Annotated in this window: 125 protein-coding genes, 2 rRNA genes and 3 pseudogenes (1 of these 130 cut by a window edge); 59 read left to right on the top strand and 71 right to left on the bottom strand. The window is 43.3% G+C overall.

All coding sequences use genetic code 11. The features are described 5' to 3' along the window. The 11 genes from BQ7997_RS11645 to BQ7997_RS11595 all read left to right on the top strand — a co-directional run. A 23S ribosomal RNA gene (locus BQ7997_RS11645) occupies positions 1-92 on the top strand; the annotation flags it as partial. A 100-nt stretch (positions 93-192) separates the two neighbouring features. After that, a 5S ribosomal RNA gene (gene rrf / locus BQ7997_RS11640) occupies positions 193-303 on the top strand. Positions 304-787: 484 nt separating this feature from the next. Further along, complete coding sequence (locus BQ7997_RS11635) at positions 788-1378, top strand: V-type ATP synthase subunit E family protein (RefSeq protein ID WP_073346402.1); 591 nt, start codon at positions 788-790, stop codon at positions 1376-1378. Between the two features lie 11 nt (positions 1379-1389). Continuing rightward, positions 1390-2232 (top strand): DUF2764 domain-containing protein, encoded by an 843-nt coding sequence (locus BQ7997_RS11630; RefSeq protein WP_073346400.1) that lies wholly within the window; start codon positions 1390-1392, stop codon positions 2230-2232. Positions 2233-2249: 17 nt separating this feature from the next. Beyond that, a complete protein-coding gene (locus BQ7997_RS11625) occupies positions 2250-4007 on the top strand; it encodes a V-type ATP synthase subunit A (RefSeq protein ID WP_073346397.1) in 1758 nt (585 codons plus the stop codon). 33 nt (positions 4008-4040) lie between these two features. Continuing rightward, positions 4041-5366 carry a V-type ATP synthase subunit B gene (locus tag BQ7997_RS11620; protein WP_044656344.1) on the top strand — a complete coding sequence of 442 codons (1326 nt, stop codon included), beginning with the start codon at positions 4041-4043 and terminating at the stop codon, positions 5364-5366. A 43-nt stretch (positions 5367-5409) separates the two neighbouring features. Beyond that, on the top strand, positions 5410-6015 hold the full coding sequence (locus BQ7997_RS11615) for a V-type ATP synthase subunit D (RefSeq protein ID WP_004297640.1): 606 nt from the start codon (positions 5410-5412) through the stop codon (positions 6013-6015). Further along, a complete protein-coding gene (locus tag BQ7997_RS11610; RefSeq protein WP_073346394.1) occupies positions 6012-7829 on the top strand; it encodes a V-type ATP synthase subunit I in 1818 nt (605 codons plus the stop codon). The genes BQ7997_RS11615 and BQ7997_RS11610 overlap by 4 nt, the downstream gene beginning before the upstream one ends. Before the next feature lie 55 nt (positions 7830-7884). Further along, positions 7885-8346, top strand: a complete 462-nt coding sequence (locus tag BQ7997_RS11605) for a V-type ATP synthase subunit K (RefSeq protein ID WP_005675599.1) — start codon at positions 7885-7887, stop codon at positions 8344-8346. Between the two features lie 205 nt (positions 8347-8551). Beyond that, a complete protein-coding gene (locus BQ7997_RS11600) occupies positions 8552-10213 on the top strand; it encodes a glycogen/starch synthase (protein WP_044654103.1) in 1662 nt (553 codons plus the stop codon). A 37-nt stretch (positions 10214-10250) separates the two neighbouring features. After that, positions 10251-12815 carry a glycosyltransferase family 1 protein gene (locus BQ7997_RS11595; RefSeq protein ID WP_044654104.1) on the top strand — a complete coding sequence of 855 codons (2565 nt, stop codon included), beginning with the start codon at positions 10251-10253 and terminating at the stop codon, positions 12813-12815. Between the two features lie 140 nt (positions 12816-12955). Here BQ7997_RS11595 and BQ7997_RS11590 read toward each other — a convergent pair whose 3' ends face one another. After that, positions 12956-14056 (bottom strand): TlpA disulfide reductase family protein, encoded by a 1101-nt coding sequence (locus BQ7997_RS11590; protein ID WP_022137163.1) that lies wholly within the window; start codon positions 14054-14056, stop codon positions 12956-12958. 138 nt (positions 14057-14194) lie between these two features. Here BQ7997_RS11590 and BQ7997_RS11585 point away from each other — a divergent pair, with 138 nt between their 5' ends. From BQ7997_RS11585 to BQ7997_RS11570, 4 genes are read left to right on the top strand one after another with little or no spacing between them, the layout of a single operon-like run. Beyond that, entirely contained in the window at positions 14195-15586 is a 1392-nt protein-coding gene (locus tag BQ7997_RS11585) for a polyamine ABC transporter ATP-binding protein (protein WP_097677778.1), read from the top strand. A gap of 11 nt (positions 15587-15597) precedes the next feature. Then, a complete protein-coding gene (locus BQ7997_RS11580; protein WP_022137161.1) occupies positions 15598-16398 on the top strand; it encodes an ABC transporter permease in 801 nt (266 codons plus the stop codon). Continuing rightward, on the top strand, positions 16392-17186 hold the full coding sequence (locus BQ7997_RS11575) for an ABC transporter permease (protein WP_022137160.1): 795 nt from the start codon (positions 16392-16394) through the stop codon (positions 17184-17186). Before BQ7997_RS11580 ends, BQ7997_RS11575 begins: the two co-directional genes overlap by 7 nt. 32 nt (positions 17187-17218) lie before the next feature. Continuing rightward, the gene (locus tag BQ7997_RS11570) at positions 17219-18556 is read left to right on the top strand and encodes an ABC transporter substrate-binding protein (protein WP_073346589.1); all 1338 of its coding nucleotides are present in this window, start codon (positions 17219-17221) and stop codon (positions 18554-18556) included. 87 nt (positions 18557-18643) lie between these two features. Here the strand turns inward: BQ7997_RS11570 and BQ7997_RS11565 are convergent, their stop codons facing one another. The 22 genes from BQ7997_RS11565 to BQ7997_RS11460 all read right to left on the bottom strand — a co-directional run bounded on the left by BQ7997_RS11565 (position 18644) and on the right by BQ7997_RS11460 (position 47763). Beyond that, positions 18644-19336 carry a DNA alkylation repair protein gene (locus BQ7997_RS11565; RefSeq protein WP_073346392.1) on the bottom strand — a complete coding sequence of 231 codons (693 nt, stop codon included), beginning with the start codon at positions 19334-19336 and terminating at the stop codon, positions 18644-18646. 100 nt (positions 19337-19436) lie between these two features. Next, positions 19437-20087: a DUF4840 domain-containing protein gene (locus tag BQ7997_RS11560; protein WP_044655087.1), complete on the bottom strand. Its 651-nt coding sequence runs from the start codon at positions 20085-20087 to the stop codon at positions 19437-19439. Between the two features lie 176 nt (positions 20088-20263). Then, the gene (locus tag BQ7997_RS11555) at positions 20264-21955 is read right to left on the bottom strand and encodes a hybrid sensor histidine kinase/response regulator transcription factor (RefSeq protein ID WP_073346586.1); all 1692 of its coding nucleotides are present in this window, start codon (positions 21953-21955) and stop codon (positions 20264-20266) included. A 680-nt stretch (positions 21956-22635) separates the two neighbouring features. Further along, positions 22636-23232, bottom strand: a complete 597-nt coding sequence (locus tag BQ7997_RS11550; protein WP_073346390.1) for a helix-turn-helix domain-containing protein — start codon at positions 23230-23232, stop codon at positions 22636-22638. 760 nt (positions 23233-23992) lie between these two features. Beyond that, complete coding sequence (locus BQ7997_RS11545; RefSeq protein WP_073346386.1) at positions 23993-25564, bottom strand: ATP-binding protein; 1572 nt, start codon at positions 25562-25564, stop codon at positions 23993-23995. Between the two features lie 95 nt (positions 25565-25659). Continuing rightward, a complete protein-coding gene (locus tag BQ7997_RS25175) occupies positions 25660-26004 on the bottom strand; it encodes a PD-(D/E)XK nuclease family transposase (RefSeq protein ID WP_073346383.1) in 345 nt (114 codons plus the stop codon). Positions 26005-26517: 513 nt separating this feature from the next. Beyond that, on the bottom strand, positions 26518-27789 hold the full coding sequence (locus BQ7997_RS11535) for a DUF1735 and LamG domain-containing protein (protein ID WP_073346380.1): 1272 nt from the start codon (positions 27787-27789) through the stop codon (positions 26518-26520). A gap of 321 nt (positions 27790-28110) precedes the next feature. Next, positions 28111-29043: a glycosyl hydrolase family 18 protein gene (locus BQ7997_RS11530; protein WP_073346378.1), complete on the bottom strand. Its 933-nt coding sequence runs from the start codon at positions 29041-29043 to the stop codon at positions 28111-28113. A gap of 108 nt (positions 29044-29151) precedes the next feature. After that, on the bottom strand, positions 29152-30780 hold the full coding sequence (locus tag BQ7997_RS11525) for a BT_3987 domain-containing protein (RefSeq protein ID WP_235817281.1): 1629 nt from the start codon (positions 30778-30780) through the stop codon (positions 29152-29154). Positions 30781-30873: 93 nt separating this feature from the next. Then, the gene (locus BQ7997_RS11520; protein ID WP_083589218.1) at positions 30874-31830 is read right to left on the bottom strand and encodes a glycoside hydrolase family 18; all 957 of its coding nucleotides are present in this window, start codon (positions 31828-31830) and stop codon (positions 30874-30876) included. Positions 31831-31860: 30 nt separating this feature from the next. Continuing rightward, positions 31861-33462, bottom strand: a complete 1602-nt coding sequence (locus BQ7997_RS11515; protein WP_073346372.1) for a RagB/SusD family nutrient uptake outer membrane protein — start codon at positions 33460-33462, stop codon at positions 31861-31863. A 4-nt stretch (positions 33463-33466) separates the two neighbouring features. Continuing rightward, complete coding sequence (locus BQ7997_RS11510) at positions 33467-36820, bottom strand: TonB-dependent receptor (protein WP_073346371.1); 3354 nt, start codon at positions 36818-36820, stop codon at positions 33467-33469. A gap of 197 nt (positions 36821-37017) precedes the next feature. Then, entirely contained in the window at positions 37018-38004 is a 987-nt protein-coding gene (locus tag BQ7997_RS11505) for a FecR family protein (protein ID WP_073346368.1), read from the bottom strand. Positions 38005-38059: 55 nt separating this feature from the next. After that, positions 38060-38617, bottom strand: a complete 558-nt coding sequence (locus tag BQ7997_RS11500) for an RNA polymerase sigma-70 factor (RefSeq protein WP_044654176.1) — start codon at positions 38615-38617, stop codon at positions 38060-38062. Between the two features lie 191 nt (positions 38618-38808). Further along, entirely contained in the window at positions 38809-40125 is a 1317-nt protein-coding gene (gene fucP, locus BQ7997_RS11495) for an L-fucose:H+ symporter permease (RefSeq protein WP_073346366.1), read from the bottom strand. Positions 40126-40143: 18 nt separating this feature from the next. Next, entirely contained in the window at positions 40144-40536 is a 393-nt protein-coding gene (locus tag BQ7997_RS11490; protein ID WP_044654178.1) for an L-rhamnose mutarotase, read from the bottom strand. A gap of 6 nt (positions 40537-40542) precedes the next feature. Continuing rightward, a complete protein-coding gene (locus BQ7997_RS11485; protein ID WP_073346364.1) occupies positions 40543-41973 on the bottom strand; it encodes a rhamnulokinase in 1431 nt (476 codons plus the stop codon). A gap of 18 nt (positions 41974-41991) precedes the next feature. Continuing rightward, on the bottom strand, positions 41992-42630 hold the full coding sequence (locus BQ7997_RS11480) for a class II aldolase/adducin family protein (protein WP_022137141.1): 639 nt from the start codon (positions 42628-42630) through the stop codon (positions 41992-41994). A 157-nt stretch (positions 42631-42787) separates the two neighbouring features. Next, the gene (fucI, locus tag BQ7997_RS11475; RefSeq protein WP_073346362.1) at positions 42788-44563 is read right to left on the bottom strand and encodes an L-fucose isomerase; all 1776 of its coding nucleotides are present in this window, start codon (positions 44561-44563) and stop codon (positions 42788-42790) included. A gap of 68 nt (positions 44564-44631) precedes the next feature. Further along, positions 44632-45627: a GntR family transcriptional regulator gene (locus tag BQ7997_RS11470; RefSeq protein WP_022137139.1), complete on the bottom strand. Its 996-nt coding sequence runs from the start codon at positions 45625-45627 to the stop codon at positions 44632-44634. Positions 45628-45803: 176 nt separating this feature from the next. Next, on the bottom strand, positions 45804-46355 hold the full coding sequence (locus tag BQ7997_RS11465) for a 30S ribosomal protein S16 (protein WP_044654313.1): 552 nt from the start codon (positions 46353-46355) through the stop codon (positions 45804-45806). A gap of 106 nt (positions 46356-46461) precedes the next feature. Continuing rightward, the gene (locus tag BQ7997_RS11460; RefSeq protein ID WP_044654312.1) at positions 46462-47763 is read right to left on the bottom strand and encodes a Na+/H+ antiporter NhaC family protein; all 1302 of its coding nucleotides are present in this window, start codon (positions 47761-47763) and stop codon (positions 46462-46464) included. Positions 47764-47958: 195 nt separating this feature from the next. Here BQ7997_RS11460 and BQ7997_RS11450 point away from each other — a divergent pair, with 195 nt between their 5' ends. The 5 genes from BQ7997_RS11450 to BQ7997_RS11430 are packed head-to-tail and all read left to right on the top strand — an operon-like array spanning position 47959 to position 55247. After that, positions 47959-49029, top strand: a complete 1071-nt coding sequence (locus BQ7997_RS11450; RefSeq protein ID WP_073346356.1) for an efflux RND transporter periplasmic adaptor subunit — start codon at positions 47959-47961, stop codon at positions 49027-49029. 10 nt (positions 49030-49039) lie between these two features. Further along, positions 49040-52072: an efflux RND transporter permease subunit gene (locus BQ7997_RS11445; protein ID WP_073346354.1), complete on the top strand. Its 3033-nt coding sequence runs from the start codon at positions 49040-49042 to the stop codon at positions 52070-52072. Positions 52073-52074: 2 nt separating this feature from the next. Continuing rightward, positions 52075-53379, top strand: coding sequence for a TolC family protein (locus BQ7997_RS11440; protein ID WP_073346351.1), 1305 nt, complete (start codon positions 52075-52077; stop codon positions 53377-53379). Positions 53380-53395: 16 nt separating this feature from the next. Further along, positions 53396-54454 carry a sensor histidine kinase gene (locus BQ7997_RS11435; protein ID WP_083589217.1) on the top strand — a complete coding sequence of 353 codons (1059 nt, stop codon included), beginning with the start codon at positions 53396-53398 and terminating at the stop codon, positions 54452-54454. Continuing rightward, positions 54447-55247 (top strand): LytR/AlgR family response regulator transcription factor, encoded by an 801-nt coding sequence (locus BQ7997_RS11430; RefSeq protein WP_073346349.1) that lies wholly within the window; start codon positions 54447-54449, stop codon positions 55245-55247. Before BQ7997_RS11435 ends, BQ7997_RS11430 begins: the two co-directional genes overlap by 8 nt. 48 nt (positions 55248-55295) lie before the next feature. Here the strand turns inward: BQ7997_RS11430 and BQ7997_RS11425 are convergent. The 3 genes and pseudogenes from BQ7997_RS11425 to BQ7997_RS11415 all read right to left on the bottom strand — a co-directional run bounded on the left by BQ7997_RS11425 (position 55296) and on the right by BQ7997_RS11415 (position 61204). Beyond that, positions 55296-58416 (bottom strand): annotated as a pseudogene (locus tag BQ7997_RS11425) (ATP-binding protein). A gap of 180 nt (positions 58417-58596) precedes the next feature. Next, positions 58597-60195 carry a sensor histidine kinase gene (locus BQ7997_RS11420; protein WP_073346347.1) on the bottom strand — a complete coding sequence of 533 codons (1599 nt, stop codon included), beginning with the start codon at positions 60193-60195 and terminating at the stop codon, positions 58597-58599. Between the two features lie 481 nt (positions 60196-60676). Next, positions 60677-61204, bottom strand: a complete 528-nt coding sequence (locus tag BQ7997_RS11415; protein ID WP_073346578.1) for a DJ-1/PfpI family protein — start codon at positions 61202-61204, stop codon at positions 60677-60679. 167 nt (positions 61205-61371) lie between these two features. Between BQ7997_RS11415 and BQ7997_RS11410 the strand changes: the two genes are divergently transcribed. After that, on the top strand, positions 61372-61722 hold the full coding sequence (locus BQ7997_RS11410; RefSeq protein ID WP_073346345.1) for a winged helix-turn-helix transcriptional regulator: 351 nt from the start codon (positions 61372-61374) through the stop codon (positions 61720-61722). 6 nt (positions 61723-61728) lie between these two features. On the opposite strand, the gene BQ7997_RS11405 is transcribed toward BQ7997_RS11410, so the two are convergent. Together BQ7997_RS11405 and BQ7997_RS25735 are read right to left on the bottom strand one after the other, a co-directional pair. Next, positions 61729-62151, bottom strand: a complete 423-nt coding sequence (locus BQ7997_RS11405) for a type II toxin-antitoxin system VapC family toxin (protein WP_022137935.1) — start codon at positions 62149-62151, stop codon at positions 61729-61731. Next, a complete protein-coding gene (locus BQ7997_RS25735; RefSeq protein ID WP_022137934.1) occupies positions 62152-62292 on the bottom strand; it encodes a hypothetical protein in 141 nt (46 codons plus the stop codon). It abuts the gene before it with no gap. 132 nt (positions 62293-62424) lie between these two features. Between BQ7997_RS25735 and BQ7997_RS11400 the strand changes: the two genes are divergently transcribed. Then, positions 62425-62868, top strand: a complete 444-nt coding sequence (locus BQ7997_RS11400) for a GNAT family N-acetyltransferase (protein ID WP_073346343.1) — start codon at positions 62425-62427, stop codon at positions 62866-62868. A 465-nt stretch (positions 62869-63333) separates the two neighbouring features. On the opposite strand, the gene creD is transcribed toward BQ7997_RS11400, so the two are convergent. From creD to BQ7997_RS11375, 5 genes are all read right to left on the bottom strand, one after another. Beyond that, positions 63334-64686: a cell envelope integrity protein CreD gene (gene creD, locus BQ7997_RS11395; RefSeq protein ID WP_073346341.1), complete on the bottom strand. Its 1353-nt coding sequence runs from the start codon at positions 64684-64686 to the stop codon at positions 63334-63336. Between the two features lie 26 nt (positions 64687-64712). Then, complete coding sequence (locus BQ7997_RS11390) at positions 64713-65009, bottom strand: winged helix-turn-helix domain-containing protein (protein WP_022137931.1); 297 nt, start codon at positions 65007-65009, stop codon at positions 64713-64715. Then, the gene (locus BQ7997_RS11385) at positions 65010-65609 is read right to left on the bottom strand and encodes a hypothetical protein (protein WP_073346339.1); all 600 of its coding nucleotides are present in this window, start codon (positions 65607-65609) and stop codon (positions 65010-65012) included. Between the two features lie 249 nt (positions 65610-65858). After that, entirely contained in the window at positions 65859-67349 is a 1491-nt protein-coding gene (locus BQ7997_RS11380; RefSeq protein WP_073346337.1) for a UxaA family hydrolase, read from the bottom strand. A 30-nt stretch (positions 67350-67379) separates the two neighbouring features. Beyond that, positions 67380-68444 carry a LacI family DNA-binding transcriptional regulator gene (locus BQ7997_RS11375; protein ID WP_022137927.1) on the bottom strand — a complete coding sequence of 355 codons (1065 nt, stop codon included), beginning with the start codon at positions 68442-68444 and terminating at the stop codon, positions 67380-67382. A 252-nt stretch (positions 68445-68696) separates the two neighbouring features. Between BQ7997_RS11375 and BQ7997_RS11370 the strand changes: the two genes are divergently transcribed. The 10 genes from BQ7997_RS11370 to BQ7997_RS11320 all read left to right on the top strand — a co-directional run bounded on the left by BQ7997_RS11370 (position 68697) and on the right by BQ7997_RS11320 (position 82409). After that, positions 68697-69722: a sugar kinase gene (locus BQ7997_RS11370; protein ID WP_022137926.1), complete on the top strand. Its 1026-nt coding sequence runs from the start codon at positions 68697-68699 to the stop codon at positions 69720-69722. A gap of 75 nt (positions 69723-69797) precedes the next feature. Continuing rightward, complete coding sequence (locus BQ7997_RS11365) at positions 69798-70466, top strand: bifunctional 4-hydroxy-2-oxoglutarate aldolase/2-dehydro-3-deoxy-phosphogluconate aldolase (protein WP_073346335.1); 669 nt, start codon at positions 69798-69800, stop codon at positions 70464-70466. A gap of 318 nt (positions 70467-70784) precedes the next feature. Continuing rightward, entirely contained in the window at positions 70785-71333 is a 549-nt protein-coding gene (locus BQ7997_RS11355; protein WP_044655125.1) for a sigma-70 family RNA polymerase sigma factor, read from the top strand. Between the two features lie 79 nt (positions 71334-71412). After that, a complete protein-coding gene (locus tag BQ7997_RS11350; RefSeq protein ID WP_022137924.1) occupies positions 71413-72486 on the top strand; it encodes a FecR family protein in 1074 nt (357 codons plus the stop codon). A gap of 19 nt (positions 72487-72505) precedes the next feature. After that, positions 72506-75826: a SusC/RagA family TonB-linked outer membrane protein gene (locus tag BQ7997_RS11345; protein ID WP_073346576.1), complete on the top strand. Its 3321-nt coding sequence runs from the start codon at positions 72506-72508 to the stop codon at positions 75824-75826. 31 nt (positions 75827-75857) lie between these two features. After that, positions 75858-77315, top strand: coding sequence for a RagB/SusD family nutrient uptake outer membrane protein (locus BQ7997_RS11340; protein WP_235817280.1), 1458 nt, complete (start codon positions 75858-75860; stop codon positions 77313-77315). Positions 77316-77340: 25 nt separating this feature from the next. After that, positions 77341-78117 carry a DUF4843 domain-containing protein gene (locus BQ7997_RS11335; protein ID WP_073346331.1) on the top strand — a complete coding sequence of 259 codons (777 nt, stop codon included), beginning with the start codon at positions 77341-77343 and terminating at the stop codon, positions 78115-78117. Between the two features lie 5 nt (positions 78118-78122). Next, positions 78123-79679, top strand: a complete 1557-nt coding sequence (locus BQ7997_RS11330; RefSeq protein ID WP_097677776.1) for a PKD-like family lipoprotein — start codon at positions 78123-78125, stop codon at positions 79677-79679. 41 nt (positions 79680-79720) lie between these two features. After that, positions 79721-81073, top strand: a complete 1353-nt coding sequence (locus tag BQ7997_RS11325) for a TlpA family protein disulfide reductase (RefSeq protein ID WP_073346329.1) — start codon at positions 79721-79723, stop codon at positions 81071-81073. Positions 81074-81116: 43 nt separating this feature from the next. Then, entirely contained in the window at positions 81117-82409 is a 1293-nt protein-coding gene (locus tag BQ7997_RS11320) for a hypothetical protein (RefSeq protein WP_073346326.1), read from the top strand. 170 nt (positions 82410-82579) lie between these two features. Here BQ7997_RS11320 and BQ7997_RS25900 read toward each other — a convergent pair. Beyond that, positions 82580-82722 (bottom strand): annotated as a pseudogene (locus tag BQ7997_RS25900) (RhuM family protein); the annotation flags it as partial. Between the two features lie 60 nt (positions 82723-82782). Between BQ7997_RS25900 and BQ7997_RS11315 the strand changes: the two are divergent. From BQ7997_RS11315 to BQ7997_RS11275, 8 genes and pseudogenes are all read left to right on the top strand, one after another. Further along, positions 82783-82986, top strand: a complete 204-nt coding sequence (locus tag BQ7997_RS11315; protein ID WP_005795769.1) for a helix-turn-helix domain-containing protein — start codon at positions 82783-82785, stop codon at positions 82984-82986. Position 82987: 1 nt separating this feature from the next. Next, complete coding sequence (locus BQ7997_RS11310) at positions 82988-86218, top strand: type I restriction endonuclease subunit R (protein WP_073346323.1); 3231 nt, start codon at positions 82988-82990, stop codon at positions 86216-86218. A gap of 5 nt (positions 86219-86223) precedes the next feature. After that, a complete protein-coding gene (locus tag BQ7997_RS11305; protein ID WP_044655042.1) occupies positions 86224-87867 on the top strand; it encodes an HsdM family class I SAM-dependent methyltransferase in 1644 nt (547 codons plus the stop codon). A 12-nt stretch (positions 87868-87879) separates the two neighbouring features. After that, entirely contained in the window at positions 87880-88587 is a 708-nt protein-coding gene (locus BQ7997_RS11300) for a DUF3800 domain-containing protein (protein ID WP_073346320.1), read from the top strand. Then, complete coding sequence (locus tag BQ7997_RS11295; RefSeq protein WP_073346318.1) at positions 88577-89074, top strand: hypothetical protein; 498 nt, start codon at positions 88577-88579, stop codon at positions 89072-89074. The genes BQ7997_RS11300 and BQ7997_RS11295 overlap by 11 nt, the downstream gene beginning before the upstream one ends. Before the next feature lie 380 nt (positions 89075-89454). After that, positions 89455-89658 (top strand): restriction endonuclease subunit S, encoded by a 204-nt coding sequence (locus BQ7997_RS11290; protein ID WP_073346315.1) that lies wholly within the window; start codon positions 89455-89457, stop codon positions 89656-89658. Between the two features lie 46 nt (positions 89659-89704). Beyond that, positions 89705-90706, top strand: a pseudogene (locus BQ7997_RS11285) (virulence RhuM family protein). A 219-nt stretch (positions 90707-90925) separates the two neighbouring features. After that, positions 90926-92191, top strand: coding sequence for a restriction endonuclease subunit S (locus BQ7997_RS11275; RefSeq protein WP_073346313.1), 1266 nt, complete (start codon positions 90926-90928; stop codon positions 92189-92191). Here the strand turns inward: BQ7997_RS11275 and BQ7997_RS11270 are convergent. The 4 genes from BQ7997_RS11270 to BQ7997_RS11255 all read right to left on the bottom strand — a co-directional run bounded on the left by BQ7997_RS11270 (position 92115) and on the right by BQ7997_RS11255 (position 95671). Continuing rightward, complete coding sequence (locus BQ7997_RS11270) at positions 92115-92723, bottom strand: restriction endonuclease subunit S (protein WP_073346310.1); 609 nt, start codon at positions 92721-92723, stop codon at positions 92115-92117. The genes BQ7997_RS11275 and BQ7997_RS11270 overlap by 77 nt on opposite strands. Then, positions 92720-93601, bottom strand: coding sequence for a DNA damage-inducible protein D (dinD, locus tag BQ7997_RS11265; RefSeq protein WP_015532556.1), 882 nt, complete (start codon positions 93599-93601; stop codon positions 92720-92722). Before dinD ends, BQ7997_RS11270 begins: the two co-directional genes overlap by 4 nt. A 70-nt stretch (positions 93602-93671) precedes the next feature. Beyond that, a complete protein-coding gene (gene xerA, locus BQ7997_RS11260; RefSeq protein WP_073346307.1) occupies positions 93672-94664 on the bottom strand; it encodes a site-specific tyrosine recombinase/integron integrase in 993 nt (330 codons plus the stop codon). A gap of 80 nt (positions 94665-94744) precedes the next feature. Further along, on the bottom strand, positions 94745-95671 hold the full coding sequence (locus BQ7997_RS11255) for a restriction endonuclease subunit S (RefSeq protein WP_235817279.1): 927 nt from the start codon (positions 95669-95671) through the stop codon (positions 94745-94747). A gap of 792 nt (positions 95672-96463) precedes the next feature. On the opposite strand from BQ7997_RS11255, the gene BQ7997_RS11250 reads away from it, so the two are divergent. The 11 genes from BQ7997_RS11250 to bglX all read left to right on the top strand — a co-directional run bounded on the left by BQ7997_RS11250 (position 96464) and on the right by bglX (position 121431). After that, positions 96464-100396 carry a hybrid sensor histidine kinase/response regulator transcription factor gene (locus BQ7997_RS11250; RefSeq protein WP_097677775.1) on the top strand — a complete coding sequence of 1311 codons (3933 nt, stop codon included), beginning with the start codon at positions 96464-96466 and terminating at the stop codon, positions 100394-100396. 466 nt (positions 100397-100862) lie between these two features. Beyond that, complete coding sequence (locus BQ7997_RS11245; RefSeq protein ID WP_083589216.1) at positions 100863-102017, top strand: glycoside hydrolase family 43 protein; 1155 nt, start codon at positions 100863-100865, stop codon at positions 102015-102017. Between the two features lie 88 nt (positions 102018-102105). Further along, the gene (locus BQ7997_RS11240) at positions 102106-102897 is read left to right on the top strand and encodes an endonuclease/exonuclease/phosphatase family protein (RefSeq protein ID WP_231589995.1); all 792 of its coding nucleotides are present in this window, start codon (positions 102106-102108) and stop codon (positions 102895-102897) included. A 69-nt stretch (positions 102898-102966) separates the two neighbouring features. Then, on the top strand, positions 102967-104673 hold the full coding sequence (locus BQ7997_RS11235; protein ID WP_044653202.1) for a hypothetical protein: 1707 nt from the start codon (positions 102967-102969) through the stop codon (positions 104671-104673). A 13-nt stretch (positions 104674-104686) separates the two neighbouring features. Beyond that, entirely contained in the window at positions 104687-107941 is a 3255-nt protein-coding gene (locus tag BQ7997_RS11230) for a SusC/RagA family TonB-linked outer membrane protein (RefSeq protein ID WP_083589220.1), read from the top strand. 13 nt (positions 107942-107954) lie between these two features. Beyond that, positions 107955-109913 carry a RagB/SusD family nutrient uptake outer membrane protein gene (locus tag BQ7997_RS11225; protein WP_044653201.1) on the top strand — a complete coding sequence of 653 codons (1959 nt, stop codon included), beginning with the start codon at positions 107955-107957 and terminating at the stop codon, positions 109911-109913. A 32-nt stretch (positions 109914-109945) separates the two neighbouring features. Then, the gene (locus BQ7997_RS11220) at positions 109946-112948 is read left to right on the top strand and encodes a SusC/RagA family TonB-linked outer membrane protein (protein ID WP_073346565.1); all 3003 of its coding nucleotides are present in this window, start codon (positions 109946-109948) and stop codon (positions 112946-112948) included. Positions 112949-112963: 15 nt separating this feature from the next. Further along, complete coding sequence (locus BQ7997_RS11215) at positions 112964-114616, top strand: RagB/SusD family nutrient uptake outer membrane protein (RefSeq protein ID WP_044653200.1); 1653 nt, start codon at positions 112964-112966, stop codon at positions 114614-114616. Positions 114617-114629: 13 nt separating this feature from the next. Further along, a complete protein-coding gene (locus BQ7997_RS11210; RefSeq protein WP_083589215.1) occupies positions 114630-116840 on the top strand; it encodes a glycosyl hydrolase family 28 protein in 2211 nt (736 codons plus the stop codon). A gap of 14 nt (positions 116841-116854) precedes the next feature. Beyond that, positions 116855-119128: a beta-glucosidase family protein gene (locus BQ7997_RS11205; RefSeq protein ID WP_083589214.1), complete on the top strand. Its 2274-nt coding sequence runs from the start codon at positions 116855-116857 to the stop codon at positions 119126-119128. Beyond that, complete coding sequence (bglX, locus tag BQ7997_RS11200) at positions 119128-121431, top strand: beta-glucosidase BglX (RefSeq protein ID WP_394333733.1); 2304 nt, start codon at positions 119128-119130, stop codon at positions 121429-121431. The genes BQ7997_RS11205 and bglX overlap by 1 nt, the downstream gene beginning before the upstream one ends. A 118-nt stretch (positions 121432-121549) precedes the next feature. Here bglX and BQ7997_RS11195 read toward each other — a convergent pair whose 3' ends face one another. The 7 genes from BQ7997_RS11195 to BQ7997_RS11165 form a co-directional block, all read right to left on the bottom strand. Beyond that, entirely contained in the window at positions 121550-121876 is a 327-nt protein-coding gene (locus BQ7997_RS11195; RefSeq protein ID WP_073346300.1) for a DUF2149 domain-containing protein, read from the bottom strand. Continuing rightward, positions 121873-122502, bottom strand: coding sequence for a MotA/TolQ/ExbB proton channel family protein (locus BQ7997_RS11190; RefSeq protein WP_073346297.1), 630 nt, complete (start codon positions 122500-122502; stop codon positions 121873-121875). Before BQ7997_RS11190 ends, BQ7997_RS11195 begins: the two co-directional genes overlap by 4 nt. A 78-nt stretch (positions 122503-122580) precedes the next feature. Further along, positions 122581-123273: a hypothetical protein gene (locus BQ7997_RS11185; protein WP_044653196.1), complete on the bottom strand. Its 693-nt coding sequence runs from the start codon at positions 123271-123273 to the stop codon at positions 122581-122583. A gap of 52 nt (positions 123274-123325) precedes the next feature. Further along, positions 123326-127456: a cobaltochelatase subunit CobN gene (locus BQ7997_RS11180; protein ID WP_073346295.1), complete on the bottom strand. Its 4131-nt coding sequence runs from the start codon at positions 127454-127456 to the stop codon at positions 123326-123328. Positions 127457-127495: 39 nt separating this feature from the next. Further along, complete coding sequence (locus BQ7997_RS11175) at positions 127496-129643, bottom strand: TonB-dependent receptor (protein ID WP_073346292.1); 2148 nt, start codon at positions 129641-129643, stop codon at positions 127496-127498. A 26-nt stretch (positions 129644-129669) separates the two neighbouring features. Next, positions 129670-130323, bottom strand: coding sequence for an HmuY family protein (locus tag BQ7997_RS11170; protein WP_073346289.1), 654 nt, complete (start codon positions 130321-130323; stop codon positions 129670-129672). 18 nt (positions 130324-130341) lie between these two features. Further along, positions 130342-131220, bottom strand: coding sequence for a calycin-like domain-containing protein (locus tag BQ7997_RS11165; protein WP_073346287.1), 879 nt, complete (start codon positions 131218-131220; stop codon positions 130342-130344). A gap of 251 nt (positions 131221-131471) precedes the next feature. On the opposite strand from BQ7997_RS11165, the gene BQ7997_RS11160 reads away from it, so the two are divergent. The 3 genes from BQ7997_RS11160 (at position 131472) to BQ7997_RS11150 (ending at position 135914) form a co-directional block, all read left to right on the top strand. Further along, positions 131472-133070 carry an aspartate:alanine exchanger family transporter gene (locus BQ7997_RS11160; RefSeq protein ID WP_022137909.1) on the top strand — a complete coding sequence of 533 codons (1599 nt, stop codon included), beginning with the start codon at positions 131472-131474 and terminating at the stop codon, positions 133068-133070. A 46-nt stretch (positions 133071-133116) separates the two neighbouring features. Further along, complete coding sequence (locus BQ7997_RS11155; RefSeq protein WP_073346284.1) at positions 133117-133497, top strand: hypothetical protein; 381 nt, start codon at positions 133117-133119, stop codon at positions 133495-133497. Positions 133498-133586: 89 nt separating this feature from the next. Beyond that, the gene (locus tag BQ7997_RS11150) at positions 133587-135914 is read left to right on the top strand and encodes a TonB-dependent receptor (protein ID WP_073346282.1); all 2328 of its coding nucleotides are present in this window, start codon (positions 133587-133589) and stop codon (positions 135912-135914) included. A 202-nt stretch (positions 135915-136116) separates the two neighbouring features. On the opposite strand, the gene BQ7997_RS11145 is transcribed toward BQ7997_RS11150, so the two are convergent. Further along, on the bottom strand, positions 136117-137676 hold the full coding sequence (locus BQ7997_RS11145) for an ATP-binding protein (protein WP_073346279.1): 1560 nt from the start codon (positions 137674-137676) through the stop codon (positions 136117-136119). 129 nt (positions 137677-137805) lie between these two features. After that, positions 137806-138720: a cation diffusion facilitator family transporter gene (locus tag BQ7997_RS11140; protein WP_073346277.1), complete on the bottom strand. Its 915-nt coding sequence runs from the start codon at positions 138718-138720 to the stop codon at positions 137806-137808. A 184-nt stretch (positions 138721-138904) separates the two neighbouring features. Here BQ7997_RS11140 and BQ7997_RS11135 point away from each other — a divergent pair, with 184 nt between their 5' ends. Next, the gene (locus tag BQ7997_RS11135; protein WP_073346275.1) at positions 138905-141211 is read left to right on the top strand and encodes a family 20 glycosylhydrolase; all 2307 of its coding nucleotides are present in this window, start codon (positions 138905-138907) and stop codon (positions 141209-141211) included. Positions 141212-141335: 124 nt separating this feature from the next. On the opposite strand, the gene BQ7997_RS11130 is transcribed toward BQ7997_RS11135, so the two are convergent. Continuing rightward, on the bottom strand, positions 141336-142109 hold the full coding sequence (locus BQ7997_RS11130) for a helix-turn-helix domain-containing protein (protein ID WP_073346272.1): 774 nt from the start codon (positions 142107-142109) through the stop codon (positions 141336-141338). 86 nt (positions 142110-142195) lie between these two features. Here BQ7997_RS11130 and BQ7997_RS11125 point away from each other — a divergent pair, with 86 nt between their 5' ends. Continuing rightward, positions 142196-143275, top strand: a complete 1080-nt coding sequence (locus BQ7997_RS11125; protein ID WP_073346270.1) for an acyltransferase — start codon at positions 142196-142198, stop codon at positions 143273-143275. Positions 143276-143661: 386 nt separating this feature from the next. Here the strand turns inward: BQ7997_RS11125 and BQ7997_RS11120 are convergent, their stop codons facing one another. From BQ7997_RS11120 to BQ7997_RS11090, 7 genes are all read right to left on the bottom strand, one after another. Next, the gene (locus BQ7997_RS11120) at positions 143662-145734 is read right to left on the bottom strand and encodes a cytochrome c biogenesis protein CcsA (protein WP_044654644.1); all 2073 of its coding nucleotides are present in this window, start codon (positions 145732-145734) and stop codon (positions 143662-143664) included. A gap of 21 nt (positions 145735-145755) precedes the next feature. Further along, positions 145756-146910, bottom strand: coding sequence for a Rid family hydrolase (locus BQ7997_RS11115; protein WP_073346557.1), 1155 nt, complete (start codon positions 146908-146910; stop codon positions 145756-145758). Positions 146911-146931: 21 nt separating this feature from the next. Continuing rightward, on the bottom strand, positions 146932-147642 hold the full coding sequence (locus BQ7997_RS11110) for a hypothetical protein (protein WP_073346267.1): 711 nt from the start codon (positions 147640-147642) through the stop codon (positions 146932-146934). Between the two features lie 23 nt (positions 147643-147665). Continuing rightward, the gene (locus BQ7997_RS11105; protein WP_044654642.1) at positions 147666-148880 is read right to left on the bottom strand and encodes a porin; all 1215 of its coding nucleotides are present in this window, start codon (positions 148878-148880) and stop codon (positions 147666-147668) included. 28 nt (positions 148881-148908) lie between these two features. Beyond that, on the bottom strand, positions 148909-150339 hold the full coding sequence (locus BQ7997_RS11100; protein WP_073346264.1) for a di-heme oxidoredictase family protein: 1431 nt from the start codon (positions 150337-150339) through the stop codon (positions 148909-148911). Between the two features lie 108 nt (positions 150340-150447). Beyond that, positions 150448-151599: an imelysin family protein gene (locus BQ7997_RS11095; protein WP_073346261.1), complete on the bottom strand. Its 1152-nt coding sequence runs from the start codon at positions 151597-151599 to the stop codon at positions 150448-150450. Positions 151600-151628: 29 nt separating this feature from the next. After that, positions 151629-152969, bottom strand: coding sequence for a hypothetical protein (locus BQ7997_RS11090; RefSeq protein ID WP_044656872.1), 1341 nt, complete (start codon positions 152967-152969; stop codon positions 151629-151631). A gap of 429 nt (positions 152970-153398) precedes the next feature. On the opposite strand from BQ7997_RS11090, the gene BQ7997_RS11085 reads away from it, so the two are divergent. Beyond that, a complete protein-coding gene (locus BQ7997_RS11085; protein WP_139260900.1) occupies positions 153399-154508 on the top strand; it encodes an alpha/beta hydrolase in 1110 nt (369 codons plus the stop codon). A 154-nt stretch (positions 154509-154662) separates the two neighbouring features. Here BQ7997_RS11085 and BQ7997_RS11080 read toward each other — a convergent pair whose 3' ends face one another. From BQ7997_RS11080 to BQ7997_RS11065, 4 genes are all read right to left on the bottom strand, one after another. Next, positions 154663-155685, bottom strand: a complete 1023-nt coding sequence (locus BQ7997_RS11080) for a TQO small subunit DoxD (RefSeq protein WP_073346256.1) — start codon at positions 155683-155685, stop codon at positions 154663-154665. A 155-nt stretch (positions 155686-155840) separates the two neighbouring features. Next, on the bottom strand, positions 155841-156203 hold the full coding sequence (locus BQ7997_RS11075; protein ID WP_022137895.1) for a DUF2023 family protein: 363 nt from the start codon (positions 156201-156203) through the stop codon (positions 155841-155843). A 34-nt stretch (positions 156204-156237) separates the two neighbouring features. After that, positions 156238-156744: a flavodoxin FldA gene (gene fldA, locus BQ7997_RS11070; protein ID WP_022137894.1), complete on the bottom strand. Its 507-nt coding sequence runs from the start codon at positions 156742-156744 to the stop codon at positions 156238-156240. A gap of 190 nt (positions 156745-156934) precedes the next feature. Then, the gene (locus BQ7997_RS11065; RefSeq protein WP_073346254.1) at positions 156935-158110 is read right to left on the bottom strand and encodes a phosphoribosylaminoimidazolecarboxamide formyltransferase; all 1176 of its coding nucleotides are present in this window, start codon (positions 158108-158110) and stop codon (positions 156935-156937) included. Between the two features lie 206 nt (positions 158111-158316). Between BQ7997_RS11065 and BQ7997_RS11060 the strand changes: the two genes are divergently transcribed. Together BQ7997_RS11060 and BQ7997_RS11055 are read left to right on the top strand one after the other, a co-directional pair. Then, the gene (locus BQ7997_RS11060; protein WP_073346251.1) at positions 158317-159021 is read left to right on the top strand and encodes a hemerythrin domain-containing protein; all 705 of its coding nucleotides are present in this window, start codon (positions 158317-158319) and stop codon (positions 159019-159021) included. Continuing rightward, positions 159011-159622 carry a helix-turn-helix transcriptional regulator gene (locus tag BQ7997_RS11055; RefSeq protein ID WP_044656870.1) on the top strand — a complete coding sequence of 204 codons (612 nt, stop codon included), beginning with the start codon at positions 159011-159013 and terminating at the stop codon, positions 159620-159622. The genes BQ7997_RS11060 and BQ7997_RS11055 overlap by 11 nt, the downstream gene beginning before the upstream one ends. A gap of 555 nt (positions 159623-160177) precedes the next feature. On the opposite strand, the gene BQ7997_RS11050 is transcribed toward BQ7997_RS11055, so the two are convergent. From BQ7997_RS11050 to BQ7997_RS10995, 12 genes are all read right to left on the bottom strand, one after another. Continuing rightward, positions 160178-160825 (bottom strand): acyltransferase, encoded by a 648-nt coding sequence (locus tag BQ7997_RS11050; RefSeq protein WP_073346249.1) that lies wholly within the window; start codon positions 160823-160825, stop codon positions 160178-160180. After that, on the bottom strand, positions 160777-161721 hold the full coding sequence (locus BQ7997_RS11045; protein ID WP_073346246.1) for a glycosyltransferase family 2 protein: 945 nt from the start codon (positions 161719-161721) through the stop codon (positions 160777-160779). The genes BQ7997_RS11050 and BQ7997_RS11045 overlap by 49 nt, the downstream gene beginning before the upstream one ends. A gap of 15 nt (positions 161722-161736) precedes the next feature. Continuing rightward, the gene (locus BQ7997_RS11040; protein ID WP_022137888.1) at positions 161737-162900 is read right to left on the bottom strand and encodes a sugar transferase; all 1164 of its coding nucleotides are present in this window, start codon (positions 162898-162900) and stop codon (positions 161737-161739) included. A gap of 15 nt (positions 162901-162915) precedes the next feature. After that, positions 162916-163281 (bottom strand): response regulator, encoded by a 366-nt coding sequence (locus BQ7997_RS11035; protein WP_022137887.1) that lies wholly within the window; start codon positions 163279-163281, stop codon positions 162916-162918. A 236-nt stretch (positions 163282-163517) separates the two neighbouring features. Next, positions 163518-165902, bottom strand: coding sequence for an LruC domain-containing protein (locus BQ7997_RS11030; RefSeq protein WP_073346555.1), 2385 nt, complete (start codon positions 165900-165902; stop codon positions 163518-163520). A gap of 244 nt (positions 165903-166146) precedes the next feature. Beyond that, positions 166147-167187, bottom strand: a complete 1041-nt coding sequence (locus BQ7997_RS11025) for an asparaginase (protein WP_022137885.1) — start codon at positions 167185-167187, stop codon at positions 166147-166149. A gap of 244 nt (positions 167188-167431) precedes the next feature. Beyond that, entirely contained in the window at positions 167432-168202 is a 771-nt protein-coding gene (gene trpA, locus BQ7997_RS11020) for a tryptophan synthase subunit alpha (RefSeq protein WP_073346243.1), read from the bottom strand. Between the two features lie 13 nt (positions 168203-168215). Next, positions 168216-168845 carry a phosphoribosylanthranilate isomerase gene (locus BQ7997_RS11015; protein ID WP_022137883.1) on the bottom strand — a complete coding sequence of 210 codons (630 nt, stop codon included), beginning with the start codon at positions 168843-168845 and terminating at the stop codon, positions 168216-168218. A 26-nt stretch (positions 168846-168871) separates the two neighbouring features. Continuing rightward, a complete protein-coding gene (gene trpC / locus BQ7997_RS11010; RefSeq protein ID WP_073346241.1) occupies positions 168872-169654 on the bottom strand; it encodes an indole-3-glycerol phosphate synthase TrpC in 783 nt (260 codons plus the stop codon). Between the two features lie 3 nt (positions 169655-169657). Further along, complete coding sequence (gene trpD / locus BQ7997_RS11005; protein WP_073346238.1) at positions 169658-170653, bottom strand: anthranilate phosphoribosyltransferase; 996 nt, start codon at positions 170651-170653, stop codon at positions 169658-169660. Positions 170654-170657: 4 nt separating this feature from the next. Next, positions 170658-171224 carry an anthranilate synthase component II gene (locus BQ7997_RS11000; protein WP_073346236.1) on the bottom strand — a complete coding sequence of 189 codons (567 nt, stop codon included), beginning with the start codon at positions 171222-171224 and terminating at the stop codon, positions 170658-170660. Positions 171225-171277: 53 nt separating this feature from the next. Next, a protein-coding gene (locus BQ7997_RS10995; protein WP_073346233.1) for an anthranilate synthase component I family protein crosses the window boundary here: on the bottom strand, positions 171278-172237 show its 3' portion. It continues 447 nt past the right edge of the window; the window shows 960 of its 1407 coding nt (coding positions 448-1407); its start codon lies off the right edge, out of view — the gene reads right to left on this strand; it ends in the stop codon at positions 171278-171280.

The raw sequence follows: 172237 nt of genomic DNA, 5'->3' as shown, positions 1-172237 counted from the left end.
GGTCGTCAAAGACGATGACGTTGATAGGATGCAGGTGTAAAGGTGGTAACATCATAGCCGAGCATTACTAATTGCCCGTTCACTTTCTTATCAAGCTTGTACGGGGCGCGATATATACGTTTAGCTGACACAGAAACATCAGAAACAGAAACATAACTTAAAGTTTTACTTTTCATCATGTCATAACCTTCTTCAGGTGGTTATAGCACGAGGGTTCCACCTCTTCCCATTCCGAACAGAGAAGTTAAGCCTCGTCACGCCGATGGTACTGCGTAACAGTGGGAGAGTAGGTAGCCGCCGTTTTTAAGAAGCCCCTTGATTCAACGAAAGAATCAAGGGGCTTTCTGTTTTTATACATCTCATAGTTTGCTCTATATACCTCGTATTTTACTCTATGCACTTTTGTTGTTTACCCTATATTTTCTTTTTTGCTACTGTTTTCTACATGCCCCTCATCTTTTTCTGCCTAAATTCCTTATTTTATTATTTAATCTTTAATATATCCGTTTTAGTATTCCGTTTGTCGTTTTCGGTATTTGCCTGTTTTCAGATGTCTTCTGTATTTCCTATATTTGCTTTCTCGCCTGATAAAATCAGAAAAGTGTCATTTCGTTATAAGAAAGGGGGAAAAACGGAATAAAAACAGTGTATAACTGTGATTTTTTCGCAAGGGAATATTTTTCTTTTCATCTTTCTCTTTTTTATCAAATTGATTTTTGTAAATTTGGCGAGAATCTAAGAAAGGTACACAATTAATACAGTAATAATACTAAATACTCCTGTTGATATGGAAAACAAAATTCAAGAGTTGACCGATAAGATTTATCGTGAAGGCGTGGAAAAAGGAAACGAAGAAGCGCAGAAACTTATCGCGAATGCTCAGGAAGAAGCAAAAAAAATCATTGAGGATGCTCGTAAAGAAGCAGAATCAATTGTAAATTCCTCTCGTAAATCTGCCGATGAATTGGTGGAAAATACAAAATCAGAGTTAAAACTGTTTGCCGGTCAGGCTGTAAACGCACTCAAATCTGAGGTCGCTACTATGGTAACTGACAAGTTAGTAACTACTTCTGTGAAGGATTTCGCACAAGATAAAGATTATCTGAATGCGTTTATCGTTGCATTGGCTTCTAAGTGGAGTATAGACGAACCTATCGTCATCTCGACAGCCGACGCGGAATCACTGAAAAAGTATTTTGCTGCTCATGCAAAAGCTTTGTTGGATAAGGGGGTGACTATACAGCAAGTAAACGGTATCAAAACTTTATTCACTGTTTCTCCGGCGGACGGTTCCTATAAGGTGAACTTCGGAGAAGAAGAATTCATGAATTACTTCAAAGCGTTCTTGCGTCCTCAATTAGTAGAAATGCTATTTTAAAAGAAGCGACTATGAGTAGTAAGTACTATTACTTGGTAGCAGGTTTGCCGGAACTTTCGCTGGAAGACAGCAAACTGAGCTATACAGTAGCCGATTTTAAAACTGAAATCTACCCGGGATTGTCTGCTTCAGACCAGAATTTGATTGACTTGTTTTATCTGAAGTTTGATAATGCGAATGTGCTGAAACTTCTCAAAGATAAAGAAGCCGAAATCGACAAACGGGGAAACTACTCTGCTGCGGAACTCACCGAATATATTTCTATTCTGAGGGAAGGCGGAGAAATCAGCCCCAAAGAATTTCCGGCTTATCTCTCTACATTTATCATCGATTATTTGAATACGCCTGCTGAAAGCACGGCTTTGCACGAAGACCATCTGGCTGCATTGTATTACGAATATGCCATGAAGTGTGGAAATAAGTTTGTTTCTGCCTGGTTTGAATTCAACCTCAACATTAATAATATCCTTGTCGCATTTACAAGCCGTAAATTCAAATGGGATATCGCTTCCAATGTCGTAGGTAACACGGAAGTATGCGAAGCTTTGCGTACGTCGAGTGCCCGCGACTTCGGATTGTCCGGTGAGGTGGAAGTTTTTGAATCGTTGGTGAAAATCAGTGAGATTATGGAATTGGTGGAACGTGAGAAGAAACTCGACGCTTTGCGATGGAACTGGATGGAAGATGCCATCTTCTTTGATTATTTCACCATCGAACGCATTTTCGCTTTCTTGTTGAAGTTGGAAATGATTGAACGGTGGATCTCATTGGATAAGGAGAGAGGAAATCAGTTGTTCAGAAGCATCATCGAATCGTTGAAGAACGAAGTGCAGATCCCTGCAGAATTCAGATAATAAATTATTAAAAATATATGGCAACAAAAGGAACTGTTAGTGGCGTTATTGCCAACATGGTGACCCTCGTCGTTGACGGCCCGGTAGCTCAGAATGAGATTTGTTATATCTCGACCGGTGGCGATAAGTTGATGGCGGAGGTGATTAAGGTTGTAGGTTCACATGTATATGTCCAGGTGTTTGAAAGCACCCGCGGACTGAAGGTGGGCGCCGAAGCCGAATTTACAGGACACATGCTCGAAGTGACATTAGGTCCGGGTATGTTATCGAAAAACTATGATGGTCTGCAGAATGACCTCGACAAGATGGACGGAGTTTTCCTGAAAAGAGGAGAATATACGTATCCGTTGGATAAGGAACGTATGTGGCATTTCGTTCCATTGGCAAATGTCGGCGACAAAGTGCAGGCTTCTGAATGGTTGGGACAGGTAGATGAGAACTTCCAGCCATTGAAGATAATGGCTCCGTTCACAATGGACGGAACGGCTACCGTTAAAACTATCATGCCGGAAGGTGACTATAAGATAGAGGATACGATTGCTATCCTGACGGATGAAGAAGGAAATGATATCCCTGTGACTATGATTCAGAGATGGCCGGTGAAACGTGCCATGACGAACTACAAGGAAAAACCGCGTCCTTTCAAATTGTTGGAAACAGGTGTACGTGTAATCGACACGCTGAACCCGATTGTGGAAGGTGGTACAGGCTTTATCCCCGGTCCGTTCGGTACGGGTAAGACAGTGCTTCAGCACGCCATCTCCAAACAGGCGGAAGCGGATATCGTTATTATCGCTGCTTGCGGCGAGCGTGCGAATGAGGTGGTGGAAATCTTTACGGAGTTCCCCGAACTGGTCGACCCGCACACTGGACGTAAGTTGATGGAGCGTACTATCATCATCGCCAATACTTCCAACATGCCGGTAGCTGCCCGTGAAGCTTCTGTATATACGGCAATGACTTTGGCAGAATATTACCGTTCAATGGGATTGAAGGTGTTGTTGATGGCGGACTCTACTTCCCGCTGGGCGCAGGCTTTGCGTGAGATGTCCAACCGTATGGAAGAGTTGCCTGGACCGGATGCATTCCCGATGGATATTTCGGCTATCATCTCCAACTTCTATGGTCGTGCGGGATATGTGAAACTCAACAATGACGAAACAGGTTCTATTACGTTTATCGGTACGGTATCTCCCGCCGGTGGTAACTTGAAAGAACCGGTAACTGAAAATACGAAGAAAGTAGCCCGTTGTTTCTATGCTTTGGAACAGGATCGTGCCGATAAGAAACGTTATCCGGCTGTGAACCCGATTGATTCTTATTCTAAATATATCGAATATCCGGAATTTGAGGAATATATCAAAAGTCATATCAATGGTGAATGGATTGGTAAGGTAAATGAACTGAAAACACGCTTGCAGCGTGGTAAGGAAATTGCCGAACAGATTAATATCCTTGGTGACGACGGTGTGCCGGTAGAATACCATGTTACTTTCTGGAAATCAGAATTGATCGACTTCGTTATCCTGCAGCAGGATGCTTTCGACGAAATCGACGCGGTAACTCCGATGGAACGTCAGGAAGATATTCTGAATATGATTATCGACATCTGCCATACGGAATTTGAGTTTGATAACTTCAATGATGTAATGGATTACTTCAAGAAGATGATTAACGTATGCAAGCAGATGAACTATTCGAAGTTCAAATCTGAGGAGTATGAAGGATTCCAGCAGCAACTGAAGGAATTGATTGCCGAAAGAAGTGTCAAATAGTAAATAGTAACTAGCTAAATAGTAAATATATAGATGGCAACAAAAGCTTTTCAAAAGATATATACCAAGATTACTCAGATTACGAAGGCTACTTGCTCGCTGAAAGCGACTGGAGTAGGGTATGACGAGCTTGCCACTGTGAACGGAAAACTGGCACAGGTGGTGAAGATTGCCGGTGACGATGTCACTTTGCAGGTATTTGAAGGTACGGAAGGTATTCCTACCAATGCTGAGGTGGTGTTCCTTGGCAAATCGCCTACATTGAAAGTAAGCGAGCAGTTGGCTGGACGTTTTTTCAATGCTTTCGGTGACCCGATTGACGGTGGCCCTGAGATTGAAGGACAGGAAGTGGAAATCGGCGGACCTTCCGTGAATCCGGTTCGACGCAAACAACCGTCGGAACTGATTGCAACCGGTATTGCAGGTATCGACTTGAACAATACACTGGTATCCGGTCAGAAGATTCCGTTCTTCGCCGACCCGGATCAGCCTTTCAACCAGGTTATGGCAAACGTGGCGCTGCGTGCCGAAACGGATAAGATTATCCTGGGCGGTATGGGTATGACGAATGATGACTACCTGTACTTTAAGAATGTGTTCTCTAATGCAGGTGCGCTCGACCGTATCGTGAGTTTCATGAATACGACTGAAAATCCGCCGGTGGAACGTCTGCTGATTCCGGATATGGCACTGACGGCTGCCGAATATTTCGCTGTAAATAATAATGAGAAAGTCCTGGTACTGTTGACGGATATGACCAGTTACGCCGATGCGTTGGCTATCGTATCTAACCGTATGGACCAAATTCCTTCGAAAGACTCAATGCCGGGTTCGCTTTATTCGGATTTGGCGAAGATTTACGAGAAGGCGGTACAGTTCCCTTCGGGCGGTTCTATTACGATTATTGCGGTGACTACGCTGTCCGGTGGCGATATTACGCATGCTGTGCCTGATAATACGGGTTACATCACTGAAGGCCAGTTGTTCCTGCGTCGTGATAGCGATATCGGTAAGGTTATTGTTGACCCGTTCCGTTCGTTGTCCCGTCTGAAACAGTTGGTTACGGGTAAGAAGACGCGTAAAGACCATCCGCAGGTGATGAATGCCGCCGTACGTCTGTATGCTGATGCTGCCAACGCCAAGACGAAGATGGAAAATGGTTTCGACTTGACGAACTACGACGAACGTACATTGGCTTTCGCAAAGGATTATTCTAATCAGTTATTGGCTATTGATGTCAATCTGGATACTACTGAAATGTTGGATGTAGCTTGGGGCTTGTTCGGCAGATACTTCCGTCCGGAAGAAGTGAATATCAAGAAAGACCTTGTTGACCAATATTGGCCAAAAGGCGAATAATAATAAACTTGTAATTAATAATTTATAATTAGTAATTAACAACGTGGCTATAAAGTTTCAATATAACAAAACCTCTCTTCAGCAGCTTGAAAAGCAACTGAAAGTGCGGGTGCGTACGCTTCCTATCATTAAGAATAAGGAAAGTGCCCTCCGCATGGAAGTGAAGCGTTGCAAAACGGAAGCGGCTGATTTGGAGGATAGGCTCGAACAACAGATTCAAGCCTATGAAGCCATGTTCGCCCTTTGGAATGAGTTTGACGCTTCATTAATAAAGGTAAATGATGTTCATCTTGGTGTAAAGAAGATTGCGGGTGTACGCGTGCCGTTGCTCGAAAATGTAGAATTCGAGATACGTCCGTACAGTATGTTTAACGCTCCCAAGTGGTATGCCGATGGTATCCACCTTTTAGAGGAGCTTGCTCATACGGCTATTGAACGTGAATTCATGCTCGCCAAGCTGAATTTGTTAGAACATGCAAGGAAAAAGACCACTCAGAAAGTGAATCTTTTTGAGAAGGTTCAGATACCGGGCTATCAGGATGCATTGCGAAAGATTAAGCGATTTATGGAAGATGAAGAAAACCTGTCGAAATCTTCGCAAAAGATCATGAAGTCCCATCAAGAAAAAAGGAAGGAGGTAGAGGCATGATTACAAAAATGAAGAAACTCACATTCCTGGTTTATCACAAGGAGCACGAAGGATTCCTGAACAGCCTGCGCGAACTTGGTGTGGTTCACATTGTGGAGAAGCAGCAAGGCGTTGCCGATAACTCGGAGCTGCAAGAGAATATCCGTCTTTCCAACCGTTTGGCAGCTACTTTGAAATTGCTTCAGAATCAGAAGCACGAAAAGAATGCCGTGATTGCTACGGAAGGTGGAACGGCTGCCCGCGGTATGCAAGTACTGGACGAAGTGGACGCTTTGCAGACGGAACACGGAAAGTTGTCCCAGCAGCTACAAAGCTATGCGAAAGAGAAAGAAGCACTGGAAGCTTGGGGTAACTTTGAGCCGGACGGTATTCGAAAACTGAAAGAGGCCGGTTATGTGATTGGTTTCTATAGCTGTTCGGAAGGTAACTATAAAGAAGAGTGGGAGACGGAATACAATGCAATGGTTGTGAACCGCATTTCTTCCAAAGTCTTCTTCGTGACCGTAACGAAAGCCGGACAAGAAATAGACTTGGACGTGGAGCAGGCGAAACTTCCTGCATACTCTCTGTCGCGTCTTGAAACGCTTTATGATACCACTGAACAGGCGATTGAAGAGAACGAAAAGAAACTCGTTGCACTTTCCGAAGCGGATGTTCCTTCTTTGAAGGCGGCTTTGAAAGAGTTGCAGAGTCAGATTGAATTCTCCAAAGTCGTATTGAGTTCTGAACAGGCTGCCGGTGATAAACTGATGTTGATTGAAGGATGGGCACCTGCTTATAGTAAGGTAGAGATAGAAGCTTATCTGAATGACGCACATGTATATTATGAGATTACCGATCCGATGCCGGGTGACGATGTTCCTATTCGATTGAACAATAAGGGATTCTTTGCCTGGTTCGAGCCGATTTGCAAGTTGTATATGCTTCCGAAGTATAATGAACTGGACTTGACTCCGTTCTTTGCTCCGTTCTTTATGGTATTCTTCGGACTCTGTCTGGGAGACTCGGGATACGGACTTTTCCTGTTCCTGGGAGCTACGGCATATCGCTTACTGGCAAAGAAGGTAACTCCGTCAGCGAAGTCGATTATATCATTGATACAAGTTTTGGCGGTTTCAACCTTCTTCTGCGGTCTGCTGACAGGTACGTTCTTCGGAGCGAACATCTATGATTTGGACTGGCCTATCGTTCAACGTCTGAAACATGCTGTCCTGATGGATAACAATGATATGTTCCAGTTGTCGTTGATATTGGGAGTTGTTCAGATTCTGTTCGGTATGGTGCTGAAAGCAGTGAATCAGACGATTCAGTTTGGTTTCAAATATGCGGTGGCAACAATCGGATGGATTCTTCTGCTGGTTTCATTGGCTGTTTCGGCTCTGTTGCCGAAAGTATTACCGATGGGAGGCACGGTACATCTCGTTATTCTGGGTATTTCGGCCGCTATGATATTCCTTTATAACAGTCCGGGAAAGAATATTTTCATGAATATCGGACTGGGATTATGGGATTCATACAACATGGCTACCGGTTTGCTTGGAGATGTCCTGTCATACGTTCGTCTGTTTGCCCTCGGTCTTTCCGGCGGTATTCTGGCGGGAGTATTCAACAGCCTGGCAGTAGGTATGAGCCCGGATAATGCAATAGCAGGACCTATCGTGATGGTGCTGATTTTCGTTATCGGTCATGCAATCAATATCTTTATGAATGTGCTCGGTGCCATGGTTCACCCGATGCGTCTGACGTTCGTCGAGTTCTTCAAGAACTCCGGATACGAAGGTGGTGGCAAGGAGTACAAACCTTTTAGAAATTAGAATTTGAAGATTAAAATTAAAGTAAGAATTAAACAATAAAAAATAGAATAAGATTATGGAAATGAATTTGTTTATTGCCTATATTGGCATCGCAGTTATGGTTGGTTTGTCAGGCATTGGTAGTGCTTACGGAGTAACTATTGCAGGTAACGCTGCTATCGGAGCATTGAAGAAGAATGATAGTGCATTCGGTAACTTCCTGGTATTGACAGCCCTTCCGGGTACACAGGGACTTTACGGTTTTGCCGGTTACTTTATGTTCCAGACTATTTTCGGTATCCTGACTCCTGAGATTACAGCTATCCAGGCATCGGCAGTGCTTGGCGCAGGTATCGCTTTGGGTTTGGTTGCCTTGTTCTCAGCTATCCGTCAGGGACAGGTTTGTGCCAACGGTATCGCTGCTATCGGTCAGGGACACAACGTATTTAGCAATACATTGATTCTTGCCGTATTCCCGGAACTTTATGCTATCGTAGCTTTGGCGGCAACCTTCTTGATTGGTAGCGCTCTCGCATAATTTTTTCTGCGGGATTATTCCCGTTAAAAAAACATTCAATCCCCTTGCTAATGCAGCTTTGCATTGGCAAGGGGATATTCTTTTCTTACTGCAAACGAACGTTTCTTTCCTCTTCTTAAATCATATTTTTTGTATAAAGTATTATTTTTCAAAGAATAATGCGTACTTTTGCACTCGCATACTAAAAAGAGTTTTAATATATTATATGGTAAAAGATTTATTAACCCCCGATTATATCTTCGAGTCCAGCTGGGAAGTATGTAATAAAGTGGGAGGGATATACACCGTCTTGTCGACACGGGCAAATACATTGCAGGAAAAGTTCCGTGACAGAATTTTTTTCATAGGTCCTGATGTGTGGCAAGGAAAAGAGAACCCTCTATTCATCGAGTCGGATAACCTATGTGCTGCCTGGAAAAAGCATGCACTTGAAAATGACGAACTTTCCGTCCGTGTAGGACGATGGAACATCCCCGGTGAACCCATAGTCATTCTAGTCGATTTCCAACCTTTTTTTGAGAAAAAAGACGATATATACACAGAAATGTGGAATCGTTTTCAAGTAGATTCGTTGCACGCTTATGGCGATTACGACGAAGCTTCCATGTTTTCGTATGCTGCGGGCAGAGTGGTGGAGAGTTTCTATCACTACAACCTGACAGAAACGGATAAGGTGGTATATCAGGCTCATGAATGGATGACAGGAATGGGAGCACTTTATGTACAAGAAGCTGTGCCCGAGGTGGCGACTATTTTTACGACCCATGCTACTTCCATCGGTCGGTCGATTGCAGGTAATCATAAGCCGTTGTATGACTATTTGTTTGCCTATAACGGTGATCAGATGGCTCAGGAACTGAATATGCAATCGAAACACTCGATTGAAAAACAGACAGCACATTATGTGGATTGCTTCACCACGGTCAGCGAAATCACCAACAACGAATGTAAGGAACTGCTGGACAAGCCGGCGGATGTAGTCCTTATGAACGGTTTTGAGGATGATTTTGTGCCGAAAGGAAGTACATTCACCGGAAAACGTAAACGTGCGCGTTCCCTGATGCTGAATGTAGCGAATAAATTACTGGGAACAAATCTGGGTGACGATACGTTAATTGTCGGAACCAGTGGACGATATGAGTTCAAGAACAAGGGAATTGATGTATTTCTGGAATCATTGAACCGCTTGAACAGGGATAAGAACCTGCATAAGAATGTATTGGCATTTATCAATGTGCCCGGTTGGGTAGGCGATCCCCGTGAAGATTTGCAGGAACGTCTGAAGAGCAAGGATAAGTTCGATACTCCGCTCGAAGTGCCGTTCATTACCCATTGGCTGCATAATATGACGCATGACCAGGTGTTGGATATGCTGAAATATCTAGGAATGGGAAATCGTCCGGAAGATAAGGTGAAAGTTATTTTCGTACCTTGCTATCTGGACGGCCGCGACGGTATCATGAACAAGGAGTATTATGATATATTACTGGGACAGGATTTGAGTGTCTATGCTTCTTATTATGAACCTTGGGGATATACCCCATTGGAAAGCGTAGCATTCCATGTGCCGACAATCACTACCGATCTGGCCGGATTCGGACTTTGGGTGAATAGCCTGAAAAACCAGCATGGTATCAATGATGGGGTAGAGGTGCTTCATCGTTCGGACTACAATGACTCGGAAGTAGCGGATGGTATCAAAGATACGATTACGCTGTTTGCGGACAAGACGGAAAAAGAAGTGAAGGAAATTCGCAAGCATGCCGCTGAAGTGGCGGAACAAGCTTTGTGGAAACACTTTATACAATATTACTATGAGGCTTACGACATTGCCCTGCGCAATGCTATGAAGCGTCAATTGAGTTAAGGTAAAATTTATTCATCAATAAGTAAATAAAAACATTATGAAAATTAAAGTTAGTAATGTGAATACTCCCAACTGGAAAGAGGTTACTGTAAAATCACGTATACCGGAAGAGTTGGAGAAGTTGTCTGAAATCGCACGCAACATTTGGTGGGCATGGAATTTTGAAGCGACTGAACTGTTTAGAGATCTAGATCCGGAACTTTGGAAAGAATGTGGACAGAACCCGGTGCTGCTGTTGGAACGCATGAGCTATGAAAAGCTGGAAGCTCTGGCAAAAGACAAGGTGATTCTGCGAAGAATGAATGAAGTTTATACGAAATTCAGAGATTACATGGATGTGAAGCCGGATGAACAGCGTCCGTCTGTAGCCTATTTCAGCATGGAATATGGCTTGAGCAGCGTCCTGAAAATATATTCCGGTGGTTTGGGTGTGTTGGCCGGTGACTATTTGAAAGAAGCTTCCGACAGCAATGTGGATTTGTGCGCGGTAGGTTTCTTGTATCGTTACGGTTACTTTACCCAAACGTTGTCCATGGACGGACAGCAGATCGCAAACTACGAAGCACAGAACTTCGGTCAGCTTCCTATCGACCGCGTAATGGACGCAGACGGCAAGCCGTTGGTAGTAGACGTTCCTTATTTGGATTATTATGTTCACGCTAACGTATGGCGTGTTAATGTAGGACGTATTTCTTTGTATCTGTTGGATACGGACAATGAAATGAACAGTGAGTTCGACCGTCCTATCACTCACCAACTTTATGGTGGCGACTGGGAAAATCGCCTGAAACAGGAAATCCTGTTGGGTATCGGTGGTATCCTGACGCTGAAGGCATTGGGTATCAAGAAAGATATTTATCACTGTAATGAAGGACATGCTGCATTGATTAATGTTCAGCGTATCTGTGACTACGTAGCTACCGGATTGACATACGATCAGGCTATCGAGCTGGTTCGTGCTTCTTCTCTTTATACGGTTCATACACCGGTTCCGGCAGGACACGACTATTTTGACGAAGGCTTGTTCGGTAAATATATGAGTGGCTATCCTGCAAGAATGGGTATCACTTGGGACGACTTGATGGATCTCGGACGTAACAATCCGGGTGATAAGGGCGAACGTTTCTGTATGTCTGTCTTTGCTTGCAACACTTCTCAGGAAGTGAACGGTGTAAGCTGGCTGCACGGAAAAGTCTCTCAGGAAATGTTCTCTTCTATCTGGAAAGGTTATTTCCCCGAAGAAAGCCACGTAGGATATGTGACGAACGGTGTTCACTTCCCGACTTGGAGCGCTACGGAATGGAAAGAACTGTACTTTAAATATTTCAACGAAAACTTCTGGTTCGACCAGTCTAATCCTAAAATTTGGGAAGCTATCTACAATGTACCCGATGAAGAGATTTGGAAGACTCGTATGACGATGAAGAATAAGCTGGTTGACTATATCCGCAAGTCATTCCGCGATACTTGGTTGAAGAACCAGGGCGATCCCTCACGTATCGTTTCGCTGATGGATAAAATCAATCCGAACGCATTGCTGATCGGTTTCGGCCGTCGTTTTGCTACTTACAAACGTGCGCACCTGTTGTTTACTGACTTGGAACGTCTTTCCAAGATTGTGAACAATCCTGACTATCCGGTACAGTTCCTGTTTACAGGTAAGGCTCACCCGCACGATGGAGCAGGACAGGGCTTGATTAAACGTATCATCGAAATCTCCCGTCGTCCTGAATTCCTGGGTAAGATTATCTTCCTCGAAAACTACGATATGCAGTTGGCTCGTCGTCTGGTTTCAGGTGTTGATATTTGGTTGAATACTCCGACCCGTCCGTTGGAAGCATCCGGTACATCTGGCGAAAAGGCATTAATGAACGGTGTTGTCAATTTCTCCGTATTGGACGGATGGTGGCTGGAAGGTTACCGCGAAGGTGCAGGTTGGGCGTTGACTGAAAAACGTACTTACCAGAATCAAGAACACCAGGATCAATTAGATGCTGCTACTATTTACAGTATTCTTGAGACAGAAATCATGCCGTTGTACTATGCCCGCAACAAAAAGGGATATTCGGAAGGCTGGATCAAGGTTGTGAAGAATTCTATCGCGCAGATTGCTCCTCACTATACAATGAAACGTCAGTTGGATGACTACTTTAGCAAATTCTATTGCAAACAGGCAAAACGCTTTGCGTCTTTGTCTGCCGATAACAATGCAAAAGCAAAAGAAATCGCAGCTTGGAAAGAAGAAGTGGTTGCTAAATGGGATTCTATCGAAATCGTGTCTTCAGATACAGTGGAAGAACTGAAGAAAGGCGACATCGAAAGCGGAAAAGAATATACTATCACTTACGTAATCGATGAGAAAGGCTTGAATGATGCAGTAGGACTTGAACTGGTAACGACATATACGACTGCCGACGGTAAACAACATGTTTACTCAGTAGAACCGTTCAACGTAATCAAGAAAGAAGGCGATTTGTACACATTCCAGGTTAAACATAGCTTGTCGAATGCAGGTAGCTTCAAGGTGGCTTATCGTATGTTCCCGAAGAACCCGGATCTTCCGCATCGTCAGGACTTCTGCTACGTGCGTTGGTTTGTCTGATTAATTGAGAATAAAGTAGGGAGAGTAAATCTCCCTGCTGTTTTCATAGATAAAATTAGCCCCTGCAATCTTAAAGAATGCAGGGGCTAAATTTTTATCATCAAGAGACTGTCTCCAGAACGAAACAGTCTTTGCTTCTTTTATTTTACTGCTTCTGCTATTTTAGCTTGAAGCTCTTCTCCGTGCAGGCCGCGAGCGATAATCGTACCGTCACCGTCGATCAACACTGTGTGAGGGATGCTGTTTATAGCGTAAAGTTGTGCACCTTCACTTTGCCAGAATTTCAAGTCGGACATTTGCGGCCAAGTCATGTTCAGTTTCTTGATAGATTCTTTCCACGCAGCACCGTCTTGGTCGAGAGATACACCTACAATTTCAAAGTTTTTGCCTTTGTATTTAGCGTAAGCTTCTACCAGGTTAGGCATTTCGCGACGGCAAGGACCGCACCAGCTAGCCCAGAAGTCTACCAATACCACTTTGCCTTTACCTACGTAATCAGACAGTTTCACAGCTTTTCCGTCAGGAGTCTGCATTTCGAAATCAATGAACTTGGTACCTACGGCAGTCTTTTTCTGCTTTTCGGTCAGCTCTTTGATTTTTACGATTGCTTCATCGTTTTGCAAGTTAGCCGGAACCTGTTGCAGTAATGCTTCGTTTTCGGCAGTAGAGTTATTGTAGAAAGTCTGTTTGAACAAGAATACGCCGACCGGGTTGGTGATGTTTTTCTGTACAGCTTCCTTAAATGCGTTTTCGTACTGTTCCTGCAACTCTGCTCCTTCTTTTTGCTTGGCTTCTTTCTGTTCGTCGCTCAAGGTAGTGTCACCCATTGATTCATAGATGCCATTCATTTTCTTGCTGATGTCATTGATTTTGGCTCTGAGTTCCTGGTAAGCGTCGTTGTTGGCAGTACCGGTAACAGAATCATCATCTTTGCCTAACGTGACATTGATTTTTCCGTTTTCGAGGAAGAAATCAACCATCAACGGTGTTCCGTTTACTTCACAAGTGACATAACGGCTGACAACAGAATCTTGTGTACCTTCAAAGGTAAAAGTACCTTTTTTGATAACAGCAGTATCGAGTTTAGTCAAATTTCGACCTGTAGCTTCCTGAAGATAAACGGTGTCACCATCGGCTGCGCCCTCTACTGTACCTGTAACAACGTAACCAGCTTTGTTACCGGTACAAGCTACCATACCCAGGGCGGCTGTTGCGATAACTAAATAAGTTAATTTTTTCATGCTTTTGTAAGATTAGTGAATAAATATTTATGCAAAGATAGATTATTTTTCTCTCGAGCATCGAAAAACACTGTTATATTAGATTAACACGTAGGTGAAAACCGCAGAAATGTGTACCTTTGCAGCCCAAACTTTAGTATGAATATGCAAGAAGATAAATCCATCATTGAGGTAAGCCATGTCTCGAAGTTTTTCGGCGAGAAAACAGCATTGGATGATGTGACACTGAACGTGAAAAAGGGCGAGTTTGTCACGATACTCGGACCTTCTGGTTGCGGTAAAACCACGTTGTTGCGTCTCATAGCCGGTTTTCAGACAGCTTCGGAAGGCGAAATCCGAATTTCGGGGATGGAAATCACACAAACTCCGCCCCACAAGCGTCCGGTAAATACGGTATTCCAGAAATATGCCCTGTTCCCGCATTTGAATGTTTACGACAATATCGCTTTCGGCTTGAAGCTGAAAAAAACACCGAAACAGACCATTGGGAAGAAAGTGAAAGCTGCTCTGAAGATGGTGGGTATGACGGATTATGAATACCGCGATGTTGATTCCCTTTCTGGTGGTCAGCAGCAGCGTGTAGCCATCGCCCGTGCCATTGTCAACGAGCCGGAAGTGTTGCTTCTGGATGAACCGCTGGCAGCACTTGACCTGAAAATGCGTAAGGATATGCAGATGGAACTCAAAGAAATGCATAAATCTCTGGGAATCACATTTGTCTATGTCACTCATGACCAGGAAGAGGCGCTTACGCTGAGTGATACTATTGTCGTGATGAGTGAGGGAAAGATTCAGCAGATCGGTACGCCGATTGATATTTATAACGAGCCTATCAATTCTTTTGTCGCGGACTTTATCGGAGAAAGTAACATCTTGAATGGTACGATGATTCATGACAAACTGGTACGCTTCTGCGATACGGAGTTTGAATGTGTGGACGAAGGATTTGGTGAGAATACACCGGTTGATGTGGTGATTCGTCCGGAAGATTTATATATTTTCCCGGTTTCGGATATGGCACAGTTGACAGGAGTGGTGCAGACTTCCATATTCAAAGGCGTGCATTATGAGATGACCGTGCTTTGCGGCGGCTATGAATTCCTTGTGCAGGATTACCATCATTTTGAGGTCGGAGCGGAAGTCGGTCTGTTGGTGAAGCCGTTCGATATCCATATTATGAAGAAAGAGCGTGTCTGCAATACTTTTGAAGGAAAGTTACTGGATGCCACTCATGTGGAATTCCTCGGTTGTAACTTTGAATGTGCTTCGGTGGAAGGTATTGAACCCGAAACGAATGTCAAAGTGGAAGTGGATTTCGACAAGGTAATTCTTCAGGATAATGAAGAAGACGGAACATTGACGGGTGAAGTGAAATTTATCCTTTATAAGGGTGACCATTATCATTTGACGGTGTTCTCCGACTGGGACGAGAATGTGTTTGTAGATACGAATGACGTGTGGGACGACGGCGACCGTGTAGGTATTACCATCCCCCCGGATGCAATTCGTGTAATTAAAATAACCGATTAACAGGAAAGGAAGTGAATAAGAGGTTTTTGGTCTTTTTGTCATCACGTAAGAGTTGGACTCTCCCTTACATTATTTTTTCGGCGATCTTTGTGGTCATACCGTTGTTCTTGATTGTTGTGTATGCGTTTACTGACGATAACGGTCATTTGACACTCGCCAATTTTCAGAAGTTCTTCGAACATCCCGAAGCAATCAATACCTTTGTCTATTCTATAGGCATTGCTATTATTACCACCCTTGTTTGTCTTTTGCTGGGTTATCCTGCTGCCTGGATACTAAGCAACAGTAAGCTGAACCGTTCCAAGACGATGGTCGTCCTGTTTATTCTTCCGATGTGGGTGAATATCCTGGTGCGTACTTTGGCTACGGTCGCTTTATTCGACTTTTTCAGTGTACCGTTGGGTGAGGGGGCTTTGATATTCGGTATGGTGTACAACTTTATCCCCTTTATGATTTATCCTATTTATAACACGTTGCAGAAGATGGATCATAGTTATATCGAAGCTGCGCAGGATTTGGGTGCCAACCCCGTACAGGTCTTTCTGAAGGCAGTTCTTCCGCTTTCCATGCCGGGGGTGATGAGTGGCATTATGATGGTGTTTATGCCGACTATATCGACTTTTGCCATTGCCGAGCTGTTGACGATGAACAATATCAAGCTGTTCGGTACGACGATTCAGGAGAACATCAATAACAGTATGTGGAATTATGGAGCGGCGCTTTCGCTTATTATGTTGCTGCTGATTGCCGCTACTTCTTTGTTTAGCACTGACGATAAAGACAACTCTAACGAAGGAGGTGGGCTATGGTAAAGAAAATATTTGCGCAGGCTTACTTGTGGATATTGCTGTTGTTGCTTTATTCTCCTATCGTGATTATCATCATCTATTCCTTCACCGAAGCGAAAGTGTTGGGCAACTGGACAGGTTTTTCTACCAAACTTTATACTTCGCTTTTCACCACAGGCACGCATCATTCCTTGATGAATGCACTGATTAATACGATCACTATTGCCCTGTTGGCTGCAACTGCTTCTACCTTGTTGGGGAGCGTAGCTGCTATCGGCATCTTTAATTTGAAATCCCGTTCGCGCAAAGCGATTAGTTTTGTGAATAGTATTCCTATTCTGAATGGAGATATTATTACGGGTATTTCGCTTTTTCTTCTATTTGTTTCTTTGGGAATCACACAAGGATATACAACTGTAGTGCTTGCGCACATCACATTTTGTACGCCTTACGTTGTGTTAAGTGTCCTGCCGCGTCTGAAGCAGATGAATCCGAATATTTATGAAGCTGCCCTCGATTTGGGAGCAACTCCCATGCAAGCCTTGTGGAAAGTCATTGTACCGGAGATTCGTCCGGGAATGATTAGCGGCTTCATGCTTGCGTTGACACTGTCTATTGACGATTTTGCCGTAACTGTGTTTACTATCGGTAATCAAGGTTTGGAGACGCTTTCCACTTATATTTACGCTGATGCCCGCAAAGGTGGTCTGACACCGGAACTTCGCCCGCTTTCCGCTATTATTTTTGTAGTAGTGCTGGCGTTGCTTATCGCGATCAATTACCGTGCAGGGAAAGCGAAGAAAAAAGATTAATGGATTACTAAATGTGCTACTACGTAAATAATATGAAAAGAATAATTCCTGTTATCCTGTTATTGTTGAGTCTGGCCGGATGTTATAACTCCGGCGAACCCCGTGAGCGGGTTCTCAAAATCTATAACTGGGCGGATTATATCGGAGATAGTGTACTCGAAGATTTTCAGGCGTATTATAAGGAGCAGACGGGCGAAAATATCCGCATCGTTTACCAGACATTCGACATCAACGAGATTATGTTGACGAAGATCGAGAAAGGGCATGAAGATTTTGACGTGGTTTGTCCTTCGGAATATATCATTGAACGTATGTTGAAGAAGCATTTGCTTCTGCCTATTGACACGAATTTTGCCCATTCTCCCAATTATATGAATAATGTGTCTCCGTTTATTCGTGAGCAAATCAATAAATTGAGCCAGCCGGGAGAGGAAGCGAGCCGCTATGCGGTGTGCTATATGTGGGGAACGGCGGGGCTTCTGTACAATCGTGCTTATGTTCCCGATTCGGTTGCGGCATCCTGGGATTGTCTCTGGAATAAGAAGTATGCCGGAAAAATCCTGATGAAAGATAGTTATCGCGATGCTTACGGTACGGCTATCATCTATGCGCATGCCAAGGAATTGGAAGAGGGGACAGTGACAGTGGAAGAACTGATGAACGACTATTCTCCACGTGCGATGGAACTGGCGGAAAAGTATCTGAAAGCGTTGAAGCCGAATATAGCAGGTTGGGAAGCTGACTTCGGTAAGGAGATGATGACGAAGAATAAGGCTTGGCTGAATATGACCTGGAGCGGTGATGCGATATGGGCGATTGAAGAAGCTAATGCGGTAGGAGTGGACTTGGATTATGAAGTTCCTAAAGAAGGAAGCAATATATGGTATGACGGTTGGGTGATTCCGAAATATGCGAAGAATCCGAAAGCGGCCAGTTACTTTATCAATTTCATGTGTCGCCCGGATATCGCTTTGAGAAATATGGATTTCTGCGGATATGTAAGTTCGATTGCTACTCCCGAGATTTTGGAAGAGAAGACCGATACGACACTTGCCTATTTTGCCGATTTGAGCTATTTTTTCGGGCCGGGTGCCGATAGCATACAGATTGATAAGATACAATACCCCGACCGCAAAGTGGTGGAACGATGTGCTATGATCCGTGATTTTGGCGACAAGACGAAAGAAGTGCTTGATATTTGGTCACGTATCAAGGGAGATAATTTGGGAGTGGGTATAACTATTCTTATTTTCGTTGTCGTTGCTTTGATGAGCGGTTGGATGATATATAAGAGATGGCAACGTTACAGTCGTCAGAAGCAACAGAACCGCAGAAGCAGAAGAAAAAAGGTAAAGAGGAATCAACGTTAATTCCTTCGGATATATATTGAAAATGAAATAGCCCGGTGAACAGAATGTTGATAGCAGAATGTTCATCGGGCTATTTTTATATTGTCATTATCGCCGTTTCATGTTTCGGAGTACGTCTTTAGTTTCTTTATCTACGCGAAGCGATTCGATTGTTTTCTGCAATGATTTATTATAAGTCCAGTTATCCAGTTTACTCTGTTTCAGATATTCCATTGTCTTTTCGGGGAACTTGATGAAGCAGATGGATATCATCCAAGCCATAGCCATACGTGCATAATAAGCATCATGGCAGAATGAGTCTGCGTATGTCAGCAATGAGTCGATATGGTCTTTATCCACATAATGGAAAAGCATCACAATACCGAATCGTATTTCAAATTCTTTGGGGGATGTCAGATAAGGCTGAATGAATTGCCATACAACTTCTTTTCCTTTTTTTGCAGCAGTCTTCAGTTCTCCGCAAAAGATGTCGCATACAGCCCAGTTATCAATGCGGGGAACGAACATGCTGACGTATTTCAGTCGTTCGTCAAGTTCCATTTTGGCTAATCCGATAACCATTCCTTGAAGCATTGTTTCCTCATAAAACTTGGTATCGGTTGCTTCCACAAATATGCGCCAATCTTCTCTCTTAGCGATTTCTTTTGCCAGTATCCGTAGTTGCGGAATACGTACACCGAGAATATTTTCGGTTCCGGGGACTAAGGCGGAATGAAATTCCTGATACTTGGAATCTACTAAAGTCTGCAATTCTTTTCGAATGTTTTCCGTTGTAGTCATTTTGTTATAGTTGGGTTATTTCACAAAGGTATAAAAAAAGAGCATGCCTTGCGCACAGGCATACTCCATTTTAGCTTTTTCTTTCAATAATAGGTTTGTATTACTTCTTGACCATGTCGAAAGTAAATGTTGTAACCGGGAAATCAGGGAAATCTGCTTCTCCGATTTTTACTCCTGTTGCTTTGATAACGAATGCCAGTTTTTTGCCTTCATAAACGTAGACACCGTTCTTTTCAGCTTCGATAGTCACTTTGATAAGCATTTCAGGGTCTTGCCCTTCTTCTTGTACTTGGGTCGGGATAGTGAGTTTGATTTCTAAAGGTTCAGGTTTTAGTTGAAGCAGGATATTTGCTTTATTTTCATCAAAAGTCGGTGTATAAGGGATATTGTAGTTAATATCGCCTATATTTTCGATGATGACTCCGGCATTTTCTTCACCGACAATGCTTTTAATCAGGTCATCAACCGGAAGTTTCTTAATCATAATCTGATTGTCTTTTACTTCGGCAGTAACTTGAGCTCCTGCCGGTTCTTCTCCCTCTTCAGCATTTTCCTGAGGATTGACGGCTGCGGACTCCGTCAGCATTGTACCGGAATAATTACCATCAACATCTTTAAGGGAATATACAGGAATGTCCGAATCGTCGTCACTGCTACACGCAGTAAAAGAAGTTACCATGCTCAATGCCATTGCGAATAAGACAAAGCGGTTAAAACAACAAACTTTTTTCATTTTAGTTAAAGTTTTCATACTGTTTAAAAAATTAGATTATTAATTTCAAAATTAAGGTGTACGTACATAGTGTAAATGCTACGATTAATAAAATACTGCATGAAGAAATAAAATAAAGAGAGAATCCTTCATATGAGTACTATGATGTAGACCCCTGTTCATGGGATCTTCGGATATATAAGTTTGTTCTTGTCTTATTGTTTTTTCATGATAGACTCGCTTGGCGTTATTCCAAAATACTCTTTGTATTTATGACGGAAGTTTTTGAGGCTCTTCAACCCGATCATTTCCGGAAGAACATTGACAGAGTATTTTCCGCTTTCCAATAGTTCACGCGCTTTTTCCATACGGATCCGGTAAATGAAGTACTTGGGTGCTTCTCCTGTCAGTACTTTCCATTTATTAAAAAAAGCAGTTCTGCTCATATATAGTTCTGAGGCGATTTCGTCTATTGTCAGATTTTCCTTGTCTATATTCCTTTGAATAAATTCTTTTACTTGGTTGATAAATACGTACTTATCCTCATTGGGGTTTTCCTCTTCCTCAACTTCCAGAAATTGCTTCCCGAATATTTTTTGCAGGAATGATTTTCTGAGGAAACGGTTGTTCCTGATAAGGACATTCATTTCTATCTTTAAATCTTCGATATGAAAGGGCATATATAAGAATATGTCAGCTAGGGAACTTTCTCTTTTGCTGCGTTGTCCTATATCCATATGTGAGCCGTAGAGGATAATGGGGATGACGGATGTTTCTCCCGATGTTTTTAGTCTTGACGATAGTTCGTTACCGTACATTCCATGGAGCATAATGTCGCAAATCACTAAATCTGGGTATTCCTCTTTTATACATTCTAAGGCGTCCAAACCGTTTTCGAAGCTTCTTATAATAAAATCCTTTGATAAACGTTCTTCCAGATACAACCTGAATTCTTTGTTGCTGTCAGCAAGTACGACCAGCGGTTTGGCGGAATTTCTCTTTTGTGTATCCTTGCCGGACAAGGCATCTATTTGTTCTTCTGCCGGATTTGCCGCGATTTGCGTGCCGGCATGTTGACGAACATTTCCCGTCGGATCTTTTGAAGGGAATTTTAGGGTAATAGTGCGGTTGGAATGGTTAATCAGAATCTTTCCATTACACATTTTTATCAGCCTTTTGCAGAATATATTTTTGGCAAAATTGTATTCGACTTCTTTTTTCCGTTGGAATAGCTGCCACTTTTTACATTTATAGCATTGAAGTAACTTTTTATTTTCGAAACCAGTAATTTGTATTTGCCAGTTTTGGGAATTTGAGGTGATTAGCAGGGTTATCGTTTTTTTTTGTCCGGTATGGTCTATGGCATTTTTTATGAATTTGTCAATGACCGGAGATATTTTGCTTGGGTCGAACCACGCACTGGCGTAATTAAAGTCAGTTTTAATGTCCAGCCCAACCATGTTGTTGGCAGCATGTGCCTTCAAAGAAGTGACTCGGCTTTTGATAAATATTCCCAGTTCATATTCTGAGGAATCCAACTTTTCAGAGTTTGCGAACAATTGCTTTAAATTCATCAACCTCGTTAAATGTATGTTGAGGTAATCTATGTTTTGGATAGCTACTGATAACTCTTTCCTGATATTTTCGGGGCAAATATCATTACATGCTATTTTCAATGGGGTATGAACCAGTGTAAGCGGGGCACGGATGTTCTCGAAAGAGTCTATAAAGTACTGGCTTCCTTCTTTGAGAAGATTTTTTTCTTTCTGTATCATAATGATACGCGTTATAATCCAATAAATAGAGATTCCTCCTGCCAGAAGTATGGAGGTGAAATTAAATTGATAAAGAATAAGTACTGTCATGGCACTGGAAACGAGGGGCGACGTTTGTAATAAGTATTTCATATTATATTTTTTAGTGACGTCACTCAGATGAAATAGACCCGTTACTTTCGTTTGAGGAAAAAAGAGGAAATTCACTATCTTGATATTTTGAATCATTTTTTTTGAAAGAAACGGTGAATATCCTCTAAGTAACAATTATTAATCAGTTTTATTGGTTGAATATTGTTTGGGCTACTTTAGATGTGTAGGGGAGCGTATGTATTTCCTCATATATCAACTGAAAAGATGATGGAGATTAGGTTTTTATAAGAAGGGATGATTGGTCTATTTTTACGAAGTAAAAATAATGATAAGTTCTAATAAGTAGATACTGTTGTCAGTCTTGAATACTGATTTGTTGCTGTATGGTGTTAAGAGTGCGTGAAATGGTATAGTTATATTGTGATTTGTTGGTAATATGCATACTTTACCAAAATTATCAGGTTAATTTAAAGTATTCTATAGCATGAATTAATAAATTCCGGCTTTCTATTAGCTATTTCATACGGATGATTTAGTATGTTGCTGTTGAGTAACTTTGGGGATACACAAGTGTGTCAAGCTTGCTGCACAAGTCTGTCTGTATAGATGCATAAGTGTAACTTCCTTGTTGTTTTCTCTTGACAAGAAGCTCGCCATTGACCTCTAATTTATCAATGACGGGCAACTTACGATTTTTCCAATATTATACAGACTGACCGTTAAATGGATGATTTTCCAACCCTTTTGATGGCTTCACTCGGTGTTATCCCAAAGTGTTTCTTGAAACGTTTCCGGAAGTTTTTTTCGTCCTTTAATCCAATCAAATCAGGTATTTCATTTACAGCATATTTTCCACTAGTCAATAATTCCCATGCTTTTTCCATACGGATTCGATGAATAAAAAAATTTGGAGCTTCACCTGTGATGGACACCCATAATTCGTAAAATTTGGTTCGGCTCATACCAACATCTTTGGATATTTTTTTTATTGTTATCTTATCTATATCGGTCAGGCTTTCCAACACCAAATTTTTCACTTTGTTAATAAGGTTGTAATCATTTTCATTTAGAACTTTAACAGAGGCTGGCAAAGTTGGTGATGTGTTATCATTGTTACCGATATTTTGCAAAGAAGTGTGGGGTAATGTAAGCGGGTGATGTACGTTAGGAAAAGAATTAATCAGATATTGAATTTCTTCTTTTAGAAGATCGTTTTCTCTCTTTAATGTTAATAAATGGGGTATGTATGAGTATAATGAAATAATTATTGCTTTTATCGTTGAGATAGAAATCAATGTTCTTTTTAAAAGATTCATGTTATTATATTTTTAGTGACGCTACTTGCTTGAATAGCCTTTTTCCTTTTATAGAAAAACACAAATATGTCCTACAACTATGAAAGCATAGCTGTATACGACTACAAACTCAAATAATATGATCTCTTAATTGTTCGTTATGTGGGAGGTCAATATTCAGAATCAAGTTCTATATTCAAAGTCTAAATATTAATGTTTTAATTTGTCAAGGAAAAAAGCACCTCCTCCCAAGTAATGATGTTTTGTTTATTTTTTTATTTTTGTTTTCGGCATTATATAATTAGCCTGTTAAGTGGAGACAGAGAAAGGAGGCGACCTGGATTTAAAGGGTTTACTATTGGATTGTCTGCCAATAGCTGTTTGTGTTTGATTTATCATATACAAATTAACAACTACAATACTATTTTTCTTTGCAATAGATAAGAAATTATCTTTACGAAGTAAATGTAATGATTCGTCCTAATATTTATAATATTAAGATTGTGTAATTTGTTGGGTTATTATAAAAAAATGTAGGTGGTTAATAGTGAATTGTAAGTGAAAGTTGTATAATTGATTTGTAATGTTATATTTCCTGTCTTTATTGAAAAAGGTAGGTTATGATGAATCTCATTTTTTGAATATTTTCATGTGTTAAAATACAGTGTGAAATATGTATAATTCCAGAAGATGGATTTGTGGCGAAAATATTAAAATAAAGAGAGGCATCTGAATGTTTCAGACACCTCTCGATTGTATATAAATTAAATTGCAGTCTGCATCATCCAATTATCCACTCTCCCAAATTTCGTTTTTCGGCATCGAAAGCGACACCGACTTTTACCAGTCGTCTGCCGTCAACAGTATAAGGAAGGAGATAGCCCTTTTCATCAATCTGCTTCAAGGCTTCTTCGGCAGTGCCATGCAGTTTGAATTCGAATACATAAATGTAGTCCGCAGTCTTTACTACGGCGTCGGCGCGACCGATGGCTGTGCGTATTTCCGCTTGCGTAAACTGTCCCATCAGTTTGAAGACCAGATAGAATATCACTTGGTAGTGACGTTCCGTTTTTGTATTCAACTCGTATGGAAAGTCGGCAAAGAAGCAGGTCAGGCAGGTGAGGAAAGCTTCCGTATCACCCGTTTCCAGTTCATGAACAAATTTCCCGATATAAAAAGTTGTATCATTGGGGGCGACAGGAGTATAGAAAGGAGCGGCAAAGTTGAGAAAACCATATTTCACTTCCTCGTTCGGGAATCCCAGTGTATAAGAACGGAAGCGTTGGTCGAAGGACTTTATCGTCAAGTATCCGCTTTGATAAATCATCGGAATGGGATTGGCTATGTTCGCCCTGTCATCGCTCAATGAGGCGGAAGATACTTCAATGCCATCCAGTTGTCGGAGATCGAAGTCCGTCCTTTTAAGTATTTCTACCAAAAACGTCGGCGTTCCACTGGCAAACCAATAATCACTGAAGCGTGACTTGGAAAGAGCGCTGAGTACACTAAAGGGATTGAACATAGGGGTAAAACCTTTCTCCGGAGTGAAACGGTATCCGTCGTACTGGCAGGTCAGCTGTTCTACAGCTTGTTCGCAAGTCGTTTCAGTTTGTTTTGCCAATGCTTGTAATTCGGGGACAAAAGTGGCTTCGATTTCCGTGCGGGTCATCCCGCAAAGAGTATTGTATTCGAGGTCGAAGCTGATGTCGTTCAGCTGGTTGAGTGTGCTGAATATTCCCATTTGTGCAAATTTGGTCACTCCGGTGATGAAAACAAATTGAAGATATGCGTCAGCACTTTTAAGCACTGTATAGAAAGCAGTCAGTGTTTTACGGAAGTCTTCCTGCAAATCTGGATTATCAAACGTTTGAAGCATGGGTTTGTCGTACTCGTCAACAAGCACTACAACGCGCCGTCCTGTCTGTTCGTAAGCACGCTGAATGATAGTGGAAAAGCGGCCGGAGTATGTCATTGTGCCTTTATCTACGCCATACGTTGCCTCCCAACTTTCCAATTGTAACTCAAGCATTTTTTCCAACCGTTCGCAGCTGTCATATTTCTCGGCATTAAGGTCAAGGTGTAATACAGGGTAATCAAACCAATTCTGTTCCAGCTGTTCGATGGCCAGCCCTTTGAATAGTTCTTTCTTCCCTTTGAAATAAGCTTCGAGAGTAGAAAGCAACAAGCTTTTTCCGAAGCGTCGGGGGCGGCTGAGGAAATAAGGTTTTCCCTTCGTCACAAGTCGGTAGATTAAATCAGTTTTATCTACATAAAGATATCCTTCCGAGCGGAGAAATTCGAAACTTTGTATCCCTATCGGGAGCTTGCGGAACGTATTGACTGGTGTACTCATAATAGCTTTCATTTTTAACGGAACGATACCTTTGACAAAGGTAACTCTTATATGACTCTTGTTTATAATTCAATATTCTTATAGGCTTTGATTGTTTATAACTTCTCAATTTCCTCCGGCGATAGTCCGGTAGCTTTATGAATGGCTGTTATGTCCACTCCTAATGACTTTAAATTATTGGCAATTTCTAACCGTTCTTCTTCACGTCCTTCTTTTCGTGCCGTATTCACAGCGTTCACTATATCCCGATACGCTTTTACGCTATCTTCATATTCTCTCAACTGTTTTGGGGTGAAACGGGTTATCGAAGCGGCTTCGAACAAATTCGCATTCAGAAAGCCGATTAGCAGTTCTTTGTTCATAGGCGTTCCGAAAAGGTATTTGAATCCGAAATCGGTTCTCGGGTCAATATATAGTTCCTTCCATTCATTTACTGGCATAAGCGTGAGGTTTAAATGAGTAGAAAACAAAGATAATCGTTTTAATTTGATATCTGATAACTAAACGGACGATTTGTTGCTTCATACATCTAAAAACGATTATTGCGGATACTGTTATTTTATACAGATGAGATTTATTCTGCTGTTGTTGAGTAGTATGAGCAGTATTATAGAAAGTGCAGTTTTCTTCTGATAAAAAGCGAAAAGACTATAGGTGTTTTTTGTAAACTTATAGAAAATAAGGGGGGGCTTTAGGTTTAAGATATTGATTATAAGCGCTGTGACATTTTTGTTTTTCCCCGTATAATACTTAAAATAAGAACAAAAATGTCACAGCGCTTAAAGCTTAAAAGTCTTCGGTTGCTACTACTCTTGTTTTCGCTCGAAATTTTTCCCTCCAGTTAATTCTATGAGCTTTGGAAGAGTTAGTAGCTTCCGAAGGATGATTGGTTAAATTGGGGAAGATTGGACACTGTTCTGTGATAAGGCAGTGTCCAAAATTTCCATACTCGGTTATTCTTTATTTTTCTGTGTCACTTCGATGCCTGCAGGCCATAATACTGCTTTGTTGTAGGCTTTCGCATCGTTTCCGTGACCGGAGTAATCTTTTGCTATGTCGCCTTCACCTTCATTAAACTTCCAGTAGGCGCAGAGACCTGTGACATGTTCAGGATCTTCAATGTTGTACATATTCTTGTAGATTTCCTGTTGTGTGCGAGCTATGTTCCAGATACGTACTTCGCAGATTTCACCATCGAGTTGTCGGCTCATGTCATCGGGTTCGCCGTAGGAGTGACCTATTTTGAACATGAACTGTTTGCCGCGTTCTTGCATACCGAGGTTGATGGCTTTGCCAGTTCCGTAGTCTTCAGCGCGGCTTTGTTCACGTCCATCGAGGTAAATGGAGGCGGTGCGCGCTTCAGTGTCGTAAACTACTGCTACGTGATACCATTCGTTGGGGAGCAGTAGTTTGCTGTTGTTGGCGTTGGGTATTTTATTTTCCTCAGCGGCGAATTGCAGCTGCTGCAAGGGAAATCCGGCGTCACCGAGGCGGAAGAGACAGTATTGTTCGATACCCATGATGGTACAGATATTTTTCGTTTCAGCACCGTAGTTGAAGTCGTTCACACGAATGATAGCTTCGAAGGTGAGTTGTTTCAGACCGTTCACAATCTCGGCAGTGGGGCTGTTTTTGTCAAATCCGGGCACTTCGAAGTAGTTATCTTTCAGACTGACGGCAGTGGTGATAGCACTGGAACGTCGGATGATGTAGCAGATAGTTTTCGAACCGTCGAGGATACCGATTCCTCCTGTCGCCTGACTGATGGTGACGGGCAGCAGGTAACCAGCATCAATAGTGAGTTCGGTGAGATCTTTGAAGTCGACGGTGACAGGTGCCGAGATGGTCTTGCCTTGCGGAATGACGGCTTGCTCGGTGGAGAGAGTGTAATATTTGGAATCGAGCAGAGTGTAATCTGTTTCTAGTCGAGCGTTATAGGTGTTCACCAAGGTAGGGTCTACTTTGATGCTGACGTTAACGTCGCTTCCCGTCGGCTGTGAGAGCTGGGCGGCGATTGTTTGCTGACCGGTTTCGATGAGGCGGTTGAAAGTAAAGTTTGCTACATCCTTTTGTTGGGCGACATCAAGGTAGACGACGCTGTCGAAGGGAGAGGCGTTGCTGTAGTCCTTGTTGTCACAGGCGGCTATTGATAGTAGCATGGCTGTGGAGAGACTTGTAAGTGAGGCGATTGATAGGATGCCTCGGAAGATTTTTGTTGTTTTCATGGCATTTGAATTTTTGTTTTTTTATGGGATTGATAAATATATGTCGTTACGAATTTATTCGTTGGGTTTTCTGTTTTCGTTAGCATCCTTCCGTCGGTTGTTGCCGATAGGATAGTTATGAAGATTAACATTGTTCATAGTCGGTGGCTTTGGTTTTGAATTAAAAGAAACCGGGAGTACCACTTGCGGAAGCATAACTTCATAGTAGTGTACTTTCGGGCAGATACTCCCGGTTTTTTCTTTTTAGTTTGTCTTATTTAATGCAAGATTAGCTATGTAATATCTTGCGAAAAATATATCAAAATAGGTCGCATTACTTTGCTAGTAGTTCTTTGGATAAGGAGCATTGATATAGCTTACTGTTTTACCATTCCATACTCGTGAAGCAAAGTTGTTCATTGTTCCGGAAGCGTCATAATTGCGTACATTAAACATCATGATAGCGCCATAGCCGTCATAGTAGTCTGCTGCTTCTTGAATCTGTCCAGCACTAGGAAAGCCGCCTGTGTATTGTATGGACATACTTGCCCACTTGCTGTCCGGGAATCCGGAAGGAGCGATCCAATCGGTACCGAAGTCGGGCCACATATAATCTATGGCATTCTTGGCAGCTTGATTGAAACTTTGGGCATAACCATAATGGAAAGCAGTAATTAACTTACCGGACATCTTCGGATTTGCGCGTAAGGTTGTAATTAATAAGCTGAAGTTAGTGCCGCTTGGTGACGGAGTGCCTGATATTTTCCCATATTCAGCGTATTCATCATCAAAGTCTACGCCATCAAGTTCGTTATCATAGACACAATCTGCCACTTGATCTGCAAATGAAGTCACTTGCGCACTAGTCAGATTAGCGAAACCAACACCTGTATGGTCACCTAATAAACCGAGCAATACTTTAATGCCTTTGTCTTGCAAAGGTTTCACCAATGTATTTCTGTTATTCAGAATATAACTCTGATTCGGATTGTGATACAACTGTACCGTTGAAACGGTGCCACGAATGTTCGATGCGAATAGTATCACATGATCCACTACGTAATCTTTCGGGTCTGTACCGGTGAAGTAATAGTTACCCATATTCAACGGGTTGATATCGTTCGTCTCAATATACGTAGTCAACTTTGGAGTTTTGGCACTTACGGCACGGGTACCGGCTGTCTCAGTATTCTGAGATTCTGTCACTAGATCTTCGTTGTTGCTGCAACTTGCAATAAACAACGCCATTAAAATAACTAAAAATGATGTTTTCATAAAATTAAATTTTTAAATTGATAATTGTTTTTGAAAAAGAATACAGTTTCTATATACCTCCTTTCTTAAACTGTTTTTTGTAAATATAAAATGAATATTTCTTTGTATTTACCAATCTTTTCTAAAAGGGTTCCTGTCGGGGCCCGCACTTGCCATCCCATACAGTCTGCCTAGTGTGTAGCGAGTGTCTCCGCGCTTGGGGGTGTCGGTCTCATAATCCCAGGTATAACCATCGTCCATAAAGTACGGAATATTTAAAGTTATCATACTTGTGGTCGCATTTTCATAACCACCATATTCTTGACCGATCAGGTCACTTCCGTAAACCAGAATATTACTCTTTTTATTTCCCGCAGTTTTCCATTTGGCTATAATATCAGATGAAGGATTTCTAATTTCTCCATCATGGTCACTATAGCAAGGAACATTTACACTTCCGTAGTTTTCTTCGTTCAGCCCGGCAATGGGTTTACGTGTATATTTGCTATAAGTCTGGGCGCTGCCTTCGGGGTTGGGGTTGATGACTTGCAGAATTTCCTTTGGGGAAACATATCCGTGCCATGCGTAGTCTATATACTTGCCTACTTCGATATCGCCGCATTTATCAACATCGTAGAAATATTCCGTTGCATCTCCTTTGTCTACCAGCGTCAGTAGCTTGTCGGGTAGGGCTTCTCTCAACTTCTTGATCAGCATGGGGTATGACGTGGTGTTCAACTCCGGCATTCCGGCTTTGCCGTATTTGCTATCTTCGTCCCATAGGTTTATGCCGTCAAGGTCGTAGCGTTCTACTACAGCTTTCACTTGGCGGACGAAATCGGTTATTTGGGTAGTATTCATGTTACAGAATCCTATACCTTGACCGCCATTCTCAATGCAAATGCATATTTTACGATTGTGTACTTGGATCGGACGGAGATATTTATTGCTATGTTCCAATACATAAGCTAAATCAGCACCTAATTCAAACGTAATACGCCGGCTGGCTACATCGTAGTTTATCGTTGCTCTTTTCAGATTTATAATATTCCCTAAGCTGTACATCTTTCTGGGTTGAGGTCTTGGGGGCTGAGCAGTGATACCGAATCCATTGGCAATGTATGGTTGGTAGGTTTCCGTATTCACATAGAATACAGAAGTCAGGTTGGGCAATAACTCCGGTATGTCCTCCGGCACTCCCGGATTAGGTTCGATAGTTGTCGCTTTCTTCTCAATGTATATTCTATAATATAGCGCTTGTCTTTCTGCCTGCGCTTCTACGTTTGCAGCAGTTTTTTCTATGGTGAGTGCCAATATATAAAGTGTTCCTACCTCTAATCCTCCGGTAGAGATTGACGCTTTAATAGGAGTGGATGTTTGCTTTCCGGCGGCTATGTTGAGTGTGCCACCGTTTGCGAAACTCACGTTAGCGGTAGGGAATGTCTTCGTTTCGAGATTGTATTTCTCGTTGTAAGCGTTTGCCAGCGCTTCGTTAGCAATCGCTTTCAAGGTGACAGCGCTTGTAGAGGGTTTAGTCAACGTATAGTTGATGTATTCGGTACTTTCTTCGTCTTCTTCGTACAAATCAATGTCTATTAGATTCGACAAAGTTCTTTCACTACGTAAGATTCCCCCTATGCTGTTCATGGGTGTTTCATCGGGCAGTGTGCCTCCAACTTGTACGATATCGTCTGCCGTGCATCCTGTCATTGCTGCCAATAACATGGAGAGGGCGAAGTATTTGAATGGGTTATTCATAAGATTGATTTTATAGTATTTATACATTGCTTTTTATCATTAGTTTCGGTTCTTGGCAAACTAATATTTAATGATCATCCTCTTGTTTTCGTCTTACATTGACGGATTCATCATCTGTATAGCCGTCCGGCAAGTATGATAATTCCTTTCAGGTTGATAATAATCCTCACCTATGGAGTATATTGCCATTCCTCCCAAAGGACCCAAGCCAACCACACGATTGGGTATTTCGAGCACGGCATTATGCCATTTTCCGTCTTCGTCCGCTAGTTTGCCGTTCATCTTGGTGGCGAGTATCAGTTGCGTCTTTGATAGCGTTGTATGCATCTCCAACGTGTTTGCTACGAGCAGTTTCAATGCTACGGCTCTCTCTATGTCGGCGGTATTGAGTACTACGTAATCCAGTTTTTCCATATCGGCAGCATCCACAAAACTGGGATCTCCTTCAAAAACGAGCGCTTTCCCAGTGGCGGATAGTTTGGAGACAATCAGCCTTGCAGATGCCTTGCGTGCAGCCTGTTCGATATCCGTGCCGCCGTAAAGGGGGATTCCGCTGAAGGCGAAACCGTCCATGTTCAACTCTGCAACGGTAGCTACCGCTTTGTCCAGCCATGCGCCCAAGGCAGCTTCGTCAGGGAGTTCCGTCATTTTCTTGGCGTAATCTACGTGGTAGAGCACACGAGTACTTTTCTCTTGCAGTTCGGGAATATCCTCACGGTCGGCAGCGGTGATGTTCTCTGAATTTGCCAACGTGACAAAGTCCAGCGAATCGGGCAATGAACGGATATAATCACCTTCGTTCTTTGAAGGCTCGATGCCGTTGTTGAAACTGGCGTAGGTGATATAGTGCGGACGTTCGAGTTTGTAGACGCGAAGTGATTCTATATAGCGTGCCCAAAGTTCGGGATTTTGCTCACTTGGATCCTGAATGGTGTAGTCCACCTCTTCCGGGTCTGTCCAGTCTTCGCAAGACGTAAACAGGCATCCTCCGGTTATTGTGGCTGTCAGGAGACAAGCTATCAAATTGGATTTCAAATATCGGTGTTTCATATCTTTTTGTTTTTCAGGTTTTTACTTTTATTAGTTGTTCGTTTTGCAATCCCACCAAAGACGGATGTTTATTTTATCTCCTCCCAGCATTTGTGCGGCTTCTTCCACGTGTCCTCCGTTGAGGCTATATTCACTGGCAGGATATTGCAGACGGCGTATTCCGATGTCGGTCAGTTCGGAGAAATCGCTTTTGTTCCGATCAATAGGCAACATTTTGGGATATCCCGTGCGGCGGTGCTCGCTCCATGCTTCAATGCCTAGCGGGAAGATGGCAATCCACTTTTGCGTGATGATACGTTCCAGGTTCTCCTCAAAATGATCGGCCTCTGTGTCTGTATTCCACGCAATGGTGATGGTAGACGGAGCGCTGGTGTTGTATAAGCCTAACGGGTCTGTGTAGGCTGTGGGGACAAGTTCGGTGTTAGCTGCGTAAGTCTCGGCTCCCGATACTCCGTGCTGCGTGAACGAGAGGGCGATGCCTTGTTCATATAAATCTTTGGGTTCTCCACCCATTGCCCATCCTCTTAGTGCTCCTTCGGCACGGAGGAATGCAACTTCAGCAGCCGTCATCCAAGTGTAAGGATCGGTGTTGCTCATGCGGCGGTTGGAGTAGGCATTGATGATTTGATCGTCGGACACGCCTGTAGGTTGAGTACCGATTCGCATGCCGTAGTAACCTTCTATGGCTTTGCCGTCTTTGTCTTTGCCTTTTCCCAAAGTGAAGTATTTCTCACGACGAGGATCTTGATAACCGTTCATGTAACATATGATGTCCGCACCTATCCGGTGGTCATTCCAACTGTTGAAACAGAGGGCGGAGCGGTTCTCAGCCACGTGGAACAGGGCGTTGTCGGCATTGTCCGTGATAACACCTGCCTCTACTGCTGCTTCGGCAATCCGGCGGACTTCATCTTTCATTTCCGGAACATAAGAGAGACGCATCGCCATGCGTAGTTGTAGCGAATGAAGGTATTTGCGCCATTGTTCTATATTTCCGTAATATACGTCGTCGAGCTTCTTCAGGGCGGAAGGGTCGAGTGTGCTATTCTCCATGAATGCTTTGTCGGCTTCTTCCAGTTCTTTGAACATTTGTGTGTAGACGTCCTTCTGCGAGTCGTAGGCAGCACTCAGTGCGGCTGCTTCTCCCTCTACTACTATTTTGCTGTAAGGGATGGGGCCGAACATGTCGGTGGTACGGTGCATGATAGCTACGCGCAGCACTTTTGCAATAGCTTGCGGAACGGGAACATCGTTCAGCTTCATAAGCGTACGGTAGCTGGGATACGTGTTGGTGAAGACGGTAGAAAAGGCGCCTTGCAACCAATCCGATTTCGGATTGTATGTCGAGAACTTCTCACTCCATCCTGTGCGTGTTTCACTGAAATATCCACCGTATGCACCACCGCACATGGCTTCCATAAACTGATACAAATGTTCCTGTGTGGGGATGACTTGACCTTCAAGAGTTTTGAGCTTGGAACCTACATTATAATTGTCTCGTCCCATCTCTTCCTGAGTGGTCTCAAAAGGGTTACGGTTGATATCACTGTCCATGCAGCTACCTGCCATAAGTAGCGTGACAAATGATACCACTGTCAGATTGAACTGTTTTATGTATTTCATGCTATTCATCGTTTTAGAAGTTAAGCTTAATGTTAAACCCGATGTTACGGCTGCTGGGCATCATGAAGTAGTCGATACCTTGGTAGAAGTTGCCGGTAGTGGCCACGCTTTCAGGATCGAACGGTGCTTTATTGTAAATCATCCAAAGATTGCGGCCTACAAGTGCCACATTAATGTCGCATACATTGCCTAGCCAGCGGCGGGGAATGGTATAACCGATGCGTGCTTCCTGAAGGCGGACGTTCGTTGCGCTATATGTATAGTACTGGGGCAAGCCGCTGGAACCGGCAATGACCTCAAACCATTTTTGCGCATCTACCATGGTGCGTCCGTTAACAAGAACTCCACCGGCATCGCGGGCGACGGCAGTTCTTTCGGAAACTCCATACTCGTCCATAGCGGCTTGTGTAGCTGAATATACAATACCACCAATGCGGGCGGAAACCAGGAATCCTACGTTGATGCCTTTGTAGGAGAAGGAGTTGTTCCATGCCAGGTTGGCTTTCGGGAATATGCTTCCCAGTTTGATGTCGTTCAGGTTACCCACTTTAGCGACGTTGCCGGTGGCATCTATTTGTACTCTTCCCTTGTCGTCACGCACTACATCGGAGCGTGTGTAAAGGTCGCCCAGCGAACCACCTTCTTTCAAGATAAACTCTGCTTGTGCCAATCCGCGTCCGTCAGACGGTTTCAGTGGAAGTCGGTCTTTATTGATGATTTCTCCGGTTTCGGGATGCACATAGTTTCTTACCAGTTCGGTGAGCGTGTTCTTGTTTGATGAGAAAGTAAAACTGCTGTCCCATCTGAAACCGTTCCAGTTATGCCCGTAGCCTAGCATTCCTTCCACGCCCACGTTGCGTACGGAACCTGTCTGTACATACAACTTGTCATAACCGGAGGAGACCGAAATATCCGGGTCGAACGTCTGGTTGTGAGTGTTGGCGTAATAGAAGGAAGCACTAATCTTGAAGTCGCGGAGCAGCGTTGCGTCTACACCCACTTCCCAGGAGTTGGTGCGTTCAGGATAGAGCGTGCCGATAGGGTAGAGGGATTTTTCTTTCCACTGTTGCAAGGTAGCATCGTATGGGAAAGTCGGTATAGTCAGGTAACGGGGGTAGGGAGAACCCACGGAGCTGTATGAGCCACGCACTTTCAAGTAATCTACCCATTCGGGTAATTTTACCATTTCAGTAACTACTGCCGACAGACCAACCGATGGATAGAAGAAGGAAGGATCGGTGGTGCCGTGGATTTGAGAAGCCCAGTCGTTACGTCCTGTCAAGGTGAGATAGAGCATGCTCTTCCAACCTATTTCCACATTGGCGAAAATGGACTGCGTCATTTCTTCCCAAGCTACCTGTGTGGCGCGTTTCTTGACGTTGTCGAGGTCGTAAACATTGAATAAATTAGGAATTCCGTTGTCTTGTATAGGACCACCGTAACCTAATGTATAACTAGTGTTACGGCTCAAACTAGTACCAAGATTGACTACAAGGGTGAAATCATCAATGCGTTTGTTGACATTTGCCAGAAAGTCTGCGTATGTTTGCGCCGTTTCGGTTTTCTCAATGGTGTAATGTCCCTGTGTACCACCATCGGTCAGTGTAGCGATAGTACCGGCATAAAGTTTTTGCTCATAAGTGTTGTTTGAATTATCTATGCGGATACGCCCGGATAAACTTAGCCAGTCAAGTACGTCGTATGTCAGTGCGGCAGATAACATATAGCGTTTCTTGTTGTTTTCATGCAGATTGCGGTAGGCAATCCAGTAGGGGTTCTGCATACGCAGATTACCTTCACCCTGCGGCCAATAAGGTAGGTTAATCTTGCGTGCATCGCTCCAGCGTTCGAAGACTTTCACCAGTGAGAAGTCATCGCTTCGAGGGAACATATAAGCTGATACCAAGGGGTTGGAATATACTCCCTGGTTAATCATATTGCGGTCGTTCTGGATGATATAGCTGGCTCCAACGTCGAGCTTCATTTTGTCATTAAGGAGACTGGTTGTATTACGGAAAGTGAAATTATATCTGTTATACCTATTGTTGGGAATCATTCCATCGGAGTTGGTCGCTGCTGCCGAAAAGAAAGTTTGGTTCTTTTCCGAACCGGCGGACAAGCTGATGGAGTTGGAGTACACTGCTCCCGTCTCGAAAAAATCAGTGGGTTCGTACCCTTTACGGCTCGCGTCGTTCAGTTTCGGTCCCCAACTGAGAGTTGTAGAACCGTTTGCTTTGCCATAGCTTCCTGTTCCATAGCGATTCTGGAACTTTGGCATTACGAATGGATTCATCCAGTCGATGCCGGTGGATACGCTTGCTTGTAGTTTTCCTACTTTCCCCTTTTTAGTAGTGACAACAATAGCTCCATTAGCAGCATTGCTACCATAGAGGGCAGCGGCTGCCGCACCTGTCAGTACGGAGATGCTTTCGATGTCTTCAGGATTGATGTCGGCAATACTTTCCGTAGCGCCTTTAGAACCGAATTCAGTAGAACCTCCTCCGCCGAAATTGAACATCGGTATGCCGTCGATGACATACAGCGCATTACTGCTCTGCTCAATGGATTTTGTACCACGCATCACTACCTTGCTGGCGCCACCCACACCGGATGAACTACTATTGATTGTTACGCCCGCTACTTTACCATTGATACTGTTGACAAAGTTAGCGTCTTTGATTTGAGTCAGTTCGTCCGATTTTACTTGCTGTACATTGTAACTTAATGCCTTTTGTTCGCGTTTGATACCAAGTGCTGTTACCACTACTTCACTCAATTGCTTTGTGTCACTCTTCAATATCACTTCATAAGCATTTTTATCTGTGATTTTCACGGTTTGGGGTGTGTATCCCACATAAGTAAAACTTAATGTACCGCCTTGAGGAACCGAAATTGTGAAATTACCGTCCATATCGGTGATAGCCCCTTCAGAGCTTCCTGCTACCTTAATATTTACTCCGATCAGAGGTTCATTACTTTCGTCAACAACCTTTCCTGTCACTTTTCTGACAGGTATGTCTTTTGGCTTGTTGTCCTGGATAATCATAATATATTTCCCTTTGAACTGATAAGTGAACCCGCTACCTTTGAGTATTTGTGCAAGGGCGTTCTCTATTGTTGCAATTCGTAGGTCGAGATTTAAGACCGGCTTGTTTTTTAATTGGGAATCGTTGAATCCGACAGAGTAGTCGGATTGTCTTTCTACTTCTTTTAGTGCCTCTATTATAGATATGTTTTTCTTTTGAATCGTAATCTTGGCACTGCTTTGCGCAAAGGTGGATGTCTGCATCAGTAACAAACAGAAAAAAAGTATAAAACTTCTTCCCTTTGCTGTTTGGTTTACTATAAATTCATAAATTTGTAGCATTTTCTTAGTATTAGGTTATTAAACTAATTTAAATCACACTAGTTAGAGTAAAACTCTAATATTGAGAATTTCGATTTCATATCCGGAATAGAGTTCGGGCTCTGTTCCGGATACTTTTTTGCATGTCTGTAAAAGGTTAAAAAGGTTGCCTATTATTGTTGTTTGTTATTACTGTATTTTGATTCTGGAATTATTTGTTATTTGGGAATCAGGTAACAGCGACCCTCTTTTATTTTATAGTCCATCTGACCGACTACATTAACTATCACATCCATTACTTCCGATAGCGTTGCCTGGTCTTTAAAACGGAAACTATACTTGTCTTCTTTCAAACTCTTAAGTTGATACTCAAATGTATATGGGTATTTTCGTTCGAGCACCGTGATGATGTCTTTTACACTCATCTCCCTGAATACAAGTTCGCCATGTTGCCAGGCTGTTACGTCTCTCATATCGGGATTGTTCAGACTGTAGCGGCGGGTATGCTTGTTATAGGCCAATTGTTCGTTTGGTTTCAGAATCATTTGAGAATTCAGTTCATTATATTCCACGAGCACACTTCCTGAAATCAAGGTTGCCGCTACTATCGGATTCTCGGGGTATGCGGCTACATTAAATTCTGTTCCCAATGCTGTTACCTGAAAGTCGTTTGACTTGACGATAAACGGATGCTTCTTATCCGGCTTCACTTTGAAATTGGCTTCACCGATCAGGAATACACTACGGTCTTTGCCTGTAAATTCCTGCGGATATAATAGGGTGCTTTGTGAATTCAGTTGCACTTTGGTACCGTCGGGCAAGGTGAGAGACCGCATTTCTGCTGTCGGGATGTATTGCTGTAGTAAATTGGGTTCCGCATCTTTTCCTATGGTGGAAAGATAAACGGAAGAAGCAGCTACTATAAAGAATACGGCTGCGGCTGCCTGCCAAATATGGATGGGGCGGATTCTGCGTTCTTTCCGTACGGAAGGAATGCCTGCATTCTTTCTTAATTGCTCGTATGAACGGTGTATGTTTGGAGCAGGTTCCTGCTTTAAGGCTTCTTCCCAAAGGTTTTGTAATGCCTCGTCTTTTTCGGAAAGATGTTCCTTGTCTACCAACCATCTGTAGAATTCTTGCCCGGTAGATTCCGGATATTCATGTCCGGTAAATAAGGTCAGTATTTTCTGAAAATAATTCTTCATTTATGCTATTTATTAGGGTGTTACATAAATAGCACACTTGAAGCGGACGAACTACTTACACGAAATGGAAAAAAAATGCAATAAAAATGATTTTTTTTAATTCGAGCATGGTACGGTATATCTGATGCTCTACTGTACGGACGGAAATATTCAGTTTTTCGGCAATCTCCTGATTGCTCATATTCTTAAAGCGGCTTAACACGAAGATTTCTCTCCGGCGTTCGGGAAGGCGGCTCAGGACAAGGCGTACCAATAATTCCGCTTCCTTATAATAGATGGGTTCGAGTGTGTCATCTGTTTGGAAAAGTTCCTCGATGAGGCTTTTCTCGATTACACTTTCTTGATATTCTTCTACTATTCTCTTGTGTTTGATGAAGTTGATGGTAATGTGTTTGGTCATGGCAAAGATATAATTGGATATCTCTGCGCTATCCCGGTCAGTCCATATTTGCGGTTGTGTCCATAATTTTGTGAAAACGTCCTGAGTAATATCTTCCGCGTCCGCTTCGGATTTCAGGAGCATAAGGGCGAAGTATTTCACCGCCGAATAGTATCCGGAGAATATTGTTTCGAATTGATGTGCTAAAAGTATGTCGTTTTGTTTCTGGGTCATTGGGTTAACAAATTGTTGGAAACTGAATGACAAATGTAGAGAAATAAATTGAGATACAAAGAAAAAAAGAATTGTTTCTTAAAAAAGGGAAAATAAAATAGTGACGCTATCCGCTGCGGATGGCGTCACTATATGAGTGGGATAGTGACGGTATCACGAGTGGATAGCGTCACTATTTTTAAGTCTGTTTTTTACCAGTTTCTTTTCAGTGTACGATAACCGTAACCGCTAATCACAAGGAAGCAGATAAAGGGTAAAATGAATGAAACATTGACGGCAGGCAGACATCCGATTTCTTTCATGTCAATGATGCATGCTTGCAGCGGGGGAAGAATAGAACCGCCAAGAATGGCCATGATAAGGCCGGCTGCACCGAATTTGGCGTCGTCTCCCATGCCTTTCAGCGCAATGCCGTAAATGGTGGGGAACATTAGTGACATACAGGCGGAAACTGCAACCAGGCAGTAGAGCCCGAAGATATTCTGAAGGAAGATGGTACCTAATGTGAACATACCACCGAAGATGGCAAGTATCATCAGTAACTTTCCGGCATTGAGATAACGCAGGATGAAGGTACAGATGAAGCGGCTGATACAGAAGATAACCATGGCTATGATGTTATATTGCTGCGAGAGGACTTCAGCGCTCTTCTCATCCATTCCGAATTCCGGTGACATAAACAGGCGTGTGCCGTATTGGATAATGAAAGTCCAGCACATGATTTGCGCGCCTACATAGAAGAATTGGGCAATCACCCCTTCGCGATAACGTGTTTCGGTAAAGATACGTTTTAATGTCGGGAAGAAGTCTATTTTGTGATTCTGATCTCCGTTCTTCGGCATTTTGATAAACCGGATCAGGAGTAACATGGCTACGATGACCAGCCCGATAATAAGATAAGGGGCAATCAGGACGGCGAGGTCGCTTTCCTTGATAGCTTGAAATTCACTGTCGTTGAGCAGGGCGCGGTCGGCGGTATCCATCGGGTGCAGCTTGGCTTGGATAAATTGCATGGCTACATACATTCCGAGGAGCGAACCCATCGGATTGAAGGACTGCGCGAGGTTCAGGCGGCGGGTGGCAGTCTCTTCCGTTCCCATAGAGAGGATATACGGATTACAGCTCGTTTCCAGGAAAGAGAGTCCGCAGGTAAGGATAAAGTAAGCAATCAGGAACGGGTAATATTCTCCCGTCATTTTGGCGGGGAAGAATAAGAAGGCTCCGAATGCATACATTCCAAGTCCCAGCAGGACGCCGGCTTTGTATGAGTATTTGCGGATGAACATGGCCGCAGGGAAAGCCATGGCAAAGTAGCCGCCATAAAAGGCCACCTGTACCAATGCTCCGTCAGTAGCGCTCATCCGAAAGATTTTGGAAAATGCTTTCACCATCGGATTGGTAATATCGTTTGCAAATCCCCATAACGCAAAACAAGAGGTAATGAGAATAAAGGGTATAAGATAACTGATGCCATCTTTTGAGATAATGGACTGCTTAGTGTGTTTCATGGTCGTTCTTGATATTTTTTAGGTATTATATAAGTGGAACATTCTTTCCATCGGTTTCCATTTTTCTGCGGAACTCATTCCGGGATCGGCTTGCTGGAATATAGCCATGTATTCTTCCCATTCCTGTTGGCGGGGAAGAGTGTTCAGACGTGCCATTGCCGTGTCCCAGTCGAAATCAACGGGAGTTTCGACAATCATAAACAGGCGGGTGCCGAGAATGTAGATTTCCATTTCGAGGATGCCTACTTCCCGGATGCCGGCAAGGATTTCAGGCCACGCTTCCGTTTCGCTGTGCCTTTTGCGATATTCGGCTATTAATTCCGGGGAATCGCGCAAATCGAGCGTTTGGCAGTAACGTTTGACGGGAACGTTGTAAGATTGAACCTGATAACCGGTTTTGGATGTTTCCATATGCTTCTATTTTTTAGGATAATATACTTGCGGTGTAACGCTGTGAGTGACAATTTCTCTTAATTCACGAAGATCGGCAATCTCACCTTTTGCCATGGCTTGCGTCAGGATGTTTCCTATCGCAGTAGCTTCTACCGGGCCGGCATATACGGGAATACCGAGTTCGTCGGCTGTCAGTTGATTGAGAAGTTTATTTTGCGAACCACCGCCGATGATGTTCAGTTGGCAGATCGGGGAGGGGAGACAACGGTTAAGCTGTTCTACTGCCTGTCGATATTTGAAGGCTAATGATTGGAGCACACATTTCACCATTTCTGCCTTATGCCGGGGAATCTGAAGTTTATGTTCCCGACAATAATCGGTGAGGGCAGTCTCCATATTTTCAGGGTTCATAAATACTGCGTCATCTACCGGGATGATAGTGTCGATTTCTGCTTCAGCGGCTTGCGGAATGATGATATCGTAGTCTTGTTCTTCGCCACGCGCTTTCCATTCATTCATCAGGCGTTGCAGAATCCACAATCCCGTGATATTTTGCAAGAACCGGATACGTCCTCCCACACCGCCTTCATTGGTGAATTGGGCCTGGCGTGCTTCTTCTGTCAATATAGGTTCGTCTACTTCGACTCCTAACAGTGACCAGGTGCCGGAACTTAGGAATGCGATGGGATATTCCGTAGCAGGAACGGCTGCCACAGCGCTTGCTGTGTCATGGGAACCTACCGCAATGACATCTACAGAACCTAATCCAGTTTCCCGGGCAATATCCTCTTTGAGTGTTCCTCTGATTGTTCCCGGGAAGATGATTTCTCCGAACAGATGTTCAGGAAGTCCGAGAGTGCGGATGGTAGATGTAGACCAGTTTCGCTGGCGTGCATCAAGCAATTCGGATGTAGAGGCGATGCAATATTCGTTGTTAGCTACTCCTGTCAGGAAATAGCTGAAAAGGTCGGGCATGAATAAGAGCTGACGGGCAACGTCCAGTTGCACCTCTTGATTCAGTTTCATACTGTATAGTTGGAACAGCGTGTTGATAGCCATCACCTGTATTCCGGTGTCGGCATAGTGTTGTTGTTCGTCTAAAGTCTTGAATACTTCTGCCGGTATTCCGTCTGTCCGTGCATCCCGGTAACAAACCGGATTTCCCAGTAGATTTCCGTGTTTGTCAATCAGTCCGAAGTCTACTCCCCAAGTGTCAATACCGATTCCTTTGACGGCATATCCCTTTTGCGCGGCTAGTTTTAATCCGGTTTTCATGTCCTCGAAGAGGGCAGGGAAGTCCCAGTAGATATGATTTCCGAGTTTAACCTGACGGTTCGGGAAACGGTGGACTTCTTCCAGTTCCAGCTTTCCTTGGTGAAGAAAGCCGGCGATAATTCGTCCGCTTCCTCCGCCAAAGTCTGCTGCCAGATATGTGTTTTTACAGATATTTTTCATGCTATGTATTCCCGGATACTATTTTGTTTTCTTTCCTAACACGTAGATCTCCAGGTCTTCTATTTCAGCCGGTGTCAGTACTGAATAATCACCGCCGGACTGGACGATAATGCGGCAAGCCATTTCGAAGAAGGTGGCACGTTCATAGACTTGGTCGAAGTCTTTTCCGCATACCACTTGTCCGTGGTTGGTCAGTAAGACGGAGTTGTGGTTTAACATCGCTTCCACTACTGCCTTGGCCAGTTCGGGGGAACCCGGACGGTAGTAAGGAATGATAGGAATCTCCGAACCTACATGACAGGGAATTTCTGCTGTTACGTTGAAATTAGTCGGCTTGTTTTTCATGCAGGAGATAGCTGTCGCATATTCCGACTGGAAGTGGAGAACCACATTGACGTCAGGGCGTTCGCGGAGAATACCCAGGTGAAAGGTGCTTTCCATGGAAGGTTTTACACCATTAGTCGGTGTTCCGCTTGCGATATTGCAGATGGAAACTTTCTCTTTGTAAAGGGTAGGAACCCAGGAACCAGTGCCGGAAATCAGAGCTTCTTCGCCGATTCGCCAAGACAGGTTGCCGCTACTGCAAAGCATCAGTTTTGCGTTTCCGTAGCGATGTGCTTGTTCGATGAACAGTTCGATATGTTCGTTGGTAATCATAATTGCAAAGATAAAAAAATATAATTAGATGGTCGAAATTGTTTTTATTTAGACATAAGAACAAAAGAACATAAGGTCTGCGCTAATAAAGTTATTTATAGCCGTTTATTGAAGTTGTTTCATCTTTTGTCCTTATGTTCTTTTGTCTGAATTAAGATTATTTGTAGATAGGGCCGTAAGTGGTACAAGCTCTGTAATCCGCTCCTTCCTTGTCCATACCGAATGCATTCCATGCAGCCGGGCGGAAGATTTCGTTGTCTTCCACGTTGTGCATGCATACCGGAATGCGGAGCATGGAAGCAAGAGTGATTAAGTCCTGACCGATATGTCCGTAGCTGATAGCACCGTGATTAGCTCCCCAGTTATTCATTACTGAATATACATCTTTGAAAGCTGATTTGTCGCACAGACGGGGAACAAACCAAGTGGTAGGCCATGTCGGGTCTGTACGCATATTCAGTTTCTGGTGGATTTCCGGGTCGATTTCAACGGTCCATCCTTCTGCGATTTGCAGGACAGGGCCGAGACCTTTAATCAGATTCAGACGCATCATAGTGACAGGCATACCGCCTTTTGACAGGAAGTTGGAAGAGAAACCACCGCCACGGAAGTAGTCACGGTCTGCCGGATACCAGGTAGTTGCTTTCAGACAGTTTTCTACATCTGCATCAGTCAGGTTCCATGGCTCTTTCATTACCGGATGGCCTTCTGCGTCAGATGATTGACCGGAGCCATCAAGAGTGGTTGCACCAGAGTTGATAAGGTGGATGATACCATTGGCTGCCAGACCTGTCAATTCTTTGCCGGTCACACGTTTTACGGCTTCAGGGCTCCAGTAAGTACGTACGTCGGAGAATATCTGTGCACGGTTGGTCAGCAGGTGTCCGAACAGCATAGCTACACCGTTGCAAGCATCGTTTTCGGTAGCTACAACGAATGCTTCGCGGATACCGTTCCAATCGAAAGAAGTATTGAGCAGAGCTTCGGGATAGTCACCGTTCGGATAGAAGTCTGTCCATTGGCGTTGTCCCTGGAAGCCGGCTGCGATGGCATTGTGTCCCAAAGCTTCTTCTTTGAATCCTATCTCTTTCAGTTTGGGGTTGCCAATCATCAGGTCGCGCATGATAATTGTTATTTTTACGATAAATTCCCAGTCAGCATCTTTCTGTTCACGGCTTTTGCGCTTTTCAGGGCGGTTCTTGAAGTCATCTCCCTCGTTTGCCTTGCAGTTTTTCTCTGTCCATGCCATTGCTTTCGCATATTCTTCGTGGTCGTAGATGCCTTCGTCCATACGGCGGATGATTTCTGTAAGGTCGATGGATTCGTTACGCATACCCAGATATTCCTGGAAGAAATCAGGATTAACGATTGAACCAGCGATACCCATAGATACGCTACCCATAGACAAGTAGGATTTACCTCTCATGGTGGCTACTGCCTGTGCGGCGCGTGCAAAACGAAGAATCTTTTCCGCTACATCTTCAGGAATGGTGTTATCATCCAAATCTTGAACGTCATGTCCGTAGATGCCGAATGCAGGAAGACCTTTTTGTGCGTGTCCTGCCAATACGGCTGCCAAATATACAGCGCCCGGACGTTCTGTTCCGTTGAATCCCCAAACGGCTTTCGGGTAATGAGGGTTCATGTCCATCGTTTCAGCGCCATAGCACCAGCAGGAAGTGACAGTGATAGTAGAGCCTACACCTTCTCTTTCGAACTTTTCAGCACAAGCCGCGCTTTCGGCTACACGACCGATAGTACTGTCGGCAATAACACATTCCACGGGACTTCCGTCACCGTTTCTCAGATTGCTGCTGATTAATTCGGCTACTGCTTTAGCCAGATTCATTGTCTTTTCTTCAAGGCTTTCACGAACGCCACCCTGGCGACCGTCGATAGTGGGACGAATCCCGATTTTCGGATACTTTTTCATTGTTTCTTTTTAATTATATAGTTAATTAATATCTGTGCTGAACTGTGCTGATTGGTTGGCAAAAAAAATTAGAGTGACTTTCGAAGTCTGACTTCAGTAGGCAGGTACTTCTGTATAGGCGTATCATTAAGGACGAAGTTTGCGGCTTCGTTTCCCATCATTTCCCAGTCGATACTCAATGAGGTGATTCCTTCATCAATAACTTCGTAAGAAGGAATATCATTGTATGCCAGCAGGCCGAAATCTTTTCCGCATTTCAGTCCTTCCAATCTTCCTTGTTTCACTGCCTTTACCACATCTTGTTGTTTGATGGCAATGTAGGCAGTTTCTTTTCGTACCACCAAATTTTCAATATCTTCCTGTATCTCATATAAGAATCCTTGTTCTTTGCAAAAGCGGATGAAATAATCTTTGCTGCTTTGCGGGTGCTTCAGTCCTTTGGAGAACAGGAAAACAATTTGGCGGTACTTGTGCATCCTTTCTTTCAGTGTCAATAATGCCTGATAGAATGATTCATCGAAGTCCTGGCAGATATAAAAATACTTGTTTTTCTGGAATTTGCCGAAGTCAAGTAGTAATAGTCTGGCAGGATTGATCTTGTTTAATGCCGTGCTGAATTTTTCATTATCGAAATTCATCACTATATATTTATTGTACTTTCCTATGGATTCACGGATGATGGTATTAAACAACCGTTCATTGTATTGATGGAACAGCAGGTCTACCTTATAATTGATAGGCAGATGCTTGACGAAACTGTTGTATAATGCTTCTTTAAACGGGGTGTATTGGTCGAGGAGCAGTAAAACATTTGTTACCTGACTCGTCACATAGTATCCTTTCCCGGGGGTGGAGTCAATCAGTCCCCGTTCGCGTAAATCAAGGAAGGCCTTGAATACCGTATCGCGCGATACCCCGTATTGTGCACTCAGCTGATTGATAGAAGGCAAAGAATCTCCTTCAAGAAATTCTTTCCTGGAAATAGCCTGGCTAAGTGTGTCCGCCAACTGCGTAACCTTGCTAGACTGCTGTCCGAATGTTGCTTTCCTATCAGTTCGTTTCATATTAGTTTTTATAAAGATAACTGTGCTGAACTATGCTGATGCAAAGAAAGGCATTTTATTCTGAATGAAACTAATTATTTACTATGTTTTATAGCATAAAATGAAAAAATCCCCTCCGGCGAACCGGAGAGGATTTATAGCTTTTTCCTGATTTCTTATTCGGAACCTGCCGAAAATTATTCAGCAGCAGCTTCTGTTGCAGGAGCTTCTTCAGCCGGAGCTGCAACTTCTTCTGCGGGTGCTTCAGCAGCAGCTTTTTCAGCAGCTTCAGCAGCTTTCTTTTCAGCGAGTGCTTTTGCTTTCACTTCGTTGATTTTCTTTTCTGCTTCCAGACGTGCTTTAGCTTCAGCTTTCTTTGCTTCGTCTTGTTTAGCCTTCAAAGCAGCCAGACCTGACTGTTTGTTGTTTTTCCAAGCTTCGAATTTAGCATCTGCTTCTGCTTCTCCGAATGCGCCTTTTGCTACACCGCCCATAAGATGTTTCTTCATGTAAACTCCTTCACGGGAAAGGATGTTACGTACAGTGTCGCTTGGTTGTGCACCTTTCAGTACCCATGCCAATGCAGCGTCGAAATTCAAATCTACTGTAGCAGGATTGGTGTTAGGGTTGTAAGTACCAATCTTCTCAATAAATTTACCATCACGTGGTGCTCTGCTGTCTGCAATTACAATTGAATAGAACGCGTAACTTTTACGTCCGTGTCTCTGCAATCTGATTCTAGTTGCCATTTTAAATAATTGTTTTTAATGATTGATTTGAATTATGCCATTATCTCGTAATAGCGGGCACAAAGATACGGCTTTTCTTTTGATTGACAAACATTTCACTTCTTTTTTACGAATATCGCCTCGGATAACGGAACAGGATAGCGAGCAATGCACAAGCTCCCATCGTAAAAGGATAATAGAGATTACCGATGATACTGATAGGGGAGATATTGGCAAGTCCCGCCGCAATCAGCATCTGCGCTCCATAAGGAATAATTCCTTGTATCAGGCAGGAGAATGTATCGAGGATGCTGGCGGTTTTTCTGCGGTCGAGATGAAACTTTTGGGCAATATCCCTGGCTATCGGCCCTGTCGTGATAATGGCGATGGTGTTGTTGGCAGTACACAGATTGGCAATGCTTACCAGGGCGGCAATGCTCAATTCCGCCCCTCGCTTGCCGTTGACGTGACGGGTAAGTTTCCGGATTATAAAGTCGATGCCGCCGTTGTAGCGGATAGTTTCCAACATACCTCCTGCCAACAGGGTAATGATTATTAATTCTCCCATTCCCGTTATTCCGGTTCCCATGGCTCCAAACCAGTCGAATACTCCGAAACTTCCGGTAGCGATACCGATAATACCGCTTGTCAGTATACCTATAATTAATACGAGCATCACATTCATGCCGGCAACGGCTGTTCCTAATACTATTATATAAGGTATAACTTTTATCCATTCGATTGTCTGCATTTGTGCGGGAGCGGTAATGGATAATCCCTGAAAGATATAGATGCCCAATACAATGATGGCTGCCGGAACTACTATCATGGAGTTTACGCGGAACTTGTCACGCATGACGCATTCCTGTGTTTTCGTAGAAGCGATGGTGGTATCTGAAATAAACGACAGGTTATCTCCGAAAAAAGAACCGCCGACCACGACAGCTACCATAAAAGGCAGGGCTATTTCTGTCTTTTCCGCCAGTCCGACAGCAACAGGGGTGAGGGCAACGATGGTGCCTACACTCGTTCCGATGGACAGGGAGATAAAACAGGCGGCGATAAATATACCTGCCAGCAGCAAGTTGTCAGGAAGAATATGTAGTGTCAGGTTGACGGTCGCGTCGATAGCTCCCATCTGCTTGGCGCTATGCGCGAAAGCTCCGGCAAGAATAAATATCCATATCATCAGGAGAATGTTCTTATTGGCGGCTCCCACGGAGAACTGATAGATACGTTGGTCTAGTTTCAATCCTTTGGTGATGGCGATGGCGTAGCAGGAAGAGACGAGGAAAGCAACCGTGATGGGTACTTTATAAAAGTCGTTGACAAGGATGGAAGTAACCAGGTAAAGGCATAAGAATACGAGCAACGGACTTAGCGCCCACCAGCTTCCGGTACGGTCTTTATGTATTTTTTCTTCAGTCATAAATGGATATTGTAGAAATAATTCGAGCTGCAAAGATAGTAAGGAAACACATAAGTACGATAAAAGGCTCAAAATTTCATCCTTTCTTTTTCCGTTTCATACCCTTCTTTTTCCGTCCCGGCAATTTAAAAACGGATATTTTTTCTCTTTTCGTCTATTTTCGCGTCGTTGATAACATAACTTATTTAGAATAGAATGACAACGACTAGATTCTCATTATGTGTTTTTTGCCTTTGCTTGTTTGCTTCCTGCGGAAAGGGAGAGAAGAAGGCGGACGAACCTGTACGGGTAAAAGTAGCGGAAGCGGAAACCCTGACTCCTTCCTCGGAGCGTGAGTTCTCGTTTATCTCGAAACCATTCAAGGAAACAGAGCTATCTTTCAGGGTGGGGGGCCCGATTGACCGTTTCGAAGTGTATGCCGGAAATTTCTACCATCGTGGAGATATTATTGCTGAAATAGATTCCCGTGATTTCCGTATTCGCAAAGAACGCGCGGAAGCTATCTACAATCAGGCAAAAGCAGAGTTTGAACGGATAAAAGCGCTGTATGAGAAAAATAACCTGTCAGCTAGTGCCTTTGAAAAGGCGCGTGCTGACTATACCTCTGCCAAAACAGCTTTCGAGACAGCAACGAATGAATTGAATGATACCCGGTTGGTTGCTCCTTTCGACGGATATGTGGGAGAAGTATATATTGAGAAATTCCAGGATGTAAAAGCGACTCAACCGGTCGTTTCTTTCATTGATATTACACAACTGAAGATAGAAGCTTATGTCACACAAGATATAGCATTGCAGGCCGAAAAGATAAAAGAGGTCGGCGTCCGTTTTGATGTTCGTTCGGATGCCGTGTATCCGGCAAAGGTGGTGGAAGTTTCCAAGAGTACTACCCGGAATAACCTTTCCTTCCTGCTGACTGCATTATTACCTAATAAACAGGGGGAATGGCCGGCAGGTATCTCCGGGAAAATGTTACTTGCCCTTCCTGTTGCATCGTCTGCTCCAGTGGTGACTGTACCGCAAATAGCTCTTAGTCATCGTCCTGCTGAGGGAGATTATGTTTGGGCAGTAGATAATACGACAGGAACAGTCTCGAAGAAAAAAGTCGTGTTGGGTGAATTGCTTCCGAATGGAAAAGTCGAAGTGAAAGGCGGATTGCAGGCAGGAGAAACGGTGGCTGTCAGTAAATTGCGCTTCCTGTCGGAAGGAACACCGGTAGAAGTCATGGGTAAGAAAGAGGAAAAGCCGATAACTGCTCAAAACTAAGTGAAAGGGTATGAAGTTCGTTAAATATTTCTTGCAGAAGAAGTCGGTGACTATTCTGCTGTTACTACTGGTATTGGGTGGTGGACTGTTTTCCTATGTCAAGATGGGAAAGTTGGAAGATGCCCCGTTTACAATCAAACAGGCACTGGTGTTGACTCCTTATCCGGGAGCTTCTCCTACCGAAGTTCAGTCGCAGGTGACAGATGTATTGGAAGAATCCATACAGTCCTTGGGAGAACTATATTACCTTAAAACAGAAAACCGCGCAGGACTTTCCAAGATAACAGTCTATGTGAAAAAAGAAATCCGTGCGGATGAAATGCAACAGTTATGGGATAAACTTCGCCGGAAAGTCAATGATGTACAGTCGAAACTTCCTGCCGGAGCAGGGCCGTCGGTAGTCAATGATGACTTTGGTGACGTGCTGGGAGTTTTCTATGGATTGACCGGAGAAGGGCATTCTTATCGGGAACTGGAAGATCAGGCAAAGCTTGTCAAGAATGAACTGCTGAAAGTGAAAGACGTGGCGAAGGTGGAAATCTACGGTGTACAGCCGCCTACGATTGATGTTATCCTTAGTCCGTCTGTGATGGCGCGAAGCGGCATTACCACAGCCGATATTTCCCGTGCCTTCGAAGCGCAGAACCGGGTGGTGGATGCCGGCGGTATAGACGCCGGAGTAAACAGAATACGTATCGAATCTACCGGAAACTTTTATTCTTTGGATGATATACGGAATCTGACGATTGTATCCCGTACAGGAGAACACTTCCGGTTGGCGGATGTTGCCGAAATAAAAGAAAGTTACCAGACACCACCGGGCAATAAGATGAGGATTGATGGAAAGCCTGCGGTAGGAGTGGCTATTTCTACCGTTCCCACAGGTAATGTGGTAGATATGGCGGATGCGGTTCAAATAAAGATAGAACAATTCTCGGAGACAATGCCCGAAGGCTTTGAACTGCAAACGATTTATGACCAAGGATATGAATCCGCCGTAGCTAATCAGGGATTTATCTGGAACCTGATAATTTCCGTTGTAACCGTAATTGCTATTCTACTCTTTTTTATAGGGTTCAAAAATGGTATCCTGATTGGCAGTGGACTGGTCTTTTCCATTCTAGCCACATTGATAGTCATGCTGACACAGGGAATCGCCTTGCAGCGTATGTCGTTGGCAGCTATTATCATTGCCATGGGAATGTTGGTAGATAATGCCATTGTAGTTTCCGACTCGGTATTGGTAAATATGCAGCGTGGAATGCGTAAGCGGGTGGCTATATTGAGAGCTTGTTCTGCCACAGCGTTACCATTACTTGCGGCAACTGTTATTGCGATTTTAACCTTTTTACCTATATATTATTCGCCGCATATTACCGGCGAGTTGTTGTCATCCTTAGTTGTAGTTATCGGCGTTTCGCTGATGTTCAGTTGGGTCTTTGCGCTGACGCAGACTCCTTTCTTTATTCAGGAGTTTGTCCGTCGGCCAAGACCCGACGAACTTAAGGCTGTTCTTTTTTCCGGCAAGTATTATAATAAGTTCCGTTCAGCCTTGGGATGGGTGATTAATCATCGGTATGCAACCGTAGGATGTATGGTTGTGATGTTGGTAGTAGCGGCCTGGAGCTTTAAGTTTATCCCGAAAGTGTTTGTACCTGCCTTGGATAAACAGTATTTTACATTGGATATGTGGTTGCCCGAAGGGACACGGATAGAGGAAACGGATCAGATGGTAATGGAAATGGCAGACTTTATTCGCGGACAGGAAGAAACGGAAATGGTATCCACCTATATCGGAAGAACACCGCCACGTTATTATTTGTCTAACGTATCGTTCGGCCCCCAGTCCAATTATGCGCAGATATTGGTAAAATGCAAGACTTCGAAACTATCCCGTCAGTTGCATGCCCGCTTGCAGGACTCGATTTCGTTCAAGTTTCCGGAACCGTTGATAAAAGTAAACAAGTTTGAACTAAGCCCGTTGACGGAAGCTGTCATTGAAGCCCGCTTCTTAGGCCCTGATCCTGCCGTACTTGATTCATTGGTCGGACAAGCGATAGAAGTGATGCGGCGTAATCTCAAAGTCGCGGATGCCCGTAATGAATGGGGAAATATGACGATGGTCATCCGTCCGGTGTACGATCCGGTGAAGGCCGGGGCGTTGGGGATTACCAAAGCTTCCATGATGGAATCGGTGAAGTCTATCAATGATGGACTACCTGTCGGCATTTACCGGGATGATGAAAAGAAAGTGCCTGTACTGTTGAAGTCGGGCAATGTCGATATAACCGATGCCAACTCTTTAGGAGATTTCTCTATTTGGAACGGAGAAAGATCGGCTCCGCTTTCGCAAGTGGCTGAACAGATAGAAACAACCTGGGAATTTCCACAGATACGAACCTACAACCGGCAACTTTCGATGGCTGCCATGTGTGGTGTAAAACCGGGACATACGATGGCGGAAGTACATGGAGAAATCCGGGAGGAAATTGAAAAAATGCAGCTTCCCGAAGGCTATACTTTCTTTTGGGACGCCCAGTATAAAGATCAGGGAGAAGCAATGCAAGCCATTGCCAAATATTTCCCGTTGGCATTTCTCGCATTGGTTCTTATTTTGGTCGCATTGTTCGGCAACTTCCGCGAACCGGTTATTATCATTTGCATCTTGCCCCTTTCCTTGATCGGTATCGCTGTCGGTATGCTGCTGACAGGTTTTGATTTCGGTTTCTTCCCGATAGCCGGATGGCTGGGATTGCTCGGGATGATTATCAAGAATGTAATCGTGTTGATTGATGAAATAAATGTACAGCATCGGAGTGGAATCGACCTGTATACCTCTATTGTTGAGGCTACGGTTTCCCGAACCCGTCCGGTATTGATGGCGGCTACAACAACCATTTTCGGTATGGTACCCCTGCTGTTTGATGTAGCGTTCGGTGGAATGGCTGCCACCATTATCTTCGGACTGACGTTTGCTACAGGGCTGACGCTGTTTGTCACTCCTGCACTGTATGCCATGTTCTACAAAGTAAAAGGAAAATAAAAATGAAAAAGAGAATATTTTATCCGTTGTTTTATTGTTGCGCTTTTTTGTCTTTACCCGCTTTTGCGCAACAAAGCCTCTTACTGGAGAAATACCGGATGATGGCACTGGACTACAACCATGACTTGAAAGCGGCAGAAAAGAATATTGCTGCCAGTGTGGAAATAGAGAAATCCGCACGTGCGGATTTAAAACCGAAACTTTCGGGAACTGCTAATTTTCAATATACGGGCAATCCGTTGGAATTAACTTTGGATGTCCCTTCCATGGGATTGTCCAAGACAGTGGAAGGAAAGCAATTGAACTACGGAGCTTCGCTTTCCATCCTGCAACCGGTCTATACAGGCGGGCGTGTACTTGAATCTATCCGTATGGCACAGCATCAGCAGTCCCTTGCCGGCAATCAGGCGAAAGTGCTGAATGACGTAGTCTGCTATCAAACGGATATGCAATACTGGAGTGCCGTAGCCAGGCAGGAGATTGTGTCCGTAGCCGAAGATTTTCGTAATTCGATAGCTGCTTTGGTAAAGACGATTAAGGAGAGGGTAGAGGTAGGGTTGGTAGACCCGCAGGACTTACTCATGGCGGAAGTGAAACTGAATGAAGCTGAATATCAACTGCTTCAGGCGCAGAGTAACTTTGAAACAGGCAGAATGGCATTGAATTCCATGATTGGAGTTCAACTGGAACATATGACGGAACTGGATTCACAGATACCGACGGTAACCGTCAGCGATTCCATATGGTTGTCTACGGGTACAGGTCGCCCTGAAATCCAAATGGCGTATGACCATATCCGCATAGCCGAAAGTTCCAAAAAGTTGAATGACTCGCAGTTCAAACCCCAGTTTTATGTAGGGATAGACGGCAGTTACTCTTCTCCCGGTTATAATTTCAAAAAAGATTTAGACCCTAACTATGCCGTTTATGCGAAAGTATCCGTTCCTATTTTTGAATGGGGAAAGCGGAAAAGCGAGAAGCGTGCTTCTTCTTTTCGTATCGGCATGGCAGAAGATAACCTGAACAAGGTGATGGATCAGGTGGAACTGGAAATCGGTGTGGCGCGTAAGGCATTATCACAAGCCATCGAGCGCGTCCGGTTAAGTGAAAGCTCACTGGCAAAAGCAGAAGAAAATGAAGCCAAAGCTGTGGAGCGTTACAATGAAGGAAAGGTGTCCGTTGTGGAAGTTATCGACGCGCAGACTTACCGGCAGACTTCTCAAGTGAACTATGTACAGGCTAAAGCGGCAGCACAAGGACATTATTCGGAATTAATAAAAGCACTTCATGGCTATGATTATCAGTAAAAAGTAGTAATTTTGTATGAAAAGAGCCGGCTGTAGTATGAATATAAAGTTTAATACCTTATTATATGTAGCGTTATTTTCAGGACTGGGAGTATTCTCTTTTCTGTTATTGATTAATTATGCTACCTTTCCCGATAAGGTGGCCGATATATTTCATTCCGTCGGCACACTGGCTTTCTTTATACTGACATTCAATGTGTTGGGATATGCAACGATACGGTTAAGTACATGGATGGATAACCAGTATGCGCTGAATCTGCATCGTCGTTGGAAACTGATATCCGTCTATGTTGTTGTAATGGGGATGTTTTTCCTGTTGAACTACGGATTGCTTGTTACTGCCAAATTACTGGCGGGAGCTGCCCATCCGTTTATGTTTCCCAATGGCGGATGGCGGATTCTGATTACAGTATGGTTGGTAGAGTTGGTGATTTTAGGATTGTTACTTGCCAACCGTTCCATGCGGAATACACTGAAACTGCAACATGAAGCGGCTGCCTTGCAAAAGGAAAACAATACGGCGCGCTATACTGCTTTGCAAAACCAACTGAATCCCCATTTCCTGTTCAACAGCCTGAATACATTGATTTCTGAAATCCGTTACAATCCCGCCAATGCGGAACTGTTCACCCAGCATCTTTCTGATGTATATCGTTATACACTTCAGTGCCAAAATCAACGGCTGACAACTTTGCGGGAAGAATTGGAATTTTTAAATTCTTATATTTTCCTGCATCGTGTACGTTTGGGAGACTGCATCCATATTGATAACTGCCTGCCGGAAGCCTGCCTGGAATTTCAACTTCCACCGCTGACTATCCAGTTACTGGCTGAAAATGTGATAAAACACAATGTGATCCATATGGGAAAACCGATGACCATTGAACTTTTCTATATGGAAAAGGAAAAAGAACTGGTAGTCCGAAACCGGATACAGGTAAAAAAGAGTGCAACCACTTTCGGTACAGGCTTGAAGAACCTTTCTACCCGGTATAAGTTATTGTGTAATCGTGATATTGTGATAGAGAATAATTTGCAAGAGTTTACAGTAAAAATACCATTGCTTCATGAGTAAGATAAAAGCTGCTATAATAGAGGATGAAATACCTGCTGCCCGTCTGCTTCGCGACACTTTGTCGGCTTTGCGTCCCGACTGGGAAGTACAGTTACTGCCGGGAAATATCGAAGAGGCAGTGGAGTGGTTTGCCCGGCATCCCCATCCTGACATTCTTTTCTTGGATATTCAGTTGACGGATGGTAACTCGTTTCTTTTTATAGAACAGGCTCATCCTGAAAGTATGATTGTCTTTACCACTGCTTATGATGAATACGCTGTGCGTGCTTTTACGGTAAACAGTATTGATTATCTTTTAAAACCGATTCATGAGGAGCGGTTGTTGCAGGCCATCCTGCGTTTTGAGGGGCTGAGTAAAAACTATATCCATGATTTCAAAGCTGAAAGCTGGATGATGGAAGTCTTGCAACAGCTTGCTGTCGCCCAAGAATCTTCTTTGTCCGCAGCTAAAAAGTACCGCACACGGTTTTTAATTTCCAGTGGGGAGAAGCTGCTAACTCTGCAAGTCAGTGACATTGCTTATTTCTATTCAGAGAACAAACTGACTTTCGCAGTGACACATAAAAACCGTGAATATCTTATCGACCTGGCTTTAGACAGACTGTATGAGCAACTTGACCCCGACCGGTTCTTTCGTACGAACCGTCAGACTCTTGTCTGTATTGATGCTATTCAGCGTATTGAATCCTACTTCTTAGGGAAGGCGGTCGTACATGTGTTACCCCCTTTCAAAGATAAAATCATAGTCAGTAAAGACAAAATGGCTTCTTTCAGAATGTGGCTGAATTACTAAATGCCTGAAGGATTCAATGACTGATTTATCAAACGGCAGTTATTCGTCTTACAACAAAACAATGCGTTTCTGCATGATGTCTTTCAACTGTGCCTTCAACAAGCGGGCGTTAATCGGCTTCGGCATATAACCGTCAAAACCGCTTTCCATCACTCGCTGCTCATCCGAAGCAAAAGCAAAGGCAGTGATAGCTATAATCGGCACTTTGGCAGAAAAGTTACGAATCTCCTGGGTCGCTTCATATCCATTCATGACAGGCATATTGATATCCATCAATACGATTTGCGGATTGTACTCCTTAAACAGGATTAATAGCTTCCTGTCCATCCCAGGCATGTATCAGATGATAATCATATTTTAGAATAGACTCGAATAGTTTATAATTGCTTTCGTTATCTTCGGCAATCAGGATAACAAGTTTGTCTTTCTCTATGCTGATGGTCTGTATCTCTTTTTGGGGAGCTTTTTCTACAGTCTCCGCCTGTTTGTAGGGCAATGTAAACCAAAACGTAGATCCTTTTCCTATCTCTGATTCTACACCGATTTTACCACCCATATTATCAACAAGCGTCCGACAGATGGAAAGCCCGAGTCCTGTGCCTTGCGCAAATGAGTTCAGTTTGACAAAGCGCCCGAAGATACTATCCTGTTTATCTTGTGGAATACCGCAACCCGTATCAGCGACATAAAAATACAATTCATTATTTTCCCGTTTATATCCGAAGCGGATACTGCCTTGTTCGGTGAATTTTATGGCGTTTGTTATAAGATTGATGATTAACTGGGATAATCTGTTCTTTTCTATATGTGCGCAACAAGGTTCTTCGGGAGCTACAAACTCCAGTTTTACCTTGTCAGATTTGAGCTTTAACAGGCAGCTGTTTTCTAAGTCGCTCATCAAATCATTAATCTCTACATTGGAATAATTAAAATCCAGTGTTCCCGCTTCTATCTTGGATAAATCCAATATATCACTGATAAGTTGCAATAATAAAGTGTTGTTACTTTCGATGATACTCACATATTCCTGTTTCTCCTCTTCCTCCAGGGTAGAAGCCAGGATACCCGAGAAACCAACAATGGCATTAAGAGGCGTGCGTATCTCGTGGCTCATATTCGCCAGGAAAGCCGATTTCAGACGATTCGATTCTTCTGCGCGATTTTTGGCATTTACCAATTCCTGCTCCATCTTCTTTCGTTCGGTAATGACTAGTGAAGAACCTACCAAAGTCAACGGATCTCCCTTTTCGTCCCGGGTTTCAACGGCTGCCTGAGCTTCCACCCAGTCTATTCTATGAAGTCCCTTATGAGTGTTGACTATGCGATATTCTTCTTTTACCTTATTCGAACGACCTTCTATCAAGTCTTTGTAGGCTTGCTCCACCCGTGTCCGGTCTTCCTTGAATATTTTGGAGAAATATTGATTATCGGGCACTGCCAGTTGCTCCTCGGATACATCTTTTCCCAATGTGCTGAGTTCTATCGGTTTATTGATATCGCACAGGATAGTATGGCTTTGTAAGTCCCATTTCCAGGGTACGATATTAGCCACATCGAGAGACATGGAGAGCTTATTGTTGATAGTGCTTAGCTTTTGTTGCGCCCTGTGCAGTTCTGTACTATCCAAACAGAATACGTCAATAATATTACTGTGCTGTGTTCCTTTAAGTATCACGTCATAGAAAGTGTCGATTTTCTTGAAGTAATAAGGGAAAGTGATTGCCTTGTTTTCATCCAGTGCTTTCTTTATGAAATGCAGGAATTCCGGCATTGATTCTGGGAAAATCTCGCTTGCCTTTTTGCCGATCACATCTTCTTTGCGGAAGAAATTCTTTTCGAAATGCGCGTTGACTTTCCGGTAAATCAACTCGACAGGTATACCTTTTTCATCTGTGATAAGTTCTTCCTGCATGTAAAGAATAGGCATGTTGTTCACGAGGTTTTTGTAATTGGTCATGGCGTCTATTTCCTTCTGTTGCATTTTCTTTATGATATTCAGGCTACGGATACGATAAAAGAAAAATAAGGCAAGCAGAAAAATGAAAGTTAAAGAGCCTATGATGAAATATTGGTTCTGCTTCCAAAACGAAAGCGGTTTGTGCAGAAAAAATGTGTTCGGAGGACACATGGAAGGGGATAACCCTTTACGGAGTAATGTCGCGTAGTTGATGATGGGACGCCCATCTGACGGCATATAGAAAGGTAGTTCGCGAGCCTGTTTCCCTTGGCGGATAGCTGATATGGCATGAACTAATTCCTGATTATACCTTTTTTGATTATAAGTGTAACCGCCTATCATTCCTCCGTTTTCTTCGGTAATATCTGTCATGTTCAAAGTAAATATAGGGGCAATAGTTGTCACGATAAGTTTGTGGTCGTTGAATACTAACGACGTATTGTCGGCGAATTTCGCTTTATAAAACCAGGACGCAAATAATATGCCTGTTGTATGGCTGTCGACACGATACAGTGAGTCCAGTAATTGATTGGTAGTCATCTTTTGTGGCGTTAAAAACTGGTATTCGATCTGCGGATAGTTTGTTTTTAATTCGTCCTGAATGTCCAGGTTGTTACTTAAATTGATTTCCCGTTCGTCGCCAATGAATATAAATTTCTTGATACCGGGATTTATGTGATTGATTAATTGTACATTCTCGCGAAGATAAAGATTGGAATACAGGAAGACCATATTATACGGATCGGCGAACTGAGATGTCGGAATACGGTCGGCCAGTGCAATTTCTCTTTTCTGAAAGTAGGCTTCTTGTGGCCCCAGAAAGGCTTCTTCCGAACAGAGAATGATAGGTATGTCTCCCCAAAATTTTCTGTATTCATCTCTTAACGTGAATGCGGGACTTCCCAATAATACCAATAACTGAGGACGTGGCTGTGAATATTTTTGAGAAATCATATTTTCAAATTTCTCCAAAATAGAATCATTGTCTATCATCAGTGTATTCATATGTTCCGCGTACAACGCCAGTTGAGGATCTTTCTGCACATATTCTGATATGGTAGAAATCATCCGGCTACTCCACGGTGTGGATTCTGAATAAGAATTGATACATAAAATGTAATTAGGAATATCTATATGGTTCCTTTGGGCTTGGATAGATGACGCAGACAAGAAGCATAGCAAAAAGAGCCATAGGCATTTTCTTATATCCATGAGAAATGTTTGTTTGTGATATCTTTATTTTATGGTTTTTATTTTAGCAGTACAAATGTAGTGAAAAAACGGATTGAAAAACTATTTCTATGATTAATTTTGCCGGAATGCTTGTTTTAGTGGTTATTTTATCCCTTTTTTATGCTAAACCCGCTTTCTGCGAGTATTAGCATATCTTTTTTATCCGGCTGTATAGGGATGGGTAAACCAAAAGCGGCTGCCGGTTCCCAATTCGGATTCGACACCGATAGTGCCGCCAAGATGTTCGATAATACTTCTGCAAATGGACAATCCAAGTCCTGTACCCTTTGAAAAAGAATTGAGCTTGACGAAACGGTCGAATACCTTGTCTACTTTTTGGGGAGCAATGCCCATACCTGTATCTGTGACGGAGAATTCTATTTCCCCCGTATCTTCCTTGAAATGATATTCAAGAATAATCTGTCCTTTCTCTGTAAATTTGAGTGCGTTGTTTATGAAGTTCGTAATCACCTGCATCAGACGCTTCTTGTCTGTATGAATATAATATTCAGGCAAGTCGGGAGCCAGCAGGACAGGGACAAGCTTATCCTCTTTTATGTCATAATTGCGCATAATATCTTCGCAGAAGCTCTTGATGTCCAAATGATCCATTGTGAAATCGAGTGTACCCGCTTCTATCTTTGACAAGTCGAGAATGTCGGATATCAGTTGCAAGAGCAAATCCGTATTCTCTTGCATGATATTCACGTACTCCTGCCGTTCTTCTTTATTATCCGATTCGACCAAAAGGCTGGCGAAGCCGACAATCGCGTTTAACGGAGTGCGGATTTCGTGACTCATATTGGCAAGAAATGCAGATTTCAGCCTGTCCAGGTTTTCAGCTCTTTCCTTGGCTATTCTCAATTCTTCTTCTATCGTCTTCTGATGGTCAATATCGACACTGGTGATAACGTGTGCCATCTGTCCGTCTATCCAGGCAAATGCGGCACTGAACACACGAAACCAGCATTTGTCAAACGGGCGTTGGTAATCCCAGGAGTAAACTTTGGTAGGCAGGCCGTTTTCATCTATCAAATGTTTTTTAGGGCAGAACTCACATTCTCCTTTTTTGTCGGTATAAAGAGCTTCCCAACACTTCTTGCCTTTGAAATGTTTAATGCCGTCATAGGGGGCGGCCATAGATTCATTGGCATATAGCATGTCATGAGAATCGAAAGAGTTGACATAAATATCGACTCCCATATTGTTCATGATACTGCCTAAAGTCTTGCTCGCCCTCACTTCTCTTTCTTTATATTCGCGGACAGCAATTTCCTTAGACAGAGAATCTAGCAGAAGATGAATCATTTGCAACTCTTCATCCGTGAACGGATTTGTTTCTTTTCTGTCTGCAAATCCGACAAATCCGATGATTTTTCCTTCCGAATCTTTAAACTGTCGCACTAACAATGACTCTGCATTATAGAAGTCCATAATGGCAATGTCATCCGGAGAAGTATCTGTATTTCTATTGCTATAAAAAGGAGTATTCCTGTTCTTTGTATAGTTGATATGTTGTCTGGTCATCTCGTTTGTTTCAAAACGAGTCTTTAGGATATTATTCTCATTTCCAATCGTTTCCTTCAAATAGAAATAACGGAATCCGTCTGTCTGATACACGAATCCTCTTTTGAACCCGTAGTAATTGCAAATATCTGTCAGAGATTCAGTGACTTTCTTCTCTATGGATTCACAGCCGTTCAATCTTTCTAAAAAATGAAGTAAAAATGCATTAAAACCCTCTTTCTCTTTAATCATATATTTTTTTTAACGCCATTAATTTGAATTACCCTAGTTGAACGTCCCACTTTTTTCATAAAACTTCAAGCTGCTAATATACACACTTTTAGACTGCTAGATTTTTTATTTCGATATTTTATGATGTCTTGTTCTTCTTTATTTTGGCACGAAAAGGGAAGAGTAAGTTGAAGATAAGATTGGAAAGACGGATATATTCCAAGTGGCTGATGGTTCTTTGAATGTTTTTTTTTGAATATTATTTATGATTGCACTGTAATGTTCACTTTCTGGATGTCAATTTTTAAGTAATTGATTATTAGTGGGATATATTCTTTGATTTTCCTTTAAAACCAACGGGTCATTCCTTTTAAAGGAACGACCCGTTGCACACCGAGGAAGACATCGTTTCTTTTAAAGGAACGCATCACTCCATAGGCAGAGTTTATAAAATACTAATTTATGTCTATATTTTTCTGCTTCGTACTTGCTTTGTCTTACCTTACTTTAATGCTTCTATAACTTGCGGCAACATTGTCCAAATGGTATTTTCATCTTGTGCGGTATAGAAGTTGCCGTCTATCTCTGATTTTTCATCGGTAGCTGTTCCGTTCTGGATAGCCGGTTTGGCTAACGGGTGAACTGCCACTTTCTTACCTTTCGATATGCCTGTAAAGTCAAACATCATTGCGCCTGCACAGTGTCCAATCATTATTTTCCCCTTATCCCCAAAGGTTTTGATTACTTCCATTAAATCTATATTATAAGGTTTGTCCGCATTTTGTTGAAATACAGGTACGGCGTCTCCACAAGAGAAAACGAGCGCGTCAAATTCATCTTCGTGCCCCTTCAGATTGGCAATCACATCATCTGTTGTCAAGCTGATTCCCGAATTTGTTTTAATCTCTTTCGTATCCGATACGGCAAATACTTTATATGAAATGCCATTTTCGAAAAACGCTTCCAAGTATTGGAATAATCCACAACCGTTTACCGGATTCATTGCTAAAACTGCTACTTTCTTTGCCATAATCATAATTATTTAAAATGAAACAATAGTTATTATTAGTAAGTTTATTACTTTTGTGATGCAAATGTATCTTCCTTTGTGGAGAAAAGCAAGAACGCACCTCTGAATAAGGAAGTTACATGGAAGTAACTATTGCTGTAAGTCAACTAAATACAAAACGTTAAAAGATGAAAAACTTTCACCCGACAGGAAATTGCCCTGTAAGAGATGTACTCAGCCGCTTGGGAGACAAGTGGTCGATGCTGGTGCTTATTACTTTGAATGCAAACGGAACTATGCGTTTCAGTGATATTCATAGGACAATAGAGGATGTTTCTCAGAGAATGTTGACGGTAACTCTCCGTACACTTGAGTCCGACGGATTGGTAGAGCGGAAAGTGTATGCGGAAGTACCTCCTCGGGTGGAATATAGCTTGACGGATACGGGAGGAACTCTGATTCCTCATATTGAAGGATTGGTTGGATGGGCCTTGGAGAATATGGATACTATTTTAGAACATCGGCAAATAGATGTATAGCGTTCATTATTTTTTATTGAATATCAAATCAAGTCCTTGGGAACGATAAAATTCAAATCGGGTATCACTTGAAATGAGTGGTAAATGCTCGGTGATGGCATGGGCGATAATAACGTGGTCGGATGGGTCTTTATGTCCTTGTGCTTCATTGATTTCTAATCGTGCATAAGTCTGCATATGTTCTTTCTTCAGGGGAAGTATTTTGATGTAGAGCTCCTTTTCAATTGAAGTGACCATTGCTTCTACTGATTTCCAGCGTTTGGAACATAAACCTTTATTTCGGTATCCTACAATTAATTCGCGGACAGATTCTGCACTCATATAAAGTACCGTGTCAGGCTCCTGTAGTATAGCTGTTACATCACGGTCTAACGAGTCTCTGTCAATCACTGCATAAACAAAGATATTAGTATCTATCAAATATCTCATTTATAGTAAGAATTTAGGGTCGTTTACTATGAGGCTTCCCTTTAGTTTGCCAAGTGCTTCCCATGTCTTATTTACTTTCTTTTTCTTCGACCTCTGCACTTTGACTTTCTTTTCTTCTGGTATTTTCTTTTCTTCTTTCATAATTCTATTATTATTAGTGTATCACATTTCCGTAGACAAAGATAATCTATTTATTCCAAATATCAGGATAAGTTTCGTTAAAGTAGAGTCTGGTATTTTAGTTTTTTATATCTTTATGGCAAACTAGATAATATGGAGATAAAAAAAGTAATTTCAGATAAGAAAGAATTCCTCGAACTGTTACTCTTGGCTGATGAACAAGAGGATATGATAGACCGGTATTTGGAGCGTGGCGATATGTTCGTCCTGTATGACGATAGATTGAAAGCTGCCTGTGTGGTAACTCGTGAAGGGGAAGGCATTTATGAAATCAAGAATATTGCTACTGTTCCTTTTTTCCAACGTCAGGGATACGGGAAACGTTTGGTTGAATTTCTATTCGAGTACTATCAGGACAAGTGTACTGAAATGTTAGTTGGTACGGGAGATGTGCCTTCTGCCATATCTTTCTATGAACATTGCGGTTTTACTATTTCCCACCGTATAGAGAATTTCTTTACCGACAATTATGACCATCCGATTTATGAAGAAGGTGAGCTGTTGACGGATATGGTATATCTGAAAAGAACATTTTGATACTATCATAAAAAAGAGTCTTGAACTATCCGTATATTGGGGTAAAAAGAAAGATGTGTTAGTTTATATTATCATATAGACTGGCGTGCTTATCAATGCACTTCTATTCTGTAAAATTAGGTTGTTTTATTCTTACAACTGAATGCTCCACTATTAATAAACTTGATTTCTGTTTATAATAAACTTTTGGATAGTTTATTATAAACGGTATCAGAGTTTATTAAAAACTATTTTCTGCGTTTTTCGGGAATAGATTAAATTGTTTAAGTAAAAATGTAAACAAAATAGGGTAATAATCGTTAGACTATTACCCTATACCATATTTGTTCTGATACTAAAATATATCAGTTTAAATGCTGTTTATGTATCTATTTTTCTTATATTACTCATGCTGTTTATCACTTTTATTTCTTCAAAGATACAAAATAAAAAGTCGTTTGTCAAGTGTTTCGAAAGAAAAGCGGATTATTCATTGAACCAATCAATTTTCTTGGAGAAATACATTACCATTGCCAGGATAATAAATAATCCCAAGCTGCCTGCCAACAGAGCGAAAGTCTCTAATTGGATAAGGACAAATATATAAAGATAGAGCACTCCCAATAATCCGGACATGATTAATGACGGCTTCTTTCTCTTGGTGATGCCGAACATATATCCACCTGTCAGTATGATAGTCAGTGCGGCAGATAACAGATAAGCAGGGTTGAAACCGATGTGTTCGGAGAAGGAGAGGAGCAGACTGTAAAATAGGCAGAGTGCCAATCCCACTAACAAGTACTGTAAAGCATGAATACGGGTTTTATTCATAATTTCAGTGAAGAAGATAACTCCGAATGTCAACAGGATAATCAGGATAGCATACTTGGCGGAACGCATGGATTGCTGATACTGCTCTACCGGAATCTTGAAGTTAACGCCGAAACTGGAATTATCTATATCTTTGATATTGGAATTGGTATAGTCAATCATTACTTGTGAGTAGTTCCGGTTCAAGTTCAGGACTTGCCATTGTGCCGAAAATTCTTTCTCGGTAATATCCCGGTTATTGGGTAAATAGCTTCCTGTAAAGCTCGGTGTGTTCCAATTGGCTTTCAAGTCGACACGGGTTGTCTTGCCCAGTGGGATGAAGTTTATGGATTGCGAGCCTTTCAGCTTGATTTTTACTTCGTAAGGCAGTTTCTTGTTGTTCTTCAGTTCCGATAAATCCGCAATGGCGTGTACACCTGTATTATCAATCCCTCTGTTATCCATTCCCGGTTCAAATACATAGACGGAATCTCCGAGAGTGATACTAATCTGTTCGCTGATACCACGCATATCGGTCAGGTTCAGACAAATGGCGGCTCTGTCGAATTGCAGCTGACCCATATCTATTCTGCTCTTTAGCAGTTCTTCCGAACTGAAAGAACCTTTCAGAGTCAGTTCCGATTGGTACACATTGACTTCGTAGAGACTTCTTTTCAGGATTTCCGTCTTTAGTTGTCCGTTAATCAAAAGCTCGTCGGGAAAGAGTATCAGGTCTTTGATTGACACTTTCTTTTCTCCGTTGTTCTCTGTAACCATTGGGTATTGGATATTCAGATAAGGGCCGGTGATAGTCTGTGCGAGACTCCATTTCTCACTTACCTCGTTAATTGCTTCTTCCTGCGTGCGTCCCCGTTCGGAAATAAGATTTTCAATCATGAACATAGGAATCATCAGGAGAAGGATTAATCCCCCGATAATGACCACCTTGATTGTTTTGGAGAAACGGTGAAGGCATCCCATAGGTTGCTGTGCCTGTTGCTCGTTTGAATTTTCATTGAAACCGTCCATAAGCTGATAGTGTTTAGATGAATGAATTATTTTGATTTTAGAAATTGCTCCAGAGCTTCAATATGAGATTTGAAAGCTTCCCTGCCTTGCGGAGTTGCTTGAAAGGCAGTCCGCGGCTTTCGTCCGACAAAACTTTTGTTGCATACGATGTATCCCAGTTCTTCCAGCGCACGGGTATGGCTGGCAAGGTTACCGTCGGTCAATGCAAGCTGTTCTTTCAGAAAATTGAAATCAGCTTCCTCATTTACCATCAGAACAGCCATAATACCCAGTCGTACCTTGCTTTCGAATGCTTTATTAATATATTGGAATGATTCTATCATTTATGATTTCTTTCTTTCGTAATGTAAATAGAACAATATGCCATAGAGGATATGGAAACCACCGAAGCCTATCGTCCAGAATAGCAGTGAATGACCTGCCCAAAAGCAGTCGACAGCACCCAGACAGATGAAAGCATAGCCCAACCATGCCACGCTGGAATAGGTAAATTTGGATACATTGACCAACGCCAGTCCATAAAATAGAAGCATGACGGATGCCAGAATATCGTAATACTCGTGCATCAGGATAGAAATACATACAATGCCACCGGCCAACATCGGAAGGGAAAAATTCCATAATGCCCGATAGGTGAGCCGGCTGAAAAACTTCTGTCCTGTCTTTTTTGATTTACAATAGGACAGTATTCCGGCAGTGACGGCGGCGGCTATCAGTACCGACAGGGCTATGATAGCCATTAATTCCAATGCGACGATTAAATACGTGTCCGGTGTGATAACTTGTGTCGCGATGTACGCGCCGGCCAGTGCGTAAATGCCTGCCAGGATTGCGGCGAGCCCGCTGACAGAGATAAACTTTGAGGACTTTTCCATCAACTCTTTTATCTCAAAAACCGATTCTAATGCTTTATTTTTATTCATATTAAAAGTACTTTGTAGTGCAAAGTAAAATAAAACATTTAAAATGAACAAGATTTTATCTGATTATTTCAATAAACAGGTTCAAAAAAGAAGTTGGATAGATATTTCTCTATTCGGCTGCATTGGAATAGTCATAAATCTAAAAAAAAATTGCTATCCCGTTCAATTTGTCATTGAGTGAGGGATAGCAACTCGTATTATAATTCTAACAATCTATTCTTTTTATCAGAATACGGAATAAAAGGCGATTTATAAAGTTACGCCTGTCTTGAAGATAGCAATTTCGCGATACCCTTTCTTTTCGTTATTAACGAACTCACCGCTTGCCACTTTGATAACGTAATCAATGAAGTGCTCGCAAGTCTTCTCCATCGGTTCGTTCTCAACGATAACCCCTGCATTGAAGTCAATCCATCCCGGTTTGTTTTTAGCCAAAGTCGAGTTGGTGGAAATCTTCATGGTCGGGACAAAAGTGCCGAATGGCGTTCCGCGTCCGGTTGTGAAAAGTACCATGTGGCATCCGCTTGCCGCAAGAGTAGTGGCTGCAACCAGGTCATTGCCCGGAGCAGAAAGCAGGTTAAGCCCTTTCTTCTGCAAACGTTCGCCGTAAGGCATTACGCCGGATACATAACTCTTTCCGCATTTCTGCGTACATCCCAACGCTTTTTCTTCCAATGTAGAGATACCACCGGCTTTGTTTCCCGGAGACGGGTTTTCGCCGACAGGCTCTCCATGTGACAGGAAGTATTCCTTGAAGTCATTAATCAGATGTACAGTCTGCTCGAACAAGTCTTTGTTTTCGCAACGGTTCATCAGGATTGTTTCCGCACCGAACATTTCGGGAACTTCCGTCAATACGCTTGTGCCACCCTGTGCAATCAGGAAATCGGAGAACATGCCGAGCAACGGGTTTGCCGTAATACCGGAGAAACCATCGGAACCACCACATTTCAGGCCTACACGAAGTTCGGACAAAGGAACATCGGTACGCTCGTCTTTAGATGCTTTCGCATATAAATCACGCAGGATTTCCATTCCTTCTTCGTATTCGTCGCCTACTTTCTGAGTGACCATGAACTTCACGCGGTCTTCATCATACTCGCCCAGAAATTCGCGGAATACATCCGGCTGATTGTTCTCGCATCCCAGACCTACTACCAACACTGCACCCGCATTAGGATGAAGCACCATGTCACGAAGAATCTTCTTCGTATTCTCGTGGTCGTCACCGAGTTGTGAGCAACCGTAGTTGTGCGGGAAAGCGACAATGGCATCCACGCCTTTGCCTTCCGTTTCGCGGCGCAGCCCTTCGGCCAATTGTCCGATGATGCCGTTTACGCAACCCACAGTCGGGATAATCCATATTTCGTTTCTAATACCTACGTCACCGTTTTTGCGGCGATACCCTTTGAAGGTAAGGTCTTTGCGGGCGATATCCAAAGAAACCTGAACCGGGTTGTAGGTATATTCCAACAATCCGGCGAGGTTGGTCTTGATGTTCGTTTCGTTCATCCAGTCACCCTGTTGTCTGGCCATCAAGGCATGACCGATGGGGTAACCGTACTTGATTACATTTTCACCCTCTGCAAAATTCTTCAATGCGAATTTGTGTCCGGCGGGAATGTCTTCGTTCAATGTAATCTCAATGCCATCTACAGAGAGATGCTCTCCTGCCGGGAGGTTAACAATGGCAACGGCAACGTTGTCGGCAGGATTAATTCTTAAATACTTTGTTTCCATGTAATGTACTTGTAAAGTTGTATTTCGTTGTTATTTGCTATGGTAATAGTCAATTGTTTCTACTGTCAACAAGTCGATAGGCATATAGTTGATGCAAGTGACCTCTTTTTTGAAGATGAGGTGGTCGCAAAGAGCTTTTATACCGTTGGCGCCTTGTAGTTCCGGTTGCTGGGCAATGAGGAAGGAGACATTTCCTTCTTTCAGGCAGGTGACATTCCGTTCCAGAAGGTCATAGCCTATCAGATTGAAATCTTTCTTTCCGCGACTTTGCAGGTATTCGCCGACAATGTAGACTTTGGAGTTGAAGGTGATTCCGTTCTTCACCGTCGGGTGGGCACGGAAGAATTCATCCAGCATCTCGTTGTCTTCGTCGTTGCGTTCGGCATGCAAGTCGAGCTCCAGTATATTACAAGACGGATGATGCTCTTCCATGTACTGCCTGAAACCGATTTCTCTGTTCTCTTGCTGATTGGAACCTACAATACCTTCATGTATTTTACGGAAAATGACGATTTCCTTCTCGTCCCGTGCCAGTAGCATCATCATCCGTGCGGCAAAGTATCCGCTTTGGCGTGAGTTCTGACCGAAGAAGGCGAGGGGAGGAACATCCTTGATATTTGAGTCTATATATATATAAGGTATATCCAGTGCCTGCAACTGATCCGTGAATCCCTTTGTATATTGGGGAGCGGTAGGAGCTACCATGACTCCGTCAGGCTGAAGCTTCAGAATCGCTTCACTGGCATCGACAAACGAATGATAGTCGTACGGGTCGTAATAGTTGATTTTCACCGAAGTGTTGAAATCCGAATAGGTGGCGATAGCTTCATGGATACCCGACTCAACGGCTGTCCAGTATTCGCCTTCCAGGTGTTCCGGCAAAAGACAGATAAACGTATATTTCTTGTTGGATGCCAGGGCGCTGGCGTACATGTTGGGCTGATAGTCGAGTTGCTTCAGGATTTCCTCCACGCGTTTTTTGCTTGCTTCCGATACTCCGCTGCGTCCGTGAATGACGCGGTCTACCGTTCCCACTGATACATCCGCCAAGCGGGCGATGTCTTTGATTCTAATCCTTTCGGGCAATTTATTCATACGATAACCTTATTTATATAGGTATATGTGCTCGCACACAATAATAATCTTAATATTTTCGATACAAATATATAACAATTTTTGTAATTACGAAAATTGTTGTATCTTTGTGCCCGCACACGAAAGGTATGCAGTGTTAACCTTTTGATGGTTTAATGGTCATGTTATCAGTGTGTTAACCCTAAAAATAGGGCTAAAATGATAAATTGAAAGTTCATAATATTAATAACTTAGAAATTAAAACATAAAATTATGGGAAAGAAAGTCGTTACGTTAGGCGAAATCATGCTTAGATTATCAACTCCGGGTAATACTCGTTTTGTTCAATCTGACTCTTTTGATGTAGTATATGGTGGTGGAGAAGCGAACGTTGCAGTGAGCTGTGCCAACTACGGACATGAAGCTTATTTCGTAACTAAATTGCCGAAGCACGAAATCGGACAGTCTGCTGTTAACGCATTGCGTAAATATGGTGTGAAGACAGACTTTATTGCTCGTGGGGGCGACCGCGTAGGTATCTACTATTTGGAAACAGGTGCTTCTATGCGTCCTAGCAAGGTTATTTATGACCGCGCTCATTCTGCAATTGCCGAAGCCGATGCTGCTGACTTCGACTTTGACGCTATCATGGAAGGTGCTGACTGGTTCCACTGGTCTGGTATCACTCCGGCTATCTCTGACAAGGCTGCCGAACTGACCCGTCTGGCTTGCGAAGCTGCAAAACGTCACGGTGTAACTGTTTCTGTTGACTTGAACTTCCGTAAGAAACTGTGGACTAAAGAAAAAGCGCAGTCTATCATGAAACCGTTGATGCAGTTTGTAGACGTATGTATCGGTAACGAAGAGGACGCAGAACTTTGTCTGGGATTCAAACCGGATGCTGACGTTGAGGCAGGTCACACGGATGCTGAAGGCTACAAAGGTATTTTCCAGCAGATGATGAAAGAATTCGGATTCAAATATGTCGTTTCTACATTGCGCGAATCTTTCTCTGCTACTCACAATGGCTGGAAAGCTATGATTTACAACGGAGAAGAGTTCTATACTTCAAAACGTTATGATATTGACCCGATTATCGACCGTGTAGGTGGTGGTGACTCATTCTCAGGTGGTATCATCCATGGTTTGATGACTAAGCCTAATCAGGGCGAAGCTCTTGAATTCGCTGTAGCCGCATCTGCTTTGAAGCATACTATCAATGGTGACTTCAACCTTGTTTCCGTAGAGGAAGTTGAAGCATTGGCTGGTGGTGACGCAAGCGGTCGCGTACAGAGATAAGGAGATAAGTTGAGAGTTGAAAATGGAGAGTTGAGAGTTTGAAAAATCAATTCATTTAAAATAGTAAATAATAAAATGGCAAAATTTGATAAAATAGCCGTATTGAATAAAATCGGCTCTACAGGAATGGTTCCTGTATTCTATCACAAAGACGCAGAAGTTGCAAAGAAAGTAGTAAAGGCTTGTTATGATGGTGGTGTTCGTGCTTTCGAATTCACAAACCGTGGTGACTTCGCGCAGGAAGTATTTGCTGAAATCGTAAAATTCGCAGCAAAGGAATGTCCTGAAATGGCAATCGGTATTGGTTCTATTGTTGACCCGGCTACTGCTGCCATGTACTTGCAACTGGGTGCTAACTTCGTAGTAGGCCCGTTGTTCAATCCTGAAATAGCTAAGGTATGTAACCGTCGTTCGGTAGCTTATACTCCGGGTTGTGGTTCTGTATCCGAAGTCGGGTTCGCTCAGGAAGTAGGTTGCGACCTTTGCAAAGTATTCCCGGGTGACGTTTATGGAACTAATTTCGTAAAAGGCCTGATGGCTCCGATGCCATGGTCTAAGCTGATGGTGACCGGTGGGGTGGAACCTACAAAAGAAAACCTGACTGCATGGATTAAAGCCGGCGTATTCTGCGTAGGTATGGGCTCTAAACTGTTCCCGAAAGATAAGGTGGTAGCAGAAGACTGGGCTTATGTAACTGCAAAATGTGAAGAAGCTCTCGGTTATATCGCTGAAGCTCGTAAATAAGACTAGAGGGCGAAAGCCATCTATATAAGAAAGGGGGCTGATGCGACAGCCTCTTTAAAATATGCCTCGAAGGGTTAGTTAGTTTAGTTAGTAAATGAGGCATATTTTCATTTTGTTTAAAGGTGTTTAAAGGGGATAGGCCATCGGAATGAGCGACTCATTCCGGTGGCTTGTTTTGTTTCTATTATTTTCTATAGTGGGATATTGATATTTTTCTATAAATGACTAGTTGGGGAGAAAAAGTGCGCAAAAACATTGTTTATAACATCACTTTTAGTAACTTTGCTTAAAATATTCTTTTTTTACGAACAAATTGTCATGCCGAAAGAATTAAAGGATAATAGCAGGATAGTAAAAGCGCTGAAAGAAGGAGACCAATCTGCTTTTGAATTTGTTTACAAAGCATATTGCTGTCCGTTGCGTGCCTATGCGTTTAAAATCCTGCAAGACAAAGAATCGGCTTGTGAAGTTGTGCAGGATATTTTTATGGCAGTTTGGTTAAATCGCAAGACTTTGGATGAGAATAAATCGCTTCGATGTTATTTACTAAGGGCGGTTCATAATAATTCTCTTCGGCTATTGCAGTTGGAGGAAGCGCGCCGGATGCGTGAAGATAAGGCAATGTGGGAATTGAATCAGGTGGATGGAGAGTCATCGGAAATAATGCATAGGGTGAAAAGACTGATGCATTCTATAGAGCGGTTGCCGGAACGAAGTCGGAAGGTGCTTCGGATGAGTTATTGGGAAGAGAAGAAGAATGCTGTTATTGCGGAAGAGCTGTCTATATCTATTCGTACGGTAGAAACAATTCTGTATAAAGCCAAGAAGAAATTGAGGGGCGAAATAGATAAAATAAGTTTTTTCTAAAAAAATCCTTTTGGGAAGTACGTGATTTCTGTACTTGCTGTATATATATAGTATATCATTTAATTAATATACTATGAATATGAAGTATAATATACCCAAACGGGAAATTGGAGAAGATGAGACTGAGTTATTGGAACACTTGTGGGCACATGAGGTTGAATCTTCTGATAGTGATGTTTCTTTGGATACAGATTTTGAGGAACTGCAAAAACGGATTCGTCGTAAAACTAACGCAAGGCGCAGAAACCGGATAGTAACGGGAGGAGGCATAGCTGCTGTCTTGATGATTTTTTTCTTTATTCTTCATGCGAACTTGGAGGTTGTCCCCACTTCGGAGGCCATAGCACAGTTGCGTGAGCTGGGGGTGACAATTGATGACAGCCAGGTGATTCTTACAATGGATGGCGAGCAATACATTTCTTTGGACAGTGCCGCCTCTATCCAGCATATATCAGATAATATTTCATTGCATACTTCTGAAGGAGAAAAGCTTGCTTTGACAGGAAAACGTATGCTTAAGTTGGAAGTTCCTGCCGGTAAACATTTTCAGATGACTTTGTCGGACGGTACGCAAGTATGGCTTAATGCATCTTCTTCATTAGAATATCCGGCTTCTTTCGAGGGTAAAAAGGAACGTCGGGTGAAACTTGTCGGTGAAGCTTTTTTTGAGGTAAAGCGTGACGAGGAGATGCCCTTTTATGTTGAAGTGGGAGCCAATGAATCCATTCGGGTGCTGGGGACAAGTTTTAATGTAAATGCTTACCCGGAAAGTAAAGAACATGTTACTACCTTATTATCCGGAAAAATAAGTTATTCTTTTCATCAGGAACAGGAGGCTATTGTTCTGGCTCCCGACCAACAGGTTACATTGGATTGCAGCAAGGGGAAAACAGAGGTTGCCCATGTGGATGCATCAGCTTTTGTTGCTTGGAAAGATGGGTGGATTTATTTTGAGGACGAGTGTCTGGAAACTCTGGCTTTGCGTTTATCCCGTTTGTATGGCATACGGATTGAAGTGGATGATCGTTTGAAATCCTGTGCCTTTTCCGGTAAGATAAGTTATGAGCGTGGGGTGGATTATATTACCCGTCTGATGGCTGAAACTGCCGGAATAGTGTGTCAGGTAGAAGATGGGGTTATCAAACTGAAGTAATATGAATCATAGTATATTTATGAAAAAAAGAGGATTGGACTGGAGGAAGTTTATTTTGCTTTTCATTCTTTGTGGATGTTATCAAGTGCTTCATGCCCAGCATAAAGTGAATTTACAGTTGAAAAGAGCTACTGTTACCGAAGCGTTGAAGAAAATGAGTGCTGCAACGGGGTATGAATTCTTTTATAATTCGAAGCAGTTGGCGGAGTGTACCAAAAGGGTAGATGCCCATTTTCGAGAGGTTCCTTTGACACAAGCATTACAGGAAGTTCTATCCGGTACGGATTTTACCTTTAAGACTGAAAACCGGACAATTGTGATTTTGCGGCGTTCTGTTTCGGAAGAGAAAAAGCCGGTTGAGAAAAAAGAGATTGAGATACGCGGGAAGGTGGTGGATGCTGCAGACCATTCGCCTATGATTGGAGTAACGGTAGTTGTAGGCGATGCATTGGGAGGGACTGCCACAGACTTAAATGGCGAGTTTGTCCTGACACTTCCGGTAGACGGTTGTGATATAAGCTTTTCCTTTGTAGGTTATGAATCGCAAATAAAGCATTTTAACGGTAAGAATGCAGCTATGTTGTCACATATTGTCATGCACCAGAAACTGATGGAGATTAATGATGTGGTGGTTACCGGTATCTATCAGCGTAAGAAGGAGAGTTTCACCGGAGCTTCCACTACTTTTAAAGGAGATGAATTGAAATCGGTGGGTTCACAAAATGTCATTCAAAGTTTGAAAACGCTCGACCCTTCTTTCAAGATAATGGAAAACAATCAGTTCGGTTCTAATCCGAATCGTATGCCGGATATTGAGATTCGTGGCAAAAGCAGTGTGATGGGGCTTAAGGAAGAGTATGGAACCGATCCCAATCAGCCGTTGTTTATTTTGGATGGCTTCGAGACAACATTGGAAACGGTGATGAATCTTAATATGAACCGTGTGGCTTCCGTAACCATTTTGAAAGATGCGGCTTCTACGGCCATTTATGGTTCTAAAGCTTCCAATGGTGTGGTTGTTATTGAGACGAAAGCACCGGCAAAAGGACGACTGCAACTCTCTTATAAAGGCGATTATGGAGTGACTGTGGCAGATTTGACAGATTACAATCTGATGAATGCCCGTGAAAAATTAATGTTTGAAGATCGGGCTGGAATATATAAGAATAAGGCAGGCAGCCCTTTTGACCAGATACGGTTGGATAGTTTGTATAATGCTCGTTTGCGTAATATAGCCCGCGGAGTAGATACGTACTGGTTGAGCGAACCTATTCGTACAGGCTTTACCCATAAGCATAATTTGTATGCTGAAGGAGGAGAAGAAAAGATTCGTTATGGAATAGGGCTGAGTTTCGGACAGGTACAGGGTGTCATGAAGGGTTCCGACCGACAGACGATAGGAGGAAATTTAGATTTAATCTATCGTACAGGGAAATTCCAGTTCAGTAATAAACTGACGATTGATTATGTACATACCAATGACCCGTCTGTCTCTTTCGAAGAGTATGCACAAGCGAATCCTTACTACGAGAAGTACGGCGCAGATGGGAAAATAAACAAGTACTTATATTATCCTTCGTCCGGAATTGACGATTTTCCGGTGGCCAATCCTTTATGGAATGCGCATTTGAATAATTATGATAAGGGTGAGGAATTCGGGTTTACCAATAATTTTATTATAGAGTGGTTTGCTACGCATGATTTTCGCGTAAGAGCCAAGTTTGGTATGACAAAGAATGATATCACCCAAGACACGCGTCTTTCTCCGCAACATTCACAGTTTGATGATGTGGGAGAAAATGAGAAAGGATTGTTTACTCATTCGCTGACAAAGAGTATGGTATATGAAGGGGATTTTGCCGCGACGTTTGGTAAACTTTTCGCAGACAAACATATGGTGAATGCCGTAGCGGGCTTTAATTTCAGTAGTAATAAGAATACAATGAACGGTTATTCGGCAAATGGTTTTACGGAAGATCAGTTTGCTGCTCCTTCCTTTGCCAATGGCTATCCCGATGGCGGAAAACCGAAATACCGTGAGAATCAGAAACGTGCGGCCAGTTTCTATATCAATGGGGGATATGCGTATGATAACCGTTATTTGCTGGATTTCAATTATCGTAACGATGGTGCATCGATGTTCGGAACGGACAATCGTTTCAGGAATACGTGGTCGATAGGTTTGGGATGGAATATGCATAATGAGGGATTCATGAAGAATAACGATTTAATCCAGTTACTGAAGCTGAGAGCTTCGGTCGGTAATCCCGGTAATCAGAATTTTGCGGCCTATCAGGCTTATTCTACCTATATGTTTAACGGATGGATGACCAACGTGTTCGGGACAGGTGTTATCCTTAATGCTTTGGGCAATAAGGAACTGGCATGGCAGGAGACTATTAACTATAATATCGGAACTGACCTGAGCATGTGGGGTAACCGTTTGAATGTTACGTTCGATTATTATTGGAAAAACACCGATCCTTTATTGGCAATCATTACCACTCCCGGTTCGATGGGAGTAAAAAGCATGGCAATGAATGCCGGCACACAGAAAACCCGGGGGTGGGAAGCGACAGTCAAGTTTTCTCCCGTTTATATGCCCGAACAACGTATTAACTGGAACATTAGTGTGAATGCAACACATGCGACAGCAAGTTATGCGAATATAGGCAACTCGTTCAGTGCTTTGAATGAGAGCGGCAGGGCTTCGTTGGCAGGCACTGTCCGCTATTATGACGGTGGTAGCCCGACTGCTATATGGGCGGTACGCTCGGCTGGAATCGATCCTGCTACCGGCAAGGAGTTGTTTATTAAAAAAGACGGTTCTTATTCGTTCAGTTATGATGTAAGTGATGAAGTGGTGGTAGGGGATACCGAACCGAAACTGGAAGGTGTATTTGGAACCACTTTTTATTATAAAGGATTTAGTCTCGGCTGTTATTTCCGTTATCAGTTAGGAGGGCAGGTGTTCAATACTTCATTGTTCCAGAAAGTCGAGAATATTGGTACGGAAGAGGTGTATAACAATCAGGATAAGCGTGCTTTGTACGACCGTTGGTCGGAGTCGAACCGCGAAGCACAGTTTAAAGGGGTTTCGTTAGTACAGAAAACGGATAAATCGTCTCGTTTTGTGATGGACGAAAATACACTTAGTTGTGAGTCGGTGAATGTCGGCTATGAGTTTACACAGAGTTTTGTCAAGAGAATCGGATTGTCGGCATTGACCTTGCAGGCGAATATGAATGATTTGTTCCGTTGGTCGACCGTTAAAAATGAAAGAGGTATCGACTATCCGTTTGCGCGTACCGTCTCTTTTTCGATAGGAGCTACTTTTTAGAATGTAATAAACTGGAATAATAATGAAACGAATGATGAATAATAGAAAAATATATATTGCGGTAGCCTGTTGTTTCCTTTTCTTGTTTAGCGGATGCAGTGGATGGTTGGATGTGAAACCTTACGATCAGATATCGGAAGAAGAATTACTGTCTTCCGAAGAGGGATTCTTCAAACTTCTGAACGGGGTATATATCGAATTGAACCATGAAGCCTTGTATGGTAGTGCCCTTTCTGTAGAAATGGTTGAAGTTATGGGAGGGGCCTATGCTATCGGTACGGACAATATGGTATGGGGTAATTACAAAGATTTGAGTAACTATGAATATGGTACGGACTATTGGCGTTCGCGGCTGAGTGCCACATGGGATAAAGCCTATTCATTAATTTTGAACTGTAATAAAATTCTGGAGAATCTGGAAGGGAATGAGGCATTGTTTACTGACGATAATTATGGGATTGTCCGTGGGGAAGCACTGGCATTGAGAGCCATGCTTCATTTTGATATGTTACGTTTGTTTGGCCCCGTATATTCACGGGATAAAGAAAAAGCAAGTATTCCTTACTATACATCGCAGAAAAATATCCCGGAGAGTCCGCTTCCTGCTGTAGAGGTTGCCCGGAATATTGTAGCCGACTTGAAAGAGGCGCGTATTCTCCTTGCGTACGACCCGATTATAACAGAAGGCACGATGATGAGTAGCGATATAAATTCTTCCGGCAATTTTCTGCGTTACCGTGCGTTGCGTTTGAACTATTACGCAGTGACCGGTTTGTTGGCACGTGTATGTTTATATACAGGTGACAGGGAGGGAGCTTTTAATTATTCGACAGAAGTAATCAAAGCGGCCAACAACGGAACATTTCCTTTCGTGGATAAAAGTCTGGTGATTGGCTCGCCGGAAGATCCCGACAGGATTTTCTCGTCCGAAGTCATCTTTGCGTTGTCTCATTCCAATCGTAACTTGTTGTTTAAAAATTATTACGACCCTGCCCGTTTGCCGGGTTGTGTGTTCAGAATGGAGACCGATTGGATGAATAATTATATTTATGGTGGAGGAATTGCTACTGGAGGGAATCAGGACGATTATCGCAATCAGGTGAACTGGACGGCTGTCGGTGCCAACAAATACTTCTACAAGTATTCGGATATGGCTGCTGTCGGAAAGATAGAGAATACCATGATTCCTATGCTGCGTCTTGGCGAAATGTATCTGATAGCTACGGAAAGCCAGTCGGATAACTTGGCTGCGGGGATTTCATATCTCAATACCCTTCGTAAGTATCGGGGTATATCCAATTTGCAGACTCTCAACCGGGATATGCTTATTTACGAATATATCCGTGAGTTGTATGGGGAAGGGCAATTGTTCTTTTTGTACAAACGTTTATTCTCCCGGATCTACTACTCTGCAACACCCAATAAAAATCCGGAGCCGAGTGATGAAATATTTATCGTGCCTTTGCCCGATTCGGAGACGGAGAACTGATTAATAACGAAAATGTAGAAAGAAAATGAAAAAGATACTTTATGCAAGTCTGTTGGCTGCGGTGGCGTTGAGTGCTTGTGATGAAAGAGTTCCGGCGGCTTTTGAAGAGATTGACGGTATTTACTTTAACAACCGTGCCAATATATCCTCTTCCAGTGCATTACTCGACAATGTCAATCGGACCTTTGTGTATGAAAATACGGATGAAATGGAAGTGCCGGTAAAAATTCAGTTATTGGGTCGTCCTGTGTCTCATGCGCGACCGATAGAGTTGCGTGTCACTTCGGAAGATGCAGTAGAAGGAGTAGATTATACATTACCGGATAAGGCGGAATTACCTGCCGGAGCTACATTCTTGAACTATACCGTTGTCCTTAAAAGAACCCCTCGATTGAAGGAGGAAGCTAAGACAATTGCATTGGAGATATTGCCGAATGCTTGTTTCTCATTACCGGTGCCGGAAGAAGTACAGGTGAATGGAGATACCATTTCCACGTTGTGTTTCCGCATTATTTATTCCGATATGTTTGTTGCTCCCCCCTCAGCGTGGGAGAAAGGGCTGATAGGGGAATTTTCGCAGCAGAAATTCGAACTGATATGCAAGGTCTTGGATATTGCACCGTCGGATTTCAATGATGCATCCAAGATAACGTTTTCCATGCAATTGTTTATCTACTCTGAGATGACGGAGTATGTTGCCCGGGAGGTTGCCAAACGTGACCGGGGGGAAGAGTTTGATAAAGACGTACTGGATATTAAAACCGGGGAACCGTTAAGTTTTCGAGATACAAGTAATAATTGAGAAAGATGAGACTGAAAAAGATTATATATGTAAGCCTGTTCTCCTTGGGGGCGATGGCTTGTGCAGAGGATAAGGGAAATTATGATTATCACGAACTGGCCGAACTTGAAATTTCGGGCGTAGAGGATAATCTTTCCGTACTCACGTATGAACATTTGCGGCTGAATCCTGACTTAGGGGTTGCAGCCCGGCCGAAAGACCAATATGAGTATGAATGGAAGGTCATCAACCAGGATGAGAGTAACGAAGTGACCCTCATCGGAGAAAACCGGAATTTGGATTATCAGGTAGAACTTGCCGCAGGTATCTATACATTGTATTTTACCGTGAAAGAAAAAGACTCCGGGCTTTATTGGCAGAAAAATTACCAACTGACCGTGAGTGATACAACGACCGAAGGCTGGATGGTGCTTTGTTCTGACGGTGGTCGGGCGCGTTTGGATATGGTTTCTACGGTGACGGGGGAGACCTACGCTGACCTTTTGAAGAGCAACAAAGATATGCCCGAATATCAGGGACCGCGCAAGATACAATGGTTGTCCAAATACGCAGCTCAGGATTCGCCTTACTATCTGTTGACAGACCAGGGGGCCACTCGTTTAGGTAAGAACAAGTTTATCTGGAAAGAAGAATATGAATTTAAATATGAGGTAGCTACATTGGCAGACTTATGTCCTTATTCCATCACCTTGGCAGGATTTGGCAGAATGATGGTGAGCGGAACAGATGCTTATTACAATGAGACAATATCTATTGACGGGCTTTATGGAACGAAAGTGAATAAAGATTTCGGTGTTGCTCCGCATGTCGGTGCCAATGTGGGGGCTACCATGTATGCGGCGGTTTATCTGATGTACGATATCGACAACAAGCGTTTTGTAACTTACTGTCCGATGATGCGTTCGGAAGCGTTGGGCGGATATGAGCCTTTACAGGAAATCACAGGTATGGAAGAGATAGCCAGAAAGGCGAAAGGCAGTGATAAGGTTGTCGGCGACGCTTTTGAGGAGTATCCGGTCGGTTATGAGTATGTGTATATGGAGAATACTAAATATGATGCAGGCAATGCCAAGATGGGAACCACCTATACACTTTTGAAGGATACAGGGGGCAAACTGCATTTGTATGGCATTCAGTTAGGTGATTTTATGTTGTTTGCCGACTGTACCTATATTATAGGCAGGGCTTATTATGGCGATTTGTCTGCTTGTACCGACATCGGGAAAGAGGGCAACTTGTATGCATTCAGTTCTTTGCGCAACTACATGTATTATGCTGTAGGCGGAACACTCTACCGGGTTGACTTGTCGGAGAAACCTTTGAGAGCGGAAAAACAGTTTATGTTGAGTGGGGAAACAATTACGTGCCTTAAGTTCAACCTTTACCAGAAAGCTGCGAATGCCAATCGTTCGTTTGATTTGGTGGTAGGCAGTACGAAGAACGGAAAAGGTACACTGAGAATCTATGAAGGGTTGTCCGGAGAAGGTGATTTCTCTACTGTCACTCCTGCCGTATATACAGGATTTACAGACATTGTGGATGTCACTTATCGGGAGAGATAAAAAACAAGAAACGAGACATATAATTAATTTCAAATAAAAATATGAAGAACTATTTATTATTGATGTGGATATTCTTGGCGTGTGCTTGCGCCCCTTCCACCAAGCCGGATGATATTGAAATAACCTTTGATGTGCAGCATCCTACTCTCCGGCAGGTAGTATTGGTATATCAGATGACAGTCTGTGAAATTCCTTTGGATGAACAAGGACATGCGGTGTTCACATTGAGAGATGTGGAAGCTGCACATGCGCGTCTTTTCTATGGGCAACAGGAGAAACAAGTTTATGTAGAGAAAGGCGATAGGGCTCGTATCACTTTTGACGGAAATGACTATCTGCGTACTTTTAAGTTTGAGGGAGAAAAGTCACCTGTTGTAGATTACCTGAACAGCGTGACGCTCATGCCATTGGCGGAGGAGAATTATGTGTTACCATTGGCGGAGTTTGTACAGAAGGTTGAACAAAAGGAACAGGAAAGCCGGAAATTATTGGATGCTCATCAGTTGGGAAATATCGGTAAGTTCGAAAAAATGGAAGAAGGGCGTATCCGTTATGGATTCGGAAGCGCGTTGATTATGTATCCTGTGGGATATGCCTATTCGAAAGATAGCACGTATCGTCCCGGGCAGGCCTATTATGACGCCATTCGCGCCTATTGGGTGGAGGATGAAGACTGGGTGGATGTACGCGAATACCGTACTATCATGATTGAACTTGCCCATGTGCTTGATGAAGCCAATCGGAATGTAGCCGGTTATTATCCGAAGGCTGTAGCTGAGATGCGGTATATTGCCGACAATGTACGGAGTGAAAAGGTGAAACAAACCCTGTTGCATCATATAGCCGCTTCGCATGTCGACCAGTTTGGCATCAAGGATATTACCGATATGGAAAATATATATCATACGTATGTAAAGGATACGGCATTGCTTGCCGATTATAAAGCGAAATTTGATAAGTGGGATTTGGCTTCTCCCGGCAAACCGTCTCCGGATTTTGAGGCGGTGGACGTTGACGGCAAGGTATATTCTTTGAAGGACTTTAAAGGAAAGTATGTCTACATTGATATGTGGGCTACGTGGTGTGCACCTTGTAAGCGTGAACTTCCTTTTTTGAAGAAACTGGAAGAACGTTTTGCCGGAAAAGATATTGTTTTTCTCGGACTTTCCATCGACTATGACAAGACGAAATGGGAAGAGCGGGTGAAGAGCGGTGAATTGGCAGGAGTGCAACTGCACATCGGTCCGCAAAGTAGCTTTAAGCGTGCTTACAACATTGACGGTATCCCTCGTTTCATCTTGTTGGATAAAGAGGGTAAAATCATCAATAACAATATGTCCCGTCCTTCTTCGGAGGATACGGAACATGTACTGGACGCATTGGAAGAAATATAAATACAACTTTATAAATTATTAATAACTTAAAAACGATTCGATTATGAAAAAGATTTGGTTTATGATGCTGATGATATGCGCGGTAGGCGTATTCATGGCTTGTTCGAGTGATGACGATGAAAATCCACAAAGTAATCCGATTACAAATTGTTCAGTACCAGTTGAGGCTGAGATTGGTACAGAAGTATTAGTGAGAGGTACAGGATTTGATGCTTCTCTTGCCAAGTTATCATTGAAGGGGGCAGATAATGTGGAAATTGCCATTGCAAGTCCGACATTTAGCGCTTCCGGAGTTAGTTTTATTATACCGATGTCTGTACAGGCAGGTGATTATACGTTGGTATTGTCACAGAATGGAGTGTGGGAATTAGGCAAAATAAAACTGACTCCTGCCGCACTTCCGATTATCGGTCTGACTGTTCCGGAAGAGGCTTATGTGGGTAAGGCACTGTCTATTGGAGGAAACAATTTCGATGTCGCATGCAAGATTTATTTGGTGAAAGCTGATGATACGACTGTTAAGACTGAACTGACTATCACAGACCGTAATAACGGATTGGTATGTGATGTTCCTTCTATTGTTGCTGAAGGTGCATATAGCTTGGTTTTGGCTCAGAATGGCGGTGAATGGATATTAGGAGAAGTTGCCCTTGTGAAGGAACGCAGATTGAAGTCTATGGAGGTAGTTGTGGATTATAGCGCTTTCGATATGGGAATAACGGAAATTCCTTATTATTTGAAGTATAATGCACAAGGACAGGTTGAAAAAATCAGTAAGGACGAAGCGGGAAACGATGTGTGGTATAATTTTACTTATTCTAATGGTGAGATTTTGGCTGTGACCGGACAGGATGATAAGAAATATTATCCGTTTAATTTATATGTAGAAGGCAATTGTGTAATCAAGCATAAGGATGTGGAGTTGGATAATAGAGAGTATGCTTGGAACTATACTGATAATAAATTAGTGGAGATAAAACGAGTTAGCAATTCAAAAGTTGCATTGGCTTTGGAATGGCAGAAGGATAATGCTGTTAAAGTGGGAGATGATTCATATATTTATGATGAAAATCAGAAAGTTAAGGGAATTGATATTGCTAAGTGTCTCTCATATATATTGTCAGGTGATAGTAATATGGAAATTTTCTATGCCGAACTTTTAGGACTTTCAGGTGCGAAGAGTATGAATCTTTTGAAGAGTTTTACGGATTCATCTGAAATGGAGCATATATTGAAATGTAAATTGGATGAGAAAGGATATTTAACTTCTGTATCAATGGATGCAGCGGAAGATTTTTCTGTATTTCCAACTACTATAACACTTACTTACGAATAATATTTTCTACTCCATCCTTACTTTTTAGGATGAACTGAAAAAGCTCCGTTTTGTATAGCTTAAAGCTTAGCTTTAGAAGATGTAAAGCTAAGCTTTAGCCCTCGCAAAGCGGGGCTTTTTCTATTTAATAATGTGAATTCGATATAACTCCGTACTATTCCAATTTCTCAGATAGTTGCCTCTTTGGTAAGCTGGCCTGATTCATAAATCTGTCCAAGATGGCAGTTGATAGTTAGTATATACACTCCGAACAAATTCTCCATTCGCTTCTGAAACATCCAAAAGTTTCACTATTGAAGATGAATTCGATACGTTGTAAACGTTATTGTCGAATATAATTCACTATATTTGCACTATAAAATCATATCAAAGAATGAAATTGAATAGAATAAAGGCTGTTCTTTTGGAAAAAGGCATTTCTCAAACATGGTTGGCAAAGAAACTCGATAAGAGCTTTAGTATGGTAAATGCCTATGCTTGTAATCGGATTCAGCCTAATTTGGAGACCTTGCAACAGATAGCAGAGATACTTCAAGTAGATTTGAAGGACTTGATAACCGACAAAAAGGATAGGTGACATGAAACAATTCTCGGAAGCGACACGGGTACAGATGCCTGCAATGGTTCATCTTACCCGAATAGGATATACTTACTTCGGTAAATTGAGCGAAGACAAGAATGGTACCGTCTATGATGGTGATACGAATATTCTATTGTCAATTTTTGAGCAACAGTTCAAAAGGCTGAATCCTGAGCATGAGGGTGAATATCTTCAAGTCTTGAAAGATATTCGTAAGGAACTGAATGATGATAACCTCGGTCGTGGCTTTTATAATCGTCTGAAAGCCGTATCTCCTGTGAAATTAGTTGACTTCGAAAATGTCGGAAACAATACATTCCATTTTACAGCCGAGTTTACTTGTAAGAACGGACAAGATGAGTTTCGACCTGACATTACTTTGTTTGTGAATGGTTTGCCACTTTGCTTTGTAGAAGTGAAGAAGCCAAACAATCATGGTGGAATGTTGGCGGAGAGCGCACGAATGAACAAAGAACGTTTCCCCAATAAGAAGTTTCGTCGTTTCATCAATATCACGCAGTTAATGATATTCAGTAACAATATGGAATATGATGCACTTGGTGGTATTGTACCCATACAAGGGGCTTTCTATTGTACTGGAGCACGCTCATATTCTCCCTTTAACTGTTTCCGTGAAGAAAATCTGTCTGCACAAAAGATAGCACCTTTTCATCGTGATTATCCGTATAAGGACATTGACAAGGCAGCGGAAAAGCAGATATTATCAGATTATAATTGCCAAGTCATTCATACAAGCCCGGAATATCAAACCAATCTTGATTTCAATACGCCTACTAATAGGATACTGACTTCCATGTGTTCGCCAGAACGGTTGCTGTATATTATTAAATATGGTATAGCATACGTTAGAATGGAACGAGAGGTGGATGGAAAGATTGAATCCACCGACCAAAAACATATTATGCGTTACCAACAATTGTTTGCGTCATTGGCCATTCGTAAGAAACTGGCTGAAGGACTAAAATCAGGTGTTGTATGGCATACGCAAGGTAGTGGTAAAACAGCCCTATCCTATTATCTGACCTATATTCTCAACGATTTCTATTCCAAACAGAAGAAGGTGGCTAAATTCTATTTCATAGTTGACCGCCTTGATTTGTTGGAACAAGCCACACAGGAGTTTGAAGCTCGTGGATTGGTGGTATCAACAGCCAATTCAAGAGCGGAATTAATGGCGCAATTCCGTAGTAATCAAGCACAGCAGGGTATAAGCGGTCAGGCTGAAATTACGGTAGTAAATATACAACGCTTTGCGGAGGACAAGGAAAAAGTGCGCATCAACGACTATGCAACCAACCTTCAGCGTATCTTTATTCTTGACGAGGCGCATCGTGGGTATAAACCCGGTGGCTGTTTCCTTGCCAATCTGTTTGATGCGGACACTGATGCAATCAAAATTGCACTTACAGGTACTCCGCTATTGAAGGAAGAACGTGCCAGTTGTAAAGTGTTCGGAAGTTATCTACACACTTATTATTACGATAAGTCCATTGCGGACGGTTATACGCTGAAAATCATTCGTGAAGATATTGAAACATCCTATAAAGAACGTCTTTCGGATATGTACGACAAATTAGAGACATTAGTACAGAAGAAAGACATCCGCAAATCGGAAATCATAGAGCATCCGAGTTATGTAAGCGAGTTGGCTCGTTATATCATGACGGACTTAAAAGAATTCCGAAAGATACAAGGAGATGATACTTTAGGCGGTATGGTTATTTGCGAGACCAGCGAACAAGCACGACAGCTTTACGAGGTATTTCAAGAGGAATGGCAAAAATATCAACCGAAGCCCATCAAGATTAAACTTCCTGATGGTTCATATGTCGTAGGTGAACCAGCGGTGGATTACAAATCAAAGTACAGACCATTGAAAGCCGGAATCATTCTTCATGATACGGATGACAAAGAGACGAGAAAGCAAATAGTCAAGGACTTCAAGAAGAATATGACGGTGGATATTCTCATTGTCTTCAATATGCTTCTGACTGGTTTTGATGCACCTCGCTTGAAGCGTTTATATTTTGGTCGTAAATTGAAAGATCATAATTTGCTTCAAGCTATTACTCGTGTAAATCGTCCTTATCCGGGAATGCGTTACGGTTTTGTCATTGACTTTGCCGATATCAAACGCAATTTTCAGGAAACAAATGAGGCATATTTGCAAGAGTTGAACCGCTTTAACGATGTGGACGAGACTGGGGAAGAGGCTGTTACCGATACATTTACTCAAGTCATAGAGGACAAAGAAGAGATTTTGAAGCAAATGAAACAGGTGCGTCAGACTCTTTTTGATTATTCTTATGACAATGCAGAAGAGTTTTCCTCTGAAATCTCAACGGAGGAAGATAAGGCTGTACTTCTCGACCTAAAACAGGCGTTAGAGGCAGCTAAGAACATGGCTAATATTGTGCGTACTTTTGGCGACGAGGAAATGAAAGAGCAGTTTGCCAAACTTGAAATTACCAAACTGCCACAACTGCTGTCCGAGGTGCAAAGGCGTATTGGTATCATTAACCAAAAGGAGGCTTTTAGCGTAGGTGATGAGACTAAAATGCTTATCAATGAGGCGATGATGGATATTGAGTTCACTTTTTCCAAAATAGGACAGGAAGAATTACGCATAGTAGGCGGAAAAGAGGCAATCAAAGAAAAATGGCAACGAACCATTACTTCATTTACGCAGAACTTCGACCAAGACGATCCTGAGTTCATTTCGTTGCGTGATGCTTTTATGGAGCGGTTTAAAGAACACGGATTTGTGATTGATTCCATAGCCAAGTTCAATGAGGAAACGCAAGCATTGGATGAAATTATAGTTCGTCTGCAAGACCTACAAAAACGGAATAATGCATTGATGAAAAAGTATAAGGGCGATGAAAAATTTGCCCGTGTACACAAACGCATCCGAGAAGTAAATAAACAGAGGGAGGGGAAAGGACAAAAGCCGATGTTTTCTTTCCTTGACGAAGAGATTGCAGCCATTCTTAATATCATAAAAGAAGATGTGGATGCCAAAGTCTATGATCGTAACGATATTCTAAAAAAAGATGCATATTTTAATCGTACGGTGATGGCTCTTATCAATGGATGCTTGTATCATTTCCCACAGATTAAACCGGAAATGGACGATTACAAATTTATCCAAACACGTATTTCACAACAGTATATCAACCAATATAACGCCACTTACGGCATTGCATAAAGATTATGTCAGATATTAAAGAAAAAACATTAAAGCTCATCGACGGTCTTAAAGCCACCTGCCAGTCATACGGTATGGGTAACGATGGTAACGAATATAAAATTATCACCCAAGTATTTCTCTACAAGTTCTTGAATGACAAGTTTGGTTATGAACTGAAGAATGCGAAAAGCGATATTGCCAAGAAACTGACGGGGGATGCAAAGTGGGAAACCGCATATGAGAACCTTTCTGATGATGAACGTATGCTTATTCAGAGTGCCATCTCTCCAGATGTTCCGATGCTTGAACCTTATCACCTGATAGCCAATCTTTGGAATCAACAGGGGAAGGGGGATTTTGATACCATTTTCGATTCCACTATGACAGACATAGCGGAACAAAATGCGGATATATTTTCCACACAGACCACAGCCAACACAAAAATACCTTTGTTTGAGGCTTTGACTCCATTTGTGACCGATACGGCACAACGTGCGCCATTTGCCCGAGCATTGGTCGATAAGTTGGTGAACTTCTCATTTGAAGAGGCGTTTGCACAAAACTACGATTTTTTCTCCAGTATCTTTGAGTATTTGATTAAGGACTATAATACTGCCGGAGGAGGAAAATATGCGGAGTATTATACGCCTCATGCCATAGCGACGATTATGGCTCGTCTGTTAGTGGGGGATAATGCCGATTTGCATAGCATGGAATGTTATGACCCATCGGCAGGAACTGGTACACTTCTGATGGCACTCAGTCATCAAATAGGAGAAGACCGTTGTACCATCTTCTCGCAAGATATTTCCCAGCGAAGCAACAAAATGTTGAAACTTAATCTGTTGCTCAATGGTCTTGTATCTTCACTTGATAATGCCATTCAAGGTGACACACTTGTAAGCCCCTATCATAAGAGCGATGACGGACAACAGTTGCGCCAATTTGATTTTGTGGTAAGTAATCCGCCTTTCAAGATGGACTTTTCCGATACCAGAGAGAAGATAGCTGCTATGCCTGCCCGTTTTTGGGCGGGAGTTCCCAATGTGCCAGCCAAAAAGAAAGAGTCAATGGCAATATACACCTGTTTTATCCAGCACGTTATCAATTCGTTGAAAAAAGCAGGAAAGGGAGCGATTGTTATCCCGACAGGTTTTATTACAGCTAAAAGTGGTATCGAGAACAAAATTCTTCATAAGATAGTAGATGACAAAGTTGTATTCGGTTGTGTTTCCATGCCAAGTAATGTATTCGCCAATACAGGCACAAATGTCAGTGTATTGTTTTTTGATAAATCTGCTACTGCCGAAAAGGTGATTTTGATTGATGCCAGCAAATTGGGTGAGGAATACAAGGATGCCAACGGATTGAAAAAAGTACGACTGAATGATGATGAGATAGAAAAGATTGTCGGTACATTCCAGCGAAAGGAAGCTGTGGAAGATTTTTCCGTGGCTGTTTCTTACGATGAGATAAAGGAAAAAGGATACTCTCTTTCTGCCGGACAATATTTTGACATCAAGATTGATTATGTAGATATAACCGAAGAAGAGTTTAACCAGCGTATGGCAAAATACAAAAATACCCTTATGCAACAGTTTGAGGAAAGCCACCGTTTGGAAACTGAGATAATGAAGCAGTTTGACAGTTTGACGTTTAATAACTAAAATTGCACAGACATGGGACAATTATATAATATTTATTGCGATGAAAGTTGTCATTTGGAGCATGATGGCGAAAACGCAATGACAATAGGTGGCATATGGTGCCTTCAGAATAAGAAAGATGAAATATTCCATCGCATACGTGAAATAAAGAAAGAACATGGTTTAAGCAAAAGCTTTGAAATTAAATGGAATAAGGTTTCTCCAGGGCAACTATACTTTTATATGGATATTGTCAATTATTTTTTTGATAATAGTGACCTTCATTTTCGTGTATTGGTTATTCCAAACAAACAGGAATTAAAGCATGATTTGTTTAGCCAAACCCATGATGATTTCTATTATAAGATGTACTTCAATATGCTCAAGACTTTATTTGAACCTGACTGTGAGTATAATATCTACATAGATATAAAGGATACAAGAGGTCAACGTAAGGTAGAAAAGCTGCACGAAGTTCTATGTAACAATCATTATGACTTTAATAGAAACTTGATACGTAAGGTGCAGCAAGTTCGTTCTGAAGAAGTTGAGTTGGTTGCACTGGCTGATTTGCTTATAGGTGCATTATCCTATGTTCATAGAGGGAAAAACACCAGCGTGGCTAAATTGAAATTGATAGAACGTATTAAAGAAAGAAGTGGTTATAATCTAATGGCCAGTACTCTCTACCGTGAGGATAAATTTAATATCTTTGTTTGGAGAAGCGGATATGGGGAATAATGAATACTTCACTCTGCCGGATTTAATTGAATTAAGTGAATTTGGTGGAGATTTTCATACATATCTTGAGGCAGTCTATGAGTGCTTCAAGCAAGATTTTATTGCCAAACGTCCTGTGTTTAGAGGAATGAGGTTGGGATTAAAGAAATATCCACTATCGCAAGATAAGGAAGCAACTTTTTGGCATATGACTTCTGAAGGCGAAGATGAAGCTACCAGAGAACCCGATTTGCGGCGTATGGAAAGAATCAAATGGCCGGCTCCAATGATAAACCTGTCAGAACATCCTTATCTGAAGGTCTGGGAGAACACTCGTGGAAACAAGACTAATATTCTTATTTTTCATGAAAATGAGAACTATTTGGTAGTATTGCGAAAAGCAAAGGACTATATTTTGCCTTGGACTGCTTACTTGGTAACCTATAAGTCGCGAAAGGAAAAGCTGTTGAAAGAATATGAAGCCTATATAAAAAGCAAGGAGCGATAAGAATATCGCCCCCGTTTCTCCTTCAACACATGGTTGCTGAGATGATGCAAAGATAATGCAATCTCTTCGCATTAGCAAGAGTTGTCTATGATTTTAACGTGCTAACGGCTAATTTGTTTTGGAAAAAGTGCAAAACGGCTACTATGGATAAGCAGAATAAGGATAATTTTAAGGATAGAATCTTAAAAATGGTAAAGGCTTCAGTTGATACTCAAGGCTGGGTGGTAGTAGGCATATGCACTATTTTTTTTATAGATATCTGGAAATAGTGGTTTTTTATATCTTGGAATATCGCAAAGAATAGGATAGAGAAAGCCTGAAGGGTACGTAATATGAATACCAACTTGAGGAGGGCAAAGAATTGTATGAAGAATAGAATTATGGAATTGAAGAAATATAAAAAGAAAAGGATTATTCCACAAGGTTGGAAAGAGATAACACTTGCAGATGTTTTTAGAACATCTTCAGGTGCTACACCATTATCTACAGAGGTAAGTTATTATGCAAATGGCACTATTCCTTGGATCAATAGCGGAGAATTAGATAGTCCCTATATTTATAATACAATGAACTTCATATCTTAAAAGGAATTTTGTGGCACAATTATAAAAATAAGAAATAGAACTAACAATGAGTAACGAGATACAGTTTTTATTATATAGCCTGCCTGATGAACAAGGAAAGGTACAAGTTGTTATCAAAGACGAAACGATTTGGTGTACCCAAAAGGCTATGGCGCAGCTTTTCGGTATTGACAAATCTGGTATTAGTCGTCACATAGCCAATATCTTCAAGGATGAAGAACTGCAGCAAGACACGACAGTTGCAAAAATTGCAACCGTCGTGAATCGAGGCATAAGAGGTGAGGTTGAAGAATTGGTTGATTTCTACAATCTTGATATGATTATTGCAGTTGGCTACCGTGTCTCTTCTCCTAAAGCGACCAAGTTCCGACAATGGGCAACCAAGATTCTTAATGAGTATATCAAGAAAGGATTTGTGCTTGATGATGAACGCTTAAAACAGGGAACGGCAGTATTCGGAAAAGACTATTTCCGTGAATTGTTGGAAAGGGTACGCTCTATCCGTGCCAGCGAACGGCGAATCTGGCAACAAATTACCGATATATATGCAGAATGTAGTGTAGACTATGATAAGAATTCGCCTACAACTCGCGATTTCTATGCCATGATACAGAACCGTTTTCATTATGCCATTACCGGGCAAACGGCAGCAGAGATTATTTATACAAAGGCAGACCATAACAAAGAACACATGGGGCTGACTACATGGAAGAATGCACCTGATGGACGTATCTTGAAATCGGATGTGTCAATAGCTAAGAACTATTTACAGGAAAAGGAAATTCGTCAGTTGGAACGTGCTGTAACAGGTTTCTTTGATTATATAGAAGATCTTATCGAGCGTGAGAATACATTCAATATGTCCCAATTTTCTAAAAGTGTCAATGAATTCCTCACATTCCGTCGTTATCAAATTTTGCCGGACAAAGAGCGTATTTCTGCATCATAGGCTAAGGCAAAAGCTGAAAGCGAATATGATATTTTTAATAAAACGCAACGGATAGATTCTGACTTCGATAAACAGGTTAGAGGTATGTTGAATAAATGATTATTGTGAACGAAAGTAATATAGATTTGAATGATTGATTACGATAAAATAAGTGAATATATAGCTACTATGATTTCAAAATCGGGTGGATGTGCACAGAGAAGAAAAACGTTATGCTACCGCAGAACAAAAAGAAATGGAAAAGAATAGTCGAGAGCTTATTCTGAAATCCATTGAAGAGCAAATCAAAGTGTATCTTAAAAGCCAAAATAGATTATTATGAATTTGACAAGATATAAGTTGGGAGAAATTCTCGATGTTACAAGAGGTGCAAGTCTCAGTGGCGAGTTTTATGCCACAGAGGGAGAATACATTCGTTTGACTTGTGGTAATTTCAACTATCAAAACAATTGCTTTAAGGAAAACAAGTCCAAAGATAATCTGTATTACATCGGTGAATTTAAGCCGGAGTTTTTAATGGAGAAGGGTGATATTATCACTCCTTTGACCGAACAGGCAATAGGTTTGCTTGGCTCTACTGCTATCATTCCTGAAAGCGGTAAATATATTCAAAGTCAAGATGTGGCTAAGATTGTTTGCAAAGAGGGCTTGTTGGACAAGGGCTTTGCTTTCTATCTCATATCTTCCGCTTTGGTCAAACAGCAATTAAGTGCAGCCGCACAACAAACTAAGATTCGTCATACTTCGCCCGACAAAATCAAAGATTGCACTGTATGGATTCCAGATTTAGTAGAGCAGAAGCGCATTGGTAAGTTGTTCCGTAGCCTTGACCGCAAAATAGAACTTAACCGTGCGCTAAATCAGAATTTAGAAGCGATGGCAAAGCAACTCTATGACTATTGGTTTGTGCAGTTTGATTTCCCGAATGAAGAGGGTAAACCGTATAAATCCAGTGGGGGTGCTATGGTATGGAATGAGAAGTTGAAGAGGGAAATTCCTCAAGGATGGAATATACTACCTCTTTTTGATGCTATTAGTGTGCAGTATGGTTTCCCTTTTGCTACTGAACAATTTACAGATGAGATAACAAATATACCTATTGTTCGTATTAGGGACATTCTTGAAGGAACGACATCAGCATATTCTTTTGAAAACACAGATGAAAAATACTGTTTGAATGAGGGGGATGTACTTGTTGGTATGGACGGAAATTTTCACATGAACTTCTGGCATAACAATATTGCCTATCTTAATCAGCGATGTGTAAGGATGCGTCCTTATAGAGACTCCTCAATATCTTCAATTCAAATCTATTATAATATCCAACCTTACATTAAGGCGAAAGAACAAAATGCAAAAGGATCTACTGTGGGACATCTGTCAGATAAAGATTTGAAAGGGCTATATCTTATAAAACCAGCAATTTCATTAAGTTTCAATCCTCGAAAAGTATTTGACGAGCTATTGGAACTGATAATTGAGAACAAACAACAGATTTTATCACTTACTAAGCAGCGAGACGAACTCTTACCACTCCTAATGAACGGCCAAGTGTCGGTAAATTCTGATTTATCTGACGATTGATAGCGTTTTTCCTCTCTAAACCTTGGAGAATAGCTACAATATTGTTTTGGATGCTTTCACTAATATCTTCAATTGGTATAGCAGCAAAGGCTGCATCCAATTGGAGATTTTTTATACCGGACGTTTTGCCTTCGAAATTAAAAAACGCCCCACGATTATAGATAAACTGAAGATAATAGTAGACATAGAGGGGATTCCAACCTTTCTTTACTCGAAAGGCAGTACAAAAATTGGAGCATATAACAGCCCCGGCATGCTCAAGCAGCTCTTGTGATACCAAAGATACACGCCCTGTGGATTGAGTTGGGCTACCACCTGACTTTTCAATGATAATGTCTCCTACTTGAAGACATTTTTTTGCATATGCTTGTTGGTTAATATAGCGGACTGGAATTGCCGAGAAATCATATTCTGATATTGGAATAATATCAGCCCCACGTACACAAGTTACCGCACAAGGTGTTTCTTTAGAGTAAGTTTCCTCGCCCCATTCTCCAGCAATGAATACTTCTATAATGTCAATTAATTTCATTCGTTGTCTTCAGGTTTAAGTTTAGGGAGTTTTGAAGAAGACTTCTCAATTTTCTTTTCATTGGAAGCAACGCGTCGTTCTACCTTCTTGATGTCCTCAGCTGCTGGCAGTTCTTCCGGGCGTATGCCTCGCTGACCGAGCATTTGTCGGATGCTGCGGTTGTTGTCCATATGTTCGGTAGTTATACTATGCTCACCATAAAGGTCTTTTTGTTCGACATTGTAATTTGTCATTTCTGTGGCAAGGTTTTTTGCTGCAATTGTAAGAGTTGGAAGAAAATCTGCTAATGGGCGTGTCGATTTAATGCCAAGCCGGTTCTTCATATCTTCTGTTGTATGCCCACCGAATAACACACCATCACCTTTAGAACGAATGCGTCCAAAACCTTTATCATCCACTCCGCGCTCATAAATATTACGTGATAATTGTTTTTCGGAAGAACGCAAACGATCTCTCGTTTCAAGTCGCGACAATTGTTCTATATGCTCCGCAATAAGTTCTGCGCGTCGAGTTTGTACGGCAAAATAACCTTGTGCAAAAGCTATTTCTTCTTTCTTGGGATCGCCATTCTGTGCGACAAGATAGCACGCATAACGAGTCAGCATGAAATCTTGTATTTCACGCTTAGCTCCGCTACCCAAAGTAACCATTTTCGTGACCTCACGAAAATGGTCGTCGATGTTGATATTCTGTGTTTTACATGATTCAACAGCGCGAGTCAATGCTACTTGAAAATTCTCCCATCTTGCATACCCCAATATAATCTGCAATTCTCTCGCAAACCATACTTCTACTTTATCCGCTCCATTATCGTCTTCGATATAATGGCAAATGTCATCAAACGATTGCTTATGTTTATTGATTCTCTGCAAGTCCATAGTGCTTTTTATTAGCGTTTCATATTAGACTGCAAAAGTACAAATTTTAAAGCAGAAATCAGCACGGTTATTATCCCAAATACTTCTTATGAGCTAACTTTACATTGTTTTGGTTCACAATGGCATAATGCAGTGTAGTATCAATGCGTACATGACCAAGTAAACGTTGTACTTGTTCGATGGGCATACCTTTGTCGATAGCCATCGTTGCAAGGGTGCGACGGAATTTGTGAGGATGAACTTTGGGCATAGAAAGTGCTTGTCCCAATTTTCGGATTCTCACTTCTACACCGCTAATAGTGAGTCGTGTATGAGGTGAATTTATGGAAACAAATAAAGCTGGATTTTCATCTGTACGTCCATTAAGGTATTGTTGTAGATGTAATTTTGTTCGAGCATTGAAATAAACAATACGTTCTTTATTTCCTTTTCCAAATACTACACACTGACGTTCGTGGAAGTCTATATCTGCTCGGTTCAGTTTTACCAATTCTCCTACACGAATGCCAGTAGATGAAAGAAAGTCTATAATGGCAAGGTCTCGTTTGTTGGTACAACTATCTCGGAGCTGTTCCAACTGTTCGTCAGAAAGTACCTCTTTTACAAGTGAATCCGTTTTAACCTTGTGGATGCGCCTGACTGGGCTTTTTGCGATGTAGTCTTCATCCTCTAACCATGCAAAGAAACTGGAAAAGATACGTCGGATATTGTCAATAGTCACTTTGCTGGATTGATGTTCTTCTTGATAATCGGATAGATAAGTGCGAATGTCTGTTGTGGTGATGTGACAAATAGCCAATGAGAGCGTAACCAACAATTTTTCAATGGTATTACGGTAGTAAACCAGTGTCTTATCCGAACATCCCTCAATCTTCTTTGCCGATATAAAAGAGTTTAGAAGGTGTTCATTTTCTTGTGTTTGCTGTGTAACACAGTCTTTCTTTTCAGTGATTTCGACATTATGTAATTCTGATGCAAGCACTGCTTTACGCCGTGCCATCTGTCTGCAGTCTAAGTCACGCTGCATCTTCGCAACTATTGCCTGAATGATGTTCTCTTTCATAATTCTATAAAATAATAATGATGTTATAATATAGAATATAGGCAAAAGAGGCAATTAAACCTCTCTTGCACATTTCATAATTAATTATTGTTCCATGTTTCTTCGCATTCAGAACAAAAATTAATACCAGCTTCTGCGTAGAAGTTGCGTCCGCAACATCCACAAACGATTTTAACTAATCTCGTTCTAATAAAATTGTATTTCATTATTGTAATAGTTTTGATTTTATGGGAATATGCCCACGTATATACTCTAATAGTATATTGGCGGAACAAAAGTTGTAAAAAAGTCGCTAAATCAGAATTTACCGACACTTGACCGTTCATCAGAAGTGGGAGAAGTTCGTCACGCTGCTTAGTAAGGTATTCGTTTTCTTTTTGAATTTCGTACTGTTTATTATTAAGAGCTGATACTCGTTTTTCCCATAAGTCCAAGATTGCATCACTTGGCTTTAGAATTGGAAAATTCAACACGTCTTCACGAGAAACCTCTTTAAATGTTGTACCAGTGCCAAGCTGTTCTATCTGCCTAATGTGAATGTTTAGATAATAATACAGGTAAGTTGATATGTTTTCCGCTTTGGGAACAAAGCTCTTAAAACCTTGATTGGTACACAACTTTGTTTTAGCAATAGACAACAAACCTATTGGTGCACGACTTGACATTAATATCGTATTTGGAGGCAATAAATGAGTACTGCAAGAATTATATCCTGCTTGTGAAATATTGCGTTCTCCTTGATAGACAAATTTTTGCTTTTGGTCAGATAAATCTTTCGGAGTAATCCAAACAATATCTCCTCCATAATTTTGTTCGTTAATAGTTGAAGGTGTTGCACCATTGTAAACGTCAGCAATATCCTCTATCGTCTTAATTTCCCATGATGCAGGAATATCACGCTTTAATTTTTCACTCCAAACCATTTCACCACTATATTTATACGGCTTTCCTTCTTCATTCGGAAAGTCAAACTGCACAAACCAGTAATCGTAAAGCTGCTTTGCCATCGCTTCTAAATTCTGATTTATATGTTAGTGATATAAGAAAATGTCAATACCACCCTCTATCTTTATGGCGTAGGAGGTCTCAGCGTGTGAGTCTCAGATTGAATGTTCCACGAACTTTAAGTCTCAATATGTAATAGTCTATGCGGATAGTATGTGGCCTTAGCGTTTTTTATAAAGGAAGATAACGAATCAATGCTTCGTTAAAACAATAGCTCGTTAAAACAATGCTTCATTAAAAATTAGCCAAGCCTATTGACTTCAGCATTCCATAAAATTAGGCGAATAATCTTTACACCCTGTTTGAACCTGAAATGTATGAAATGTACGATATGTCTCTTTTTTTGACCAAAAATAGCTGGTTGTCCGAAAATGACAAAAAAAATGAGGGAAATCTTCCCGAAATCCCCCATTCATTTTATCTATGTGAAGTAAAAAATATGTATTTATACTGCTTTGATGTATACTTGCTTTTCGGCTGATTTATTTTAAGCCTTGTGCAAACTCTTGATTTTCATCAATAATGAATCTGATAATATTTCTGTCCATAACTGTCTCTATTTTATATGTAGCGTACAAATATACTTATTTTATTTGGCAGATGAAACAATATGATACATATTTTTTCCCGAATGACATGCCATTATCTCAAAGAAATGATTACTTTTGTTGTGAACCTTAGAATTCTACTTTTACTATGTACTGAAAAGGTTATTATTATGTACTAAAAAAGTTATTATAAGGGTTATTGAAAAAGTTATTATAAAGATTATTATAATTATATTTTCTGATTGCATGTATCGTTATATACTATATTTGATTATCGTCCTATGCCTGCCATCTAATTTATTTGCAGAAACTTCTTTCAAAAGAATATTCGAGAACTTCTATTTAGGCTCAAACAGTTCGGTCTGTTCTTTGCATGAAGATAAGCAGGGATATATCTGGGCCGGAACCAGTAATGGATTGTGCCGTTTTAACGGACTGGAATTTGAAAGGTATCAGGCAGACTCTATGCAGTGCTATGTGCAGGATATCCAATCGGAGCCTGACGGGCTTTGGGTGGCATCCGACAGAGGAATGAAATTTTTCTCTTATAGTGACGGACGATTTTATTCATGTAGTTTGACCTCAGAGGGAAACTCAGAGGGAAACTTAGAGGGAAACTTAGAGGAAAACAAGGAGAACATGTCGACATCCATATGCAAATTGGTCAGAGATGAAGACAGATTGTTGGCATTAGACTGGCGTGGAAGAATCTGCAAGCATATGGGACAGCGGGAATTTGCAGTCTGTTTTGACGGTATAGATACTTTCTATGGCTTTGCTTCCTATAAGCCGGGGCTGCTCATCGCTTCAGGAGCGAACGGGCTTTGGCTTTTATCTACCGAGAGCGGTAGGGTGGTCAGCCATTTGGCTTATCATTCCATTGTGATGTCCTATCGCACGACCGTTTATTATGATAAACACAATGATGTGGGATACGTAGGCTATGGTATCGGTTTCAAGAGCATTGCTTTCCGGATAGTCGGCAATGAAATCCGGCGGGTGGAATCGGAAGGGTGCGTGCCGGACAATCTGATGGCTGTGATAGAATATAAAGGAAAAACGATATTTGCCGTTGACGGTGAGGGGTTGTTGTTGAAGGAAGGCGGGCGGATGGAGAAAATCTCTCCGGACAACAGTAACTTGTCCAGCGACGCGATTTATTCCTTGTTTGTCGACTCAGAGGATAACCTATGGATGGGGTCTTATCGCCACGGAGTCAGTCTGTATTCGGAACATCTCGGCAATTTTAAGACGATGACACGCAGAAACAGCAGGCTTACTTACGATATTGTGACAGCGGTGGTGGCGGACGAAGAAAAGCTTTATTTAGGACTGGACGGCGGCGGAATGGAGATATACGACCGTAGCACAGGAACGTCGCGCACCTATACCACTGCCAACAGTGCTATCCCCGGCAACAATGTCCTTTCCCTCATCAAAGACGGAGACGACCTGTGGATGGGCATCTATACGAAAGGGCTTGTGAAATATTCCATCAGCAAGAATCAATTCGTTACTTATTCCATGACCATGGCGGATGAGAATGCGAACGGTGTGGAGAACAATGTGTGGACGATTGCCGACGATGGGCGCGGACATATCTGGATTGGCGGATTCAGCGTCTATGTGTTGGACAAGAAGAGCGGCAAGCTCAAGTGCATACAAGGACTGGACGGGGTGCAGTGTTCTGCCATCGTTTGCCGCGGGCATTATCTTTGGATTTCGTCTACCCGGAAGGGGATTTTCAAGATAGACACACGCACCTGCCGCATCACCAGACACTACGATATGCAGTCGAAAGATATCCGTCTTCCTTCCGACCGCCTGAAACATCTGTTCATGGACACGGACGGGAAGATTTGGTTCTCTACAGTTGCGTCCGGCTTCTATTCATTGGACGAACGTGACGGGACGTTCAAGCTCCATACTGCCAACGAGGGACTGACCGATTCCAATGTCACCTCTATCGAAGAAGATAATGACGGCAATCTTTGGTTGGCTACCTCGAGCGGCTTGTTCCGGATGAACAAGCAGACAGAACGTTTCGTGCGCTTTGATGTGAAAGAGATAGAACAGGCTTCGTATACCTATAACTCCAGTACGTTTGACGGCGAAGAGATGTTTTTCGGCAATGTGAGCGGGCTTGTCTATTTCAATCCGGCGCAGATAAACTACCATCAGCGGTATGACGCGGTAAATTTCACCTCTTTGCGACTGTTGAATGACGAGAAAGAAGAGTTCACGTTGTTGGGAGAGGAATGCAAGGAGTTGACGTTGCACTATGACCAAAATTTCTTCACCATTGCCTATAGTGTGCCCGAATACCTGTTTCCGGGCAGGGTACGTTTCTCCGGTTGGTTGAAAAACTTAGAGAGTGGCTGGCGGGATTTGGAAAGCAGCCGGGAGGTGACCTATACCAATGTGCCGCCCGGTGAATATGAGTTTCATGTTCGTTGCATCAACGACAACGGGTTGTGGGGAAAGTCTTCGGTATTTAAGCTGATCATTACTCCGCCTTGGTGGAGAACCTCGTGGGCTGTCTGCCTGTGGATATTGCTGGCACTGGGCACAGCGGCAGGTAGCATTTGGCTCTACCTGCATGAACAGAAGATAAAGTATCGTCTGCAAATCAATGAAATAGAGAAGAGCACGATGAAGAAACTGAACGAAGAGAAGTTGGATTTCTATACTTACATCACTCACGAATTGCGCACACCGGTGTTCCTTATCGCTGCCCAACTGGAAGAGCTGATAGAGACACGTCGTTCGCCGGTGCAGGTACCTTTGTCTTATCTGCTCTCCATGCATCACAGTTCGTTGAAGCTGAACAAGTTGATCAGCCGTGTGATAGACTTGCGCAAAATGGATTCCGGAAAGTTACAACTAAACATGCAGCGTAAGGATGTAGTCGGTTTCTGCAATGAACTGACGGACGACTATCGCAGGCTGTGTCGGCAGAAAGAGATAACTTACACATTCTGCTGTGTGGAGACGGAGATTATGCTCGACTTTGATGCCGAGAAACTCGAAATCATTCTCACCAACCTGATATCCAATGCATTCAAGTATACGAAGGAGGGAGGAACGGTGACCCTCACGGTGAGGAACCGTCCGGATGCCGTTTGCTTTGCGGTAGAAGATAACGGTATAGGCATCGCGGAAGAGATGCGCGATACGATTTTCGAAAACTTCTTCCGCACGGAGCGGGGCAAGAAGCAGGGAGAAGGCGATGGGATGGGGCTGTCGTTTGTCAAGACGTTGGTCGAGCTTCATGGGGGAGAAATCCGTGTGGAAAGTGAACTGAACCAAGGCTCTGCATTTCTTTTCACTATCCCCCGTAAGGAGCAGCAGAGCGAAGACTGTCCGGCACGCACCGAGTCGCTGCTGGTAGACGATGTGCAGCCGTCGGAGCCAAAGCCCGTTTCTAACCCTACCGCCACTCATTCCATCCTGCTGATAGATGACGAACGCGAAACGGTGAATATCCTTGAACGTTATCTCTCGTCCGATTTTAAGATATACAAAGCGTATGACGGAGAAGAAGGGTTGGAGATTGCCGGCAGGGAACTTCCGGACATTGTTGTCTGCGACCTGATGATGCCGCGCATGAATGGGCAGGAGTTTCTGGAGCGGATGAAGAACGACAAGAAGTTGGCGCACATCAAAGTCATCATATTCACGGCAAAAAACTCGGAAGAGGATATGCTGAAGGCTTTCGACAGCGGGGCGGACGTATACCTGTCCAAGCCGATTTCCTTAAAACTCTTGCGCAAACGTATTGAGCGGTTAGTGGTGCAGTCGGAGAATGCCGCCATTATCAGCACCATTGCTACCGAGCAGAAGACGTATACGAAAGAGGAGCAGATATTTCTGTTGCGCTGTCGGGAAATCATAGATGATAATCTGTGCAATGAAGAGTTTGATGTAGACTTGATGGCTGCCAAGTTGGCGATGAGCCATTCTACGCTGTATAAGAAAATCAGACAAATGACAGGCAATTCCTTGATTGAGTTTATCAATGATTATAAGATATATAAAGCCGTTCAACTTTTCCGGCAGGGAGCATCGAATGTGGAGGAAGTCAGCAAGCAATGCGGCTTCCGGGATGTGAAGAGTTTCCGCAATGCTTTCAAGAAGAATATGAATCAGACTCCGAAGGCTTTTATACAAAGTCTGTAGGATTGCTTGACCGTATCGGTTCCCATTGCTTGGCACGGCAGTTCCCATTGTTTGGCACGGCGGTGTCCATTGCTTGGCACAGTGGTGTCCATTACTTGGCACGGCAGGAACCGTCTGCAATACCTTAATGTGAATTCGATATAAGTTCGTCCGCATGGTTTCCCCTCCTTCGGGAAGGAGGGGTGTCCGAAGGACGGGGTGGTAGGTAAATATAGTAGTCTGTTATTCAGTACTATATAGATTTACGATTTCACCTACCACCTCCCCCTACGGGGACTCCTCCTTCCAGAAGGAGGAGAAGCGGATAGACAAGCTTATATCGAACTGACGTTACCTTATCAATCAATTAAGGGAACTTTTCCGTAAAACCCTGTGAATACGGATTCCGTCCCTTTAGATACGAAAAACTTCCCCTTTTTATCGCACTGTTTGTCTTACTTTTGGGCATAATTTTAAAAAATGGCCCATGTATACGAACAAACAGAAACTTTATCATTTGTTTCTCTTTGCCGTTCTGTTCTCCGCTTGCGCGGTGAATGTGGCAAAGGAGGAGAAAACATTTTATCCCCAACGGGTATGGAACGACACGGAAGGCAATCCGATTAACGCACATGGCGGAGGCGTGCTCTTTCATGACGGAGTGTATTATTGGTTTGGCGAACACAAAGCCGACACCACCTGTTCGGCAATGGTAGGAGTCACCTGCTACGCATCGAAAAATCTGACCGAATGGGAGAACAAAGGCGTCGCTCTTGCCGTTGATGCCGACGACTCGGAGAGCGACATTGCCAAAGGATGTATCTTGGAACGTCCCAAAGTTGTATATAATAAGAAGACAGGTAAGTTTGTCATGTGGTTTCATCTCGAACTGAAGGATAAAGGATATGAATCTGCGCGCTACGGAGTGGCAGTCAGCGATGTGGTGACAGGACCGTATCGCTTCCTGCGTTCCGGACGGGCCAATCCCGGTAAGTTTTCATTGGGTGTCACAGCCGCCGATATAGCCGCGCTCGATACGTTGGTAGAAGAGCGTCTGGCTTATCGGACGGCAGAGTGGCAGGAAGCCGTGCGACAGGGACTTTACATGAAGCGCGACTTTGAAGGCGGACAGATGGCACGCGACCAGACTGTTTTTGTGGATGATGACGGAAAAGCTTACCACATCTTCTCTTCTGAAGAAAACCTCACCCTGCACATCGCAGAACTGACCGACGATTATTTGTATCATACAGGGCGTTACGCCCGCATGGCTCCCGGCGGAGAAAACGAAGCCCCGGCCATTTTCAAGAAAGACGGTACCTACTGGATGATCACATCCGGCTGCACGGGATGGGCGCCCAACGAAGCCCGTATGTTCTCGGCATCCCATATCATGGGACCTTGGAAACAGCACCCCAATCCCTGTGTAGGCACGGATGCTGCCATTACCTTTGGCGGACAGAGCACCTATATTATAAAGGTGGAAAACCGGGAAGACACATACATCTTTATGGGCGACATCTGGCGCCCGGAGCATCCAGCCGACAGCCGTTACCTCTGGCTTCCTATCCGGTTTCAAGACGGGCGCCCGGTGCTGGAGTGGATGGATAGCTGGTCATTAGATTATTTTCGAGTAAAGTAATGCGTAATTTTATATCCTATTGAATATGAGATGTGTTTCGTTATTTTTGATAGTGTTTATTCCTTTTATTTCTGCTGTAGCCTCTGGTGTGAATAAAAAATCAGAAGATGTTATTCGTCTGGCGACTTATAATATCCGTACAATGTGTGATGAGGGGGATAAATCCTGGGAGGTACGTTTAGATGCCTTGGTCGATGTTGTGAGAAGAAATCGTTTTGACTTATTTGCAACACAGGAAGGACGTACATCGCAACTGAAGGATATGGCTGTTCTTGATGAATATGCTTACGTAGGTCGTGATCGTGACGGAGATAATGAAGGCGAGCATAGTGCCATCTTTTACAAGAAAGAACGTTTTGAAATGTTGGAAACAGGTGACTTTTGGTATTCGGAAACCCCGGATGTCCCTTCATATGGCTGGGGAGCACATTATCGCAGGATATGTACATGGGGATATTTTAAGGATAAAAGAAACGGAAAAACTTTCTATGTCTTTAATTCACATACCGACCATGAAGTAGAGGAAGCCAGAAGACAGTCGTCTTATATGCTGTTGGAGAGAGTCAGGAAAATCGCCAACGGAAAACCTGTATTCTGTACAGGCGACTTCAATGCGACTTCCGATGATGAACCTATACAGATACTATTGAAAGACGGCCTGTTGGCCGACTCCTACAAGTGCAGCAGGAAGTCTCCCCAAGGTCCGGTCGGTAGTTTCCATGGATACGATTTGGCTGGAGAGATTACTCAACGCATTGATTTTATATTTGTGACTTCCGCGATAGAGGTGCTTTCTTATCGCACTGTCGATGACGATGTGAAATATGGGAAATACTCTTCGGATCATTTTCCCGTAGTAATCGAAGCACGGTTCCGGTAGACGTGGGGACCGGCTTTCATAGAATGAACGATAGAAAAATATAATTTTTTATTAAAATCTTTATTAGTTATGAGAAAAATCTTGTTTAACCTTACATGGCTGTGGCTTCTTGGTTGGGGGTATTCGTCCTGCTCGGACGGTGACTACAACATGGAAGTGCACGACAAGGGTGAAAATCCGTTCCGCTCGTTGACTATCACGTCGCAGGGGGAATCGGTGCCTGCCCAAGTGGTTGATGAAAAACACGTTAGTGTCCGGTTCAATGAGGCGGAAAAGTTTGATCAGGCCTCAATGACTGTGGAGTTGATGGATGGATATACGTTGATATATCCGGAAAATCCGGCACATATAAATTTAGAAGAGACGCCTGTGCTGAATATCAAGGCACCCGACAACCGGATTAAAAAGTATTGGGTGAACGTCACTTCCAATGCATTGCCTGTGCTCGATGCGGGAAAAATCTTTGTGGAAGGGTTGGAAGAAAGCCCCGTGAGCGCTTCGCTCTCTAATCTGAATATCCTGTTCGACCGGGCACGCATGAATCAGAAAGCCATCACCTTACGCTTCGAAGAGGGTGCGTTGATAGAAGGTGCCACTCCGCCCGAGAATCTGACGTTCGACTTTACCGAATCCCTTACTTATCGCCTGGATATCATGGCAGGTGGAAAGGCGCGTCCCTATACAGTGGCGCTCGACCTCTCGTCCGTCATGAAGAAAACACCGGCGGAACTGGGCTTCTCGGATATGACGGCACAGTTTGTAGACAAGGCGCAGTATCCGTACGTCACCGTGCTGAAGACGTCACAGGTGCGCGATATCCCCGTGGCAGGAGATTATAAGTGGAACGACCATGACAACTGGCCGTGGGAACACCATTTTTACGACTCTAACTTTTTCGATGCCGTGGGCGACTGGAAGGAGGATCGTGCGAAAACCAACGTCTACGGTGATTTTGCTATCGTGACGATAGACGTGAAGAATGCCCGTGCACGACTTGTCACAGACCCCTCTGCCGAAAATAACAAAATGCAGCCCGGACAGCAAAATGCGCTGATTGTGGCAGGCGGACGCAATGTCTATGCGGTAGGCAGGGCATGGGCGATTGGCGGCAATCCGGCACATCTCTATTATGAGAACGGTACTTTGCAGGATGCTTTGAGCAATTGGGAGGACGCCTCGTGGAATCCCTCTTTCCGTGCCGGACTGGGTGTGGACAAGAATGGAAGAATCTCATTCAGTAATTGCTATTTTGACGGCTCGTTCTCGAAGGGGGCAAGCGGGCGGATGATGCAGCTTCCTTTCTTCACGGACGACAGTCACTCCCTTGCCGGAGCTACGGAATGGGAGGTGGAACAGGCTGTGTGGGGATATGCGCTGTGGCCTGTCAGAGACGGACATGCGCTGAATAAATACGAACTGTGGAACAACGACGGCTGTGGCGTGCACAGTTCTTCCTATGGCCGCAACTGGCAGGGAGTCTGCAACGACCACGTGTTCTTCGGGCTGACGTATGACAATAAAATAGGTATTGCTGTCTGCAACCGTCCGCGCGGCAACACATCAGCCTATCCCGCCACGTGGGACAGCAATCCTACAGGAGAAGGATACAGCGTCATGCAGGCTGCATGGCTCTTGCAGCAATTGGGCTGGAAGGAGGTATTTAACGTTGCCAACAGTCAGGTGCAGGCCTATTCCATATTGGTGAACGGGCAGTCTGTGATTGGCATGCCCGATTGGGAAACGAGATATTGTCTCCTCATTGATGGACAGAATTAATAAAATTACTACTATGAATCGAAAAAAATATATGCTGACGGCTGCCTGTATGTGCATGCTGTGCATGAATACGACAACGCTTGCAGGAAGTAGCGCTGACGGTGCTTCTCCGGTGGTGGCGATGGCATCTGCCGATGCGGAACAGAAAGTTGTGTATAAAGGAAGGGTAGTGGATGCGCTGACTTCGGAGCCGGTGATTGGTGCGTCTGTTGTGGTGAAAGGTATGACGGCATTGGGTACGGTGACGGATGTGGACGGACATTTCACTTTGTCGGTTCCTACAGAGGTGAATCCCGTCATTCTGATCGTCTCCTACATCGGATATGAATCTGCGGAGACAAGAGTAACCCGACGGGATGGTATCGAAATCCGCCTGACTGAAAAATACAATGAGTTGAACGAGGTGGAAGTAGTGGCATACGGAACACAGAAGAAAGTGTCCGTCACCGGTGCCATTTCTTCCCTGCGTGGAGAAGAGTTGCTGAAATCTCCGAGCGGGAGTTTGGGTAATGCTTTGGCAGGTGCTGTCAGTGGTATTTCTACGGTGCAGCTTTCCGGCCAGCCGGGTGCCGAAGACCCGAATATCTACGTGCGTGGCACAGGTTCTTTGTCCGAGGAGACTTCCAAACCGTTGATTTTAGTGGACGGTGTAGAGCGCTCTTTCTTTCAGATGGACCCGAACGAAGTGGAAAGCATCACTGTATTGAAAGATGCTGCTTCGACAGCCGTGTTCGGTGTGCGCGGTGCCAACGGTGTTATCTTGGTGACCACCCGCCGCGGAACAACGGGCAAACCGAAAATCTCCTGGTCATCTTCCTTCGGATTGACGCAGGCGTTGAGAAACCTGAATACGGCAGATAGCTACGAACATGCTTCCATTTACACGGAAGCGCAACGTTCGGACAATCCGAACATGCAGGACGACCAATTGGCTTTCTCTCCCTACGTCACTGAGATGTTCCGCACCAATGCCGACCCGATTATCTTCCCGAATACGGACTGGAGCGATTATCTTTTTAATAACCTTTCCTGGCAGACGCAGCACAACGTCACCATCTCCGGAGGTTTAGACCGCTTTAAATACTTCGTATCCTTGGGATACCTGCATCAGGACGGTATGGTAAAACAGTTCGACCTGAATTACGACCCCAACTATATGTACAGCCGCTATAACTATCGTGCCAATGTCGATGTGAATGTGTCGAAAACCACTACATTGAAACTGAACTTGGGCGGACGGGTAGGCAGCAGAAGAAGTCCCCGGCAGGACAATCTGTGGCAGAAGATTATGTGGTCTACTCCTTATTCGAGTCCGGGATTCGTGAACGGTATGCGTATCACCAAGCCGAACGATAAGTACATCTCTATCGGCTCCGGCTCCAGCGGACTGGATTTCTATTATAACTATGGTTATGATAAGAAGACGGACAACGACCTGAATATTGACCTCAGTCTCGACCAAGAACTTGGCTTTATCACCAAAGGGCTTCGCATGAATATCAAAGGAGCATACAACACGAACTACAGTGTCACCGTCTCTCGTGCCCCGACAAGTGGAAATCCTGCTGTCACTCCTTTGTATATGGCTTATTTCACTCAGCCGGGCATGGACATCTCTAATCCGATGTTCGACAATACGATTGTCTATCAGATGGAAGGCTCTTTCGGCCTGAACGAACCGCTTTCTTACAACACTTCGACCGGTCGCGGACGCAACTGGTATCTCGAAGGAAGTTTGAACTATGCACGCACGTTCGGCAATCACGAAGTGTCCGCCCTCTTCCTCTACAATCAGTCGAAAACCTACTATCCATGGCAGAATACGGAGATTCCTACGGCTTACGTAGGATATGTGGGACGTCTCACCTATAACTACAAACAGCGCTATCTGCTCGACTTGAATGCCGGATACAACGGTTCCGAGAATTTTGCACCGGGACAACGCTACGGCTTTTTCCCGGCAGCTTCCATCGGTTGGATTCTCTCGGAAGAACCTTTCATGAAGCAACTCAAGTGGCTTGATTTCCTGAAGGTTCGCGCTTCCTACGGTTTGGTGGGAAATGATAAATACAGTGGTGTCCGCTTCTTATACCTCAACGATTCATGGTCGGCATATAACGAAGCATGGTCATCGTTGGGTACCTGGCAGTTTGGCAACCAGACAAGCCCTTCCATACTGGTGGGTGCTGTGGCCGAAAGAATCGGTAATAAGAACGTATCGTGGGAGAAAGTGAAGAAGCAAAACTACGGTATCGACATCCGTATGTTTAATCAGCAACTCAGCATTACGGCAGACTTGTTCTTTGAGCGTCGTTATGATATCCTTTCTACGCGCAACACATTGCCGAACATAACTGATGTGCAGTTGCCTCTCATCAATTTGGGCAAAGTGAACAACAAGGGATACGAAGTCACTGTGGGATGGAACTCGAAAGCCGGCAAAGTAGACTATTGGTTGCAGGCGAATCTTTCTTATTCCAAGAACAAAATCATTTACATGGACGAAGTGGTGCCCAACTATCCTTGGATGGCACAGACCGGACGCAGCACCGGACTGAATAGAGGATACTTGTTCGACCGCTTCCTGGCCGACAGTGATTTTGACGAAAACGGAAGTCTGAAGAAGGATGAGAACGGCAAGCAACTGACACCCGTGATGGCTTTAGGTAATCCCCGGCCGGGAGATGCCTTGTTCAAAGACCTGAACGGCGACAATGTGATAGACGGCAACGACATCACTTATTTCGGTTACGGCGAACGGCCGGAATATGTAATGGGATTCGTGTACGGCGCAAGGTGGAAGAACTTTGAACTCTCCATGCAATGGACGGGAGCATGGAATGCTTCACGTATATTGGGTAAGGAATACCGTACACCGTTCGGCGAATCCAACAGCGGTGCGATATTGAAATACTTGGCCGACAACCGCTGGACTCCGGAAAATCAGGATGCCCGTTTTCCGCGAATCACCTTTATGAACAAGACGCATTATCTTACGAATTCGGATTTGTGGATGATGGACGGTAGCTACTTGCGCCTGAAGACAGCGGAACTTTCCTATACTTTCCGCAACAATCCCTTTTTGAGCAAATGCGGAGTCAGCTCGCTGAAATTCTTTGTGAACGGTTACAACCTGCTGACCCTCTTCTCCGACCTGGCGGATATTGATATCGACCCGGAAGGCATTGCGGGATACAAGAACGGACAGTTCACCAATGATTATCCGAATGTCCGTATTTATAATATGGGCTTTAATATTCAGTTCTAATATACAGTGAAATATGAGAAAAAACAATTATAAAATCTATTTGCTTCTGTTGCTTTCGTGCGCCTTTGCGGGGTGTAGCGATTTGCGGTTTGGAGATTCTTTCTTGGACAAAGCACCGGGCGTGGACGTGACGGTAGATACTATCTTTTCTTCCAAAGTGTATGCCGACAGGGCACTGAACTCTGCTTACTCCACTTTGCGTTGTGGCTTGAGTGTGTACAATCCCTCTTGGTATGGCGAGTATTTTTGCGATTATCCGGATGCCGGCAATCGCTTGGGGTCCGACAATCTGGATGCATTGACTGATTTGATAGAATCTTATTGCACATGGGGGGGCGTCTATAATATGTATTACGCCGGACAATACAACTCAGAGGTCGAAAACAACAACGCCAATACCAAATTCGGCTTCAATCCTTCCCAGGATTTGGCTTACAGGGGGATTCGCAAAGCATTCCTTTATATAGAGAATGTAGACAGGGTGCCCGATATGTCGGAAGCAGACAAGATAGTACGCAAAGGAGAGGCATATATGATTATCGCTTGTCATTATCACGAACTGATGCGTCATTTCGGCGGAGTTCCTCTCTTGAAAAGTTCGGTAAACGTAGAGAGCGATGCCGGTGCGGACTATTCGCGGCAGCCGGTGAAGGCAGTGGCGGAATATATTCTCGAACTCTGTAAGGAGGCTGCCGGTATGCTTCCGTGGAGCGTATCGCCGGCAGACGACGGCCGCTTTACAAAAGCTGCTGCCATGGGACTCAAATGCCGTGTGTTGCAGTATCTTGCCAGTCCGTTGTTCAATGCTAACGAACCTTATATGGCGATGGGTACGCCGCAGGGAGGAAACATCGAAAAACTGAATGCGGAAAACATCCCTTACATGGTATGGCTCGGCAATTATGACAAGAAGCGCTGGCAGGACGTGGCGGATGCATGTCAGGCATTCTTTAATGAGAACAGATTGAACGGTGATACTTATAAATTGGTAGAAAATTCCGGCAATCCCCGTACGGCTTTCAGCCGTTGCTATTCGGACAGGCACAATGGAGAGATTATTATTGCTACCGGTCGTCATACGGCCACTTATCGTCCGTTCTATCATACCGTATTTTTCGGTCCTACCGACGAACCGGGACAGAGCCGGGGATGGGGAGCCGGATGCAACACGCTGAACTTTGTAGATTTGTTTCCGTATGCCAATGGTGAACCGGCTTTATATCGCGAATGGATTAGAACGAACGGGCACGAAGGAACGTTGAATGACAACCCGTTTGTGGACCGTGACCCTCGCCTGTATGAATCGGTGATGATTGCCGGTGATAGATTCCAGGGACGTTTGGCGGAGATGTGGGTAGGCGGTCGTGAGCGTGCGCAGGCCACAAGTGTGCGTGCCATAACGGGTTTCTGTTCCCGCAAGTTCATTTGGGATTACAATTCCACCACGCTGTTTGATGTACCATCCAACTATGCTTACCTGCGTTTAGCGGAAATTTATCTGATTTATGCGGAAGCGCTCAATGAACTGGGACAGAAAGTCGAAGCCTATGAATGGCTGAACAAAACACGCAATCGTGCCGGACTTCCCGATATGAGTGATGGTCTGCTCGGCAGGCTGCAAGCGGATAAGATTTTGCCCGATTATCCGGAAGCCCCCTCGGACGGTGACCCCAAACTGCGCGAAGAGATTCTGGACGAACGTGCACGCGAGTTGTATTTTGAAGAGACGCGCTGGTTCGACATGGTGAGGTGGAAACGTGCCGATATTTTCCAAAAGGCATTGTATGGCATCACTATCGAACTGAAAGAAGGTTCTTCCAGCACCAACCCCGAAGGGCTGCTGTTCTCGGAGCCTACGGAACTGAATCCTCGTTATTGGAAAAAGAACTGGAGCCCCAAGTGGTATCTCAGCGCTTTCCCGAGCAATGAAATCAATAAGGGATACGGACTGATTCAGAATCCCGGTTGGTAAATAACTAATAGCTTATAAAAAAGATAATGACAATGAAAAGGATATATTTTATAATCATGCTGTCCATCGGCATTTCCTGTCTGGCAAATGCGCAGCAGCTGGATGTAACTTTGCGGGTGACCGACGGTCAGAATCGCCCGTTGCAGGAAGTCGTGATGGAGGTGGAAGGCGATCAGGCATATTATGTGACCGATGCCGACGGTATCATCCGCTTTTCTGTAGAGAAAGGCGTGAAGGCCACATTGGCGAAAGATTTTATGTTCTCGCGTCAGATAACGATTGATAAGCCGAACATGGCTGTACGCTTGGATGCCCATCATCAGGTATTCGATTTGGGATTTAATGAAAGTGTGACGAAGGAACTGAGCGCTTCTGCCATCAACGGAGTGACGGCGGGAGAGATTGAGGCTTCCGGGCAGTCGCAGATTTTAGGTGCCCTGTATGGCTTGATTCCCGGACTGACGGTGTCGCAGCCGGGAGAAACTTCTCCTTGGCCATCGTGGAGTGTGCCGGGGGTAAATGTCCGCGGAAGAGGTTCCTTTAGCGGCAATAATGTGATTGTGCTGGTAGACGGTATCCAACGAGATGCCTCTACGATTCATGTAGATGAAGTGAAAAGCGTCAGTGTACTGAAAGATGCTGCGGCGTTGGCATTGTATGGTGTTCGGGGGGCTGACGGTGTCATCTGTATATCCACCAAGCGAGGTGGTGAACATAAATTCCGGATGAATGGCGGGTATAGTATGGGGTTGCAAACTCCTTTCCGTATTCCTGAAATGGCTGATCCGGTAGCGTATGCAGGTGCATTGAATGAGGCGTTGGCAAATGACGGTCTGTCTCCTTATTATTCACAACGTGATATTCTGTCGCTGGCAGACGGGACAAATACGGTGATTCCTACCGTAGACTGGCAGAAAGAGTTGTTGAGAAACGTTGCCTTCAATCACGATGTGAATCTATCTTTCGATGGAAGCAGCCGGAATATGCGTTATTACGTATATACCAATTATACCAGCAATCGGGGATTCTTCGACAATACGAAGCTGAATGACGACTATTCTACGCAACTTGAATATTATGCATTGAAATTGCGTACGAATCTTGAAGCGGATCTTACTCCGAAGACCAAACTGATGCTGAACCTGATGGGGCGTATTCAGCAGTTGCAACAGCCTGGCGGTGGAATAGACCTGACGGATATGTATACCACGCCGACAGTCGGTATTCCCGTGCGTGCGGAAGACGGAAAATGGGTGCGTACTAAAGTGTTCAATAACCCGTTGGCCAACAAAATGGCTACCGGAAGTAATGTTCTTTTCTCCCGTCTGTTGTCCGGCGACCTGACTTTGCGCCAGGATTTGTCTATGTGGCTTGACGGGCTGAAAGCGGAAGTGCGTGTGGCTTACGACAACCATGCCGAAATCAACGATGTAAAGAGTAAAACCTACTCTTACTACGAAGTCTACCCGCAATACGATGCCGCGAAGAATATCACCGGATACTCCCGCACGGCTTATGGAACGGATTCTCCATTGAAGTTCAATAACGGTACATTAAACTGGCAGTATATGCAAATGGCTTTGTGGGCAAAACTTGATTATGCCCGCCGGATAGGCAAGCATGCTTTCTCAGTGGCAGGAATATTCAACCGCAATTACCTCAGTTATACGGGTGCCAACCAGACTTTCGTACACCATGATTATATACTGAACGCTACCTATAATTATGCCGACCGTTACTTGTTGAATGGTGTACTTTCCTGTTCGGCAAGCAGCAAATTGCCTTCCGGAAATAAATTCAGACTTTATCCTGCTCTTTCCGCTGCATGGATTATATCCAATGAGGCGTTTATGAAAAACTTCAAAAACCTCGATTTCCTGAAGTTGCGTGCTTCATACGGTATTGTCGGAATGGACGCTAATCTTGCGTATGATATGGATAAGCAGTTCAACGGCAGCACCAGCAGTTGGTTTGTCTATACAGGCATCAATGCCGCTCAGGGTATGGGTGAAGGCAGACTTCCTTCCGTCCATATCCAGCCTGAGAAAGAGTATAAGGCAAATGTGGGTATAGAACTGGGTTTGCTGAAAGGGTTGACATTCGAATGGGATGTGTTCTACAACAAACGTACTAATATCCGTACGAATGGAAGCGGGACTATTTCTTCCGTAGTCGGCATCGGTGTGCCCGATGTGTTTACGGGTGAGGTGAAAAACTATGGAACGGAATTCTCATTAGGTTGGAATCAGCGTATCGGCAATTTCGGTTACTACGTGCGCGGTAACTTCTCTTATGCGAAGAATGAGATAACCAACATGGAGGAGGCTTATCAGCCTTATGCTTATATGTATCAGACAGGCAACGCTATCGGACGTTATTACGGACTGGTAGCGGAGGGTTTCTACCAGCAGTCGGATTTCAAGACAGACGGAACCTTGAGCGACGGGCTTCCCGTAAACTCTTTCATCAAGAACCCGCAACCGGGCGATGTGAAGTATAAAGACCTCAATAAGGATGGCAAGATAGATAACTATGATTATACTTACCAGTTGGGGTCTGAATTGCCGGAAATCAATTACGGCTTTCAGATTGGTGCGGATTATCGCAACTTAGGATTCAATGCCTACTTCCAAGGGGTAGCGAATAAGACGGTGGCTACCGCTTTGTCAAGTGTTTACGTACCATTGGCAGGAGGAAACAAGAATATCTCCAAACACTATTTGGAAAATTATTGGTCGGCAGAGCGTCCTTCCGGTAAATATCCCCGTCTGACAACGTTGGACAATGCCAACAATTACCTCAACAGCCAGATATGGACGGAGAAAGGTGATTTCCTTAAATTGAGGGAACTGGAAGTTTATTATCGGATGCGTGACTTGAACTTTGGAAAAATGAAACTGTCGGAGTGTAAGTTCTTCTTGCGTGGCACTAATCTTTTCTCTATAGACAATATAAAGATATTTGATCCGGAGTATATTAGTATGGGATATCCTTCCGCACGTACGTATGAGATAGGAATGAATGTCTTTTTTTAACAGGAGGAGTAAACTATGAAACTATATAAGAAAATTCTTTTTTTAGGCTGTCTGGCCGGAGGGTTGGCGGCATGCAATGATTTGGAGATTGATGAATCCCAATATCATACCACGAAGTTTTTGTTTAGCGATTTCTCCCGTGTGGCGATGGGGATTACGAATGTATATGCCGGTTTACCGGACGAGTTGTCTGCATTGGGCACTTTGCGTGACTGTGCGACGGACGATGCGGTCTATGCCTGGAGTGCCGACCCCGTGAAGATTTTTTATGACGGCAGTTGGTCGGCTAACAGGCTGATTGACGACCAGTGGGCGCATTATTACAGTGCTATCCGTAGTGCGAATTATTTTCTTGAGAATTGTCCGGATGATTTCCCGGATTCCAAGTGGACGACCAATTATGAGCAGAACTTGAAAGAATTGAGATATTACCCGTGGGAAGCGAAAGTGTTGCGCGCGTATTTTCATTTTGAATTGTTAAGGCGTTACAACCAAATCATTATCGCCGACCGGACGTTTACCACCGAAGAGGTTAATCATCTGAAACCGGTTTCTTATCAGGAAGCGGCAGACTGGATTGTGAAGGAACTCGAACCTTGCATCAAGGTGTTGCCGGAAACTTGGAAGGACACGCCGTCCGCTAAATTGGGACGTGTCACCAAAGGGTTCTGCATGGCCTTGAAAGCACGTGTTTTGCTTTATGCAGCGAGCCCGTTGAATAATCCGTCCGGCAACTCTTCCGAATGGGCCAAAGCAGCGGAAGCCGCCAAAGAACTGATGGATGCGAATATCTACAAGTTAGTGGACGAACAGGTCTTTAATAATGAAAATGCGCAAGGACTGATTTTCGGCAGGCGGCTGAGTGCGGGCAATCAATTCGAGTATGCCAACTTCCCGGTAGGTATGGGAGGCAACTCGGGTGTTTGTCCTTCGGAAAACCTGGTGGAAGCGTTTGATATGGCGGATGGTACTCCGTTCAGTTGGGAACAGCATCAGGAGGATGTTTTAGACCCGTCGAAGCGTGACCCGCGTTTCGCAAAGACGCTTCTGGCGAATGGCATGTCGTTCAAAAACGACCTTATTGAAAGTTTTGACGGCGGACGGAACGGTGCGCCTCAGGACGGTGCTTCTCCTACTTCCTATTATTTGAGAAAGCTTTTGCAGGAAGATACCAATATCGATGAGGGAACGGGAACGATTACCTCTTTCGGACATATATTTCCGATGTTCCGGTATGCGGAGGTCTATCTGAACTATGCGGAAGCATTGTTCGAAGCAACCGGTAATCCGAACTTCACCGGCGATTGGGATGGAAAGAGATACGATATGTCTCCTGTAGCTGCTGTGAACGCGGTTCGTGCCCGTTCTTTTATGCAGGGATTGGATGAAAACATAGATGAGACATCGTTCCGTACGCGGTTGCGTAACGAACGTCGGGTGGAATTGGCTTTCGAGAATCATCGTTTTTGGGACATACGGCGCTGGAAGATTGGCAGCCAAACTGTGAAAATATATGGTTTGAGACTGAGCAAGGATGCCAATGACGTGATTACAAAAGAGAAATACTTGGTTCAGGAGCGTGTGTGGGACGATAAGATGAATTATTATCCGATAGGAAACGGAGAAATGAATCGGAATGAAAATCTGATTCAGAACACAGATTGGTAAATGTAGTTATTGTATGAATAAGAATAATATGTTGATAATAGGCTTACTGTCTTGCCTGATGCTACCTCTTTCATCGTGTGGAAATGAGAATGAAGGACTGACTGGTATAAATATTAGTTATGAGAATGTAAATACGGAAGTGGCTTCGTGGCCTCATGTATTCTATGCTTTTGACAAAAGTAATTGTACTGCTTTTCAAACGACAGGAGATGAGGCCGGTTTGCAGGAGATAACGGCTGCCGGAACTTACAAAACAATTTTGGCGTATGAGACTGACGGGAATCTGGAGATTTCGCCGGGGGCTGCCGGAGGTAATGCGGAGGGTTATTATGTGGCAGTGAAAAACATATCCGGGGAAATCCCCCGGATATATGCCAGCAAATCATTGATAAATGAGTCGGTTGTCAGGCTTGAACCTGTCACAGCCCAACTGATGGTCAATGTGCTGAACGCACCGGATGACTTTGAATCCCTTACGCTCCGGATACCTGGTATGACGGATGTGCTGTATGTCTCATCATTGAAAACGGAAGGCCGCCGTTCTTTGCAGAAAAAAGAAATAACGCTTCCGAAAGGGCAGAATAGCGGTTCGTTTACTTTGTTCCCGATATTGGGGCAGGGGAATTGGACGCTCTCTTATTCGGCTGCTTATACCGATGGAACCGCATGTGAGGGAAGTATCAAACTGGAACATTTTATCCAAAGTGGGGATGAAGTGAAACTGATTGTGGACTTGAAAACCAGTGTGATGACTTACGAGACTTCACGGTATGATAGCGACCGGACCATCTCCAGCTCACATCCGTTCATGAATATGTGGGCTGACGGACAGGAATATATCAACGCGAGTTCCTTCTATAATGTATATGTGGAACAAGGCGGACGCTGGCGGGCAATAGATGTACGCAAAGCGCTTTGTTCGGATGCGAAGAACCACGACAGGATTTGGAATGACTGGAATAACTCCAAGAAATTGCGAGACACAATGAGTTATGCCCGTGTCATTAATCCTTTTGAAGGTACGGTGAAAGTACGTGTGGAAAAACGCGGAACGGCATTTAAGGGAGTGGAGGTACGTCCTTCTTCTTATCAGATTCCGGTAGAGAAAATCACGGATAATATGATAGAGTTCTCATTGCCCGGTTATGAGAAACGCAAAGTATCGGTAGAATTTGATGGAGACAGGCAACATAATTTGTTCTTGCTGGGCGGACGTCCTGACAAGGATAAACCGGCTCAAAGTAGTGGAGACGTAATTTATTGCGGACCGGGAGAACATGTAGTCAGCAAATTGGTGCTGACGGACAATCAGACGTTGTATGTCGATGAGGGTGCTGTGCTCTATACATGTATCGAGGTGACGGGAGATAATGTAACCATAGCCGGAAACGGCATAATCTCCGGAGAGAAATTGCCGCATACAGGCAGTTTGTATGCCGAAGGGGCACGGCTGATTAGAGTGGCCGATAATACGAAAGTGATAAATAATTTCAAGATAAAAGATGTGACTTTGATTGATTCGCCCAACTGGACATTGGCGTTATATGGCACGAAAGATGCGGTGATTGATAATGTAAACATCATCTGCTGGATATTGAATGGTGACGGTATCGACCTGACATGTAGTACGGGGGCTACAGTGAAAGACTGCTTTGTCCGTACGTATGACGACTGTGTCTCGTTGAAAGTCCTCGGGCTTTATGGTGGTGCGAAAGCGAATACCAATCATGTGCAAGTTGACAATTGCCTTTTGTGGTGCGATTTGGCTCGTTGTGTCATGGTAGGACCGGAGGCAGGAACTAAAGGGGAGTGGATGTATTCGATTCGTGATTGCGAAATTAAGAATTGCATTGTGCTGGAATCAACAGGAACGATGCTTTCTGTCGGGCAGGAACCTTTGTCGGAAGGAGGAACGGCAATGCCGATTGAAAATATCACGTTCAGTGATATACAGGTCGACAATATGAAAATCGCAGAGAGTGGATGTCCGATATATGTATTTCAGTCAACCACCCACCAAGAAGGTTGCCGGATGGAAAATATCCTTTTCAAAAACATTCGGTTTGATGACCGTTTTGGTTTTAAGAATAAGCTTGTTGTCAGTTCGGAGGATGCTCGTAATACGATTTCTAATTTAGTTCTCGAAAACATCATTCACAATGGAAAGGCGATAACTGAAGGAGATGTCGAAATACAGGGAAATGTAAATGTTGAAATAAAATAGAAATTCTATTGTAAATGAAATTGAAACTTAAGATAAAGATAATATGGGTGTGTTTGTCCGTACTTGTCGTAAGGCCGGTATATGCTCAGCTTCCGGTATATCTGGATGAGGATAAACCTGTCGAAGAGCGTGTGAAGGATGCGCTGAGTCGCATGGCTCTTGAAGAAAAAGTCGCTCTATGTCATGCACAGAGCAAGTTTAGCAGTGCGGGCGTGCTTCGCTTAGGCATTCCGGAGTTGTGGATGAGTGACGGACCGCATGGTGTGCGGGCAGAATTGAACTGGAATAATTGGCATTATGCGGAATGGACGAATGACAGCATTACCGCTTTTCCGGCGCTCACTTGTCTTGCCGCTACGTGGAATCCTGAGATGGCCGCCAAATATGGCAAGGCATTGGGAGAGGAGGCACGCTATCGGGAAAAAGATGTGATATTAGGACCGGGCGTTAATATTTACCGGACTCCGCTGAATGGACGTAACTTTGAATATATGGGTGAAGACCCTTATTTGGCAGGTACGCTCTGTGTACCTTATATACAGGAAGTGCAGAAAAACGGTGTGGCGGTAAGTGTCAAGCACTATGCACTGAACAATCAGGAGTTGTGGCGCGACTATATCGATGTGTATCTCAGCGAGCGTGCCTTGCATGAAATCTATCTTCCTGCTTTTAAGATGGCTGTACAACAAGGCGGTGCATGGACGGTGATGGGAGCGTATAACAAGTTTCGTGGTCAGCACGCTTGCCATAATGAAACACTGCTCCGTAAGATATTGAAAGAGGACTGGAAGTTCGACGGTGTGGTGGTGAGTGATTGGGGAGGTGTGCACGATACGTATGAAGCTGCCTTGAACGGAATGGACATAGAGATGGGGTCGTATACGAACGGACTGACTTCGGAAAGTGTCTTTACGTACAACGACTATTATCTGGCCCATCCCTATCTGAAGATGTTGAAAGAAGGGAAGATTGCAGAAGAAAATATAAACGACAAGGCTTCGCGTATTCTTCGTCTGATATTCCGTACGGCGATGAATCGCCGGAAACCTTATGGAGCGATAACGAATGAAGAGCATTATCAGTCGGCGCGTGAGATTGGAAATGAGGGGATTGTGTTGTTGAAGAATGCTCCCGTGGCAAAGAAATCGGCTCCGTTGTTACCGATTGATGCATCGAAATACAAACGTATTCTTGTAGTGGGTGATAATGCAATACGTTCGTTGAACCAAGGTGGCGGCTCTTCCGAATTGAAGGTGAAGGATATGGCTTCTCCGTTGGATGGGCTTCGTGCCGTGTATGGGGATAAGATACGTTATACACAAGGATATGCGGCAGGCAAACCGATGTACGGCAATGTGGAGGAAATACCACAGACTGTGACGGATTCATTGCGTGCTGAAGCAGTGGCGATGGCTAAAGAATCGGATTTAGTGATACTTGTAGGCGGGCTGAATAAGAACCATCAGCAGGATAGTGAAGCGGGTGACCGGATTCGTTATGGGTTGCCTTTCGGACAGGATGAATTGATAGAGGAGTTGCAGACTGTCAATCGGAATCTGATATTGGTGCTGCTGAGTGGCAATGCGGTGGAAATGCCTTGGATAAATAAAGTGCCTGCCATTGTGCAAGGCTGGTATTTGGGTTCTATGGGCGGATATTCACTGGCGGATGTGTTGAGCGGTGCTGTGAATCCCAGTGGCAAGTTGCCGTTTTCTTTTCCTGCCAGGCTTGCGGATTGCGGTGCGCATGCTTTTGACGAATTGTGTTATCCGGGTGATGGTGAGAAGGAAGAATATAAGGAAGATATTTTCGTGGGATATCGTTGGCATGATACGAAGAAGATTCCCGCTTTGTTTCCTTTCGGGCACGGACTGAGTTACACCACTTTTGCATACGGCAAACCGTCGGCGGATAAAAAGATCATGAAGGCGGATGAGCAGATTTCCTTTTCTGTCAGTGTGAAAAACACTGGAATGCGCGAAGGACAGGAGGTTGTACAGCTTTACATTAGTGATAAAAAATCATCTCTGCCGCGTCCGGTAAAGGAACTGAAAGGCTTTAAGAAAATAAAACTGGCTCCGGGCGAAGAAAAGACAGTAACGCTGACGATTGATAAGGGGGCTTTGAGTTACTTTGATGACGAACGACACGAGTGGGTGGCAGAACCGGGCAAGTTTGAAGCACTCATCGGAAGCTCGTCCACAGACATAAAAGCTGTTGTGTCGTTTGATTTCAGCATGTGTAATAAAAATGAAGATTCGATTTTACCGGAAAAACGTCCTAAATGATGATAGAAAAGCAAATGTGGAAAACGAAACTGATACTTGGCATTCTCTGCGGATGGATGTTCTTCTCCTGTTCTCCGGCAGGCGGAGGACAGGATACTGAAATGAATGCTTTCGTCACCGGCTTGATGAGCCGGATGACGCTTCGTGAAAAACTGGGGCAGTTGAATTTGCCATCCGGTGGTGACCTTGTAACGGGGGCTGTCATGAGTGGCGAATTGACTGAGATGATACGTAATCAAGAGATTGGGGGCGTCTTTAACGTGAAAGGGGTGAAGAAGGTATATGCCTTGCAACGCCTTGCGATGGAAGAAAGCCGTTTGAAGATTCCTCTGCTGGTAGGCGCCGACGTTATTCACGGATATGAAACCGTGTTCCCGATTCCGCTGGCTCTTTCTTGTAGCTGGGATACGTTAGCTGTCGAACGGATGGCACGTATCTCTGCAGTGGAAGCCAGTGCAGATGGTATAAACTGGACATTCAGCCCGATGGTGGATATTTGTCGGGATGCTCGTTGGGGACGTATTGCAGAGAGCAATGGTGAAGACCCGTACTTGGGCTCACTTTTGGCAAAAGCCTATGTACGGGGTTACCAAGGAGAGAATATGCAGGGAAAAGATGAAATTCTTTCTTGTGTGAAACATTTTGCTCTTTATGGGGCCAGTGAGTCGGGACGTGATTATAATACGGTTGATATGAGCCGTCTGCGTATGTATAACGAATACCTTGCTCCCTATCGTGCCGCTGTTGATGCAGGTGCAGGCAGTGTTATGAGTTCTTTTAATGTTGTGGATGGCGTCCCGGCTACTGCCAACAGATGGTTGCTGACTGATTTGCTTCGAAATGAGTGGGGATTTCGAGGATTATTGGTGACAGATTATTATGCGTTGGGCGAGATGGATGCCCACGGAGTTGCTCCTTTGAAAGAAGCCGCTGCGCGTGCTTTGCTGGCGGGTACGGATATGGATATGGTTTCCTGCGGTTTCCTGAATACGTTAGGAGAGTCTATGGCGGAAGGAAAAGTGACGGAAGAACAGATTGATGCTGCGTGTAGGCGTGTGCTGGAAACGAAGTATAAATTGGGCTTGTTTGCCTACCCCTATAAATATTGCGATACGTTGCGTGGTGAAAACGAGCTGTATACGACTGCCCATCGTGCTGTGGCACGAGAGATTGCTGCCGAAACGTTTGTTCTGTTGAAAAATACGGATAATCTTCTTCCTTTGAAGAAGAAAGGTCGGATTGCTTTGATAGGGCCGATGGCAGACGCCCGCAACAATATGTGCGGCATGTGGAGCATGACTTGCACTCCTTCCCGTCACGGGACGTTGCTTGAAGGCGTTCGGTCGGCAGTAGGGGACGAAGCGGAGATATTGTATGCGAAAGGAAGTAATATCTGTTATGATACGGAACAGGAAAAGGCTGCCACCGGTCTTCGTTCGTTAGAACGGGGGGATAATTCGCAATTGCTGAGTGAGGCCTTGCAGACGGCTGCCCGTGCGGATGTTATTTTGGCTGCCTTGGGTGAATGTGCTGAGATGAGTGGGGAGTCGGCTTCTCGTACCAATCCGATGATTCCCGATGCTCAACGGGATTTGTTGGAAGCTTTGGTGGCAACGGGTAAACCTGTGGTTCTTCTTCTGTTTACTGGACGTCCGTTGATATTGAACTGGGAGGATGCGCATGTACACTCGATACTGAATGTCTGGTTTGGCGGCAGTGAGACAGGGGATGCGGTGGCCGACGTATTATTTGGAAAAAAATCTCCATGCGGGAAACTGACTACTACATTCCCTCGTTCGGTAGGGCAACTTCCGTTGTATTATAATCATTTGAATACAGGACGTCCCGATTCGGACGCGTATGTCTTCAATCGTTATGCCAGCAACTATCTAGATGAGAGTAATGAACCTCTTTATCCTTTCGGATATGGCTTGAGTTACACGACTTTTACCTATAGCAATATGCAGTTGAGTACGGAAACTTTGCCGGAGGATGGGAAACTGACAGTCTCGGTGACTGTCGCCAATGAGGGGGATTCGGATGGAACTGAAATCGTACAACTTTATCTGCGCGATATATATGCTGAAATTGCTCGTCCGATAAAAGAATTGAAAGGCTTCCAGCGAGTATTCTTGAAAAAGGGAGAAAAGCGTGAAGTTAAGTTTGTCATAACAAAGGATGACCTGAAATATTATAATTCAGATTTACAGTATGTGTATGAATCAGGAAAGTTCTCTATTATGGTAGGACCTAATAGTAGAGATGTTCAGATGAAGTCTTTTGTATTAGACGAGAGTTTGTGATTCACATTTTGCAGGTCTTATTTTTCGCTAAGAAACATTCCACCCCTGTCACAGATATCTGTAGCAGGGGTGATTTTGTCAAGGAGAGAGGTCTGATGCACTCTCTTTGGATATTCAATCATTCCGGCACATAGATAATCTCTCCATTATCCAGTTCGTAGGCAATACCTACTTTCTTGCCTCGTTTCCCTTCCTTCTTATCCTGCTCTTCGGATGGAGTATAACGGTTTATCTTTTCTCCTTCCTTGGTGATAATTTCCATGTTCTCCTTACCGGGATTCTTCACCATTGTGAAGTCTTCCTGTGAAAACACTTCCGTCATGTTGTACCGGCTGACAAGAGCCACCATCAAGGCAACAGCGAAAACCATAGCAATGTCGAACAGGTTTGAAACTACGCTGATTGGGTCGGTGTCCTCTTCTTTTCGTAATAAGTTGTGTTTCATTTCTCTGTGGTTTTAGTGTCGTCTCTCTTTTCGTTCCTCTTTTCATTGAGTAACTCGGAGATAAATTCGAGATTGGTCATATCCTGCAAATACCATCGTTGTTTTACTTGTTGTGTGAGGAAACCTACCGCGCCTGCCACCAGTCCGACTACGGTTGTTGCGAAAGCTATCTGCATATTGTAAGCCATGGAAGCGATATCACCGCTTGCCAGTCCTGCGAGGGCGGGGCCCATTGGAATTAGTGTTCCCATAAGTCCCAGGATAGGCCCGAGTTTTGTCAGCGTTTTGGAAATAGCAAGGTCTTTGTCGGCCGCGATTTCAAAGTTAGCGAGCAAACGCTGTACCTGTGCCGGGGTATCACGGGCATCCAATATCTGACGCATATACATGATAACGAGTGACCTTGATTTCTCCGGTAGTTTGGAACTCAGTTCCCTAACAGTATCCAGCGTTAACTTGCCCAGCTCATTGCGAAGCAAAGCTTCTGTTTTACGGATAGATAAATATTGACCGTAGAAACTGCCGACAAGTAAGATGGCACGGCAGAAAAGGATGATTAATAACACGATGACAGGAACGAGCAATCCTGTAGAAATCCAATACAATATATCTGATATGTAGTTCATTGTTATTGATTATTTAGTAAGTGAATAAGTTACTGAAGTATCGTAAGTTGTTTCTTCTTTCTTTTTTTCTTTATTTATTCATGCTTTTTCTTTTCGTTTGCTGCGGATGTTCCACCAGATAAGCCCTAAGACCCCGCCAGTCAATGCGATAGCTGTCACGCCCGATAGTGCTTTCCAGTCTATCTCGCTGACACCTGCTGCTGAAGTCTTTCCGTTCACAGTGGCTACAATACCCAGTATGGCTACCAGTGCATGGGTCAGGAAGAAGAGTTCTAACCGCAGTTCCTTTTCCGGCAGAAGGTAGAGTAGCAGGTATCTTCCGCACGGTATTACTACCAGTATGAAAGCGGCATAACTCCAGGCTATCGTTTGAAAAGAAATACCGGGAAATGCGAAGATGAGATAGACTAATCCACTGAATAAAACCGGGAAAATCAATACTCCCGGAAACCAGCGAAGGAAACGGTACATCACTATCATGCGCGGCTTGACCGGATAGTCATTGGCTACGTGGACAGCCAGCATGGCATACGTCATTTGTATGCAGACCTCAATACTTAGAATCACAGATGTATCCAGCATCAAAGGCTGGTTACCAAGCCAGTCGGCTATCTGTGATTTCGACTGTTCGATGGCATACGGCCACATCCATCCGCCAAACACAGCGCAGATAGCGGCGATAACTCCCACCGCTATTGCTTTCCAAAACGTTTGCTTCAACAGAAAATTAAATGCTGTAAGAAGCATAAGTACAAGGACAACTGTATCCATTATTGTTCATTACAAGTTACTGATTACAAAATCTAAATTACCGGTTTTTGATTCATGCCTGACTGTTTTTACGGCGTTTGCGTACAAAGAGTATCAAGGCAAGTATAACGATGATAACGGCGATGCCGACGGCTACATTGCTCAATGTATTTGTCTGTTGCTCCGCTGCCTGATTCATCTCTTCTTTTTTCATGAACATTCCTTTATCATCTCCGCTTGTTTTAGCTTCGCGGATTTTGGAGATGCTCTCTTTATACTGCGCGGCAGTTTGTGCGTTGGAGTTTGAAGCGATGAAATCGCGGAGTTTTGCATTGTCACAGACAAATCCCGAACAGGACGGACGATAGGTATTTACTATTTCCGTGTGTAATTTGCTCAATTCTGCTACTTGTTCCTCGCTTGCTTTCCACAACCCTTTGCGGACACTTTCCAGCATAACGGCTGTCATTTCTTCCAGAGCGGCAGGGTTCTGTTGCTCAAAGTATTTCTTTACTCCCAGGTTGAGTTCGTCCTTTACATATACATTATAAATGTTATCCCACAGCTCCTTGTCGATGGCGGCAGGTTTCATCACGTTCCATCCGTATGTATTGGTGATAACTTCCGCAAACTCACTGGCTGAGGAAGCTCCGCCTTTCATCTTCTCTTTGATATACGCAGGATTCAGAATCGTTGTACGGCTTTCTACTCCGATGGCTTCTTTAAGCTCCTGCATCTTCATATTGTTGCGGTTGCGGTAGTCGCTAAGATAGGCATCAGGGTCTTTGCCGGTTACATTCCGCACCGCAAGGTTCATTCCACCCATAAATTCATAAACATGGTCAAGGCTTAAAGCTCCCCATGTATTGCTTTGGCGGGGCTGAACTACGACATCCGTACGGGTTAATGCAGCTTCGAAAGCAAATTTCTGAAAGGCTTCCCAATTCTTCTCGCTACCATAATAGGCTCCCATATTATTGAGATAAGTGGCGGCGATTTCCGATTCATTTTCCCAACGGTCACCGGCTTCCACCATTTCCTGAATACCCGAACCATACGAACCGTTAGCTCCACCGAATACACGGAATGTAGATATTTCACGGGCATCTTTCGGGCTTAGTCCTTTTTCCGTTAGTACGCGTTCGGCTTCGACCACACTGGCAGCAACCTGATTTTCAAACTTGTCATCTTTCGCGGCGGCAGCCATTCCTACTGCCCGGTTGATAAGGAACAGGCGCGAAGCGGCAAGGTCACGGAGTTGTCCGGAAGTCTGCACTACTACATCAATGCGCGGACGTCCCAACTCTGCGGAAGGAATCAGCTTCAAATCACTGACACGACCGAAGGCATCACGTACAGGCTCTACGCCCAGCATATAAAGAACTTGTGCAATAGTAGCACCGCCTGTCTCTATAAATTCGGATGACCATAACGTGTAGCTTACCTTACGTGGTATGGAATCGTTGTGACGTTGTTTGTAAGTATCAATCGTCTGTTTGGCAAGAGCGATACCCTTTTCCCATGCAGACTCCGTAGGAGTTGCTTCGGCATTGATGGCATACATGTTACGTCCCGTAGGTAATGTGTTCGGATTGGCAATCGGGTCACCGCCCGGAGTAGGAGCGGTGTAGCCGCCATTCAATGCGTTAATCAGACTGCCAAGCTCCTTTTCGGGACTTGTCAGAAGTGCATTCTTATAGTTGCCTACATTCTTGATGGTACGTTCCACTTCGGCTATTGCAAGTGCGAATTCCACTTCTTCCTTGCTATATTCTTTTGGAGCCTGTCCCATAGCTGCCATCATGGCTGCCATGCCTTGCGTCTTTTCCTTTTTATCTGTTGCAGCCATCATCATAGCCATCATGCCTTTCGGGGCATTGCGGTCGGCTTCTATCTGACGTGCTTTAGCCAGTTCCTGCGGTGTGATTCCGGCAGTACGGCAGATGAGTTCGTCCGTAGCTAATGCAGGATTAGCCATTAGTCTTTCTACTAGCAGACGGGCAGGAGTCAGGTATTGTTGTGTAAAGAGACTACGGTGCTTGTTGACAGCATCCGTAGCTTTTCCACGCTGCTTGTCGAGAGCCAAAAGGCTGTAAGCAATCGGTTCTGTCGCCATCGCATAGACAGAAGAAGTGATTCGTTCCGGTTCGTATGGAACTCCCATTGTATAGAGCTGTCCGGTAATTTTCTCCGTAGCCAGTTCCTCTGCGAAATTCTCTACGCGGGCGATTTCATCTTCTGTATAAGGTTTGTTGGCAATGCTGTCCAAACCCAAATCACGATGAATACCCATTCTCACGGTCAACGTCTTGACAGCCAGTGATTCCGGGTCTTTATTCTCTTTCTGCGAGTTATTATAGATTTTAATTTTTTCCATCAGTTCCCGGTAGATGCCGCGTACACTGCTTTCGAGGAAGGGAGGGGTGAGGTAAGACTGTACCGTTGCATAAGAGCGGCGTTTAGCCATCATGCTTTCTCCTACATTACCGATAGAATAGATATAGAAGTGAGGCACTGCACCTACCAGGCGGTCGGGCCAGTCATTGCTGCACAATGCCACTTGTTTTCTCGGGGTAAATTCAAGGCTGCCGTGCGTACCGAAATGAATCAGAGCGTCAGCTTTGAAGCCATGTTGCATCCATAGGTAAGAAGCGACATATGTATGCGGCGGAGCCATATCCGTGCCGTGCACCACCTGAAAAGAGTTATCACCGCTTCCGGCAGCATTTTGCGGCAACAGGACAACATTTCCGAATTGCAGGCGGGCGATGCCCAGTTTGCCGTCGGGAGTCACCATGTAATTTCCGGGGAACTCACCGAAAGCATCCACTACTTCTTTGTATTTCTCCGGACGGAGCGATTCTTCCACCCAACTTTCGTATTCTTCTTTGGTTATCAGCTCGGGGTGTCCGTTCTGCATGAATTCATTGAAGGCCCCTTCGGCATAAGTATTGAAAACAGCTCCTTGTGCCTGTATCATCTTACCTAATTCTTCAGCATTGGCAGGCAGATTGGAGATGTTGTATCCTTCTTGTTTCATACGGACTAGAAGATTATAAAGAGAAGGAACCACTTCCATTCCGGCAGCGGTCAGTGCGTTTTGTCCGGGGCCTTTGTAATAGTAGATGGCAACCTTTTTCTCATTATTCGGCTTGGCATTCAGATTCAGGTAATTGTTTATCGTAGAAACGAAAGTCTTCAAGCGTTCGGGGACAGCGTAAGAATGGCGCAGTCCTTCTTCATCTTCGTACTGTGCGAATAATGCAAAAGGACGAACCGCACCGTCGATTTCCGGGGTTACGATGCTTTGCGACATGAATCCGCCTGCCATTCCCATCGGGTCTTTTTCCCATTCATCTACAAGGCTGTTGATGGTGAGCGGAGCAAACAGCAGGATATTCTTTGCTTTCAGGTAATCCACCATTTTGTCGCCCATACGTCCGTGAGCCATGTTGATGATAGCATTCGGCTCTATTTCATCAATGAAAGACATAAATCTTGTCATTGACTGGACAGGATAAACATTGTAGCCTTCTTTCTCGAGAGCTTCAATCAATCCGGTGGCATCCGCCATTTGTCCGGTAATCATAATTTTCTTTGCATCCTCTTTATACAGGTTGTTTTCCTTCATGAATTTCTCGTAGTCTGCGACAGAGAGAAATTCCAGTTCATCATCGGGATTTGTAAGTCCGGCATGATACAGCATATCGCTCAGTCTTTCCACAGGGGCTTCCACTTCCTGTATGGAAGATACTTTCCCGTCAATCGCTTTGCGGATATAGTTCAGCATGTTCCGGTAGTTGGTTTTCCCGCCGTTCGTCAGGTAGCCGCGTATCAGATTCTGCTGCACGCTGTCAAGGTTACAAATATTATTGGCGGGATTCGTTGCCATGGAAGTATATATAGGTACGCCTTTGTCGGCCGCCTGCTGTATTTGCTGACGCTGCTCTTCGACAATGCGCAAGCCCATGCCGTTGACAAATACCATGTCATAACTTGCCAGGCGGTCGAGGTTGTCGAGAGATACTTCACTAAGTTTGACGGATGAGTTATCGTTGGCTTTCGAGATGCTTCCCTGTTGTATGGTCTGGAAGTTGACAAAGGCAATCTTTGTAGCGCTGAACCAGGTATTCCATACGGATATTCCTATCAGAGCCGCAGCAACGATGCATACACCTGAGATGATTTTGCTTTTCTTTTTCATTTCTCTTATTTTTAGCTTTGTATGTAGTTTTATTGTTGTCTATTTTTTGAAGAAACGGTCTATGTCCAGTGAAAGGCCGAGAGTCAGATTGGTTCCCGTTGTAGTGGGGGAGTTGAAGTAATAGTAATCCGGCACATAATCAAACAGGTTGTTTATGGCCAGATTCATGTTGACTCCTTTGAATACACCCAGAGAGAAAGTAAGATCCCATATCATATATCCCGGATATGTGGCAGCATGACTTCCCGCAGAAGGGTTATTGAAACTGTCGTTATACACATTCGTCTTTACTTTGGACAACACGCGTCCGTTGAGCGAATAATTGAAGTCCATGTTATTCAGGTTTTTACCCCAGTCTATTCTTACGGTTGCCGTGTGTGGACGTGTATCCGTAAACTTCTTCTGGTCGTCGCGCATAAACTCATGGATAAACGTATATGACATGCGGAAACCCAGTCCGCAGGGATACTTGGCGGAAAGGTTGGCATCCACTCCCGCGATGTCCACTTTGTCGGTATTGGTATATATCTGCCCTTTGGGATTGTCGCTGTAAACAGTGTTGATACGGTTGTGTACCAAATTATAATATCCCGTAACAGAAAAGTTATAGCGGTTTTTGGTGTACTCGGCAGACAGGGAAAAGTTGTGGCTTGTTTCCGATTTAAGGTCGGGATTACCATAAATCATCATCATGTTTGCCATGTTGAACACCATATACATTTCTTTTAATGTCGGTGAACGGAATCCTTGAGAGTACGAACCTCTTAACGAACAGTTACCTATTTTATACATCATTCCCAAGTGTGGGGATAGATGGCGGACATTGGAATCGGAGAAATAGTCGAATCGCAGTCCGGCTATCACATTCAGCCTTTCTGTCGGATTCCAGTCGAACTGTCCGAAAGCATCCACTGTATGCATGGTATAATCAGTATTGTCCGTGAACTGGTAGGACATCAGATAATCACGCAAGTAATCGGCACCGACGGTCAGAGTATGCTTGTCATTGAAAGTATAATTATAGAGTGCGTGCGCGTTATGCTGAACATTGCTATAATCACGCACATCGTTTTTATAGAGTACCTGATAGTCGCTCTTGTCATACTGGTCGAAAGTATAGCCGACTTCAAGGTTACTCAATGTATTAAAGGTATAGTTGGCTTTCAGTCCACCGCTGAAATCTCTATATCTGTCCTGAGTATCTCCCGGCTTGTTCCGTTCGCGGAAATAATATCCGGCTCTTGCAGTCAGTCTGAGACTTTCCAACGGATGGTAAATCAACCGCTCCTTGAAGTTCCACACCCGGCTTCCGAATACAGTGGAGAAATCTCCTGTGTTGTCCACATTGTAGGTATCTACATTGTTGTATTGTACATTCGTCAGACTGCTGAACTTGCCGGCTTTAAATCCTACGCTGCCGCCATATCGCTGGTCGTTGTGCTCGGAAAAGCGTGAATTGAGATTCAGGTTCCAGGGGTCATCCGATTCACGCGTGATGATATTGATAACCCCACCGATAGCACTCGAACCGTAAAGAGTGGATGCCGCGCCTTTCACTATTTCGATGCGTTCCACATTGTCGAGATTCAGACGCTCGTAATCCACATTGTTCAGAGTTTCTCCTGCCAGACGTTCGCCGTCTACCAGGAACAATACGGAATTTCCGCCAAAACCTTGCATATTGATAGCAGTCTGCTGATCCATGGAGAAAGTGAACTCGATGCCGGGAAGCTCTGTTTTCAGCAGGTCGGCGACATTGTTGGCGTTTACTTTTTTAATATCGTCCGATGTAATCACCCGTGTGATGATAGGAGCGTCCTTCAGCAGCTTAGGGGTACGGGTACCGGTGACAACAACTGTTCCGAGGTCAACTTGATTCTCGGACAAACGGAAATTTAGTTTCTTTCCCTTCTCGGTCGTGATTGTTTTTTCTTCTGTTTGATAACCGACATAAGAGACGGTAATGATATATGTACCGATTCCGGGTAATTGCAATGTATATGTTCCGTCAGGTGCGGTGACTGCCCCGATTCCTGCTCCTTTGATAGCGATGGTAGAGCCGGGGAGTGGTTCGCCGTTTACATCAGTTACGCGTCCGCTGACGTGATAGGTTGACCGTTGGGCAAATGTGGAACAGGTTGCTATAAAAGAAAAAAATAAGATTGATACGATAAATATATGTTTCATTCCTTGTTGTTGTTTTCTTGGTTATTTTAATCGAACTCGATTGGATATGAGAAATCGAAGTCGATGTATCCTTTTATGCCTTTAGCATTGGTGTAGTTGCTAAAACGGATAGCCGCATACGTATTGTCTTTCAAGCGTAACAGGTAGACTTGGCTTGACATCGTATAGATAGGTGGCATAGTAGAAGTATCCACGTTCAGCCAACCGGATAAGACGGTATTGTAATAGGAGTCCGTATAAACGATATTTCCTTCCATCATGCCGGACATATCAATGGCTATTTTGTTTGTTGTCCATTCATCCTCGACAAATTTTCCGGCTTCGGGTAGTTTTCCTGCTGCGATAAAATCATCAATGCTCGTATAGTAAGTCTGGCAGGCAGCACCACCATTGGTTTTTATATCATAGCGGTGAATAGCGAAATCCCACTCTTCGGGAATCTCCTCTTCATATTCTTCCCCGATTTGCACGGTGGTAACTTTACGGGCGGACAGGTCGATATATGCCCATTCAGTATATTCAACAGTCTTGACCTGTGAGAATTTATTCTCTTTGATTTCCATTTCGGTTTCTATGGGGTCATCATAGATGTTTTCAAATATTCCATTACAAGCAGAGAGCGACATAGTCGCTCCCAATATTATTGTATATTTGAAAATAGCGTTGCTGCTTCTTTTCATTTCTTTGATTTAGATTGTTTATTCTGCACTTGTTGTATTGCTTCCGGTAAAGACTGCGGTAATTGCCATTGGCATACTGCCCGGTTTGAAGTCAGTATTAATGGTGACTGTACCGTCTGCTGTGATTGTACCGCTAAGGCTTTCTCCTGTGATAACTTTATCTGTGCTGTCAGTGGATTCATATTCTCCCAGATTGAGTGAGTAGGTTCCGTTTGCTCCGGTCGTTACATTTACTCCGGTGATGGTGAAATTACCTAAACTCATATTACCACCGCCGCCTGACAAGTTGGCGAAGCCACTTAGAGTAATGTCTACCGTTGTGTCCGATGCCCGTTTGATAACAGCCTTACACTCATCGGTCGAACCGAAAGATGTGTCTCCGACGCTGATAGCTAATGAGCTGTTATACTGATAGGTCGCAGCTATATTATAAGTTATCGGTGTCTCTCCCTGCACGAACACGATTTTCATCTTTCCCATAGGAGCCGGAATGTCTACATCAGCCTTTAATGTCAATACCTTGGATTCATTTACACTACCTTCCAGTGTGTAATCGTAGCTGCTGCCTGTGCCACTCCCCATAGACATCGCAACCTCACCCGAACCACTGAAAGATTTGGCAGAAAGTTTTAAATTATTCAAGGTGAAATCCCCTGATCCCGACTTATATGCCAGATTGATTGTCCCATCTTCGTTGGCGGTTATAGTCGCACTTGACTTATCACCCAGTAAATAGTCAGAGAACATATTGCATTCACCAATTGAATATCCATTGTAGATACCTGCAATTTCTTTTGCAAGATTTGTATCGTCGTCGTCGTTATCACTGCAAGAAACAAATGTTGTTGAAAGTGACAGTGCCATAAGGGCAACCATCCAAAAGTTTAAGATTTTCATACTTAATTTTGATAGATAATGATTAATTAATTTTTCGGTTGCAAAGTTACAGGGAAGCGTAAAGTGATAAAATACCCAAAAGAAATGAAAAAGCGTTGAGGCGTTAATTATATGTAGGTATTATGAAGCAGGTATTCATCATGCCACTTTGGAATTTGAAAATGAGAAAGGCACTTGTAAGATGGAATGTTGTGCGGATTAAAATAAAATCCGTACCTTTGCGCCCTTAAAACAAACTAACCTTTATTTTTATGTTTACTGACTTATTACACTCCTCTTATTTCTCCATTTTCCTGATTGTCGCGTTGGGATTTATGCTGGGAAGAATTAAGATTAAGGGGTTATCTCTTGATGTGTCTGCGGTAATCTTTATCGCACTTCTTTTCGGGCATTATGGCGTCATCATTCCCAAAGAATTGGGAAATTTCGGTTTGGTACTTTTTATTTTTACCATCGGTATTCAAGCAGGGCCCGGATTCTTCGATTCTTTCCGTAGCAAGGGAAAGACGTTGATTATCATTACCATTCTCATCATCAGTTCCGCTTGTCTCACGGCAGTAGGACTGAAGTACGCGTTCGACATCGACACACCCAGTGTGGTTGGCCTGATTGCCGGGGCGCTAACCAGTACGCCGGGTTTGGCAGTCGCTATCGACAGCACACATTCACCTTTGGCATCCATTGCTTACGGTATCGCATATCCGTTTGGAGTGATCGGGGTGATTTTGTTTGTCAAACTGCTGCCTAAAATAATGCGGGTGGACTTGGATAAAGAAGCACGCCGTCTGGAGATAGAACGTCGCAGCCAATTCCCGGAGTTGACTACCTGTATCTATCGTATCACCAATGCGAATGTATTCGACCGCAGCCTGATGCAGATTAATGCACGTGGTATGACGGGAGCTGTCATTTCACGACTGAAACATAAGGAAGAAATATCCATTCCTACCGCTTCTACCGTACTACATGAAGGAGACTATATACAGGCGGTAGGTAGCGAAGAATCGCTGAACCAACTCGCAGTGTTGGTAGGCAAACGTGAAGAAGGAGAGCTTCCTCTGGACAAAACACAAGAAATCGAGTCTCTACTGCTGACTAAAAAAGATATGATAAACAAGCAACTGGGTGACTTGAATTTACAGAAAAACTTCAGTTGTACAGTGACCCGTGTCCGTCGAAGCGGTATCGACTTGTCTCCATCTCCCGATTTAGCTTTGAAGTTCGGTGATAAACTGATGGTAGTCGGCGAGAAAGAAGGACTTAAAGGCGTGGCCCGTCTGCTGGGAAATAACGCGAAGAAACTATCCGATACGGATTTCTTTCCGATTGCAATGGGTATTGTACTGGGAGTGTTGTTCGGCAAAATAAATATCTCTTTCTCCGAAAGCCTGTCATTCTCGCCGGGATTGACTGGGGGAGTTCTGATGGTAGCTCTTGTATTGAGTGCTGTCGGTAAGACAGGGCCCGTCATTTGGTCAATGTCAGGGCCTGCCAATCAGTTGCTGCGCCAGTTGGGGCTGCTTCTTTTCCTTGCTGAAGTAGGAACTTCTGCCGGAAAGAACCTCGTAGCCACTTTTCAGGAAAGCGGATTGCTGATGTTCGGAGTAGGGGCAGCCATCACTTTGGCGCCGATGCTCATTGCAACCCTTGTAGGACGTCTGGTGTTTAAAATCAGTTTGCTCGATTTGCTGGGAACTATTACCGGCGGTATGACAAGTACGCCCGGTCTGGCTGCTGCCGATTCGATGGTGGACAGTAATATCCCCAGTGTGGCCTATGCAACCGTTTATCCGATTGCTATGGTATTTCTGATTCTATTTATACAAGTGATAGCTTCAGCCGTATATTAACAGTATTCTGTCTGAACATTGATTGTTAAAAAAATAGTTTGTATCTTTGCCGTCCCAAAGCAAAAATGAGGTGAAACGATTGTTATTGAATATTACACGCTATTTCTTGCCGATACTCTTTGTGTTGTATTTGGCAAGTCTTACATTCTTTGCCCACGTGCATGTGGTCAATGGCGTGACAATCGTCCATTCACACCCGTTCAAGAAAGGGGCGGCACATAAGCATTCAACAGTCGAACTGATACATATCCACTTCCTGTCTCATCTGACAGTGGACGGTGCGACTGTTGTTTTTGCTCTTTCCCTTTTCATCCCATTTTTATTGTGCCTGTTGCTCAAACGTCCGCAGCATACACATTTTCATGCTCCTTATCATGGAGTGACAGCACTCCGCGCTCCGCCTGCCATTCGTTTTTCCGTTATTTGAATGATGACATTCTGCCTTTTAGTAATCAGGCAGGGTATTATCTGTTTTCTCACGTGAATACTTAACGAAGAACGAATTACAAACGAAAAATGAAGAAATACATATTTTCGCTTGTCTGCTTGTGCTGTGCACTGTTGCCTGCCATCGGAGGACAAGCCTACGAACATCCCAATCATCCCGAATTACGTAAGTCGGATGCCAATATTATCGGTCATATCCTTGATAAAAACACGAAAGAACATCTGCCATATATCACAGTGGCACTGAAAGGTACTACCATCGGTACTGTCACCGATGCTACGGGACACTACTTCCTGAAGAATCTTCCCGAAGGAAATTTTGTGCTCGAAGTAAGTTCTGTCGGTTATAAAACCGTAAGGCGCAACGTGACGTTGAAAAAAGGACGCACTTTGGAAGAAGACTTTGAAATAGAAGAAGACGCGGTTGCCTTGGATGGTGTCGTTGTATCTGCCAACCGTAATGAAACCACCCGCCGTCTGGCTCCGACACTGGTCAATGTCGTTGATTTGAAAATCTTTGAGAATACGAACTCTACGACTTTGGCTCAAGGACTGAGCTTTCAGCCCGGAGTACGTGTAGAGTCCAACTGTCAGAATTGCGGTTTCCAACAGGTGCGTATCAACGGACTGGACGGTCCTTATACACAAATCCTGCTGGATTCACGTCCTATATTCAGTGCACTCTCCGGAGTATATGGTATTGAACAGATTCCCGCCAGTATGATAGAGCGGGTAGAAGTGATGCGTGGCGGTGGCTCGGCATTGTTCGGTTCGTCTGCCATTGCGGGTACAATCAATATCATTACCAAAGAGCCGATTCGCAATTCAGGCATGTTGTCTCATACGATAACGGGAATCGGTGACGGAGACGCGTTCGACAACAGCACTTCCCTGAATGCCTCATTAGTGACGGACGACCAACGTGCCGGACTATATATCTTCGGGCAGAACCGCCACCGTTCCGCTTACGACCACGACGGAGACGGATACTCTGAAATCCCCAAAATACATGGGCAGACAGTCGGCTTCCGTTCTTTCCTGAAAACAAGCACTTACTCCAAACTGACTTTTGAATATCACCATATGGAAGAATTCCGCAGAGGAGGGGACTTGTTGAACCGCCCGCCCCACGAAGCGAATGTGGCCGAACAGACCGAACATTCCATCAATGGCGGTGGTGTGAAGTTCGATTATTTCTCACCTAATGAGAAGCATCGTTTTAATGTATTCGCTTCCGCACAGCATATCAATCGTGACAGTTACTATGGTCCGGGCGACAGAGACCCTTTAGATGCATATGGAAACACCACTGACCTCAACTGGATGGCAGGCTCACAGTATGTTTACAGCTTCGGCAAATGTATCTTTATGCCTTCCGACCTGACAGCAGGAATAGAATTCAATCAGGACAAACTGGAAGATAACATGTGGGGATACAACCGTACGGTAGACCAAAAAGTAAATATCGGTAGTGCATTTCTTCAGAATGAGTGGAAGAATGAACACTGGGGATTCCTTATCGGTGGTCGTCTGGACAAGCACAACTTGATAGGCCACATTATTTTCAGCCCGCGTGCCAATCTGCGCTACAACCCGACAGAGAATATCAATCTCCGTTTAAGTTATTCATCAGGTTTCCGCGCTCCGCAGGCTTTTGATGAAGATTTGCATGTGGAGAATGTAGGTGGTAATGTGGCAATGGTGAAGCTTGCTGATGATTTGAAAGAAGAAAGGTCACAAAGCCTGAGTGCATCGGCAGATATCTACCATCGTTTTGGCGCATTTCAGGTCAACTTTCTCATTGAAGGGTTTTATACCAAATTATCCGATGTTTTTGCTCTTACCGATGGGGAAGTAGTTGATGGGATTCTGACACGTACACGCCATAATGCGGCGGGTGCACGGGTAATGGGATTGACACTGGAAGGAAAAATGGCTTACTTGAACAAATTCCAACTTCAGGCAGGAGTTACTTTGCAACAGAGTCATTACAGCGAACCGCATACATGGAACGAAGATGCTCCGGCTGTGAAGAAAATGATGCGTACACCGAATACTTACGGCTATTTTACGGCAACTTATACCCCGATAAAACCGTTATCCATCGCCCTTTCGGGCACCTATACCGGTTCGATGCTAGTCCCTCACGAACCCGTTCCGGGGTTCCTCGAAAATCCGATAACGGTAAATACGAAAGACTTTTTCGACATCGGTCTGAAAGCTGCCTATGACTTCAAACTTTATAAGTCGGTGAACTTGCAGGTGAATGCCGGAATACAGAATATCTTCAACGCCTATCAGAATGATTTCGATAAAGGACCCGACCGTGATTCGGGCTATATTTATGGTCCTTCATTGCCGAGAAGCTTCTTTGCCGGAGTGAAGATTAGTTATTAGGTTGTTTCTATATGATTTTGCAGGCTTGTCGAATTTTACAGAGTGTAACTAGTTACTCTTTTGTTAAGATTGGTAAACCTTATCAACAAAAGTCCGCATTTTAAAAGAGAAGGCAGTAGCTTCTTATCAACGGGAGGAGTTACTGCCTTTTCATTTATATGGTGAAGCCTGTCAAGAGATGGCGGGATGCGTCAATAATAGGTTATTCTTCTATTTTCCAGTCTCCGATTGTCCGCGTGGAGCTGTCGAAGTTGATGCCGGCTTTCACTACGTTCCGGTGGTCGGCCGCGTATGGAATGGCGTATCCTTTACTGTTTATCTGCGCCAAAGCTTCTTCTGCCGTACCGTCCATTTTGAATTCAAGTACATAAATGGCATCCTGCATTTTAATAACCACGTCCGCCCGTCCGACGGCGCTTTTTACTTCGGTATCCACATACTGCCCCATCAGGCGGAACAGGAGATAGAAAATAGTCTGATAATGCTTTTCTTCTTTGTTGTTCAGGTCGTTCGGGATAGAGGCGAAGAAAGAGCGGGTACGCTCGAGACAAGATTCGAGGTTTCCTTTCATCAAATCGCGTACGAAAGACACTACGTAAAAGTTGCTTTCGCGCGTTGGCTGGTAAAGATAAGAAGGAATAAGCGATTCGATAAAGCCGATTCGAACCTCTTCGTTGGGATAGCCCAATGTATAGGTGCGGAAGAAGGCGTCGTAAGACTTGATGGTGAGATAGCCGCTTTGATAAAGCACCGGAATGGGGTCGGTAAGACAATCCGTGGCCTTGTCGAAATCTTCCGGCTTGGCGTCCATACGGTCGAGCAGACGGATGTCGAAGTCCATCTGTTGCAGGAGTTCTATCAGGAAGGTGGGGGTACCGGTAGAAAACCAGTAGTTCTCATAGCTTTTTTGTGCAAAAGCATTAATCAGGCTGAAAGGATTGTACACATCCACACAGGATTTACTGAAATGATACCCGTCATACTGTTTCTTTAAGTGGGCGCATGCCTCTTCATACGTCTCATCATTGGCTTGAGCCATTTGTTCGATGTCTATTTTCATCTGCGTCAGTAGTTCTTGCTCGGTGATACCGCAGATAGCGGCATAATTGTCGCTCATACTGACGTTCTGAAGATTGTTCAGTTCGCTGAATATACTCATTTGACTGAATTTGCTGATACCCGTAAGGAAGAGGAAACGAAGATATTTGCCTGACTTTTTCAAGGGGCTGAAGAAGTCTCGCATGATACCGCGAATCTCACGTTGCAACTCATGATCACTGTTAGTGTCCAACATCGGGGCATCATATTCGTCTACCAATACGACAACCTGCTGTCCGGTTTGCTCATAAGCGCGTCGGATGATGCCTTCAAGACGCAAACTGAATGTGTCTTCACCTTCCTGGCGTCCGTAGACGTTTTCCCAAAGCAGTAATTGTACATTGATAGATGCGCGGAGTGACTCTGCTTCCATATATTTACTGCCGCTGAAGTCGATGTGCAGCACCGGATACACCGTCCAGTCCTGTTCCAACTGCTCCATGGCAAGTCCGTTGAAAAGCTCTTTCTTTCCCAGAAAATAGGCTTCGAGCGTAGAGACTAGCAGGCTCTTTCCGAAACGGCGGGGACGGCTCAGGAAATAAACCGTGTTTGTATTAGCCAGTTGATAGACCAATGCTGTTTTATCAACATATATATAGTTGTTGTTGCGCAACTGTTCAAAATCCTGTATCCCGATAGGATAGCGCCTGAATGTTTCTTCCATATCAAATCTTTATTATAGTGTAAACGATGAACGCAAAGTTAAGAAAAAGAAGCGGAATAGCTTTCCTTGCTGCCGAAGATTTATCAATCCATAATAAAAAGATTACCGGATAGTGCTACTTCCGGCAATTCAGACCATATCTTTATCTATACCGAATTTCTCATCCGTCTGACATTCCCCCGCAGGTTCCACATGCACCAGAATATCATAAACATTATCTACGGAGCTTTCGATACTTTTCTCCACCGCTCCGGCAATCTCATGTGCCTGCGTGATGGTTATCTGCGGATTCACCTCTATATCAAGTGTAATTATATACCGGTTTCCTATCATCCGCGACCTGACCCGATGCGGATTACTTGCCCCCGGCACTTTCTCGACAGCTTCGAATATCTTATTATATACATTGACATCCTTAACGCCATCCATAAGTTCCACATTCGAATCAATAAAGATTCCGATGGAAGATTTTATAATAAAGAGACTGATTATTAATCCTGTTATCGAGTCGAGTATAGGTAATTTGAATATAAAAGTAAAGAGCAAACCAATCAAGACCCCTGCCGAAATAACAACATCATTACGCATATTAATCGCGTTCGCCGTCAGCATGGAACTGTCTATTTTCTTTCCCTGCTTGTACTGGTACCAAGCCAGTAAGAGTTTACCGACAATAGAGAATATAGTCACATAAATGGCAATGGCGGATGGTATTTCTTTCACTTCATCCGAAAAGATGCTTTGAATAGATGATAGTAACATCTGCATACCGGCATAGAATATCACAAGCGATAGAATCTTGGTCGCGATACCCTCAGCCTTGTCATAGCCGAATACATACTTCTTTGAAGGCGGACGGCTGATGACACGTGCCGTAAATATCATAACGACAGAGATAATGACATCCGTTGCCGAATCGATACCATCTCCAACTACGGCCAGACTTCCGGCCAACAAACCGATAATGATTTTTGATGCGGACAGGATTGCGTTGCCAATGGTGCTAATCCATGAGGTTTTGATTAAAATATTCTCTCTTGACATTTAAGCAGGTCTTTATCCTTATTTGTTGTGATAATTGGGTTCAAAGATAATCATTTATAGCAATTTGTGAACCCAAGCCACAAAAAACTTTTCATTTCCTTTTAGTAGTTTGGGGCTTTTAGTTGTATTATATATAGATGACCAATTAAAAACAGGACAATTAATTTATTAAATAGTTAACCTCATGTTCAAACAACTAAGTACCTCTCTACTGATTGTATCAGCTTGTGTATTTTCTGCTTGCACGCCTGCCGTCAAGCAAGAAATCACAATTTTACCTACTCCCGTAAGTCTGACCGAGCAGTCGGGCGCTTTCGTTTTTAAGGATGAAATGAAGATAGGAGTGTCCGACCAGTCCCTCTTTCCGGCAGTCGGTTACCTGCAAGAGATTCTTCGAAACGTAGTGTCGTCTTCTGTGGAAGTCACTGCTGATAAAAATCAGGTAGATGTCTATTTCCAATTGGGGAATACCGATGGGAAGTCCGGCTCTTACAAGCTCCAGTCTACACCCGAATTTATTCAGGTGGAAGCCAATGACTATTCGGGCATTATTTCCGCCATTACCACTATCCGCCAGTTACTTCCCGCCGAAATAGAAATACAGGGTGTGAAGCAGACTTATTCCATTCCCGCCGTACAGATAGAAGATGCTCCCCGTTTTGAGTGGCGCGGATTTATGCTGGACGCTTCCCGCCATTTTTGGAATAAAGACGAAGTGAAGCACGTGTTGGACTTGATGTCCCTGTACAAACTGAACAAATTCCACTGGCATCTCACGGACGACCAGGGCTGGCGCATAGAGATTGAAAAATATCCGTTGCTGACTGAAAAAGGAGCATGGAGAAAATTCAATACGCACGACCGTACTTGCATGGCACGTGCGATAGAGGAAGATAACACTGATTTCCTGATTCCTGAAAATAAGATACGGATTGTGGAAGGTGACACGTTGTATGGCGGTTATTACACACATGATGATATCAAAGAGATAGTAGCTTACGCTGCGCAGAGAGGGATTGATGTAATACCCGAAGTTGATATGCCGGGGCATTTCCTGGCAGCTATCAGCCAGTATCCTGATTTAGCCTGTGACGGATTAATCGGATGGGGAGAGACATTCTCTTCTCCCATCTGTCCGGGCAAAGACGCGACTTTGGAATTCTGCCGGAATGTATTCAAGGAAGTTTTCGAACTTTTCCCTTATGAATATGTACATATGGGTGGAGACGAAGTGGAAAAGAACAACTGGAAAAAATGTCCCCGTTGCCAGAAACGTATCCGCACGGAGAAACTCAGTTCGGTGGAAGAACTTCAGGCATGGTTCGTACGTGATATGGAGAAATTCTTCCAGGCCAACGGAAAGAAACTCGTAGGCTGGGATGAAGTGGTGAAGGACGGATTATCTTCGGACGCTGCCATTACCTGGTGGAGAAGTTGGGCGAAAGAAGCGCTGCCTACGGCAACGGCGCAAAAGCAAAAAGTGATTGCTTGTCCGAATGAATATTTTTATTTCGACTATGCGCAAGACCAAAATTCGGTAAAGAAGATATTGGCATTCGACCCCTATGCGGACGACAGACTGTCGCAGGAACAGAAGGAATATATTTGGGGTGTGCAGGCCAATCTTTGGGCGGAATGGATTCCGACAATGAAGCGCATTGAATATCTGATTGTTCCCCGCATGATTGCATTGAGTGAAATAGCATGGGCGGAACCGGCAGCGAAACCGGAACTTGATGAATTTTACCGTCAGCTCGTTCCGCAATTCAAGCGTATGGATATCATGGGAGTGAATTACCGTATCCCCGATTTGCAGGGATTCTATAAGGTGAACGCGTTTATTGATGATGCTACGGTGAATTTAACTTGTCCGTTGCCCGGCACTGAAATCCGCTATACGACGGATGGAAGTATGCCTACCAGCAAATCGTCTCTATACAATGGTTCACTGAAAATAAAGGAAACGACAGACTTTGCTTTCCGTACTTTCCGTCCGGATGGCTCTCCTTCGGACGTAGTACGTACGAGATACGTCAAAGCTCCTTATGCGGAAGCAGTCACTGCTCCGGCTTCTTTGCAGCCCGGACTGAAGGCTGTATGGCACAACTTCCGTGGAAATCTCTGTGTGGATATTGACGCTGCTCCCGTAAGAGGAGAGTATGTCGTAGAATCCGTATCCATCCCCGAAGAAGTGAAAGGGGATATCGGACTGGTAATAACCGGTTATCTGGAAGTTCCCGCTGACGGTATTTATACATTTGCCCTTCTCTCGGACGATGGTAGCACATTGATGCTTGACGGTGAACTGCTGGGAGACAACGACGGCGCACATTCTCCGGTAGAGATTATCGTGCAGAAAGCATTGAAAGCCGGCTTGCATCCGATGGAAGTGCGTTACTTTGATTGCAACGGCGGTGTGCTGCAACTGGAATTAGTAAATGATAAAGGTGAAAAGGAAGTTCTACCAAAAGAATGGTTGAAACATGAATAAACGTTCTCTATTAAAATCAGTTTTCATTAGGATTGTAATATTTAGGTCAAGTTTAGGTTAGGTCAGAAGCGGGTGAAAGTAGTGATACTTTTATCCGCTTTGTTCTATGAGAGATAGATGGATTTTACAATAGCTTCATTATTTCCGCTGTACGGATTGCTTCCAATGAATTGTCCACACTTAGTTTTTCCAGAATATTCTGCCGATGGCGGTTTACCGTATGAATACTGATACCCAGTCTGACCGAAATCTCCTTGCTGATAAAACCTTCTTTAATCAAATGCAGTATTTCTCTTTCACGGACAGAAAGAAGCGCGTAGCGTTCTTCGGATAAGGAAAGAACCATCACTTCGCCTGTCTCATTATTAGTGATTCTTGCCTGTATCCCTGAGCGTTCGCTCTGTTCCGGCGACAAGTCGTATTGGCATAATGCCAACCACATATTTCCGCAAGGCGAGTTCTGTAAGATTTGTGTCTGATTGGCTATATACTTGTATTCACCCTTCCCGTTTATCATTCGTATGCAGCAACTGGAACGGTATTTCAATCTCTCGTCTACGGGAAGTTCACATAAGAAACGGAAGAACTTTAATTCCAGCATCCGTTTATCCACTAAGTCTTCCGGGTGGATATGATGATATATACAGTCTTCGTCTACCGAATCAATGATTTCCTGTGATAAGTCTTCGGCGGATAGTCCGAGGAAGTCGCCGAATGAGCCTATGGAGAAATAGCTTTTATCGGCAGCCAGGTCGGAAAGGACGGCACAGCCATTATTCACTTTTGTAAGAGAACGTATTAGCGTGTGGCACTCGTCTACCGTATCCTGGTTGAGTCGCGTATAGTCGAAATGCTGCGTAGCGAATGCTTCTTCAAGTTCTGTTTTTAATACGTCCATGTGTGTGGGGTATGGTTATATATCAGTATTGCACCGTAATTATCCGGTCTCTATCTTTGCGCAAATTTAATTAATTAGCTACTACTATGCAAATAAAAGATTCGAGTCAAGCTGAACGGATTGTATTTTTGGACTATCTCCGTGTGATTGCTTGCTTTATGGTTATTATGGTCCATTCCTGTGAGTTCTTCTTTATTGATGGTGATTCCATCGGGATACGTTCGGTATCCGATGGCTTTTGGGTGAGTGTGATTGACAGTGCTTTCCGTTCTTCTGTTCCTCTCTTCGTGATGGCTTCTTCTTACTTGCTTTTACCTATGAGGGGCAGTTCGCAGAACTTTTTTAAACGACGTTTTATCCGGGTTGTCGTTCCTTTTGCAGTATGGTCTTTGCTGTATGCCATCCTGCCTTGGTCGTGGGGAGATATTACCTATACCGACGTGCAGGCTAACTTGTTGCAACTGCTATGGAATTTTAATGGTGCGAGCGGTCATCTTTGGTTTATCTATATGCTTATCGGACTCTATATGTTTATGCCCGTTCTATCTCCCTGGTTGAAAGAGACGTCCAAGCGTGGCGAACAGGTCTTTTTGCTTGTATGGTTTCTCACTACTTTCTGGCATTATGGAAAACTGTTGGTAGGCGATGTATATGGTGAATGTTATTGGAATGAATTCCATACTTTCTGGTATTTCTCCGGGTTCATTGGTTATTTGGTACTGGCGCATTACATACGTACCTATATTAATTGGTCATTGAAGAAAAGTTTGCTTGTCGGTGTCAGCCTGTTCCTTATCGGTTATCTGTTTACCGCTATTGTATATTATCACCGTACTTTTACTGCTACTCAGTTGCAGGAACTGGAGTTGAGCTGGCGTTTCTGTTCTTTCAATGTGGTCTTTATGACTTATGGTGCTTTTGTCATTATAAAAAAGATTTCTTTTGAAAAGGGGCGGATATACAATTTTATCCTTCAACTATCCAAGTTGAGCTATGGTATTTATCTGATGCATATATTCATTCTCGGTTTTAGTTATAAACTGCTGGAAGGATACTTTTCTACTCCGGTCACGATTCTGTTGGTGGGTACAAGTACATTCTGCGGATGCTGTATTTTAGCGAAGTTGTTGTCTTATCTGCCGGGCAGTAAGTACCTCATGGGCTGATACACAGTCCGGGCATATTCTGTTTGCAGTCTGTCGGATTCAGGAGATGGACTGCAAGTATAACAAAACGTCCGGCTTTCACAAGCCGGACGTTTTTGCCTCTTTTAGAATATGTCATCTATTCATATCCCAAAATGAATACATTATATGGTTTTTTCAACTTAACAACCAAATAGAAGAAATGCGGATGAATCACTTCGGCCGATTCCTATGTATTTTTAATGTGGCTACGTAATATAATTATGACTAATTAATTTAATTCTGATACTGCAAAGATAGGGGCTTTCCGTTGTTCCCGCAATCCCCTGAAGTGGGTATTCTAATAGAAATTAGTAACTATATATAGGGGGTGGCAGCTTTATTCCCGGAAAAAAACTGGATGAAAGTCAGCCATTTGCGTAACTATGCATTCCACCTAAGACATAGTTCACTCCAAAATAAGTCATCAGGACTGTGAGGAAAGCTATTATCATATAGATATGGAAGAATAAAGGTTTGCGGAAGAAACGAAGGCTTTGTGAGTGGAAAGCAGCTCCATACACAAGGAAAGTTATTAATGCCCATACTTCTTTCGGATCCCATGCCCAATAGCGTCCCCAGGATACATTTGCCCAAACTGCTCCGAGGAAGATTCCCGCACCTAGGAAGAACACGGCAGGGTAGAGCAACAGGCGGCTGAGTATAGTCAACTGTTCCACCCGTTCATCTTGCCTGTGATGACATAAGGCCAATATTCCATTCAGCATGATGAAAGCAAACAGCGCATAGGACATCATAATCAATGAAACATGGATGCTTAACCACGGGGAGACAAGTACCGGCATCAAAGGGGTTATTTGGGGATTCATTTGCCCTAGGTAAGAAACCAATAGGGCGAAGCCGGAAAGCAGGAATCCGAATGGAAGCATAAACGGGAATTTCCGGTGGAGCAGACAGGCTAGCAGGAGAATACAAAGTGCCATAAACTGCATGGTCTCATAACCGTTGCTGAGCGGGATTCGTCCGCCGATATACCAACGCAGGCAATATCCTGCCAGATGAAAGATAAAGGCAGCATAGAGCACAATAGAAAAGGAAGTCTTTGCTATCCGTGAAACTTTCTGTGCTTTCGGTGAAAGCGTATTTTTCCGCAGGCTGTTATAAAGTAAAAGCAGAAAAGCCAATATTCCTGCTGTCAGATTCACCATAAAGAGAATCTTGCTGAACGGAATATGATTGTAGAGCAGTTCGGCTTTCACTTGCCGTTCAGAAAGAGGTTGTACACTGCCGTCCACAGGCAACGGATGAATGAATGTTCCTTTTTCCAGCATAAGAATCAAGCCTGCTTTTTCATCTGTTTCCTGAATGGCTTTCGCCAGTTTACTTTGTTTTCCCTGTTCACGTTGCCAGTGTTTCTGCAAGCGGTAGACGGAACCGTCAAACAAATCGGTTAAGCGCGCATAGGATGTTGGCAGGTTGAGCAGATGCCGTAGTTCCGCGTTTTTTATGTAGATTAACGGTTCGTTTCTCCACACTTCGGGATAGAGCAGCCAGCCGCCTATAATCTGTTCGGGTGTCAGTCCTTTGTATGAGGTTTCCCCTGTCAGTTTCTGAATAAAGTCACGGGCTAATGTATTGAAAGGTACTACCCGGTCATGATAAATCACTTGTTCCCGTGCCAGGCTATCGGCTTGCACCCGCTTTAATGCAGGAAGCAGCTTTGGGGGCGCTTGTGTTTGTGCCTGCGTTATGCCTGTAAGACAGAGAAGAAACAAGATGAATACACTTCCTTTCCTTAATAAAGGATGATTCAGCAGGTGGCGGAATTCACCGCTGCGGGAAAATAGTAGCCAAAGCATGGAGATTCCCAGTAAAATATACCCTGCATACGTCACACTTGTGCCCCATGGATCGTAATTCACACTCAACCAGCTTCCCTGTTGGTCTTCATCGAAAGAAGACTGATAGAAGCGGAAGCCTTGTGCGGTGAATATCCGGTTCATTGAAATCCGTTCGTGTGATGAAAAGTTCTTTTGACCGGTAGTGGAGTAGGTGATATAGCTGACATAATCTGACGAAGCTTCCGTCCCCGGATAATATTCGATACGGAAGCTGTCCAGTTGCATGCTGAATGGCAAGTCTATATTTCTTCCGCTTTCCGGCTCTTGGAAACTGTTCACTGTTGTGCCGGGAACTAAATGTATATATCCCTTTTCGCTGCTCATAAATGTGATCATGGCTCCCACCAAGATAACGAGAAGGGAGCCATGAAACAACAATATGGGAAATCGTCGCCACAAAGCGCGTCGGATGAGAGCAACGAGTGCTATTACAGCTATTACTCCCCATAAACAACAAAACCAACTTGTATGATATATATTTCTTTCTACAAAATCTGTCCCATTCGCCTGTTCTATAAAAGTAGCTACAGCGAGTAGTCCCACCAGGCAGATGTATAAAATGATAAGTAACCTTTTCAACAGTACAATCTTTTAATGATATTAAAATGGAGCGTACTCCTTGTTCTTACAGTCTTTCACTCCCATGCACTCCATCTCTATCAACCATCCGGGACGGCATACCGGAGCATGAACAAAGACTTTAGGTATATATGGGAAACGTTTGTCATACATTCCTTTGACGATAGTATAGTCTGCAATATCACGCAGATATACAATCATATGTCCCACGTCGTCGAAGGTGCAGTCCGCTTCGTTCAGCAGTGTTTCTACATTTTCCCACATCCGTTCCGTTTGTTTGCGGATGTCGCCGGGATGCACTACCTCGCCTTTATTATTGATGCTTGCCGTCCCGGAGATAAATACCTGGCGACGGTCGGCATAATCCACATACGTACCACGCTCAAAGCTGACACCGTATTCATAGGTAGGATTGAGGTGGGTAGGGGAATAGAGGAAATGAATCTGTTCCGGTTTTCCCCCGGACACTGCGTATGTATCCATCTGTACGAGTATTTTGGGGTCGGCATGGCGACCGCCGATACCTGTGCTGGAGATATAATGTGTCTTTTCCGTCAGGTTTTGGGTGACGAAAACTTCATTGCGTGCTTTCACTACTCCGGCATAGTTTACGTCTACATTTTGAACGAAGAACCATGTGCGGATACAATGTTCTGCCAATGTGCAGCCTTGTTCCATCAGTTGCATCACATAATCGTTCAGCAGCAGGCGGGTTTGATATTCCGGATTAGCTGCACGATTGAATGCGCTGCCACCCCAAAAGTGGCGGTAGGCACTGTGTTTCACTTCAAAAAGACCGTTGTGCAGGACTTGTGTCTGTACGTCGGTCAGCAGGTAAACCCATAACGCGATTTTTGTTCCGTCCAATGGCGGTTGCTCCACAATAGAGAGTGCGTAGCCCGAACCTTCGGTCGTTACTGCCAGTAGCGTGTCTGTCTGGTTGGCGGCATCGCTCAGGAAGTAACGTTTGAAAATGGCAACTGCTCCTTTCAGTTCTTTTGCAAGTAAATCATCGTAAGTATTCAGTACAGCGTTGAGTTGGTTTTCGTATATATCTTCCGGTTGGGTGGAATGAATCATGATGTGATACTCCGAAGGGCCTTCTGCTGCCTTATATTTGAAAATTTCAGTTAGAGTCTTTTCAGACTGAATGTTCTGTTGTTCTTTGTTGTTCATATTCATTTTATAAATAACTATTTATTCTTGTGCACCGTTGTCAATCCAGTCGTCGATAAGAGTCAGAATGTTCGGCTCGGTTATCATATTGGAATGATTGGTTTTCCAACCTGTCGTATTCAGGATTTGATGCAGTACACTTTCTTCTGCGCTGCCGGCTTTCACCCGCAGCAGTCCGGTTACTACCGACGAAGAGTGCCCTACTAAATTCTGATAACTGTTTCCTTCCAATAAGCTCAATCCTGCTGCGGCACTGGTTGCTATTCCGTGACAGCCTATACAGCCTTTATCGAAAACATTTTGCTGGATAGCGTTGTACATGCTTACATTCACGGTACCTGCATCCATACGTATGGTATCGTCGATTGCTGTAAGGTCGTCCATCGACTGGAAACTGATAATCCGCTTTCTCAATTTATTGATAATGCATAATTCGACAGTACTCACCTCATCACTGATGCCTGTCATAGTTACCTGAATCTTATCACCTTCGATAGCCGGAACCGGGATTGTTTTTGTGACAACGGCATACTCACTCTCATCGCCGAAGCCTGCCACTACTATACTATAACTATCGGGCCATTTACTGATACCGTTGATTATTCCACTCATCTTCAGCGTGCGTCCCTCTTCTGATATAATACCTGTCTTTTCGTAAACAGGTCCGTCGTCACAAGAAGAAAGCCCTGCGAATAACAGTAGACAAGTCCCCAAAAGAATATATTTTTTCATAAACAAATCCTTTCCTGTTCTATTTAGAATGTGTACTGAAGTAAGATGGTGGCGGAATGTGTAGCCAGGCCCAAATCGTCGTTGTCACGGTCGAGTTGGGTATCATGTCCTTTGCGGGCGATATACTGGTACATAGCCTGTAATTTCAGATTGCAATTTCTGAAGAAATAATTCATACCTACGGCGGGCATATTCAGGAAACCGTTGGTGTCCATTCCGTTACGGTTGAAGAAATCATAACGTGCAGCAGCCTGCAAGCGTGGAGCTACAAAGTAACCGCCTTGTACGTAACCGCCCAGGTAATTGTATGATTCGGAAATCTTCTGTCTTTTGGTGAAACCTACATTCATGTAATACATTTCAGCTCCCAGGTAAAGTTTGTTCTTCAGCATCGCGAACTCCAGTCCGGCGCGGTAGTCATTGGTACTTTCGTTTTCACTCTCCACATTGATAGATGTAGAAATACCGAACATGATTTTATCTTCATTCAATCGGTTCGGATTTCCCTGCGTAGCAGGCATCACGCCTTTTGGCATATATGTGAAACGTCCGGCATATAGCAAAGACGGAATGTGCCAGTCGTCACTGAATGTTTTTGTAGCTGTATTCACCGAAGCTCCCGTACCGTTGAACAAGCCGATTTCGTATCCGAACTTGTCGGCTATCAGACCGTGAATTTCTACACCCAAGTCGAATCCGGTACCAATATTCGGTGTTACCGCATTCAAGGAATAGGGAAGAATGACGGGGGCAGTCAGTGATACAGGCAAACTAGGCATCATTGTTTCTCCCAATGTTGTCAGGTAAGCGTGTGAGAAAGGCGTCTTAAACTTACCTACCCGGATGGCAAACTGTTTCTTCAGTTGGACATCAAACCAGGCTTGTTGGAGCAATGCTCCGCCACTGGCTGCGGCATTGATGGAAAGGTTGAAAGTTACTTTGTCGAAAGCTTTTCCTGTGAAACCGAGTACGGCATAAGGAACGGAGAAGCCGGAATTGGCTATGTTGTCCTGATTGTATGCCTTGTCCAGTCCTTCATCGTCATACCAGTTGAAGTTTCCACAAGTCTGCACAAGCAGATAAGGTTTGAAAACGAAATCGCCTTTCTTGGTTCCGATAGTGAATCCTTCTCTTCCAGCCAATGATACTACACCATTTTCCGTATCTTCTTCATGTTGTGCCATAGCAACTAAAGGCATCATGGCAAACAACATGGCAATGATTATAAATCTCTTCATAATTATTTGGTATATACTACTTTTTACTTTAAAGTGAATTTAAAAATGCGAGTAATGCGTCGCGATCCTCTTTACTCATGTTCTTGAACAGGTTCTTTGATGCTTCTCCTTCTCCGCCATGCCACATGATGGCTTCCGTCAGATTGCGGGCACGTCCGTCGTGCAGGAAATAAGTATGTCCGTTCACCTTTTCTTGCAGACCGATTCCCCAAAGCGGAGTGGTACGCCATTCGTTTCCACGAGCCAGACCGCTTACATAGTTGTCATTCAGGCCGACTCCCATAATCTCGGAACCCATGTCGTGCAACAGATAATCGGAATAGGGATGAATCGTCTGACCGCCCAGCCACGGGAGTTGGGTATTGTTCAATAAGACAGTGCCGCGCTTCTTTGTGTGAAGGGTGCTTACATGGCAAAGATGGCATTTGGCTTTATAGAAGTTTTGTTCCCCTTTGATTACATGCGGGTCATTTACATTACGCCGGGCAGGAACGCCAAGACTCTGCATGTAGAGGTCTACATTCTCCATTTCTTCCGTACTGACATCCAGTTGATCGTAAGAAAGTCCCATCATACTGCCTTGGTTGACTTGTATTTGTCCTTCGCAGATTTCTTCTGGGTAGCGGCTGTTCGTTATTCCCATATCACTGGAGAAGCCTAACTCTACCGTCAAGTCGGCATGTTGGGCCTTATTTCCGGACAGTCCCAGACATTTGACCCCGCGCTCCATGATATAGTTGCATCGTCCGCTGATTCCATATTCGGGATAATTGCTTCTTGCTGCGAGTGCTTCAATCTCGATAGGGTCTAAAGCCATCATCTGCCCCATGCCTACGTGGCGTAGGGGGATACGTACGGTACAGAACAAATCTTCCGGTTTGATTTCTTCGGCATACCATTCGGAGATAGTATAATTCGGTTTGCAGAGTGTGTACGTTTCACCGTCAGGGAAAGAAAAGTCCTCGTAGGTGTATTCTACGGATAGTTTACCTTCCGGTTGTACTCCGTAGATTGCCTGATCGTGAAGTACACGCCCATAGTCTTGGAAGAAAGCTCCGTTTTTACGGGATATGTAGATGAGCATGGAAGAGAATCCATAACTTCCCGAACCGCCTTCCGTCCATAGGGATGGTTTGGTACGTCCGGCATTCCGGTGACAACTACCACACGAATAGCCGGCATAGACGGGACCCAGTCCGCCGCCATGACCGTTGTTACTTGTACGCACGTCATCATAAAGCCTGTCTCCGCGGGTGAAACGGATGTCATAAGCTCCTGTTATCCAGTCTGCGGGAGTATCATAGGCTACGGATGAGCTTAGGAAAATAGTGGATGTACCGGCGGATAGGGCATATCCTTCCGGGATTTCTATATCCAGTACATCAATTCCGTCGTCGTCGCAGGCCGCACACGTCAGCAGACAAAAGATAGAAAATGAATATTTTAGAAAGTGATTCATTGTTTATTGACTTAATTTCAATAATATGTTTTTAACATACCAAAGAAGTAAAGGGGGATTTCGGTATCCCGCCTTTACTTCTCAATACTATCTTAGTAAGATAAATCTTTACTGTACTTTACGAGGTACACCGTTTTTGTAGAGTAAGAACTCCAGTGTATGGAAACCACGTACGTTCTGAGCTGATTCAACGGCAGCATCGTCATCATCATCGCTCCATTCCAGATCGCTCCAACTTTGAGAGTTCAGAATCTGTACGATTGCATTTTGGTCCAAAGGCCAGCTATCCATGTTGGGGTCAAGTCCCATTTCGTCTACCGGACCGAACAGGAATGCTTCGCTTTTTTCCCAAGGTTCACGTGCGGTGATCCAGGCAGCACAAGCAGTTTCAAATGCTTTGTTCGATGGATTGTCTGCAAGTGCTATCACTGCATTGTATAATGCATCATTTTTTTCTTTCAGATTTTTGTAAGTCGGTACTACTACTGCATCGACATAGCGTGTTACTACAGGATTAAGTACTGCATCGCTGTTGATACCGTTATTATTATTCGAAATATAGGACTTCAAGTCATTTTTCAATAAGCTTTCCAAATCTGCGCAAGCATTCATTGCCACTACTGTTTCATCACTGGCAATGTGATTACGGAAAGGCTGCGGAATATCTTGAATGGCTTCTGCGGCTGCTTTTATAGCATTTTTTATTTTGGTGTCTAGTGTCGGGTTAACACCAGCAATCACTGTTGCCAGAGAGTTGGTATTGATACTACCGTCCAAAGAACCATAATAAGCATTTCGGATCGAATAGATGTTATTGGTATAGTCATCACGAGAGTGCCAGCTATACCAGGACTCTACAGCATATAATGCTTCTTCTGTGTTTCCGGCTTTGTACAAGTTGTATGGATCACCGATCTTGGCAGTACCTACCTCGTTGGCAATTTCCGCGCATTTGTCTACGATTTCTTCTACGCAACTCAGAGCGCTTGCATAAGCTGAACTATTATGTGCTTTGAAAAGATCGGCATAGCTTGTTCCGCCTTTATAACTTGAATTCCATGCATCATAAAGATTGGTTGCGTCTGTTTTCAGGAGAGCTGCAACGTTTCTCATGTAATTATGCCAGCTTGAAGCATTTTCAGAGGTGTAGTCGATATTTGCAGGATCCACTATCGGATTGTCATCATCACTACTACAAGAAGTTGCTGTAAATGCCAGTCCCGCTATCAGGGCTGCAACATAAAAGAATTTTGTTTTCATCTTATCTAAATTAAATAATTAATTATTTGTTATTTCTTGATAAACCATCCTATATAGGCTATTCCGATAGAAAATTCGTTTTCACTGTTGTAGGCTTTGGATACGCCGAAAATCTTGTTTGTTCCGATTTGACGTGTCGCATAGTCCGCCTTTACTACCAGATTGGGCAAAGCATACCAGTTCAAACCTGCTGTCCACATACTTACCTGACAGCGTTTTTCCATTGTCTGACCTTTTTCTCCCTTTTCTTGTGGATTATAGTATTCGTAACGGGCAAATGGATAGATTACCGGAATTTTCTTGCTGCCACCGAATACTGAACGGATATTGATACCGGCTTCAGCTGCATAACTTATCGCATTCTTAGCTACCGGAGCCAAACGGCTGTAAGGCGATTTATTCGATAACTTGACATTTGCCTGGCTTACTCCTGAAGAGTTTCCTAAATTCCCATACACGACGTTACCGCGTGCTATTACGTATTTATTGCGATACTGTGCGTCTGCCGTATAGATACGCACCGGAATCTTTCCGTAGCTTGAATAAGTCTGTTCCTTGTCTGAATTGGAACCTGCATCTGCGCAATAATAGAAGGATGCGCCTACACGCAATCCCGGAACTCCTTTATAATCCAAACGGAATACATAGGCGGGAGAAGTAAAGTTGTCTTCTTCAAAGATTCCCTGTTTACCACTGCCTACCCATGTGTTACGGTCGAAGCCGTTGGGATTCAGACCCGCTACGACCATAGCCTGATAATCGAAACTTGCATAACCTTTTCCGAAGGAACCGAAGATTTCAAGTCCGTTCTCATGCCAGGTAGAGGGCAGGAGGGTGGTTTCACCTTCCGGGCGCGAAGGTCCGAAGAAATTAACCGGCTCATGGTGGGCATTGGTCAAGCCCACCGGGACGATGATATGTCCGGCACGTACATTGATAGACCGATGAATCAGGCGTGTGATGTGAAATTGTTCAATAGCCACTTCACCACCTTTTTCTACTTCGGTTTCGTATTCACCATTTTCTGTATTTTCCAATTCGAAAGCAGTACCTGTTCCACCGGATTCAAACTCAATCTCAGCACCGAGTATCCATTTGGAATTGAATTTGTAATCAAAGGCTACAACAAAACGGGGAATGGAGATTGTGTTCCTGTTTTTCTTAGGATTACCGTCGTTGCCGCCATAAAAGCGGTTGATACCGTAGTCTTTGAAGTTTGCGACCATTTCACCATATCCCCCAAAGCGGAATTTAGTATATTCTTCCGTAGAAGAAGATTTACTGTCTTTAGAATTATCTGTTGTTTCCTGCGCTGAAAGTGTGAGAGAAGAGAGGAAACAAAGAATAACGATTGCAGTTATTTTTCTCATCTTTTTAATAATTTTATCGACTGCAAAGTTAGGTGGTGTTAAAAAATGTGGCAATACCTATTAGTAGGCATAGTTGTTTCTTAAATTCAATATATGTAGGTAATTTTAAGCTAAAACGGGTGGATTTAGGGAATGAATGGGAAAGAAAATTAACAAAGGTGCATATCAGTAAGCATATATTTGAGGTATGCAGGTTAGCCTTTGGTATTTATACATTTTTTGAGACTCTTATTAAGGATGTTTACTGCATAAAGTAAAATCAGTAAATATTGTAATTTGTAGGTATATGACCAATCGTAAATTTTTTCGTCTTGTTTGTAATAAATAAGTTTAAATGTCGACATATATAGAAAATGGAGAGTGCGTAGCTGAATTTTCTGTTTGTTCTGTCGACATTAATATCTATAAACTAATTTAATACAATATGTTATGAAACGAATATTATTCCTGATGTTGATAAGTTTGATGAGTTTCAATCTTATGGCATTTACATCTGAAGTGAAAACTGTCAAACTTGAAGACGGTGAAGTAATCAATACCCGTATCTGTTTGCCGGACAACGACGTCGCAACTATTGTTTTTTGTATTTCGGGGACAGGGCCGAGTACCTATTTGACAAAACGTCCGACGTTTAATTATAATGACGAATTGGCTAAGGGCTTTTGTGAACAGGGACTTGCTTTTTTTACTTATGACAGACGCGGGTGTAAAACCGGAGAGAAGCCGCCGTTCTTTGTAGAAGTGGATTCGGTGAAATATGCTAAATATGGACCGTTGCAGGAAGCGGAAGATATAGAAGTGATGATTTTGTCACTTTTTAAAGACCGGAGATTTAAGAAATGTAAGATAATACTATATGGAATAAGTGAAGGGACTATAATTGCTCCAATCGTGGTTGAAAGAGGAAATGTCAAAATTGATGCCTTGCTATTGCATGGTTATGCACATGACAATATGTTTGATATTATAAAATGGCAGAATGAAGGATATGGAGTAATGAACATGGTTAATGCTGTTTTTGACCGGAATGGGGATAAGGCAATTAGTTTCGAAGAATATGAGAATACGGATAAACAAGTGCTTGCCTGTAAATCACAGCTATTTCAGAATGCACCGTTCGAATCGTTGGATGTTGTAAAAGATAGTCTTATTGATATTCGTGACATTAGGAGAATGCGGGCTCCTTTTCATGATTATTTAATGAAATGTGTAACAGAAAATAATTGGGCATGGATAAAAAGTAACTACTTTAATGTTATGCCTCAATGGTTTAAGGAGCATTTCTGTCTGGAACCTAACAAGACTAGACTTTTAAGAATAAATATTCCTATATATGTGTTTCATGGGAAAGATGATGCTAATGTTCCTGTAGAAAGTGTGTTGGATTTGCAAGCACGGTTCGATGTATGTAATAAAACAAACTTGACTGTATATGTTTTTGAGAAACACAATCATGACTTGAACTATTTGGATTGGTTGTCCGATAAAAAATGGTCTGAAGGGTATAAGACGATATTTAGAGTTGCAAAGAATATATAAATTCATTCTAAATCAAAAAGATAGCCTTCAGAACTATGAGGAAAGCTGTTGAATTGAATATAAAAGGAAGTTTATACAATGAATAACGGCACATATTAGTCTGCTATTTTCATCTAATATGCGCCGTTCTATTATTAAAATCGTTTGTTTTGATTTAGTTGACAATCATATCTTGCTTCCATACAGTTCCACTGATGTCAGTCAAAATTAGTTCATACTGACCTTCAGGCAAGTTCTTCAGTGTATTGTCTGTGATGTTTAGAGTTGCTTTGCTGCCTAGTGGGATAATAAGACTGTGTTTGCCCGGAGCCACTTTGGCTACATAATCATTCTTTATATCGGTAAGCGGGAATTGTGACAGTTCTTCTCCATTCTTTTGAATCACTACTTTGCCATTGGCCTCTTTTAGCGTAATACCTATAAGGAAAGAACCATATACGTCGGCACCTTCTACACGATATACTTTAAAGGAGAGAGTCCCATTATCAATCTTTGCATCTGAGAGTTCGATTTTGGGTTTTACGGATTTGTTATGTAACGGCCCCCATACACCATTATGAAAAGCCTGATTGGTGTATAGCGCAAGTATGAACAATACGACTGCACCGCTGATTGCCACTTTACTAAATCGCTTGATAGACAACGGAAGTTCACCGGAAGTGATCCATACCAGCCATTTGTTTTTGGGCAACTCGGATTGTAACAGGTAATCCAAAGAATATTTGCCGCCACCGGAAAGGAAGATAGTAAATCCCGCCGATACGCCTAAAATACCTATTTGCCATTCATCGAGACAGGTAGTTCTCAACCAGCCGGAGCCTAACAGGATGCCGAATGCAAGACTGAATACACCTATACTCATCAATCTTGTAAAGAAGCCGAACATATACAATAATCCGACTACACCTTCGACGATGGTGAAGATGATCATTGCCCACCAAAGTAAATCGGGAGTGCTGACAAGATATTCAATGATAGGTTTGATTCCTAGTGAGTTAGGAAGGAAGTGATTAAACTTTTCTCCGATGTATCCGGCAGAATCCGGGATGAGTTTGTTTTCGAGGGCAAGTCTTCGCCAAAAGGCTGAAAAATAAGTCCAGCCGACAATAAGTCGTAACGAAAGGGTGAAAATACCGGCCAGTGTGTAGGCGGTGAGTTGTTCTTGTTGTTGCTTCATTGCAATGTTTGATTTGGTTGTAATTGAGGGAATCGTTTCTTGTATAACAAGTTTCCATTGGAAAATGTTCTGATGGATACCTGTTTTTTAAAGAAACGATTCCACTCAAGACAAACCACATACAAACAAAGCTAAACTTATGCTAAGGTTATCGCTTACACTGCAATCTTTATACCTTCTTTTTTACTGCAATACCGTTTGCATTGCTGGCAAAGGTCATATCCCAGCATGGCTCCCAAAATAAAATCTTCTTCGGCGGTCAGCTGATTCAAAGGGCGAATGATGATATGCCGCATAGCTTCCATACATTCGTGCTTTCCAAAAAATAGGTTGATTTTATTGGTACCTACTTCTTGTATCATATAACTGATTTTTTGATTTTTCAACCGGCGGATGGCAAACTCTTCGTGCTCTCTGCTCATTGTATAAAGTACCATATTGCGTACGCCTTTTTTAAACTCATAAATGTGATTAAGGAAAATCCTGATTTCACCGGGAATGATTCTTTCAGTAGCCATGATGCAAAGTATTCTTTAATATATAAAGGTAAAGTTAACTGATTTCTTGTTTCACTTGTTCAGCCCATGCACTGATACGCTCGTCTGTCAGGTTGTCTTCGTTGACTTCATCAAGCGGAAGCCCTGCGAACTTACCGTCCACAACAGCGATGGAAGCGTCGAACGTATATCCTGCCGTATCTACCGAACCGCAGAACTTGCAACGGGTATCTTTCAAATCTTCATAAAGAATTCCTATTGCGTCACAGAATGTATCTGCATAAGAATCCGAATCACCGCAACCGAACAAGGCTACATATTTGTGAGACAAATCACATTTCTTTAAAACTTTCACACCGTCATACCAGTCGTCCTGAAGTTCGCCTGCTCCCCATGTGGAAGAACCAAGTACTAACACATCATATTCATTTACTAATGCTTCTGTAAGTTTGGATACATCAAATACATGTTCCGAAGAAACATCCAATTTCTCTGCAATTCGACGGGCAAGGTCTTCTGTTGTTCCGGTAGTGGAACCGTAAAATACTCCAATTTTATTCATCTTGATTTTGTTTTAAATGTAATGCCGCAAAGATAGGGTGTCCTTTATAAATAGGAAATCCCCATTTATAATGGAATAATTGTCTCATACTCATTATAAATGGGGATATGTAAAATAAGAAGTTAACTTTAACATTGGTAAAAGTTAGGATTAACAACTGTAAATCTTCACTTTTATAGGGGATGCTTTTTTAATGGTGGAACAAGCGGATACCCGTAAATGCCATTGCCATATTATGCTTGTCGCAAGTACTGATAACATGGTCGTCACGAACAGAACCGCCCGGTTGCGCAATGTAACTGACACCGCTTTTGTGTGCTCTCTCTATATTATCTCCAAACGGGAAGAAAGCATCCGAGCCTAAAGCTACCCCAGTCATGGTATCCAACCAGGCGCGTTTTTCTTCGCGAGTCAGGACTTCCGGCTTTTCAGTAAAGAACTGTTGCCAAATACCGTCTGCCAATACGTCTTCATGGTCTTCTGAAATGTATACGTCGATGGTATTGTCACGGTCGGCACGACGGATTTTGTCAATCCATGGCAGGTTCATCACTTTCGGGTGTTGGCGTAAATACCAGATATCAGCTTTGTTGCCCGCCAGACGCGTGCAATGAATACGGGATTGCTGACCTGCGCCGATACCGATTGCCTGTCCGTCTTTTGCATAGCAAACGGAGTTGGACTGCGTATATTTCAAAGTGATTAAGGCAATAATCAAATCACGTTTGGCATCAGCCGGAATTTCTTTGTTGGCTGTGGGCATCTCTTTCAGAAGACTTTCATCAATTTTCAGTTCGTTTCTTCCCTGTTCGAAAGTCACGCCGAAAACATCTTTGTGTTCGATAGGAGCAGGACGATAAGCAGGATTCATCTTGATAACATTATAGGTGCCTTTTCTTTTATTCTTCAGAATTTCCAAAGCTTCGGGAGTATAATCCGGTGCAATAACACCGTCAGACACTTCACGGTTGATGATACGTGCTGTTTCTTCATCACAAGTATCGGACAATGCGATAAAATCCCCGTAAGACGACATTCGGTCTGCGCCACGTGCACGTGCGTATGCTGTTGCCAATGGCGACAGTTTCACGTCATCCACGAAATAAATCTTTTTCAGTGTATCGCTCATTTCCACTGCAACGGCAGCGCCGGCCGGACTGACATGCTTGAAGGAAGCGGCAGCCGGTAGTCCGGTAGCTTCTTTCAGTTCTTTTACTAACTGCCAACTGTTGAATGCATCTAGCAGATTGATGTAACCGGGACGTCCGTTCAGTACTTCGATAGGGAGTTCACCTTCTTTCATGAAGATACGGGCAGGCTTTTGGTTAGGGTTGCAGCCGTATTTCAATTCGAGTTCGTTTGCCATTTTATTAATTATTACGAGTTATTAATTACAAATTGATAGCGACAAAATTACTAAAAAAAGAGATGCTCGCCTATACTTGGGACACAAAATAGTAGCATATAATTGGTATTTAGCAATTTGTAAAGAATCAAAATACCTATAAATGATGATTGTATATCCGTGAAATATTCCGTTTCTTTGCAGCCTCTAATATAAAGTAGGTATCGATGGATAATTTACAAAAATATAAATCAACTGACAAGATGATTGATCTTATCAGTGACGACTATTCTTTATTGCAAGTGATGAGCCGCTTCGGGCTGTCATTAGGTTTCGGAGATAAAACAGTAAAAGAGGTCTGTGAACAGAACGGAGTAGACTGCCAGACTTTTTTAATTGTGGTCAATTTCATAGCTGAAGGCTTTTCACGGCTGAATGGTGATAAGGATAATATTTCCATACCGGGATTGATAGACTACCTGCGACAAGCGCATAGTTACTTCCTTGATTTTTCTCTTCCTGCCATACGGCGTAAGCTGATTGAGGCTATCGACTGCTCACAAGATGACGTCGCTTTTCTTATTCTGAGGTTTTTCGACGAATATACACGTGAAGTACGTAAGCACATGGATTATGAAGAGAAAACCGTATTCAAGTATGTCGATGCGTTGATTGCGGGGAATGCTCCGAAGAATTATCAAATCAGTACATTCTCCAAGCATCATGACCAGGTAGGAGAGAAGTTGACGGAACTGAAGAATATTATTATTAAATATTGTCCTGCCAAGGCCAATGAGAATCTTTTAAATGCCGCTCTTTTCGATATTTATGCTTGCGAGGCCGGTTTGGAATCTCATTGTAAGGTAGAAGATTATATTTTTGTTCCTGCTATTCTGAACTTGGAAAGGAGGATTAGAGAAAATGAAAAATAGTGAAGTTATCCGAATTGCGATTGCCGAAACATCTGTGATTATTCGTGGCGGATTGACTGCCGCTTTGAAACGTCTTTCTAATGTAAAAGTACAGCCCATTGAATTGCTTTCTGTTGAGGCATTAAATGATTGTGTCCGGACGCAGTATCCTGATATGCTGATTGTCAATCCGGCTTTTGGTGATTATTTTGATGTGGGTAAGTTCCGGGAAGAAACATCCGGCAAAAGAATACGTGTGATAGCTTTGGTTACTTCCTTTGTAGACGCTTCTTTGTTGAGCAAGTACGATGAGTCTATTTCTATCTTTGATGACTTGGAAATTCTTTCCAAGAAGATTGCAGGTTTGCTGAATATGGCTTCTGAGGAAGAAGAAACTGATAGTCAGGATGCACTCAGCCAACGGGAGAGAGAAATTGTAATCTGTGTGGTGAAAGGAATGACGAATAAGGAAATTGCGGAAAAACTGTTTTTGTCCATTCACACAGTCATCACTCACAGGAGAAATATTAGCAAAAAATTGCAAATACACAGTGCTGCCGGTCTGACTATCTATGCTATTGTAAATAAGCTAGTTGCGCTGAGCGATGTGAAAGATTTATAGTCTAATGAAATGTTATTAAATATAAAACCGTTTGCGCACACGGAAATTATTCGTACCTTTGCAGTGCAGTTGGGAAATTGCTATTAGTTTATAAGGTAAAAGAAAATATGAAGGTATTAGATTAGACAATAAATTTAAGGTATTAAAGTTTTTAGTTCAATAGGAAAGTTTTTAATAGAAGGTAAAAGGATAACAATAGGTAAGAAGTTTTAGGGTAAAAAGAAGATTAGTTTTCAGGAAAAAAGAGGTAAGGAAAAGAAAAGCCTTTAAGGCTTTTCTGATGTGAGGCGGGTGGTTCCATAGAGGAATTAACTCGTTTTTTTTATTTTGAAATAAACCTGCGTATACATATCTTGGTCTTGTTGGGATTATAAAATATCATTTAAAAACAAAATCCCGACGAAATCGCTTCGGCGGGATTCTATTTCATTTTTACTTAAATGTGGCTACGTAATAAAATTATGACTAATTAATTCAATTCTGATACTGCAAAGATAGTGCGTTTCAGAATGTGTCACAATCACCTATATAAGGTATATTACGCAGCTATTCTCATTATTTATGGTTACTAGTAGGTGTTTTCTCTACTTTCTCCCATTCTTTTGTTTCAAAATTGTACGCTTTGATGATTCTAGCAGGGCATCCCGCACATATGGAATAGGGAGGAACGGAATGACTGACTACACTTCCGGCAGCCACTACGCAATGTTTACCTAAAGTGACGCCCGGAAGAATCACCGAATTGGCGCCTACCCATACATCATCCTCGATAACAACGGGTTGTGTACTCACCCCCTGTTCGTCAATCATCTTTTCCGCATCCTGATAATTGTGGTTGAGTCCGGTGACAGTTACATTTTGAGCCAGGTTGACATGATTACCAATAGTAACGGGACCTATGATTGTATTTCTTAGTCCGATACGGGTATAATCCCCGATTGCCAAATCGCCGACAGCATTGTTAAGACAGGAGAAGTCTTCCACCACCGAATATCTTCCTAAAGAGAATCGATTGAAAGGGGGAAGGTCTTTGCGTACACTTCGGTAGATAACAGAACCTTTTCCGCGTTTCAGATAGATGAAATCGAAAAGACGTATCCACCAGTTAGGGCGTGTCTTGACGGGATGCATGATGAAACGATGAATTGCTTGCTTTAAGCCGGGATTTCCTTTAATTCGCTGTTTAAGTGTCTTTTTCTCCATATTGAATGTTTTTTCTTCTTCTTATCTTCTACCAAATAATCAGGAATTGCCAAACTGTATGTGATTAGTAAACCGAAAAGCAGTATCCACCAACTAAATGATGAAGTCCAGTCGTATCCTGTAATCAATAAAGCCCAAATGCCTACGAAGATACACAATTTTAGTGGAGAAGGTATCAATTGCTGTATAATCCGGTTAAAGAAACTCCAGTTTCCTTCTAATAAAGAAGGAAGCAGATAGGAAGCCATCTTCCGGATACGTTTCCGATAAGGGCAGACAGGGGAGGACTGGCAGTAAACGATTGCGTCCGGCAGGTAATCTATATAAATATTCTGTCGGAGTAACTTCCGCTCAATGTTGGTTTTGGAACTTTTCAAATTCTTTTGCAGCCATTCCAAATCAATAGCCATATTGGTTCCGAGTAAATTGGATGACAATCCAAACTGAGTGTTTCCTGCTCTGCAAATACTGTTTTTTATTTCATCACACAGGATGCGAAAACGGTTTCGAAAGCCTTGGCGGTTTTCGGTAATTGAATGTAATTGGATTGCCTGTATGCCTGAATCGTAGGCATCGTATATCTTGTCCATCAATCGTGGTGACAAGGCACAGGCTGTATCAGACAGAATAAGTACCAGGTCATACTGTTCTTTGTCCAAACTGTTGATACGTTGGTACAAGTCATTATAGGTGATAAACTCGTAAGGCTCTTCTTTATAGATGGTTATAAGTGGACTACCTTCCGGGATAAGAATCGCACAATGGTACTTCTTCTTGGTTTTTGAATAGATGATATGCTTGAAATGCGACGCCACTGCCAATATAAAAAGATATAGAAATAAAACTCCTGTGAAGAAGAATACCAAATCATCTAGTATGTAGATATAAGAGTCCATTGTCCGAAAGGGGAATTATACGTTCTCTTTTTGAACAAATGCAGTGACTGTCTTCAGGATGATTTTTATGTCCAGCCAAAAAGAGAATGTTTTTGCGTAGGTGATGTCCAGTTGCTTACGCTCTTCGGCGGAAAGCTTTCCGGCTTCCCCTCTTTTCTCCACCTGCCAGAGTCCGGTTAGCCCTGCCGGTCCCATAAAACGGTCGATATGCTCATCACTGGTCAGTAATTCAGCTTCATAGAGTGGGAGAGGGCGGTTGCCTACTATCGACATATCCCCCTTCAATATATTAATGAGCTGTGGCAACTCGTCAATGCTATATTTACGAATGAACCGTCCGATTTTCGTGATTCTGGGGTCATTCTCCAGTTTCACGAACGCATTACTCTTTTCTTTGGATTTCTTGTGAATATAATCTTCTTCGGTGATAACGAAGTCGTCAGATATCAGGAGGATTTCTTCTTCGTCGGCATTTTCATTAAGTTCTGCTTCCGGTTCTTCTTCCTCTCCCCAAATGTCCTGCTCTTCTTCCTGATATTGGTTGAGAGCGTTGAAGTCTTTCAGATGCTTGTCGGCATCGGTGTACATCGAGCGGAACTTGAGGAAGTCGAATATCTGATAATTACTTCCTACACGTTTGGATTTGTAGATAATCGGGCCTTTACTCTCTATCCGGATGGCTAATGCCGTAAATATCAAAAGGGGAGAAAGACACAGTATTGCCATTCCCGAAAAGAATATGTCAAAAGCTCTTTTCCATAATGGCAGCTTGAAAGCGTTTATATTTTGCGCTTTGAGTTGAAGAGCTTTTATTTTTTGCTCTTTCCTGCGCTTGAGGAAGGTTGACAAGTCAGTCAGGGCTTCGTGTGTGGTTTCGTATTTGATGGTATTGTTGATTCCGGCTTTGAGATACTCTGACGCTTCCTCTTTGGATAAAGAATCAATGACGAGTACCATATAAAGCCCCGGATATTTTTTGCGCATATAGCGTATATCAGCAATATCTTTAGACAGGTTTACCTGCTCAAAAAATAGGGCAGCGTCATATTTTTCCCGTATCTTATCCAGTACTTTGATAGCTTTATTGCAATTCGATGCCGCATAGAATACCCCTATACTTAGTTTAGAGAACAGCTCGATTGTTTTACTATCTTTGCCTATGTAAACAAAATATTGCATGTGGAAGCTCCGGTATTAGTCGATAATCTTTTTTATTCGGATTTTAAGTTCCAAAGGATTGAATGGCTTCAGGATGTAGTCTTCAGCTCCCTCTTCCAGTAATCTGATTCTTTCTGTTGTACTCTCTTCGCTAGACAGCATAACGATAGGAATTGACTTGAATAACTCATTATTCTTCATGTATTTTAAAAATTCATCTCCCATCATGAGGGGCATACGAATGTCCGAAATAATAAGATCGGGCATATTACCCTCATTAAGCCATTCTATAGCTTTAATAGGATCTTCCAAATAGGTAAAATCATAATCTTTTCCTAAATAAACCCCTGCTACTTTCCCGATTGTCGCCTTATCGTCGACTAGTAATATTTTTTTCTTCATACGAATAGACCTTTCTATCGCTTGCTTTGTTATTGATTTATAGATTTGTTTGCTGTCACATTAAATTTGTGACGCTGTGCAAATATAGATATTATTTTAGAATAATCTCTCAATATAGGGAGCTAAAATTCATGATATGTATAATTTTCTCTATAAAATGCAAATCGGCGGGAATTTAATGAAAGACACGGACTCCACTATTTATGAAATCCGTGTCAACAAATCATGTTTAGTTTTTATTTGTATACTTTGGAGGAATCGAAAGTCTTCCACCAATCTTGATTCTTGCTACCGCCACTTGTCACCCAACTTTCAAACAGGGAGTAGGCGTTCTTGATGTTCGTATATTCCAAAGGCCATTGGAATTCGGTCGGAACCATAATTCCCCATGCCAGATTCTCTTTACTGATGTAATATCTCTTGCGTGAAGTAGAGCTGTCATCGTTATTTCCACCGAACAAATCAGTATTCGCCAGTTTGGTTGGCTGATAACCGGCAACGTGAATTTCTTTACGGTTGTTTCTGTTTCCTTCTACAAAGATGAAAACATTCAACTTGTTAATGTTGAGCTCGTCAACAGAAATCGGATTACTGAATTTAATTGTGAAACTAATATTCTTTGGACTTTTATTGTTTGAACTGTTTTTGATGGTATTAATTTGTTCGTAGCGATTAAGCCCTAATGTCCTATGTGCATCGTCAAACAACGGAATCACCGCATAATCCTGTCCATTTTCAATCCGGTTATTATTCACATTGAAGTTTTGGATAAGCGAATTGTCGCTGAACTCTACCGGTTGTGTGATGGCACTGGCAGGAACGCCATCCAGCATGATGGCAGCTCCGATACTCTTGGTTGCTCCGGCAGCCGATAAGTCAATACTTAGTTTAAACTCCTGCGCCTTATTATCTTTATTAATCGAAATCTTTCTTTCTTTGATAATCAGAACCACGTCATTCATATCATAATCTCCGTATAGCGGCCATTGGTCTTCGAATAAATATGCATAGTTACGAGTGTCATCTACTATGATCGGATAGTCAGGGTCTTTAGGTTCTTCACCTTCGTTTCCGTTATTCTTAGTACCTGTACAAACTTCGATTACGGTTTTGGATTCTCCTGTTTTAGTGATATATGCACCATTCTGTATGTAGAAATTATTCCACCATGGGTTCTTTTCTACATGGTTATCAGATTCAATGGCCAAATTACCGTCATATGTGAAACCTTGTCCGGTTATTACCGGAGATTTTATCATAGAAGCATTTTCACCTTTTCCATAAAAAATAACATGACCAGTTTTTAAATCTATGCTTGTAGTTGCGTCTAGCATTGAACCGTCATTCAAGTTTACTGTTCCATTCATAAATTCCATCTTGGGTGCTTTGAGGTATCCCTGATTGAAGTTGAACGTAGCTCCGTTTTCATAGAAAGAAGTAGTAGCTTCCATACTACAAGAATTGTTGACGGTAGTATTAGTGAAGCTCATCGTCTCAAATACCATTATATTAGTATTCGTAATAACAGCATCTGAATTGGCGATTATTTTTTTACCATAAAGCTCTCCGTTATTCTCTAATGAGAAGTTAGAAGGAAGATTCAGTTCGCCTTCAAGCTCAATCTTATTATCATTAACAATTTGCGTGTTAGAATTGATTGAGATGTCTTTACTTGTTATTGTTCCTTTATTATAGAGAGCTGCACCAGAGTGTAGTGTAGCATTATTTGTTACTGCCAGTGTACCCCAGTTTCTTAATGCGGCAGGTTCGCCATTCGTGAATGATATATTTTGAGTCGCAACGCTACCCTGATCCATAATGGTCAACATAGAATTTCTGATAAATGTCATTGTTCCTGATGCTTGGATTTTAGCATCGTCCATAACGATGATTTCGATACCGTTTTGGAATTCAAAATTTGATGGAATAGTCCATTTTGCATCTACATAAACTTTCGTTGCAATCTCACCATTATATCCATCAAATTTGAATGTGCCGATATAATCAGAAGTGATTTTGTAGGATGCATCGCGCAGTAAAGTAGTCCCGCTCATTTCTGTAATTTCTTTAGCGCCATCCGGTATCGTAGAATAATCCGGTTTTTCAAAAGAAATACCTCTTGTTGCGACAGCACGGCTCATCAACGCTCTATTTTGTGCGGCAGATTCTACATAATAGAGTTTACAAGTCATATTATCACTGTTTTCCGGTACATCGAATTGATATACCTGTTCACGTCCTCTAGGGTCGATTTGTTTGATGTAAATCCCCTTTTGAGTTGATAGTAGACTGATGGCGGCTGTAACTTTGAAGTTATTGCCTTTGTCAGCCGTCATTGTAGTAAGTGCGGAAGCACTTTCGTTGGCAAGAGGATCATCTGCGTATATTTCTACTAAATAAGCATAAAGACCACCTTCTTCATCTTTCACTTCGACTGATACATTTTGGGTTGTCATCATGTTCCAATCGAAACCATCGGGAGCCGCAAAACCGTCACCCATTGGGTTAGGTGTTTCATAAGACGGATCATATAAATCCTTTCCTGAATCGACACAACTGGACACAGTGCCTGCCATTGCAATAGCAATGATTGGCACAAATTGAATTGTTTTTTTCATCATACTGTAATATTGCTTGATTGTTTGTAACCAAATCTTATACAAAAATAGTCGCATATCTTATATTAAAGATGTGTTTTTCTCTATTTTATGTAATGAAAACAACTCTACTTCCGTTTTGGTTTCACTTTGGCTACGTTAGGATTGTTTAAGGCTCTGTATGAATACAAAAGAAATCCCCTAACATTCTCTTTTACAGGAATCTGTAAAACGAAAGTTAGAGGATTGTACTAAATCTGTTTATTTCTTAGGGCTTGGTGATTTCACCTATTAGACAGGAGTTCATTTTGTATCGGATGTCTTGGTTGGATAATCCGTGTCCCAATAAAAACATGAGTTTGGTTATGGCACATTCAGGGGTACTATCGTATCCACTGATGACACCCGCTTCCAACAGATGCATCCCTGTCTCATAGCGTCCCATCTCTACCGCTCCTGAAGCACATTGGGTGATGTTCACGATAATAATCCCCCGTTCGGTAGCTTCCTTCAGTTGGCGGATAAACCACTCTTTTTGTGGCGCGTTTCCTGACCCGAAAGTTTTCATTACCACCGCTTTCAATCCGGGAACATGTAGGAGAGAAGTTACGATACTCTCTTGGATACCGGGAAAAAGTGTCAGTATAACCACATTTGTGTCAAATAGATAATGCGGTTTTAAAGGCTTGGTAAGGTCGGGCTTACGGATAAGGTTAGGCTCATATTTAATATGAATACCTACCCGTGCCAGTGGCGGGTAATTAAAAGACCGGAACGCATTAAAGTTTTCCGCGTTTATTTTGGTAGTACGGTTACCACGCATCAAGTGATTCTCGAAGAATATGCATACTTCGGGAACGATGGCAGTGCCGTCCGGGTTCCTGGCAGCGGCGATTTCAATAGCGGTGATGAGATTTTCTTTTCCATCCGTCCGTAAAGTTCCGATAGGAAGTTGCGAGCCGGTGAGAATAACAGGTTTGCTTAGGTTCTCGAGCATAAAGCTTAAGGCAGAAGCAGTGTAAGCCATGGTGTCCGTTCCATGAAGGATAACAAAACCATCAAAATAATCGTAGTTATAATTGATAATCTTCACCAGTTTTGCCCAATAAGCAGGCTCCATATCCGAAGAGTCGAGAGGTGGTTCGAATTGATAGGAAGAGATACGATAGTTGAATCTTTTCAGTTCGGGAACATGCTTGAGCAGATGGTCGAAATTGAAATTCTCTAAAGCACCAGTTTCAGGATTTTCTATCATTCCGATAGTTCCACCCGTATAAATTAACAAAACAGAGGGAGTATCTACTTTCATAACCGTTGAATTTCTGTTAAAACGCTGACAAAGATACCGATTAATTGGATATTATGAATAGTAAATGATGAATTTGTTTGTAGATTAGATTGAAATGTTTTAAACCTGAATATTTATACGGACTTATCTGATGATTTAAAAGAAAAAGCGCCTGTGTCTTTAAAAGTAAGTAGTTAAAGGCCGGATGGCTGTGCGAACAAATCCGTTCCGGTTACTTTAACTGCTTGCTGTTGATTATCCTTATTTATTTCAGTGCTTCTTTCAATTTGAGAATGGCTTTCTCCGGATTTTTTTCTTCTTCGAGCAGAGTGACAAATTTGCTACCGATGATTGCTCCCGAAGCATGTTCGCAGGCCGCCTTGAAAGTTGCTTTGTTCGAGATACCGAATCCTACCATCAATGGATTGTTCAGATGCATATCTTCTATCTTTTTGAAGTAAGACCGCTTCTGATCGTTAAAGTCCTGTTGTGCTCCGGTGGTTGCTGCGGATGAAACCATGTAGATGAAGCCGTCTGTATGTGCGTCGATTTCACGTATACGCTCTTCGCTGGTTTCCGGTGTGATAAGCATGATAACTCTGATGTTATAACGTTCGGCGATGATGCGGTATTGTTCCTGATAATCTCGGAAGGGAAGGTCGGGAATAATCACTCCGTCGATACCACATTCCATGCATTGGCGACAGAAGTTCTCAAATCCGAACTGCATGATCGGATTCAGGTAACCCATAAATACAAGTGGTATTTTCACATCCTTGCGAATATCACGCAATTGTTCGAAAAGGAGTTTCAGGGACATGCCGTTACGCAGTGCCCGGGTAGCGGCATTTTGAATAACAATGCCATCCGCCATCGGATCACTGAAGGGAATCCCGATTTCAATCATACTGACTCCGTGCTTTTCGAGTGTACGGATTACATCGGCAGTACCGTCTAATGTCGGATCACCTGCACAGAAATAAATGGAAAGTATATCTTTCTTATTGCTATTGAAAAGTTGATTAATTCTATTCATGATTATTGGAAATTTAAAATGATGATTTTAGTTCATTCAGGAATGTCCGGATACGTTCCGTATCCTTCTTTCCCGGTTTTAGTTCAAAACGGCTGTTGAGATCATATCCGGCCAGTCGGGGATGCTTGAATTCTTTCAGCGCATTGACACTGTAAGGATTGATGCCACCGCTTAATAAGAAAGGTACCTGCCCGTTGTACGTGTGCAGGATACTCCAGTCGAACTGATTGCCCGAACCACCATACTGTTCGCATTTCGTATCGAACAGGAACAAGTCGCAGACCTTTTCATACTCATATACCTTTGCCAAATCCTTGGGACGGGCTATTGAAAAGGCTTTGATGATTTTCAATCCCGCCATATGCAATGACCGGCAGTATTCCGGTGATTCGGTTCCGTGCAGTTGCACATAGTTCAGTCCGAAACGATCGGCATACATGCTGACCATCTGCTTGTCTTCATTCACAAAAACTCCGACACGTCGGGTGTAGATAGGGAGATAAGCCGGAAGCTCGTAGACATATCGGGGAGATTTGGGATAAAAGATAAATCCCAGCATATCAATGCCTTCAAGTGATTCTACATCCCGTATGTTTTCAGCTTCACACATTCCACATACTTTGATAATTTTTCCGTTGATCATAGGACTGTCCGTTTTGAATAATTAGTTTATTGTATGGCTTGCAGGAAATTCTGTAAAGTTTCTCCCGGTTGCTCAGTTTTCATAAATGTTTCACCGATCAGGAATCCGCGGAATCCGGCTGTCCGGAGACGTTTTACGATTTCAGGATCGGAGATACCGCTTTCGGATACCAATACCGCGTCTTGGGGAAGTTGTCCGGCCAACCGGAACGAGTTTTCCACATCGGTGAAGAAAGTTCCCAAGTTACGATTGTTGATTCCTACCATATCTATCTTTTCATTAATATACGACAACTCTTCCGGACTGTGGATTTCCAGCAGAACTTCCAGTCCCAAAGAATGTGCCTTCTCTGTAAGTTCATTACATCTTTCCTGTTCAAGCGCGGCTGCGATAAGAAGCACTGCATCCGCACCGACAATTTTTGCCTGATAAAGCTGATATTCGTCAATGATGAAATCCTTTCTTAGAATAGGAATCTCTACCAAAGGGCGTGCGATACGAATATCTTTCAGGCTTCCCCCGAAAAACTTCTCATCGGTGAGGATAGAAAGGGCGGAAGCACCTGCTGTTGCATAGGAGAGAACAATTTCTTCCGGACGGGCGTCTTGCTTTATCCATCCTTTAGACGGAGAACGTCGTTTGAATTCTGCAATCACGCCCGACTTTGAAGAAGCCAATGCCTGTTTCATGGAGCGAATAACCGGAGCCTCGCTGATACCTTCCTGCAACTGTTCGATAGAAATAGCCTGCTTTTGCAGGTCTACTTCAAATCGTTTGTTGGCTATAATTTCGGATAATATATCTTTCATATTTTAACTGTTTAATTCAATGAATTTCTTCAAAGTTGTTAATGCCCGTCCACTTTCCAGTGACTCTTTAGCCATGCCAACACACTCCTCAATTGTTTTCTCCGGACAAACTACATGGATGGCAAAAGCAGAGTTGATAACCACCACATTCTTTTGAGCTTCAGTCGCTGTATTATTCATGATGTTATCAAAGATTTTCGCGGCATCTTCGGGTGTTTGCCCACCATCCAAATCGGTGTCTTTATAGCGGGAGAATCCGAGACTTTCAGGAGTATAAATCTTTTCGTGGTCACTGGTTGCTACTTTAAATTCGTTGGTCAGGGAGATTTCATCATATCCGTCCAAACTATGAACGACGGCAAACTTCGTTTTACTTTCCTGATAAGTATAGGTATAAAGACGCAGCAGCGGAAGATTATAAACTCCTAAAAGCTGATAAGCCGGCAATACCGGATTCACCAACGGGCCGAGCATATTGAAGAAAGTACGCACTGCCAGTCCCTTACGCACCGGAGCGACCGCCTTCAAGGCCGGATTGAACAAAGGAGCATGCAAATAAGCAATATTACACTGCTCCATACTGCGACGCAATTGGTCTACATCACTGGTAAACTTCACGCCATGCTGTTCCATCACATTGCTGGCACCACTGACTGACGTTGCTCCATAATTACCATGCTTCACCACCGGAAAGCCTGCTCCGGCAACAGTGAAACAAGAAGCCGTAGAAATGTTGAATGTATTTTTCCCGTCACCGCCTGTTCCTACGATATCTATCGGAGCAAACTCGCTCAAATCTACCGGAACGCGCATCTCAAGCAATGCATCGCGGAAACCGCATAATTCTTCAACGGAAATATTGCGCATCAGGAAAACCGTGATTAGCGAAGCCACCTGTACATCATTATATTTTCCTTGTGCGATGTTTTGTAAGATAGTACGGGCTTCATCGCGTCCCAAATACTGATGCTCAAAAAGCTTATATAGAATCTGTTTCATAACTTTAATCGTTTAAGAAGTTCTTGATAATTTCTTTTCCCTGAGGAGTCAATACCGATTCGGGATGGAATTGGATGCCATGTACGTCATAAGTTTTATGGCGTAGTGCCATGATTTGCCCTTCCTTACTTTCTGCCGTTATTTCCAGGCAATCGGGAAAAACTTCCCGACTCACTACCCAGGAGTGATATCGTCCGACGGGAATTTCCTTCCCCAATCCCTCAAAAAGTATATCCGGGCAGAGGATACTGACCGGAGTCTGTACTCCGTGATATACTTCTGTCAGGTTTTCCAAATGTGCCCCGAAAGCTTCGCCGATGGCCTGATGTCCCAGACAAACGCCCAGAATGCTTTTTGTCGGAGCATACCTTTTGATAATAGGTAACAGCAATCCTGCTTCTTCGGGTATGCCCGGGCCGGGAGACAGGATGATTTTATCGAACCGTTCTACTTCGTCAAGCTCTATTTGGTCATTGCGGACTACTTCTACATCCGTAGCTCCCAGTTCTTTCACTGCGTGCAGCAAGTTGTAGGTGAAAGAGTCATAGTTATCTAAAAGTAATATTTTCATTTTTTTCTAGTCTTTGTAAAATTGTTGCTCAAATCGTTTCCTTTGTCTTTCACTTAATTTTTTAATTTTACAGCCAAATCAATAGCCTTTTTCAACGCTCCCAACTTGTTATTCACCTCTTGCAATTCATATTCATCCTGACTGCGTGCCACAATACCGCCTCCGGCCTGAAACCATAGTTCATTGTTGCGGCTCACAAACGTGCGGATAGTGATGGCCTGGTTCAATTCACCGTTCAAGCCGATAAAACCGATACACCCGCCATACGCTCCACGGTTGTGGGGCTCGATTTCGCTGATTAGTTGCATGGCGCGGACTTTCGGTGCGCCGCTTAATGTGCCGGCAGGGAACGTGTCGATAAATGTTTTTATTTTATCCACTCCCTCGTTCAGTGCGCCGCTGACACGGCTTACCAAATGGATGACATGACTGTAATATTGCGGCTCTTTGTAGAATACCACCCGTACATCATGGCAATTGCGGGAAAGGTCGTTTCTTGCGAGATCTACCAGCATCACGTGTTCCGCATTCTCTTTCGGGTCGGCAAGTAACGCTTCAGTCAGTTCACGGTCTTTTACGACATCTCCGGTACGGCGGGTAGTTCCTGCGATCGGGTCGATATACGCCCTGCCTTCTTCAATCTTGCAGTGTGTTTCAGGTGAAGAACCAAAGATGCGGTATCCGCCGAAGTCGAAATAGAAAAGATAAGGAGAGGGGTTAATGCTGCGGAGCGCGCGGTAAACTTTAAAATCATCTCCGGCGTATGGCTGGATAAATCTTCTGGAAAGTACGATTTGGAAAACATCGCCACGCATGCAGTGTGCGATTCCTTTACGGACATTCGCCTTATGCTCTTCGTCTGTGATGGGACTGGTGACAGGGCCTGTCACTGAGAAATTGTAAGAAGCGTAATTCCTGTTTTCGATGGCTGCTTCCAGTTCCGGCAGGCCGCTTTCTTCTCCCTCGGACGCCATCTCTACCAATGTCAATTCATTCTTGAAATGGTTGAAAAC

The sequence above is a fragment of the Bacteroides congonensis genome (genome assembly GCF_900130125.1).
Taxonomy (GTDB): Bacteria; Bacteroidota; Bacteroidia; order Bacteroidales; family Bacteroidaceae; genus Bacteroides; species Bacteroides congonensis.
The sequence above is the reverse complement of the archived record's forward strand: the minus strand, read 5'-3'. Positions and strand labels throughout refer to the sequence as shown.

Bases quoted from the DNA above. Each gene is read 5' to 3' on its own strand.
- BQ7997_RS11175 (WP_073346292.1), bottom strand. From the start codon at position 129,643: ATGAAACATATATTTATCGTATCAATCTTATTTTTTTCTTTTATAGCA.
- BQ7997_RS11555 (WP_073346586.1), bottom strand. From the start codon at position 21,955: ATGAAATACTTATTACAAACGTCGCCCCTCGTTTCCAGTGCCATGACA.
- BQ7997_RS11170 (WP_073346289.1), bottom strand. From the start codon at position 130,323: ATGAAAAGAAGCAGCAACGCTATTTTCAAATATACAATAATATTGGGA.
- BQ7997_RS11160 (WP_022137909.1), top strand. From the start codon at position 131,472: ATGTTTACTGACTTATTACACTCCTCTTATTTCTCCATTTTCCTGATT.
- BQ7997_RS11435 (WP_083589217.1), top strand. From the start codon at position 53,396: ATGAAAAGAGCCGGCTGTAGTATGAATATAAAGTTTAATACCTTATTA.
- BQ7997_RS11110 (WP_073346267.1), bottom strand. From the start codon at position 147,642: ATGAAAAAATATATTCTTTTGGGGACTTGTCTACTGTTATTCGCAGGG.
- BQ7997_RS11315 (WP_005795769.1), top strand. From the start codon at position 82,783: ATGAAATTGAATAGAATAAAGGCTGTTCTTTTGGAAAAAGGCATTTCT.
- BQ7997_RS11250 (WP_097677775.1), top strand. From the start codon at position 96,464: ATGTATCGTTATATACTATATTTGATTATCGTCCTATGCCTGCCATCT.
- xerA (WP_073346307.1), bottom strand. From the start codon at position 94,664: ATGAAAGAGAACATCATTCAGGCAATAGTTGCGAAGATGCAGCGTGAC.
- BQ7997_RS11220 (WP_073346565.1), top strand. From the start codon at position 109,946: ATGAAAAGGATATATTTTATAATCATGCTGTCCATCGGCATTTCCTGT.
- BQ7997_RS11585 (WP_097677778.1), top strand. From the start codon at position 14,195: ATGAATATGCAAGAAGATAAATCCATCATTGAGGTAAGCCATGTCTCG.
- BQ7997_RS11510 (WP_073346371.1), bottom strand. From the start codon at position 36,820: ATGCTACAAATTTATGAATTTATAGTAAACCAAACAGCAAAGGGAAGA.
- fucI (WP_073346362.1), bottom strand. From the start codon at position 44,563: ATGAAAAAGTATCCGAAAATCGGGATTCGTCCCACTATCGACGGTCGC.
- BQ7997_RS11270 (WP_073346310.1), bottom strand. From the start codon at position 92,723: ATGAAATTAATTGACATTATAGAAGTATTCATTGCTGGAGAATGGGGC.
- BQ7997_RS11230 (WP_083589220.1), top strand. From the start codon at position 104,687: ATGAATCGAAAAAAATATATGCTGACGGCTGCCTGTATGTGCATGCTG.
- BQ7997_RS11035 (WP_022137887.1), bottom strand. From the start codon at position 163,281: ATGAAGAAAAAAATATTACTAGTCGACGATAAGGCGACAATCGGGAAA.
- BQ7997_RS11595 (WP_044654104.1), top strand. From the start codon at position 10,251: ATGAAAATTAAAGTTAGTAATGTGAATACTCCCAACTGGAAAGAGGTT.
- BQ7997_RS11635 (WP_073346402.1), top strand. From the start codon at position 788: ATGGAAAACAAAATTCAAGAGTTGACCGATAAGATTTATCGTGAAGGC.
- BQ7997_RS11600 (WP_044654103.1), top strand. From the start codon at position 8,552: ATGGTAAAAGATTTATTAACCCCCGATTATATCTTCGAGTCCAGCTGG.
- BQ7997_RS11300 (WP_073346320.1), top strand. From the start codon at position 87,880: ATGGGACAATTATATAATATTTATTGCGATGAAAGTTGTCATTTGGAG.
- BQ7997_RS11295 (WP_073346318.1), top strand. From the start codon at position 88,577: ATGGGGAATAATGAATACTTCACTCTGCCGGATTTAATTGAATTAAGT.
- BQ7997_RS25735 (WP_022137934.1), bottom strand. From the start codon at position 62,292: ATGAAAGAAGAAAAGAAAATACCAGAAGAAAAGAAAGTCAAAGTGCAG.
- BQ7997_RS11125 (WP_073346270.1), top strand. From the start codon at position 142,196: ATGCAAATAAAAGATTCGAGTCAAGCTGAACGGATTGTATTTTTGGAC.
- BQ7997_RS11130 (WP_073346272.1), bottom strand. From the start codon at position 142,109: ATGGACGTATTAAAAACAGAACTTGAAGAAGCATTCGCTACGCAGCAT.
- BQ7997_RS11030 (WP_073346555.1), bottom strand. From the start codon at position 165,902: ATGATGAAAAAAACAATTCAATTTGTGCCAATCATTGCTATTGCAATG.
- BQ7997_RS11400 (WP_073346343.1), top strand. From the start codon at position 62,425: ATGGAGATAAAAAAAGTAATTTCAGATAAGAAAGAATTCCTCGAACTG.
- BQ7997_RS11080 (WP_073346256.1), bottom strand. From the start codon at position 155,685: ATGAAGCAACAACAAGAACAACTCACCGCCTACACACTGGCCGGTATT.
- dinD (WP_015532556.1), bottom strand. From the start codon at position 93,601: ATGGACTTGCAGAGAATCAATAAACATAAGCAATCGTTTGATGACATT.
- fldA (WP_022137894.1), bottom strand. From the start codon at position 156,744: ATGAATAAAATTGGAGTATTTTACGGTTCCACTACCGGAACAACAGAA.
- BQ7997_RS11100 (WP_073346264.1), bottom strand. From the start codon at position 150,339: ATGAATCACTTTCTAAAATATTCATTTTCTATCTTTTGTCTGCTGACG.
- BQ7997_RS11215 (WP_044653200.1), top strand. From the start codon at position 112,964: ATGAAACTATATAAGAAAATTCTTTTTTTAGGCTGTCTGGCCGGAGGG.
- BQ7997_RS11060 (WP_073346251.1), top strand. From the start codon at position 158,317: ATGGATAATTTACAAAAATATAAATCAACTGACAAGATGATTGATCTT.
- BQ7997_RS11485 (WP_073346364.1), bottom strand. From the start codon at position 41,973: ATGAAAAATATCTGTAAAAACACATATCTGGCAGCAGACTTTGGCGGA.
- BQ7997_RS11255 (WP_235817279.1), bottom strand. From the start codon at position 95,671: ATGGCAAAGCAGCTTTACGATTACTGGTTTGTGCAGTTTGACTTTCCG.
- BQ7997_RS11145 (WP_073346279.1), bottom strand. From the start codon at position 137,676: ATGGAAGAAACATTCAGGCGCTATCCTATCGGGATACAGGATTTTGAA.
- BQ7997_RS11490 (WP_044654178.1), bottom strand. From the start codon at position 40,536: ATGGAAACATCCAAAACCGGTTATCAGGTTCAATCTTACAACGTTCCC.
- BQ7997_RS11050 (WP_073346249.1), bottom strand. From the start codon at position 160,825: ATGGAGAAAAAGACACTTAAACAGCGAATTAAAGGAAATCCCGGCTTA.
- BQ7997_RS11095 (WP_073346261.1), bottom strand. From the start codon at position 151,599: ATGAAAACAAAATTCTTTTATGTTGCAGCCCTGATAGCGGGACTGGCA.
- BQ7997_RS11310 (WP_073346323.1), top strand. From the start codon at position 82,988: ATGAAACAATTCTCGGAAGCGACACGGGTACAGATGCCTGCAATGGTT.
- BQ7997_RS11045 (WP_073346246.1), bottom strand. From the start codon at position 161,721: ATGGACTCTTATATCTACATACTAGATGATTTGGTATTCTTCTTCACA.
- BQ7997_RS11530 (WP_073346378.1), bottom strand. From the start codon at position 29,043: ATGAAAACATCATTTTTAGTTATTTTAATGGCGTTGTTTATTGCAAGT.
- BQ7997_RS11505 (WP_073346368.1), bottom strand. From the start codon at position 38,004: ATGAAGAATTATTTTCAGAAAATACTGACCTTATTTACCGGACATGAA.
- BQ7997_RS11305 (WP_044655042.1), top strand. From the start codon at position 86,224: ATGTCAGATATTAAAGAAAAAACATTAAAGCTCATCGACGGTCTTAAA.
- BQ7997_RS11245 (WP_083589216.1), top strand. From the start codon at position 100,863: ATGTATACGAACAAACAGAAACTTTATCATTTGTTTCTCTTTGCCGTT.
- BQ7997_RS11565 (WP_073346392.1), bottom strand. From the start codon at position 19,336: ATGACTACAACGGAAAACATTCGAAAAGAATTGCAGACTTTAGTAGAT.
- fucP (WP_073346366.1), bottom strand. From the start codon at position 40,125: ATGAAACACACTAAGCAGTCCATTATCTCAAAAGATGGCATCAGTTAT.
- BQ7997_RS11105 (WP_044654642.1), bottom strand. From the start codon at position 148,880: ATGAAGAGATTTATAATCATTGCCATGTTGTTTGCCATGATGCCTTTA.
- BQ7997_RS11450 (WP_073346356.1), top strand. From the start codon at position 47,959: ATGACAACGACTAGATTCTCATTATGTGTTTTTTGCCTTTGCTTGTTT.
- BQ7997_RS11575 (WP_022137160.1), top strand. From the start codon at position 16,392: ATGGTAAAGAAAATATTTGCGCAGGCTTACTTGTGGATATTGCTGTTG.
- creD (WP_073346341.1), bottom strand. From the start codon at position 64,686: ATGGACGGTTTCAATGAAAATTCAAACGAGCAACAGGCACAGCAACCT.
- BQ7997_RS11210 (WP_083589215.1), top strand. From the start codon at position 114,630: ATGAATAAGAATAATATGTTGATAATAGGCTTACTGTCTTGCCTGATG.
- bglX (WP_394333733.1), top strand. From the start codon at position 119,128: ATGATAGAAAAGCAAATGTGGAAAACGAAACTGATACTTGGCATTCTC.
- BQ7997_RS11325 (WP_073346329.1), top strand. From the start codon at position 79,721: ATGAAGAACTATTTATTATTGATGTGGATATTCTTGGCGTGTGCTTGC.
- BQ7997_RS11065 (WP_073346254.1), bottom strand. From the start codon at position 158,110: ATGGCAAACGAACTCGAATTGAAATACGGCTGCAACCCTAACCAAAAG.
- BQ7997_RS11235 (WP_044653202.1), top strand. From the start codon at position 102,967: ATGAGAAAAATCTTGTTTAACCTTACATGGCTGTGGCTTCTTGGTTGG.
- BQ7997_RS11560 (WP_044655087.1), bottom strand. From the start codon at position 20,087: ATGAAAACTTTAACTAAAATGAAAAAAGTTTGTTGTTTTAACCGCTTT.
- BQ7997_RS11605 (WP_005675599.1), top strand. From the start codon at position 7,885: ATGGAAATGAATTTGTTTATTGCCTATATTGGCATCGCAGTTATGGTT.
- BQ7997_RS11470 (WP_022137139.1), bottom strand. From the start codon at position 45,627: ATGAAACGAACTGATAGGAAAGCAACATTCGGACAGCAGTCTAGCAAG.
- BQ7997_RS11375 (WP_022137927.1), bottom strand. From the start codon at position 68,444: ATGAATAAATTGCCCGAAAGGATTAGAATCAAAGACATCGCCCGCTTG.
- BQ7997_RS11015 (WP_022137883.1), bottom strand. From the start codon at position 168,845: ATGATCAACGGAAAAATTATCAAAGTATGTGGAATGTGTGAAGCTGAA.
- BQ7997_RS11275 (WP_073346313.1), top strand. From the start codon at position 90,926: ATGAATTTGACAAGATATAAGTTGGGAGAAATTCTCGATGTTACAAGA.
- BQ7997_RS11205 (WP_083589214.1), top strand. From the start codon at position 116,855: ATGAAATTGAAACTTAAGATAAAGATAATATGGGTGTGTTTGTCCGTA.
- BQ7997_RS11150 (WP_073346282.1), top strand. From the start codon at position 133,587: ATGAAGAAATACATATTTTCGCTTGTCTGCTTGTGCTGTGCACTGTTG.
- BQ7997_RS11480 (WP_022137141.1), bottom strand. From the start codon at position 42,630: ATGATTACCAACGAACATATCGAACTGTTCATCGAACAAGCACATCGC.
- trpA (WP_073346243.1), bottom strand. From the start codon at position 168,202: ATGAATAGAATTAATCAACTTTTCAATAGCAATAAGAAAGATATACTT.
- BQ7997_RS11460 (WP_044654312.1), bottom strand. From the start codon at position 47,763: ATGACTGAAGAAAAAATACATAAAGACCGTACCGGAAGCTGGTGGGCG.
- BQ7997_RS11085 (WP_139260900.1), top strand. From the start codon at position 153,399: ATGAAACGAATATTATTCCTGATGTTGATAAGTTTGATGAGTTTCAAT.
- BQ7997_RS11000 (WP_073346236.1), bottom strand. From the start codon at position 171,224: ATGAAAATATTACTTTTAGATAACTATGACTCTTTCACCTACAACTTG.
- BQ7997_RS11525 (WP_235817281.1), bottom strand. From the start codon at position 30,780: ATGAATAACCCATTCAAATACTTCGCCCTCTCCATGTTATTGGCAGCA.
- BQ7997_RS11445 (WP_073346354.1), top strand. From the start codon at position 49,040: ATGAAGTTCGTTAAATATTTCTTGCAGAAGAAGTCGGTGACTATTCTG.
- BQ7997_RS11610 (WP_073346394.1), top strand. From the start codon at position 6,012: ATGATTACAAAAATGAAGAAACTCACATTCCTGGTTTATCACAAGGAG.
- BQ7997_RS11350 (WP_022137924.1), top strand. From the start codon at position 71,413: ATGAAGTATAATATACCCAAACGGGAAATTGGAGAAGATGAGACTGAG.
- BQ7997_RS25175 (WP_073346383.1), bottom strand. From the start codon at position 26,004: ATGCCAGTAAATGAATGGAAGGAACTATATATTGACCCGAGAACCGAT.
- BQ7997_RS11430 (WP_073346349.1), top strand. From the start codon at position 54,447: ATGAGTAAGATAAAAGCTGCTATAATAGAGGATGAAATACCTGCTGCC.
- BQ7997_RS11620 (WP_044656344.1), top strand. From the start codon at position 4,041: ATGGCAACAAAAGCTTTTCAAAAGATATATACCAAGATTACTCAGATT.
- BQ7997_RS11185 (WP_044653196.1), bottom strand. From the start codon at position 123,273: ATGGATACAGTTGTCCTTGTACTTATGCTTCTTACAGCATTTAATTTT.
- BQ7997_RS11625 (WP_073346397.1), top strand. From the start codon at position 2,250: ATGGCAACAAAAGGAACTGTTAGTGGCGTTATTGCCAACATGGTGACC.
- BQ7997_RS11290 (WP_073346315.1), top strand. From the start codon at position 89,455: ATGGAATTGAAGAAATATAAAAAGAAAAGGATTATTCCACAAGGTTGG.
- BQ7997_RS11055 (WP_044656870.1), top strand. From the start codon at position 159,011: ATGAAAAATAGTGAAGTTATCCGAATTGCGATTGCCGAAACATCTGTG.
- BQ7997_RS11180 (WP_073346295.1), bottom strand. From the start codon at position 127,456: ATGAAAAAGAAAAGCAAAATCATCTCAGGTGTATGCATCGTTGCTGCG.
- BQ7997_RS11025 (WP_022137885.1), bottom strand. From the start codon at position 167,187: ATGAAAGTAGATACTCCCTCTGTTTTGTTAATTTATACGGGTGGAACT.
- BQ7997_RS11345 (WP_073346576.1), top strand. From the start codon at position 72,506: ATGAAAAAAAGAGGATTGGACTGGAGGAAGTTTATTTTGCTTTTCATT.
- BQ7997_RS11165 (WP_073346287.1), bottom strand. From the start codon at position 131,220: ATGAAAATCTTAAACTTTTGGATGGTTGCCCTTATGGCACTGTCACTT.
- BQ7997_RS11330 (WP_097677776.1), top strand. From the start codon at position 78,123: ATGAGACTGAAAAAGATTATATATGTAAGCCTGTTCTCCTTGGGGGCG.
- BQ7997_RS11040 (WP_022137888.1), bottom strand. From the start codon at position 162,900: ATGCAATATTTTGTTTACATAGGCAAAGATAGTAAAACAATCGAGCTG.
- BQ7997_RS11415 (WP_073346578.1), bottom strand. From the start codon at position 61,204: ATGGCAAAGAAAGTAGCAGTTTTAGCAATGAATCCGGTAAACGGTTGT.
- BQ7997_RS11440 (WP_073346351.1), top strand. From the start codon at position 52,075: ATGAAAAAGAGAATATTTTATCCGTTGTTTTATTGTTGCGCTTTTTTG.
- BQ7997_RS11195 (WP_073346300.1), bottom strand. From the start codon at position 121,876: ATGAAACACAACTTATTACGAAAAGAAGAGGACACCGACCCAATCAGC.
- BQ7997_RS11115 (WP_073346557.1), bottom strand. From the start codon at position 146,910: ATGAACAACAAAGAACAACAGAACATTCAGTCTGAAAAGACTCTAACT.
- BQ7997_RS11520 (WP_083589218.1), bottom strand. From the start codon at position 31,830: ATGAAACACCGATATTTGAAATCCAATTTGATAGCTTGTCTCCTGACA.
- BQ7997_RS11075 (WP_022137895.1), bottom strand. From the start codon at position 156,203: ATGGCTACTGAAAGAATCATTCCCGGTGAAATCAGGATTTTCCTTAAT.
- trpD (WP_073346238.1), bottom strand. From the start codon at position 170,653: ATGAAACAGATTCTATATAAGCTTTTTGAGCATCAGTATTTGGGACGC.
- BQ7997_RS11570 (WP_073346589.1), top strand. From the start codon at position 17,219: ATGAAAAGAATAATTCCTGTTATCCTGTTATTGTTGAGTCTGGCCGGA.
- BQ7997_RS11380 (WP_073346337.1), bottom strand. From the start codon at position 67,349: ATGGAAACAAAGTATTTAAGAATTAATCCTGCCGACAACGTTGCCGTT.
- BQ7997_RS11135 (WP_073346275.1), top strand. From the start codon at position 138,905: ATGTTCAAACAACTAAGTACCTCTCTACTGATTGTATCAGCTTGTGTA.
- BQ7997_RS11545 (WP_073346386.1), bottom strand. From the start codon at position 25,564: ATGAGTACACCAGTCAATACGTTCCGCAAGCTCCCGATAGGGATACAA.
- BQ7997_RS11140 (WP_073346277.1), bottom strand. From the start codon at position 138,720: ATGTCAAGAGAGAATATTTTAATCAAAACCTCATGGATTAGCACCATT.
- BQ7997_RS11535 (WP_073346380.1), bottom strand. From the start codon at position 27,789: ATGAAAACAACAAAAATCTTCCGAGGCATCCTATCAATCGCCTCACTT.
- BQ7997_RS11515 (WP_073346372.1), bottom strand. From the start codon at position 33,462: ATGAATAGCATGAAATACATAAAACAGTTCAATCTGACAGTGGTATCA.
- BQ7997_RS11335 (WP_073346331.1), top strand. From the start codon at position 77,341: ATGAAAAAGATACTTTATGCAAGTCTGTTGGCTGCGGTGGCGTTGAGT.
- BQ7997_RS11365 (WP_073346335.1), top strand. From the start codon at position 69,798: ATGGCAAAATTTGATAAAATAGCCGTATTGAATAAAATCGGCTCTACA.
- BQ7997_RS11465 (WP_044654313.1), bottom strand. From the start codon at position 46,355: ATGGCAACTAGAATCAGATTGCAGAGACACGGACGTAAAAGTTACGCG.
- BQ7997_RS11355 (WP_044655125.1), top strand. From the start codon at position 70,785: ATGCCGAAAGAATTAAAGGATAATAGCAGGATAGTAAAAGCGCTGAAA.
- BQ7997_RS11385 (WP_073346339.1), bottom strand. From the start codon at position 65,609: ATGAATAAAAATAAAGCATTAGAATCGGTTTTTGAGATAAAAGAGTTG.
- BQ7997_RS11410 (WP_073346345.1), top strand. From the start codon at position 61,372: ATGAAAAACTTTCACCCGACAGGAAATTGCCCTGTAAGAGATGTACTC.
- BQ7997_RS11630 (WP_073346400.1), top strand. From the start codon at position 1,390: ATGAGTAGTAAGTACTATTACTTGGTAGCAGGTTTGCCGGAACTTTCG.
- BQ7997_RS11500 (WP_044654176.1), bottom strand. From the start codon at position 38,617: ATGACCCAGAAACAAAACGACATACTTTTAGCACATCAATTCGAAACA.
- BQ7997_RS11190 (WP_073346297.1), bottom strand. From the start codon at position 122,502: ATGAACTACATATCAGATATATTGTATTGGATTTCTACAGGATTGCTC.
- trpC (WP_073346241.1), bottom strand. From the start codon at position 169,654: ATGAAAGATATATTATCCGAAATTATAGCCAACAAACGATTTGAAGTA.
- BQ7997_RS11550 (WP_073346390.1), bottom strand. From the start codon at position 23,232: ATGAATCTTTTAAAAAGAACATTGATTTCTATCTCAACGATAAAAGCA.
- BQ7997_RS11090 (WP_044656872.1), bottom strand. From the start codon at position 152,969: ATGAGAAAAATAACTGCAATCGTTATTCTTTGTTTCCTCTCTTCTCTC.
- BQ7997_RS11320 (WP_073346326.1), top strand. From the start codon at position 81,117: ATGAAAAAGATTTGGTTTATGATGCTGATGATATGCGCGGTAGGCGTA.
- BQ7997_RS11420 (WP_073346347.1), bottom strand. From the start codon at position 60,195: ATGATTAAAGAGAAAGAGGGTTTTAATGCATTTTTACTTCATTTTTTA.
- BQ7997_RS11225 (WP_044653201.1), top strand. From the start codon at position 107,955: ATGAGAAAAAACAATTATAAAATCTATTTGCTTCTGTTGCTTTCGTGC.
- BQ7997_RS11340 (WP_235817280.1), top strand. From the start codon at position 75,858: ATGATGAATAATAGAAAAATATATATTGCGGTAGCCTGTTGTTTCCTT.
- BQ7997_RS11390 (WP_022137931.1), bottom strand. From the start codon at position 65,009: ATGATAGAATCATTCCAATATATTAATAAAGCATTCGAAAGCAAGGTA.
- BQ7997_RS11590 (WP_022137163.1), bottom strand. From the start codon at position 14,056: ATGAAAAAATTAACTTATTTAGTTATCGCAACAGCCGCCCTGGGTATG.
- BQ7997_RS11405 (WP_022137935.1), bottom strand. From the start codon at position 62,151: ATGAGATATTTGATAGATACTAATATCTTTGTTTATGCAGTGATTGAC.
- BQ7997_RS11370 (WP_022137926.1), top strand. From the start codon at position 68,697: ATGGGAAAGAAAGTCGTTACGTTAGGCGAAATCATGCTTAGATTATCA.